The 230,686-nt window shown below is 51.2% G+C and carries 214 protein-coding genes, 1 tRNA gene and 11 pseudogenes (2 of these 226 only partly in view); 34 read left to right on the top strand and 192 right to left on the bottom strand.

The window, feature by feature from the left end; all coding sequences use genetic code 11:
• The 7 genes and pseudogenes from P0X86_RS20275 to P0X86_RS20305 all read right to left on the bottom strand — a co-directional run.
• On the bottom strand, positions 1 to 152 hold the 5' portion of the coding sequence (locus P0X86_RS20275) for a UDP-N-acetylmuramate dehydrogenase (RefSeq protein ID WP_277746319.1). Its footprint begins 871 nt before the window's first position; the window shows 152 of its 1,023 coding nt (coding positions 1–152); it begins with the start codon at positions 150 to 152; its stop codon lies off the left edge, out of view.
• Between the two features lie 201 nt (positions 153 to 353).
• Positions 354 to 1,298 (bottom strand): annotated as a pseudogene (gene rpoD, locus P0X86_RS20280) (RNA polymerase sigma factor RpoD); the annotation flags it as partial.
• A 204-nt stretch (positions 1,299 to 1,502) separates the two neighbouring features.
• Positions 1,503 to 2,849, bottom strand: coding sequence for a beta-N-acetylhexosaminidase (nagZ, locus tag P0X86_RS20285; protein ID WP_277746320.1), 1,347 nt, complete (start codon positions 2,847 to 2,849; stop codon positions 1,503 to 1,505).
• Between the two features lie 160 nt (positions 2,850 to 3,009).
• Positions 3,010 to 3,165, bottom strand: a complete 156-nt coding sequence (locus tag P0X86_RS20290) for a hypothetical protein (RefSeq protein ID WP_009593107.1) — start codon at positions 3,163 to 3,165, stop codon at positions 3,010 to 3,012.
• 127 nt (positions 3,166 to 3,292) lie between these two features.
• Positions 3,293 to 4,141 (bottom strand): DegV family protein, encoded by an 849-nt coding sequence (locus tag P0X86_RS20295; protein WP_036661431.1) that lies wholly within the window; start codon positions 4,139 to 4,141, stop codon positions 3,293 to 3,295.
• A 150-nt stretch (positions 4,142 to 4,291) separates the two neighbouring features.
• Entirely contained in the window at positions 4,292 to 4,645 is a 354-nt protein-coding gene (locus P0X86_RS20300) for a GIY-YIG nuclease family protein (RefSeq protein WP_015736172.1), read from the bottom strand.
• Positions 4,646 to 4,673: 28 nt separating this feature from the next.
• The gene (locus P0X86_RS20305; RefSeq protein ID WP_096774396.1) at positions 4,674 to 5,429 is read right to left on the bottom strand and encodes a DUF2087 domain-containing protein; all 756 of its coding nucleotides are present in this window, start codon (positions 5,427 to 5,429) and stop codon (positions 4,674 to 4,676) included.
• 157 nt (positions 5,430 to 5,586) lie between these two features.
• Here P0X86_RS20305 and P0X86_RS20310 point away from each other — a divergent pair, with 157 nt between their 5' ends.
• Complete coding sequence (locus P0X86_RS20310; RefSeq protein WP_192571364.1) at positions 5,587 to 6,879, top strand: MFS transporter; 1,293 nt, start codon at positions 5,587 to 5,589, stop codon at positions 6,877 to 6,879.
• On the opposite strand, the gene P0X86_RS20315 is transcribed toward P0X86_RS20310, so the two are convergent.
• From P0X86_RS20315 to P0X86_RS20330, 4 genes are all read right to left on the bottom strand, one after another.
• Positions 6,869 to 7,546, bottom strand: a complete 678-nt coding sequence (locus tag P0X86_RS20315) for a DUF4166 domain-containing protein (protein ID WP_277746321.1) — start codon at positions 7,544 to 7,546, stop codon at positions 6,869 to 6,871. The two genes, P0X86_RS20310 and P0X86_RS20315, sit on opposite strands and share 11 nt — an antisense overlap.
• Positions 7,530 to 8,489 carry a DoxX-like family protein gene (locus P0X86_RS20320; RefSeq protein WP_277746322.1) on the bottom strand — a complete coding sequence of 320 codons (960 nt, stop codon included), beginning with the start codon at positions 8,487 to 8,489 and terminating at the stop codon, positions 7,530 to 7,532. Before P0X86_RS20320 ends, P0X86_RS20315 begins: the two co-directional genes overlap by 17 nt.
• Positions 8,490 to 8,673: 184 nt before the next feature.
• On the bottom strand, positions 8,674 to 9,312 hold the full coding sequence (locus P0X86_RS20325) for a response regulator transcription factor (protein ID WP_192571362.1): 639 nt from the start codon (positions 9,310 to 9,312) through the stop codon (positions 8,674 to 8,676).
• Positions 9,309 to 10,670 carry a sensor histidine kinase gene (locus P0X86_RS20330; protein ID WP_277746323.1) on the bottom strand — a complete coding sequence of 454 codons (1,362 nt, stop codon included), beginning with the start codon at positions 10,668 to 10,670 and terminating at the stop codon, positions 9,309 to 9,311. The genes P0X86_RS20325 and P0X86_RS20330 overlap by 4 nt, the downstream gene beginning before the upstream one ends.
• A gap of 248 nt (positions 10,671 to 10,918) precedes the next feature.
• On the opposite strand from P0X86_RS20330, the gene P0X86_RS20335 reads away from it, so the two are divergent.
• The 3 genes from P0X86_RS20335 to P0X86_RS20345 are packed head-to-tail and all read left to right on the top strand — an operon-like array spanning position 10,919 to position 14,413.
• Positions 10,919 to 11,632: a polyphosphate polymerase domain-containing protein gene (locus P0X86_RS20335; RefSeq protein WP_015736179.1), complete on the top strand. Its 714-nt coding sequence runs from the start codon at positions 10,919 to 10,921 to the stop codon at positions 11,630 to 11,632.
• A gap of 3 nt (positions 11,633 to 11,635) precedes the next feature.
• Positions 11,636 to 12,346, top strand: a complete 711-nt coding sequence (locus P0X86_RS20340) for a DUF4956 domain-containing protein (protein ID WP_015736180.1) — start codon at positions 11,636 to 11,638, stop codon at positions 12,344 to 12,346.
• Between the two features lie 18 nt (positions 12,347 to 12,364).
• Positions 12,365 to 14,413 carry a CotH kinase family protein gene (locus P0X86_RS20345; protein ID WP_277746324.1) on the top strand — a complete coding sequence of 683 codons (2,049 nt, stop codon included), beginning with the start codon at positions 12,365 to 12,367 and terminating at the stop codon, positions 14,411 to 14,413.
• 103 nt (positions 14,414 to 14,516) lie between these two features.
• Here the strand turns inward: P0X86_RS20345 and P0X86_RS20350 are convergent, their stop codons facing one another.
• From P0X86_RS20350 to P0X86_RS20390, 9 genes are all read right to left on the bottom strand, one after another.
• Positions 14,517 to 14,834: a hypothetical protein gene (locus P0X86_RS20350; protein WP_015736182.1), complete on the bottom strand. Its 318-nt coding sequence runs from the start codon at positions 14,832 to 14,834 to the stop codon at positions 14,517 to 14,519.
• Positions 14,835 to 14,939: 105 nt separating this feature from the next.
• Positions 14,940 to 15,584 carry a TVP38/TMEM64 family protein gene (locus tag P0X86_RS20355; protein WP_015736183.1) on the bottom strand — a complete coding sequence of 215 codons (645 nt, stop codon included), beginning with the start codon at positions 15,582 to 15,584 and terminating at the stop codon, positions 14,940 to 14,942.
• A gap of 25 nt (positions 15,585 to 15,609) precedes the next feature.
• A complete protein-coding gene (locus tag P0X86_RS20360) occupies positions 15,610 to 16,080 on the bottom strand; it encodes a DinB family protein (protein ID WP_277746325.1) in 471 nt (156 codons plus the stop codon).
• Positions 16,073 to 16,672: a DUF4269 domain-containing protein gene (locus P0X86_RS20365; protein ID WP_277746326.1), complete on the bottom strand. Its 600-nt coding sequence runs from the start codon at positions 16,670 to 16,672 to the stop codon at positions 16,073 to 16,075. The genes P0X86_RS20360 and P0X86_RS20365 overlap by 8 nt, the downstream gene beginning before the upstream one ends.
• A 15-nt stretch (positions 16,673 to 16,687) precedes the next feature.
• Positions 16,688 to 17,515, bottom strand: coding sequence for a GNAT family N-acetyltransferase (locus P0X86_RS20370; protein WP_277746327.1), 828 nt, complete (start codon positions 17,513 to 17,515; stop codon positions 16,688 to 16,690).
• 101 nt (positions 17,516 to 17,616) lie between these two features.
• Entirely contained in the window at positions 17,617 to 18,336 is a 720-nt protein-coding gene (locus P0X86_RS20375) for a DsbA family oxidoreductase (RefSeq protein WP_277746328.1), read from the bottom strand.
• A gap of 131 nt (positions 18,337 to 18,467) precedes the next feature.
• Positions 18,468 to 19,049: an AAA family ATPase gene (locus P0X86_RS20380; protein ID WP_009590685.1), complete on the bottom strand. Its 582-nt coding sequence runs from the start codon at positions 19,047 to 19,049 to the stop codon at positions 18,468 to 18,470.
• A gap of 136 nt (positions 19,050 to 19,185) precedes the next feature.
• Positions 19,186 to 19,446: a YqkE family protein gene (locus P0X86_RS20385; protein ID WP_015736189.1), complete on the bottom strand. Its 261-nt coding sequence runs from the start codon at positions 19,444 to 19,446 to the stop codon at positions 19,186 to 19,188.
• Positions 19,447 to 19,574: 128 nt separating this feature from the next.
• Positions 19,575 to 19,647, bottom strand: a tRNA-His gene (locus P0X86_RS20390).
• Between the two features lie 193 nt (positions 19,648 to 19,840).
• Between P0X86_RS20390 and P0X86_RS20395 the strand changes: the two genes are divergently transcribed.
• Complete coding sequence (locus P0X86_RS20395; protein WP_277746329.1) at positions 19,841 to 20,692, top strand: alpha/beta hydrolase family protein; 852 nt, start codon at positions 19,841 to 19,843, stop codon at positions 20,690 to 20,692.
• Between the two features lie 43 nt (positions 20,693 to 20,735).
• On the opposite strand, the gene P0X86_RS20400 is transcribed toward P0X86_RS20395, so the two are convergent.
• The 8 genes from P0X86_RS20400 to P0X86_RS20435 form a co-directional block, all read right to left on the bottom strand.
• The gene (locus P0X86_RS20400) at positions 20,736 to 21,251 is read right to left on the bottom strand and encodes a GNAT family N-acetyltransferase (protein ID WP_192571352.1); all 516 of its coding nucleotides are present in this window, start codon (positions 21,249 to 21,251) and stop codon (positions 20,736 to 20,738) included.
• Positions 21,252 to 21,253: 2 nt separating this feature from the next.
• Complete coding sequence (locus tag P0X86_RS20405; protein ID WP_277746330.1) at positions 21,254 to 21,709, bottom strand: RidA family protein; 456 nt, start codon at positions 21,707 to 21,709, stop codon at positions 21,254 to 21,256.
• Positions 21,710 to 21,837: 128 nt separating this feature from the next.
• Complete coding sequence (locus P0X86_RS20410) at positions 21,838 to 23,442, bottom strand: S-layer homology domain-containing protein (RefSeq protein WP_277746331.1); 1,605 nt, start codon at positions 23,440 to 23,442, stop codon at positions 21,838 to 21,840.
• A gap of 100 nt (positions 23,443 to 23,542) precedes the next feature.
• On the bottom strand, positions 23,543 to 25,495 hold the full coding sequence (pulA, locus tag P0X86_RS20415; RefSeq protein ID WP_277746332.1) for a type I pullulanase: 1,953 nt from the start codon (positions 25,493 to 25,495) through the stop codon (positions 23,543 to 23,545).
• A 12-nt stretch (positions 25,496 to 25,507) separates the two neighbouring features.
• Complete coding sequence (locus tag P0X86_RS20420) at positions 25,508 to 26,812, bottom strand: DUF4129 domain-containing protein (RefSeq protein ID WP_277746333.1); 1,305 nt, start codon at positions 26,810 to 26,812, stop codon at positions 25,508 to 25,510.
• Positions 26,809 to 27,915 (bottom strand): DUF58 domain-containing protein, encoded by a 1,107-nt coding sequence (locus tag P0X86_RS20425; RefSeq protein ID WP_277746334.1) that lies wholly within the window; start codon positions 27,913 to 27,915, stop codon positions 26,809 to 26,811. The genes P0X86_RS20420 and P0X86_RS20425 overlap by 4 nt, the downstream gene beginning before the upstream one ends.
• 12 nt (positions 27,916 to 27,927) lie before the next feature.
• Positions 27,928 to 28,908 carry an AAA family ATPase gene (locus P0X86_RS20430; RefSeq protein WP_277746335.1) on the bottom strand — a complete coding sequence of 327 codons (981 nt, stop codon included), beginning with the start codon at positions 28,906 to 28,908 and terminating at the stop codon, positions 27,928 to 27,930.
• Positions 28,909 to 29,133: 225 nt separating this feature from the next.
• Positions 29,134 to 29,517: an antibiotic biosynthesis monooxygenase family protein gene (locus tag P0X86_RS20435; protein WP_277746336.1), complete on the bottom strand. Its 384-nt coding sequence runs from the start codon at positions 29,515 to 29,517 to the stop codon at positions 29,134 to 29,136.
• Positions 29,518 to 29,665: 148 nt separating this feature from the next.
• On the opposite strand from P0X86_RS20435, the gene P0X86_RS20440 reads away from it, so the two are divergent.
• The gene (locus tag P0X86_RS20440) at positions 29,666 to 29,968 is read left to right on the top strand and encodes a hypothetical protein (RefSeq protein WP_096774419.1); all 303 of its coding nucleotides are present in this window, start codon (positions 29,666 to 29,668) and stop codon (positions 29,966 to 29,968) included.
• A gap of 165 nt (positions 29,969 to 30,133) precedes the next feature.
• Here the strand turns inward: P0X86_RS20440 and P0X86_RS20445 are convergent, their stop codons facing one another.
• The 9 genes from P0X86_RS20445 to P0X86_RS20485 form a co-directional block, all read right to left on the bottom strand.
• Complete coding sequence (locus P0X86_RS20445) at positions 30,134 to 31,066, bottom strand: NAD(P)/FAD-dependent oxidoreductase (protein WP_277746337.1); 933 nt, start codon at positions 31,064 to 31,066, stop codon at positions 30,134 to 30,136.
• 171 nt (positions 31,067 to 31,237) lie between these two features.
• Positions 31,238 to 32,467, bottom strand: coding sequence for a chromate transporter (locus tag P0X86_RS20450; RefSeq protein ID WP_277746338.1), 1,230 nt, complete (start codon positions 32,465 to 32,467; stop codon positions 31,238 to 31,240).
• Positions 32,468 to 32,747: 280 nt separating this feature from the next.
• The gene (locus P0X86_RS20455; RefSeq protein WP_277746339.1) at positions 32,748 to 33,977 is read right to left on the bottom strand and encodes a CynX/NimT family MFS transporter; all 1,230 of its coding nucleotides are present in this window, start codon (positions 33,975 to 33,977) and stop codon (positions 32,748 to 32,750) included.
• 144 nt (positions 33,978 to 34,121) lie between these two features.
• Positions 34,122 to 35,498: a helix-turn-helix domain-containing protein gene (locus P0X86_RS20460; protein ID WP_277746340.1), complete on the bottom strand. Its 1,377-nt coding sequence runs from the start codon at positions 35,496 to 35,498 to the stop codon at positions 34,122 to 34,124.
• Between the two features lie 301 nt (positions 35,499 to 35,799).
• Complete coding sequence (locus tag P0X86_RS20465; RefSeq protein ID WP_277746341.1) at positions 35,800 to 37,188, bottom strand: helix-turn-helix domain-containing protein; 1,389 nt, start codon at positions 37,186 to 37,188, stop codon at positions 35,800 to 35,802.
• Positions 37,189 to 37,485: 297 nt separating this feature from the next.
• Positions 37,486 to 38,280 carry an ABC transporter ATP-binding protein gene (locus P0X86_RS20470; RefSeq protein ID WP_009590664.1) on the bottom strand — a complete coding sequence of 265 codons (795 nt, stop codon included), beginning with the start codon at positions 38,278 to 38,280 and terminating at the stop codon, positions 37,486 to 37,488.
• Positions 38,280 to 39,200: an ABC transporter permease gene (locus P0X86_RS20475; protein ID WP_036661509.1), complete on the bottom strand. Its 921-nt coding sequence runs from the start codon at positions 39,198 to 39,200 to the stop codon at positions 38,280 to 38,282. Before P0X86_RS20475 ends, P0X86_RS20470 begins: the two co-directional genes overlap by 1 nt.
• Positions 39,201 to 39,260: 60 nt before the next feature.
• The gene (locus P0X86_RS20480; RefSeq protein ID WP_192571341.1) at positions 39,261 to 40,301 is read right to left on the bottom strand and encodes an ABC transporter substrate-binding protein; all 1,041 of its coding nucleotides are present in this window, start codon (positions 40,299 to 40,301) and stop codon (positions 39,261 to 39,263) included.
• Positions 40,302 to 40,584: 283 nt separating this feature from the next.
• Positions 40,585 to 41,223 carry an SGNH/GDSL hydrolase family protein gene (locus tag P0X86_RS20485; protein ID WP_096774429.1) on the bottom strand — a complete coding sequence of 213 codons (639 nt, stop codon included), beginning with the start codon at positions 41,221 to 41,223 and terminating at the stop codon, positions 40,585 to 40,587.
• A 200-nt stretch (positions 41,224 to 41,423) separates the two neighbouring features.
• Between P0X86_RS20485 and trhO the strand changes: the two genes are divergently transcribed.
• The gene (gene trhO / locus P0X86_RS20490; RefSeq protein ID WP_009590706.1) at positions 41,424 to 42,329 is read left to right on the top strand and encodes an oxygen-dependent tRNA uridine(34) hydroxylase TrhO; all 906 of its coding nucleotides are present in this window, start codon (positions 41,424 to 41,426) and stop codon (positions 42,327 to 42,329) included.
• A gap of 99 nt (positions 42,330 to 42,428) precedes the next feature.
• Here the strand turns inward: trhO and P0X86_RS20495 are convergent, their stop codons facing one another.
• The 3 genes and pseudogenes from P0X86_RS20495 to P0X86_RS20505 all read right to left on the bottom strand — a co-directional run bounded on the left by P0X86_RS20495 (position 42,429) and on the right by P0X86_RS20505 (position 44,879).
• Positions 42,429 to 42,677: a YuzB family protein gene (locus P0X86_RS20495; protein ID WP_015736210.1), complete on the bottom strand. Its 249-nt coding sequence runs from the start codon at positions 42,675 to 42,677 to the stop codon at positions 42,429 to 42,431.
• Positions 42,678 to 42,767: 90 nt separating this feature from the next.
• A complete protein-coding gene (locus P0X86_RS20500) occupies positions 42,768 to 43,559 on the bottom strand; it encodes an SDR family oxidoreductase (protein WP_192571340.1) in 792 nt (263 codons plus the stop codon).
• Between the two features lie 238 nt (positions 43,560 to 43,797).
• Positions 43,798 to 44,879: pseudogene (locus P0X86_RS20505) on the bottom strand (lactonase family protein).
• Between the two features lie 174 nt (positions 44,880 to 45,053).
• Between P0X86_RS20505 and P0X86_RS20510 the strand changes: the two are divergent.
• On the top strand, positions 45,054 to 45,221 hold the full coding sequence (locus P0X86_RS20510; RefSeq protein WP_176502423.1) for a hypothetical protein: 168 nt from the start codon (positions 45,054 to 45,056) through the stop codon (positions 45,219 to 45,221).
• Between the two features lie 75 nt (positions 45,222 to 45,296).
• Here P0X86_RS20510 and odhB read toward each other — a convergent pair whose 3' ends face one another.
• The 4 genes from odhB to P0X86_RS20530 form a co-directional block, all read right to left on the bottom strand.
• Complete coding sequence (odhB, locus tag P0X86_RS20515; protein WP_096774432.1) at positions 45,297 to 46,571, bottom strand: 2-oxoglutarate dehydrogenase complex dihydrolipoyllysine-residue succinyltransferase; 1,275 nt, start codon at positions 46,569 to 46,571, stop codon at positions 45,297 to 45,299.
• Between the two features lie 5 nt (positions 46,572 to 46,576).
• Entirely contained in the window at positions 46,577 to 49,453 is a 2,877-nt protein-coding gene (locus P0X86_RS20520; protein ID WP_096774433.1) for a 2-oxoglutarate dehydrogenase E1 component, read from the bottom strand.
• A 247-nt stretch (positions 49,454 to 49,700) separates the two neighbouring features.
• On the bottom strand, positions 49,701 to 50,600 hold the full coding sequence (locus tag P0X86_RS20525) for a DUF72 domain-containing protein (RefSeq protein ID WP_277746342.1): 900 nt from the start codon (positions 50,598 to 50,600) through the stop codon (positions 49,701 to 49,703).
• Positions 50,601 to 50,716: 116 nt separating this feature from the next.
• Positions 50,717 to 51,226, bottom strand: a complete 510-nt coding sequence (locus tag P0X86_RS20530) for a metallophosphoesterase family protein (protein ID WP_277746343.1) — start codon at positions 51,224 to 51,226, stop codon at positions 50,717 to 50,719.
• Positions 51,227 to 51,470: 244 nt separating this feature from the next.
• On the opposite strand from P0X86_RS20530, the gene P0X86_RS20535 reads away from it, so the two are divergent.
• Positions 51,471 to 52,106, top strand: a complete 636-nt coding sequence (locus P0X86_RS20535; RefSeq protein WP_009590653.1) for a LysE family transporter — start codon at positions 51,471 to 51,473, stop codon at positions 52,104 to 52,106.
• Here P0X86_RS20535 and P0X86_RS20540 read toward each other — a convergent pair.
• Positions 52,103 to 53,492, bottom strand: a pseudogene (locus P0X86_RS20540) (amino acid permease). The gene P0X86_RS20535 and the pseudogene P0X86_RS20540 overlap by 4 nt on opposite strands.
• Positions 53,493 to 53,720: 228 nt before the next feature.
• Here P0X86_RS20540 and P0X86_RS20545 point away from each other — a divergent pair.
• From P0X86_RS20545 to P0X86_RS20555, 3 genes are read left to right on the top strand one after another with little or no spacing between them, the layout of a single operon-like run.
• The gene (locus P0X86_RS20545) at positions 53,721 to 54,833 is read left to right on the top strand and encodes a GerAB/ArcD/ProY family transporter (RefSeq protein WP_277746344.1); all 1,113 of its coding nucleotides are present in this window, start codon (positions 53,721 to 53,723) and stop codon (positions 54,831 to 54,833) included.
• Positions 54,830 to 56,236, top strand: coding sequence for a spore germination protein (locus P0X86_RS20550; RefSeq protein ID WP_277746345.1), 1,407 nt, complete (start codon positions 54,830 to 54,832; stop codon positions 56,234 to 56,236). The genes P0X86_RS20545 and P0X86_RS20550 overlap by 4 nt, the downstream gene beginning before the upstream one ends.
• On the top strand, positions 56,233 to 57,372 hold the full coding sequence (locus P0X86_RS20555; protein WP_277746346.1) for a Ger(x)C family spore germination protein: 1,140 nt from the start codon (positions 56,233 to 56,235) through the stop codon (positions 57,370 to 57,372). Before P0X86_RS20550 ends, P0X86_RS20555 begins: the two co-directional genes overlap by 4 nt.
• A 78-nt stretch (positions 57,373 to 57,450) precedes the next feature.
• On the opposite strand, the gene nagE is transcribed toward P0X86_RS20555, so the two are convergent.
• The 4 genes from nagE to P0X86_RS20575 form a co-directional block, all read right to left on the bottom strand.
• Positions 57,451 to 58,920, bottom strand: coding sequence for an N-acetylglucosamine-specific PTS transporter subunit IIBC (gene nagE / locus P0X86_RS20560; protein ID WP_119847568.1), 1,470 nt, complete (start codon positions 58,918 to 58,920; stop codon positions 57,451 to 57,453).
• A 354-nt stretch (positions 58,921 to 59,274) separates the two neighbouring features.
• Positions 59,275 to 59,772: a PTS sugar transporter subunit IIA gene (locus P0X86_RS20565; RefSeq protein ID WP_192571330.1), complete on the bottom strand. Its 498-nt coding sequence runs from the start codon at positions 59,770 to 59,772 to the stop codon at positions 59,275 to 59,277.
• Between the two features lies 1 nt (position 59,773).
• Positions 59,774 to 60,661, bottom strand: coding sequence for a PRD domain-containing protein (locus P0X86_RS20570; protein ID WP_096774442.1), 888 nt, complete (start codon positions 60,659 to 60,661; stop codon positions 59,774 to 59,776).
• Between the two features lie 280 nt (positions 60,662 to 60,941).
• On the bottom strand, positions 60,942 to 63,623 hold the full coding sequence (locus tag P0X86_RS20575) for a CHASE3 domain-containing protein (protein WP_277746347.1): 2,682 nt from the start codon (positions 63,621 to 63,623) through the stop codon (positions 60,942 to 60,944).
• Between the two features lie 249 nt (positions 63,624 to 63,872).
• Here P0X86_RS20575 and P0X86_RS20580 point away from each other — a divergent pair, with 249 nt between their 5' ends.
• On the top strand, positions 63,873 to 64,439 hold the full coding sequence (locus tag P0X86_RS20580) for a cupin domain-containing protein (RefSeq protein WP_277746348.1): 567 nt from the start codon (positions 63,873 to 63,875) through the stop codon (positions 64,437 to 64,439).
• Positions 64,440 to 64,506: 67 nt separating this feature from the next.
• On the opposite strand, the gene P0X86_RS20585 is transcribed toward P0X86_RS20580, so the two are convergent.
• Entirely contained in the window at positions 64,507 to 64,884 is a 378-nt protein-coding gene (locus P0X86_RS20585) for a DivIVA domain-containing protein (RefSeq protein WP_277746349.1), read from the bottom strand.
• 235 nt (positions 64,885 to 65,119) lie between these two features.
• Here P0X86_RS20585 and P0X86_RS20590 point away from each other — a divergent pair, with 235 nt between their 5' ends.
• Positions 65,120 to 65,683, top strand: a complete 564-nt coding sequence (locus P0X86_RS20590) for a TraR/DksA C4-type zinc finger protein (RefSeq protein WP_015736229.1) — start codon at positions 65,120 to 65,122, stop codon at positions 65,681 to 65,683.
• Positions 65,684 to 65,749: 66 nt separating this feature from the next.
• Here the strand turns inward: P0X86_RS20590 and P0X86_RS20595 are convergent, their stop codons facing one another.
• The 7 genes from P0X86_RS20595 to hrpB form a co-directional block, all read right to left on the bottom strand.
• Positions 65,750 to 66,310 carry a winged helix-turn-helix domain-containing protein gene (locus P0X86_RS20595; protein WP_277746350.1) on the bottom strand — a complete coding sequence of 187 codons (561 nt, stop codon included), beginning with the start codon at positions 66,308 to 66,310 and terminating at the stop codon, positions 65,750 to 65,752.
• Positions 66,311 to 66,392: 82 nt separating this feature from the next.
• Positions 66,393 to 67,670, bottom strand: a complete 1,278-nt coding sequence (locus P0X86_RS20600; RefSeq protein ID WP_277746351.1) for an MFS transporter — start codon at positions 67,668 to 67,670, stop codon at positions 66,393 to 66,395.
• A gap of 187 nt (positions 67,671 to 67,857) precedes the next feature.
• Positions 67,858 to 68,862 (bottom strand): Gfo/Idh/MocA family protein, encoded by a 1,005-nt coding sequence (locus tag P0X86_RS20605; protein ID WP_096774446.1) that lies wholly within the window; start codon positions 68,860 to 68,862, stop codon positions 67,858 to 67,860.
• A 38-nt stretch (positions 68,863 to 68,900) separates the two neighbouring features.
• A complete protein-coding gene (locus tag P0X86_RS20610) occupies positions 68,901 to 69,260 on the bottom strand; it encodes a replication termination protein (protein ID WP_009590710.1) in 360 nt (119 codons plus the stop codon).
• 321 nt (positions 69,261 to 69,581) lie between these two features.
• On the bottom strand, positions 69,582 to 70,778 hold the full coding sequence (locus P0X86_RS20615) for an acyltransferase (RefSeq protein WP_277746352.1): 1,197 nt from the start codon (positions 70,776 to 70,778) through the stop codon (positions 69,582 to 69,584).
• Positions 70,779 to 71,065: 287 nt separating this feature from the next.
• A complete protein-coding gene (locus P0X86_RS20620; protein ID WP_096774448.1) occupies positions 71,066 to 71,617 on the bottom strand; it encodes a general stress protein in 552 nt (183 codons plus the stop codon).
• 78 nt (positions 71,618 to 71,695) lie between these two features.
• A complete protein-coding gene (hrpB, locus tag P0X86_RS20625) occupies positions 71,696 to 74,206 on the bottom strand; it encodes an ATP-dependent helicase HrpB (protein ID WP_277746353.1) in 2,511 nt (836 codons plus the stop codon).
• Between the two features lie 170 nt (positions 74,207 to 74,376).
• Between hrpB and gluQRS the strand changes: the two genes are divergently transcribed.
• A complete protein-coding gene (gene gluQRS, locus P0X86_RS20630) occupies positions 74,377 to 75,354 on the top strand; it encodes a tRNA glutamyl-Q(34) synthetase GluQRS (RefSeq protein WP_277746354.1) in 978 nt (325 codons plus the stop codon).
• 69 nt (positions 75,355 to 75,423) lie between these two features.
• Here gluQRS and P0X86_RS20635 read toward each other — a convergent pair whose 3' ends face one another.
• The 13 genes from P0X86_RS20635 to P0X86_RS20695 form a co-directional block, all read right to left on the bottom strand.
• Positions 75,424 to 75,804, bottom strand: a complete 381-nt coding sequence (locus P0X86_RS20635; RefSeq protein WP_009590658.1) for a DnaJ family domain-containing protein — start codon at positions 75,802 to 75,804, stop codon at positions 75,424 to 75,426.
• 121 nt (positions 75,805 to 75,925) lie between these two features.
• Positions 75,926 to 76,723 carry an SDR family oxidoreductase gene (locus tag P0X86_RS20640; protein ID WP_213579157.1) on the bottom strand — a complete coding sequence of 266 codons (798 nt, stop codon included), beginning with the start codon at positions 76,721 to 76,723 and terminating at the stop codon, positions 75,926 to 75,928.
• Positions 76,724 to 76,836: 113 nt separating this feature from the next.
• Complete coding sequence (locus tag P0X86_RS20645; RefSeq protein WP_192571322.1) at positions 76,837 to 77,430, bottom strand: ABC-2 transporter permease; 594 nt, start codon at positions 77,428 to 77,430, stop codon at positions 76,837 to 76,839.
• The gene (locus tag P0X86_RS20650) at positions 77,402 to 78,322 is read right to left on the bottom strand and encodes an ABC transporter ATP-binding protein (protein WP_277746355.1); all 921 of its coding nucleotides are present in this window, start codon (positions 78,320 to 78,322) and stop codon (positions 77,402 to 77,404) included. The genes P0X86_RS20645 and P0X86_RS20650 overlap by 29 nt, the downstream gene beginning before the upstream one ends.
• Positions 78,319 to 78,702: a GntR family transcriptional regulator gene (locus P0X86_RS20655; RefSeq protein WP_213579159.1), complete on the bottom strand. Its 384-nt coding sequence runs from the start codon at positions 78,700 to 78,702 to the stop codon at positions 78,319 to 78,321. The genes P0X86_RS20650 and P0X86_RS20655 overlap by 4 nt, the downstream gene beginning before the upstream one ends.
• A gap of 196 nt (positions 78,703 to 78,898) precedes the next feature.
• A complete protein-coding gene (locus tag P0X86_RS20660) occupies positions 78,899 to 79,741 on the bottom strand; it encodes a hypothetical protein (RefSeq protein ID WP_277746356.1) in 843 nt (280 codons plus the stop codon).
• Between the two features lie 11 nt (positions 79,742 to 79,752).
• Entirely contained in the window at positions 79,753 to 80,505 is a 753-nt protein-coding gene (locus tag P0X86_RS20665) for a vWA domain-containing protein (protein WP_036661656.1), read from the bottom strand.
• Between the two features lie 42 nt (positions 80,506 to 80,547).
• Positions 80,548 to 82,623, bottom strand: a complete 2,076-nt coding sequence (locus tag P0X86_RS20670) for a hypothetical protein (protein WP_277746357.1) — start codon at positions 82,621 to 82,623, stop codon at positions 80,548 to 80,550.
• A 189-nt stretch (positions 82,624 to 82,812) separates the two neighbouring features.
• A complete protein-coding gene (locus P0X86_RS20675; RefSeq protein ID WP_006211202.1) occupies positions 82,813 to 83,088 on the bottom strand; it encodes a WXG100 family type VII secretion target in 276 nt (91 codons plus the stop codon).
• Between the two features lie 157 nt (positions 83,089 to 83,245).
• Complete coding sequence (locus P0X86_RS20680; protein WP_015736242.1) at positions 83,246 to 83,758, bottom strand: WXG100 family type VII secretion target; 513 nt, start codon at positions 83,756 to 83,758, stop codon at positions 83,246 to 83,248.
• Positions 83,759 to 83,785: 27 nt separating this feature from the next.
• Complete coding sequence (locus P0X86_RS20685; RefSeq protein ID WP_015736243.1) at positions 83,786 to 84,592, bottom strand: hypothetical protein; 807 nt, start codon at positions 84,590 to 84,592, stop codon at positions 83,786 to 83,788.
• A 16-nt stretch (positions 84,593 to 84,608) separates the two neighbouring features.
• Positions 84,609 to 88,592: a type VII secretion protein EssC gene (gene essC, locus P0X86_RS20690; RefSeq protein ID WP_277746358.1), complete on the bottom strand. Its 3,984-nt coding sequence runs from the start codon at positions 88,590 to 88,592 to the stop codon at positions 84,609 to 84,611.
• A gap of 89 nt (positions 88,593 to 88,681) precedes the next feature.
• Complete coding sequence (locus tag P0X86_RS20695) at positions 88,682 to 88,993, bottom strand: hypothetical protein (protein ID WP_277746359.1); 312 nt, start codon at positions 88,991 to 88,993, stop codon at positions 88,682 to 88,684.
• Positions 88,994 to 89,357: 364 nt separating this feature from the next.
• On the opposite strand from P0X86_RS20695, the pseudogene P0X86_RS20700 reads away from it, so the two are divergent.
• A pseudogene (locus tag P0X86_RS20700) lies at positions 89,358 to 89,598 on the top strand (hypothetical protein).
• A gap of 34 nt (positions 89,599 to 89,632) precedes the next feature.
• Here the strand turns inward: P0X86_RS20700 and P0X86_RS20705 are convergent.
• Positions 89,633 to 89,767, bottom strand: a complete 135-nt coding sequence (locus P0X86_RS20705) for a hypothetical protein (protein ID WP_260871389.1) — start codon at positions 89,765 to 89,767, stop codon at positions 89,633 to 89,635.
• Between the two features lie 267 nt (positions 89,768 to 90,034).
• Between P0X86_RS20705 and P0X86_RS20710 the strand changes: the two are divergent.
• The 4 genes and pseudogenes from P0X86_RS20710 to P0X86_RS20725 all read left to right on the top strand — a co-directional run bounded on the left by P0X86_RS20710 (position 90,035) and on the right by P0X86_RS20725 (position 92,466).
• Positions 90,035 to 90,363: pseudogene (locus P0X86_RS20710) on the top strand (PadR family transcriptional regulator).
• On the top strand, positions 90,356 to 90,916 hold the full coding sequence (locus tag P0X86_RS20715) for a DUF1700 domain-containing protein (RefSeq protein ID WP_096774456.1): 561 nt from the start codon (positions 90,356 to 90,358) through the stop codon (positions 90,914 to 90,916). Before P0X86_RS20710 ends, P0X86_RS20715 begins: the two are co-directional and overlap by 8 nt.
• Complete coding sequence (locus P0X86_RS20720) at positions 90,913 to 91,761, top strand: DUF4097 family beta strand repeat-containing protein (RefSeq protein ID WP_277746360.1); 849 nt, start codon at positions 90,913 to 90,915, stop codon at positions 91,759 to 91,761. The genes P0X86_RS20715 and P0X86_RS20720 overlap by 4 nt, the downstream gene beginning before the upstream one ends.
• Positions 91,762 to 91,839: 78 nt before the next feature.
• Positions 91,840 to 92,466, top strand: coding sequence for an FMN-dependent NADH-azoreductase (locus tag P0X86_RS20725; RefSeq protein WP_009590690.1), 627 nt, complete (start codon positions 91,840 to 91,842; stop codon positions 92,464 to 92,466).
• 83 nt (positions 92,467 to 92,549) lie between these two features.
• Here the strand turns inward: P0X86_RS20725 and P0X86_RS20730 are convergent, their stop codons facing one another.
• Positions 92,550 to 92,855, bottom strand: coding sequence for a DUF2087 domain-containing protein (locus P0X86_RS20730; RefSeq protein ID WP_096774458.1), 306 nt, complete (start codon positions 92,853 to 92,855; stop codon positions 92,550 to 92,552).
• A gap of 218 nt (positions 92,856 to 93,073) precedes the next feature.
• On the opposite strand from P0X86_RS20730, the gene P0X86_RS20735 reads away from it, so the two are divergent.
• From P0X86_RS20735 to P0X86_RS20765, 7 genes are all read left to right on the top strand, one after another.
• The gene (locus tag P0X86_RS20735; protein WP_096774459.1) at positions 93,074 to 94,051 is read left to right on the top strand and encodes a YpdA family putative bacillithiol disulfide reductase; all 978 of its coding nucleotides are present in this window, start codon (positions 93,074 to 93,076) and stop codon (positions 94,049 to 94,051) included.
• A 130-nt stretch (positions 94,052 to 94,181) separates the two neighbouring features.
• Complete coding sequence (locus P0X86_RS20740) at positions 94,182 to 94,625, top strand: DUF441 domain-containing protein (RefSeq protein WP_015736251.1); 444 nt, start codon at positions 94,182 to 94,184, stop codon at positions 94,623 to 94,625.
• A gap of 204 nt (positions 94,626 to 94,829) precedes the next feature.
• Positions 94,830 to 95,756: a decaprenyl-phosphate phosphoribosyltransferase gene (locus P0X86_RS20745; protein ID WP_277746361.1), complete on the top strand. Its 927-nt coding sequence runs from the start codon at positions 94,830 to 94,832 to the stop codon at positions 95,754 to 95,756.
• Between the two features lie 29 nt (positions 95,757 to 95,785).
• A complete protein-coding gene (locus P0X86_RS20750; RefSeq protein ID WP_277746362.1) occupies positions 95,786 to 96,418 on the top strand; it encodes an HAD family hydrolase in 633 nt (210 codons plus the stop codon).
• On the top strand, positions 96,406 to 96,747 hold the full coding sequence (locus P0X86_RS20755) for an EamA family transporter (RefSeq protein WP_213579165.1): 342 nt from the start codon (positions 96,406 to 96,408) through the stop codon (positions 96,745 to 96,747). Before P0X86_RS20750 ends, P0X86_RS20755 begins: the two co-directional genes overlap by 13 nt.
• A complete protein-coding gene (locus tag P0X86_RS20760; RefSeq protein ID WP_096774462.1) occupies positions 96,737 to 97,057 on the top strand; it encodes an EamA family transporter in 321 nt (106 codons plus the stop codon). Before P0X86_RS20755 ends, P0X86_RS20760 begins: the two co-directional genes overlap by 11 nt.
• A gap of 60 nt (positions 97,058 to 97,117) precedes the next feature.
• Positions 97,118 to 98,410: a DUF6080 domain-containing protein gene (locus tag P0X86_RS20765; RefSeq protein ID WP_277746363.1), complete on the top strand. Its 1,293-nt coding sequence runs from the start codon at positions 97,118 to 97,120 to the stop codon at positions 98,408 to 98,410.
• Positions 98,411 to 98,489: 79 nt separating this feature from the next.
• Here P0X86_RS20765 and P0X86_RS20770 read toward each other — a convergent pair whose 3' ends face one another.
• On the bottom strand, positions 98,490 to 100,235 hold the full coding sequence (locus tag P0X86_RS20770; protein WP_036661601.1) for an ABC transporter ATP-binding protein: 1,746 nt from the start codon (positions 100,233 to 100,235) through the stop codon (positions 98,490 to 98,492).
• Between the two features lie 250 nt (positions 100,236 to 100,485).
• Here P0X86_RS20770 and P0X86_RS20775 point away from each other — a divergent pair, with 250 nt between their 5' ends.
• A complete protein-coding gene (locus P0X86_RS20775) occupies positions 100,486 to 100,998 on the top strand; it encodes a hypothetical protein (RefSeq protein ID WP_009590651.1) in 513 nt (170 codons plus the stop codon).
• A gap of 139 nt (positions 100,999 to 101,137) precedes the next feature.
• On the opposite strand, the gene P0X86_RS20780 is transcribed toward P0X86_RS20775, so the two are convergent.
• Both P0X86_RS20780 and P0X86_RS20785 read right to left on the bottom strand, forming a co-directional pair.
• A complete protein-coding gene (locus P0X86_RS20780; RefSeq protein WP_009590665.1) occupies positions 101,138 to 101,587 on the bottom strand; it encodes an NUDIX domain-containing protein in 450 nt (149 codons plus the stop codon).
• A gap of 46 nt (positions 101,588 to 101,633) precedes the next feature.
• Positions 101,634 to 101,939, bottom strand: a complete 306-nt coding sequence (locus P0X86_RS20785) for a HesB/YadR/YfhF family protein (protein ID WP_009590696.1) — start codon at positions 101,937 to 101,939, stop codon at positions 101,634 to 101,636.
• A 585-nt stretch (positions 101,940 to 102,524) separates the two neighbouring features.
• On the opposite strand from P0X86_RS20785, the gene P0X86_RS20790 reads away from it, so the two are divergent.
• The gene (locus P0X86_RS20790; protein ID WP_192571311.1) at positions 102,525 to 104,282 is read left to right on the top strand and encodes an ABC transporter ATP-binding protein; all 1,758 of its coding nucleotides are present in this window, start codon (positions 102,525 to 102,527) and stop codon (positions 104,280 to 104,282) included.
• The gene (locus tag P0X86_RS20795) at positions 104,283 to 106,388 is read left to right on the top strand and encodes an ABC transporter ATP-binding protein (RefSeq protein ID WP_277746364.1); all 2,106 of its coding nucleotides are present in this window, start codon (positions 104,283 to 104,285) and stop codon (positions 106,386 to 106,388) included.
• Between the two features lie 193 nt (positions 106,389 to 106,581).
• Here the strand turns inward: P0X86_RS20795 and P0X86_RS20800 are convergent, their stop codons facing one another.
• The 7 genes from P0X86_RS20800 to P0X86_RS20830 form a co-directional block, all read right to left on the bottom strand.
• Positions 106,582 to 107,508 (bottom strand): S-layer homology domain-containing protein, encoded by a 927-nt coding sequence (locus tag P0X86_RS20800; RefSeq protein ID WP_277746365.1) that lies wholly within the window; start codon positions 107,506 to 107,508, stop codon positions 106,582 to 106,584.
• Between the two features lie 67 nt (positions 107,509 to 107,575).
• Positions 107,576 to 108,040, bottom strand: a complete 465-nt coding sequence (locus tag P0X86_RS20805) for a hypothetical protein (protein ID WP_015736261.1) — start codon at positions 108,038 to 108,040, stop codon at positions 107,576 to 107,578.
• 79 nt (positions 108,041 to 108,119) lie between these two features.
• Positions 108,120 to 108,851 (bottom strand): hypothetical protein, encoded by a 732-nt coding sequence (locus P0X86_RS20810; RefSeq protein WP_277746366.1) that lies wholly within the window; start codon positions 108,849 to 108,851, stop codon positions 108,120 to 108,122.
• Positions 108,848 to 109,738, bottom strand: coding sequence for an ATP-binding cassette domain-containing protein (locus P0X86_RS20815; protein ID WP_277746367.1), 891 nt, complete (start codon positions 109,736 to 109,738; stop codon positions 108,848 to 108,850). The genes P0X86_RS20810 and P0X86_RS20815 overlap by 4 nt, the downstream gene beginning before the upstream one ends.
• A gap of 5 nt (positions 109,739 to 109,743) precedes the next feature.
• Positions 109,744 to 110,985, bottom strand: a complete 1,242-nt coding sequence (locus tag P0X86_RS20820) for an ROK family protein (RefSeq protein WP_277746368.1) — start codon at positions 110,983 to 110,985, stop codon at positions 109,744 to 109,746.
• 167 nt (positions 110,986 to 111,152) lie between these two features.
• On the bottom strand, positions 111,153 to 111,491 hold the full coding sequence (locus tag P0X86_RS20825; RefSeq protein ID WP_009590455.1) for a four-helix bundle copper-binding protein: 339 nt from the start codon (positions 111,489 to 111,491) through the stop codon (positions 111,153 to 111,155).
• Positions 111,492 to 111,620: 129 nt separating this feature from the next.
• A complete protein-coding gene (locus P0X86_RS20830) occupies positions 111,621 to 112,655 on the bottom strand; it encodes a CobW family GTP-binding protein (RefSeq protein WP_277746369.1) in 1,035 nt (344 codons plus the stop codon).
• A gap of 108 nt (positions 112,656 to 112,763) precedes the next feature.
• Here P0X86_RS20830 and P0X86_RS20835 point away from each other — a divergent pair, with 108 nt between their 5' ends.
• Positions 112,764 to 113,282: a MogA/MoaB family molybdenum cofactor biosynthesis protein gene (locus tag P0X86_RS20835; protein ID WP_096774471.1), complete on the top strand. Its 519-nt coding sequence runs from the start codon at positions 112,764 to 112,766 to the stop codon at positions 113,280 to 113,282.
• A 64-nt stretch (positions 113,283 to 113,346) separates the two neighbouring features.
• Here the strand turns inward: P0X86_RS20835 and P0X86_RS20840 are convergent, their stop codons facing one another.
• Both P0X86_RS20840 and P0X86_RS20845 read right to left on the bottom strand, forming a co-directional pair.
• Positions 113,347 to 113,874, bottom strand: coding sequence for a hypothetical protein (locus tag P0X86_RS20840; RefSeq protein ID WP_096774472.1), 528 nt, complete (start codon positions 113,872 to 113,874; stop codon positions 113,347 to 113,349).
• A 92-nt stretch (positions 113,875 to 113,966) separates the two neighbouring features.
• Positions 113,967 to 114,965: an NADPH:quinone oxidoreductase family protein gene (locus P0X86_RS20845; RefSeq protein ID WP_096774473.1), complete on the bottom strand. Its 999-nt coding sequence runs from the start codon at positions 114,963 to 114,965 to the stop codon at positions 113,967 to 113,969.
• A 645-nt stretch (positions 114,966 to 115,610) separates the two neighbouring features.
• On the opposite strand from P0X86_RS20845, the gene P0X86_RS20850 reads away from it, so the two are divergent.
• Positions 115,611 to 115,976 (top strand): hypothetical protein, encoded by a 366-nt coding sequence (locus tag P0X86_RS20850; protein ID WP_277746370.1) that lies wholly within the window; start codon positions 115,611 to 115,613, stop codon positions 115,974 to 115,976.
• An 81-nt stretch (positions 115,977 to 116,057) separates the two neighbouring features.
• Here P0X86_RS20850 and P0X86_RS20855 read toward each other — a convergent pair whose 3' ends face one another.
• The 27 genes and pseudogenes from P0X86_RS20855 to uxaC all read right to left on the bottom strand — a co-directional run bounded on the left by P0X86_RS20855 (position 116,058) and on the right by uxaC (position 144,427).
• Positions 116,058 to 117,512: a nicotinate phosphoribosyltransferase gene (locus tag P0X86_RS20855; RefSeq protein WP_192572602.1), complete on the bottom strand. Its 1,455-nt coding sequence runs from the start codon at positions 117,510 to 117,512 to the stop codon at positions 116,058 to 116,060.
• Between the two features lie 57 nt (positions 117,513 to 117,569).
• Positions 117,570 to 118,127 carry a cysteine hydrolase family protein gene (locus P0X86_RS20860; RefSeq protein WP_277746371.1) on the bottom strand — a complete coding sequence of 186 codons (558 nt, stop codon included), beginning with the start codon at positions 118,125 to 118,127 and terminating at the stop codon, positions 117,570 to 117,572.
• A gap of 67 nt (positions 118,128 to 118,194) precedes the next feature.
• Complete coding sequence (locus P0X86_RS20865) at positions 118,195 to 118,980, bottom strand: NUDIX hydrolase (RefSeq protein WP_015736272.1); 786 nt, start codon at positions 118,978 to 118,980, stop codon at positions 118,195 to 118,197.
• 159 nt (positions 118,981 to 119,139) lie between these two features.
• Entirely contained in the window at positions 119,140 to 119,589 is a 450-nt protein-coding gene (locus P0X86_RS20870) for a YlbF/YmcA family competence regulator (protein ID WP_015736273.1), read from the bottom strand.
• Between the two features lie 101 nt (positions 119,590 to 119,690).
• Positions 119,691 to 121,250 (bottom strand): tRNA (N6-isopentenyl adenosine(37)-C2)-methylthiotransferase MiaB, encoded by a 1,560-nt coding sequence (miaB, locus tag P0X86_RS20875; RefSeq protein ID WP_015736274.1) that lies wholly within the window; start codon positions 121,248 to 121,250, stop codon positions 119,691 to 119,693.
• Positions 121,251 to 121,552: 302 nt separating this feature from the next.
• Complete coding sequence (gene pduL, locus P0X86_RS20880) at positions 121,553 to 122,125, bottom strand: phosphate propanoyltransferase (RefSeq protein ID WP_277746372.1); 573 nt, start codon at positions 122,123 to 122,125, stop codon at positions 121,553 to 121,555.
• 164 nt (positions 122,126 to 122,289) lie between these two features.
• The gene (locus tag P0X86_RS20885) at positions 122,290 to 123,261 is read right to left on the bottom strand and encodes a dipeptidase (RefSeq protein ID WP_213579175.1); all 972 of its coding nucleotides are present in this window, start codon (positions 123,259 to 123,261) and stop codon (positions 122,290 to 122,292) included.
• Between the two features lie 89 nt (positions 123,262 to 123,350).
• Positions 123,351 to 123,611, bottom strand: a complete 261-nt coding sequence (locus P0X86_RS20890; protein WP_006211249.1) for a stage V sporulation protein S — start codon at positions 123,609 to 123,611, stop codon at positions 123,351 to 123,353.
• 129 nt (positions 123,612 to 123,740) lie between these two features.
• On the bottom strand, positions 123,741 to 124,535 hold the full coding sequence (locus P0X86_RS20895; protein ID WP_176502442.1) for a TIGR00282 family metallophosphoesterase: 795 nt from the start codon (positions 124,533 to 124,535) through the stop codon (positions 123,741 to 123,743).
• A 147-nt stretch (positions 124,536 to 124,682) separates the two neighbouring features.
• Positions 124,683 to 126,224 (bottom strand): ribonuclease Y, encoded by a 1,542-nt coding sequence (rny, locus tag P0X86_RS20900; RefSeq protein ID WP_009589303.1) that lies wholly within the window; start codon positions 126,222 to 126,224, stop codon positions 124,683 to 124,685.
• A gap of 365 nt (positions 126,225 to 126,589) precedes the next feature.
• A complete protein-coding gene (locus P0X86_RS20905) occupies positions 126,590 to 127,327 on the bottom strand; it encodes a regulatory protein RecX (protein WP_277746373.1) in 738 nt (245 codons plus the stop codon).
• A gap of 168 nt (positions 127,328 to 127,495) precedes the next feature.
• Positions 127,496 to 128,557: a recombinase RecA gene (gene recA / locus P0X86_RS20910; RefSeq protein WP_277746374.1), complete on the bottom strand. Its 1,062-nt coding sequence runs from the start codon at positions 128,555 to 128,557 to the stop codon at positions 127,496 to 127,498.
• 287 nt (positions 128,558 to 128,844) lie between these two features.
• Complete coding sequence (locus P0X86_RS20915) at positions 128,845 to 130,107, bottom strand: competence/damage-inducible protein A (protein WP_277746375.1); 1,263 nt, start codon at positions 130,105 to 130,107, stop codon at positions 128,845 to 128,847.
• A 102-nt stretch (positions 130,108 to 130,209) separates the two neighbouring features.
• The gene (pgsA, locus tag P0X86_RS20920) at positions 130,210 to 130,797 is read right to left on the bottom strand and encodes a CDP-diacylglycerol--glycerol-3-phosphate 3-phosphatidyltransferase (protein ID WP_009589313.1); all 588 of its coding nucleotides are present in this window, start codon (positions 130,795 to 130,797) and stop codon (positions 130,210 to 130,212) included.
• Between the two features lie 264 nt (positions 130,798 to 131,061).
• A complete protein-coding gene (locus P0X86_RS20925; protein WP_009589306.1) occupies positions 131,062 to 131,553 on the bottom strand; it encodes a YajQ family cyclic di-GMP-binding protein in 492 nt (163 codons plus the stop codon).
• A gap of 151 nt (positions 131,554 to 131,704) precedes the next feature.
• On the bottom strand, positions 131,705 to 131,878 hold the full coding sequence (locus P0X86_RS20930; protein ID WP_277746376.1) for a hypothetical protein: 174 nt from the start codon (positions 131,876 to 131,878) through the stop codon (positions 131,705 to 131,707).
• Positions 131,879 to 131,954: 76 nt separating this feature from the next.
• Positions 131,955 to 132,968, bottom strand: coding sequence for a helix-turn-helix domain-containing protein (locus P0X86_RS20935; RefSeq protein WP_277746377.1), 1,014 nt, complete (start codon positions 132,966 to 132,968; stop codon positions 131,955 to 131,957).
• Positions 132,969 to 133,017: 49 nt separating this feature from the next.
• The gene (locus P0X86_RS20940; RefSeq protein WP_009589314.1) at positions 133,018 to 133,785 is read right to left on the bottom strand and encodes a DUF3388 domain-containing protein; all 768 of its coding nucleotides are present in this window, start codon (positions 133,783 to 133,785) and stop codon (positions 133,018 to 133,020) included.
• 204 nt (positions 133,786 to 133,989) lie between these two features.
• The gene (locus P0X86_RS20945; RefSeq protein WP_009589302.1) at positions 133,990 to 134,244 is read right to left on the bottom strand and encodes a DUF3243 domain-containing protein; all 255 of its coding nucleotides are present in this window, start codon (positions 134,242 to 134,244) and stop codon (positions 133,990 to 133,992) included.
• A 108-nt stretch (positions 134,245 to 134,352) separates the two neighbouring features.
• A complete protein-coding gene (gene ymfI, locus P0X86_RS20950) occupies positions 134,353 to 135,123 on the bottom strand; it encodes an elongation factor P 5-aminopentanone reductase (RefSeq protein ID WP_036659259.1) in 771 nt (256 codons plus the stop codon).
• On the bottom strand, positions 135,123 to 136,403 hold the full coding sequence (yfmH, locus tag P0X86_RS20955; RefSeq protein WP_277746378.1) for an EF-P 5-aminopentanol modification-associated protein YfmH: 1,281 nt from the start codon (positions 136,401 to 136,403) through the stop codon (positions 135,123 to 135,125). The genes ymfI and yfmH overlap by 1 nt, the downstream gene beginning before the upstream one ends.
• 3 nt (positions 136,404 to 136,406) lie before the next feature.
• On the bottom strand, positions 136,407 to 137,687 hold the full coding sequence (gene yfmF, locus P0X86_RS20960) for an EF-P 5-aminopentanol modification-associated protein YfmF (RefSeq protein WP_096774486.1): 1,281 nt from the start codon (positions 137,685 to 137,687) through the stop codon (positions 136,407 to 136,409).
• 123 nt (positions 137,688 to 137,810) lie between these two features.
• Positions 137,811 to 138,623 (bottom strand): spore cortex-lytic enzyme, encoded by an 813-nt coding sequence (gene sleB / locus P0X86_RS20965; protein ID WP_277746379.1) that lies wholly within the window; start codon positions 138,621 to 138,623, stop codon positions 137,811 to 137,813.
• A 193-nt stretch (positions 138,624 to 138,816) separates the two neighbouring features.
• Positions 138,817 to 139,927: pseudogene (locus tag P0X86_RS20970) on the bottom strand (glycoside hydrolase family 88/105 protein).
• 45 nt (positions 139,928 to 139,972) lie between these two features.
• Positions 139,973 to 141,486 (bottom strand): annotated as a pseudogene (locus tag P0X86_RS20975) (UxaA family hydrolase).
• Positions 141,479 to 142,999 carry a tagaturonate reductase gene (locus tag P0X86_RS20980; RefSeq protein ID WP_277746380.1) on the bottom strand — a complete coding sequence of 507 codons (1,521 nt, stop codon included), beginning with the start codon at positions 142,997 to 142,999 and terminating at the stop codon, positions 141,479 to 141,481. Before P0X86_RS20980 ends, P0X86_RS20975 begins: the two are co-directional and overlap by 8 nt.
• Positions 143,000 to 143,002: 3 nt before the next feature.
• Positions 143,003 to 144,427: a glucuronate isomerase gene (gene uxaC, locus P0X86_RS20985; protein WP_277746381.1), complete on the bottom strand. Its 1,425-nt coding sequence runs from the start codon at positions 144,425 to 144,427 to the stop codon at positions 143,003 to 143,005.
• 190 nt (positions 144,428 to 144,617) lie between these two features.
• Between uxaC and P0X86_RS20990 the strand changes: the two genes are divergently transcribed.
• Positions 144,618 to 145,481 carry a helix-turn-helix transcriptional regulator gene (locus tag P0X86_RS20990; protein WP_015736289.1) on the top strand — a complete coding sequence of 288 codons (864 nt, stop codon included), beginning with the start codon at positions 144,618 to 144,620 and terminating at the stop codon, positions 145,479 to 145,481.
• An 80-nt stretch (positions 145,482 to 145,561) separates the two neighbouring features.
• Here P0X86_RS20990 and P0X86_RS20995 read toward each other — a convergent pair whose 3' ends face one another.
• The 78 genes and pseudogenes from P0X86_RS20995 to sucC form a co-directional block, all read right to left on the bottom strand.
• Complete coding sequence (locus P0X86_RS20995; protein WP_277746382.1) at positions 145,562 to 148,207, bottom strand: FtsK/SpoIIIE family DNA translocase; 2,646 nt, start codon at positions 148,205 to 148,207, stop codon at positions 145,562 to 145,564.
• A gap of 61 nt (positions 148,208 to 148,268) precedes the next feature.
• Complete coding sequence (locus P0X86_RS21000) at positions 148,269 to 148,511, bottom strand: YlzJ-like family protein (RefSeq protein WP_277746383.1); 243 nt, start codon at positions 148,509 to 148,511, stop codon at positions 148,269 to 148,271.
• A complete protein-coding gene (locus P0X86_RS21005; RefSeq protein WP_090908232.1) occupies positions 148,508 to 149,284 on the bottom strand; it encodes a ClpP family protease in 777 nt (258 codons plus the stop codon). Before P0X86_RS21005 ends, P0X86_RS21000 begins: the two co-directional genes overlap by 4 nt.
• A 268-nt stretch (positions 149,285 to 149,552) precedes the next feature.
• Positions 149,553 to 151,232, bottom strand: a complete 1,680-nt coding sequence (locus tag P0X86_RS21010; protein WP_009594732.1) for a ribonuclease J — start codon at positions 151,230 to 151,232, stop codon at positions 149,553 to 149,555.
• 225 nt (positions 151,233 to 151,457) lie between these two features.
• Positions 151,458 to 152,339: a 4-hydroxy-tetrahydrodipicolinate synthase gene (dapA, locus tag P0X86_RS21015; protein ID WP_277746384.1), complete on the bottom strand. Its 882-nt coding sequence runs from the start codon at positions 152,337 to 152,339 to the stop codon at positions 151,458 to 151,460.
• 109 nt (positions 152,340 to 152,448) lie between these two features.
• Positions 152,449 to 153,663 (bottom strand): aspartate kinase, encoded by a 1,215-nt coding sequence (gene dapG / locus P0X86_RS21020; protein ID WP_015736294.1) that lies wholly within the window; start codon positions 153,661 to 153,663, stop codon positions 152,449 to 152,451.
• A 130-nt stretch (positions 153,664 to 153,793) separates the two neighbouring features.
• Positions 153,794 to 154,000 (bottom strand): annotated as a pseudogene (locus tag P0X86_RS21025) (Asd/ArgC dimerization domain-containing protein); the annotation flags it as partial.
• Positions 153,993 to 154,583, bottom strand: coding sequence for a dipicolinate synthase subunit B (locus tag P0X86_RS21030; RefSeq protein WP_009594715.1), 591 nt, complete (start codon positions 154,581 to 154,583; stop codon positions 153,993 to 153,995). The gene P0X86_RS21030 and the pseudogene P0X86_RS21025, both read right to left, overlap by 8 nt.
• Positions 154,584 to 155,481, bottom strand: a pseudogene (dpsA, locus tag P0X86_RS21035) (dipicolinate synthase subunit DpsA).
• A gap of 246 nt (positions 155,482 to 155,727) precedes the next feature.
• Positions 155,728 to 156,174 carry a dUTP diphosphatase gene (gene dut, locus P0X86_RS21040; RefSeq protein WP_015736296.1) on the bottom strand — a complete coding sequence of 149 codons (447 nt, stop codon included), beginning with the start codon at positions 156,172 to 156,174 and terminating at the stop codon, positions 155,728 to 155,730.
• Positions 156,149 to 157,417 (bottom strand): M16 family metallopeptidase, encoded by a 1,269-nt coding sequence (locus P0X86_RS21045; RefSeq protein ID WP_009594719.1) that lies wholly within the window; start codon positions 157,415 to 157,417, stop codon positions 156,149 to 156,151. Before P0X86_RS21045 ends, dut begins: the two co-directional genes overlap by 26 nt.
• Before the next feature lie 94 nt (positions 157,418 to 157,511).
• Entirely contained in the window at positions 157,512 to 158,504 is a 993-nt protein-coding gene (locus P0X86_RS21050) for a polysaccharide deacetylase family protein (protein ID WP_015736298.1), read from the bottom strand.
• Positions 158,505 to 158,721: 217 nt separating this feature from the next.
• A complete protein-coding gene (gene pnp / locus P0X86_RS21055) occupies positions 158,722 to 160,827 on the bottom strand; it encodes a polyribonucleotide nucleotidyltransferase (protein ID WP_192571289.1) in 2,106 nt (701 codons plus the stop codon).
• 405 nt (positions 160,828 to 161,232) lie between these two features.
• The gene (gene rpsO, locus P0X86_RS21060) at positions 161,233 to 161,502 is read right to left on the bottom strand and encodes a 30S ribosomal protein S15 (protein ID WP_006211281.1); all 270 of its coding nucleotides are present in this window, start codon (positions 161,500 to 161,502) and stop codon (positions 161,233 to 161,235) included.
• A gap of 166 nt (positions 161,503 to 161,668) precedes the next feature.
• Positions 161,669 to 162,622: a bifunctional riboflavin kinase/FAD synthetase gene (locus P0X86_RS21065; protein ID WP_277746385.1), complete on the bottom strand. Its 954-nt coding sequence runs from the start codon at positions 162,620 to 162,622 to the stop codon at positions 161,669 to 161,671.
• 35 nt (positions 162,623 to 162,657) lie between these two features.
• Positions 162,658 to 163,569, bottom strand: a complete 912-nt coding sequence (gene truB / locus P0X86_RS21070; protein ID WP_277746386.1) for a tRNA pseudouridine(55) synthase TruB — start codon at positions 163,567 to 163,569, stop codon at positions 162,658 to 162,660.
• Entirely contained in the window at positions 163,566 to 164,543 is a 978-nt protein-coding gene (locus tag P0X86_RS21075; RefSeq protein WP_009594706.1) for a DHH family phosphoesterase, read from the bottom strand. The genes truB and P0X86_RS21075 overlap by 4 nt, the downstream gene beginning before the upstream one ends.
• Positions 164,544 to 164,573: 30 nt before the next feature.
• Positions 164,574 to 164,927, bottom strand: coding sequence for a 30S ribosome-binding factor RbfA (rbfA, locus tag P0X86_RS21080; RefSeq protein ID WP_009594729.1), 354 nt, complete (start codon positions 164,925 to 164,927; stop codon positions 164,574 to 164,576).
• A gap of 19 nt (positions 164,928 to 164,946) precedes the next feature.
• The gene (gene infB / locus P0X86_RS21085; protein ID WP_192571287.1) at positions 164,947 to 167,631 is read right to left on the bottom strand and encodes a translation initiation factor IF-2; all 2,685 of its coding nucleotides are present in this window, start codon (positions 167,629 to 167,631) and stop codon (positions 164,947 to 164,949) included.
• Positions 167,624 to 167,947: a YlxQ family RNA-binding protein gene (locus P0X86_RS21090; RefSeq protein WP_175320809.1), complete on the bottom strand. Its 324-nt coding sequence runs from the start codon at positions 167,945 to 167,947 to the stop codon at positions 167,624 to 167,626. Before P0X86_RS21090 ends, infB begins: the two co-directional genes overlap by 8 nt.
• Positions 167,940 to 168,251 (bottom strand): RNase P modulator RnpM, encoded by a 312-nt coding sequence (gene rnpM, locus P0X86_RS21095; RefSeq protein WP_009594698.1) that lies wholly within the window; start codon positions 168,249 to 168,251, stop codon positions 167,940 to 167,942. The genes P0X86_RS21090 and rnpM overlap by 8 nt, the downstream gene beginning before the upstream one ends.
• A gap of 25 nt (positions 168,252 to 168,276) precedes the next feature.
• Positions 168,277 to 169,374, bottom strand: a complete 1,098-nt coding sequence (nusA, locus tag P0X86_RS21100; RefSeq protein WP_009594773.1) for a transcription termination factor NusA — start codon at positions 169,372 to 169,374, stop codon at positions 168,277 to 168,279.
• Between the two features lie 32 nt (positions 169,375 to 169,406).
• On the bottom strand, positions 169,407 to 169,868 hold the full coding sequence (gene rimP / locus P0X86_RS21105) for a ribosome maturation factor RimP (protein WP_009594781.1): 462 nt from the start codon (positions 169,866 to 169,868) through the stop codon (positions 169,407 to 169,409).
• Positions 169,869 to 170,047: 179 nt separating this feature from the next.
• A complete protein-coding gene (locus P0X86_RS21110) occupies positions 170,048 to 174,364 on the bottom strand; it encodes a PolC-type DNA polymerase III (RefSeq protein WP_277746387.1) in 4,317 nt (1,438 codons plus the stop codon).
• Between the two features lie 250 nt (positions 174,365 to 174,614).
• Positions 174,615 to 176,072, bottom strand: coding sequence for a proline--tRNA ligase (gene proS / locus P0X86_RS21115; RefSeq protein ID WP_009594764.1), 1,458 nt, complete (start codon positions 176,070 to 176,072; stop codon positions 174,615 to 174,617).
• 221 nt (positions 176,073 to 176,293) lie between these two features.
• The gene (gene rseP / locus P0X86_RS21120) at positions 176,294 to 177,562 is read right to left on the bottom strand and encodes an RIP metalloprotease RseP (protein WP_374705884.1); all 1,269 of its coding nucleotides are present in this window, start codon (positions 177,560 to 177,562) and stop codon (positions 176,294 to 176,296) included.
• Positions 177,563 to 177,699: 137 nt separating this feature from the next.
• Entirely contained in the window at positions 177,700 to 178,839 is a 1,140-nt protein-coding gene (locus tag P0X86_RS21125) for a 1-deoxy-D-xylulose-5-phosphate reductoisomerase (RefSeq protein WP_096774503.1), read from the bottom strand.
• Positions 178,840 to 178,856: 17 nt separating this feature from the next.
• On the bottom strand, positions 178,857 to 179,657 hold the full coding sequence (locus tag P0X86_RS21130) for a phosphatidate cytidylyltransferase (RefSeq protein WP_015736308.1): 801 nt from the start codon (positions 179,655 to 179,657) through the stop codon (positions 178,857 to 178,859).
• A gap of 20 nt (positions 179,658 to 179,677) precedes the next feature.
• The gene (locus P0X86_RS21135) at positions 179,678 to 180,445 is read right to left on the bottom strand and encodes an undecaprenyl pyrophosphate synthase (protein WP_009594721.1); all 768 of its coding nucleotides are present in this window, start codon (positions 180,443 to 180,445) and stop codon (positions 179,678 to 179,680) included.
• A gap of 73 nt (positions 180,446 to 180,518) precedes the next feature.
• Positions 180,519 to 181,073: a ribosome recycling factor gene (frr, locus tag P0X86_RS21140; RefSeq protein ID WP_009594750.1), complete on the bottom strand. Its 555-nt coding sequence runs from the start codon at positions 181,071 to 181,073 to the stop codon at positions 180,519 to 180,521.
• Positions 181,073 to 181,801, bottom strand: a complete 729-nt coding sequence (gene pyrH / locus P0X86_RS21145; RefSeq protein ID WP_006211297.1) for a UMP kinase — start codon at positions 181,799 to 181,801, stop codon at positions 181,073 to 181,075. The genes frr and pyrH overlap by 1 nt, the downstream gene beginning before the upstream one ends.
• A 297-nt stretch (positions 181,802 to 182,098) precedes the next feature.
• The gene (gene tsf / locus P0X86_RS21150) at positions 182,099 to 182,749 is read right to left on the bottom strand and encodes a translation elongation factor Ts (protein ID WP_009594741.1); all 651 of its coding nucleotides are present in this window, start codon (positions 182,747 to 182,749) and stop codon (positions 182,099 to 182,101) included.
• 234 nt (positions 182,750 to 182,983) lie between these two features.
• Positions 182,984 to 183,682: a 30S ribosomal protein S2 gene (rpsB, locus tag P0X86_RS21155; RefSeq protein ID WP_009594753.1), complete on the bottom strand. Its 699-nt coding sequence runs from the start codon at positions 183,680 to 183,682 to the stop codon at positions 182,984 to 182,986.
• A 237-nt stretch (positions 183,683 to 183,919) separates the two neighbouring features.
• A complete protein-coding gene (locus P0X86_RS21160) occupies positions 183,920 to 184,531 on the bottom strand; it encodes a hypothetical protein (RefSeq protein ID WP_277746388.1) in 612 nt (203 codons plus the stop codon).
• Positions 184,528 to 185,074: pseudogene (locus tag P0X86_RS21165) on the bottom strand (DUF6115 domain-containing protein). Before P0X86_RS21165 ends, P0X86_RS21160 begins: the two are co-directional and overlap by 4 nt.
• A gap of 25 nt (positions 185,075 to 185,099) precedes the next feature.
• A complete protein-coding gene (locus tag P0X86_RS21170) occupies positions 185,100 to 185,411 on the bottom strand; it encodes a hypothetical protein (RefSeq protein WP_015736311.1) in 312 nt (103 codons plus the stop codon).
• A gap of 58 nt (positions 185,412 to 185,469) precedes the next feature.
• Complete coding sequence (locus P0X86_RS21175; RefSeq protein WP_096774505.1) at positions 185,470 to 186,879, bottom strand: flagellar assembly protein A; 1,410 nt, start codon at positions 186,877 to 186,879, stop codon at positions 185,470 to 185,472.
• A 30-nt stretch (positions 186,880 to 186,909) separates the two neighbouring features.
• Positions 186,910 to 187,698, bottom strand: a complete 789-nt coding sequence (locus tag P0X86_RS21180; protein WP_009594718.1) for a FliA/WhiG family RNA polymerase sigma factor — start codon at positions 187,696 to 187,698, stop codon at positions 186,910 to 186,912.
• Positions 187,699 to 187,713: 15 nt separating this feature from the next.
• Entirely contained in the window at positions 187,714 to 188,118 is a 405-nt protein-coding gene (locus tag P0X86_RS21185) for a hypothetical protein (RefSeq protein WP_009594747.1), read from the bottom strand.
• 2 nt (positions 188,119 to 188,120) lie between these two features.
• Positions 188,121 to 188,618 carry a chemotaxis protein CheD gene (locus tag P0X86_RS21190; protein WP_096774506.1) on the bottom strand — a complete coding sequence of 166 codons (498 nt, stop codon included), beginning with the start codon at positions 188,616 to 188,618 and terminating at the stop codon, positions 188,121 to 188,123.
• Positions 188,611 to 189,204, bottom strand: a complete 594-nt coding sequence (locus P0X86_RS21195; protein WP_285857496.1) for a chemotaxis protein CheC — start codon at positions 189,202 to 189,204, stop codon at positions 188,611 to 188,613. The genes P0X86_RS21190 and P0X86_RS21195 overlap by 8 nt, the downstream gene beginning before the upstream one ends.
• A 36-nt stretch (positions 189,205 to 189,240) precedes the next feature.
• Positions 189,241 to 189,702 carry a chemotaxis protein CheW gene (locus P0X86_RS21200; protein WP_009594767.1) on the bottom strand — a complete coding sequence of 154 codons (462 nt, stop codon included), beginning with the start codon at positions 189,700 to 189,702 and terminating at the stop codon, positions 189,241 to 189,243.
• A gap of 51 nt (positions 189,703 to 189,753) precedes the next feature.
• Positions 189,754 to 191,823 (bottom strand): chemotaxis protein CheA, encoded by a 2,070-nt coding sequence (locus tag P0X86_RS21205; protein ID WP_213579191.1) that lies wholly within the window; start codon positions 191,821 to 191,823, stop codon positions 189,754 to 189,756.
• A gap of 23 nt (positions 191,824 to 191,846) precedes the next feature.
• Entirely contained in the window at positions 191,847 to 193,181 is a 1,335-nt protein-coding gene (locus P0X86_RS21210) for a protein-glutamate methylesterase/protein-glutamine glutaminase (protein WP_096774508.1), read from the bottom strand.
• Between the two features lie 38 nt (positions 193,182 to 193,219).
• The gene (locus P0X86_RS21215; RefSeq protein WP_213579192.1) at positions 193,220 to 194,110 is read right to left on the bottom strand and encodes a MinD/ParA family protein; all 891 of its coding nucleotides are present in this window, start codon (positions 194,108 to 194,110) and stop codon (positions 193,220 to 193,222) included.
• Positions 194,107 to 195,546, bottom strand: coding sequence for a flagellar biosynthesis GTPase FlhF (gene flhF, locus P0X86_RS21220; RefSeq protein ID WP_277746389.1), 1,440 nt, complete (start codon positions 195,544 to 195,546; stop codon positions 194,107 to 194,109). Before flhF ends, P0X86_RS21215 begins: the two co-directional genes overlap by 4 nt.
• A complete protein-coding gene (gene flhA / locus P0X86_RS21225) occupies positions 195,543 to 197,576 on the bottom strand; it encodes a flagellar biosynthesis protein FlhA (protein ID WP_009594696.1) in 2,034 nt (677 codons plus the stop codon). Before flhA ends, flhF begins: the two co-directional genes overlap by 4 nt.
• 24 nt (positions 197,577 to 197,600) lie before the next feature.
• Entirely contained in the window at positions 197,601 to 198,689 is a 1,089-nt protein-coding gene (flhB, locus tag P0X86_RS21230) for a flagellar biosynthesis protein FlhB (RefSeq protein WP_192571278.1), read from the bottom strand.
• 20 nt (positions 198,690 to 198,709) lie between these two features.
• Complete coding sequence (gene fliR, locus P0X86_RS21235) at positions 198,710 to 199,498, bottom strand: flagellar biosynthetic protein FliR (RefSeq protein ID WP_015736320.1); 789 nt, start codon at positions 199,496 to 199,498, stop codon at positions 198,710 to 198,712.
• Positions 199,499 to 199,509: 11 nt separating this feature from the next.
• Positions 199,510 to 199,779 (bottom strand): flagellar biosynthesis protein FliQ, encoded by a 270-nt coding sequence (gene fliQ, locus P0X86_RS21240; RefSeq protein WP_009594725.1) that lies wholly within the window; start codon positions 199,777 to 199,779, stop codon positions 199,510 to 199,512.
• A gap of 40 nt (positions 199,780 to 199,819) precedes the next feature.
• A complete protein-coding gene (gene fliP / locus P0X86_RS21245; RefSeq protein WP_009594726.1) occupies positions 199,820 to 200,572 on the bottom strand; it encodes a flagellar type III secretion system pore protein FliP in 753 nt (250 codons plus the stop codon).
• A complete protein-coding gene (locus tag P0X86_RS21250) occupies positions 200,569 to 201,093 on the bottom strand; it encodes a flagellar biosynthetic protein FliO (RefSeq protein WP_015736321.1) in 525 nt (174 codons plus the stop codon). Before P0X86_RS21250 ends, fliP begins: the two co-directional genes overlap by 4 nt.
• Positions 201,094 to 201,104: 11 nt before the next feature.
• Positions 201,105 to 201,470: a response regulator gene (locus tag P0X86_RS21255; RefSeq protein WP_006211317.1), complete on the bottom strand. Its 366-nt coding sequence runs from the start codon at positions 201,468 to 201,470 to the stop codon at positions 201,105 to 201,107.
• 29 nt (positions 201,471 to 201,499) lie between these two features.
• A complete protein-coding gene (gene fliY, locus P0X86_RS21260; RefSeq protein WP_277746390.1) occupies positions 201,500 to 202,762 on the bottom strand; it encodes a flagellar motor switch phosphatase FliY in 1,263 nt (420 codons plus the stop codon).
• Positions 202,752 to 203,750 carry a flagellar motor switch protein FliM gene (gene fliM / locus P0X86_RS21265; protein WP_009594751.1) on the bottom strand — a complete coding sequence of 333 codons (999 nt, stop codon included), beginning with the start codon at positions 203,748 to 203,750 and terminating at the stop codon, positions 202,752 to 202,754. Before fliM ends, fliY begins: the two co-directional genes overlap by 11 nt.
• A 35-nt stretch (positions 203,751 to 203,785) precedes the next feature.
• Positions 203,786 to 204,250, bottom strand: a complete 465-nt coding sequence (locus tag P0X86_RS21270) for a flagellar basal body-associated FliL family protein (protein ID WP_009594755.1) — start codon at positions 204,248 to 204,250, stop codon at positions 203,786 to 203,788.
• On the bottom strand, positions 204,247 to 204,471 hold the full coding sequence (locus P0X86_RS21275) for a flagellar FlbD family protein (protein ID WP_009594749.1): 225 nt from the start codon (positions 204,469 to 204,471) through the stop codon (positions 204,247 to 204,249). Before P0X86_RS21275 ends, P0X86_RS21270 begins: the two co-directional genes overlap by 4 nt.
• Before the next feature lie 51 nt (positions 204,472 to 204,522).
• Positions 204,523 to 205,347 carry a flagellar hook-basal body complex protein gene (locus tag P0X86_RS21280; RefSeq protein ID WP_119847462.1) on the bottom strand — a complete coding sequence of 275 codons (825 nt, stop codon included), beginning with the start codon at positions 205,345 to 205,347 and terminating at the stop codon, positions 204,523 to 204,525.
• Between the two features lie 74 nt (positions 205,348 to 205,421).
• A complete protein-coding gene (locus P0X86_RS21285; RefSeq protein WP_192571275.1) occupies positions 205,422 to 205,811 on the bottom strand; it encodes a TIGR02530 family flagellar biosynthesis protein in 390 nt (129 codons plus the stop codon).
• Positions 205,808 to 206,368, bottom strand: coding sequence for a flagellar hook capping FlgD N-terminal domain-containing protein (locus tag P0X86_RS21290; protein WP_277746391.1), 561 nt, complete (start codon positions 206,366 to 206,368; stop codon positions 205,808 to 205,810). Before P0X86_RS21290 ends, P0X86_RS21285 begins: the two co-directional genes overlap by 4 nt.
• A 20-nt stretch (positions 206,369 to 206,388) precedes the next feature.
• Complete coding sequence (locus P0X86_RS21295) at positions 206,389 to 207,735, bottom strand: flagellar hook-length control protein FliK (RefSeq protein WP_277746392.1); 1,347 nt, start codon at positions 207,733 to 207,735, stop codon at positions 206,389 to 206,391.
• A 46-nt stretch (positions 207,736 to 207,781) separates the two neighbouring features.
• The gene (locus P0X86_RS21300; RefSeq protein WP_213579195.1) at positions 207,782 to 208,714 is read right to left on the bottom strand and encodes a MotE family protein; all 933 of its coding nucleotides are present in this window, start codon (positions 208,712 to 208,714) and stop codon (positions 207,782 to 207,784) included.
• Positions 208,715 to 208,752: 38 nt separating this feature from the next.
• Positions 208,753 to 209,196 (bottom strand): flagellar export protein FliJ, encoded by a 444-nt coding sequence (gene fliJ, locus P0X86_RS21305; protein ID WP_009594763.1) that lies wholly within the window; start codon positions 209,194 to 209,196, stop codon positions 208,753 to 208,755.
• Between the two features lie 9 nt (positions 209,197 to 209,205).
• Positions 209,206 to 210,525 (bottom strand): flagellar protein export ATPase FliI, encoded by a 1,320-nt coding sequence (gene fliI / locus P0X86_RS21310; protein WP_009594717.1) that lies wholly within the window; start codon positions 210,523 to 210,525, stop codon positions 209,206 to 209,208.
• Positions 210,509 to 211,363 (bottom strand): FliH/SctL family protein, encoded by an 855-nt coding sequence (locus tag P0X86_RS21315; RefSeq protein ID WP_277746393.1) that lies wholly within the window; start codon positions 211,361 to 211,363, stop codon positions 210,509 to 210,511. Before P0X86_RS21315 ends, fliI begins: the two co-directional genes overlap by 17 nt.
• Positions 211,356 to 212,372: a flagellar motor switch protein FliG gene (gene fliG / locus P0X86_RS21320; RefSeq protein ID WP_015736330.1), complete on the bottom strand. Its 1,017-nt coding sequence runs from the start codon at positions 212,370 to 212,372 to the stop codon at positions 211,356 to 211,358. Before fliG ends, P0X86_RS21315 begins: the two co-directional genes overlap by 8 nt.
• An 11-nt stretch (positions 212,373 to 212,383) precedes the next feature.
• Positions 212,384 to 213,964 (bottom strand): flagellar basal-body MS-ring/collar protein FliF, encoded by a 1,581-nt coding sequence (gene fliF, locus P0X86_RS21325; RefSeq protein WP_009594716.1) that lies wholly within the window; start codon positions 213,962 to 213,964, stop codon positions 212,384 to 212,386.
• A gap of 34 nt (positions 213,965 to 213,998) precedes the next feature.
• Positions 213,999 to 214,307 carry a flagellar hook-basal body complex protein FliE gene (fliE, locus tag P0X86_RS21330; protein ID WP_009594713.1) on the bottom strand — a complete coding sequence of 103 codons (309 nt, stop codon included), beginning with the start codon at positions 214,305 to 214,307 and terminating at the stop codon, positions 213,999 to 214,001.
• Between the two features lie 44 nt (positions 214,308 to 214,351).
• Positions 214,352 to 214,801, bottom strand: coding sequence for a flagellar basal body rod protein FlgC (gene flgC, locus P0X86_RS21335; RefSeq protein WP_009594707.1), 450 nt, complete (start codon positions 214,799 to 214,801; stop codon positions 214,352 to 214,354).
• A 6-nt stretch (positions 214,802 to 214,807) separates the two neighbouring features.
• The gene (gene flgB, locus P0X86_RS21340; RefSeq protein WP_015736331.1) at positions 214,808 to 215,215 is read right to left on the bottom strand and encodes a flagellar basal body rod protein FlgB; all 408 of its coding nucleotides are present in this window, start codon (positions 215,213 to 215,215) and stop codon (positions 214,808 to 214,810) included.
• Positions 215,216 to 215,672: 457 nt separating this feature from the next.
• The gene (gene hslU, locus P0X86_RS21345) at positions 215,673 to 217,079 is read right to left on the bottom strand and encodes an ATP-dependent protease ATPase subunit HslU (RefSeq protein WP_096774516.1); all 1,407 of its coding nucleotides are present in this window, start codon (positions 217,077 to 217,079) and stop codon (positions 215,673 to 215,675) included.
• Between the two features lie 49 nt (positions 217,080 to 217,128).
• Positions 217,129 to 217,671 carry an ATP-dependent protease subunit HslV gene (gene hslV / locus P0X86_RS21350; RefSeq protein ID WP_006211334.1) on the bottom strand — a complete coding sequence of 181 codons (543 nt, stop codon included), beginning with the start codon at positions 217,669 to 217,671 and terminating at the stop codon, positions 217,129 to 217,131.
• A gap of 29 nt (positions 217,672 to 217,700) precedes the next feature.
• A complete protein-coding gene (trmFO, locus tag P0X86_RS21355) occupies positions 217,701 to 219,035 on the bottom strand; it encodes an FADH(2)-oxidizing methylenetetrahydrofolate--tRNA-(uracil(54)-C(5))-methyltransferase TrmFO (protein ID WP_375120308.1) in 1,335 nt (444 codons plus the stop codon).
• 15 nt (positions 219,036 to 219,050) lie between these two features.
• Positions 219,051 to 219,563, bottom strand: a complete 513-nt coding sequence (locus tag P0X86_RS33330; RefSeq protein WP_481858309.1) for a DNA topoisomerase family protein — start codon at positions 219,561 to 219,563, stop codon at positions 219,051 to 219,053.
• Between the two features lie 3 nt (positions 219,564 to 219,566).
• A pseudogene (gene topA / locus P0X86_RS21360) lies at positions 219,567 to 221,149 on the bottom strand (type I DNA topoisomerase); the annotation flags it as partial.
• A gap of 36 nt (positions 221,150 to 221,185) precedes the next feature.
• Complete coding sequence (gene dprA / locus P0X86_RS21365; RefSeq protein ID WP_036659206.1) at positions 221,186 to 222,361, bottom strand: DNA-processing protein DprA; 1,176 nt, start codon at positions 222,359 to 222,361, stop codon at positions 221,186 to 221,188.
• 128 nt (positions 222,362 to 222,489) lie between these two features.
• Positions 222,490 to 223,419: a succinate--CoA ligase subunit alpha gene (gene sucD / locus P0X86_RS21370; RefSeq protein WP_009594770.1), complete on the bottom strand. Its 930-nt coding sequence runs from the start codon at positions 223,417 to 223,419 to the stop codon at positions 222,490 to 222,492.
• Between the two features lie 96 nt (positions 223,420 to 223,515).
• Positions 223,516 to 224,676, bottom strand: a complete 1,161-nt coding sequence (gene sucC, locus P0X86_RS21375) for an ADP-forming succinate--CoA ligase subunit beta (protein ID WP_009594712.1) — start codon at positions 224,674 to 224,676, stop codon at positions 223,516 to 223,518.
• A gap of 499 nt (positions 224,677 to 225,175) precedes the next feature.
• On the opposite strand from sucC, the gene P0X86_RS21380 reads away from it, so the two are divergent.
• The gene (locus P0X86_RS21380; protein WP_277746394.1) at positions 225,176 to 227,416 is read left to right on the top strand and encodes a helix-turn-helix domain-containing protein; all 2,241 of its coding nucleotides are present in this window, start codon (positions 225,176 to 225,178) and stop codon (positions 227,414 to 227,416) included.
• A 21-nt stretch (positions 227,417 to 227,437) separates the two neighbouring features.
• On the opposite strand, the gene P0X86_RS21385 is transcribed toward P0X86_RS21380, so the two are convergent.
• From P0X86_RS21385 to P0X86_RS21395, 3 genes are all read right to left on the bottom strand, one after another.
• Positions 227,438 to 228,301: a carbohydrate ABC transporter permease gene (locus tag P0X86_RS21385; RefSeq protein ID WP_277746395.1), complete on the bottom strand. Its 864-nt coding sequence runs from the start codon at positions 228,299 to 228,301 to the stop codon at positions 227,438 to 227,440.
• 12 nt (positions 228,302 to 228,313) lie between these two features.
• Positions 228,314 to 229,231, bottom strand: a complete 918-nt coding sequence (locus P0X86_RS21390) for an ABC transporter permease (RefSeq protein ID WP_015736338.1) — start codon at positions 229,229 to 229,231, stop codon at positions 228,314 to 228,316.
• A 149-nt stretch (positions 229,232 to 229,380) separates the two neighbouring features.
• A protein-coding gene (locus tag P0X86_RS21395; RefSeq protein WP_228468882.1) for an ABC transporter substrate-binding protein crosses the window boundary here: on the bottom strand, positions 229,381 to 230,686 show its 3' portion. It continues 230 nt past the right edge of the window; the window shows 1,306 of its 1,536 coding nt (coding positions 231–1,536); its start codon lies off the right edge, out of view — the gene reads right to left on this strand; the stop codon is at positions 229,381 to 229,383.

Genomic DNA, 230,686 nt, shown 5'->3' on the forward strand with positions numbered 1-230,686 from the left:
TTTTTGCAATCCTGCAAAAGTTCCGCCAGGTCGGCTGCCGTTTCAGGCATGGCCAGATAATTGGCTGAACCGCCGATCCCGTACGTCGAAAAGGCAGACAGCTCCACATTGCGCTTGCACAATCGGTCAATAGCAGATGTATGTAAAGTCATCGTAGACATGTCACTCCCTATTCTTCACATTAGGCACAACAACCCTTACTAAATGTGGGGATGTTACATCATTATGATGCAACTACTCGGATGGTGTCAATCTGGGGCGAAATCCTGGCCATATAGCAAAAAATCCCTGGATTACGGCTCGTAGACCGTAACCAGGGATTCGTTCATCATCAGATGATCCGTTACCAAGATTTATTCGAGGAAATCCTTGAGACGCTTGCTGCGGCTCGGATGACGCAATTTACGGAGCGCCTTCGCCTCGATCTGGCGGATGCGTTCGCGCGTTACGCCGAACACCTGCCCCACCTCTTCCAGCGTACGGGTCCGTCCGTCCTCGAGTCCAAAACGAAGCCGAAGCACGTTCTCTTCACGCTCGGTAAGCGTATCGAGCACTTCCTCCAGCTGTTCCTTCAGCAGCTCGAAAGCCGCCGCATCTGCGGGTGCCAACGCATCCTGATCCTCGATGAAATCGCCCAGGTTGGAGTCGCTTTCCTCTCCGACAGGCGTTTCCAGGGACACGGGTTCCTGGGATACCTTCTGGATCTCGCGCACTTTCTCCGGTGAGATGTCCATCTCCTTGCCGATTTCTTCCGGCGTCGGTTCGCGGCCCAGCTCCTGAAGGAGCTGTCTGGAGACACGCACAAGTTTATTGATCGTTTCCACCATATGCACCGGAATCCGGATGGTTCTGGCCTGGTCGGCGATCGAGCGGGTAATCGCCTGACGAATCCACCAAGTGGCATAGGTGCTGAACTTAAAGCCCTTGGAGTAGTCGAATTTCTCCACCGCTTTGATCAAGCCCATGTTGCCTTCCTGGATCAGATCAAGGAACTGCATTCCCCGACCGGCATAGCGTCTTGCTATACTAACAACGAGACGAAGATTCGCTTCGGCCAAACGGCGTTTCGCTTCCTCATCTCCCTCCTCTATACGTTTGGACAGTTCCACTTCTTCATCGGCTGAGAGGAGGGGAACACGACCGATTTCTTTCAGGTACATGCGAACTGGATCGCTAATCTTGATGCCTGGCGGAAGCGAGAGATCGTCGTGAACCGAAAAATCCTCTGTTGGAGAATTAGCCGATTTCTCTGTATCCGTAACCTCGCGTTCCAATGCAAAATCCGCACTCTGACGGTTCTCCATTCTATGCCCCCCTGTTGACAATCCCATATTTTCATGCTAATCTAGCATTAGATCATTATGACATTAAACCAATAGTTATTTATCCTTCATTCTAGCATATTTTATAGACTATATCAACTTCTAATATATTCTAGTCCGTTGTACCCGATCTCAACTCTGAGATCGGGTTTTTATATATTCCTATTACATATGTTACGTTTACTTCATTTGATCTAGTACTGCTTTCGTATGCTGATTTAACGGCTTTATATCGGGAGCCTTCACGGGATCATCGCTTAGCTCATATTTGTGCTTTAGCTCAAGCGTCGCCCTTACACGGTCGTTCAGCATCTCCTCCGGGATCACGCCGCTCCGGACAGCCTTGGTCAATGCCTGGATGACGGCTTCCTCCAGCGCATATTCATGTCCGATCAGTACCATGTTGCTTCCTGCGACGACGGATTTCACGGAAGCCTCACCTACGTCCGTGCTGCCGGATATAGCACCCATTGTCATGTCGTCCGTAATGACAACTCCCTTAAATCCCATCTCTTCCCGTAACAAATCGTTGATCACGGGCTTTGAATACGAGGATGGCGTATCCGGATCGATGCTCTTCATGAGCAGATGCGCAACCATGACCACATCGGCCCCTTCATTAATCGCTTGTTGAAACGGAACCAGCTCCATTTCATGCAGACGCTTCAAGTCATGCTCCACCACGGGCAAACCGAGGTGGGAATCGACCGAAGTGTCGCCATGTCCTGGAAAATGCTTCACGACGGGAACGACTCCCTTCTCCTGTATTCCCTTCATGGAGGCAATCCCATGCTCGGTAACGGTCTCCGCCGTATTGCCAAAGGATCGATCGCCGATGACCGGATTGTTCGGGTTGCTATGAATGTCCAGCACTGGGGCGAATACCATATTGAGCCCGAGTCCCGCAACCTTCTGCGCGATAAGGCCGCCAACGCGCTTCGTGAGCGCTAGATCCCCCTTGCTTCCGACTTTGCCGCTTGACGGCAGCTTTACATATTCCTCGGGAAAACGCGTAACCCGTCCGCCCTCCTCGTCTATACTCAGCCACAGGGGCACCGGATTGGCAGCATTGGCTTCCTTCAGATCATTGAGCAGCTTTACCGTCTGCTCTACGCTCTCTATATTGTCTTTGAAGAGGATAAACCCGCCAACATGGTGATCCTTCACCAATTTACGCGAAGTTTCATCGATGGCCGTTCCTTCGAGTCCGACCAGTACCAGCTGGCCGATCTTCTCCTCGACGGTCATGTCGTTCATAAGCTCAGCGATCTCATCTTCGGTTTCGTTCGGAGGCAGGCTGCCGTCCTCGCTTTCATTGTCGGTACTGCCTGACGGAGGAGGCTCGGTTTCGTTGTCATTCTCTTGAGAAGGCGGGTTCTGGTCCTGTACTACCTCCGATGGCGAAGTTCCTTGGCCATCATTGCCCGCATTCCCCGTCTCCGAACGGCCCTGGCAACCTGCCAGAACCAGCAGCAAGATGACAACCAGCATCGTTAAGCTCATCCATGGTGTCCTTCGCTTCAACATTGTCACCTTCCTTCATGTTCACACTACTGTATTCGCCCTCTGTCCCGCAGAGTCCTTCCATCATAACATGATTTCGTTAAGGGCCAAAACGATCCACAACGAAAGCCCCCCGTTGGAAAACAAGAAGAAAAGAGCCGCAGCGATGGCGGCCCTTCCTTCTCTATTTAAGCAATCCGAGCTGACGGGCTTGCTCCTCCGTCAATATAAACTGCTCCGTCTCCCATACTTCATCCTCGTCCGTTCTTCCGAACATCAGCATGATATCGTCCCATATATTCTTTTGCATCGCCTCGGCTTGCGTGATAATAACCTTCATGTCTGCCTCAATCCTTTCCTTGGGTTCATCCCTACTATTACATAATAAAACCACGGAGGGCAGAATAGAATCGATAAGCAAAGCAAAAGCCTGCAAATAGTATCTGCAGGCTGGGGCGGAAGTATAACTAAGAATAGGCAGGATGGTGTTTAATCCATGACATGGCAATGGTGCCTTCGCCTGCATGGATGCCTGCAACAGGGATAAAGGTCATGATTTCGGTCTTAAGCGACGGATGGGCCCCGCTGATTTCCTTCTGGATCTCCTCGGCCTCTTCCACGTTGTTCGCGTGCATGATGCACACCTTCTTAATTTTCTGTATGTCTGTTTTCATGATATCGATCATTTTCTGCTTGGCTTTCTTAAACGTCCGGATCTTCTCCTCCACAATGACTTTGCCTTCGTCAAAACGGAGCAGCAGATGTATGCGGAGCAAATTGCTCAGCAGCAGCTGCGTACCGGACACCCGGCCGCTGATATGAAGTCGATGCAGGCTTGCCGGTATAAGATAGAACGACATGTTGTGCACCATGGTCTGAATTTTATCCTTTATCACCTGTACGGTATCCCCCTGGCTGTGCCAGTGAATGCCGGACATAATCATTTCGCGCACCGGAAACGCTCCCGCTTGAGAGTCGATGCCAACCACGGGTACCTCGGCAATCTCGGCCGCCTGCAGGGAAGAATTCAAAGTTCCGCTGAGCTCCGAAGAACAGTGAATCGCAATAATATCGTCATACTTCACTTTCAGGGTTTCGTAAAGCTCAATGAATTCTCCGATGGGAGGCTGGGAACTGCTGACTTTCGGCTCGTCTTTCATCCGTTCATAAAAGGCTTCTGCCGATATGTCGATTCCTTCCCTGTAGGCCTCTTGGCCCAGAATCAACCTCAAAGGCACAATGTAAATATGATGCTTCTTGGCGAATTCAGGGTCGATTGTGCTCGTGCTGTCGGTTACCCATGCAATGGATCTCATGATCGTGTTCACGTCTCGCTTTCGTGTAGTAAGAAATAGGAATGGAAGCGATTTAAGCCGCTCATTTCATCATATCTTACCCTTGCGGCGCATTGCAAATGGAAGGGGGATGATTTCACGTCCTACGCCTGGGTTCGCCACACAAAAGCCTTATTTTCCGTCTCCGTTATACCCTTTTTCCCCAAAAGGTTCCAGCCGTTCGATCCAATAGGCTTCCCGCTTGCTGACCGCACCCTTCAAATCGAAGAACGGATCTTCCTTCGGCTCAATCTTCTCCAGGATCTCAAAAACAAACGCATCCTCTCCAAACTCTTTCCAATCCTGCTGAAGCGGCTTGTTGTAGCTTGTCCCCATCTGCAGCTCGAAGCGCTTGCCGTTCATGGTTTTCAGATTGTTCGTTCCGGCGACGAATATTTTACCGTTCTTCGTGTTCCGAATTTGATACACGCCGGCTTCAATCTTGATCTCCTTGTACATCTGATTTAGTTCCTGTCTGCGATTCATGGCCTTAACGCCTCCTTCTTGCTTTCATCTATGTCGTTAGCCAGTACTGGCTTCCATCATCCTTGCGATCCAAAAAACCATATTCGATCAAATATCGGCGAATGGTCACATAATCGGGATTGTCTCTTCCGATCGTATCGTTGATTTCCTGCTCGGAATACAAGACATCGGGTTTAAAACGGGCGGCGATTTCGCGCAGCACGACGTACTTCTGCTTCTCTTTAAGCTTAAAAGTCTTCAACGGGCCATCGGTCCCCTCGGGGAACGCCTTGGCTAGGATCGATTGCCTCTCTTCTTCCGTAACATTGTAGCGTTCATCGATCATTTTGGCCTGCTTAGGGATCTCCACGAACGCCGGAGCATGGCTGTCCTTTTCCTTCAACAGCTCCATCAAGGTCAGCAGCACCTTGGACTGCCTCTCCTTCTCTTTCAAGGCAAACCGGTGATTGCGTATCGTCGACGCGCTGCCGATGCCGAGCTCCTGCTGGACCTCCTTGTCGTTCATGCCTTGATAGAAGAGCTGCAGCAGCCGGTTCTGATGCTCGGTCAATCCGGTCAGCTTCTTATCGAGGCCGGACAGATACTGAAAGACGGAGCCATGCTCCCGTCGGATATGAACGGTCATGTATCGTTCCGATTCGTACAGCACATCCTCATCCGGGTAGATGATCCCCTTCTCCAGCGTCTTGCCGCACAAGAGACATACCCAGACGGGGCCTTCGTCGATATAGCCTTGTTTAAGTTCATCTATGGAAGCATTCCAGAAGCGTTCATTTAGGTCCATCGCACACACCACTTCCCCCAAAGTTATTTACATAGACATTTTATATTTTTGTCTATAGCATGTCAATCAAGCCCCACGACGACATAATATTTCTTCCTCCCTCCCGTGGAACCTGCTAGAATAGAGGTTGCTGCTGTAAAATTTAGGGGGTATCATCATGGGATTCATACAACAGTCGGCAAAAGAAATGCGTTCTTGGCCGCGCAACATCAAGCTGTTTTTTCTAGCTAACGTGCTGTATCAGTTCGGTACCGGCATGTTCAGCGTGCTCTACAATTTGTACATACAAGGCCTGGGTTATAATGACTCCATGAATGGAACAGTGGTCAGTATTCAATCCCTCGCCACGGCATTGATGTTTATCCCGATCGGCTTGATCGGCGACCGCGGAAGCCGCAAGCGAATCCTGGTCCTTGGCGCGTTGTTAAGCGGCACCGGACTGATTGCGCGAGCTTTTCTGGCGAGTGAGTTCAGCTTGCTTGGTCTCGCGGTATACACCGGACTGTTCGCATCCTTTTTTCAGGTGCTGGCGATTCCGTTTCTGGCGGAAAATACGGCGAAATCGGCTCGTATGCGCATCTTTAGCATCCATGCCTCGCTTGTGCTTGCTTCTCAAGTGTTAGGCAGCATGGGAGGCGGCTTCCTGGCGGATGCCCTGCAGGCATTCGGCCTGAACAAGGTCGATAGCTTGAAAACGGCCCTGTTCATCGGCGGTCTGGCAACCTTTGCGGCATTTATCCCGCTCTTGTTCACGACCGACAAGAACGACGCGCATGCACGGCCTCTGGATGCACCCATCCCGGATCAACCCCTGCGCCCTGGAGGAGCGGTTACCGCCTCCGGGATCGGAGATTTCAAAGTCATCGGGCAGTTCGCGCTTGCCCAGCTGTTGATCGGCCTCGGGTCCGGACTGGTCGTTCCTTATTTGAATTTGTATTTTACCAACCGTTTCTCGGTATCGTTATCCGCGGTTGGGATTCTGATATCGCTCGGACAAGTCATGACGATTGTATCCATGCTGATCGGCCCTTCGCTGGTGAATCGGGTAGGAGCCGTCAAAGCCGTGGTTCTCTTTCAAGTCCTATCCTTGCCCTTCCTGTTGTTAACCGGCTTCACGAATGTCCTCCTCATCGCATCGGTCGGCTTCCTGTTCCGTCAAGCCTTGATGAATGCGGCCAATCCGATACAGTCGTCGATTCTGATTGACCGCGTACCGGATCACCGGAGAGGCATCGCCAATTCCGTCACGCAAACCGCCTTTATGCTCGGCTGGGCGACGATGGGGCCCGTACAGTCGAAATTGGTCACCACATACGGCAGCTACTGGGGATACGCAATCACCTTCTGCATTACCGGAACGCTGTACGTCATTTCCTCGTTCCTATATTACCGAATGTTCCGCGAACGCAAGGGCAGCGGTCTTTCCCCGGATGCTTCCGCTACTCTCTAGCCTCGACCCGCAGCGGTTTGACATGGGGCGGGACATCCCGTTCGCCTGCAGGAACGGTCCGGGCCTGAAAGCTTCCCTTATACCGGAAGACAGGCCCCAATATCGGGTTGACCACCTCAACGGATATCCGATATAACTGATATTCGTCATCATACCATTCGCATACATCGGCCGTTCCGGTGAGCCACCGGGGAAATCGAAACTGCAGCCGTCCTTCATAAAACCTCTGCTCCCCCGATCGAATGCGAATTCCGCCATTCTCCGCGGCAGCGATCCGAAGATCGACTGCCAAGTGCTGTTTGTTTCCCAAATAATCCACGACGCGGCTGCGCTGTGCGCTATAAATCATCGTGGCGTCAAATCGTCTTCGAATGCCAGGAAAATCAAAACTTCGGCACCACGTCACCGTTTCTCTTCCCCAGTCATCCCGATAAGCGTAGTTCTCAATCCGAAACGGGATCCCTTTCCCCCGGTTAGGAAACATGATATGCCGCATCGTACCTATATGCAGCGGCAGCGCCGCCCATCGAGCGTACCAGATTTCTTCCATGATGCCTTCGCCGATCGAAGCGACGTTATCCTTGCTGTCGAACCCGAACCGCTCCAGGATTTTAGGATGAAGCTTGTGAAACTGGCTTCCAAGCGCCTGCTCATAGATCGAGGTCATGTTCATTCACTCCTTTATCGGATGTATGCCCACGGACAGTTCTATGTCTTCGAACCGGACGGTAAGCGCTTGGCAAGTCCGATGCGGACAGCGAAGCCATGAAGCAGAATCCAATCATCGATCCGCTAAGCGTTAACGGATTGAACGGGGCTTTCATTAATTCGGCATCCGTCATCCATGCTCCAAGCATCAAGATCGCAAGCAAGATCATGATCAGCCTGTACCACAACCGGTTCTTGTGAAAGAGCAATGTCAATAAACCGACGCCGATCTCGGTGATGCCGAGCAAGGTCAGCACCATCCCTTCCCGACCGGCTGCCAAACCCGACTGCCTCAGCAGATCAAGCTCTCCCGCTTCCGGGAACAGAAGCTTCGGAACCAGTCCTTCATAGCACCATAGAACAACCAGCATAAATACGCTTAAAGCGTGGATGATTGCCTTCCGGATCGTGACCGTAGGCGGAATATCCTTCTCGGCCCATAATCGGAGCACATCGAAGCTCCAAGCCGTCGCTGCGCCGAATAAAGGCCGAAACAGCAGGCGGTCAAACCAGGCCCCCGGCATGCCGAACCGCGTCCTGTAATCGTATTGGGTCGAGAAACGGATGACGCCGTTGCCGCTGTCGGCGTATTTCCAATAGCCGCTCCCCTCCTTAACCAGGGAAATGCGCTGATCCGAGCCGAATCGCAGCACCGAGATCCGGTTCCCAGTCCTCGGGTGCACGGCCGTTTTCGTAGCGCCCGTTCCCGTAACTTCCAGTCCGAATCCGATGCGGGTTTTGTATAAAAACCGCTGGACGTCCGAATCAGCCTGCGGCAAATCATGAATCTCGGAAAAACGCAAATCCCATTGTTGATGCATCTCGGGTCTCTGTGTCAATGACCACAATGTTTCCATATCCGTCTTGATGTCGAGTTCAACATAGATCGGATTTCTCTTCATGCGCACTCAGCTCCTAATGGATAACCCTTCTCGGTGACAGCCGGGCCCCTCTATTTACAAGCCATTTTACCGCTGAGGGGGATTCCCCGTTAGACCTCACTTTTATAGAACAAACGAAGAAGAGGTACTACGTTTCGTAGTACCTCTTCCATTTCTTCCATATGATCCGTCTTCCGTCCCGAAGCTAGTTGTCGTTCTCTCTCACGATCCCTTTTCGGCGGACCTTCTCCACGGCCTCCCTGCTGCTCCTCACCCCGAGCTTTTTCAGAATTTTATTGATCTGATTCTTGAGCGTGCTCTCGGTTTTGAACAGCTTCTTCTCCATTTGGGAATGGGTGAAACCCTCATCCAACAGATCAAACACTTCACGTTCCGCCGGCGTCAAGCTCCGCAGCTGTTCTTCGCGCTTGAGTCGGGCAAATTCCTTGAGCAGCACCTCCATCGATCCCGGTTGATGTACGGCGCTTCGGATTGCGGCCGGCAATTCCTCGAAATTCGATTTCTCAATGTAATTGACGGCTCCGGCCGTATAGGATTGCATGATCACCAACTCGTCATCCAGCGAGGTCAGCATGATCACCTTGGCCTCGGGCTTTCGTTCATGGATTTCTGCAGCCGCGTAGATGCCGTCGAGTCGGCCCGCCGTCAGCTGAATATCCATAAGCACGATATCGAAGGACAGGACTTCCGCCATCGCAATCGCTTGTTCGGGGGACTCGGCCGCGCCGACCACGATCATATCCTCCCGCGCATTCAGAAAAACGGTCATTGATTTAATCCAATCCGGATCGTCCTCGACCAGAAAGACGTGTATTCGATTCAAGGCTCTTCCCTCCCGAATAAACGAATGATTTTGCTGCGGGGAAAATACAACGTGATCTCGGTACCGACCGATTCGCGGCTCTCCAATCCCACGGAGCCGCCGCTTTTCTTCATCACGTTGTACGCATAGGTAAGGCCAAGTCCGAAGTTTGACTTCCTGTGGCCCTTGGTGCTGTAGAACGGTTCAAACACAAGCGGCTGCTGCTCTTCCGGAATGCCCATGCCGTTATCCTTGACGGAAATCGCGGCTCCCTTGCGGTCGGCCGTTACCGTCAACGCGATCACTCCTCCGTCAGGCATCGCCTCGACGCTATTGCTTATGAGATTGCTGATCGCTTCCTTCAAGTGGACGGCATCCGCAAGCAGCCAGGGACGCTGTGTGCACAGCACCTTTAACTCGATGCCATGGCTGCGCAGCCGTTCCTGTTCGCGAAGCTGCAGTTCAGCAAGCAGCTGATCCGCGCGGACAGGCTGTTCCACCAGCTTAAACGCCTTCATCTGCTGCTGCATGCGCCCTGTCATCGCTAACAAATGCTTGGAAGCGTTAGCGATGACATCAAGCTGCTCCAGGGCCGTTTCGTTATCCGGCGACAGCAGCCGCTTCACGTTATCGGTGCTCATGGCGATTTTCCCGACCTCGTTCTTGATGGTATGATTCAGCATCGTTGTACCCGAGCTGACCGCTTGCATCGTGCGATCCAGCGGATCGCGCTCGAATTTCAGGCGGACGCCCAGGACGCCGTACACAAAGGTGCAGATGACGGCAACGCCCATCGAATACAGAATAAACAGGGATACGTACCGGAATGAATCGTAACCGGGCCAGATGACATTCCCTACATTTATCAACAGCATCACACCGAGCAAGGTTGGCACCATAATCCAGGTGGTAATCCACATGCTTTTGCGTTTCTGCGGGTTCTTCTCAGAGGATAAGGCTCCAATGAGCAGAGCGCATGCAGCAACATAATACGGGCCGGTCCATACGAACAGCCATCCGTAATGAATCCGGTAATCTTTCGTAAGGAGCACCTGGACCAGCATCGCGAACACAGGCAGCAGCAGGCCTATTTTGAGATCACGTTTTCTCCTATGGTGCCGGGGCCTGCCGGTATACACCATGCAAAATATCAACACGCCGTAAGGTGTCAGGGTATGGTTGAGGAATTGTATCCACGGCCCGTAGGCGGTCGCAATAAAACCGGAAGGCGCTAGCCAGTCCGTCAACCCCCCGATCCCTGCACTCCACAGGAAAAAAGCCGCCCAGCGGTTCACCTCGCTTCGAGGCTGATTGAACAGCAGCACGGCCGCTGCAGTCCAAAGCGCGAACACATAATACATCAAGACGCATCGTTCCATTCTCTTCCCGAATATAGTTTCATCCTACCATAATTGCGCCAGCAGGGGGACCTCCCTTCTTACCCATGCCGAGGAAATAAAGATCACTGATATATGACATTGTTTATTTCTTCAATACCTTCATTTTACATTGCGAAAACATTCAGTTTACATTCAGCCGCGCTTAAGAAAGATATCAGGAACGATTGATAGGATAGATCTCGTAAGCAAACAAGCATACGAAAGACAGAGAGAAACGAGGTGGAAACATGACAACCCCATTAAAATACCGGAACGAGCTGAAGTTCTTCGTGAATCTTCACCAATATCGGATCATCAGCCAACGATTGAAGAATTTGGTGACCTACGATCAGCATGCCGGACCCGCCGGGGAATATCACATTCGAAGCTTGTACTTTGATGATATCAATAATAAAGCCCTATACGAGAAGCTGGCGGGCGTCCGGGATCGGGTGAAATACCGCATCCGTATTTATAACGTAGCCGACGACACGATCCATTTTGAGAAGAAAATCAAATTCCGGGATTACATCGCCAAGCTGAAGGAGCCGCTCACAAGGGAGATGACCGATCAGATCATGGCCGGACAATACGACTGTCTCTACCAGCCGGATAAGCCTTTGATGATGGAGCTGTACCACGAGATGAAGCATAAGCTGCTGCGGCCCAAGGTCATTGTCGATTATGTCCGCGAGCCTTACGTCTGCGCTAACGGAAATGTGCGGATTACGTTTGACAAGGAGCTGAGAACCGGCCTGCACTCCACGGAACTGTTCAATCGAAACCTGCTGCCGATCCGGGCGATCGATGAGAATCTGATCATACTCGAGGTCAAATACGACGAGTACATTCCGGATTACATCAAAATCGCGCTGCAGTTGGAAGGCCTCAACCGGCAATCGGCATCCAAATATGTAATGTGCCGTAAATTTCTGAAATATAACACATGGGAGGATCAATAGTTCATGAACACCACATCGACTTCAAGCAATACGAACACCACCAATTTTTCGGATATCGTCAAAAAATCCGTCATGGAAAATTTCGTATCCGACATCAGCATCGCCAAAATTTTGATCACGCTCGCCGTTGCCTTTGTTATCGGGCTGTTTATTTATCTGCTCTATAAAAGGGTCTTCAGCGGCGTCCTGTATTCCAAGAGCTTTAACGTGTCGCTGATCGGGATGACGATGATCACGGCCGTTGTCATCATCGCCATCAATTCGAATCTCGTGCTCTCGCTCGGTATGGTCGGCGCGCTCTCCATCGTCCGTTTCCGTACGCCCATCAAGGACCCAACCGATCTGATCTTCCTGTTCTGGGCCGCGGTTGCCGGGATCGTAACCGGAGCCGGATTCTACACGCTGGCTGCCATCGGCTCCGTCGTTGTCGGTCTTATCCTGTTCTTCTTCATTAAGAAAGCGACGGTCGATACCCCTTACCTGCTGGTCGTCCATTGCGATAACGAGCAGGCCGAGCAAGCCGTTCAAGGACAAGTCGGTCAGGCTGTGAAGCGTTACAACCTGAAGCAAAAAACCGTGACGCCAGGCAGCATCGAGCTGACGCTGGAAGTACGGCTGCGCGATGCCGAAGGCCAATTCGTGAACAAGCTGTCCCAGCTGCAGGGCGTTCAACATGCGGTTCTGATCAGTTACAGCGGCGATTATGTATCCTAAGTCAGGCGGTGGTCAGAAATGATGAAGAAAAGAACGACAGTCCTGCTGTCCCTTGCGCTGGCCATAATCCTTCTGCTCACAGGCTGCCAAAGGACGACACAGTTTGCCGGGACGGCTGGAAGCTCTGAGAACGATGGCCTTCAGGAGCAAATCGATTCCGCGGTTTTTCCGAAGGACAAGGTCATTGACGTTAAAATCACGATCGACGAAGCAGACTTCCAGGATATGCTGGACAACGCCAGCGCTGAAGAATACAAAGAAGCGTCCGTCAATTACAACGGCATGCAATTTGATCATGTCGGCATTCGCACCAAAGGCAATTTAAGTCTGCGCAGCGTGGTCAATTCCGATTCCGACCGCTACAGCTTCAAGATTTCCTTTGACGAATATCTCAATCAAACCTTGAACGGGATCAGCAAAATCAATCTGAACAACAACTACAGCGACGCCTCGTATATGCGGGAATTCCTGACCTACGAGCTGGCGGAATCCGTCGGTCTGCCCACACCCGGCTTCTCTTACGTCAATGTATACGTTAACGATGAATTATGGGGGTTCTACCTCGCAATCGAACAGATTGGCGATTCTTATCTGCAGCGTCATTTCGATCATTCGTACGGCGCATTATACAAAGCCCAGATGACAGGCACGGGCAGCGATCTGGCTTGGCTCGGCAGCGACCCCGATTCGTACACCGGGCTTGTCATGAAATCCAAGTCCTCCAATGACGATGTATTGATCGACATGCTCGACGAGCTGAACAACGGCACCGATTACGAGAAGGTGCTGGATGTCGATAACGTGCTCAAGTACGTTGCCTTGAACGTCGTTGCCTCCAATATGGACAGTTACTTGGGGATGAACAAACAGAACTACTACCTGTATGAGAACAACGGCATTTTCTCCGTCCTGCCCTGGGATTATAACATGGCGTTCGGAGGGTTTGGGGGCTCCGGCATCCTGATTGACGAGCCCACTCAGGGTGCTTTGGCGGAACGTCCCCTGATTGCCAAGCTGCTCGAGGTTGACGAATATAAGGAACGTTACCACGCCATCCTCTCGGAGATGCTGGAGGGATACATGCAGCAGGACCATTTCGAGGAACGCGTAGCGCAATTGCAGGAATTGATATCCGAGCACGTCAAGCAAGACCCCAGACCGTTCTACTCCTATGAGGAGTACGAGCAATCGCTCCCGACATTGACCTCATTCGCGGAAGAGTCCATGGATAATATCCAGCAGCAGCTGGATGGGACGATCCCTTCGTCCGGCGACGGAAGCGGCAGCGGCGGCGGGATGGGGCCTGGTGGCGGAGGAGGTATGAGGCCTGACGGCGCCGGCGTGCGACCTGGGGGTGACGGGATGGTACCTGGCGGCAATACGAATTCCAATGATGCCGCCCAGGAGAGCTCTACCGGCACCGGGACAAGCACGGCATCGGATGGAACAGCCGGCAGCGGGACTGACGGGACTGGGATCGTTGTCCCTAACGACGCCCCGGGCGGAGGCATCTCTGGCGAAAACACGCCCGCCAACAACGACGGTGCCGCTTTTGCTCCTTCCAGCAACGCGGATGTTACTTCCAGCGGCATTGGGGAAGGCTCTGGCGACGCTCCTGACGTGGATGAATCTGTCTCGTCGATTGTATCGGCGGTTGGACCAGGCACAAGCAGTTCCGACGAAAGAACAGCGATGGATGCTGCTTCTGCCGTTAATCCAACAAGTCATGCAGAGGAAAGTAACGCAGAGGAAAATTCTACAGATTCAACACAAGCTCCGAACCAGCCCTCTACAGGCGGCAATCAACCGACCATGCCGCAAGCGCCGGCTCAGAATGGTCAAGGGCAGATGCCGGATTTCCCTCAAGGCCAGATGGGGAACGGGTTCGGCGGCGAGTTCGGCGGACAAATGCAGGGAGGACGCGGAATGGGCCGGCCTGGCGATTGGTCGTACGAAGCAGCCAAGGAGCAAGGTAGCACCCAGGAAGCCTTGTACGCAGGAGTTTCCCTCGTACTGCTGCTGCTCTCATGTCTTTTTGTGACTCTATATAAACGAAAAAGATTGTAATCAGCAAGCAAGGGACAGTTCCGAAGGCATCGACCTTTGGAACTGTCCCTTTTATATGCGCTAATCGTTATTAGCCGATATCCGTTACATAATCATGCAACTATTAAGCGGTGATCCACGTTAAAATAACCGGTGCCGCGATGAGGAGCGCGCCGAGCGCTACGATGGTTCTCGTCGCATTTCCGGACAGTTTGCGCTGCGTCTCCGCCGAACGATACCAGCCGCTGAATTGCAGGCGATTGCGATAGAGGACCAGGAACCAACATACATTTCCCGCAAACAGAAACAGGAAATATAACCCTTCCCATGGAATCCAGGACTTCAGGATCTGATGCTCTATGCTGCCCAGAACCGCTGTCACGACCATCAGAATGATCATCATTCGAATGATTTCCAGAATGGATGAGGCCAATTTGGTCATAAATGCTTCCTCCTTTCATTCATGCCGATACTGGATATTTTACCATTATACAGCAAATACAAGGACTCCGCATCCATTCCCGTAGAACGATCAGGAACGGGGAGCTCAATTGGAGTTGAGCTCAGCTTCTTGATCGTGAAACGATTGTTTTCTTACAAAGTATGAATCCAGCTTCCGACTGCCCCATAGGGACAGCAAGATAAAGGCTAGGACACCGAGCAATTTGAAGGGCTCCGCCATAAAATCCGAGAGATTAGCCCCGATGTAAGAAACGCAAAACACCATAATGCCCTTGCCCAAGGTTACGGCCATGAGATAGGACATGACGTTCATTCTCGCCAGTCCGGCGGCCACGTTGACAGCGACAAACGGCCCGACGGGAAGTATGCCCAGCAGAAAAACATAACTGAAGCCGTTGCGTTGAATCCAGCGCATGCCGCGCTGAACCTTCGGTTTTTTCGCCCAGCGTTCGATCAGGGGAGTACCGGATATTTTCCGCACGAGGAGAAACGTCGTCAAGCATCCCGCCACCATTCCGATCCAGGAGTAAAGAAATCCCGCCCACAGCCCGTACACCGCTGCATTAACGCCAACGATCACGATCGTGGGCATCGGAGGAATAAAGGATTTCAAGAAAGTCAGCAGTATGCCCGGCAGAGGGCCTAAGGCTCGAAACTGGTCAAGAAACCATTCCAGATTGCTCTGTGTAAAATAAGACATGATGTCCAAGTAGCCATTCAATGACTTCACCCATTTCCGCTAAGTATTGCTTGTCCTAACCGACTTGCAGCGCCTGATTCAGCTGAGCCAGATGGTGATTATCGTGCCAGATGAAATCCCGCATAAATTGCGCCACTTCAAAGGGATGTCCGTCTCCGTCCGCGTACCGCTCCTCATACTTCGTTTCCGGCAACGCTTCAATGGTCCGAATCAGCTGTTCCCTTGCGGTTATCGTCCGGTCCACCAGCGCTTCCGTCGATAACGTTTTGGCATATTGCTTGGCCTCCTCATTGAAGGCGTCATAATCCAGATGCCGGACGGTCAATGCATCTCCCGTTGAGATTTTGGCGATAGCCTCATTAAAAAAATACTCATCCCATCGCATGATATGGCACACCACGTCGCGTACGGTCCATTTCCCATTCGCAATCGGGGAATTCCAATAGCCCTCTTCCAGGACACCGAACTCCTTCACCTTGCCGATCCATTCCGAATACTCGTTTAACAGCTGCTGTTTGTCATTCATATACATTCTCCTTGTCCATATATGATTTGATATAAGCGTCCAGTCGAGCCTCCGGCCAGCGATACATCTCCAGCAGCTCCTCATAAGGATCGCCCGGTAAATGCAGCAGCTTCGCAAAGGCAGGTTCCGTCTTATACCCCGCCTTCTTCAGCTCAATGATGGTTTCTCTTGCAGCTTCGCCGAGCCGCTTCAACAGCTTGTATTCCACTACCATATGGCGGTAACCGTTCTGCTTCACGGAAGGCACCGGCTGGGCAAAAATCTCGAATTCCCAGCCTTTGTACCGAAATCGCGCTACTGCTCGCTCTACGTTCCCCACACATCGGAAAGAGTATGTGAAATCCGAAACAAGTCGGTCGTATGACGCTCTGAGTTCTCGCTCGAACCGGTCAAACTCCGTCACATGACATATGATATCGAGATCGCTTGAAGCGATGTCAATCCCAATAGGGATCGTGCCCACCAGTATAGGACTGCAGGATTTCAAATGCTCCCACAGTTCCAGTTCATCTATGACCGAAGCTGCCTGCCTCTGCTTGGCCGTGCCTTGACGTAAATACTCCAGGTTTAAAAAATCCGACTCTGCTTGCATCGCTCCCCACCTGCCCTATTCCGCTGAACTTTCAGGTTGACGCTCGGTCCAGGTCGTCCGGACATAGCCCAGCTTCATGCCGACGGTTTCCATGTCGCGATGGCTCTGGGATAAGAAGGCGCATTGACCGACAACCAGATTGCACCCCTCCCGCTTCGCGTCCCGTATTCTTCTGCGAAGCAGCTCCTGATGCAGCCCCCGTCGACGGTATTCCGGCAGCGTAGCGGCAAATGTAAGCGAAGCCGTGGAATGGTTCATATGCATGACACCGGCCGCAGCCGGCTGCTCATCCACATAAGCCATATAGAACCTCCAGCCCGGCCTTGCATGCAATACGCGATTGTTCAATGCTACGGATGGGATCCCTTGCACCGGCAGTCCTGTTCCCAGGCAATGAACTTTAGCATAATCTTCAAACTCGTCTTTGTCTATTGTTTTGATCACTATTCCGTGATCCGGCATGTCCACCAGTTCTTGCGGGTTCATATACATGGAATTATGAAAGGCGGATTGGAAGAATCCGCGATCGGCAAGCGCCGAGAGCAAGGCCTGATCCACCATGGCGGGCACGATCTCGAACTGGAATTTACGGTCCCGCGAATGATAGAAGTCGATGATTGCGTCCAGATCCTTCAGATTCTCCGAACGGAGTCCTTTGACCGTGTTAAAAGAAAGCCAAGGCATCGTTTTGCTGTACAAACACAGCGCTTGGCCGAAACGAACCATCTCGATCCCTTCGGGATTTCCGGTCCGGCCTTCGATGGCTTGCATTCGATCATACATATACTCCGTTTCCGAACGCTGAATGCGATGGATTAGCTCCTCGGATGGAAGATGCGGCATGGTTACCTCCTATGCATTATGTATCAATTTTAAAGATCCGTGAAAATAGAGCCCGAAGATCGTGTACGGATGCTTCGGGCTCTAGGCTTGCTGTGTATGGTTTATTTCGCGCTGCCCGGCAGATCGCAAGATCCGTCGGCACACATGCCGTCGTTGCTGTCGGACTCGTTCACCATGACCAGGGGATTCGCTTCACGATAGGCTTTGTCCAGTGCATCCGTGAAAACTTCCAGCGGTTGTGCGCCGGAAACGGCATATTTGCCTCCCAGCACGAAGAACGGCACTCCCCGAATTCCAAGATTCGTCGCTGCGGCTTCATCTGCGCGTACCTCGGATTGGAAAGCATCGCTTTCAAGCACCGCCATAGCCTGCTCCCGCTCCAGTCCGACCTCCGCCGCCAGATCGGCGAGCAGGTTCTTATCTTCCAGATTCTCGGCATCCGTGAAATAGGCGCGGAACAGCCGCTCCGTCATGTCTTTCATTTTACCATGCTGCGCAGCAAAATGAACCAGTCGGTGAGCATCAAATGAATTGGCAGGGATCACGCGGTCCATGTGGTAGGTAAGTCCAACACTGGCCGCTTGTTGAGTCACGTTGGCATTAGCTGCCTTGGCCTGCTCTATGCTCATGCCGTATTTCGCCGCCAACAACTCGTCCATGGACACCCCGGGCTTATACGACGCATTCGGATCAAGCTCAAAGCTGCGATATACCACTTCAACCTGATCCTTATGAGGGAACTGCTCCAATGCCGATTCGAACCGGCGCTTTCCAATATAACAGAACGGACACATAAAATCCGACCAAATTTCAACTTTCATTTAATTCGCCTCCTAGCGAGCAGGAATACTAACTTACTAATTGTAACCCGCTTTCGCCCTGATATCAACACTCATATGAAAACGGCAATGCTGCACGGTAATCCATGATATGAGCACCCGGTAAACAGCCTTCAGCGATGCTTCCTGCTATCTTGTATCCTGGCCTGAATCCAGTCCATCACGACCGCACAGCCAAGCTTCCCCTCCAGGGAGCCGTTCATCACCAAATCCGCATGCCAACGGGTAGGCTCGACATATTGATCATGCCTGTATCGCACAAGCTGCAAATATTCCTGTATCACGCTTTCCTCGCGATGACCCTTCTCCATGAACCGCCGGTTTCTGCGAAGCATTCTTTCATCCGCGGGACAGTCGACGAACAGCTTCAGATCCAGGGAGTTTCGAAGATCCTCGAATTGATACAGAAGAAACCCTTCAATGACGATGACATCATGGTCACCGCAACGGGCGGCTTGTTCTATCTCATCGGTCAGACGCTGGATGTTGACGGCGTCCGGATGGTTAAAATCCTCAAAGATTGTATTCGTAAAGGGCGCTTTAGACATAGGTCTGACGGACTTATAATATTTGTCCATATGAAAGAGCGCCACCCGATACTCGACAAGCTTCTCCTTGAGTTGGAGGCTTAGCGTCGTTTTGCCGCTGCCCGTCCCCCCGCCAATCCCGATCCTTATAGCACGGCCATGATTCATGTTCTCGTTCTTCCTCCGCATTTGGTTCACTGTGTAGACTTCAGTCGTTTATATTGCATTACCAGATAGGCCAGGTTTTTTAAACCTATCCTTATCTGATGTCTATATTAAAAAACAGACAGCGTGCCGCCGCCTGTCATTTGTACTTTTTCCAATCCATCTCGCTGTGTTCCAGCAGATATTCAAAATCGTTATCGCGACGCTTCTGTTCCGCCTTGCGTGCAGCTTCCCGTTCCTGCCGCTCCTTCTCCAGCCGCTCGGCTTCAGAGGCCTTTAAGGACTCGGTTGTCGCCTTCAGCTTTGCCAAAACTTGAGGGTCCAGCATATCTTTTAGCGTTGCGGGTTTATCGGCAGTTTCCGTCCGCGGCGCCGGGGACGTTCGTTTCTTTTTTGCCATAAATACTCACCTCGATTTCAATCCATTATACCATCTTAAATGTCGTCTGACATCCGTATCTATTGAAGAGGATTTACAAAAAAGGAGAGCCTCTCGGCTCTCCTTCTCGTTATGTATACTTACTTAAGGGCGATCGATGGGACTTGAACCCACGAATGCCGGAGCCACAATCCGGTGCGTTAACCCCTTCGCCACGACCGCCATGACAATGGACATATCATCATGCCCGAGATCATAATATATCAGATATTCAGCCGTTTGGCAAATTGTAATTTCTTACATCGTCCCTTGATTTCAACGACGAGTAAATACTATACTTACTTGAACTCCGTCGTCTGACCAAGAGTCCACATACGCTACAACATGATGATTCAGCATAGGGGGTAAGACATTCATGATCTATCATATCGATTACGTCTCAGAGGGATTGCATGTGAAAGGATATCTGGGTCTGCCGCCGCTATTGTCCCTTAATCGCAGCCAGGAGATGTCCGAAACGGTCGACGCCATACCCGGCGTTACGGTAACCGGCACGCTTGCATGCTCCTTGTATAAGGACCCTGTTCCGGAAGGAGCCTCCGGGTCGATCGAACCGAAGCTGCCGCTGGTCCTGTATTGCCGCGGAGGCATAGGCCGGATCGGCGCGGTCAGGTTGAAATGGGTCGAAGAATTCGCGGCGCAAGGCTATGCCGTGTTTGCTCCGGCCTATCGCGGAAACGAAGGCAGCGAGGGCAGGGATGAGTTTGGGGGCGCCGATACGATGGATGTGATCACCGCCTTGGAATGGTTATCCCGCATTCCATGGATAGACAACAGCCGCATGCATCTGCTGGGCTTCTCCCGCGGGGCGATCAATGCCGCCGTGGCAGCCGCCCGGTCATCTCATGTATCCAAAATGATTCTATGGAGCGGCGTCTCCGACCTGGCGCAGACCTACGAGGAACGGATCGATCTGCGCAGAATGATGAAACGCGTCATTGGCGGTACGCCGACCAAGTTTCCGGAACGATACCTTCTTCGGTCCCCGATTCACTATGCGGATCGAATCCGATGTCCGGTCCTGATTGTGCATGGTACGCGGGACGAGCAGGTCCTGGTTGAACACAGCTTCCGGATGCTGGACAAGCTTCAAGAACTGGGACACCAGCCAGAAGCCCACCTGTACGAAGGGCTGGGACATCATTTCCCGCCGCTGCAGCACGCCGCGGCGATCAACCGGATGTTCGACTGGTTGAAGCGAAGTTAAGGCGTAATTAATCTAAAGCTCATGAGGATCGGTATCTACACCCCTATTCCAGCCTAGCGGCCGTATCGATCCAGTATTTGCAATTCCCGTCCGCAATGGAACTGAGTACCCCATGGTTCCATTCTATGATGCGACGGGAAGCCCGATTGGTTTCATCGCAGGTTAGAAGGACCCGGCTTATGTTCTTCTCACAGGCTTTCTTAACGAGCCCCGCCAGCATCTGTTTGCCATATCCTTTCCCCCGCTCCGACGGCCTGATGACATACCCGATATGCCCCCCTGACTCCAACAGCTTCTCATTCAAGCGGTGTCTGAGCTTGCCGTAACCTACAGGCTTGCCGGTATGATACAGCCAATAAATCGTCTGGGGAACATACTCATCCGGCAGATTGATGCTTCGTGCCATTTCGTAATTGCGACGGACCTTGGAGGAGAATTCCTCCATGCTGCTGCTATTTAAGCCGTTAACAAAGCCGTTCTCGCCGGAGCCAATCTCCTGGACCATAAACAGCAGACTCTCATCCTCCTTCTCCAGCAGCTCCCTTAATGCTAACGTCAAGTCTATCCCTCCACTTGAAAAATCGAATCTACAATGACAGGCAGCTGATCCCGCAAGGATACAGCGCCGAATACGGATCTGGCGTGGATCCCTTGATCCCCGAACACCTCAAGCATCAAGTCCGAGAACCCATTCAACACCATATGATGCTCTTCGTAATCGGTTGTTGCGTTAATGAAGCCCTGAACCTTAACCACCCGCTTCACTTTATCAAGCGATCCAAGGCCTTCCCTCAATACGGCCAAGACTTCGATTCCGGTCAGCCGAGCATATTCGTATCCCTGCTCCGTTGTGTAATGCTCGCCCAATTTGCCCCTTGGCTGCCCGGATGGACCCTTGCCGGAAACATACATCAACCCGTTCACGATGACGTAGTTGGCATACTTGGCTGCCGGCGATCCGGCTTGAGGCAAGCTGATGCCCAGCTGCTGCAAACGTTCCTCCGCACAAACGTTCATTTGATCACTCCTACAGGAAAATCATTCAAATTAAATTTCAATTATTGTATCACGGAATAACCGTTTTACAAGCAAAAAAAGACCAACCCCATTCATCGGGATTGGTCTTGGATGTAACCTGTCTGCTCTTAGATCCGGAACGAATACGAAGCGTAACGCTCCGCATTGTCAATCGCCTGCCACACGTCCGTCGTTTCTGCTCCCGGATACCAATAGGCATACCCGGCAATTCGGTATTTGGCGGCCATGAGATGTTTCCATGACAGGGAGCGGGAATCCTCGGTCCATATGCGATGCTGGATGCCTCTGCTGCTATAAGCTGCTTCATATTGCGCCACGCTGGCATTCCAAGTTAAGGAAGCCTGGGTCAGACGGATGCGATGTCCCTGTTCAATCAAACTGATATCCGACGAGGACACCGATGAAGCAATCTGCCAATCCCTCGTATAGAGCGGATACGCAATGATGCTCTTCTTAGCCGGCACTTGGGTCAGCAGCTTGCTCAGCGCGGATTCGCTCCATGGCAGCGAGGATACGGAGCCCGCTTTCGGCGAACCGCCCCAGTGCTGGTCATAACTCATGAGCACCATATAGTCCACTAGACTGCCAAGCGCCGCATAATCGAAGGCAGCCGTCCAATCCGTATTCAGATCAGGTGAAACATCAATGGATAACTTGGCTCCAAGCCGTTTCATTTCCATGGATAACTGCGTGATGAAGGCCGTCAGATTCTGCCTGTCCTCAGGCATGACGTTCTCAAAATCGATATTGATCCCATCCAATCGGTAGCGGGATACGCTCGCAGCGATGCTGTCTACGACAGACTTCCGGGACTGCGGACTGCTTAGAACCTGGTGGGTTCCTTCCGCATTCGCGCGGTTGCCCACCATAGCCCACACCTGCCGGGCATTGTTATGTGCCCAATTCAGCAGCTCGATGTCGGTGCTGTCCGACAGCTTCCCGTTAGACTCCATGTAATACCACCGCGGCACCAGCACATTCAACCCGGCCCGTTTGGCATAGGAGATATATTGCTTGGTCGAGCCATTGTACAACCAGCCCATATGAATATTCGCAGCCGGCTGGCTGTCGATCATGGATTTCACGTTTCCCGATTGAAGGACCCTGTCCAGCAGCATCGCCGTTTCTTCCCGGGTAATCGGGTCCAGCGGTCTGAATTGGCCTTGGCTTCCTTGCAGCCAGCCTGTATTCGTCGCTTGGCCGACCGCACGCCAGGCCCATGCCGCGATCGATTCCGAATCCGTATAGTAGCCGGCGGTATATCCGTTATCGTATCCAATATCCTTCATGGCACGAATAACGATGACCGCAGCTTCCTGTCTTGTTATCGAAGCATTCGGAAAGAACTTGTAGCCGTTCCCCTCCACGATGGATAAATTAAGGCCTGCATGAACCCAGCCGTAGTACCAAGCTGAACGGGATACGTCCTGAAAGGCGGGCAGATCGTTCGGAACAGGCTCCATGTTCAGCATTCTGGCAACCATAGCGATAAATTCGGCCCGCGTAACCGGATTTCGCGGCAAAAAAGCTCCTGTGCCATCCCCGCTTACGATGCCTCGCTTGGCCAGACGGTAAATCGCGTCTTTTGCAAAGCTGGACGAAATATCGTGAAAAGCGGTCGGGCTAGGAGCTTGAGCTGCTGATGCCTGGAGGGGGCTTATAAACGCTGTAAATGACAAAAGGAAACAAAGTGACAGGATATATTTCTTCAAAGGGGCGCCTCGATTCTATCATCTGATATTCTCAGCATATCAGATGATGATAGAATCAGGCATTATGCATTTCTTGGGAATGTGGGCAACGGTCAAGGATTTAACAAGTCAAAACGACCGCGCCTATACCTTCGACTACAAGGGAATCCCGGCTCAATCCCTTCACATGCTCTTCTCCAAACAGAACGTTCCAATCGCCCAGCTCGGGTATCGTCAGAGAGGACGGTTTGCGTCCGGCATAATAGAGCACATAGATATGCTCTGCCGGGTCGCCGCCCGCATGATCGCGAAGCGTGAAAGCAACGGCATGCTCCGGGCACGGCTCGAAATGAAGATGCTTGCGGATCGACGCGGCATCCCTCATTCTGAACGCTGGATGATTCCTGCGCAGCTGAACGAGCCGCTGGATGTACTTCACCCCGTCCTGGTGTTCCGATGCCATTCCCCAATCAAGCCGGTTCACCTCATCGCTGGCATTGTAGCTGTTCTCCACACCGTTCTTGGAGCGATAATACTCTTGGCCGGCGTGCAGGAAAGGAATGCCTTGGCTGGTAAGAATCATGGCCGATGACAGCCGGTGCATATCGCGGCGAACGGCATCCGACTCCCCATCCGTAGACAGCATGATTTTATCCCAGAGGGTATGGTTATCGTGACACTCCACATAATTCACGCACTGATCCGGCTCGGAAGCAAATCCCTTGATATCTTGGGAATACGGAATGCCGCCCACGATGCCTTGCTTCACCTTGTTTTGATATCCGACGCCGCCGCTCACAAAGCCTTTATAATCAAAATGAAAGATATCCCCTTTAACTGCGTCACGGAAACCATCGTTAAAGTGCGCGATTTGCGGCATCAAGGCCGCTTGCTGCTGATTCGCCCGTTTCTTCTCGTCCAGCTCGGTATTCATGACCCAGCCTTCGCCGATCGTCATGATGGAAGGATCGATTTCGTCCAGGCGCGCACGGATTTCATTCATCGTCTGCACATCCAGCAATCCCATCAGGTCAAAGCGGAAACCGTCCACCCGATACTCCTTCACCCAATGCAGGACGGATTCCACAATGAACTTCCGCATCATCGGACGCTCGGATGCCGTGTCATTGCCGCACCCGGATCCGTTGGAGAATTTGCCGTCTTTTGTGTAGCGGAGATAATATCCCGGCACCAGCTTCGTAAAGTTGACCAAATACCCGTCATAAACGTGGTTATACACCACGTCCATGATGACCCGCAGGCCTTGTTCATGGAAGGTCTGAATCAGCTCCTTCAATTCACGGATCCGAACCTCCGGCACATACGGATCGGTAGCATACGAGCCTTCAGGTGCATTATAGTTCTTCGGGTCGTACCCCCAGTTGTACTGAGGCTCATGCAGCCTGGTCTCATCCACGCTTTCCGTGGCAAAATCATAAATCGGCAGTAGTTCCACGTGCGTGGCCCCGAGCTCCACGATATGATCAAGTCCTGTACGAATCCCTCCCGGCCCCCGGGTACCCGTCTCCGTCAGGCCTTTAAACTTGCCCTTAAACTCCACTCCGCTGTCCGGATGAATGGTGTAATCACGAACATGCAGTTCATAGATAACGGCATCCAGCGGGCTTTGGAACGGCGGCTTCTCGTCTGTCCAACGCTCGGGGGCGGTCCGGGGCATATCCACGATGTAAGCCCGATCGCCATTGACGCCTACGGCAGCGGCGTAGGGATCGACTGCTTCATTCCATTGATCCCCGATTAGCACCTGGTAGGTGTAGAACATCCCATGAAGATTCTCTTCTATTTTCAGCAGCCAGGTTCCCTTCACGTCGCGCGTCATCGGGAAACGCCGGGCTTCTGACGTCTTCCAATCCGGGTACAGCAGCACGTAGGCCTCGGTGGCCGTGGGTGCCCACAGGCGAAACTTGGATTCTTGGGCTTGGTAGGTTAATCCCAAGTCGGTTCCGTCATAATAAAACAGCTTGTCAAATTCCTTATCAAAAACGGAGACGCCCCCGGTTACCGCGGGATCCCCGTAGTGAATAACAGCGTTGCTTTCTTTTTGTACCGACAAGATGTTCACTCCTCATTTAGGCTTCCGGTCAAGTTGCAGTCCTTCCACTTCTTCTTTCGTAATGGCGCGGTTTCCATAGCGGGCTTCCTCGTACAGCTCGATCAAGGACTGCGGAACGCGATCCTTCCGTCCGTCCCATTCCTTAAGATCGTTTTCGGTCTCCCGCGGTGTAAATGACGCTTTCCAATTATAGCCTTCCCTGATGCTTCGGGAAAGTATCAAACGATACATTTGTCGGATTTTCTCATTCAGATGTTCCGGGCCTTCTCCTTCCCGATGCCTTCCGCCGATACGCACGCCGGACAACAGCCGTCGCAGCCGCTTGGATGCCGGGTCATGCTCTATATTCTCCACTTCGTCCTCATAGCCCAGCTGGGGCTGGACGTTCTGCCTGTTCATCATCCTGTTCATCCACGCGGAGAATTTTCTGTAGAGGCTGGGCAGCACTTTACCAAACCGGAACAGAACGTATAGCATGCCGATCCCGATCACGGTGAACACGCCATATATCAGCACTTGCTCCAGAACTTTCATCCACTGGCTGGGCGGCTTGGTTTCTTCATCGAGAAACGGCATCTCGGGAGGAGGCTCCGACATTGAAGGCGGCTCCGGCGCTTGCTCTGCACCCGAGCTGAACCATCCGGAGATCCAGGCGGCGATCCCCCTCGCCATATCGGAGACCCACTGCTGCAGCTGCGGAAGAAAAGCGACCAGCGCAATAAGGATCAGCAAAACGAGGATAAACCAGCGATTGTAGCGCAGCACGCGCCGTTCCAGCACGGGCTGGTCATTGCCTGGCAGCGTTTCGTCCAGCACGTATTGCCGGTTGACGATCAGCAGGGTCAATCCTAACGCAGCCGCTCCCATCCAGGTCAGAGACGATATTCCGCCGCGGAAGGAGTCCATGAAACTGAGAAAAAAGCTGCTGACCCCGTACAGAATCAACCCGATAAGGAAGTATGTTCCCGGGAACATCAAATTCCAGTTCACCTGCTCCATTCGGCTTCCGCGAATACTGGCAATAAACAACAGCGGGATAACGTAAGCAAGGGCGATATCAACCCTTACAAAGGCAACGGATACAGCAACGGAAACCAGGCAAGCCCATACGAACGCTTTGAACTGACGATCCATGTTGAACCAATGTGCACCTGCGTAGCCCAGGACGTACCCGCCTAAGACCAGGGCGGGCCATATCCATCGATACGATTCAGGCAGCAGATAGAATGCCGGGATGAAGAGCACCGGGAAATACAATATACACTCCACTAATCCCTGCAAAAAAGCCCTTATAAATCCGGAGCCTCGGCTGGTCATGCGGACACCTCCTTCGCGGGGGACGGCACGTCGCGGAGAAGGAATACCTGGATCGTGTGCCCGTTATCCCGGAATCGCTGAAACATCTCTTCCAGCCTGGGACTGACGTAAGTGCTCAGAATGAGGATATCTTTAGCTTCTTCATGCCGCGACAGCTCGTGGGCCAAATAATCATGAAAAGAAAGCCGGCGGGTCAGCTCCAGCCTGGCCAGCATTTCGAATATCAGATCCTGCTGCATCATGCCGCCTGCGACCGGAACGAATGCTTCATCGCTTGAATCCTCGCCAAGGGTTCCATTGGTCCCCATCCCGATCTCCATGCCCTGTGACAATAAATGCGCCGTAATGCCGGCAGCCAGGCGGATGCCATATTCAATGGCCTCCGGACGCGTTGCCTTGCTCCACATCTGCTCATGATCTTCAATATTCAAATAGATGAAGAGCCGGCTGTCCGCGGTCGTATCCCGCCTGTGAACCTGCAGGGTTCCCGTCCGTGCAGTCGCTTTCCATTGGATATCCTTCAGCGGATCACCGTCCCGATATTCGCGAACGCCCGATATCAGGAACGGATCCTCCATGATCCATCTGCGGACCAGCATCTCCCCCATCCAGGTCTGAACCGGCAGCTCCATGTCCGACGCATCCATCGGCATCGGATACACGATAATTCCGCCGGACAGGGTCTTGCTCTGGACAACCGACTCCATGCCGACCAGATCCCCTGTCGTCATCGATACCGTTCCCAGCTTGTACAAACCTCTTCGTTTCGCGGTAATTCGATGTCTTCGAAGAATCTTGGTCCACGGCAGCAGACTGAAGAAGCTTTTATGGTTCTGATTGAATTGCCCCTCGCTGATGTCCAGGTTCAATTGGTTATCGAACGCCAGACCCGAGCGGAACTGGGATTCTACCCGAAGCCATGGCACCGGCAGCGCTTTACGGTTCTCGATGATTTCGATCAATTCCACGGAATCTCCCTCATAGCAGGTCGATACCTTGAAGGAACGGCTGTAGTTCAGCTTTTGGAGTGCCGTCCGTTTGAAAATCTTGCCCTGCACGACTACAACTACAGCAGCGATTAACAATATCCAGTAGGCTCCCATCGCCATCGCCCCCTACGACGAGATGCCTTCTTCTGTCGGTACGGCAACCTGCTGCAGCAATCGTTGGATCACTTCTTCTGACGCAGTCGCGCCGCCGCGGTTGTGGAGCGTCCCCCGCAGCTTCAAGCGGTGCGCCCACGTGGGCACGGCGAGCTCCTTCACGTCATCAGGCGTAACGAACTCTCTCCCGTTCAGGACGGCCTGTACCTGCACCGCCTTCAATAATGCCTGGCAGCCCCTCGGGCTTACGCCGGAGGTGACGGCTTCATCCCGTCTCGAATGCTCGGAAAGTTCGACTATATAAGCCAACATCTCATCGCTGACATGTACTTTGCTGACGATATGCCTGGCTTGTACGATGCTGTCGGACGCTGCGATGGCCGTCAGGGATTCCAGCGGCTGTTCGTCTTTGAAGCGCTTCAAAATATTCACGCTTTCCTCCGAGGTAGGATACCCCATGTTCAGTTTGAATAAAAAGCGGTCCAGCTGTGCCTCCGGCAGCGGAAACGTTCCTTGCTGCTCCAGCGGGTTCTGCGTGGCGATGACCAGAAACGGTTCTTTCAGTTGATGGGTTACTCCGTCGATGCTGATCTGGCGCTCCTCCATGCACTCGAGCAGGCTGGACTGCGTACGAGGCGTGGCCCTGTTGATTTCATCAGCGAGCAGGATATTGGTGAACAGCGGACCGGGACGGAATTCAAACGTCGCGGATTGTTGATTATAGAAATAAATGCCGCTCAGATCGGACGGCAGCAAATCCGGCGTAAACTGTACTCGCTTAAACGTGCAATCAATCGACCTGGAGATGGATTTGGCCAACAGCGTCTTCCCGGTTCCCGGAACATCTTCCAGCAGAACATGACCTGATGTGACCATGGCAATAAACAATCTGTCAATCAGCTGCTCCTTGCCTACCATAACTTTGGAAACGTTTGCCCGAATGTCGTCGGCAAGACGGCGGACGCCATGATAATCTGTAATGATTGTAACCACCCCTTATGTAGTTTAACTTAACAACAAAGTTCGTCACGACCTCCCATAATTCCTGTTATTCGGGACAAAATAAGAGCGATTGGCCAATTTTGGCCAAGCCTTCATTGACCAGGGCGCGTCTCTTCCAATAACGCCAAGAAGCCGTCCAAGGACGGCTCCCGGGAAATCACCCTCAGTAGGGGATACTCATGCCGTGTTGTATTAGCCGATAAAATGAAGCCCATTTTATTCTGACGGCCTGTTTTCCTCGGCGGAATCCGAGCCGCTTTCCGGAATCAACAGTTTAGCCAGCTCCGATTCCGCCTGCTCGCGGCTGTCGATCCGGATGTCGATATAATGCTTGACCTCAGGCGCCTTTGCATAAAACGGTTCCAGAGAGGCAACCCATTTCTTATAGTCCGGGTGCCCGCGGAAGCCGATCAGGTGATCCTTAATGCCGCTCCAGCGGACAAGGAATATATATTCATCCCGGTTCTCCACGCACTTGTGAAGTTCATGGCCTACATACCCCTTTTTGGATAACAATACGCCGGAAGCCTCCCGAAAGGCACTTTCGAATTCGCTTGCCAGCCCAGGTTTAATATTAAGAATAGCTGATTCCAATATCATAACGTTCCCCCTCTTTCGACATCGATCCGATCAACGGTAAGGCAGCGCTTCAGACTTCGCAGCACCAGGCTATGAAAACAAGTAGGTGCAGTCAATTATATGCTGGTATAATGAGAAGAATGAATATACGAATGAGGATGAGACTAACATGGCATTCGGCATCTCGAAGCAGGAATTACAGCAATGGAAACAGAAAGTCGCTAAAGGCGATATCGCGTTTTTAACCCATTATTGGTACGATAAGCGGTTTCCGGAGTTCCATACCGTAACCAAAGTAGGCTGCTCGGATATTCAGCGCCTGAAGGACTGGTGCATATCCAATGGATTAAATCCGCAGTATATCCATCACCGTCAGCCATACCCGCATTTTGACCTGATCGGTCCCAAGCAAACGGAATTGCTGCAAAAATATAAACTCGAAGATCATATCACGAGATTCGGTCTGTCATAACGTCTAGTCGCTCGACTTGAATTCAAGGTGACAGTCCGCTGATAGCACAGAAAACCCGCCTTGATCCACGGTATCGCTCCATACATTCCGTGCCCGATCAGGCGGGTTCTTTAGTCATCATGTCAAGGCCTGGACCATGCCAATATTCCAGCCTGGCTCATAACATTATGTTACCGCTTGGCTTGTCATCTTTTTAAGCGTTTTATGGATCCAGATCGCAGCCGTTGCGCCTTCCCCCATCGCCACGGTGGTTAATTCGGAATGGACGCCCAGGTCGCCTGCAGCCCACAGCAGTTCGACGCTCGTCATTTTGGATCGGGGATCGGTCTTCACATGCCGGTTGTGCTCCAGTTCCGCCCCCAACTGCTCGGCCAATTCGGAATAGATCATGTTCCCTCCAAAGGAAATGAAACCGCGCTCCGCGCGGATGATGCTGCCGTCTTCCAGCACGACAGCCGATAGGATGCCCCCTTCCTCCTGAATTTCGGTTACTCTTTTCTCTATATACGGAATCCCAAGATTCGCTAACTGCGTCATGTTCTCGGACGAAGCCGGCTGTCCCTCATGGTTGACATAGATGATTTCCTTCGCCCGCTCGGATAACAAAATGGCCATACTGGCACCGGGATCCCCCGATCCCAGCACAACGGTTTTTCGATCCTGAATTTCATATCCATCGCAATCGGGACATACAAAAACGGATGTGCCCAGCGTAGACATCAGGCCCGGCAGCTTGGGAAAGCGGTCCATCAAGCCTGTTGCAAGCAGCATGCTTTTTGCCCTGTACCTGGTTCCGTCTTTACCGGTTAACACAAAACACTTCGCTTCATCCCGTTCGGCCTTCCGTATATCATCGGCTGTAAACGTTACGCCCACGGCCTCCGCCTGCTTCCGCCCTCGCTGTCTGAGCTCTTCACCGGACACCCCTTCCGGCCATCCTAGTATGTTGCGGTAGCTCTTGCAGATGGTGGAACGCCCCGTTCCCCGGTCGATGACCAGTACATCGTAGGCCGAATACCGTCCCAGTTGTATAGCTGCCTGCAGACCTGCAATTCCGCCGCCAACAATAATGCAATCTTTCACGTCTCTGTCCATCATGTAGGTTTATCCACTCTTTTCTGTATCGAATTAAGAGCTAAAAACTCTTGTGATCAACGCATGCTTCCCGAATAGAGATACACCCTAATATTTAACCAATCCGATGCGATTTACTCCTGATCAATCAAATAACCCCCGGCACACCGTGCCGAGGGCTATTCAATAAGGCCTTCACAGGAGAAACTGTCCTGCTAATGCGCCAATGATGACAACAAGCCACGGGGGACTCTTCCAGAACATCAGCATCCCGAACAGTCCCGCGCCGATCACAAATTCAAGCGGGCCGTGGATGGAGGAAGTCCATATGGGATGGTACAAAGCGGCCAGCAGAATTCCGACCACAGCCGCGTTCATGCCTGTCAGCATGCCCTGCAGTTTCGGGTTTCTTCTGATACCGTTCCAGAATGGCATGGCTCCTACAATGAGCAGAAATCCGGGCAGAAAGATGGCAAGCGTGGCAACGATGCCTCCGGGTATTCCCTGAATCAGGACCCCAAGATAAGCGGCAAATGTAAACAACGGGCCAGGAACCGCTTGTGTCGCCCCGTAACCGGTTAGAAAATCCTCTTTAGACATCCATCCGTTCAGTACCGTCTCGCTTTCCAGCAGCGGAAGAACGACATGCCCTCCGCCGAATACAAGCGATCCGGCACGGTAGAAGCTGTCCACAATGGCTACCCATCCATTATCGGTTATTCCTTTAAGGAGCGGGAGACCTACCAACAGAACGACAAACGCTCCCAGGCAAAAGAGTCCGGCTCTCCGTCCGATCGGCATTTTCATATCGGGTGTTGCCTCTTCGTTTGCTTGACGCTTGAACAGCCACAATCCCGATAGGCCGGCAAGAGCGATCACCGTCACTTGAGACACGGGACTCTGCCACAGCAGCACGACGGCCATGGCGATTAACGCTACAGCCGCCCGGACAGGGCCTGAGGCCAGCTTCCCTGCCATTCCGAGCACCGCTTGCGCTACGATGGCTACCGCGACGATTTTAAGTCCCTGAATCCAGCCTGCCGAGCTGGGATCGAAGGTTTGCATGAGATAGGCAAAAATCATAAGCATGAGCACGGACGGCAGCGTGAAGCCGAGCCAGGCGACAAGTCCGCCCCAGAGTCCGGCTCTCATAACCCCAACGCCAATGCCTACCTGGCTGCTGGCAGGTCCGGGAAGGAACTGGGCCAAGGCCACCAGATCCGCGTAGCTTTTCTCATCCAGCCATTGTTCGCGCCGTACATAGGTCTGGTGGAAGTATCCGAGATGGGCAATCGGCCCGCCAAATGAAGTAAGTCCCAGCTGCAGAGCAGTCCACCAGGTTTCGCCGAGCGCACGCCACCTTCCAGACGGTTGTCTGTTGCCAACTTGAGACTGTGTTTGCTCTTTATCTGTCTGTAGATTCAAGATACCATCGCTCCCCGTTTGCTTGGTGTAATGTAATAGAACTCTTAACCCGTTCAGTCTTACGTATACAGATCATTATCAAATTTCAGAGTATACCATATTCTCATGATCAATCTACCCATTTATGTAATCGCAATGTAAAATTTTCAGACTTGAATGCTTCGCGTGAAAGTCCACACATGCATTAAAAAAAGAGCGATCCAACTGGAGTATCTCCATGGATCGCTCTTCATATCGTTCTAATAGCATGATGCATCACCAGATGCTGACTTCTGCAGCTTTAAGCCTCCGTCTTCGTTTCGTCCGGAACGGACAGATAACCTGGCTTCGCTGCCCCAAAACCAAAGATGAACAACACCACGACGACGGCGGACAGCACCGTCAGAGGCACCTTCCACCCTCCCGTTGCGTCATGCAGGAACCCGATCAGCATCGGACCGACGGCAGCCAGCAAATAACCCAGCGACTGGGCCATGCCCGATAACGCGGCGGCTTCGTGGGCCGTTTTGGTACGAAGAGTGAAGAACATCAGGGACAAACTGAAATTCGCCCCGCCCGAAATACCTACCAGCATCACCCATAGGAGATTCAATGAAGACATGCCGGATAACAAACCGGCATAACCGATCAGCATGGACAATGCAGAGATCGTTACCAGTACGCGCTGGTTCGGATTCCGGCCGGCCAGGACTGGAATGATGAAGGAAAACGGCAGGCTGACAAATTGGAGAATCGAGAGCATCCATCCGGCGGCGCCGTAATCCATGCCTTGGCTTCTCAGAATTTCTGGCAGCCAAGAGATGTTCACGTAGAACGTAAACGATTGAAGCCCCATAAATAAAGTAATATACCAAGCAAGCGGCGACTTCAGCACGCTCTGCTGCTTCGAAGCAGCCGAACTGACCTCAGCAGTCTTTCCGGAACTGCGACGCTGGATCAGCCATACAATCATCGCCAATATGGACAAGGATCCCCAAATTAACAGGGAGCCCTGCCAACCAAGCCCGGCTTGGGTAGCCAGCGGAATGCTCACCCCCGATGCAATCGCGGCGAGCAGGTTCATCGAGGCGGAGTAGGTGCCTGTCATCAAACCGATATGGCGCGGGAAGTCCCGCTTGACCAGACTCGGGAGCAGCACGTTCCCTACGGCTATGGCCATCCCTAGGAATGCGGTACCTATCAACAGCGTATAGGGAGAAGATATCGAGCGTATGCCGATGCCGAAAGTCAGCACGACCATACTCAGCAGAAGGGTTGTCTCCAGTCCCCATTTTTTGGCCATGGCCGGCGCCATCGGCGACAGTAAAGCAAAGGCTAATAGCGGCAGCGTTGTCAGCATGCCTGCCAATGTGTTCGAAATTCCCGTATCCTCTCGAATAATTCCGATCAGCGGACCTACCGAAGTAATCGCCGCCCTGAGGTTAATGGCAATAAGGATGATGCCTGCAAAGATCAACCATGTGCGCCCTGTGGAATTGGTGTTTGGATCTATCGATGTTCTTGATGTCATGACATGGACTCCTTACTTTTCATGCGATATGTAAAAATAAACTTATCCGAGTTTATCACAAACCCGGACTTTAGGCCATAGCCCCGGGAGGTCAACATCCTGGCGGCAATGTCATGTAATAACGCATGGACGCACCGAAGAGCCCTACACAACCGGGCTCCAGGCATACACGGATAATTTTTGGACATCGCGAATCAATTCATTATACCGGTTCAGGATATCCTCGGTTGCAGCATGGCGGAACTGCAAGATCCCCATGCACCGCAGCATCCCGTTATCGCTTTTGATTCTGATCGAATACTCGAGACTGTCCAGGATATAGGATAAACCGCGATTTTGCTGTTTGGCATTCAAATAGTATATCCCTAATTCGGCGAGAAGGCGGGTGTAACGGTTTATTGTGACCTGATCGCTTATCTTTCCAAGCTCATTTTGCTGCGATCTATAATGCAAATGCTCTTTAAAACGGTCCAAAATCGGATCAACATGAAGTTGATAACGATTGGCTGCGACCATGATATTGCATAGAGCAAGAAAGATCTCATTTTCTCTCGATTCAACGTAATCTACATACTGATGTAGGGCACCTGGTTGTCCGCTCATTAAACTAAACATATAGCGATTTGCTTCAGCCCATTCGCTAAACTGACCTAAGATATGAGATTCCTCAGAACTGGGATTTATAACCCAATCGGGTTTATCGTACAATGATACATAGTGGAAAGCATTATCGTAATCTCCTCGTTCTTGACACAAATATGCCTGAACCAGGTACGAATAAAGTATAAAAAAGAGAAGAGGTCTATTAGGAAATTCAAGCGATTCAAAAGTATTTTTATTTTGCTGATAATGAATTCTGGCTTGATGTTCCATTCTTTTGGCAAGAGCTTCGATTTTATCCATACGCTGCAAAGATATATTCAGATTTATCAGCTTAACATATGCATCCATTTGATATATTTCATCTAACCTATCTATATAGGGCTCGAAATATACGGCAGCTTGTAAATTTCCCTCTTGGTTCTCACCTAATCTGATTAAGAATAGTCGATATTGGCAAAGAGCTAACCGTTCGGAATACTGCAATTTTTCGCATTCGGCTACGCATTCGTATAACAACGCAGCCGCTTTATACTTTTCCTCGATGAACAATTCTTCCGCCATTTCGAAAAGCATTGGTGCGTAATTGATGTTTTCCAACGTCATTCGTGCAGCTCTATGCAAACAATCCAATTTATCCAGTTCAGCACATCGCTCAAGAAAAGGCCTCAGCCTCCGCCAATCCGGAGTGGTATGGAAAATACTTTCCGTTATGTAAAGATTGTAGAAGTGCCCCTCTTCCAGACCCATCCCTTCGGTAATCCGGTCTAACTGGTGCATGGACATGGGACGATTACCATTTAAAATATTACTAAGTGTTCCGCTGTTAATGCCGGATATCCTCGCAAATTGGCTAATCGTCATACGATGATTCTGCAAATATCTTACTATTTCTCCGCGAATCGTGGCTGTCGTCTCCAAGTAACAACACCCCCAGATGGAAAACCAAATATTAGTATAGTAAATAATTAATTACATGCTATTATTTTACATCCGTTAGGTCAATAGTAGATGACTGAACAAGTTTAAATATTTATTATAAGATATAATAAAAGACGCTTCCGAGGACTCGGAAGCATCTTGCTATGACCCACCTGTTCGAGTTTAAGATAATTATGTACCGCCAGATCCGAATCCATGAGTTAAAGTTGAAAATACCGCTATTTGTTCGTTATTGTCAGCATGAATCGTTAAAGTTGGACCTGCAAATGTCCATACGATACTAAACATAACTAATAGAGAAACCAATTTTTTTCTCATTTAATTTTTGCACCTCGCTAACTAAATTAGTATACCGTTTTTGTGATTCTAATGATGAAAAATGACGATACTGTTCGAATAACCCCATACATCTTAGCATGCCATTGTTACTATTAATTGTAATGGAACTTCCCAAACTTTCCAATATAAATTCTATTCCTTTATCATATTGTTCCGAATTTATATAGTAGATCCCTAATTCGGCCAATAAACGCGTATGTCTCTCTAATGTTACTTGCTTACTAACTTTACCTATGTGATTTCGTTGTTGCTTATAGATTAAATAATCCTTGTAACCTTCCAAAATATGATCTACCTGAAATTTATGTCGATTGGCTGCTATCATTATGTTACACAAAGCCACAAAAATCTCGTCTTTACGTGTCGAGACGAATTCCATATACTCAGAAAGGACTTCAACTTGTCCGACCATTAACTGGTATACATATCTGTTAGCAACTGCCCACTCTTTAAACTGGTTAATAATTTGTAGTTCTTCATTATTAGCATTACTAACCCATGAAGGATCAGCATATTGTGATACATAGTATAGTGCCTTTTCGTACTCTCCACGCTCACTGTAGCTATATTCTAATGATAAATGTGCGTATAGTATATAAAAAACAAGTGGATTCTTCCTCTTTATTTCAATCTGATTTTTTGTCTCAATATATTTAAACTCAATTATTGCTTTATGCAGCATTAGCTCTGCAAATTCCTCAACTTTATCCCAACGATGAATAGATCCATTTACATTAATCAAATCAACTAGCGCATCCAATTGATAAACTTCATCTAATCGATCAATATAAGGTTCGAAATATACTGCTGCCCGCGAATTCATTTCCTGATCATCCGTAAGCCCAAGCGTAAACAACCGATACTGGCAAAGGGCCAGCCGCTCCGAATGCTGGAATCTTTCGCTCTCAGCCACACTCCTGTATAGCAGCACGGCCGCCTCATGCTTCCCCTCTTTGAAAAAAACCTCGGCTGTTTCAAAGAGCAGCGGGGAGTATGAAATATTATCCATCGTCATTCGGACAGCCTTGTCCAAACAGTCCAGCTTCCCCAGTTCCGCGCACCTGTGAAGAAACGGTCCCAGTCGACGCCAATCCGGCGTAGCATGAAAAATACATTCATCTATGTACAACTCGTAGAAATAACCCTCTTCCAGACCCATGCCTGACGTAATTCGGTCCAGTTGCTGCATGGAAATCGGGCGGTTCCCATTCAGAATATTGCTGAGTGTGCCGCTGTTGACCTCCGATATTTCAGCAAACCGATTAATCGTCATTTCGTTCTTATGTAGAAACTCTTCCATTTGTTCGCGAATCGTGGCTGTCATTTCCAAGCTAACACCACCCTCCAGGATCAGAACCCAAATATTAGTATATTTCTCTATACAGTAATCATATTGATTAATATTCCAGCGGTCAATACTTATTTACGTCATTTTTTTACATAAAATACCCAATAAGATTTAAAAATGCCAATTTCCTTACAAATCTTATTCTATTTATATATCGTCAAATGAAATGACACGATGAGAAAAGCGCTCCGAAATTTTCGGAAGCGCTTTTATTTGCTGAATTCTATAAACATTTTAATTCATCTTCAGTCCAAAGATTCCTTGTCTTGAAGTAGAAATTTACCCCAGAACCAAACGATCATCGGACAGCTTATGGCCGCTAATCTGCTCAAATTCCCCAAGCAGCTGCTCCACTGTCAGGGATTTCTTGCGCTCTTCATCCACATCCAGAATGATGCGCCCCTTATCCATCATAATGAGACGATTGCCAAGACGGATGGCTTGCTCCATGTTATGTGTGACCATGAGCGTGGTCAGCTTCATGTCCCGTACGATGTCATCGGTTATTCGGGTAATCAGCTCCGCACGAGCCGGATCGAGCGCTGCCGTATGTTCATCGAGCAGCAGGATTTGCGGCTGCGTGAAGGTTGCCATCAGCAAGCTTAGCGCTTGACGTTCCCCTCCCGACAGCATCCCTACTTTGGCTCGGAGCCGATCCTCGAGTCCAATGCCAAGCCGCTCTAGATGTTTGCGGAAGCCGGCCCGCTTGGATGCTGTAACGCCTATGCTGAGCCCGCGGGACTGGCCGCGACGATATGCCATCGCCAGATTCTCTTCAATGGTCATATGCGGCGCCGTGCCCGCCATCGGATCCTGAAATACCCGGCCGATCCAACGGCTGCGACGGAATTCCGGCAGATGCCCGATCGAAGTGCCGTCAATGCGCACTTCACCCGCGTCCGGCTTCATTACCCCGGAAATGATATTCATCAGCGTGGATTTGCCCGCACCATTACTTCCGATAACCGTCACGAAATCCCCCGGCTTCAAGTGAAGGTTGACATCCATCAAAGCGATCTTCTCATCCACCGTCCCCGGGTTAAACAGCTTGGACACATGGTTCATTTCCAGCATCAGAGCGCACCTCCTTTGGTCTTCCCTTGCGTAGCTAACAGTTCGGTTGAGCGCCTCCGTGCCTGTGAACGCTGCTTCATCGCCCGATTGATGGTCGGAACCACGAGAGCGATAATGACGATGATCGCCGTGATCAATTTTAAATCCGAAGCTTCGAGCCATGGAATCTCATAAGCAGCAGCAACGACAATCCGATAGATAATCGAACCGCAGACGACAGCCAGCGTTGTCCGGAATACCGAGCCGGTTCCCAGAACAGCCTCACCAATGATAACGGACGCCAAGCCAATGACAATCATTCCAATACCGGAGCCGATGTCCGCAAAACTTGATTGCTGGGCAACCACAGCGCCGGATAAGGCCACCAGCCCGTTCGAGATGCTTAGCCCCAGAATGGTTGTCGTGTCCGTGTTGGCACCAAAGCTGCGGATCATCCGCTTGTTATCGCCGGTCGCGCGGAGCGCAAGGCCAAGATCCGTGCGGAAGAATGCATCCAGCAGCAGCTTGCCGATGATCACAATCACTAACATAATATAGATCGGATCAATGGATCCGAAGATATTCGCTTCCTGGCTCAACGAAATATTAGGCTTGCCCATGATCCTCATATTAATCGAGTACAGCGCAATCATCATAATAATGCCCGAGAGCAAACCGTTGATTTTACCCTTGGTGTGCAGCAGGCCTGTACAGATACCGGCTAACATACCTCCGGCAAATGCGGCCAGCGTGGCAAGCCATGGATTCACACCGTTGGTAATCAGAATCGCCGCAATCGCCGCGCCTGTCGTAAAACTTCCATCCACCGTCAGATCCGGAAAATCCAGAATCCGGAACGTAATATACACGCCAAGTGCCATCAGCGCATACAGCAGCCCCAATTCAATCGGACCATCCAGCCTCATCACGAAATCCAGCATGTCATGACCTCCTTAAGGATTAAGAAGTAAGGCGCGGGCTGTTATCTCCGCGCCTTACCGTTACTCGATGATGTTGTTGTCCGGGTCCTTGACTTCCTGTTTCATGGCGTCGGTCACTTCAATTCCATATTCAGCCGCAACCTTCGTGTTCAGGATCAGATCCAGCTTATCCGGCTTCGTGATTTCCATGTCCCCCGGGTTCTTGCCGTTTTTCAGTATCTCTACGGCCATCTGGCCGACTTGATATCCATGATCGTAGTACTTGAATCCAACTGTTGCAAAAGCTCCCTTCTCCACCGTATCGCGGTCACTGGAAAAGAACGGTATTTTGTTTTTTTGTGCTGTCTGAATAATTGTCTCGACTCCACTTACCACGGTATTATCCAGCGTGATATAAAAGGCATCGACTTTACCGACTAGCGATTCCGCTGCTTGCTTCACTTCCGAAGTATTGGTAACGGCAGCTTTCACAAGCTCGATTCCATGCTCCGAAAGCACCTCTTCTGCCGTGTTGGCCATAACAACCGCATTTGCTTCTCCTTCATCTAAGACCAAACCAATCCTCTTAACATTTGGAAAATGAGTATTTACAAAATTCATCAATTGTTTGGTTGCTTCCGGGTTCGTGTCAGATGCCCCGGTGATGTTGCCCCCTGGTTTCTTCAAATCGCTGACCAGCTTCGCATCGAGCGGATCTGTTACAGCTGCGAACAAGACCGGTTTCTCCTTCACGTTCTGCGCCACAGCCTGTGCCGAATCTGTTGCAATTGCGATCACCAGATCCGCTTTCGTATCCTTCAACTTCTGTCCGATCGAGAGGTTGTTCGCCGGGTCACCTTGTGCATTGTTGTAATCAATCTTCAGCGTTTTGTCATCCTCCGAGATTCCAGCGTCCTTCAATGCTGCCAGAATGCCTTCCCGCGTTGCATCCAAGGATGGATGCTCTACGATCTGCGAAATCGCGATGCTGTAGGATTTCTTCTCGGCATCTCCGCCGCTGCCCGTTTGAGTCGTTCCGCCGCCTTCCGGCTTGTCCCCGCAGCCTACTGCCGTAACCAGCAGCGCGGAGAGTGTAAGTGATAACCACATTTTTCTCTTCATTATGAATCCCCTCTCTTTTATTAACCGCTTCAATAATTTTCTACATAAAGCGACAACGCTTCCCCGCTTTCATAGACGAAAGCATTAAAGTCAAAAAATAAGTCGTTCCTATTGAACAACGGTCTATTATGAACATTTTATATGTACCCAATTGTATTCGTCAATCAAGATTTTCTAAGGGAGGATGCTTTCCATAAAGAACATCCCCGGATGTCATACGTCTCCGGGGATGCCAGTATAACGAAACCATATTTATATAGTAGAAAAAATCTTATAATAACCTCTACAGAATGGAACGGCCCTGCATGGTCGCAAGCCAAGCATCTGCCATAAGAGCATGCCCTGCAGGCGATGGATGCACGCCATCGGGCGCCCAATAACTCATCTCAATCTTGGAGCTGGCCGCAGCGAATATGCCGTCGAGCGGAACGTACAAGGTTTCAAATTCGCGCGACAATTCGCGAACGGCCTGAATTTTGGGATCCAGATCTTCTCGCCATTCCTTCTTCGCTTCCGTAACGGGCAGCAGGAAGGGCTCCATGAGAATGAAACTGGCGCCGGTCAGCTCGCGGGTTTGGATTAGCAGCTCCCTGTAGCCTTCATAATAAGCTTCCACGGACGTGGTTTCGCCGCGATTAAACCTCCTGCCGGTTTCATTGATGCCGACCAGGATGGATACCCATGTCGGATCCAGATCGATGCAATCTTCCTCCCAGCGCCCCCGCAGATCGACGACCCGGTTGCCGCTGATTCCCCGGTTTACAAAACGCAGCCTTTTCAAAGGCAGCTCCATACCAAGCCGGGCAGCAGCCATCAGCGCGTATCCATGCCCCAAACTGTCCGACTCCTCGTAATTTCGCCCGCAATCGGTGATGCTGTCGCCTTGAAACAATACGAGTGCATTTTGCTCGATATGTACCATGCTGTTCAACGCCTCCAATAATGAAAGTGTTCACCTGCTCACCCCTTCATCATAACCGCTTTCAAGCATTCCTGAAACCCCTTAAATTCACATAACATGGCAAACTTTCTATACATTTAAGTTGACTATGTGGAATGAATTCACTACAATTCTATAGGTATACGTATGGCTGAATCTTAAAAAGAACAGGTGATTAAATCATGTCAGAGCAACAGAACTATCAGATCCTTCTCTATTATAAATTTGTTCAAATCCCGGACCCTGAAGCGTTCAAAGACGAGCATCTGCAATACTGCAAAGATCTCGGGCTTAAAGGACGCATCCTGGTTGCCTCCGAAGGCATCAATGGTACGGTATCCGGTACGGTTGAACAGACTGAGCAATATATGCAGGATATGCACGCCAATCCGCTATTTGCGGATATGGTGTTTAAGATTGACCCATCCGAAGGGCATGCCTTCAAAAAGATGTTTGTCCGTCACCGCGAAGAACTCGTTACGTTCCGTGTCGAGGATGAACTCGACCCTAACGTGGTCAGCGGAAAACGCCTATCGCCCCAGGAATTCTTTGAACACTTGCAGCGCGATGATGTCATCGTCATCGACGGACGGAATGATTATGAGTATGATATCGGCCATTTCCGCAATGCGATAAGACCCGAGGTCCAATCCTTCCGGGAGTTTCCGGAATGGATTCGCGAGAACCTGAGCGAGCACAAGGATAAAACCATCCTGACTTACTGCACAGGGGGCATCCGCTGCGAGAAGCTGACCGGCTTTATGCTCAAGGAAGGCTTCAAAGACGTTGCCCAGCTTGAGGGCGGCATTGTCACCTACGGGAAAGATCCTGAAGTACAGGGCCGTCTCTTCGACGGAAAATGTTATGTATTTGATGAGCGCATTTCCGTTCCGATCAATCAAACGGACGAGGATGTTATCGTGGGCAAATGCCATCATTGCGGAAAGCCCGAAGATCGGTACATCAACTGCGACAATGACGCCTGCCACCTGCAGCATGTGTGCTGCGAAGAGTGTGAGGAGCTTCATCATGGCTGCTGCTCCGCGGAGTGCGAAGAAATTGTTGCTGCAAGCCACAATGCTTCCTAATCCAATCAAGGCATGTATCAATAACCAAACGAAAGGGCAAGGCGCGAATCATTCGCGCCTTGCCCTTTTACTATACGTTCTCGTCTGCATGCAGACGTATTAAATATCGTGGAAAACAGCCAATTCAGCTTCGATAGCAGCTTTGATCTTCTCGACGCATTCTTCCGTCGTTGCCGCGAATACACGTTTACCATTCACCAGTGCATATGGCCGCAGCTTGCATAGACCGCAAAGATTCATGCAATCCGCCCGCAGGACAGCGATTTCGGGATACAATTCCTCAAGATGCTCAAGTTCCAAAGCACTCATCAAGTTGCTGTCGCATATTTCCACAACAACAATCCCCATCCCCATCTTTATCACCACTATTCATTTGACAATTCGTTCATTCATTATGAGGAAAACGCCCGGATTTGTCAAATCGATCGTAGGGTTTGATCAATGGATGAGGGATTCCGCACCATCGATATAAATTTCCGTACCGGTAATATGGGAAGCATCATCCGATGCCAGAAAGGCTACGAGCTGAGCAACCTGTGATGGCTGTCCCGGTCCGTCCGCCAAAGGCTGGTCTCCCTCAGGGTATTCAATCGGAATCGTCACCTCGTCCAGCTCCGGCTTCGCAATGGTGCTCTCATCAATATTCGTTGCAATCGCACCTGGGCAAATAGCGTTCACCCGGATTTTGTAACGGGCGAGCTCCAGCGCCGCCATCTTCATGAAGGCCACCTGTCCCGCCTTCGTGGTGCTGTATGCGGAGAAACCAAACCCGGTAAATACCCGGTTTCCGTTAATGGAGCTCGTAATGATGATGCTGCCGCCATGATCCTTTAAGTAAGGAATCGCGTATTTTACCGTAGCAAACGTTCCTCTCAAATTCGTGTTAATGGTAGCATCCCATTCATCCAGCTCCATGATCTCGATCGGAGCTTTGGTCCCATTAATACCGGCATTCGCAAATACGATATCAATCTTTCCCCACTGCTCGGTGGCTTGACTGAAGCAATCCTTCAGCGATTCCGCTTTGGAAATATCGCAGTTGCCCGTGAGCACTTCGCCCCCGCCATCTTCTATGGTCTTCTTCACTTTCTCTACGCGTTCACGATCGATGTCGATCAACAGGAGTTTAGCTCCTTGCTCTGCCATAAGAAGGGCTGCGGCCCGGCCGATTCCGGAACCAGCACCGGTAACGATGGCTACTTTACCATCCAAACGTTGATTTGTTGTCATTGCCACAACCTCCTCGTTTAAGTTTTCATGATTATAGATAACCCAACGAGTCCGTATCTGAATCTTGGCAATCCGAGCCTGCCGTGCAGCAAGCAGCAAGCAAGCATATCCCAGCGGTAATGCCTAACCCGATGAAAAAAAGAAATCGTCCCCCGCCTCATGGTAACACCTTACCACACGAGCCGTAAGAACGATCTCTTTGCATTCATTTCCTATGAGAGGATCAAGTCTTCCAGGCCTATCGTTGGAATACCGCAGGTTTAACGCATACCGGCTTGGATTGCGAAACCGTATACCCGGTAAAGTCAAGCTTGCCGTCTTCCGGATTCACGTTAAACAATACCAGGTTATTCCCGTCCCGATTGGCAACGATGAGGAATTTCCCCCCGGCATGAGCGTAAAATGACGCGGATGGCCGCCCTCCGTCGAAATATATTGCACCGGGCTTAAACGACCGGTATCTTCATGCACGTTAAATACTACAATGCTGTCGTGTCCGCGGTTCGATCCGTATACCGTTTTGCCATCCGGGGACACGGCGATTTCGGCACAATAGCTCTCCCCGTCAAAATCCGCAGGCAGTGTCGATACCGTTTCCAGCACCTCTAAACGTCCCGCTTCTTGATTGTAGCGAAGAACCGTGACACTGGAATTCAGCTCGTTGATGACATAAGCATAGGCACCGCTGGGATGGAAAGCCAAATGACGGGGCCCTACGCCCGCGTCCAGCTGGGTTTCGCCGTGAAAGCTCAGCTCTTGCCTATTCTCATTTATCGTATATGCAAGAATCTTGTCCAATCCCAAATCCTGTACGAACACATATTGACCATCCGGACTGTAAAATGCCGAGTGCGCTCTGGATTGCTGACCATCACGCACTGTCACGAGATCCGTATGTTTCTTCTCATCCAGCAGTTTGCCGGCTTGTCCATTCTCATCGATCGAATGAAGACCTACCAGGCCTCCATGATAACTCGAAACAATCAGATACTTGCTGGATTCATCACGCTGAATGTGGCAAGTGGAGCTGCTGACACTGCGGGTACGATTCAATTCGGTCAGTTTGCCGGCCTCCGGGTCAATTTCAAAGCTGATGACCTCGGCTGCTTTGCCGCCTTGATCTGCAATTTCGCCGATGGCATACAAACGTCCGTTATCCGGATCGACGTTCAAGAAAGTGGGATTTTTAATGCCGGATACTTCATCAAGCAGCTTCAGCTCGCCGCTGTCCTCGTTAAATTCATAAACACATACCCCGCTTTGATTATCTTCCGCATACGCACCTGTAAACAGCAGTGTGCGCTGTGATGGATTCGCCATAAAATCCGATCTCTCCTCTCGTATATCTATCATTTCATGTCCTATGTAGTGATGCTTTCAGTTACCATGTTAACTTCAACCCTGATGAAAATCAAATGACTTGCCGTTTGCAGCCTGTTTGTCTTTTGCCATACCGGGTATGTATGTATTACATTGACTGAAGGAGGTATTCCCATGAAACAACCGAACAGCGAAGAAGTACGCAATCATCAGGACACGGAGAACGACTCCCAGGAACAACGCGACAAGGTGAAGAAGCATCAGGATGTGGAGCCTCAGGCTGAGAATTGGAATCCCCGGGATCTTCCCGATCCAGACGATAAAAATCAATCTAAATCCTAATCGCGCAATAAGAAAGGCCGCATGGACACTGCCATGCGGCCTTCTTATATAGGTGAGTCTCTTTGGCTTGGATGATTATCCTTCCAGAAGCAGCGACTCCGGATCTTCGAGGAGCTCTTTCACGGTTACCAGGAAGCGAACCGCCTCGGAACCGTCAACGATCCGATGATCGTAAGACAATGCGATGTACATCATCGGACGATTTTCCATGCGTTCAGCATCAATCGCTACCGGGCGAAGCTGGATTTTGTGCATGCCGAGGATACCCACCTGAGGCGTATTCAGGATCGGCGTAGACAACAGCGAGCCGAAGACGCCGCCATTCGTAATCGTAAACGTACCGCCTTGCAGCTCAGACAAGGACAGCGCGTTATTGCGGGCTTTGGCAGCCAGATTGCCGATTTCCTTCTCAATCTCGGCAAAACCAAGACGATCGGCATCGCGAACGACCGGAACGACAAGCCCTTCTTTGGCGGATACCGCAATACCGATATCATAGAATTTCTTCACGACGATATCGTCGCCGTCGATCTCGGCGTTCAAATGCGGGAATCTCTTCAACGCACCCACAACCGCTTTGGTGAAGAAGGACATGAAACCGAGCCCTACGTCATGCTTCTCTTGGAATGCTTGCTTACGACGCTTGCGCACGTCCAGGATCGCGGTCATATCCACTTCATTGAAGGTCGTCAGCATGGCAGCCGTATGCTGCGCTTCGACCAAACGATTCGCAATCGTTTGACGACGGCGGGACATGCGGGTACGTTCAACCGGTTTGCCATACTCGGCAGCAGGTGCTTGTGCTGCCGGTGCAGGCGTTGAAGCTGCCGGCTTGCTAGGTGCCGCAGACGGCTTAGCTTCGTTATGATTCTTCACATCATCATGGTAAATCCGACCGATCGGGTCGCGGCCCTGTACCTGGTCCAGATCAATCCCGCGTTCACGAGCCAGTTTGCGTGCGGATGGCGATGCAGTCAGACCTGCTCCTTCCTCGTTCTGAGCCGGTACCGGAGCTTGCGGTTTCGGTGCTTCTGCGGCGGGTGCCGAAGCAGCTTCCGTTTGCACGGAGGCTGGAGCTTCAGCCGCCTTCGGCGCCGATGCACTTGGAACGCCTTCCTGCGGAGAAATTTGACCGATCACTTCGCCGATCGTTACGTTCTCCCCTTCTTGACGAAGGATTTTTTCCACAACGCCTTCAGACTCTGCGCTAATTTCAAGATTAACCTTATCCGTTTCTAACTCGAGCAGCACATCACCGATGTTGACGCTATCCCCTTCTTTTACGTGCCATTTGAATATCGTTCCTTCGGTGATGGATTCGCCCATAGCTGGTACAGTAATTTCGCTCACAGCCGCTACCTCCCCAATGAGATCTCTTGATTTATAGTTTTACGATTAAGGGCAAAAGAAATGATGGTCTGTTGCTCATAAGCATGAACATCCTGATATCCGCTAGCAGGGCTCGAACGCTCAGGACGTCCGCTGTAACGGACCTCTGTGCCTTTAGGTGCAATTTCACGAATTCTCGGCTCCATGAAGCTCCAGCCGCCCATGTTCTGAGGCTCTTCCTGAACCCACAGAATCTCTTTCAGGTTCGGATACTTCTGCATCACACGGGAAATTTCTTCTTTAGGGAATGGATACAGCTGTTCCACACGAAGAATGTGGATCCAGGATTGGTCCTCACCCTTCTGCTTATCCAGCGCGTCTTCCAAGTCGATCGCAATTTTCCCCGAGCACAATACAAGGCGTTCCACCTTCTTAGGTGTTTGACCTAGACCCGGCTGTTCCATTACCTTCTGGAAACCGCCTTCGCTAAACGCGTTCACAGGCGACGCGACACGCGGGTTACGGATCAAGCTCTTCGGAGCCATGACCACCAGCGGCTTGGCATCGTCCGTGTTGGTCAGGGAAGCCTGTTTGCGCAGCAGGTGGAAATATTGGGCGGCCGAAGTCAGATTCGCAACCGTCCAGTTATCCTCGCCGCTCAGCTGGAGGAACCGTTCCAATCTGGCGCTGGAGTGCTCTGGACCGTTTCCTTCATAGCCGTGAGGAAGCAGCATCACCAAGCTGGACTTCTGTCTCCACTTCGAACGTCCGGCCGTAATGAACTGGTCGATGATCACCTGTGCACAGTTGACGAAATCGCCGTACTGCGCTTCCCAGATCACCAAAGTCTCGGGAGAGTACACATTGTAGCCATATTCAAATCCAACGACCGCAGCTTCGGTCAGCGGGCTGTTATGGATCGCGAACGATGCCTTGGCTTGCGGCAGCCGGTGCAGCGGGCAGAAGGTTTCTCCATTAACCGCATCGTGAAGCACCAGGTTTCGATGGGCAAACGTTGCACGTTCGGCATCCTGTCCCGTGATCCGGATCGGCTTGCCGTCAGCGAGAATCGTAGCGAAGGCCAGCGTTTCGGCATGACCCCAGTCCACCTTCTCGCCCTCGTCAAGCGAATTGCTGCGCCGCTCGAGGATGCGTTGAAGCTTTGGATATACCGTAAAGCCTTCAGGCCACTGCAGGAGCTCGCGGTTAATGCCGCGCAGCACCTCTGCAGATACATTCGTCGCGGCTTCCGTCTTGGATTTGCCGTCCGTAGGGTTCAGTCCGAGCAGAATCTGATCAACCGGATCCTTCGTTTTCACGTTCTCGTAAGAGTTCTTCAAGACCTCCACGACGCCGTTCTTCAAACCGTCCACTTGTTCTTGGGTCAGAATGTTTCCATCCACCAGTTTCTTCATATAAATCGTGCTGACGGTTGGATGGTTCTTCACCTTCTGGTAGATCAGCGGCTGGGTCGTTTCCGGATCGTCCGTCTCGTTGTGGCCATATTTCCGGTAGCCGACAAGATCGATCAGAATGCTCTTCTTGAACTTGTTGCGGTAATCGCTGGCAAGACGGGCCACTGCGATACACGCTTCCGGATCATCCGCGTTCACGTGGATAATCGGAATCTCATAACCTTTTGCCAAATCGCTCGCATAATGGGTCGATCTGGAATCCTTGCCTTCCGTCGTGAATCCGATGCGGTTGTTCACGATGATGTGAATCGATCCGCCCGTACGGAACGCCGGCAATTTATTGAAGTTCAAGGTTTCCGGCACGATGCCTTCGCCAGGGAACGCGGAATCGCCATGAATCTGAATGCTCAGCGCTTTGTTCACATCCTGCTTCGGATAACCCGCTTCGCTGCGATCCTCCTGGGCGGCACGAGCAAAGCCCTCTACTACCGGATTGACGTATTCCAGGTGACTCGGGTTGTTCGCAAGCGTGATCCGAACCTGCCGGGCTTCATCCTTCTTCAGGTAACGGTCCGCGCCCAAATGGTACTTTACGTCGCCCGTCCAGCCGTAGTTGATGCCCATGGAGCCTTCGGACGGCACCAAATGTTTATTCGGAGAGTGCATGAACTCCGAGAAAATCTTGCCGTAATCCTTGCCCAGCACATGAGCCAGAACGTTCAAACGTCCGCGGTGCGCCATACCCACGAGAATGGAGTTGACATCCGCTTCGGCCATTTGGCGAACGATCTCGTCGAGCAGCGGCACGAGTGCCTCATTGCCCTCAACCGAGAAGCGCTTCGCGCCTACGAACGTGCGATGCAGGAATTCCTCGAACTGCTCGGCTTCGAGCAGCTTCTTCAACAATCCCCTGCGCTCTTCAACGCTCATGTCGGACAAGTAGCGGCCTGATTCGGCCTGCTGGTTGAGCCACTTGCGTTCTTCTTCATCGTGGACGTGGCTAAATTCATAGGCAATGGAGCCTGTATATAGTTGCAACAGCCGCTGGATTGCCTCTAAGCCGTTCTTGATATCGCCAGGAGCCTCCTCCCAGACGATCTCTGCAGGCAGGGCGGCCAAATCCGCTTGGCTGAGTTGGTAGCTTTCCGGTTGAAGCAGCCGCGTGTCGGCTTCGTTTCCGATTCCAATCGGATCAATGTCTGCGGCCAGATGACCGTAGGTTCTAATGTTCCACACCAGTTTGCCGGCAGCTACCCCTTTTTTCATCAATTGCGGGTCGTAGCTTACACCTTGTCCCTGCGAATCCGCTTTCTTTTCATTGTTTTCCAAAGATGGAGGCGGTCCCCAGCTTGCGAACAGCTCGCGGTATCCTGGCTCCACAGATTGCGGGTCTTGCAAAAACTTCTCATACTGATCTTGAATGTACCCCAAGTTCGGACCGTGATATTTCTGCCATGGTCCCTCTGTCATTCTGTCAAGGGTCTTCATCGCTGACTCCCTCCGTCAGATTATTTTGATTGCTCAAGGACGGAATTTCTAATTTTACATTTTGCATACTACATTTTACATTAAATAAACGTTTTCTTACGATTACATTATAATACACTTGGCCTCAATACCGAAAATACCCTTTATATATAATAATGATCTCAGAAACAGATGAATTTGCGTCAATTTTTTGACGATTTGTCCGATCGTTCACCAGTTCCCTGTATGGGGTTCCATTTAAACCCATTTATTCGGAAAAAATATCCTCTTCCAGCCAGTCCATCTGCCGCAGCGGCTCGGGGCCGGTGTTCATCCCCAGCAGTTGAAGAAGCTGTTTGGCATTGTCGGAAGCATCGCCTCCCGAATTGTTGTTGAAGATAATCCAGCACTGCTTCGCTTTCTTTAGCAATTGCTCTATCCATCCTCTCAGCTGTTCCAATTCTTCCGGACTGTAACGGTACAAATACCGGACCTCTCGCCAGTTGGGCTGACCGCTGGAATGCCACCCATCGGCGTTTCGTCCGTGCATCCGGATCATCACGGCCTCCGTGCCCGATGTCTCAAGCACGACCGGCACCGATCCGCTACCGGCTTGCGGCTCGTCGGCTATGCTGTGGATCCAGCCCTCGCTCCGCATAAATTCGAGGGTCTTCTCGCGAAACTCCGGCGCATACCAGCTCTGATGGCGAAACTCCAAGGCTACCGGAACGTCCTTCATCCATTCCCGCGTACGCTTCAGAGTGTCCACATGCTTGCGTTCGCAACCAAACCATGGCGGGTATTGGAAAAGCACGGTCCTTAATTTGTCCGCCGCTCGCAATTCTTCGACCGATGCAAGCAAATGATCGAACATCGCTTTTACGCTGGGATATCTGTCCTTGCCCTGTCCGCGGGCATGTCCTGTCATGCCCTGATAGGCCTTTACAATAAAACCGAAATGGTCCGGGACGGCTGCCGCCCATTTTGTCATTTGTTCCGGCGAGGGTATGGCATAGAACGAATTGTCCATCTCCACGATGGGAAAATGCCTGCTGTACATTTCCAGTTTATCTGCAGGCCTTGCCCCTTCGTCGTACAGCTTGTCATGATCCCCCCACCCGGACAAACCTACCTGAATCACATCTTTTTGTTTATCTTCCTTTGACATAACTATCCTCACATCCACATGATTTACCATATCGGGGACTTCTATTAATTAACCTGATACGGGTGATTTCAAAAGCAGGCAGCACCATACTGATTTTACCAATGCCTTGATTTCGTTCACTTCCTATCATAAAAAACATGATGGGCTTCCAGGTTACCGTCCAGGATCTCGATCCTTCCATGCGAATAACGGGGCTGCCGCCTTTTATCCGTAGCGGAACCGGGATTGAACAGCAGGACCCCCTGTACATCTTCTTTAAAGGGAATATGGGAGTGGCCGAACAAGATGCAGTCCACCTCCGTATCTGCAAAAGCTTTTCTGGCTCGGGATGGCGTCGTTCCGCCTTGACCGTGTCCGTGCACAATCCCGATGCGCTTGCCTTCGATTTCAACCAGTCTTTTATACCCAAAGCGTTCCACGATCCGCGCGTCATCCACATTCCCGGCCACGCCCTCTAAGGGGGCATATTGACTTAACTGCTCATAGAGCTCCCAATTGGACCAGTCTCCGGCATGAACAATAAGCTCCGATTGCCGTAAATCTTCAAGCAGCGGGTCTGGCAGTTCCTTCGCCTTTTTGGGCATATGGGTGTCTGACAATACCGTAATCCGATATGGGCGACTCATTGGGATGCACCTCTTCTTATGGTTATGTAATGCTGCAATACCAGCCATCTGACATTCATCTATATCCTACCAAATAAACGAAATCAAATAAAACCGCGCAGGGAGCTGCGCGGTTTTTCACGTCTTCTTTTAAGGCAGAAAAAAATTTCCAATCCAGTTTTAGTTTGTCCGCCTGCCGAATAGAATGTACGAGCAAGCAGGTACAAGCTGTGTTATCCATGTTCCAGACGAGAGGTGGAAATTGATAAGTATTCTAATTAGCTACATGATCCTTGGCCTTTCCCTATCGGCACCCGTTGGTCCGATTAATGCGGCGCAGCTTGATAAGGGAATCAAGAAAGGGTTCTGGCATGCTTGGCTGTTCGGCATTGGTGCGGTTCTTGCGGATATCCTGTATATGGTCCTCGTCTATCTCGGCGTGGTTCATTTTCTGAATACGCCGTTCATGCAGACATTCCTCTGGCTGTTCGGCGCTTTTGTCCTTATCTATTCCGGGCTGGAAAGCATCCTGAACGCCAATAAAGTGACGATCAGTCAAGAAAAAAGCGATGATTCGTTATGGAAAAGCACGCTCTCCGGGTTTCTCATGTCCGTCTCGAATCCGATGACGATTCTGTTCTGGCTCGGCATCTACGGCTCCATCCTGGTCAAAACGGCTGCGGACGAAGGGTCCGGGAACCTGTTTCTCTACAGCGTTGCCGTCATCGCCGGGGTCGTGCTGTGGGACTTGTTCATGGCCGCGCTCGGCAGCGTATTCCGCCGATATTTAAACGAGCGGGCGCTTTCCCTCATCTCGGTGCTTTCCGGGATCTCGCTAATCGTGTTTGGCGTTTATTTCGGAATTCGAGCTCTGGCATTACTTTATCCCCTCGTATTCTAACGGGCCGGTTTGGGGCTAAGCTTGCGCTTTTCCCTCTCCATCGCGCGGCCCTGACCGGATTTCTTCCACACGGAGCGCATGCATAATACGACCAGTCCGATTAACAATATGAACCCGAGACTGATCCAGAGTCCCGGCCGACTCGTCGGGTGCAGGGCGGTTCCGCTGACGGCAGCCGCTATGAGTATCATACCGATGTATCTTTTGACCTTGCCCCATCCCGTAAGCTCCATCAGCCGGCCGGCCGATATCAGGATAAAAAACCAGTTATACAGCAGCATAAGGCCTGCCGCAGTTGTCAGATACTCGTAAATCTTGCCGGGCATGAGCAGAGACAGCACGATGGATACAATCAACCCGGCGGCGGTTAGGGAAAGGGAGAAGATGGGCGTATCGCGCTTAAACATTTTTCTGGAAAACAGCTTGGGCGCATCCTTATCCTCGGATAACGTGACCAGCATCGTGGTTACGGCATACAGCGAGGCAACCATCGTCGAGAATCCTGCAATGATTAAGACCGCATTGAATATATGGGGGATAAAAGGCAGCTGATACGAGCTAAGCGCCACAACGAAGGGGCTTTTCGTCGTGGAGAATCGATTCCAGGCTACCATCATCACGGCCATGCCAATAGACAGTACATATACGACGGACAGCAGGAGAATCATCACCTTGCCCGATTTCGGCGCTTCCTTCGGATTCTTCAAGCGGACGGCCATCACTCCCATGACTTCAATTCCGCCGAAAGCATAAAACGCAAAGATCAAGGACGACCATACGCCTTTACCGCCCGTCGGGAATAAGGCGTTCATGCTGCCCGGAACATGGGGCTTATTCCCGCCTTTCAACCATCCCATCCAAGCGGCGGCGGCAATGACAAGAAACATGACGATGGCAGCGACCTTAATAACAGCCAGCACATTCTCCAGGCGGTCGAAGCCCTTGGTGCCGATCCATATGACAAAAAGCCCCAATACGGCATAACCTGATGCGAATATCCACATCGGAACGCCAGGAAACCAAAAGCGGGAGAATATCGCCAGCGCCGTCATCTGGCTTCCCATGATCAACACTTCGGAGCACCAGTACATCCACCCTGTTGAGAAGCCTGCCCACCGGCCGTAGGCTTTTTTGGCGTAGGTTCGGAACGAGCCTTTTTTGCGGATCCTCCGCCGTCATTCGCGCCAGCACATCAAACACGAAGTAGGTGGCCGTCGCCGCCAATATAATAGAAAGAAGAAAAGCCGGTCCCCCAAGCCGGATACCCAGCGCGGATCCGAGAAAATACCCCGTGCCGATCGTTGATGCGACTCCCAGCAGCGATAGCTGCCACCACTTCAGATTCCCTTTTGCTTCCCCTGCCTCCGTTTTCGCTCCTCTGTTCACGGTTATGTCCTCCGGATATCGTGATGTGTTCGATCAAAACTTTCCTTATTATGAAGGGATTCTCCGTGATTTATGTACCATGCCGCCGAGCCTAAAAAAGCCTTTTAAGTTCATAATGAAAAAACGAGCAAACGGTTCATGCAGCCCGAGGCTGGATGCTCTCGCATATTTTGGCTGTTCCCCGAGAAGTATAAACGGAAGAAAGCAGAATTGGGGGATCACACACACATGTCATTAGCTCGCGGTATTCCAACGAATCAGGCGTTTATGATTATGATGCTCACGGCAGGTTTGACCAATCATGTCATGATCATCCCTGTGCTTCTGGAGAAGTCCGGACGGGATGCTTGGATCACCATTCTCGTGTCGGCCGTGTTATTCATGCCCTGGATTCTGCTTATTTATGGAATCATCAAAAAAGTCGGCTCCCGTTCGATCAAGCAAGCGTTGGACGAAAGCAGCGGCAGGGCGGTTCGCATCGTTGCGATGGGCATGTCCGGCTTGTATTTCTTCGCTTTTGCCTTCTATACCTTGAAGGAAGTCATCGATTGGACGAAATCGACCTACATGATCCAAACCCCTGTCGTTGCCACCGCATTCGTGCTCATGATGCTATGCCTTATCAGCATTAACCACGGGATCAAAACCATCGGCGTTGCCGCCGGCATCTTGCTGCCTTGCGTCGTCTTGCTGGGCATATTCGTATCCGTGTCCAATCTGAAAGTGAAAAATTACAGTTACTTGCTGCCTGTCCTTGAGGACGGCTTCATGCCGGTTCTCAGCGGAGTTCCTATCATGCTCGGAGGGCTGTCCCAATTTATCCTGATCTTGTTTCTGCGACCTCACCTGCAGAAAAAACCCGGTTTTCTTACGATCCTGCTCATCCATCTGGTTCTCATCTTCCTCACGTTTGGACCCACGATCGGCGGCATTGCCGAATTTGGTCCGGAAGAAATGAAGCTTCAGCGGTACCCCGCCTATGAGCAATGGCGTCTCGTGAAGCTGGGCAAATTCGTGGAACACGTCGATTTTTTATCCATCTTCCAGTGGCTTAGCGGAGCTTATATCTCCATTTCCATTTCGATTTTTTTGCTCTGCGAAACCCTTCTTCCCAAGTCCAGACAGAGCGTTGGCGTATTAGCCGTCACCACGCTGCTCATCATACTGTGCGCCTCACCGATCAGCAATTTGAAAATGTATTATGCCATGGCCGACTATTTCTTGCCCGCATCCGCCGTTTATATCACCATCCTAAGCCTCCTGTTATTCTTCCTGATCCGCAAACCGAATCAGCAGGAGCCGCAGGATGGCAGTTCCACGAAAGGAGAAACGCCGCAATGAACATGACCGAACAGCAATTGCGCGATCGTTATGCCGATTCCGATGACGTCTATATAACGTCCTACCCGGGAATGGATGAAGAGCCTTGGGCGATTATGGTTTACAGCCCGATGATGTGCGATTCGAAAGTGTTGTCCGAGGTCTTTTTGCCTGTCATCAGCAAGGAATGGAATACTTCCGTTTCGCAAAAGCATCCGTTTGACCCGACCAGCCTTGAATATTATCTTACGCTGGATGTCGCCGATGCCGATTTGGAGTCCGTCGATGACATTGTTTATTCCGGCTACGTTGCCCTGTATTTTCCCAAGGACGATAAGCTGTATTCGTACAGCGCCGGCAAAACCATCGGCCGAACGCCGGAAGAAAGCGCCACGGAAACCTCGGTCAAAGGACCCCGCGACGGGTTTGTCGAGGAATTGGATATCAATGTAGCACTTATCCGCAAAAGGCTGAAATCACCGGGACTTGTCTATTCCTCCTTTAAGCTTGGAGACAAAAGCAAAACCACCGTCGGCATCATGTATTTAAAGGACAAGGTCATACCGGAGACCGTCACGGCCATCGTGGACAAGCTAAACCATTACGCCGGGGATCCTCCCGTAGGGATCGGCGAGCTTGCGGAGCATCTGACTCCGTACAGGTACAGCGTGCTTCCCATGTTTGACTACACGGGGCGGACGGACCTGGCATACGACTCTCTGACTCGCGGCCGTTTGGTCATTATTATGCAGGGAAGTCCTGTCCTATTGATCGCGCCTGCAAGCTTCATGCAGCTGCTGTTCGCTGCCGAAGACCCCCAAATGCCGTTCTATTTCGTGATGCCCTGGAGAATTCTGAGAATGTTCGGGTTCCTGATTTCCATTTTCCTTCCCGGCTTCTATATAACGCTATTAGCCTTTCACCAGGATCAAATCCCTTTTCCGCTGCTGGCAACGGTTGCGAATACCAGGCTCGGCCTTCCGATCCCGACCGGGTTTGAGATGCTGATCATCCTGTTTCTCCTCACTCTGCTGCGGGAGGCCGGCATGCAGATGCCTTCTCCGATCGCGTCGACCATTACGGTGGTTTCCGGTATCATTATCGGCGACGCAGCTATTCGGGGCGGTTTTTTCTCGCCGACGATGACCGTCATCGGCGCCCTATCCTTTGTGGCGGGGTCTACCCACTCCAATCAGGATTTTGTTGTCAGCCAAACGATCTTGCGTTTCTTTGTCCTTACCCTGTCCTCGATGTTCGGGTTATTCGGTTTCTTCATATCGGTCTTCATGATCGTTCAATATGCCGCCAACCATAATCCGTTCGGGCAGCCGTACCTTGCCCCTTTCTCGCCCTTCTCCATATCTAAAATCCTGGGCAATCTCTTGCGATTTCCGGGGAAACGGAAAAAGGGCGGCGCGTTGTGAAGCGGGTGTGGATACTCGTATGCCTGACATCTCTGCTGCTCTCAGGCTGCTGGGACAACAATGAAGTCCAGGATATCAACTATATCACGGCTTTGGGCGTGGATTACAAGGACGAGAAATATATCATATACGTGCAGATGCTTGACTTTGCCACGATTGCCAAACAAGAATCCAACAAACAGACGGAGAAAGCGCCTATCTGGGTTGGCCGTGGAACCGGCACCACGTTGACTGAAGCCCTCGTTGATCTGTACACGTCGAGTCAGCAGCGGGTCTCCTGGGGTCATGTGACGACTTTGGTGCTTACGGAAGCCGTGTTAAAACCTAAGCAGTTGTCGCAAGTGTTCGACCTGACCAACCGCTCGCAGGAAATCCGGTATACGAAATGGATATACGGGACCAAGGATAAGATGGAGGATCTCTTTACGGTGTCGCCGTTCTTTCAGCTCTCCCCCCTGCACTCGCTGCTTCATGAACCCAGGGAAAGCTATGTCCAATTCTCGTTTATACGTCCGATCCAATTCGTGAACTTTATTCGTCTCTATCGGGAAAAAGCTGCAACCGTTCTGCTTCCCTCCCTTCATATTTCGACGCAGAACTGGTCGGAAAATCTGAAGCAGCATCCGATATTGGAAGTGAACGGCGGATTTCTGATCAAGAACAAAGAATTGATGGGCTGGCTCCCACGATCCGATCTGCTGGGGACCCGCTGGTTAGCATCGAATAATACTCACGCTGCCGTCGTCGTTCAGGCGGACGGTGAAGCAGTCGGGAGCATTCGGCTGGAGAAGCCCCAATCTACCATCGAAGTCATCCGGAAGCCAAACGATGCTTCGTATCGAATCAAGCTGAACGTCATTGGCACGGTACAGAATATATACAAGCAGGTGGGGATTAAGGAAATGAAGCGATTAACGGAAGATACCCTGCGTAAGGAATTGCAGAACACCTTTCATAAAGCAGCATTGATCCACGCGGATCCTTATGAACTATGTCTCCAATTGTACCGAACAGACCCCAAGCTTTGGAAGAAATTAGTGGAACAGAAAAAGGAAATCTACGACGAAACGCCGCTTGAGCTTGATGTCAATGTCAACATCCGGTATTGGGGACAACGTAAAAGCCTGAACCGATAATGAACCTGTGCAAAAAAGAGAAACCCTGTGCTTGGAATAGCACAGGGTTTCTCTCGTTAGCAGCAGCTGCCGCCACATTTACATCATTTTTTTGATTTCGTCTTTAATGGATTCCGCCTGCGGTCCGAATACGACCTGAACCGCGCCTTGACCCAGACGCATGACACCGGATGCGCCTAATTTTTTCAACTCCGAATCCTTAACGGCCTTCTCGTCTTTAACGACGAGGCGCAGACGCGTGATACAAGCATCGATGCTGGTAATATTATCCGCACCGCCGATGTTTTGCAAAACCTTGGCCGCTTTGGACTCATTGGATGCCGCGCCGGATGGAGCCGGGGCAGCTGTATCGCCATCGTCAGAAACCGTATCCATGTCGTCGTCTTCCTCGCGTCCAGGCGTTTTCAAGTTCAGCTTGACAATGAGGATTCTGAACAGCAGATAGTAAACGACTCCGAAAGCCAAGCCGACCGGCAGAAGCAGCCAAGCATTGGTAGACAGCTTCAGATTCACCAGGTAGTCGATCAGGCCCGCCGAGAACGAGAAGCCCAAATGCACATCCAGGACATACATGATCAATCCGGAAAGACCTGTCAAAATCGCATGCACTACATACAGTACCGGAGCAATGAACATGAACGCGAATTCAAGCGGTTCGGTGATCCCCGTCAGGAACGACGCCACTGCCGAACCGATAAAGATGGAGCCGACGAGCTTGCGTTTGGACGGCTTGGCGGTATGCATAAAGGCCAGCGCCGCAGCCGGCATCGCAAACATCATGATCGGGAAGAAACCGGACATGAACATGCCTGCCGTCGGGTCTCCCGCAAAGAAACGCCACAGGTCGCCGTGAACGACTTCGCCCGCGGCATTCGTGTAATCGCCGATCTGGAACCAGGCGATGGAGTTTAATACGTGATGCAGACCCAGAGGGATCAGCAAGCGGTTAGCCGTACCGAAAATGAACGAACCGATGCCTCCCAGACCGACAACCCAGTTGCCGAAGGCGGAAATGCCATCCTGGATCGGACTCCAAATCATGCCGATCAGCACTGCCAGCACCATCGTGGAGGCCGCCGTGATGATCGGTACGAAGCGTTTACCCGCAAAGAAGCCCAACCAATCCGGCATCTTAATGTTGTGGAATTTATTATACAGGTAGGCGGACCATAGACCGACAAAGAAACCGCCAAGAACGCCCATATTCAGCTTTACGTCATCCGGTATAAACGGCATTTGCAGCGGCACCTGCGCCAGCACTCTTGTAAGCACCATGTACCCGATAAGAGCGGAGAGACCCGCAACGGCATCCCCGGCGAATCCGATCGCAACGCCGATCGCAAAAATAATCGGCAGATTATCCAGAATGGCAAGGGCGCCTGAAGTCATGAACGGAGTTACATATTGATTCAAAAAAGCTCCGAGAGCTCCCAATGGTATGTCTTTTTGATAGTCGATCAATCCAAGCCCCTGCAAGATACCTGCCGCAGGCAATGTGGCCACCGGCAGCATAAGGGACTTACCCAGCTTTTGCAATTTAGCCAGCATGTCAATCATCCTTTCAACTTCAATAATTTAGCTTCTTCTGAAACCGTTTACATAATGCGTCGATATAATAACCACTTCTTCCCATTCACTCCGGAACAGAAATACCTCAGAAAATCCTCCTCCTTGCGGGCTCTTGTATTCATCATTTTAAGGCGGCATGGAAACCATCATCATTCGAAGTCAACAAAAAAAGCCAAGAAGAACGGCGACTATGCATTAAATAGTCCGTTTCTTCTTGGCTCATGCCCATGTTTATGGTAACACGCCTTAAACGTATTCATTTGATGTTGTTATCTTAATTCACGTCTTCACGTTTTGTCAATAACCAATATTTATTTCCTTATCGAATGAAAACTATTTCAATTCGATGGTCAAAACAGGATTTTGGCCGGACACGACGTCACCGGTCTGACCGTCCACCTTGGAAGCCACTTCATCCGCATTGGTTACGATAATCGGCGTAATCGTCGGATAACCGGCGGCCCGGATCGCAGCCATGTCGAATTCGATGAGCGTCTGGCCCGACTTCACCTGGTCACCGGCTTGAACATGGCTTGTAAAGCCTTCACCCTTCAAACCGACCGTGTTAATCCCGATATGGAACAAATACTGCAGGCCGGTTGCGGGATCCTCGAGCATGACGGCATGCTTGGACTTGATGACATGCGCAACGGTCCCGTCAAACGGCGCGATTAATTTGCCCTCGGAAGGCTCGATGGCGATGCCTTGGCCCATGTGTCCGGCAGCAAACGCCTCATCGGGCACTTGCGATAAAGGCACGGCTTTACCCGACAATGGGGCTGTGAGTTGAATGACAGTAGCTGTTTTTTTCTTTTTCCAACGATCAAACATGTTAAGATTCCTCCCTGGGTTGATTCTTTTGCTGTAGTCGGCCTGTGAAGAGCCGGTATAAATGCATAGCCAGAAAGCAGACCTCCGCTTCGGGCACTTTCTTGCCAAGTTCTTTCTCCATCATGCCTGCGAGACGTGTTGCCAATCCGTATTCCTGCGTGAACTTGGAGCGGATCTGTTCCGCGAACGGATTATCGACATGGATTTCCTGATTCAGAATGCGGTCTACCGAGAACCTTAAATGCATGAGCAGACGAACATAATCCATGCTTCCCCGGTCAAAGGCGACCTGCCGCTCCTCTTCAATATACTTCACCAGGCTTCCCACCACGTTCGATGCCTTGACCAGATGGCCAACGGGTACATGACTGACGGCCGAATACACATGATAGGTCAAGAAGCCAATCTCATCCTCGGGAACCTCTATATCGAAGGTCTTGCCGATCAATTCCGCTGCCTTGGCTGCGATATCATATTCTTTTGGGAAGCTGATCCGGGTTTCTTCAAGGAAAGGATTGATAATATCCATGCCTTTGCGGATTCTGTAGATCGTAAACTGGATATGGCTTGGAAGCGCCAGGTATACCTTATCATTCAATGTGCCCGGAAATTCCTGTCCGATGAGATTCAGTATTTGATCCGTAATCTCCATCACCTGCGGATCAAATTCTTCCAGCAGATGGTGAGCTTGGCTCCACTGCTCCCGATCCTCCAGCCTGAACAGCTTTTCAATCCGCTTATCGTCCGAAGCGATCGTACCGCCTATTTTTGCGCCGAAGCCAATGCCCTTGCCTAAGATGACATATTCCGATTCTTTTTTGCCGCCAGTAACCATCACGACATTGTTACCAATAACACGAACGACTGTAAACAACTCGATCCCGCTCATTAACTTCCCCCTTTCCTATAAGTTTAAACAGTGTTCCGCCATAGGATTCATTTGCGGAGAAATACAACCACCGCATGAACATTGAAAAAGCCAAGAAAAGACCCCCTTAAATAAAGATGTCTCTTCTTGGCTCATGCCCTGCTTCAGGTAACACGCCGTTTTATGTTTCTACTATGATTCCATCATAAAACAACCCGCTTGCATTCGTCAACTTACGACATGCCCTTGCAAGGAACAGCACATTAGCGCCGTCATATCCCGGACTTGACTTGATCGCTTATTACCCTATCCATTTCTGAAGGGTAAGGATGACCTCGCGGAGTTGGAGCGGCTTGTGAAGATAGCCGTTCGCACCTTCTCCAAGGTATTGATCCGAATCCCTCATCGCATTCGAGCTCATGACGATCAGTGGCAGATCGCTCCACTCCGGGTTCTCCCGAATCCGCTTCATCGTTTCGACGCCGTCCATTTCAGGCATGACCGTATCCAGCAATACCGCATCGATGGATGAATGTTTGCTTAACAGCTCCAAGCACTCGAAACCGTTCTGGGCTGTGTGGACGGTCAACTGGAGTTTCTCCAGCGCATTGGTCAAAGCGTACACATTCCGTATATCATCATCGACGATCAATACGGTTTTGTTCTCCAACCGGCTAAGCTCCTCCTGTTCGTACTCTTCCATCCGGATATCGCTCAAGCTGTTGTCGCTTGACGTGGCAGCCACTTCGGGCAGCATAAACAGGCTGTCGACTGCACCGCTCTCCGTGACGAGCGGCAAATATAATATAAAGGTGCTGCCGATTCCTACTTCGCTCTCCACGGTTATATACCCGCCAAGCAGTTTGGCTAAATGCAGCGATATGGATAAGCCGAGACCCGTGCCTCCGAATTTTCTGGCGGTGGTTTCTTCGCCTTGCTGGAATGCTTCGAAGATCGGCTGTAGATGCTCTGCCGCAATCCCGATGCCGGTATCCTCAACGGAAAAAGCAATGACGTCGCCGCTGATAATGAAATCCGAAGTGACAATCGAATTCATTTTCTTTACCTTCAACTTCACGCTGCCGCTCTCCGTAAACTTAATCGCATTGGAGAGCAGGTTGCGCAGGATTTGATGAAGGCGCATCCCATCGCTGTACATCATGTCGGGCAGGTCATCCGCCATCTCGATATCAAATTCCAGATTTTTGGATTCCGCGCTTTTGGAGAAGTATCCTTCCATCAGCTCCGGCAGCTCCGTCAAGTTCACCAAGTCCATTTCGATCTGCATCTTACCTGCCTCGACCTTGGACAGATCCAGGATATCATTGATCAAATTCAACAATTCACTGCCTGAATTATGAATGACGGTAGCGTAATGCTGTTCTTCCTCCGTCAGATTCCCCTGCTTATTCTCCGCCAAAATCTGGGAGAGGATGAGCATGCTGTTCAGCGGCGTCCGCAGCTCATGGGACATATTGGCCAGGAACTGCGATTTATATTTAGAGCTCTTCTCCAGCTCCTTCGCGTATTTTTCCAATTCGCTGGCTGCGATTAAAGCCGCTTCCTTTTGGGCTCCCAACCGTTCATTCAGCAGATGCATTTCCACGGAGTGCGTTTGAAGCTCCTCGGTCTGCGCTTGCAGCTCTTCGGTCTGGCTCTGCAGTTCCTCGTTCAGCGTTTGTGATTCATGATACAGCTGTTGGATTTCCATTTTGCTTTGAATCGAATTCAAGGTCACTCCAAGCTGAAAATTCAACTGTTCGATCAGTTGAATCTCCAGCTCATCGAAGGGTTTGAACTTGGCCAATTCGATCACGCCGAGAACTTGTCCCTCGAACATCACGGGCGCCAGCAGCAGCGTCGAAGGCTCGGCATCGCCGAGTCCAGATTCGATTCGCACATAGTTGGGCGGTATATCGTCCAGTATGATCATGCGCTGCTCCAGCATGCACTGCCCCACCAAACCTTCGCCCGGCAGGAAGCGATCCCTGACCTTGTTCCAAGGCTCTCCGTCCGGGTCGGCAAAAGCAGCAGCCTTTACCAGTTCCGATCCTGACCGGGTAATAAACACCGCCCCGTACGGAAGCTTCATGATCAAAGCCAGCTTATGGATGAAAAATTGCACGGCCGTCTCCACGCGATCGGACGATTGAAGAATCGTCGACATGACCGAAACATGGTCCTTGGCCCAGTTCTGCCTGCCAACCTGTGCGAGCAGTTCGTTGGTTGTATCGGCCAACTGGCCGACCTCGTCATTGGAATGCACATGGATTCGCTGGGAGAGGTTTCCTCCCTTGACAATGTCGGAGATGACGTTGGTTACTTGATTGATCGGCTTTACGATGCTTTTCGAAATGACCCAAGCCGCACATATGGTGATCAGTGCCGCTCCGGCCCATAACAGGTACATCGTGTACAATAAACGGGCATTGCTCTCCTTCATTTCTTCGATTCTGCTGGTTGTCAGTTCACGTTCCTTGCTTCGAAAGGAGAGGAACAGCTCATGAATGGAATTCATCGCTTGCTTTCCGGGATCGTTAATAAAGAAATGAAGGGCCTCTTCATCCTGTCCCAGCTGCATGAGTTGAACCGCAGGCTGTCCGGCGTTGGTAATCCACTCTTTGATATTCTCCTTAATATTTTCCAGATGATTGGCTTGCTCCGAGTTATCGCTCACAAGCTTGTACAGCTTGTTATAATTGATCTGCCAGGACGACAGCGCTTGGTTGAACGGCTCCAGGTAGGTTTCATCGCCCGTAATGACGTACCCTCTCTGGCCGGTTTCCATCTCCAGCATATTCTTCTCGATTTCATGCGTGAGATTATGTACTTCGATATCATGTTTCTCTATAAAATCCGCTTCTTGCTGCAGGGAAGAGATACGGTCGGAGACAATCCAGAGAAAAGCTCCAAGACACATTAATATCAATAAATAGCCGATGACAATCTTGCTGCGGATGTTGAATTTCAGGTTGTTAGACATACGGCTAACCTCCCTTGTTATCGATCAGTATAAGTCTGCTCATATTCTCATAGTAATTGTTATGAAAATGGTTTACAAGCAAAACCAGTTTTCATGACATTCAATGATTCTTTAGTCGTAGGCAGTCAGATTTATAAACGTTTGGGCATATATTGTTAGGGGACGTGCTTGTACACTTTTAATATATTCCAGCTAAAAAAGGAGGACCGCTCATATGAGGAACGTCACAGCGTTTGCGGAGACACTGCGGTGACAAGGCATGTATATCATTCCAGGAAACAGGCTGAACGTACTGCCGGTCGAGGAGCAGCGAACGTGTCGTCCCTGGAGCTGCCCCTTCTGCAGGGCATGTTCATGTCGGAAATCCATCTCGGCCGCGGTGAGGGGCTTCCGCCTCACGGCCATCCGGATACCGATGAATTGTGTTACATCATTCAAGGAGACATCAGTTATTCCCTGGTGGATCCGGAAAGTCACCGGAATCTCGTGTTTCAAGCCGTACCCGGTCAGGTGGTACATGCCCCGATCGGTTGGTGTCACTGGATTACATCGCTATCCCCCGGGACAATCCTGCTCTTGATCTATCGGACCGGGCATCCGCACCAAATCGATTTTGCACCGTTATGGCCATATTCGCTTTACGAAGAACATGCCTATGAAGGTAACGACCCGAACAAGCAGCTTTACTCGAAGACACTCCTTACGCCCGTCCCGCTGCAAAACAGGATCGAGAGCGAGACTCCGGAGAAGCCCCTGCCGGGGCCGCCATGGCTCAAAACCGGGCACCTAAACAACAAAACCACACGCAGCCGGTGATCGGCCGCGTGTGGTTCTTGTTGCTGGGACACTTCTTATGTAATGATTTCGCTCGCATCGTACGGCATTAATCAATATAGAATCTTTGTTCTGGGCGGATCTGCTTCTTCAGAAGCCGCAAGTCGGCTTCCAGCTTCGCCACCGTCTCTTCGATCTCTTCGGGATTCAGTGCCGGACGCTCAGCTTCTGGCTTAACGCCAGCCCTCAGATCGCGAATGGTGAACTGCTGCTCCTGCCATTTATCCATCAGATCGGAGATGGTGGCATAGAACCGCTCATAATCTTGAATCACTTCGTCCAGAAAGGAATCCACTTCCTCCTGATCGTAACCCCTCAGTTTATTCGAAAAATTCTTTTCATGGATAGACAAAGCGTCCAGTTGAATGCCTAGCTGACGAAAAAGCTTTTTCTGTTTATCCAATCGGCGTTTCATGTGTTCATCCATAATGATTTACCTCCAAATATTGGTGCAGCCCTTCTTCCTAGCCTTCTCTCTATCATTGTTTATATCATATTAAGCACCGTGATTAAAACACTCCGGGGCTTTTTTGGAGAATGTTCCAAAAACGGCAGGCCGTCATTCCCATGCTTCATGTGATTGTTACCAATCCATTTCGGGTATTGAATTTACATAAGAAGTTTCTATTGTGCACATAACCCAGAAAGGAGCGACTATTCCTATGACCAGCATGACAAAACAACAATACAGTGAACTAAGACAACGGTTGCTCAGTGATAAAGAACGGTTGGAAAATCAATTGGAGTCCCGGGAAGACACCAACAAGGATCTTTCCCTGCGAGACTCCACGGGAGAGCTGAGCGCTGCCGACAACCATCCCGCTGACGTAGGCACCGAAGTTTTCGAACGCGGTCGGGATTTGGCCATTCAGGAGACGCTCGAGCGTGAATTGGAGCAGATTGATGCTGCCCTGCAGCGTATGGACCAAGGCGAATACGGAACCTGCGCCGAATGCGGACGGGAAATTCCGTATGAGCGGCTGGAAGCTTTGCCTTATACGGCCTATTGCCTCGAGCATACTCCGCGAAAAGACATCAACGACAACCGTCCGGTTGAAGAGGATGTCATGACCCCGCCCCCATCAGGCGCCGGCGTCAACCGCCAAGCAGCCGACGGTAAATTTGATGACGCCGGCGCCTGGGATGCCGTGGAAGATTACGGAACCTCCACATCGCCCGGCATGTCCATTAAACCAGGACAAGACGATTATAAGAAGAATGTATGAATTGATTTGGCAAATTAGAAGGGAAAGCTGGTACCTTACGTTCGGGTACCAGCTTTTTTTGCGTAATCAAGATTCTTTATGGTTCCGAACATTGGAAGCAAAAAACTCGTATTCGTCAAATTCTTCCCCGCGCTTCTTTTTATAAGGGGTCAGCATTTTATCCAGCTCAACAAATAACTCGCGCGCTTCATCTTCGCTCATATACAAGGTGGTATTGGTCAACATGGACGTCGCTTCGCCATCCTGGCTCATATTTTTAAAGAAACGGTCTCGATTCTGGTCGAACAGCTCGGATAATAATTTGTTCGTTTCGGATCGAATCAATTCCTTGATGGCCGGCTCGTCGGAATCCGCCCCACGCTTGATCTTTACCGTACCGACAAAAGGCTCGTAATATTTAGCGATAATTCCGTTGATCTCTTTCGTCGATACGATCTTGACCAGGCCGATCCGCTCCAGCTTCTTCATATGATAATGAACCTTCGCAGGCACATCCCCGATCTTGTCCGCGACCTCCTTTACGGTTGCCGGACGATCCATCTTGTTTAATACATTCAAAATCTGGAGCCGATAGGGATCTGAATATATTTTGATCTCTTCCAGTGTAGTCAATTCCTTCGTTTCCACACCGTACACCTCAGCTTCACGTTAATTTTTCACCTTTTCATTATAGGCCGAGAATGTCGAAATTACAAAAACGGCGATGGGTTCAGATGGCACGAAAACTCTTCTTTCGAATCAGGAACAGCACGGGCACCAGCATGACGAATCCCATCAACGAGAAGAGCGCGGGAGGGGATTGATGCTCTGCCACAACTCCCGTTATCAGGCTTCCGACAGGAATTGCAGCCGTGCACAATACCGTCATCAGGGCGCCAATTCTGCCCAGCATATGCCGCGGCGTTACTTCCATCAGATACGTCGAGATCGGGGCATTCAGCATGGAGACGGCAAAGCCGGCAACGAACATGCAGACCGCCGCGGACTCCACGCGCCACGCCGGGAGATGTCCTGGAATCCCTAATGCAAAATATCCGATCCCGAGCATGATCGATCCTGACATGATCAAGGTGCTCTTTTTGAAACTTTTGCCGTAGCGACCAATCCATAGCCCGCTGCAAATCATACCGATCAGAAGCGCCGTTCCCATTACGCTCAGACCTCCCGCTCCGGCACCCAATGTCTCCTTGACGTAGACCGGCTGCAGCACGTTCAACGGTGCCAAGCAGAAATTATTGATCATCGCCAGAACCGTCGTGATGAGAAGCAGCGAATGCTGCTTCACAAACAGAAGCGCCTCTTTGATGTCGCCGAGCACCGTTCTGTTCTTCTCAGGCACCGGTCCAGGGAATTCGGACTTGTCTTCGGCCTGTTCGGCCGCTTCCGGATTCGGCATGAATGCAATAATAACCGCGGCAATTAGAAACGTCACGGCATCGATCAGGATCGTTCCCGAGATTCCGATTAAGGCGATCAGGGCTCCGGCAATGGACAGACCGATTAATTCAGCGCTGCGGCTAACGGATGTGGAGAAAGCATTGCCCGCGAGCAGCTGTTCCTTGGGGAGCAGCCGGGGAACGATGGAGGTTTCGGCGGGTCTGGAGAAACATTCGAGCGTTGAATTCAGGAACGTGAAGACAAACAGATGCCAGACTTGAAGAGAACCGATCGCATACAGAAAGGCCGTCAGAGACACCACGATGCCGCGGCTGAGGTAGGTTAAGGCGAGGACTCTTTTCTTAGGCCAGCGGTCTACAAAGGTTCCCGTAAACAAACTGAAAAGCAATCCCGGCATAAAGTTAAAAGCGAACAAGGTCCCCATTAACAGCTCTGAGCCTGTGAGCATATAAACCATCCAGCTGTAAGCGATGGAGTCCAAGGAATCCCCTAATCGGGTAATGGCTTGAGCAGATAAATAAATCAGGTACGGGCGGATTTTCAACAGTTGGCCAAAGCCTTGTTTTTCCAAAACGGCGGCATTTTGCATGTTTCTTTCTCCTCTTCGTTATGAAATGGTTTCATTAAACTTTTTTGTTCGTTAAAATTATGATTACGTTAAATATTTTTTAACGTTAAGTTTATTTTAATGATTTTGAAGAGGAATGCAATAGGCAAAAAAAATAAATCGCCATGTTGGCGATTTAAGTCTAGCGTTATTATTTGATAGCGCAGCTTTATTTAATTTCCACCCGCGATGAAGATCTCGCAGCTTGAAGGCATGCTTCGATGGCTCTGATATTGCTGATGGCATCTTCCGGACCGTATGGCAATGGCGCGCCATCCATCACGGCAGCAGCCATGGCGTCCGCTTGCAGGGCAAAATGGTTGTAAATCCCCACTTTCTCCTCGCGGGTTCCCTTAGCCGTATGAACGAATATCTGGGCCATATCCTCCATTCTCTCCCAGCCGAAGGCGGAGGGCAGCTCGATCCTGCCGTCGGTTCCCGCAATCTCTAACGAGCATCTGGAGTAGGTCCACATGCCGCAGTCAAATGTCAGGCCCAGTCCATTGTCAAATTCCATCATGCCATGGACCATCATGTCCACGCCGTCATGCTCCTCGGAGAAAAAAGCGTGGGCCGTCACGGCTTTAGGCTCCTGTCCGTATATCATTCTCGCCGCCGAGATGGGATAACATCCCACGTCGTAGATCGAACCTCCGCCCATGTCCTTGCTGTAGCGGACATTGCTTTTATCCTCCGCATTGTTGAAGGTGAACGACCCGTGTATTCCGCGAAGCTGGCCGATTTCGCCGCTTTCGATGATTTCGCGGACGCGCGCGTGCTTCGGATGGTAGCGGTACATGAAGGCTTCGGCGAACAGCACGTTGCGTGCTTTGGCCGCCTCTGCCATCTCACGGACATCCGTTTCCGTCAGGGCCGCCGGTTTCTCGCACAGGATATGCTTTCCGGCCTCAGCGGCTTTGATGGTCCAAGGTTTATGCAGGTGATTCGGCAACGGAATATACACCGCATCAATGTCGGGATCCGCCAGAAGCTCATCGTAAGAACCATAGTATGTTTTAATATGGTATCGTTCCGCGAGCTCCCTGGCTTTATCGGCATTGCGGCTTGCGACGGCCCCAACCTCACAGCGTTCCGATTTCAATATGCCGGGTATCATTGAATTTCTTGCAATTCGAGCGGTACTCATAATCCCAAAGCGCAGTTTCTTGCTCACGAGGTCATTCCTCCTTTGGCTGCATTCCGGATCGATTTTTAATAATTGTCGTTTACGGCTTTATGAAGGATCCCCAAGCATCGATCCAAATCGGTCTTAACCTGTTTTTTATAGAGTTTGGCCTTCTCGGCACCTTCGTCAGTAAAATGATAAAGTACGATTTCCTGGAAATCGACCCGCGGATCGTTTCCTTTCAACTGTTTGGTACGGTATAGAACACCCTCCTGCACCAATTCATGCAGCGCACGATAGATTTCGCTTTGCGGCGGCGAATATCCATGGCTCTTGAATTCCTGCCGAAGCTCTTCGAGCATCTGATATCCATATCCGCGCTGCTGCTCCACCATGGTAATAAGATATACCTTGATAAAAGCGCGCTGCGCGATCATAAATGCCATTCGGACGCCTCCTCCTTCACGAGCTACTTGTCCCATAATATACCTTATTATAACCCACAGTTTCCCAGTTTGCACAATAGGAAGCATCCTTCTCTTTTTAAACCAAGAAGGCGTGGATTGAAACGTTGGCAGGTGATGGTCGCATGGGAATGAGGCAGGGAGCGCATGTTTTTACTATTGTGAATTTTTCATATGTTGCAATTGTATAGTGTTTAGTTTTTCAACTGTTGTTGGTTCGGTCGTTTGGTTCGTTTGGCTCTTAGGAACGATGGCGCGAGCCCACGAAAAAGCCCACCCTAAAGGGTGGGCTTCATTTTATTTTCACATGCCGGTGGTTGTCCCGGCGGATGGATGCGATTTGCCGTATGGCCGAATAGAGCGAGGGTTCCGTGCACCCGCGATGCCGACGAGCCATTTTCCGAACGGCAGCTTTGCAAGCAGGCGCGTTGCGGCGTACGCTATCGCCACGCTGATGATCCATGAAGAAAGGATCCTCACCAGAGATGGCATGCCGATCAGCAGATACTCATCGACTGCATAGCTTATCCGGAGCGTTAATAAATGCATCAGGTAAGCTCCGTACGAATAGACTCCAATGGAGGTCAGGAGCGCATTCGTCCGCGCTCCGGCATGCCGGGTAATCCAGCCGGCCGTATCGTACATGACCATGATGGAGCTAATCAGGAAAAGCGCCATCATCGGCCGCAGCAGCGACAAGGAATAGAACGTGATCGCTCCATCCTCCGCTGAACGGATTTCATTCACGGCCTGCATGAGCATCCAGCCGAACGTAAATGCAAAGACCAGCCATATGGCCGGCCGGGCCTTCCTAAGCCATTTTATCCAAGTGGCATGATATAAGCCGGCTGCTGCCCCAAGCGCAAAATAAAAGAAATAATAAAGTGCATTCCGATCGGCATAGGTTGTGAACAGCTCGCTCCACACCGGTATGCTCAAACTTCCCATCCAATGTCCGATATCGTTGATAACTCCCGTTAAGCCCACGTACAGCAGCCCGGAAAGAACCAGTATCGTAAGCTGCGTCCGTATGCCGCATCGTTCCTTGATTCCCAGTATGGCGGATCTGAAGAGTGGATACAGCAAATAAAATTGGAACAGCATAATAATATACCAAAAATGCGAGCTGGCTTTTCCGGTTAACCATACTTCCCCAAGATATTTCCAGTCCCCGATCAATGCGGGATTAAACTTATGATTGATTAATAACGTGATCAGGGTCCATACCGCAAAAGGAACATAAATGTCGCCGAATCGTCTCTTGATGAACCTGCCGTAATGTAAACGGCCTTTATCATTATAAAACAGCACCATGCCGGTAATAAAAATAAAGACGGGCACAGCGAATTTCGTCGCCATCAGGAGGAAGCCCATCATCAAGCCATCGTTTGCCGTCATCCCCGGCGCTACCGAATAATGCGCGATGGAGTGCTGCAAAACCACAGCCAGGAAGGCCATTCCTCGGAGGCGCTCGATTTCCGGAATTCTTTGTTTGGACATACTGCTCCCCCTTCATGCTGGCTTCGTATAATCAACCTCATTGTAAGGGACTTCTCCCTTGACGGGCTAATCCAATTATTTACTGGGCATGACGGCTGGCTCCATACCTAGCATTCATCCGTATGATTATGTATATATTGAAAACTTCTATCGGCGTGCGTTCACGGAAGACTTACCGCGGGTAGCGACCTCATGGCTAAACGAATATCTCCAGGGCACAAATGAGGAAGTGTTGCTTTCTGACCACAAAAAAAACCGGTTCCGAATCGGAACCGGTTCACGCGCCTTTACAGCAGCGTCGTTCCTCGAGGCGGCAATGTGTCGACCCGGTCTGGATCAACCGCACCGTATCGCCCCTCGTTTCTGTAATCGTAATCGCGGAAAATATCGTAAATGCCGGTATTCTCTTGATCGGCATCAACCAGGACGAGAATCCGTCCCTGCTCGACATAGGACTCATATTCCTTCGCCTCATCTTCCGGGATGCCAAGGCCGATAAAACCTCCGACCAACCCGCCGGCTCCCGCACCGACTGCTGCGCCTGTAAGCGTCGCTGCTATCGGTCCGGCCGCAAGAATCGGGCCGATGCCGGGAATGGCGAGGGCTCCCAGTCCAGCCAGCAATCCTGCCGTGCCTCCAAGTATGCCGCCTGTTGCTGCACCCGCAGCTACTCCTTCGGGAGCCATCGTTCCCGTCTGCTCGGCTATCATGTCCGCCTCGCGTTTATCCTTCGCTATAATGGAAATGGCATCGTTCGGAATTCCGTGCCGCTGCAGCTGCTCTATAGCTTGAGCGGCCTCCTGTTCCGAACGAAATACCCCAACAACTTTCTTCTCCATGATAAACCCTCCTCATCGGTGGTCGTTCATATTTAACATTACCCGACGGGAGGGGAAATTAAACGTGGCGCTGCCTTGTTATGCCTTGGGTCTGGTCCGATTTGTTGCGATCGCCTCCAGCGGATCATCAGGCCAATAATGCTTAGGATATCTGCCCTTTAGATCCTTTTTCACCTCGTAATACCCGTTTGCCCAAAAGCTCGACAGATCGGAGGTAACCTGGACCGGTCTCTGCGCAGGCGATAACAAATGTAAGGTCAGCGCAACGCGCCCGCCGGCAATTCGCGGCGTGTCCCGCATCCCGAACATCTCCTGCAGACGAACGGCCAGAAACGGCTGTTCAGGATTGCTGTAGTTGATCGGGATCTGCGATCCGCTCGGCACCTTGATATGCGTCGGCGCTTCTTTCTGAAGCTGCTGCTTCTGCTCCCAGCTGAGCATATGCTCCAAGAGCGTTCCGGGTGCCAGTCGCCTGATATCATTGCGATTCCGCAGCCCGTCCAAATAAGGAAGCAGCCACGCTTCCGCGCGATCCAGCAATCCTTCGTCCGATACATCCGGCCAATCCCCTTCGGCTTCGTGCCGGAACATAAAGGCCATCCGTTCTCTCAGCTGCACGGCCGCCTTGCTCCACTGAAATAAGCCAAGGCCCTCCTGCCTGATCCCTTGCAGCAAGGCGCGCGCTATTTCCTCCCCAGTCGGATTGGGATAGGCTTGTTCCTTGACAACGATGGCTCCCAGCATCAGCTTCTGCCTGGCCCTGATGCTGCCGGAAGCTGTATCCCATGCGACTTCTTTCTGCTGTTCCATCTCGTCAAGGTAATACTGCTCAAGCCAGGCTTCATCCATTTCGGAAGCCAGCTGGATATTCCCGTCTGCACCTTGATCATCTACGGCTGCGGCCACAATGTACCGGGCACGGCTCATAGGCTGAACCGCAGCCAGCTTCACGCCCCTGCCGCTGCGCATGAGAAACCCGCTGCTTCCCCTGTTCTTCGCGATCCGATCCGGATAGGCAAACGACAGCAGCAGGCCGCAGAGATTCAAGTCACCGTCAGCTGCATATTCGATATTCAGCTGGGCATGGAGCTTCCGAATCTCTTGTTTCATCCGCTGCAGCACGGCTTCGTTCGCCGTGTCCTGCTGGGCGGATCGCTGTCCATGCTGTTCAAACAAGAGAAGCCGTTCCACGCGCGAACGCAAATCCTGGTCCCGAAGCGCTTCGCTTCGGCTCAGTATATCGCGCTCCTGAAGCAGAACGGCGATTCGGATGGCTAGCGGGGCCTCGCCGATTTCCTGTGCCTTCAGCAGCATGTGAGCCAGCCTCGGATGAACTCCCAGCAGCGCCATCTCACGGCCGTGCCGGGTGATGCTGCCCGCATCATCCAGAGCCGATAGCTGCTTCAATAACGCTTGACCTTGCGTATAGGCCAGCCGAGGCGGCGCGTCAAGCCAAGCGAGCTGCTCCGGATCACGCGCACCCCATACGGCCAATTCCAAGGCCAGCGGCGCAAGATCGGATTCGCGGATCGCCGGAATGGTACTCTCCGGCAGATGGCGGTGCTCTTCCTCACTCCACAAGCGATAACACACGCCGGCCGAGACGCGGCCTGCCCTGCCCCTTCTCTGATCGGCGGACGCTCTGGACAGCCGCCTCGTGATCAATTGCGGCAGTCCCGTTCTCGGGGAGAATACCTCTGTTCGCATATAACCGCAGTCCACGACGGTTTTGATCCCCTGAATGGTAATGCTGCTCTCCGCGATGCTTGTGGACAGAACAATTTTACGCCTTCCGTTCACATCGCGTTTTATGGCTTCATCCTGCTTCTCCGCTGAAAGCGCGCTGTATAATTCACGAACGACGACTTCTGCGCTTAAGCCCGATCTTAATAATTCATTCGCGGTCCGCCTGATTTCACGAGCACCTGGCAAAAATACGAGTATGTCGCCTTCCTGTTCGGAGAGCGCGCGCGTAATGGCGTTAGCCGCACCTTTATGTATCTCATCCAGTGGGAACGAGCGCAGATAGCGAGTCGTTACCGGAAAAGCACGCCCTTCGCTGACGATGACCGGTGCGTCTCCAAGGAGCTTTGCAACCGGCTCGGCCTCAAGGGTAGCGGACATGACCAGCAGCCTTAAATCCTCCCGCAGCACCGCTTGGGATTCCATCGCAAAAGCCAGTCCGGCATCGGCCTGCAAATTCCGCTCATGAAATTCGTCGAATATAATCATGCCGATGCCGGTCAATTCCGGATCATCCTGCAGCATCCGCGTCAAAACGCCTTCCGTGACGACCTCGATCCGAGTGTCTCGTCCGATCTTGCTGTCCATCCGGACCCGGTACCCGATCGTTTCTCCTATCGCTTCTCCCAATGAGGACGCCATATATCCAGCCGCTGAGCGGGCCGCGATCCTTCTGGGCTCCAGCATGATGATCCGTTTGCCGGCAAGCCAAGGTTCATTCAGAAAAGCAAGCGGCACTTGCGTCGTCTTCCCTGCACCCGGTTCGGCGATCAACACGGCATGAGTTCCTGTTGATAAAGCCTTTTTCAATTGCGGTAATACTCGGTGAATCGGTAGTTCAGTCATGGATATCTCTCCGTCATCCTATCGAATATCAATATAATCCCTTAATTATATTAAACAGCCGATTTACGTCAAGTAGGCCATTGGCTGGCGAGAATCGATGCATATGCGCTACAATATGAATATCATTCCCATGGAAACATCAAGATTCAATTAGTCGGAAGGTGAAATGTATGGAGCAGCAAGCCACATTTCGCGGCCGCTTTGCCCCTACGCCATCAGGTAAGATGCATATCGGCAATGCCTTGACCGCTTTGCTTGGATGGCTGCAAATGAGGAGTATGAACGGTCAATATATACTCCGAATCGAAGATATCGATGTGCAGCGTTCCCGCCAAGAGCTCGCAGACGAGATCATGAGAGATCTGGAATGGCTCGGATTGGATTGGGATGAAGGCCCCGGCGTTGGCGGAGCCTGCGGGCCGTATCATCAGGCTGCTCGCCACGCGTTGTACGAACGGGAAATCGCCAAATTGAAGGAATCCAGTATGTTGTACCCCTGCTATTGCAGCCGGGCGGATATAACGGCAGCAGCCAGCGCACCGCATGGCATTGCATCGGAGGGCTTTCGCTATCCGGGAACCTGCCGAGAGCTGACCCGGGAGGAAGCTGCCCTGAAAGAGCTTCATAAGAAACCTTCGCTGCGCATGAAGGTGCCGCACAGAATCGTTTCCTTTGTTGACGGCATTGCCGGAGTGCAGCGCTACCGGCTATCCGACGGCGGAGATTTTGTCGTGAGGAGGGCCGACGATATCATTTCGTATCAGCTCGCGGTGGTGGTGGATGACGCGCTAATGGGCATAACCCATGTGCTCCGTGGAGCTGATCTTCTGGACTCCACCCCTCGTCAGCTGCTATTGTATGAAGCGCTGTCCTATCAGCCGCCGCAGTTTGCGCACACACCGCTGTTGGTGGATGCGGAGGGCAAACGGCTGGCCAAGAGAACCCGCGGGCTCAGCCTCTCCTTTCTGCGCGGCCAGGGCATCGGGCCGGAACGCTTAACTGGCTGGCTGGCATGGACAGCCGGGCTCCTGGACCACCCGGAAGCAGTAACTCCTGCGGAATTGATCCCTGTTTTTGATTTATCGAAAGTTTCTTCATACCCCATAAAAATTACGGATCCTGTCAAAAACCGGCTGTTCGAGCTTTAACTTTAGCGAAAAACAATCAGCGCCAGCCCTTTCATTCTCGAGGCGAGAAGAAAGACTGGCGCTGTTATGTTATTCCTTACCGGTCAATCGTTCCCTGACCTTGGACTCATACTGCGTAAACGCGCTGTTACCGCTTAGCCCCCGCTGTTCCAGCAGCAACTGCAGCCTAAGATGCTTTTCGTTCAGCTTGCGTTTGAGCTGCTCCTGCTCGCCCTCGTTTCGGGTAGCGCCGAGCAAATCATAGAGCTGGACGCATTCCTTCCGAAGCGTGACTTCTTCAGGAACGTAACCCGCGTTTTTCATGATGCGGTAGGACATCCTCAAATCTTCCGGGATGTGCGAAAGATCGTCGATCGGGAGTTTTTTGCCGGCAAGAGGCAGGTTATCGAATTCTCCGTTGCGGATCGCTTCCTCGATCTTCTGCTCAGCCAATCTGGAAAAGATGCTCATGTAAGTCCAGCCTCCTCCTGTTCCTTCGTCCTCTCATCATAAATCAGCTCGCGGGATATTCCAAGTTCTAAATGTAGGGGATCACACGCAGGTACATCCGATCCCTTACAACATTTCGACATTACAACAGCGATTCCGCTCCATCTATGAAGATCTGCGCCCCTGTAATATGCCTCGACTGGTCGGAAGCGAGGAACGCCACCAGATCGGCGACCTCTTCCGGCGTCCCCGGCCCGTCTGCCAGCGGCTGACTTCCTTCCGGATATTCAACCGGTATCACGATTTCCTCCAGATCCCCTTGCTTCTTCGTGCTTTGGTCGATGTTGGTGGATATCGCGCCAGGACAAATCACATTGACTCTGATCTTGAATTGAGCCAGCTCCAGTGCAGCCATCTTCGCAAAAGCGACCTGTCCCGCTTTGGTTGTGCTGTAGGCGCTCATGCCAAAGTTGGAGAAGGTTCGAGTGCCATTGACGGAGCTCGTTATGATGATGCTGCCCTGCCCCCTCTTCTTGAGATGCGGAATTGCATATTTGACCGTCAGGAACGTCCCGTTCAAATTTACGTTCAGCGTCTTGGACCATTCCTCCAGCTTCATTTCATCGATCGGCGTCATGACGCCGTTGATCCCTGCATTGGCAAATACAATATCGACGCCGCCAAATATCTCCACCGTTTCAAGGACTGCCTTTTCCACCCGGTCGGGATCGGTTGTATCCACGTCGAATGCTCTGGCCGCCCCTTCGCGGATGGAGTTGATCTCCGATTCCGCTTGATGGGTCCGGTCATCCAACAGATCGAATAAGGCCACATTCGCGCCTTCCTTTGCCAGCTGAATGGCAGCCGCCTTTCCGATGCCTGATCCGGCACCGGTAATGATCGCCGTTCTCCCATGAAAACGTCCGTGTCCTTCATTCATGTCCAACACGCTCCTTTTGTCGTTATCCGTTATGCGTTCATCTGTCACAAGATTACCCAAAAGGAGTTGTTTTATAATCATGATTTCTAATTTTTTGCAAGATCCGGTTGGACTTACACGTCCGTGCGCGAAAAGATATAGGCTGAGAGCTGATATGAAGCGAAAACCACCAGGCAGGATATGCCGAGTCCATACCAAAGATAATCGGTTTGCAGGCCATCCGACCACAGCGTATTGATAGCCATCGTAATCGCGAACAACACCGCTACCAGCACCAGCTTCAGCGTTTGTCCGCCCTTGGGTCCCAGCCAATAATAGAGAGGATAGTACACGGCTATAAACAGGATCAAGGAAATGCCGGACACAATATTTTGATAAAGAACAGCGCCTTCTCCATCCCCGCCTAACCAGATATAAGCGATTTGGACCAGGAAACCCGCCAATAACCCGATCAACATAAACAAGAGGGAAGAGACATACTTGCTCAACACAATCTCCCGGCGCGGTATCGGCAAGCTCATGGAATATTTATGGAACGGATGCAAATCGGTATTCGATATGACGATGATCATCATCCCGGCCACCATATAACCTAGGATGCCGACGGCATTGCCAAACGAAAACAACGCCAGCCAGATCGCAAAGAGCCAAGCATATTTACGGATGACCATCCAATCCTTATGAATGAGGGGAACGATATGACTCATGAACAGCGTCTCCTTTCGAAGTGTAATACATAATATCCTCCAGGGCAGGCCGCTCGTATAACACGCTGTCTCCGAACAGCTTGTGCGCGGATTCCCGGTTTGCCGAGAGAGCCTCGAACCCGTACGGCGTTTCCTTGAGGCCGGTAAACTGCTTGCGGACATCCGCGTCCAGCAGGTCGCTGCTGCCTTTGACAATGACATATTTGTCGATAATTTCATCCTTGCCGTTACTGAACACGATGCGTCCCCGGTGAATAAAGGTGATGTAATCCGCGATTCGATCCAGATCATCCGTATTATGCGTCGAGAATAGGATCGTCCGGGTCTCATCCTGTATAAAATCGCTCAGCAATTGCAGCAGCTCTCTGCGAAATACCGGGTCAAGACCCGCTGTCGGCTCATCCAAAATCAATATTCGCGGATCATGGGCCATGGCCATCGCAATGGAAAACTTCATTTTCATGCCTTTCGAGCAATCCTTTAGTTTCTTTCTGCCGGGAAGCTCGAACATCCGCATGAGCTGATCCATTCTGGTGCTGTTCCAGCGTTTATAAAAAGGGGACGTCATGCGGATAATTTGATTCAGCGTTAAATACTCATAAAAAATATTCTCGTCCGAAACAAAACCGATCTCTTCCTTATAACTTGCATCGTCCGAGCGAAGCCGCCGGCCATTCACGACGATCTGGCCTGAATCCGGGACAATCATCCCCATGATGGAGCGGATAAGCGTGCTCTTGCCGGCTCCGTTGGGGCCGATCAATCCGGTAATGTATCCCTTAGGGATAAGAAGGGAAATGTCGTTCAGCGCAAACGATGGATATTTCTTGCTCAGATGGTTGATTTGCATTGCAGGTTGATCCTGATCCTGTATTCCGTCTACATGCTTCATTCGGATTCCTCCTTGTTTACTGTATGGATCATCTCGATCAATTCCTCGGCCTCTATAGGAATGCTTCGGCATTCCTCGAGAATGTCCCTGATTTTATCCTCGATCAGGCGCAGGCGCTGCTCCCGAATCATATCCTGATTGCCTCCCGATACGAAGGAGCCTCTGCCTACCATCGACTCGATCAAGCCCACGGCTTCCAGCTCGCTGTATGCCCTCTTCGTCGTAATAACGCTGATTCCCAAGTCCTTGGCTAGCTGCCGGATGGAAGGAAGCGGCTCGCCCGGCTTCATCTCTCCGCGCATGATGCTCTGCCGGATCTGTCTTTCAATTTGCAAGTAAATCGGCTCGCCGCTGGAATGGGATAGAATAATCTGAATCATCGCAATAATTTTTCACCGCCTTTTTAGTGCCTGATATTAGGATTTTGTATGTTGATGATGTGTATATAAAGTATTCATTGTATATATACAATATACACATTTAATAATGCCTCGTCAATTCCGTTTATCTTCGAATCCAAATAAAAAAAGCCGGACCTCATGGGTCCGGCTCGCGAGATAATCGGTCATTTCTGTACTACCATACGATCTCCAGAAAGGAAGCATCATCTTCCAGGCCGCCTGTATGGCGGGCATTCATTAATACTTGCACTTGCTCATCGGGAATCGGCTCCTTCATCGGGTCCAGATCCGTAAGCCCGTCGCTGTATAATTGAAGACGATAACCGGTCTCGGGTTCCAGCTTGCACGTAAACACGTGAGGACTGCCTCCGATCGGTCCGGTGCGGGAAGACCAGCGTTCGGCCGTTCGGAAGCGGTCTCCGAATATCGAACTAATCTCGTCCTGCTGACGCCATAATCGTACCCTGGAGTCTCCCTGCCAGGCAAGCCACAGCCTGCCTTTTCGACGAAAACCCGATGACCGCTCGATGCGTCCGCATATGTACATGGCTTCGCTTCCCTTGCGCTGCTTCTCCTCCAGCACTTCACGCAGCAGCTTGGGGGTTTCGGAGCTCAGCGAATGCGTCCGCATTTCCCGATCTGCTTCAAGCGTTAGTTCCTTCAGCTTGCGCTCCAGCGATGAGGACGTGGGCTCTTCAACCGTATCCAGCCAGTTCATCAAGCCCTGACCGAGCAGGCGCGAAGCCACATCGCCTCGGTAACTCAAGCCGACGCCGTCACACAATACAAAATGGCAGACCTCTTCATCCATTTTCAATGCAATGAAATCCTGGCCCGTCTCGGAGAGCATGACGGATTCCGCCGCTCTGCCATACGCATAACGACATGTGAACAAATCCCTAATCTTCGTAAGCGGCTCTTCCCCGGTCTGCTTGCTTTCGTAATAAAACGACGCTGCTTGAGCCTTCCGCTTGCGAATCCCCAACGTTTCCATGCTTCTAGCGTATGATCGCTTCATGTTGTGACCTCTTACCTTACCGGCGTGGCGGCTGACATCTGGAACCCGATGGACACCAGCTCGGAGCATGTGCCCGGAAGCATCATCAAGGCCCCCGGACTCAGCTGATAATCCGCCTCAACCAGCATTTCTCGATAGCTTTCGGGAAGAACGGAAGACATCATCTTGAGTTTGCGCGCATGTTCATCCTCAAGCTGCGTATCAGCCAATATCCCCTTCCAGCGGCGTGGTTCGGAGATCGGCTGGTTCATCAGATGGTCGGAGATGAAAATATTCTCCACCAGTACGTTTCCGTCCGGAACGCTCATATTCATGATACGGCGGGCAATCGGTTCCGGGTCCTCTCCCGTGGCCACGCCATCCGTCATATGGCATACGAGCGGCGCAGGGCAATCCTGCATGTTGGGAATCTCCGATTGCAGAATTTTCTCGGCCTGAAGAAACGCTTTGGCCGAATCGGAGAAACGCTTCGGCGTCAAATCCGGAAGCGAGCCGATCGCCGCAATTTCGTCAATGCCCTTGATCCCGTTTAACAAATCATATACGTCATCGCTGTATGCAAGGATGGCGATCCGGTACCTCGGCGTCAGCCGGTTCCCCTTGGTGGAACGAAACACCATTTGCCGAATGGCTAAGGATAATGCTTCGTAAACAACATCAATCCTTCTTCGATCCTCCATCAGCATATTCATGGACGCGCTGATATCAATCAGATATATAATGAGCGCTGGCGTGCGCTGTGATGCTTGAATGGTATAGTTCATCGTGAATAACATTCACCCCTGCAATTTGTCATGTTTACTTCTTTACAGTTTAGGTATCCAGTGGCTGTCGTCACTGATGAATTGCTGCAGATTGTTAAGGCGGCTGCTCATTTTGCCAACCGTTTTGTAATAGGATTTGTCCTTGTTATATAGCGCTATGAATTCACGGGCGGCATTCTTCGCGCGGTCCTTGTTGCCGGCCACCTGCGCATTATACGCCTTGTTATACAAGGCAACCAGTTCGACAACGTTTTGGGACCGCTGCTTCTGAAGCTGGGCGGCTTGCGCTTGCTGAGCGGCCCGCGCTCGAGCCTGTCGTTCCGCCTCCGCCTTGGCCGCTGCCTCTTCCTGAGCCTGCCTTTTCTTCTTCTCTTCCAGCTGGGCTAAATACGCCTCGTATTTTGCCTGATTATCATATTTCTCCTGCAGCGCCTGCTTTTTCTTTTTCTCCTCAAGCGATGCCAGATAAGCTTCATACTTCGCCTGCTTCTCATACTTTGCCTGAAGCTCGGATTTCTCCTGCTCCTTGCGCGCCAACTCGGCTTCCTCGGCCTTCTTCGCCTCTTCCGCCTTCAGGCGTTCCTCTTCGGCTTTTTTGGCCTCCGCTTCCTTCTTTGCAGCCTCCTCCTGCTGCTTCCGCGATTCTTCCTCCTGCTTGCGCGCAGCCTCTTCTTTCTCCTGGGCCTGCTGCTCCGCTAAACGCTGGGCATCCATCTGGCGGCTCTCGGCCTTCTCAGCCAATATCTGATTCACCGTAATCGCGGAGCCCGCTAAGATCACGATGGCCGCAGCGGTAGAAAGCATGAATTTGCGGGATGACAACAAAGCTTTAATGCCTTTGTTGGATGATTCTTCAGCGGGACGCAGTTGTTCCTCCAGCCCCTGTATGGCGGCCGCAAGCTCCACTTCAAGCGGACTGTCCTTCTTTACGAAGTGATACGCCGAACGGAATATCTCCAATGCTCCGGAAAGATTGCCTGCCTTTTCCAAATCGCGCGCCTGATGAAACAAGCGTCCTACTACATTGTCGTTAACCTCTCGCGTGCCCGGCTCGATTCCAAGCGATGCCATGATGTCAGCAGGCACCTCCCGGGAACGTTCAGATCCGGATTCATCCGAATCGTCCTCCTGGGCAGCCGCAGCGGCAGTGGCGGCGGCAGCCGGAGCTTCTTCCACCACTTCTTCCTCACTTACCGAGGATAAAGCGATGAGCCACTCGCCAAAGGTAGGGCAGCTGCTCAAATCCTGACTGTCCCAAGCTCTGCCGAACAGATCCGAGATCCGTGTGCCCCAACGCTGACCCAGCGATTTTTTAAGCAAAAAATAACGTTCGCACGGGGTCTGCATTTCATGCTGATCAAAATAGCTTTCGCCCCATGCCCGATTCACGATAGCCGGATCGCTCCACCCCAGCATCTCGGCAATGATGACGGCCCCTGCAAAACGATCGGCATACGCACTCCATAAACCGCTGTGCACCGTTCGATGCGCCGCATATCCCGGCGAGCCGGCGAGCAAAACGTCGGGACGGTCCATTTTTGGACTGTACATCTGCTCCACATCGACAAGCTCCACGGCAGCAGCGCCTTCAGGCAGCTTCACTTCCGAAAAAAACGGAAGCATGACATTGGGCGCAGACAGATCGCAATGCGCCAATCCACGCTGCTCCATGCTTGAGCCGATGGCTGCCAAAGCCTTGGCCAGCATCAGGCTTTCGGAACGTCCCAGATTACGCTGATCGCTTATAACGTCAAACCAAGTACATCCATGAATCCATGGCATGATGACCGCGTAGAGCAAATCCGGATATTCCGCTATCAAATCTCCGTTTCTTTCGGGAGTGAGCACCTCTCGACTGCTTACCTGCAAACCCGGTATCTCGCGATAATTCCCCATATGCTCGGATTGATAAACCATAGCCGGAATTCTGAACTTAGGAAAAAACACTTTAAGTGCTTTGGCTTCATGCAGCTCCCCATTCACGGGGATCAGCTGGTAGACGATCCCTTGCCTCCCAGCCTGGGCATAAGCTACGCCCGGTGCCGCCGGATGCTGTCCTACCGTATAAGCCGTTCCATTAACAACGATCCCATCGCCCGGGTTTGGCTGAAATGTCATGAACTTCACCCTCTCTTAACCCCATTACCTTGCTATATAACTCTATTAACCGATTAAACCGCGATTGATTCACGATTAACTACATTCTAAATATCCAAAATTGCAAGAAAACCGGGTTGCCTACCACCCGGTTTATTTTGCCTATTAAACTATTATAATGCATCAGAAAGCAAAAGTCTCCGAATGATATTAACGGGATTCGTCAGCCATACGGAATTTCTGAGCGATCGCCTTCAGCTCATTGCTGATGCTGTCAAGCGTTTGTACGAAGGAGTTCATCAAGCGGCTTGCTTCCTGGAATTCCTGGAAGAAGCGCTGCTTCGTCATACCATCCCATTGACCTTCCATTCCGTTGATCGATTGCGTCAGGCTGTTAACGATTTGCTGACTTTGATCACCGCTCTGTTTAAATTGGTTCGCTACTTGCTCCACTTGTTCTGGCGTAATTAAAATACGTCCTGCCATTTATGTAACCTCCTTGAAATTCGTTTTCTGGTGACACTTGACATCTTAGCCCAGAAGACTCGGTTTATCAAAATGTCCTCAGACCTAATTTCGAGTTACCCTATACGTCCCAATTTGAAACATTTTCCATCCCGAATTTCCCAAATGGAATAGGGATTTAGTTGGCAATCCCAAACGAAGACGGATCGGTAAAGGTCCAGCTCTGCCCGGCTAATGCGGCCTGTTTAGCCGCTCCCCCGTTGTCTCCGCTGGTCATGCCCACGGCTGCGGCTGCCGAACTCGGGTTCGAAATAACCGTGCCGGAGTTACCATATTCCGGAAGTATGGACGAGCGCCCATCCATCCCGGAAGCGGCGAACAGAGCCGTCGGTGATACGGTGCTTACGATAGCATGCTCCAAAATCGTATGGTATTGATGATCCGTTTCTTGAAATTGATCGGCTTTGCTTTGAAGATGCTTGCCCAGCTGAGCAAGAAGAGCTCCCAGATGCTCTCCAAGACTCCGGGCAGACTGCCATTCATCAATAACCGCCGCTTTGAGAGACGTCTCCCAAACAAGGGATTCCATGGCTTGGTTGAGCGTTCTCGTTATCGCTAAATATTCATCGCCACTATGCTGCAGCTGACGGCTTAACGTCCGGAGAGACTCCGGCTCGACAGAAATACGCATTGGTCCTCACCTTTCATACAGGCTCTGTTACTGTTTCAGCCACATGAGTAACATATGACGAAACTGCTCTTTGGTCGCTGGCGCTGCGGTTAGCCAGTCCTGGTCTCCCTCCAGGCTCATACGCAGCAGCCAATTCATGGACTCGTTCACTATAAATGCTGCATTTTGACTTTCCCAGCTGATTCCGTTCCAAATCGACAGCTGGAGTTCCCCCGAAGATACCTTGTTCTTCATGCATTTCGCCAAAGCGATTGAACCTTCCGCATCGTCCGTCAATCTGGCCAACCGATCGCCGATATCGTCGCAATTATGCTCGGTAACCGAGGTATAGATATCGCCGAATTCCTTCCGGCTAAGCAACAATGCCGGAATATCTCCCCAGTTTTGGTCGCTGAGGGCCAGATCCTGCACCAGTTGATCGCAGGTTTGTTCGATGGTACCGAGTTCGCTAAGCATGTAACACCGGTTGTCTTCATCGCTTCTGCATACTTGTATTACCCGTTCGTCAGTAACATGCAAATATCCTTCAAACGCCGAATCCTGATTTTCATATTTCAACCAGCACGCACGTTCCGCAAGACCGGCAATAGCCACTCGTGAGAAGACTTCGGGTGGGATCGACAATTCCCCGCCTTCCTCTTGAATCAAATATTGCTTGCTTAGGAGCGATTGTTTGGTTTTCTCCCACTCAACCGCGATTTCTTCCGTTAAATATCCTACAAAAGGATCTTCAACACCAAGTAATCGGTCCGATCCGATAATTCCAGCCAAGAAGAAAAATTCCTTGTCATTCAGCGTGATCGTTTCTTGTTTGGAAGCATGAATTGTCAACATTATGAGCCACCTCCCCTCAAACTACAACATGCCATCGGTCGCGAATTTCTGTGACCCATCTTTGGGCGTTCCATTCCTCATCGAACGGAACTGCGCCTTTTATTCTGGAAAATTTACGTTTTACGTAGTACCCCTGTCCCGGCGGAAGTATTTTTAGTCCTCCAGGACTATTAGAAGATTCAGAAAAAGGAATCCGGAAGAACGATAAATCGTTGGAATCCAAGGTTCCGAATAAAAATCCGTTTTGAGCAGCTTTGATATCGGTAAACCAGTCGACGCCATACGTCGGGAAATCCGCCGGCACGCCGGCAATGACGACATGAACCCTGCGGTCCCTTCCCTGTCTGACGATGGCCGACAGCTGGTCCTTCAAGGTGAAATCCGAAAGCTGCTTGCTGAGAACGTCGGCGTCATCAATCATGAGCAGGATGGCCGGGTCCTCGCTCTCCTTCGACCGGGTCTGTACCCGCTCATAAAGGCTCGTAATAAGCGGCCCCAGATCCTCCTCATTCTCCGCGTGGCCGCGGACATGCGGGAGATGGTTCATCCGGCTCAGGCCGCTGCTTCCATAGCGCGTATCCACCGTATAGATCTCCAGCTCATCCGGAGAAGTATGATATGCGAGCGATAGCATCCAGCTAAGAAGGAATGACGTCTTGCCGCCTTCCATTGGACTGGCCACGATAAAATGCGGCCCATCCTCCAGATTGATCGCAAAAGGAGTCAGATCATCCGTAGCCACCCCGACGGGCACCTGATACTTCACCGTTGCGGCCGCTTCATAAGGCTTTTGCACCTTAAGCAGCTGATGGAGCGGAATCTTGTCCGGCAGCGATTCGATCCGCGGGGCTTCCTCGCCATGCCATGATTCATGGTGTACCCGAATCCTGTCGCGAAGGGCTGCCGAACGGTCCCCCTCCTCCTGGCCGGAAGCCGGAAGTGCCGTCTGGAATTCAAGCGGAGGCACCTGGCCTTTGACCAGCCCTCTTCCTGGCGGAAGCTGGCTCGGGGCTCTCGTGGGACGACCCACCGCGTAATAATAGTCGGCCGGATCGGCAAGCTCGTACGATACCGCTTGCGAGATATTGCTCCGCACCTTCTCGAACATATCCGAAATCCGGTTCGCCGTGATGATAAACGTGATGCCCAGACTGCCGCCTTCCCGCAGCAGGTATTCCAGCATATCATTCTCGTCCGGATAGGAATTCCTAAAGTTCAGATAACCGTCGATAACCACGACCAGCTGTGGAACCGTCTCCGTGCTGCCACGGCGGTAGGACGCAACGGTCTTCACGCCTGCCTCGGCGATCATGTCTTTGCGTACAGCGGCCGTTTTCGCAAGAAAACGGAACAGGCGCTTGATCCGGTCATCTTCCTCTGCCGTCATGACTCCCCCGATATGCGGCAGTCCTGCAAAGTCCCGCATCATTCGGCCCATATCCACGATATATCCATGCCAAAAGTCCGGGGTATATCGACTTGCCAACGACATGAGCATCGTTTGAATAAAGGTCGTCTTTCCGAGTCCTGGCATCCCGTATACGGCCCAGTGGCCTTGCTCCAGATTGAGCACCAGCGGCTTCTGGCATTGGTTTGGCAAATCGTCAACCATTCCGACATAGGACACGAGTGCCGAATCGCCGAACGCAGCCGGCTGTTCAATGCTGGATTGTACCGTCTCCAAATCCAGGCTCTCCGGAAGCGGTGGAAGCCAAGGCCCCTGCAGCCGCTCAATCCCTTGCGCCTTGGCCACTTCCGCTACATGGTCGATAAACACCTGCAGCTGTTTGGGCACTTCCAGATGCGCTCCCAGGGACGGAGTCGACGCAAGCAGCGGTTCCGTCTTCCCGTTGATCCGGACCTCGCGGATGGAGACAGCGCCAGGCGTATCCTTCTCTTCAACGTAAGGAGCGCCGCTCCAAGCAAATTGCATTTCTTCAAACACTTCATCGCTGCCCACCTGGAAGTAGCCTCGTCCGGGCTTGTTGATCCAGGCTGCATTCGGAATCTTCAGCATGTCGCGGCTGTCGCCCTCGCTTTGTACCCGAAGACAGATGCGGAAGCGCGAGTTACTCCAAATTTTATCGTCCACGACGCCGGCCGGCTTCTGCGTCGCCAAGATCAAATGGACACCCAGCGTTCGCCCGATTGCGGCGATGCTGATCAATTCATCCATAAATTCCGGCTGGTCTTTCTTCAGCTGTGCAAATTCATCAATGATAATGACGAGATGCGGGAGCGGCTCGCCATGGCGATTGCGCAGCAGCTTGTAATACTCGTCAATGTGCTGCAGGTTTCCCGCATCGTTCAATATTTTCTGGCGGCGGACCAATTCGGCTTTGAGCGACACCTTCGCCCGCTCGATCAGATTGTTGTCCAAATTCGTTATGGTGCCCACGACGTGCGGAAGGTTCACAAACGTATTGGACATGCCGCCGCCCTTATAGTCGATCAGCATGAATGCCAGATCATGAGGGTGAAACTCCGATGCCAGGGAAGCAACGATGGATTGGATAACCTCGCTTTTCCCGGAACCGGTCGTTCCCGCGATCAGGCCATGCGGACCATGACCTTGACGCTCTATTTTATCATGAAGATTCAAATTAATCTTCTTTCCGCCCGCCCGCACACCCATGGGAACGGGCAATGAATCCGGATATCGGTTCTGCTGCCAGCGTTTGGACACGTCCAAATCGTTGATTTTCTGAATATCCATCATCTCGAATAGTGCCAAAACGCTAGGAATATCGGATGCAGAAGACCGTTTCAGCCGAATCGGCGCCATATACCGGGCCAATGCTTCGACCTGTTCCCTGCTGATATGATGGGATTGGAAGGATTGCCTGGAGACGGTGCCGTCCGGTTTCTTAATCGTGTACGCCGCCTGCTCCCGATCGACTTCGACGATAAGCTGGCAGTGCATCGGCAAGCTTTCTTTCCGGTCGGACAAGATGATGGTGACGGAGTCAGCCGCATCGGCATCTTCCATCAACAGAGGCAGCAGAGGTTCTTCCTCAATCAATTGGGCTGCGGATAGGATCACGACGTAAGCCGGCGTCTCAATCGATTTTTTTCCATGTTCGGAGCGATTGTTTTTACGCCGGTATAAATGGGTAAATATTTCATCAGCAAGCTGATGCGCATTGCTCCGTCGATCTGCAAGATAGCGGCTGGAACGGTCATCATCCCACGTATGGGGCAGCCAGCGCAGCCACTGCCATTCGCTTGCTTCCCTCTCCTCGTAGAAGGCGGCGATTTTCACTTCGTCAGGCGAGTGCCTGACGGCGGTTTGGGCCATCATGACGCGAAGCATGTTTAATACGCGTTCTCTTCCGCCGACGATCCCGATGACCTTGGATTCGAATAACGGCAGTGCAATCGAGGCATCGTCGACCGTCTGGAACTCGGATGACAGCAATTCGGCCGCTTCGATTAACGGGTCCTTATCATACCCGTCCGCACGGGGAGGCTTCACGTTAATGTGAAACGGCACTTCCCCCTTGCCCACGCAAATCTCCAGAAAATCCTTATCTTCCGGGGAACGTTCCCATAAACTGCTGCTCCGGTTCTTCACAACGTTGTAACAGACGTCCGGATCCCCATGGATGTCAAACAGAATATGGACCTGATCCTCCTGCCGCTCCTTCAGTTCTTCCCGATGCACGTCAAGCTGAGCCCGGTACTTCTGATTCCGTTCGGCCAGGTTCTTTTGATAGGTCTTCTTGTTGCTTAAATACATGAAGAACGGCAGCGTGTAGGATGTCAGCATCATAAAGATGGAGAGCATCTGGAACATCATGTAATTGGGATTCCCCATCTTACCGCTTACGTTCATATAGACATAGAAACCGATCGTCGCCGCCGTCATAATAATCGGGATAATGATGGCAATCATGGAAAACGACGGCTTGCTTGGCTCGGACGGTGGTCTCAGAATTTCCAAGTCTTCATTCGGTAAAGCCGGTCTAATGCGCGGCGAACGTTGGTACAACACGTTCATATGTCACTTCCTCCTAATCCAAAGCATCTGAAATGTACAATTATGTATTTGGCTGTTTCAGTTAAAACCAATGGGTTACTTACCCATTTTCAACTCTCTTGAAACAACGATCTTCTGCCATAGACAGGAGCTTCATCGGTGGTTGTCGAGAATGCGCGCTGCAACCGAACGTAGGAGCCTTCCCTCAATCCCGCTTCAACCAGGTTAGAGTGGCCGCCTACCGTAAACCACAAGCCTTCCGGGAATTTCGCTTCTAATATATATTGAATCCCTTCACTCGAGGGTTCGCGAAAAAGACGTAATCCCAGCAGCTCGTTCAACCGTTCAATGGAGCATTCATCGGGTACGTCGATATCAAACCAATCTTCTTCGTTTCGACCGCTGATCACGGTGAGTATCATCTGGTCAACCTGCCTTCCTCAAAATGGTAATCCTATGTTTATTCCATATTGAAAGCCCAATCACCTATTTCAATAGTTGCAAAAAATAGTTACATTATTGTAACTATATCATTCCAGGGTCTGTTCTGTCAATTTGTGTCATATTTCCTATTTCCTATTTTCGATGCGGATTTGTTGGTTCCGAGGAACTATTTGTGTATTCATTATAGGGGAAATCCGGGTTTTTCGACGGTAAAATCCCGTCGTTCACAAAAATGTCACGCTCATAAAAATGATGCTGATTAATTCTATGAATTTAAGGTTATTTTAAGATTGGCAATTTATAATGCAAATATCATGAAAAAACTTTCGTGAGGTGATTGATATGAAAACACTGATCATGTTCCAAAACAAGCCGGTTCCCGTTTATTTTACTACGGATAGCAAGCAGCCGGTTCAAAAGGTATTGAAACTGCTAACCAGCGCGCTTGACCATAAAATCCAAACCGGCAAAAAAGGCGCTGCAAAAATGCCTCAACTCCCTCATCAGCATTGAAATCGAGGGATCCGAGGCAATTCTACACAGCAAAAGCGAAAACGACTCTCTTGCGCTATCTCTCTTTTAATAAAAGGGGGTAGCCCTTTTTTTGTTTGTCTCCATTATAACCCGTAATAACGATCCTCGGCTATCTGCGCCCGCTGAATTCGGATCTGGAACAATTTCACGAGATTTCTCCGCGTTGTGATCTCCTGGCAATTACTCAGCTTTTTTAATATAAACCGATCGATGGACATACTGTTCATCCCTCCATTCTTGTCTTGGAAAAACGACCCTATGTTCTGATAACTTCTATTAACCGTGCCTTTTCAAGATTAAACGAGACTTCCGCCCTTATACAAAGCTTCTCACGGTTCGACGTTTTTTGATGCTAACCCATTTTATGATCAGTACCTTGCATTATTCAGTACTAAGTGATATCTTATTGTAGATCACTACTGAATATTAATTACTACCTCATGATAACAGCATGAACATGAATTTACGAAAGGAGGTATCGCCGTATGAATGTCAGTATTCAATTCAAAAAAGGCGTTCTTGAACTCTGCGTGCTTGTGCTGATCCATCGCAAGGACCAATATGGCTACGAGCTGGCTCAAGCCGTCTCCCGGCATATCGAGGTAGCCGAAGGCGCCCTGTACCCTCTCCTTCGCAGGCTTGTTAATGAAGGCTACTGCACCACCTACCTCCAGGAATCGAGCGAGGGCCCCCCCGTAAATATTATAAGCTGACGGACAGCGGAGTGATTTATATGCGATCTATGGTGAAGGAATGGCAAGCATTTGTAAGCAACGTGACCAATTTGATAGAGGAAGGGAATTTGTATGACTAAAAAACAGTTTATTTCGATTTTGGAATCTCGCCTTGCCGCGCTTCCTCCGGGGGAACGCCGGGAATTCATTCAGGATGTAGAGTCCCATTTTGTCATCGGCATGCAGAATGGGCGTTCCGAAGAGGAGATTGCCCGGGAGTTGGGAGACCCTTTTGAGATGGCGAAGGAAGCTTTAGGCGACCGGTACGTGGATATGGAAATGCCTGCTCCCTCGGCGGTCAGAAGACCGTTTGCCATAGGCAAATATGCGGTGGGAACCGGTTTGTTCTTCTGTGCATTAGTGACCGTCCCGTTCCTTGCGGCATTATGGTCCGGTGGCGTCGCCATCGCTCTGGGAGCCCTGGCAACCTTGCTGAGCCCGGTGCTCGTTCTGCTCGATTACATCCTGAATGGAACGTTTTATCCGGCTAAATTATTCTTATCGATCTCCTTGATCGGAATCGGCATCTTCCTCGGATATGCCACACGCTCGGCCATGGTTGGATTGTTATCGTTAACCTTGAGGTACTCCAGATGGAATACACGTTTGTTGAAAGGTCGTGACGCACAGTGAACAGAAAATGGTTGTTCAGCTTAGCAATCGCACTTATATTGGTAGGAATCATCGGCATGGCTGCGAACAAGTTTAAATTCGGGGAAGAACTGGTCAGCTACCAGAACCGATGGGATCTGCAGGATGCCGTGAATTTGGAGAAATTAACAATCACCAGCAAAATGAATGTCAATTTCGTTTTTGAGGACAGCGGCGATGATAACGGGTATATCGCTTTTGACGGCAAATTAAAGCCGGAGCATGTCGATATCCTTGAAGCTTTTAAGCCTGCAGGTCAAGAAATCGATTTGGATCTGACTACGGCTGATTCGTTTCAGTTTATGAGCGTGGACTTTCATTCGCCGAAAGGGAAAATAACCATTGTCCTTCCTACAAGCACGAAACTCGAGGAGCTCGATTTATCAACGTTATCCGATAACATCCAGGTAAGCGGAGCTTCGTCCAAGTCGATTGCCATTTCCGTAAAGTCAGGCAATATCAACATGAACGGAATCGTAGCTGACCAGTTGAACGTAGAGAACATTTCGGGCAGTATTCGCGGCTCCGACATTCAGGCCTCCGCTCACCTCGTCAATCATTCAGGAGACGTCGAATTGAAAGATATGGAAGGCCCCGTGGACATCGAGGTCACTTCCGGCAATGTAAACGTAGGATTGCTCGGCGTTTCGTCGGTGAATATCCTGTGCAGATCGGGCAAAGTGAAAGTGCAGCCTGACCCTTCATTCCGCGGTTTCTATGACCTTAAGTCGCTCACCGGATCGATATCGGCGCCGGAGTCATTGAAGGAAACAACCGATACCATCCAAGTGGAAACCTACTCCGGTAATATCGATATCGTACACTGAGGCATTGTTGACAAACGATAGAAATGAAATATACTATAATTTATAAAGTAAACTATACAACAAGGAGAGTCTTCATACATGTCGAATGTACTATTCATCAAAGCTAACAACAGAGCGATCGAGCAATCGGTCAGCGTAAAAATGTACCATGAGTTTCTGGAATCCTTCAAAGCAAGCCATCCGGAAGATCAAATCACGGAGCTTGATCTGTTCGCAGAGAATCTTCCATATTACGACGGAACAGCCATCAACGGTATGTTCAAAGCTGCCAAGGGTTTGGAAGCTACTCCTGAAGAGCAAGCGGCTGCTGCCAATGTCAGCAAATATCTTGACCAATTCCTTGCCGCAGACAAAATCGTGCTGGCTTTCCCATTGTGGAACATGACCGTCCCTGCCGTTCTTCATACCTATATCGATTACCTGAACCAAGCAGGCAAAACGTTTAAATATACACCGCAAGGCGTGGTAGGTCTCGTGACCGGCAAAAAAGTCGTCATCCTGAATGCACGCGGCGGCAACTATTCCGAAGGTCCTATGGCTGCAGCAGAGATGGCTGTCAACTTCGTTATGGGCAATCTTCGTCAATGGGGCGTGCAGGATATCGAAACCCTCATCATCGAAGGTCACAACCAGTTCCCTGACGAAGCGGAAATGATCGTTCAGAACGGTCTTGAGCTTGTTAAAAAGGCCGCTGCCGGATTTTAATTGAACTTATACGTATTCATATAGCACTTCGCAAAAGCTGCCTTCACTGACCCAATCAGTGAAGGCAGCTTTTTTGCTTTCGTTTAGAGCGCATCCCACTGCGTCCATTCCTCGCGCGGGTTAAGAATATAGATTTCCTGATCCCGGCTCATAAATCGATGATTGATAAATTCTCGCCGAATCGTCGCATAATCCTCGTGAAAGCGCTTGATAAACGCATTGATGTCCTTTTCCGGATATTCCCTCCCCGCCTCCAACTGCTCCACCAAAAATTCCATGATGACAAGCTTCTTTTTATACTGTGCCGGGATGGACCGCAAGGATCCGTCCTTAGCAATAAAACTGCGAAGAACGGATGCTTTGTAGGCTTCTCGGGCAGTCTGTTCCATGCTGGACTCCTCCTTTTCGACAAACAATTTAACCAATTTCTAATTTAATGTTTATCTAATTAGATATTAATTAAATTGCAATTGTTTGTCAATCTCTTTCTGCATCAGGCCCGCTCGGACGGGAGTGCGATCGCCTGCATTCTGGATTTATCGCGATAATTGCTGTAGGATTATAATGCTGATAGATAGCGTAAGGTTAATACATAAGGAGGTTCATCATGCTCGACGTCTTAATTATCGGCGCAGGCCCATGCGGTCTAGCAGCTGCCATTGAGTGCGGCCGCCAGGGCCTCAGCTGCGAGATCATTGATAAACACAACGTAGTCCATTCCATTTATCTCTATCCGACCCATATGCAGTTTTTCAGCACGGCTGAAATGCTTGAAATCGGAGAAGTTCCGTTCGCCATATCGAATGACAAACCGTACCGGCACGAGGCGCTGGCCTATTATCGCCGGGTCGCCAAACATTTTAACCTGAATATTTCCCCATACGAAGAAGCCCTCACCATTGCCAAGCAGCCTGACGGCGGCTTTCAAGTAAAGACGCGGCGACGCGGCGGTGAAGAGGCCCTTCGACAAGCCAAACACGTAGTCATTGCTACGGGTTATTTTGATCATCCGAATTATATTGGCATTCCTGGTGAAGACTTGGAGAAAGTAACCCATTATTTCCGGGAAGCCCATCCTTATGCCGGCATGAAAACGGCGATCATCGGCGGCAGCAATTCCGCGGTGGATGCGGCCATGGAGCTAATCCGTGTCGGGGCCGAGGTTACGATGGTCTATCGGGGCGAGGAAGTCTCGCAGAACATCAAACCTTGGGTTCGGCCCCTGTTCGACAGCATGGTTCAAAAAGGGCATATCCAGCTTCATCTGAACTCCCGCGTCGTTCAAATCGCGGAGTCCTCCATTACGGTGCTTTCGAATCAGGGACAGGAATCGATCATCGAAAACGACTTTGTATTGGCATTGACCGGGTTCCGTCCTGATCGCAAACTGCTCGCCTCTTCCGGCGTTCAGCTCGACGAAGATATGGAGAAACCTCTCTATAATCCGGATACGATGGAGACCAATGTTCCGGGACTGTACGTCGCCGGCGTAATTGCGTCCGGCCGCAATGCCAATGAGGTGTTCATTGAAACCGGCAGGCTGCACGGCCGATTGATCGCGGAGCATCTGGGCACAAAGGTGTAACCAACGTCTTCCAAAGCGTACATTCTGGGAAGACAACCCGCGTGCAATTGATGTTTATTGCGATATCAGGAAGGCTTGCTCATCGGTAATTCATACTTTCTGATATCTAAATCATAAGGAGTGATCTCCATTGGACGTAACCTCGCTCATTCTGCTGGCTATGGCGGGCCTGGGCATTATCAGCAGCAATTCCGCCGTGACCATAGCCATGCTGGCATTGCTGCTCATCCGCGTCACCGGCTTCCAGCAAGCCTTCCCATGGCTTGAGAAATACGGGCTGACCCTCGGCATCATAATTCTCACCATCGGCGTGATGTCTCCGCTGGCGAGCGGCAAAATGAGTCTCCAAACGATCGGCGAATCCTTCCTGAATTGGAAGTCGCTTCTGGCCATCGCCGTCGGCATGCTTGTCGCATATCTGGGCGGACGCGGAGCCACGCTGATGGGCAGCAACCCTACGGTAGTCGCCGGCCTGCTCGTCGGCACCGTGCTCGGGGTAGCCCTGTTCCGCGGCGTGCCCGTCGGCCCGCTTATTGCCGCCGGCCTGCTGTCCTTACTTATCGGCAAATCGTGAAGTCTCACGGAACAACTGTTATTTATATAGGTAAATAGGATAAAGGCCAAAAACCTCCCTGCCGGTTTCATGAACCTTAAGGGAGGTTTATTTGTTCTATATTTAAGTACCATGCCGGACGGGCCGTTACCATATATAGTCTATTTTATGGTATGATAGCTATCGTATTTTAACGGCTTTTCCCGTAATCCCCTAAGAATTAGGATGTATCAGGAGGTAACACAATTGTCTTCAACGAATACCGAATCGGCCGCTGCCCTGTTAAAGCAGCTTCCCATGCTGCTCTTCAGGCAGCTAAGGCCGAAGCAATGGACCAAAAATTTGTTAATATTTGCAGCCCCCCTCTTCTCGTTTGAAACGGTAAATCCGGGGTCGCTTGTTGAAACCCTGATCGGTTTCTTCCTGCTGTCCTTCGTTTCGGGCTGCGTCTACATTGTGAACGATTATGCCGATCGCGAAGCGGATCGCAACCATCCGGTGAAGAAATACCGGCCCATGGCCTCGGGAGCACTCCCGCCTAAGCTGGCTGTCGTGTTCGGCATACTGCTGCTGATCGCTTCGCTGGCCGTCTCTTATCTGCTCAATCCGCTGTTTACCGCATTACTGCTGCTCTATTTTGCCATGAACGTAGCTTATTCCTTCCGGCTGAAACATGTTGTCATCATCGACATCATGATTATCGCGGCCGGGTTTGTGCTGCGCGCGATCGCAGGCGGGCTCGTCATTCACGTCCCGTTCACGCCCTGGTTCCTTTTATGTACCATGCTGCTATCGCTCTTCCTGGCGATCGGCAAGAGACGGCATGAGCTTCATCTGCTGCAGCATGACAAGGGCTCTCACCGCAAGGTGCTTGATCAATACTCGTTTGATCTGCTCGACCAGATGAGCAGCATCGTTACAACGGCAACCATCATCAGTTATTCGCTCTTTACCTTTACGTCCGGCAGGACCGTTCATCTTATGTGGACCATTCCGCTCGTCATCTACGGGATGTTTCGGTATCTTTATCTGATTCATATCGAGAAAAAGGGCGGTGCCCCGGACCGGGTGCTCCTGGAGGACTCGCACATCCTGGTCACCGTGGTCCTCTATGTCATCAGCGTTATCGGAATATTGATCTATTTTGAGTAATTAAAAAAACGGCAATTGAGGGAAATTTCATGAATCAGAAATTCGCTATTTTTGACATCGACAAAACGGTCATCCATACGGACTCCATGTTTCGATTTTTGAAGTACGGCATACGAAAACACCCGGCCACGACACCAGTCATCCTGAAAGTCGTGCTGCATTCCGTGCTCTACAAGCTCCGTCTCCTGGAAGCCGAAAAGGCAAAAAGCGCTTATTTTCATGCAATGCGCCATATGGATGACGCCGACCTGAAGCATTTTTACGAAACGGAATTGAAGCCTGCCATCTTCCCGAATGCGCTGAAGGAAATGCAGCTAAAAAAAAGCGAGGGCTATCATGTCCTGCTCGTAACCGCGTCCCCCGACGCTTACATGAGATATTTTGCGGAGCTGCCCTGCGTCGACGCGGTCATTGCCACGAAATTATCCGTTCGGGATGGGCGTTTCACGTCGATGATTGAAGGAAACAACTGCAAGGGGGAGGAGAAAGTGAACCGGATTCAGGAATACTTAAGCGAGCAGCGGATGGCCATTGATTACGACTCTTCCTGCGCGTACTCCGATTCCTTATCCGACCTGCCGATGTTTCGGCTTGTTAAGCACAAATATTTGATCAATCAAAAGTCCGCCCATGGATGCGAGGGATTAACATGGAACAAGTAAAAGCGCAGAGTGCCCCGCGCCACCTAGGCAAGCTGTTTATGGTCTTATCGGCTTTTTTGACGGCGACCGGCCAGCTGTTCTGGAAATGGGGACACGCCAATTTGGTGTTTATGGGAATCGGATTTGTCTGTTACGGCCTGGGAGCCATCCTCATGATCAAATCGTTTACCCTGGAGAAGCTGTCCGTTGCTTATCCCCTGATGTGCATCAGCTATATCGTGGCTTTGTTTTACGGGGATTTCTTTCTGGATGAGCCGTTAACCTTGAAAAAGCTGGCCGCCGTGGCCCTGCTTGGAATCGGGGTGACATTAACCTCCTATGAAAAGTGACGTGCCGCTGTACTTGCTTCTGCTCCTAATGACCTTGCTGGGCTCGCTGGGCAGCGTATTCTTCAAAGGATATACCGCGGGTAAACGAATCAAGCTGCTGCTGATCGGTTTTCTTAGCTACGGATTGGGAGCCTTGTTAAACATTTACCTGCTGGGGAAACTTCCGTATACGCTGGTGATGCCGGCCAATGCCCTTACGTTCCTGTGGGCGCTGCTGTTTGCCAAACTGGTGTTCAAGGAAACCATCGGCATTCGAAAAATCGCCGGCGTTGCCTTTATCATATCCGGATTGCTGCTGCTGATCTGGTAAACGAATGCCGCTAGGCCGAATCTCAATACATATCACGGATAGATTGGTGGAACGAAAAACATGACTTTTTTCAGTTATTTATTTGGAAATAGAAAAGATAATTACACGGCGGTCGGGCTAAGCGTCTGCCTTGCCTTATGGTATGTATTCATGAACCTTCCCTTCGTGACATACATCAAGGATCACGCAGCCGAATTGATGCCTCACAGCCCCTTCTACGGTGCGCCCTTTACGCTGAACCTGTTTAACTTCGACCCTTCGATGGAATATGGACCGGAAAATATTTCGATCATCCATCCGTTCATTAATTTCCTGACGAGTCCGCTAACAACGATGATCGGGAGCTCCAACCTCCCTTATCTTCTGATTCAATCCGTCTTGAACGCCTTTAGTGCAGCTTTGGTTTATTACATCGTTCGGCGAAGCGGAGCCGGCTGGCTGCTGTCCTTCGTAACGGCGGCTTTCTTCGGTATCAGCTCATATTCGCTGTTCACGGCATTCATTCCGGATTCATACGCGTATGCCCAATTCATGATCATTTTCTCGGCCGCTTATTTGCACTACAGCCGGTTGGAGGACCGGTATGCCGTCATGCCGAATGCCTCCCTGGCCCTGATTAATTTCGGGATCACGTCCACGAATGTGGCAACGTTCGCTGGAGCGCTGCTGATCAGCCTGTTCGATCGACGCCGAATGGATACGTTCAAAAGGTTTATCATCATTATGCTGATTTTTCTGGGAATGGTGGTGATCGTCACCCTGCTTCAGCACTTGCTGTTCTCCGGTAAGTCATGGATCGCGAACGTGTTTTCAAGCGTGCAGAATGGTGCGCTCAGCTATGTTTCGCCCTTTTCATGGGAGCATCATTCCCGGGTCTTCTACATGCTGTTTGTAAGCCCGATCCTGTCGCCTGAGCTTGCCATGATCGATCCGGGAATCGCGGCGTTCGTGACAGATCTGGCCAAACCGTATCCGATCCATGTCCATATCGTCGGGATCGGGGTACTGCTCCTAGCCGTTCTGTCCTTCATCAGGGGCATCCGTTCCCGGGATACCTGGGCATTTTCCATCTATATTCTGTTCGCCATTCTGCTGCACATCATCGTGGGGTTCGGTTTGGCCACATATGCTTACGATCTCTACCTCTACGCAGGACATTATCTGTTTGCGCTGTTCGTGCTTGCTGCGCTGTTCATTGCCAAGACGAAGAGCCTCCGGCTTCAACAAGTCCTCACCGGCATCATGGCTCTGTTCCTGCTCATCACGCTCGTCAACAATATCGTGCTGCATGGTCAGTCGCTGGACTATATTCAGACGACCTATGACACGGTGTTCAAACATATCGAGAAATAAGACTGTAAAAAAATCAAAAGACCCGTCCCCTGAAGCATGGCCGAATACCATGCCTAAGAAGGACGGGTCTTTTGTGTAATTAAGTCTCCAAATGCTGCACGTTGTACAGTCTGGCATAGCTTCCATCCAGAGTCATCAGCTCGCCGTGCGTGCCCTGCTCCGTAATTCTTCCATTCTCCAGCACAACGATTTGATCGGCGTGCGTTATGGTCGAAAGACGATGGGCGACGATCAATGTGGTGCGGTTATTGGATAGGGATTGAAGCGCCTGCTGGATCAGATGCTCGGACTCCAAATCCAGCGCCGAAGTCGCCTCATCCAGCACCAGAATGTCCGGATCCTTGAGAAAGACGCGGGCGATCGCCAGCCTTTGCTTCTGACCTCCCGACAGCTTGACGCCGCGTTCGCCTACTTCCGTGTCATAGCCTTGCGGCAGCTGGGTAATGAAGTCATGGGCATTGGCGGCTTGGGCAGCGGCGACGATCGCGGCTTCATCCGCCTCCGGATTGCCGAACAGAATATTTTCTCGGACGGTGCCGCTAAACAGGAAGTTGTCCTGCAGGACCATGCCCACCGATCCGCGCAGGCTGTCCAGCGTCAAATCCCTGACATCGTGGCCGTTTATCTTCACCGCGCCCTGCTGCACATCGTAGAATCTCGGAATCAGTCCGATCAGGGACGATTTGCCGCCGCCGCTCATGCCGACGAACGCAATCGTCTGTCCCTGCCGAATGGTCAGGTTAATATCTTGAAGCACCCATCCCGCAGCGTCATTGTATTTGAAGGAGACACGGTCGAATTCGATCTGTCCCGCGGTCTTAAGCGTTTTGGCATTCGGACGGTCCACGATGTCATACGGCTCGTCCATTAGCTCCTTGACCCGCTCCAGCGACGCTGAGGCCTGCGTCAGCACCGTTGAAGAGTTAATCAGGCGGCGAAGGGGCGCATACAATCTGTCGAGATAACCGAAGAAGGCAACAAACGTACCTAATGTCAGATCTCCCTGGATCACCCGGTAGCCCCCGTACCCGATAACCAGAATAGGCGCAATATCGGTCAGCGTGTTAATCACCGAGAAAGTCAGTGCATTCCAGCGCGTCTGGGCCATCGCTTTATTCAGGAAATTTCCGTTGATGCCTTCGAATTTCTTCTGATCATAACGCTCCAGGGTAAAGCTTCGGATGACCGAGATCCCTTGAATCCGCTCATGCAGGTATGCCTGAATGCCCGCGAGAGCCTGCGACCGGTCTTTGGTCAAGCGTTTAAGCCGTTTATAGAGTAAGTTCACCGCAAGTCCGTAGAGAGGCAGAATCGAGATGGCAACCAGCGTCAAAACGGGATTCATGAAGAGCATGACCACTAATACGAACAGCAATGTGAACATATCCAGCCAGATGTTCATCATGCCGACTTCCACCAGGTTTTTCGATTGCTCCACATCATTGATAAAACGCGATATCGCCTCGCCTACCTTGGTATTCTGGTAGTAACGAAGGGACAACCGCTGCAGATGCGCATACAGCCGGTTACGCATATCAAACAAAATACGGCTCGTAATGAACTGCGCAAAATATTGCCGCAGGTATTCCACCGGACCGCGAACGATGACAAACAGCACCAGCGTCCCCCCGAGAATCCACATCAGATCCTGGATTTTCTGCTCGATGCTCATCTGCTGATTGATCAGCAGATCATCCACGACATATTTCATGATCATGGGCAGCAATAACGGGATCGCGAATTTGATCATGCCGATGATGAGGGTGAGAATGATCCACTTCATATACGGCTTAACGAACGGATAATAGATTTTCCATGACTTCAAAGGTGAATCACAGCCCCTTTCTTCAGGTTATAGAATGCACAAAGTTTTCTGCGAAGGTGAACCCCTTCGATAATCGCAAGAAAAACGCCCTTCTAAACGCTGTCTGCCTTCTGTAAAGGTACATCGATGGAGGTTTTTCTCAAGGGACATCCATCTTGTGACAGACGAAGAGCAGTTGACATTTGAGAGCTTCAATGCTTTATTAGTTCTAAACTCATGAAATGTATCATGTCTGCAGGAGGATTTAGTCATGACCAGAATTTTCGTGACGGAGGCGGTCATGCTGGCCATTTACGGTCAGCTGTTAGTACCGCCCAAACCCGTCGAATACATCATTCCATACACCACGATTTTGGAATTATATGAGCTTCATACCACGGAGGAACATCTCATGAATAGCAGTGCTGATGACCAGCACGTCAAAATAAAGATCGGCGAATTGATATCATATTTCGAAGAGCCGCTGAACAAAAAGAAAATCGAGCGGGCCCTCCAGGTTCCCTGGTCCAAAAGCCCGACCATTCCCGTTAGCGAAACCACTCGGGTCTCGGTCATGAACACCATGGACACCGCACCTTACGGAGAGTCCTTCGATCCCATTGAGACCGAGCTGCTGCTGGCTTCCCAAAAAGCGGAGGCTCCCATATTGACGGATCAATACGAGTTGATTCAGCGCATCGTTGAAAGCGCTCTTCCCGTGCAGGTCTATGATATCGACGATTTTGACTTTGCGCTGGAGGTCCCGTTATCCGGGCAGCCGTAAGGCTCCTGTGTACATGCATACACAAGGCAAAAGGAGTCCCTTCCCCGGTTTGAATGGGGCAGGGACTCCTCATGTTGACCGAAAAAAATTCCCCGTACGGGGAATTTAAAGCATGCACATCTGCCTCCACGAACGAGCCTCAGCTCTTCTTTTTTATCTTATCGAGCAAGCGGATCGTGATCGCATCCATAGCGGGCAATGCCTGGAAATCAAAATATTTAAGAGATACTTCCGTATTCGGGGACAAATGAATGGCGCTGTGCAGACCGGTTGCCGCATAAACGCCGATTACATAATATACCTCATCTCCACCAAGCTGCTTCTTCATATACTCCGGACCTGATACAAGGTCCAAGAGTCGCATATCGTCCGCGGTCAGGCCGCTCTCTTCCCACAGCTCTCTGGAGGCTGTGTCTTCAAGAGCTTCGCCGGGCTTCAGGTTTCCGATCGGGAGTCCCCACTCGTCCCTGTTCTGACGTTTCAGGAGAAGTATCTCTCCGTTATCGTTCAGCACAAGCACCGCCGCTTTCACACGGACCACCGAACGTTTGCCGATATACTGGCGAATATCACGGTGATATACGCTCATCTTGGGAACCTCCTTTCCCTAGATGGCGCTGCAGTCTCTCATCAGGTTAATTTACTGCGCCCTCTTCTTCATAAATATACGAAATGTCATCCAAGGATTCCTCATATTTCACGCGTAGCGTATACCCTTTCAAATACCACAGATCCTGCTCTTCCATATAGAAAGTTACCTCTTCCGAACGCTCCGTCAGTCCTGCTTCCCTTGGCTCTTCTACCGAAATACCGAGCGAAAAGCCGGGATGGAGCCCGCCGCCCGAGCTATAGCGTGGAAAGAAGCGAACGAACGTGCCGGCTTGAAGGTCGAGCTCCTTCTTGTACCAACGTGCTGCCTGATCGCTGACTTGAATTTGCATGTGTCGTGCACCCTCCTTAGACGTTATTTTATGTTGATCCCTATCTTTTTGGCAGACCGGAGATCATAGGGACGGTATCCATATTTAGCTGCAATATTATCATAACGCATACGCACGTTAGGATACAAATCATTTTGATAATTAAATAGTGACATAAGGTTCCGGCCTTCCTTCACTATAAGAATGACTCGCGGGGATCCGAAAAAATAAGTTTGACACATTCCAGTTCATGGTGATAAAATTCAGTCCATACGAGATCGATTTGAATAAAATGTAAAATGACGAAGAAAGGGTGAGTGACATGCTGAAATTGTTTGCGATGGATAAAGATCATCTGGATCATCATTCCCTACAATTCAATATGGATCGACTCCCCGCTGGTGCTGTCTCATCATCATCAAGCCTCGTTCGTTCGTTATCGGAATGAATTAGAACGAAGCTGCTGACCTTTGCGCGGAAGTCATGATCACCGTGCGTATGATAAGTTCAAAATTAATGAAGCATATCGTCCGTCGTCGGATGATGTGCTTTTTTTGGTTTTTGCGGATGATATGATGCCAGAACGATACGAAAGGAAGGGATAATGTGTTTGCCGTACTTAAAAATTTAGGCTGGTTTTTCAAGCGTGAGAAAAAACGTTATTTGATCGGCCTGGCGCTGCTCATCTTTTGCGGATTGGTTGAGCTTCTGCCGCCGCTCCTGCTCGGAAACGCCATTGACGATATCGTCAGCAGTTCCATAACCTGGGCGTCCCTCGTCCAATACCTGCTCATGATTCTCGGCATCGTTGCTGTCGTATATTGTGCCACGTACATATGGATGCACCGTTTATTCGGAGGCGCAAACCTCGTGGAACGCCTGCTCCGTACCCGGTACATGAACCATTTGCTGCGGATGCTTCCTCCGTTTTTCGAGCGCAACCGTACCGGGGACCTGATGGCCAAGGCGACGAATGACCTTCGCTCCGTGGCTGCAACCGCCGGCTTCGGCATGCTCGTCATGACGGACTCCACCATCTACTTGATCGTCGTCCTGTTCGCCATGGGCTTCATCGTCAGCTGGAAGCTGACGCTGGCGGCGATTCTGCCGATGCCGATCATTGCCATCGGCATGGTGATCTACGGAAGAGCCATTCATAAGCGCTACACGCTGGCTCAAGATGCCTTTGGAGACATGAACGACCAGGTGCTGGAGTCCGTAGCCGGCGTGCGCGTCATCCGCGCTTATGTGCAGGAACGCGCCGATCAACAGCGCTTCCAGGATATTACGGATGACGTATATCGCAAAAATCTGGCGGTTGCCAAAGTGGATGCCTTATTCGAGCCGACCATCAATTTTTCCATCGGTCTCAGCTACGTCATCGGTTTGGCCTACGGGGTGTACCTCGTGTTCCAAAATCAAATCACGCTCGGAGATCTCGTATCGTTCAATATGTACCTCGGGATGATGATTTGGCCGATGTTTGCGATCGGGGAATTGATCAATATCATGCAGCGGGGTAACGCCTCGCTGGATCGGGTCAACGAAACCTTGAAGACGCCGCCGGATGTTGCCGACGTCGCGGATCCCGTAGACGTGAAGGTTCCGGACACGATTCAATTTAAGGATGTCACCTTCCGCTACCCGACCTCGACGATCGAAAATTTGCAAAATATCAGCTTTACGCTGCAAAAAGGGCAGACGCTAGGCGTTGTAGGACGCACGGGCAGCGGTAAATCGACGCTGCTGAAGCAGCTTCTGCATGAGTATCCGACCGGAACCGGGGATATCCTCATATCCGGCGTGCCGATGGAGAGGCTCGCGACCGATCAGCTCCACGGCTGGATCGGGTATGTGCCGCAGGAGCAGATCCTGTTCTCCAAGACGGTGCGCCAGAACATCCAATTCGGCAAGAAGGATGCCAGCGACGAATTGATCATGGAGGCGATTACGACCGCTGCGTTTGACCGCGATCTGGTCACCCTGTCCGATGGTCTTGATACCGTTGTCGGCGAAAAAGGCGTGGCGCTGTCCGGCGGGCAAAAACAGCGGGTTTCCCTGGCCCGGGCTTTCATCGGCGACCCTGAAATCCTGATTCTGGACGATTCCTTGTCCGCGGTGGATGCGCGCACGGAAGCCAGGATCATCGATAATATCCGGAGCAAGCGCGCCGGTAAAACGACCCTGATCTCCACGCATCGCCTCTCGGCGGTCCAGCATGCCGATCTGATCGTCGTGCTGGAGGACGGCCGAATCACGGAGCAGGGAACCCATGATGAACTGCTGGAACTCGGCGGCTGGTACCGCGAGCAATTCGAACGCCAGCAGGTGGAAAACAATCTGACCTCGGAGGAGGTGTCTTAATTGACTCCAAGCGATACAACCATCTCGAATGAATCCGGAATTGCCAAACGGCTCTTCCGCTATGCCTTAACGGCTAAGGGCACCTTCATCACCGCCCTGATTCTGCTGGCCATCGGCGTTGCCGCGGAGCTGGCAGGGCCCTTCATCGCGAAAACGATGATCGACGAGCATATCCTGGGCATCGAGCGTCCCTATTATGAGACGACGCAGGCTCAGGGTGCCGCATCCTATAACGGAACTTATTATAAACGCGAGGATCGCTTTCAGGAAGGCGAGACGCGAGGCCGGGAAGTGCGCCTCGTTCAGGCAGGCCGCAGCTTCTATTTCATTGATGAGCCGGTAACCCGAACCGAGGGAAACCGTTCCTTCCAGGATGGCGTATTGACGATTTCCTACGCCTCGGAAGAGCTGCAATACCCGGCCGTCAAATTAACCAAGGAACAGCTGTTTGAATTTTACAAGCCCGAGCTGCCCAGCATTTATAAACTCGTCGGCCTGTTCCTGATCTGTCTTCTGATCTCCATGATAACGGTATTCGGCAGAACGTACTGGCTCCAATCGGCAGCCAATCGGGTCATCCAGAAGCTGCGTACCGATGTATATGCCCATATACAGCGCTTGCCCGTCAACTTCTTCGATAATCTGCCGGCTGGCAAAGTCGTATCCCGGGTAACCAATGACACCGAAGCGGTAAAGGACCTGTTCGTTGCCGTATTATCCAACTTCAGCTCCGGCGCCGTCTATATCACGGGTGTTTATGTCGCCCTGTTCCTTCTGGACGTCAGACTCGGCTTGATCAGTTTGTTTGTCATCCCGATGCTGATTGTATGGACCATCCTGTACCGTAAATTCGCAACCAAATACAATACGGTCATCCGCTCCCGTCTGAGCGAGATTAACGCCATTATCAATGAATCCATTCAGGGTATGGCCATCATCCGTGTATTCCGCCGCCAAAAAGCGACCCAGGACGAGTTCGAGGCGCTAAACGCGGATTACATGGCCCATCAGAACAAAATGCTGAATCTGAACTCCTTCACCACGCACAACCTGGTCAATGTGCTGCGTAACGTTTCCTTTGTGGTCGTGCTCTGGTATTTCGGTTCGGCATCGCTGAACGGTGCCGGGATCGTTTCTATCGGCGTGTTGTACGCCTTCGTCGATCTGCTCGGCCGCATGTTCCAGCCGATTACCGGCATGGTCAACCAGCTGGCCGCGCTCGATACCTCCATCGTCTCCGCCAAGCGGGTATTCGAGCTGATGGATGAAACGGGCGAAAAAGTAACGGACGGCTCCATGCCGCGATATTTGGGGAATGTGGAGTTTCAGGACGTATCGTTCGCTTACAAGAAGGACTACGTGCTGAAGAACATTTCGTTTGAAGCGAAGCAAGGACAGACGGTTGCGCTTGTCGGGCATACGGGCTCGGGCAAAAGCTCCATCATCAATCTGCTGTTCCGTTTCTACGACCCGCAAAAAGGCACCATCACGATTGACGGCCAGCCTGTCACCGATATTCCGAAGCAGTGGCTCCGCAAGCATATGGGAATCGTGCTGCAGGATCCGTACCTGTTCACCGGCACCATTGCATCCAATGTCAGCCTGGGCGATCCGGACATTACCCGGGAACAGGTAGAGCAGGCCCTTCGCGACGTAGGTGCCGATCGGCTCCTGGCCCATCTGCCGCAAGGCTTTGATGAGCCGGTGCTGGAGAAAGGCAGCACGCTTTCCGCCGGTCAGCGCCAGTTGATCTCGTTTGCCCGTGCTTTGGCGTTCAACCCGGCCATACTGATCCTTGATGAGGCCACCGCTAACATCGATACCGAGACGGAAGCCTTGATTCAAGACGCGCTGGAGGTTCTGAAGCGCGGACGTACAACGTTTATCATCGCTCACCGCTTATCCACGATCCGCAGCGCCGATCAGATTCTGGTCCTTCACCGCGGAGAAATCGTGGAGCAGGGTTCCCATGACGAATTGATGGCCTTGGGCGGAAGGTACTTTAAAATGTACCAGCTCCAGCAAGGAAGCTCGCCTTCGGTTCCGGAGAATAAGGAAACGGTGCTGGCCGCTTCCAACAGCAACTTGGCCGGAGGGCATTTATAGATCAAGTTAGGCAAAGCTAACGCAGTCATTGAAGACAGACCGAGGTTAATCGTAGTTTTTCTTGCGATATCCGGAAGTTCCAAGCTTCGAAGTTTATACTTTCCGACACTATAAAAAGGCTGTCCCTGTCGAATGTATCATTCGCTTGGGGACAGCCTTCTTTTTTACATATCCTGGAGGCACATGACAAGAATTACTTTGCCGAATCAAAAGTACCGGCTGCTTTGACCGTGATTTTGGTGTATTTGGACGGCACGAGCACGTCATCGGACGATTTTGAGATGACCTGCGGGTACATTTTGTCCAGATCGGGTTGCACCACCTTGAAGTAGATTACGGCTTCGGTGTCGCTAACATAGTCGACCGAAGTAATTTTAATGCCATACCCCGGATTCGGCAGATCTTCCTTGGTTACCGTGACTTTGTTCTGCGATTCGTCCACCTTGACAACGCTTGTGCTTACATCCGGTTCAGATTGCGCCGGCTCTTCGGGTGTCATGTTCTTCTGATGCTCCTCAATGAAGCGAATGGAATTGTATACGAGCTCTGCGGCTTCGATTCGCGATAAACTCTTCGTTGGATGGAACTTGTCGTTCGCGTCCAGCTTCGCGATTTTGGTTAACAGCAGGAATTGCACGGCCCCCCGGCTCTCCTCTTTCATCAGATCCTCGTCGGCCACATGCAAATACATCATGATCACGGGATAATTCCCGGTCTTCTGAATCGCTTCCGAGAGCAAGGTCGCGAACCCTTCGCGCGTGATCGGCTCATTCCATTTCATGTCCGCGGATACCGACAATCCGTTCTGAGCCGCAATGTTCACGGCTTCGGCAAACCAAGCATCCTTCGGAACACTGTCGAACGAGCGGCCCGTAAAGTTCGGCTGCACCTCCAGGCCGGCCGCATTCACGATCATTTGCACCGCCTGAGCGGTCGTTATCGTCTTGGACGGAGCGAATTTGTCGGCGCTGATGCCCTGGATAATCCCTTTCGATTGCAGTTCCTTCACCATTTGCAACGGCTTCTCCTCTTGTATATCCGTAAAAGCAGAGGCGGCGCCGGCACCGAGCAATGACGAAGTGACAAGCATAGCGGTTAATAATTTGGTTGTTTTTTTCATAGTTACACCTCCTATTATTCCTGACGCAGAGGTGCTGGAATATGTTTCATCTGAAGCGCATTTTCTTCTACACGCTTTTTTCGCTATCCAGGCCCAGCTTTATATACATCTCGCGGGAGTAACCTTGAAGCTTCTGCTCCAGCGCTTGGGCTTGGTCCTTAAATGCCGTCAGCTCCCGAATCATTCGGGAACGGCCGGCCGGGCTAAAAGTCTCATGGATCCGTTCTTTGAAATAATCATGAACGATATAGTTTCGCTGCTTCCATACTTCTTTTAATTGAAGCGTCTCTTCCTCGGAGAACGGAAAGTAATGCTGGATCTCATGGACCAGCTGGCCCAGGGAGCTGCTTAGTTTCCGCTGATATAATTGGGTGAAATCTTCCTCTGAAGGCACATTCCCTTGAGAAAGCTTGATCAGCATCAACAAATTCGCGAGCTGCTGCTCAAGGGCCTGTGAATAATACACCGCTAATCCGAAATAGGCAAACAGCTCTTTGGAGTGGTCACTGTCCAGCAGTCGAGTTTGTTTCATGGTATCCTCCTCTAGTATTGGCTGTCTTTACCGTTTCTATTTGTGTATAATCCTATGGTAAAGGAAGACTCCTCCTACTTCAACCTACTTTTCGGATCATGGACGCCGCATCCTTGCGGGAAGCCGTCCATAAATAAACAGCCAGTAATATAAATCCGTAGATGAAGGAATAGGCGATCGTCAGGAGTTTGACGGCCGGTGACCGCTCGTCGGCATGCATGAACAGGTCCATCATGACGGAGACAGGCGGCAGCAAGTAAGGGATGATTCCCCAATAAGCATGATCGAACTGGACAATGGATTGACCGGCCAAGGAAACAATGATCACGATGAATAGTAACCCTGCCGCTCTTCCCTGGTTCTCCATGAAGCCGAACTGAAAGAAAACCGACAGCGAAATGCCCAGCAAGGACATTGCGACATGTCCCGCATAACCAAGTGCAAGCTCGGAGAATGTAATCGGCTTATCGAACATCCCGAAGATGACAGGATAAAGGACAGCGAATGCACTGAATAGGATGGACAGAAGACTTACCGTGATATATTGGGCGGCATAAAACCGTAGGGCCTTGCCGCTATGAACAATCAGGAGCATCGTTTGACGCCCTTGATCGTGATTGTGGAAATTCAACCCCAGCCAAGCTGAGCCGACAAACAGAAAGGCTGCCGTCACGGCATAACTGTCCATGATCGGGTTAGGCCGGTAGGAGTAGAGGAACACCACCGAGATCAGCATGAATGCGATCGGAGCGAAGTATCGATAAGATCTTGTGTAACTGGCAAGCAAGTAACGAATCAGGGATCCCATCATGCTCCCTCCCCCTCCATAGGCTGGCCCGAACCCGCGCGCTCGGGCTCTTTCATTTCCCCGCGCCAAGGCTCAAGCCGTATCAGCGAACCGCCAGACTGCAAAATATCCAGCAGCATGTCGTCCGTTGCCTGCCGCGTAACCATCATCGATGCCGGGTTGCCTCTGGATATCCAAAAGAGAAACCCGGGGCGGCGTTCAAGCTCCAGCATGTTGTCTGGCGAAACGTGCGTGAATTCCAGCTTCATCCGCTCTAAATGCGGACTCCTTTCGAGCAATCCGTCCCGCTCGATCCGCCCCTGCCGCAGCCGCGTCTCCCGGTCAGCCAGCGATGCAATAAGCAGCGGCTCGTGAACGGACATCACGATAGCCGTTCCTTGTCTTTTGATCTCGGTCAGAATGCCGATCATCTCCATCTGGGAGGACTCGTCCAATCCCGAAAGCGGCTCATCCAGAAGCAGCAGATCGGGCTGGCTAAGCAAGGCCTGCATGATATTGACCTTTTGCAGCATCCCCTTGGAGCATAGCGTCATCTTCATGTCCTGCAATTGAAACACATTCAGCATGGCATCGATCCGCTTCGCGGCTTCTTGTTTGTCCATGCCCTGAATGCCGGCCATATGGCGCAAATATTCGGAAGGGCGAAACCGCAGCACAGGAAAACGTTCCGGTACATAGCCGACGCGCAGCGATGTCCCATATTCGATCCTGGACCCTTCAGACGGGTTAGCAAGCCCCGCTATCACATGCAGCATGGTGCTCTTGCCTGCGCCATTGCTTCCCGTTATCGCAACGCACTCAGCGCGGGAGATGCTCCAGGTGATGTTATGCAGGACGGCATACTTGCCGAAACGCTTATGTACTCCGTTCAATTCCAGCAGCTCCTGCAAACACTTCAACTCCTGTTCACGTATTCTGGTGTTTGTATTTCGTTCAGGTATTTTTCGAACACGATCGTGCCGGCGCCTATGACGCCCGCATACTCTCCCAACTCGGATGGCTGAAGCACGATTTTATCTTGAAAGCTGGACAAGCTTCTGTTATATGATGTTTCTCTTACATATGTGAAGTAATCCGGGTACCGGTTCGCAAGGACTCCACCGATGATCATCGTTTCCGGGGTTAGCAGGTTAATGACATTAGCCAGGGATATACCGACATAACGAGCCGATTCGTTCAGCATATTGGCAGCCAATGGATCTCCGTCCAGACCGGCCGTGATCACATCGGTGATGTCCAATCCGTGATCATTGCCATCAAACGAGGATTGAAGAGAACTGGCAGCTCCGCGCCGCAGCTCTTCTCCGACCCTGCGGACGATGGCCATACCGGATGCGATCGCTTCCAGGCAGCCGGTATTGCCGCAATTGCAGCGCGGACCGTCAATATCGATCGTGCAGTGCCCGATCTCACCGGCTCCATAAGGGTAACCCTGATATATTTTCTGGTTGAAGATCAATCCGCTTCCGATCCCGATATCCGCATCCACGTATACCAAATGGTTGAAATGCCTGCCGTTTCCATACCATAACTCACCGAGTGCCATCACGTTAGCGTCCTTCTCGATTTGCGTCGGAAGCTCCGTATTCTCCTCGATCAGTCCCTTTAATCGTACCTGATGCAGTCCGGGAAGGTTCGGCGGAGACAGAATCTTGCCTTGGACCGGATCAAGCGGTCCCGGTGCTCCCACCCCTATACCGATGATTTGGGACTTCAGGCCCGACTCGTCCAATACGTCTTGGATCGTAGAGATTATGACATTCACCACGCTGCCGCGATTGGCGTTATTTTCAAAGGAGGAACGTTTCTCCATCATCGCTTTCCCCTGCAAATTAATGACTGCCGCTCTTACGGAGGAGGCGCTGATATGAACGCCAACCGTATAAATATCACCGGGATTCAAGGAGATGAGTTTGGGCTTCCTACCCCGGCTGGACTCGTCGTAAAACCCGGCTTCAGCAATCAATCGATCCTTCATCAGCTCATCCACCAAATTGTTCACGGCGGTAAACGTCAAATTCATCTTGGCCGCGATTTCCGCTTTCGTTAAACTGCCGTAGTCGCGGAGCAGCGCGATAATGCCGATACGATTCAGGTTTTTGACATGCTGATTGTTCTTGCCAACGGAACTGTTCATCTTACAACCTCATTCTTTTTACCCATAATTGTTCTTGCCCTCTCACACATCTATCATAGGGGAAAATTCGGAGTTAGTAAAATCCATTACTCGAACCGCAAATGAAAAGCCTGACCTCCTAATCGGAAATCAGGCCTAGTTATATCACACATAAGAAACTAGTTAGATTAAACGTGGCTCAGCATTTCGCGGCATGCTTCGGCACATTTCCGGCATGCTTCCGCACATTGTTTGCAATGCTCATGATCATGCTTCTCGCACTCTTCCGCGCAAGCCAGGCATGCCTTGATGCACAGCTCGCAAATCTCCTTAACGTAAGGGCTTTTGCGGGACATGGCTTGAGCCGCAAACGCGCAAATATCCGCACACTCTCTATCGAGTGTAATACAATCGCGAAGCATGGCCAGCTCGTATTCTTTCAGGCAGGATACATAGCATACATTGCAAGCGTTCATACATTGGAGACATGCTTCGATGCATTCTTTATATTTGAGTTCATTTAACATTGGATAGATCCTCCTTGTAGTTATTACGCTATGCCTTTGTATTAAACGTTCAACTGCCCTCTGAATCAAACCCGGCCAGAAAGTCCCAAGGTACAATTGCCCAGAATGGTCAGGCAAAAAATGGCTGACTTATGCCCGGCTTGTCTTCCCCTCCAGCTGTTCAAGCTGCTCCCTTAGCAGCGATTTCTGAAAATGCTCCCCGATAAACACCACCACATCCGGCACTTGGCCCTGGGGCGTTATTTTCATGAAATCGGATTCGCGAAACGCGTACTGGAACAAAAAACGGCTGTTCGTATCGCTGAAAGTGAGAATGCCCTTCGCCCGGTATACATCTCTTGGCAGCCCGGCTATCAATCGTTCGAACTCCACGCTGTTTACCGGATGGCTGAAGTAGTATGTGTACGACATGACATGATCATGGGAGCCATGTTCATGTGTATGGTCGTGGTTGTGGTCATGCTTATGGCTGTTGGCTTGCTTGTTCTTGTCTGTGTGCTCATGGGCATCCCCGGCCTCGCGATGATGTACAATCGAATGCTCGTTCCGTTCCCCGGGATCGCTCTGCAGCAAATCTTCAACATTCAAGTCGCAGCGCACCGAAGAAACAATCGGGGCATGCGGATTCCACCGCTTCACCAGCTCTCGAATCGTCTCTCTGTCCCGTTCCTCGACCAGGTCCATTTTATTAAGGACAAGCGCGGAGGCTGCGCGAATCTGCTCCTGCATCAACCGGTAGGTCTTTCCCTTCTGCTCTATGTTCAAATGCAGCAGATGCGCGGCATCCACGACGGTGATCAGTTTTTTCACGTCAATTCTCATATATAATGAAGCTTCCGCGGTTGCGTCCAGAATCTCCATCGGATTGGCGATCCCCGTCGCTTCGATAACGATGACATCCGGCCGCTCCCGCTGGATCAGCATCGCAATTTCGGATGATAAATCGGAACGAATGGTGCAACAGATGCAGCCGCTCAGCATCTCTGCCGTCGGCACCGCTTCATCGGCTGCCAGCCCTTCAATGTTAACCTCGCCGATCTCGTTCATGACAATGGCCGGCCGCAATCCCTGCTGCTTGAAAGAGGCAATGAGGCGGCTAAGCAATGTCGTTTTTCCACTGCCGAGAAAACCTGATAAAATATAAATGGGTGTTACGTGCTCCACGTTCCATACTCCTTTGCGCACATTGTTTATTATGCTAGCGAGTGTACTACATTTCATCCGTCTACCGCAAGCGTCCCGCCATTAACTGAACAGGAGTTGTCATAACGCATGAATTCGACGCAAGAACATAAACAGCAATCCCCCGCTTCCGTGAACTGTATGGTGATTACGGTTTCGGACACGCGGACGAAGGACACGGACAAGAGCGGCAAACTGATGATCGGCTTGCTTGAAGAAGCCGGACATGCCGTTGTGGCATACAGCATTGTTCCAGACGACTACGAAACGATCCGTGAAACGATTTATTCCGCGGTCAGCGCTCCGGAGATCGATATCGTGTTATTAACCGGCGGAACAGGCATCTCGAGCCGGGATACCACCTATGAAGCGGTCTCTTCGCTGCTGGATAAAGAACTCCCGGGATTCGGAGAGATCTTCCGCTTCCTTAGCTTCACCGAAGATATCGGGTCTGCGGCTATATTAAGCCGCGCGATCGGCGGCACGATAAGCCACACGGCCGTCTTCTCGATGCCGGGTTCCAGCGGTGCCGTAAAACTTGCGATGAACCGTATCCTCCTGCCTGAGCTGCGGCACGTCAAATATGAGCTGGATAAACACCGATCATAACCAACTCACGCCTGGCACCATGCAAAAGGCCGGATGCATATGGGCATCCGGCCTTAGCTGTATCCTAACTGCTGGCGCGTCGTTGATGTTTGGCAAGCAGGGAGGGCGCTATTTTTTTGACCTGATCATAATAGTTATCCGTTTTGTCGCCCGTCGATGTATATACGATGGACGTTTCCTTGTCACTTATGATCAGATTATGCCCGCCGGCCGCATTGGCATCCCCTTCCGTTACGCCATAGATTTCCTTGAGCCCTTTTTCCCTGGCCGCTTGATCCTGATAGACATACACGGTAATAAACTGGCTTGCATCATAATTGATCCGGTATTGATACGTGATATTGCCGACGTTGTCCTCTACATAGGTTTCGTTGGTCAACGGCATATTGGCCTGGTTGAACGAGGCTTGGAGATCCTCAAGGAATTTTCCGTTCATGCCCCGGCCTGATATCCGGGCCTCCCTGGAGCCTTCCTCGTAAGCCCTCATGTTATATAGGCGCATCTCGTCCTTGGCCACCTGCTTGGAACAACCGACCGATATGGCAAGAATGGAACAAAGCAATAAAGCGGTGACGATTCTGCGATAATTCATGTTCACTCACCCTTCCTTAGGTGTCAGAGGTTGCCTTCCCTTAGATTGCCTGAGGATGAGGAACATTATGCGTATGCGAAATCAGGGTAATATTACAAAGCGATGACGCTTCTTCCAACCGCCCCGCCTTTAAGAATGGTGTTCAGCACTACAGGCAGATCGGTTAGTCCGTATTCGGTAATTCCTTCTTGAAGCACGGATGCCGGCTTCCATTCATCGGCCAGCTTCGACCATACTGATCGGCGGTAGGCCATTGGGCAGTACACCGAGTCGATGCCCAGGAGATTGATTCCCCTCAGTATGAACGGAAACACCGTCGTTTCAAACGCACCGCCGCCCGTCATGCCGGAAACGGCGACGCTTCCGCCGTATTGCACGCTTTTCAGGATGGCGCCCAAGTGATTACCACCGACGGGATCTACCACGGCTGCCCATCGCTCGGCAGAGATGGCCCCCTTGGAGGCTGCCGCAGCTTCTTCCCTGGAGATCACTTCATGGGCTCCCAGCTGTAAAAGCCAGTTCCTCTGACTGGATTTTCCTGTGGATGCCGTCACGTGATAGCCTAACTGGCTTAGGATGGACACTGCGAAGCTGCCTACTCCCCCCGTTGCTCCCGTAACTAGGACGGAACCCTGTTCCTGCCGCAGTCCATTCCGTATCAAGGCTTCTATCGATAATGCAGCCGTAAAACCTGCGGTACCGATGGCCATCGCATCACGCGGTGACAAGCCCTGCGGCAGCGGGACAAGCCATTCTCCCTTAACCCTCGCATATTGGCTGAACCCGCCTTCATGAGATACCCCTAATTCATAACCGGTACAAAGAACGGCATCGCCCTCCTTGTAATCCGCATGAGCGGAATGCACGACCGTCCCTGCCAGGTCAATGCCCGGAATGAACGGATACCGGCGGACAATTTTCCCTTCCGGTATGCTGGCCAGCCCGTCTTTATAGTTAACCCCGCTGTATAACACCCGCACGATAACGTCGCCTTCGGGCAGCCGATCCAAACTCATGTTCTCCACGCTGCCGCGAACCCCTTGCTCATCTCGACGAAGCACATAGGCTTGAAATTCGGTTTCGTTGTCCACACATATCACTCCTTGGGTTAGTTTAGGTGCTGTAAAGCAATCTGGATTGGCACCATGTGTCGAAGCTTTATACATGCTCTCGGAATATGGCGACTTATGCACTTTCCCGAGAAATGATCCAGTATCGTCTTTTATAATCAGAATTGTGTTATTATGGAAAAAAGAATACTTTTATAAAAAAATTATCAGCTGGAGTTGAAATCCACGTTATGACTCATTTTGATTATGGATCTAGACGTAGATCCTTCCGCTTCTCATTCTGGCTCACTCTGGTGACACTATTTCTGTTACCGGTCGTCCATAAACCGATCAACCAGATTTTTGGATTCCTTGGTATACATACACAATCAGGGGGCATTGCCGGCTCGTTTCTCGTTTTCTTTCTAAGCTTGGGTCTCGTTCTAACGCTGTTTAGACTCGTCTTCTGGGTTTTTCCCTTTAATTACCTGGCCTGGTCTCAAAGTGTTCGCACTAATCGGCCTCCTCTTCATATTAATGACAGGGATCTACGAATACACAAGCACACACCGCTCGATCGAAGCGGCGGTATTCGAGGAGAAACATGCTTTTTTTGAAGCACCTTACAGCATTAATCATGCTGAAATCATACAATCCGAATTAACCTCTGAGAAGGCTTATTCTTTCGTGGTGACATCTAGAGCGGGACTACAATTATCCGTCTATACCAAAGGATGGTTCGGATGGAAGATGTCCGCCGTATCTATATTATACCCTTCTCCCAAGAATCCCTCTTCTCCGTCCGTATTCTCGGAGACAAGCATGGATTCATCACTCGTCTTTGGCCTGTATAGAAGCACAGAGCCCATTCGGATTCAAGTAAATGGTCAGCCGGCACATACCATACCCTACCAACAACTGAGGCCGGATGTCAGTGAAGATTTGTACATATGGTATTACGAACGCCAGCCCGACATGCTAGAGAACAAGGACAAGGTTCATCTCACCGCGCGTGACGTCAACGGAAGCATAGTGGATCGACTTGACCTATAGGCCAAATACCAAAAGACGCTCCCTTCTCCTGCCAAGCGGCAAGATTGGGGAAGCGTCTTTTTCATTGGTGTATTTTATATTCTAATCTTCATGCTGTTCCATGAACTCGGCCATCATCCGCTGTTTCACTTCCCAGACCTCTTCGCTCAGGTTCACGCGGTATATCTCCGGATTCAGCTTACGCAAATACTCGGGCCAGAACTGTCCCAGCTGTGCGTCATGATAGCTGCGGATTTCCTCCAGCTCCGGCAGTACATACACCAATTCGCCATTCTGGAATATCGGTTCCAGCATGGACACCGCTTCAAAGTTCTTCACGTTTTTGCGCATGTAAGGATGCAGCGGATTAAATAGCTTCAGCTTGCCGCTTTCCGGCGGCATTTCCTCTTCCGGGAAGCAGATGTAATCGGCGATCGCTTTGCCGCTGCCCTTGGATATGATGCGGTACACGTCCTTTTTGCCGGGGGTGGACACTTTTTCAGGGTTGCCCGAGATTTTGATGGTCGGTACCATTTTCCCGTCAACCTCCCGCTCCACCAGCTTATAAACGCCTCCGAGCGCAGGCTGGTCGGCCGCCGTGATCAGCTGGGTACCGACGCCCCAAGTATCCACTTTAGCCCCCTGTGCCTTGAGATCCAGAATCGTTCCTTCATCCAGATCGTTGGAAGCCACGATGCCGACGTAATGAAGACCGGCCTCATCCAGCATCTTCCTTGCCTGAATCGACAGGTAAGCCAAATCCCCGCTGTCCAGACGAATGGCATTCATCCGCTTTCCTTGGGCCTCCAGCTTCTTCGCTGTCGCGATGGCATGGGGAATCCCGCTCTTTAACGTATCGAAGGTATCCACCAGCAGCGTCACTTGATCCGGCATGACCTCGGCAAAAATATCAAATGCCTCCTGCTCGCTCCGGAAGGTCTGCACCCAGGAATGCGCATGCGTGCCTTTGGTCGGAATGCCGAATTTCTCGCCGGCCAGCATATTCGAGGTAGCATGGAAGCCGGCCAGATACGCTGCACGGGCTCCCCACACGGCCGCATCCGCTTCCTGCGCGCGTCTTGTGCCAAACTCCAGCAAGGTATCGCCGCCGGCCACCTGACGGATGCGGGAGGCCTTGGTCGCGATCAAGGTCTGAAAATTCATGAAGTTCAGGAGCGCGGTTTCGACCAGCTGCGTCTCGAAAATGGTGCCTTCCACCCGAATGAGCGGTTCGTTCGGGAATACCAGCGCCCCCTCCTTCATGGAATGAATATTCCCTTGAAACCGGAAGCGGCGAAGCTCCTCCAGAAATTCAGGCTTATACTTCTCTTCCTGTTTGGCCAGATACGCGATATCCTCATCCGAGAAACGCAAGGACTCGATATAATGCACGATCCTTTCCAGTCCGGCAAAAACGGCGTACCCGTTACCGAACGGCAGCTTGCGGAAATATCCCTCAAACACCGCACGCGTACGATGAGAGCCGTTAATCCAATGCGCATACATCATGTTGATCTGGTATTTGTCCGTATGTAGTGCTAATCCTGCTGTCAGCATCACGATCATCCTCCAGTATGACCCGGTTCATCCATGCTTCCGGGTAGTTCGAGCTGTCTATCGATTAAGAAATTCTTCGCTTCGCACAACGGCTGCCCCGAGACTGCCCTGAAAGTGGCTTAACGCCCACTTATGCCCCTCCGGATTGAAGCTGGCAATGCCATCTTCATACACCGTTATTTTGTACCCGTAATTATACGCATCCACGGCAGTATGCAGCACGCAGATGTCGGTGCATACCCCGACAAGATCGACTTCGGTAATCCCGCGTTCCCGCAGCTTCTGGTTCAGATCCGTACCGCAGAATGCGCTGTATCTTGTTTTATCCATCCAATAGATCGTATCCTTGCGATCCTCATAGACCTGTTGTAACTCGCCGTATAATTCCCGCCCCCGGGTTCCCCGGATGTTATGCGGAGGAAACAGCTTGGTTTCGGGGTGAAAAGCGTCGTCCTGCTCATGCAGGTCCACGGCCATGACGACAAAATCCCCGCGATCGCTGTATAATCGGGTCAACTCTGCAATGGTCTTCTGAATGTCGATGGCGGGTTTCCCTACCGGCAGGTTACCATCCACGAAATCATTCGTGAAATCTATCACGATTAAGGCTTTCATCTGACACACTCCTCTACGATATGATTAATGTGATCGATAAAATAACAGCGGTTGAATCATAGACCTGCTACGTATAAATCGATAGCAGCGGCGCATGATCCGTAAATCGGTACAATTGGGCCGGACGTTGGGAATATTGGTTGGAGCTTAGCGGCTTGCCGTTCTCATCCCGCGCTTCTTCCAGTATCCCCTGTCTGCTGCGGGTCGATGTGATTTTACGGATAAAGTTGGGTTCGTTGAACTCGGGCACAACCGTCTGGATGACCTGGTATAACTCGCTCAGCGTAAAATGCTCCGGCAAAAACTGCCTGGCAATCGTCGTTTGCAGCATTTGCAGCTGAATCTTGCGGTAAGCATCCATAATAATATCCCTGTGGTCAAAAGCAAGCTCCAGCTCCTCCAAAGCTTCCGCGACCGTAAACAGGCCAACCTCTTCCGCGTCATCGGCAGCCTGGCGGTGCTCCAGCATCCACTCCTCTACGAGCGCATAGAAGGCATGGCTGATAATCCAGCCTCTTGGATCACGTCCCGGCGCGCTATACACGCCCAAGTACTCCAAGTGTCCGCCGTCCACCCCGGTCTCTTCCTTCAGCTCCCGTTTGGCGGCATCGTAAATCGACTCGCTTTCACGGCAAAAACCGCCGGGAAGCGCCCACATGCCGGCACAAGGCCATGACCTGCGCCGGATCAGCATCACCTTAAGCTCCCGAATGGGCAGTGTCTTGGTAAAGGTCTTCCGTTCCCGCTTCGTCAAGGTAAACATCACGATATCGGCGGGCACACCGTCCGGTGTTCTGTATTTCTTGGCACTGCTCTTTGGCGCCTGTTCGCGATCCGTCATTTCCATCACCATAACTATTAATTTGATAATTTCATTATGACATATTTAAAAACGATGTCAAGGATTTCCTAGCCCAATCTCTATATAAGTTTACTATGCCCTATCCATCCTCATTCTGTGCATGTTAACAAGAACAGAAAAGGTGCGGAACCATTCCGCACCTCGTTTCCTCTATCCGCAGCTGCTTGGCGGCGTATCTTTGCCTGTTTCCACGTTCACTTTTTCCGAAACGGTATCGTGAATCACGGACACGACCAGCTGAAGGAGATAATTAATGTCGCTCTGACTTTGCTGGAACTCCATCACGAGCGGAATGCTGTCGATCTCCTCCTGCAGCTCTTCGATCTCGCGTTCGATTTTTGCTACCATGTCCTTGTTCTGGAACGTTTCAAAAGCTACGATTTCTTTTTGCTTTTTCTTAATGGTTTTGATCAGGTTTTGGACCCGTTCGTGATTCTGGATCTTCTCTTCCGCTTGCTTAAACATCTGAACTTCTTCGCTTGTGGATATTAAATTCGCCAGCTCGCCGGCTTTCGCCAGAATATCGTCGCGTATAATCAATTCACGCGTATTGTAAGTGGACATACCGTAGGTGTTGGTACGAACATGATCATGTGCCAAGGTTCATCGCTCCAATTCTTCATCATCTATATGGGTATATGCAGGCATGGATCCATTGCGGTAACGGTCTATGCTGCATTGGCATGCTTCTTGCCCCTCCATTATACCGCATCTGAGGCAGGAATCGCGTCCGGGATCATATCCCCTTTGATATACCAGGTCTTCGTATCCGTGATCCGTACATTCACGAAGCTGCCTACGAGTTCCGTTGAGCCTTCAAAATGCACCAGCTTGTTCGTGCGCGTGCGTCCGGACAGCATGGAATCATTGTTCTTGCTGACTCCTTCTACCAGGACCTCCACGGTAGATCCAAGCAGCCTGTCGTTGCTCTTGCGGCTGTATTCATTAATGGCGGCGTTCAAGCGCTGCAGACGCTCGCTCTTAACCTCCATCGGCACGTTATCCTCCATCACAGCTGCTGGCGTTCCTTCGCGCGGAGAATAAATAAAGGTATACGCAGAGTCATAACCTACTTCCCGTACCAGGGACAGCGTCTCCTCAAACTGCTCATCGGTTTCGCCGGGAAAACCGACAATGATGTCGGTGGTGAACGCAACATTGGGAATCGCCTTCTTAATCTTATGGGCCAGTTCCAAATACGTCTCGCGGGTATATTTCCGGCTCATTTTCTTGAGCACTTGCGAGCTTCCCGACTGCACCGGCAGATGAATATGCTCCACCAGGTTGCCGCCCTTCGCCAGCACCTCGATCAGATGATCGTCGAAGTCTCTTGGATGGGATGTCGTGAAGCGAACGCGCGGGATATCGATTTTGTGAATATCATCCATCAGATCGCCGAAGCGATACTGGATATCTTCAAAATCTTTGCCGTACGCATTCACGTTTTGACCGAGCAGCGTAATTTCCTTATACCCTTGACGGGCCAATTCGCGAACCTCGGCAATGACGTCCTCCGGACGCCGGCTGCGTTCCTTGCCGCGGGTGTAAGGGACGATGCAGTATGTACAGAATTTATCACAGCCGTACATAATGTTGACCCAGCCGCGGAGACCTTCTCTTTTCTTCGGAAGATTCTCGACAATGTCGCCTTCCTTGGACCACACTTCAACCACCATTTCCTTGCTGAAGAGCGCTTCCTGAATCAAGTGAGGCAGACGATGTACGTTATGCGTGCCGAAGATCAGATCCACGAAGCCGTGCTTTTGGAGAATTCGATTCACCACCGATTCTTCCTGCGACATGCAGCCGCAAACCCCAAGCAGCATATCCGGCTTTTCCGTCTTCAGATGCTTCAGGTGGCCGAGTTCGCCAAACACCTTGTCCTCCGCATTCTCACGAATGGCACATGTGTTGAGCAAAATGATGTCCGCCTGCTTGCGATCCTCGGTTGCCCGGTAGCCCATCTGCTCCAGCAATCCCTTAATCGTCTCGGAATCATGCTCATTCATCTGGCATCCGTACGTATACACGATGTAATGCTTGCCAGCCCCGATGCTTCGGAACTCCTCAGGCAGCTCGGTATCGTACAGGACTTCGACACTCTGTTTGCCGCGTTGTTTTTCCTGTCTATGATTAGGCTCCGAAAGAATGTTGATTTCCCGGCCGTTGATGCGAATTCTCTTCCCGTGTTCGTCTTCCGAGAGAACTTTGGCTCCTGAAAAATCAAAATACTTGGAGTAGTCCTTACTTTCTTTGGACATGCTAGGTCACTCCTTAGATCCGCAAAATCTCTGGTTTACATGACAATATTGCTTAATAGGCACTGTTTTAAATTATATCATGATCTTTATGCCTAAGCTACCACCCTGGTGCTATTAGAGCGTTCCTTGGCCGTTGATTTTCTTCTCCGCATGTTCGGCAGCACGCCGCCCGTAAACTTGGAATTTCCAAAAAAGAGCCTGGCATCGATGAATCGATCCAGGCTCTTCTTGACTGCGAACTTGTAAAAGCTGCGCATGCGTGACACATACAGTATGTTCTTATGGCTTTCTAAAGCCGCGGATTAATCAATAATTTCAGCAGTGTCTCCGGTTTTGGCGCCGGCTGCGTTGGCCTCATCGGTGTCGATGTGCATGTCGAGCGCAAAATTGTCGGATACGCGGGCAATGACGTTCTCCAGCACGAGGCCGCGTTCGCCGCCTAGGCGCACTTTGAGCAGGTCCTTGTCCTTGATGCCCCACTGCTCCGCATCGGATGTATGGAAGTGAATATGACGAGCGGCCACGATGACACCTTCGTCCACCGTTACTTCACCTGCCGGGCCTTTAATCGTGATTCCCGGGGTTCCGGCAATGTTTCCGGATTCGCGCACGGGTGCTTTCACGCCGATGGTAAAAGAATCCGTACGTGAAATTTCCAGTTGGGTTGCAGGACGCGCAGGTCCCAATATTCTTACTTTATCGAATTGTCCCTTCGTTCCAATGACCGCTACCGTTTCGTTGGCCGCGAATTGTCCTGGCTGGGACAAAGGTTTGAACTCTGTAAGTTGATATCCAGGGCCGAACAATGCCTCAATATGCTCTTGGGTTAAATGAATATGGCGGGCGGATACACCCACGGGTACAGTTTTACTCATCTGTCTCACTCCTTGTTTTTCTCTATATGCTGTACATGCCATCACCTATTATACTCTCTATTACCCAAAAATAAAAAAGGCAACCCGCGTGTTTCAGGCCGCCTTCTTTGGTTTCTTGCGCGATCTGCAACAGGATTGTCATAGTTATCCTCGAATCCAGGATGTTATGCGTCATGTTCATCTTCTTGAACCGGGGATGCAGGCAAATGCTGTTCAAGAAAACGCAGCGGATTATCCGACATCCAGCCCTTGACCGTCGATTCGGGATAAAACTTGAGCAGCAGCTCCTGAAAATCCGGATACCGGCCCGGATGCTCCAGCCCTTCGATCCACTGATCGATTCCGTCGAAATCCGACCCGAACATGATGTGCTTCTCTCCGCCCAGCTCACAAATCTTCTCGATGTGCGGCAGGACGTCCTCCGGCGTCACGCGCTGGACACCGCTGCGGATAAACCAGGGCACAAACGTGATGCCGATCATGCCGTTTAACGCTATCAGTGCCCGTATCTGTTCATCGCTCAAATTCCGGGGATGCGGGCAAATGGAGTAGGCATTGGAATGCGAAGCAATGACGGGCCGCTGAGTCAGCTCCGCCAGTTCCCAGAAACCGGCCTGGGACAGATGGGACACATCCAGAATGATGCCTGTTCTATGACATTGCTCGATCAGCTGACGTCCCCGTTCCGTAAACCCGCCGTTTCGCTGCTCCAGCACGCCATCCGCTGCCCAGTTGGCATAATTCCAGGTAACTCCCATCAATCGTACGCCCATATCAAATAAAAGCTGAACGTAATACAGATTGCCCTCCAGCCCGTCAACGCCTTCCAGCGACAGGACGCCGTACCGCTCCGTTTTGCGTTGTCTCATCTCCCGGACTTGTTCCCGCCAGAGCAGGGGCTTCAGATGACCCGCGTTCACGATGCGGCTTCGGAATACATCCAATTGGGCCAGCACGCGCTCAAAGGAGGGCCTCCCGAATTTCTCCGACAAGAACACAGCGAATACCTGAAGCGCCAGATCCCCGTGCTCCAAACGCTGCATCGTTACATCCAAATGCGGGCCGTCCACAAAAGAGGCTTTGGGATCTTCCCACATTTTGCTCAAAACATCGCAGTGAAAATCAACCGTCCGCATCGTGCCGCTCATCCCCCTTCTGACCTGTCACAGCAAAAAGCCTGTTTACGCTAAGCAGAGTAAACAGGCTCATCCTCAACATTCGAAATTTATCTAGGTTCCACGATCAATTTAATTGCCGTCCGGTCTTCGCCATCAATCACAATATCCGTAAAAGCAGGGATGCATATCAAATCCACCCCGCTCGGTGCTACAAATCCCCGGGCAATCGCTACCGCTTTAATGGCCTGGTTCAGTGCTCCCGCCCCAATCGCTTGCAGTTCCGCTCCGCCCCGCTCCCGAAGAACTCCAGCGAGCGCCCCTGCAACCGAATTAGGATTGGATTTTGCTGAAACTTTTAATACTTCCATGGTAAGTACCTCCCCTGGGAATGTTGAGTGATGGTTTGCTTCCGCTTACTAGATGTTATTCGTGAGAGGAGAAAAAATTCCTGCTTTTTACCATCCGTACCTAATTTAATTAAACGGATTTTGACGTTTTTAATCCATCCGCCATTCATCTTCGTACATGCGGATTTTTTGGATCTTCCGGGCTTTTCCCGTCTCCTCATCCATGTCCACGCATACGGCGTGGAACTGCCATTTGCCTTCGTCGACCTGGAAACGGGCAGGAAGCTGGGTCTTGAATTTATACATGACCGCATCGCGCTGCATGCCGAGGATGCCTTCCTTGGAGCCCACCATGCCGGTATCCGTAATGTATGCCGTTCCTCCCGGGAGTATGGTATCGTCATTGCTCTGCACGTGGGTGTGCGTGCCGACCACCATCGAGGCACGGCCTTCCAGATGCCATCCCATGGCAATTTTCTCCGAGGTCGCTTCAGCATGAAAATCCACAAGGATGCATTTGTGCTTCTGGCGCAGTGTATCCACGATGTCATCGGCGGCCCGGAACGGGCAATCGATGGCTGGCAGGAATGTCCGTCCCTGCAGATTCACGATCGCCAGCTGTTTGCCGTTTGCTTTAATGACGGTGTATCCGCGGCCGGGCGTGCCGGGCGGAAAGTTCGCCGGGCGAACCATGCGGGGTTCGTCGTCGATGAATTCAAATATATCCTTGTTATCCCACGTGTGGTTTCCCAAGGTGATGCCATGAATGCCCCAATTGAAAAATTCATTGGCGATGGCCGAGGTGATGCCGCGTCCTGAAGCCGCGTTCTCCCCATTGGCAATAATGATGTGCGGATTATATTTGGACTTCAGCTCCGGAAGGGAAGCTTTCAGCGCCTTGCGTCCTGTGCTGCCGACAATGTCTCCGATGAATAATACTTTGATGTCAATCACTCCTTCAGGGGAGCCTGTCCTGTCCTGACTTGATCCCAGGCAGGTCGGTTCCCGATTCATGGATAGTCCGATATGTATTTTCGGATATCTTAAAGATAAAAAGTGGCCGGAATGCGGCCACTTTTTAAGGTCCAAACTCTATTTCGCGTAATCGACCGCACGGGTTTCCCGGATAACGGTGACTTTAATATGACCCGGATAATCCAGTTCATTTTCAATCGTTTTGGTAATGTCGCGTGCCAAGCGGAATGCTTCGGCATCGTCGATTTTTTCCGGCTGTACCATGACGCGAACTTCACGTCCTGCTTGAATGGCGTAGGATTTCTCAACGCCTTCAAAGGATTCGGAAATTTCCTCGAGCTTCTCAAGACGACGGATGTACGTCTCAAGCGTCTCTCTGCGTGCCCCCGGTCTGGCAGCGGACAATGCGTCGGCTGCGCCCACCAGCATGGCGATAACCGAAGTTGCTTCGCAATCACCGTGATGGGAGGCAATGCTGTTGATAACCACCGGATGTTCCTTATACTTCTTCGCCAGCTCCACGCCGATTTCAACGTGCGATCCTTCCACTTCATGATCCAGCGCTTTACCGATGTCATGCAACAGTCCTGCCCGTTTCGCAAGCACGATGTCTTCGCCCAGTTCGCCGGCCATCAGGCCAGTCAAATAGGCCACTTCCATGGAGTGTTTCAACACATTTTGTCCATAGCTCGTACGGAATTTCAGTCGACCCAAAATTTTGATCAAATCCGGATGCAAACCGTGTACGCCAACCTCGAAAGTGGCTTGTTCCCCATACTCGCGAATGCGTTCGTCCACTTCCTTGCGGGATTTCTCCACCATTTCTTCGATACGAGCCGGATGAATCCGTCCGTCCGCCACGAGCTTTTCCAAAGCCGTACGGGCAATTTCACGGCGAATCGGATCAAATCCGGACAGAATGACAGCTTCCGGAGTATCATCGATAATAAGGTCAATCCCTGTAAGGGTCTCAAGCGCACGAATGTTTCGGCCTTCACGTCCGATAATCCGGCCTTTCATTTCTTCGTTCGGCAAGGTGACAACAGAAACCGTGGTCTCAGCTACGTGATCAGCCGCACAGCGTTGAATAGCCAGCGTGATGATCTCGCGTGATTTCTTATCTGCTTCTTCCTTCGCCTGCTGCTCGATTTCTTTGATCATCTGAGCGGTTTCATGACGAACTTCTTGCTCGACATTGCTGAGAATGATGCTGCGGGCATCCTCCATCGTCAGGTTGGAGATGCGCTCCAGTTCTGTCGTTTGCTTCTTGTAAATTGCATCGATTTGCTGCTGGGTTTCCTCTATTCGTTTCTCTTTGTTCGCCACTTGTTCTTCTTTACGTTCCAAAGATTCTATTTTTTTATCCAGCGACTCTTCCTTTTGCAACAATCTGCGCTCCTGCCGTTGAATTTCATTCCGGCGCTCGCGAGTGTCTTTTTCAGCTTCGGCTCTGATTTTATGAACTTCGTCTTTAGCTTCGAGAACCGTTTCTTTCTTCAATGCTTCTGCTTCCTTCTTCGCACTTTCGACGATCTGCAAAGCGGCATGCTCGGCACTGGAAATTTTAGCTTCTGCAAGGGATTTGCGAATAAAATAACCGAACCCAAAGAATATAGCGGCTACAGCGAGAACGATTATGATCCAGATCCAAGTTTCCATCTGTTCACCTCCTCGTTGTTTCCTCCAAGGCATTCCTTGGGAAAATGTGCAATTGTCAGGTTACTCATTCATACATAAAATTTTCCGGCAGTGGAAGCTGCCGTCCATACTGCGCACGCCGTAATGATCGTACGCAAATCCCGCCTTAGCCAGCGGAATACATTTCACTATGAATTGGCGATTTAAGAATCTTTCACAAAGTAGTCACTTTTTTGGAAGGAAAAAGGATTCTAATTTATGATAAAAAGATTCATATTTATTTTAGTATTTATAAAAAGATATTGTCAAGGGAAAGCAATGGGTAAACGTCAGTTTCATCCAGCGAAACCATTTCTTTAGCGAAAAAATGCACAACTGCTTGTGCTTTATTCAAAATCATACGGCTCTTCGTCCCATTCGCCTTTCTCCTGCTCCTCTTCGATCAGAAGTTTGAGTGCCTGGCGCACAGGCTCTCCCCCAAACCCCCTACGCATTAAATATGCTCCGGTTTTACGTTTGCGATCCAGCAGCTCCCCCTGGGTTTGCTGCCATTTTTTTCGTCCCACGGCCAGGCAGCTCTCCAACTCCGATTCTGCGCTGATCTCGCCCAAAGCCTCCGAAATCAGCTCGGTGCCGATTCCCTTCTGCCTCAGCTCCTGCTTAACCCACAGCCGTCCCTTCTTATGGCTGGTCATGCGCTGCTCTGCCCACATCTTAGCGTACAGCGCGTCATCCACCAGCTTGTCCTTCTCGAGGCGTTCCAGCGTCGTCTCCACGCTGCCGGGCTCGAACCCCTTTTGCTGCAAACGCTGCGTGATCTCCTGAGTCGTCCTAGGTTTCCGAGCCAAATGATTCAGCGCTTCCACGTAAGCTCGCTGCCGCTCATCTGCCACGACAATCTCCTGCAGCTCTTCCTTGCGAAAAACATTTCCCTTTAACATGCGATATTTAAGCATCACGTCTTCATGAACGGTCATGAGGTACGGACCGAACGCGATTTGATACCGGTGTTTGGGCTTTTTCAGCATTTCGACAGAGGTTATGATCAGATCCTCGTCTTCCGGAAAATGTCCAATTCCCGAGGATTCCGCCTGCCCAGACATTTCTTTATTCTCTATATCCATACGACCTATATCCATACGACCTATATCCATACGACGCTCCCTTCACTGCTGCACGCTTCCCGACACATCGTCAAGACCGATGATTCGGCAGAAATAAATGCAAAGAAGACCGTCTGGCGTTACCCACACCGGACGGTCCCAACACTGTCATCGTTAACCAGCGATTTATTACTCTACCTTAAACAACTCTTGCTCTTCCAATTCCTCTTGTTCCTTCTCCTTATCGGAAGCCTCAGGAACAACGGTCGTCAGGTTACTCGCTTCACGGATCTTGTTCTCGATCACGCTGGCGATCTCCGGATTCTCCTTCAAGAACTGCTTTGCATTCTCGCGGCCTTGACCAAGACGGTCACCGGCATAAGAATACCATGCTCCGCTCTTATCCACGATATCCAGTTCCGTACCGATATCGATCAGGCTTCCCTCTCTAGAGATGCCTTCGCCGTACATAATATCAAGCTCGGCCTGTTTGAAAGGTGGAGCTACCTTGTTCTTAACAACCTTAATCCGTGTGCGGTTACCCACCACATCGTTGCCCATTTTGATGCTCTCAATTCGACGCACGTCCAAACGAACCGTGGAATAGAACTTCAGAGCACGTCCGCCTGGGGTTGTTTCAGGGTTACCGAACATAACGCCAACCTTCTCGCGAAGCTGGTTGATAAAGATGGCAATCGTTTTCGACTTATTGATGGCACCCGACAATTTACGAAGAGCCTGGGACATCAGACGGGCTTGCAGACCCACGTGGGAATCACCCATGTCGCCTTCGATCTCGGCTTTCGGTACAAGCGCGGCGACCGAGTCAATAACGATGACATCGACGGCGCCGCTCCGTACCAGAGCTTCCGCAATTTCCAGCGCTTGCTCGCCCGTATCCGGTTGGGAGAGCAGCAATTCATCAATGTTAACGCCCAATTTGTTTGCATAGGATGGATCCAGAGCATGCTCGGCATCAATAAATGCAGCTTGTCCGCCAGCCTTCTGAACCTCTGCGATAGCATGCAGGGCTACTGTTGTTTTACCGGAGGATTCCGGTCCGTACACTTCAATAATCCGGCCTCTAGGCAAGCCGCCGGTTCCTAAAGCTATATCCAATGCCAACGATCCGCTTGGCACAATCTCTACCTGCATATGGGTGGATTCACCCAGTTTCATGATGGAACCTTTTCCGAACTGTTTCTCTATCTGGCGAAGCGCCATTTCCAGCGCAGCACGACGATCTGACAATTGTTCCACAACCCTTCACTGTTGATAGTCTTATCATACCTTGTTTTGACACGTTTGCCAAGCTTTTTTTCGAACATACATTCGTTTTTTTTATTCAGCTCCCCTTCCCGTTCATGCTCCGAACCCTATGTATAAAGAACAAGAACCGTGGCAACATCAATCGATATGCCACGGTTCTTCCGTATTTCCCATTATACTTGGAACGGTTCCTGAATTCAAGAACAGCTATTTAGCAAGGTGTAAATTTTTTACTTTTCCAAATACCCGGTCGCCTTTGGCCACGAAGCCTAAGCCTGCTCAGAGGCTACGAGACGCTGCCAAAGCCGGTATAGCAGCGCCTTGGTTGCGCGGAGCCGGATCGTTTCGCGGTTGCCTTGGAGGTTCAGCTCATGCACTTCCGTTTCTTTGCCCCTTTGGGACAATCCGATGTAGACCAGCCCTATAGGCTTGCGTTCCGCGTAACCCGGACCTGCCACGCCTGTCACCGACAAACCGAAGTCGCTGTCGGTTACCATCCGGACATGATCCGCAAGCGCTTCTGCAACCTCCGCACTGACGGCCCCCGGCGCATCGTCCCCCTCCAGCAGCGCATGCGGGATATGCACAAGCTTCTCCTTGATCTGGTTGGTGTAACAGATGATCCCCCCAAGAAACATCGATGCGCTTCCGGGAATGGAGGTCAGGGTCTCCGCTACAAGTCCTCCCGTGCAGCTCTCCGCCGCGCTCAGGGTCCAGCTTCGATCTGCCATCATGTCCACGATGACCTTTTCGATGGGCACATCCTCGTTGGCATACATAAATTCAGGCCCTCTCTCCCGGATCCTGGCTTCGAGTTCATTCAGCCGGACCATCGCCTCAGACTCGCTGGAGGCCTTCGTGGAGATGCGGACGGTGACCTCCCCATCCTTGGCATACAAAGCAATCGTCGGATCGGTCTGGGCCGTAATCAGGTCCTCCAGGCGCTGATCCAGCGCGGACTCCCCGATGCCCGCGAATTTGAGCATCTTCGAATAGATGGTAAGCTCATCCGTGAGCACATGCTGCAGAAGCCAAGGCTTGGCCTCCTGCTCAAACATCGGCATCAATTCTTTGGGCGGCCCCGGCAAAACGATATAATGAGTGCCTTCATAGGATACCGCGTTCCCGACGGCCAGGCCTGTCTCGTTCGGAAGCGGGGTGCCTCCCTCGATGGCGAGAGCCTGGCGCCGATTGTTCTCGGTCATGACGGATCCCCGCTCATGAAAGAAGCGTTCAATCCGGTCCATGGCCATCCGGTCGATATGCAAGGAACGATTTAGAAAGGAAGCCAGCGCATCCTTCGTCAGATCGTCCTGCGTGGGACCGAGACCGCCGGACAGGAGTACAATATCGGCTCTGCTGCTGGACAGTCGCAAGGCCTCCTTGAGCCTCTCCAGGTTGTCCCCGACAACGGTTTGATAGTACACGTCGATCCCCATTGAAGCAAGCTGTCTGGACAAATACTGTGCGTTGGTATTCACGATCTGTCCGAGGAGAAGTTCTGTTCCAACTGCAATGATTTCTGCTTTCATGATTCATCGATCCTCCCGTATCTTCTATCTCTTCGTTAGTAGCTGCCTTCGTTATTCCTTACCCGGCGGAAGAAAAAAGCAATAGGATGGCTCCTATTGCCGTTATGCCCCGGTACCTTTGAGAAGGTGCCTGTTCTGGACAAAATATTCGATTCCCGAATAGATCGTAATCAGCGCGGCAGCCCAGATCGCAATGACATCAAACGGAATCCCCAAAAATACAAACGGGAAATTGTTGATCAGAAGCGCGACAATCGCCACGATCTGAATCACCGTCTTGATTTTTCCGGATTGACCTGCTGCGACTACCGAACCTTCCAGAAGCGCAATTTGTCTCAAGCCAGTCACCGCAAATTCCCTGCTTATGATGACAACAGCAATCCAGGATTCGCATTTTCCCATCTCTACAAGCGATATGAGTATGGCCGCAACCAGCAGTTTGTCCGCCAGCGGATCCAGAAGTTTACCCAGATTCGTCACCATATTGTTTTTCCGGGCCAGATACCCGTCAATGCCGTCCGTGCTTGCAGCAAGTATGAATATCAGTGCCGCAATCAATTGGTTATAGGGCAGGACAAAATCATTCCACACAATGGGATCCGGATAAAAATCAAAATCCACCAGCAGGAAAATCATCATGACAGGGATCAAGCAAATGCGGGCCAACGTGATACGATTGGGTAAATTCATGGGGCAACCTCCCTTGCAACGGGTTGTCTTGTTAACTCGGCAGACCCTGCAGCGGTTATCCTTCTGCATGTCATCAGGGTCGCTCTTCCCAAGAGCCTAAAGGGTTTGAAGCGTGCATCGCTGTCTGTCATTTTCATCCCCCAGTAATCTATGTATACGTTAATCCTTATATATCGTTTTTTAGTATAATATTTCCGTTGACGCCCTGTCAAAAGAAACAAACCAGCCGAGCCCACCCCTTATTGCTTGGAGGGAGAGGAGCGTTTATTTAAAATTGGTGAATTGCAGATCCAAGGAAAGGTCCGCTTTGCGAAGCAGCTGCATGATCTGCTGAAGATCATCCTTGCTTTTTCCGGTTACCCGAATCTGGTCGCCTTGAATCTGGCTCTTGACCTTCAGCTTGGAATCACGGATCAAAATATTGATCTTTTTGGAATTCTCCTGGTCGATTCCCTGCTTCAAGGTCAGACGCTGACGGACGGTACCCATGGAAGCCGGCTCGATCTTACCGTACTCCACATTTTTAAGCGACAAGCCCCGCTTCACCATCTTGGTCTGCAAAATATCGATAACGGCGTTGAGTTTGTACTCGTCATCGGAGGCAATGACCAGCGCGTCCTTGTCCAGCTTCAAGCTGCTCTTGCTGCCCTTGAAGTCAAAACGGTTTTCGATCTCGCGCTCCGCTTGATTAACCGCATTGGTAAGTTCCTGCATATCCATTTTGGATACGATATCAAATGAGCTTTCTGAAGCCATGGTGAATCCTTCCTTTCATTTGGCGATAATGCTTCTATTATAGGTAAAACCGAGAGACAAGTCTAATCCTGTAAGGAATCCGCGATGGATCAGGAACGAAAAAGACTCCGCTTATCGCCAACATCATCCGGCGAAAACGAAGCCCGCTCCCTCAACTGCTAGCTTTCTCATCATGCACCGGACGGCGGAACATACTCAGTATGCCGAGTAAAATATGTGCCAGCCCAAAGCCTAATATGCCATACCCCCAGCTGCTCGGAATCAAATAATAGCCCAAGAGGCTGACGATAACGCCTAATCCGAATACAATCCAATTGACCGTCACAGAGCATCACCTCTTTCGGGAAGTGAAATAACAGCATGCAGCTGCATGCTGTTATGATGACCTGGAGGACAGGCAATTATTCGAAGTCGGTGGTATCCGATGTATCTGATGTATCCCCGGTACCCGCGTTATCCATGGTGCTTGCGGAACCATCGGCCGGCTCCAGCACGATGCGCGACGTGGACTTGCCATCCGTTACGGGCTGGCCGCCAACCGTAATGGTCGTTGCAGCGGAATTCCCCGATTTCACGAAGAGTCCCTGGCTGTCCATGTCAAAGCTCAGCGAAGCACCGTTCTCGAGCATTTGGAAAGCCAGCTTCTCCCCGGAAGTATTGTTGCCGCGGTATACCTCGACCCAGCTCTTGCCTTCGCTCGTGGCCACAATCTCAACCTTCACGGACGAGCCCGATACCTTAAATACGGTGTTCTTGCCTTCCGTCCGGTCCTGCGTCACCGTAGCCGTTCCAGGCGTTGAATCACCCGGTTCATCGATGTCCGTTCCGTCTGTGCCTTCTGTTCCGTCCGGGGTGTCAGTTCCTTCTCCGTCCGTGCCTTCGTTAACCGTGCCGTCCGGAACATTGTCGCCGCCCTGCGCTCCGTCGCCTGGCGTCCCGGAATCCGTGTTATCCGGAGTTTGCGGGTTCTGCGCCTGATCGGTCTGCGTCTGATCATTGTTGCTGACCGGCGGTTCGTCCTTAGGCTCATTCGAATTGATGGCCACCAAATATATGACAACAACGATCAGGATCGGGAACGTCCACATCAGCAGCGTAGGCAGCCATTTCATGTTCCGTTCGGCTGTCGGTCTGCTGGCGCGCTTTTGAATAACCGGCTCCATGGTCGCTTCCGGTTCGGATTTAGGCACATCCTGTTTGTGCCCTTCAAGCAGTTCGTCCGGGTCGATCCCCACCGCTTCCGCATAGGTTTTGATGAATGCCCGCACGTAAAAACTGCCGGGAAGTACTTTGTAATCCCCTGCCTCGATGGCTTCCAAGTATCGCTTGCGTATTTTAGTCATTTCCTGCACATCATCAAGGCTCATCCCTTTTTGCAGACGCGCCTCCCTTAATTGCTGTCCCAGTTCGGACATGCCATCACCTCCTACTTTAGAATTTCGTGGTCAAAGTCAAACAAAAATATTACAAATCGTCACTATAAGAGCCCGTGAACGTATCATAAACGATTTCCTCTTCCGGATTGTTTCGCAATTCGATGATAATGTCGAAATCATCGTAGGAATATTCGGATTCGCGAACAAAGATATCGGGATGCTCGATCACCTTCGTGCTCTCCATTCCCATGATATCCTGCAGGAGCTGATAGTGGCGTTCATTGGATCGGATCGTGCTCACAATGCCGTCAATGATAAAAATGTTGTTCGTATTCATCTCGTCCTCGGAGAGTTGACTGCGAATGGTTTGACGGAGCAGCGTAGAGGAAACGAAGGTCCAGCGCTTCATCGCGCAGACGCTGCCGGCGATAATGGACTCGGTTTTGCCCACGCGTGGCATCCCGCGGAGGCCGATGACCTGATTACCTTCCCTTTTGAACAATTCACCCAAAAAATCAACAAGTAAACCGAGCTCATCACGCGTAAAACGAAACGTTTTACGATCATCCGAGTCCCGGTCGATATATCGTCCATGACGGACAGCCAGAATATCCACCAGTTTCGGGGGCCTCAAGGCTGATACCGTAATATTTTTCATTTTGTTTAACATTTTACCCATCAGAACAATTTTTTCTTCGTCATCCGTCTCGAGCAGCATTCCGCGGGTTTGGCCTTCCACGCCGTTAATGGTCAGTATGTTCACTTCGAGCATGCCCAGCACGGATGCAATGTCACCGAGCAAACCGGGCCGGTTCTTATGTATCTTATATTCCATGTACCATTGATTCGATTCCACAAAGACACCTCTTTGCACTTCTTTTCCATCAATATTCGACAAATTCCAGCGAAAATTGCACGCAAAAACAGGTCAAATGAAAAATGGGTCACGTTAATGATATATAAAATAAAAATGAAAGGCAAGTATTAACGGTGACATGAAAATTACATTCTTTTTTCTTGACAAAAAGCCCCCATTGTCGGGGGGCTTTTTGTTAATGGATTATGCGTTGTTCTTGGCCAATTTCACCATCAGACGCGCGATAACGTGGCGTTCTTCCTCGTTACCTACATCCCACAATTCTTTCAATGCCCGGTTGGATGAGTTTTGCGGATCAACCTTCTCATCGAGGAAATCACCGATCTCATAAGCCAGCTGGGAAATGGTGTCTTCACTCATGCCCGCTTTCTCGGCTTGAACGACGCGCTCGCCCAGGAATTTCTTCCAGGAATCAAAGTTTTTGATTACGGATGACATGAATTAAATCCTCCTTTTGCGTGGTGGCAATTCAGATTTAAAGTAACAATAGTAATATGTCCCCGTAACCAATACCTTATGAGTGGTGAATTGCACCACGAACGAGATCTAGGTCACCCATCCTCCGTTCGGGCTGATCACTTGCCCGGTAATGTAGCCCGACTCGGGCAGCGCCAAAAAATACACCAGCGACGAAATCTCATCCGGCTGCGCCAATCGGCCGACCGGAATTTCATCCTCCAGCATGCGAATTTCATCCGACTCCAGATGCCCCAGCATGGACGTATCGACCGCACCGGGCGCCACGGCGTTCACCGTTACGCCTGACGGGGCAAGCTCCTTCGCGAGGGCCTTCGTAAAGGCGTTAACGCCGCCTTTGCTTGTCGAATACAATACCTCGCAGGAGGCTCCGGATAACCCCCAGATCGAGGATACATTGATGATCCTGCCAAAGCGCTGGGAAACCATGCGCCCCATAAAAGCCTGGGAACACAGAAACATCCCGCGCAGGTTAATGGACATCAAAGTATCCCACTGCTCTTCCGTCACGTCGGACAAAAGCCCGTAATGGGACACGCCCGCGTTGTTAACCAGAATATCCGGCTCCATACCATGACTCTGCAGTTTCTCTTTCATCCGTAATATCTGCTCTTTGTCGCGCAGGTCGGCGGATACGGTTAATACCTTGGCTCCATAAGCCATGCAGCGGCGGGCTACTTCGTTGGCCGCTTCGTGCGAATTCATGTAGTGGATGACCACATTCATGCGGACCGAGGCAAAGCGTTCGGCGACAGCCGCCCCTATGCCTCTGCTTGCACCCGTAATCAATACCGTCATTTCCCCGATCGGCTTCAATTCTCTTCCCATGCCTTGCTTCATTACGGACTCACGACGATCGATACAGCCAGCTGGTTCCAATCGACATGCTCCTGCAGGCGGCGGTTGACATCCTCCAGGGTGATGGATTCATAAACCGGCAAAACGTTGAAGAAATCGGCGCCGCGGAACTGATAGCGAGTAAATTCATGGGCAATGTTTTCCGGGGAATTGAGCATGCGCAAGTATCCGCCCATTTTCTTCTTGCGGGCCCGTTCAAAGTCCGAGGCTTGGAATCCGGATGCCTTTAGCTTATCCACCTCGGTACGGATGCGCTCCAGCAGTTGATCCGGATCCTTCGTGTCCCCGCCAACCGCGGAGAACGCATACTGGGGCGAGCTGTTATATTCATGACCGAAGCTGTCGGAGATCAAATCCTCATCGTACAGCTTCTGATACAACTCCGTACTGGAGCCAAACAGGAGATCCATCATCAGCTTGGTCGTCAGGTCGCGGCGCAGCTGCTCATCGGCCGATAAACCCACCTGCTTCTCCTTGAAGCCGAACAGGCATTTCGGCAGCGATACGGCCAAGCGGCTCTCCCTCCGCTTCTCTTCGACCCCCTGCGGTTCCGGATCGAATAAACGCTCAATGGAACCTTGTTTGTCGTACGATTTTCGGGCTTGGTTCGATCGGATCAGGTTCATCGTTTCCTCGGGATCGACGCCGCCCACCACGAACAGCAGCATGTTGCTCGGGTGATAGAACGCATTGTAGCACGTATACAGATCTTCTTTCGTAATCGTCCCGATGGATTCCACCGTGCCGGCGATGTCGATATGCACCGGATGCACCTTATACATCGCTTCGATCAGTCCGAAGTACACGCGCCAATCCGGGTTGTCTTGATACATGTTGATTTCCTGGCCGATGATCCCTTTTTCCTTCTCCACGTTCTGGTCGGTAAAATATGGATTCTGCACGAAATCGATCAGCGTCTCCAAATTTTCATGAATGTTCTCCGTGGCCGAGAAGAGGTACACGGTCTGATCAAAACTGGTAAAGGCGTTCGCAGAGGCGCCATTGGAAGCAAACTTGGCAAAAATGTCGCCTTCCGGCTCCTCAAACATTTTGTGCTCGAGAAAATGCGCAATTCCGTCCGGAACCCGGGTCTCGGACTCGCCTTGGACCTTGAAATGGTTATCGACCGAACCGTACTTGGTTGCGAAGGTCGCATAGGTTTTCTGGAAGCCGGGTTTAGGCAGCACATACACGTGCAAACCGTTATCCATCACTTCGTAATACAGCATTTCCTGCAGGTTGTCATAATGAATGCTCTCCACCGGCTATTCCTCCTTTTGACCTTTCAGGAAATAGATCGTATCCAGGGAAAATGCCGAAGCCGCCTGCTTCACATCGTCCACTGCAATGCCCTCGACCTGCTTCAGCAGCTCATCCGGCGTACGTTCCCGTCCCGACAGCGTGCGGTTAAAATCATACGCAATCATCTCGAAGGCCGAATCCTGCATTTCTTTGATCACGTTGCGGATCATGGCTTTCGTCTGGGTCATTTCGATGTCCGAGATGGCACCCTTGGCCATGTCATCGAGCTGTTGGCGAATGATGTCGACCGCCTTCTCGAAATTTTGTACCTCGATCCCGGACTGGATGGTAGCAATCCCTTTATGACCGTCATATCGGGAGGAAGCGTAATACGCCAGGCTTTCCTTCTCCCTCACGTTAACAAACAGCTTCGAATGCGGATACCCTCCCAAAATCCCGTTATACAGGAGCGCAGCGGCATATTCATCATCTCCGTACGTAATCGTGCTTCGAAGGCCCATGTTGAGTTTGCCTTGATTGATGTCCAGCTTCTCCACGACCGTCTGCGTCTCGTTAGCGGCCCTCCGCGTGATAGAAGGAACATAATCCCTGCTTTCCGTCCGATTCAGTTTAAAATGCTCCTCGACAAGCGTCTTCACCTCATCCAGACTCGTATCGCCAACCACGTACAAATCCAAAACGGACTCTTGGAGCCATTTCTGATAAGATTCATACAAGCCCTCCGGCGTGATGCCGTCAAGGTCCTTCCGCTCTCCGAGCGGATGCAATCGGTACGGCTCGTTCTTGCACATAACCTCAATGCAGCGCTCGGCGGCATAACGGATCTTATCGTTTACGATAGACTCCAGCTTCTTGCGGACCGTGTCGCGCTCGGTCTGCACGTAAGATTTGCGGAATGCGCCATTCTCCAGCACAGGCTGGGTGAATGCCTCGCCCAGAAAAGCAAATGAGGAGCGGAGCAGGCTCTCAGGGCTCTTAACAAAAGAGTCATTGATCGTGTCCATGCGGAAGTGCACGATCTGATAATCGCCGCGCTTATACACGTCAAAGCCAAACCCGGCGCCGTACAGCTGCTCCAGCTGCTCGCGGAATGCTCTGGTTTCCGGGTAAGAAACCGTCCCTCTGCGCAGTACAAAAGGCGTAAGCGCGGTCGAGGTTACGGTTTCCTCCGCTAACGGGCTTCCGGCGTAAAGCGATATCGCAAATGTCTTGAATCGGTTTGTCGGCAACACGTGAATCCGTATCCCTCCGGCAGTACCGTGTTCAAATTCCGTTTTCGTCAAGGTCCATATCCCCTTACATCATGGATTGTCGTTGCCATAATTTACTTCATAGATAACTTACATTCTAACCCATCGCAAAGTGAAGAAGCAACCGAAGACAGGCCCCGGTTGCCGTTGGTTGAGCTACATACAGAAGATATGTTGACCGATGGTTTTGACTTGAGGACGCGTCCAAATCCATGGCGAGGTGGCTGTTTTCGGATTGAAGTAGTACAAGCATCCTCCTGTAGGATCCCAGCCGTTCAGCGCCTGCTCCACCGCTTTTCGAGCCTGGGCGTTCGGCTCCAGCCATATTTGGCCGTCAGCGACCGCGGTAAATGCTCTCGGCTCGAATATAACCCCATGCGGCGTGTTCGGGAAGCTTGGCGATTTCACCCGGTTGAGAATAACGGCCGCTACGGCGACCTGTCCTTCAAACGGCTCTCCGCGCGCTTCGCCGTAAACGGCATTCGCCATGATTCTCAAATCATTGTCGGACAGGCCCATAGTATTCGATGAGGCTAAGTTGTTATTTCCTTGATTAGTACCGCCGCCGTTTCCGCCAGCACCGGCCGCTGCACCTCCGCCTTCATGAAGCTTCGGAGCGATCGGACGGAAATCCTTGGTGGCGTTATACAGTTTCAGTTTGACCTTCGGCCCCACGATGCCGTCCACCTTCATGCCGAACTCGGATTGGAACCACTTGACGGCGCCTTGGGTCTTGGAACCGAACACGCTGTCGATTTTGCCGTGATAAAAGCCTAGGTGCTTCAGTCGCCCTTGCAGCTCATACACGTCTTCGCCGGTGGAACCGAATTTGATGGTCTGCTGGCTAAAGGTCGGCAAAGCTTCCTGTAGACTCGAACTGTGATCCGCTTTCAGCCTTCCCTGGGCGAAGACGACGGCAGATAACAGTATCGCAATGCTGATCAGAATCCAGATTCTTGAGTTTTTCATGCTGCGCTCTACCTTTCTCTTGTGGTTTAACAAGCCTCGCTACCGTTATTATGACAAGCCTGCCAATATCCTATGCACCTATTCCCTGAGGACGGCATGAGCGCAGAAGATCCTATAAGCGCAAAGAGAGCTGCTCCTATGAGGGAACAGCTCCTTAAATGTTCTGTATCAGTTGCAGCGTTCAAACACGCTTTCATCCGTCGCTTCTGCCTAGCTCTACGCACGCCATGACCAACGCTCCGACGCCATGAAGGTCATTTTCGCATTGCTGCCTTTCCACATAATGCTTGTAATCGCCTACTCCCGTGCCGATGCAGATGTGGGGCATGACCAAATGTCCCTTGTCATTGCGATATACGGATTGGACCAGGCCTTGATATCCCTGTCTTGCATACGTCATAAAAGAAGGATCCAGATAACCCAGACGGACTCCTTTTGCCAAGGTATAGGTGAAAAGACTGGAGCAGGAGGTTTCGAGCCAATTGTCCTCCCGCCCCCTTTGTCCACAACCTGATGCCACAGACCGGTAGCCGGATCCTGATAACGCACCAGCGCTTCGCTTAATTCACGTAGCGCGGCAGCCAGCTCTTCCCTCGCCGAATGATGCCCAGGCAGTAAATCGAGGAACTCGACAAGCGACAGCGCATACCAGCCTATGGCGCGTCCCCAAAATTCCGGAGATTGCCCGCTGACCGGATCCGCCCAGGGCATCGTTCGGCTCTCGTCCCAAGCATGATAATACAAACCGGTAGCCTCATCCTTGGTATGGGAGCGCATCAGCTTCTCCTGGAACAATACCTCGTCAAATAAATGCGGCTCGTTATACTGTCTCGCATAGTTCATCGTAAATACGCCGCCCATATACAGTCCGTCCAGCCACATCTGGTATGGATACCGGTCCTTATGCCAATAGCCGCCTTCAGTGGTCCGGTTCAGCGTGGACAGCAAGCGGAGCAGTTTATCTGCTGCGGCCCTGTAGCGGTATTCGGGAAACACAGCATCCAATTCCATCAGGAGCAGGCCCGCTTGAACGGAATCCAGCTCCCCCGCTCCAGCAGCAGGTTGCCGTTAGCGTCCACCAGATGATCAACATAGCCTTTGATATAATTCAAAAACTTGGCGTCCCCGTTAAATTTCCACAATTGAGACAACCCAACCAAAAATACGCCCTGATGGTAATGCCACCTGCCTGCAGGCGGAAGCTGCTCGGGCAAATACGTTTCCATGATCGATTGGCACGCCATGGCGGCGAGTTCTATTGGTAACAAAGCGGACTGTGCCTGCTGCTGTACGGGATTGGACATACGTGCTCCTCCTCTTTCTAATCAATTACTAAAAAGCGATTGAATTTATAGAATAACGCCATCCTTGAAAATGGATATTTCCCGAAAGCCGTTCCGTTCATTTTGCGTCTTCTCAACGCCTGAGGCCAAATGAACGATGACCTCCAAGAGTTCCGCATGAAGCTCATCCATGCTTTTGCCCTCCAGCAGAGCTCCCGCATTATAATCGATCCAATGCTTTTTACGTTTGGCTAGCTCGGAATTGGTCGCGATTTTGACGGTTGGTACAGGCCCCCCAAACGGCGTCCCCCTTCCGGTCGTGAACAGCACGAGGTGGGCGCCGGCTGCAGCGAGTGCCGTAACCGATACGAGGTCATTGCCCGGCCCCTCGATCAGGTTCAGTCCCGGCTTCGAAGTTCTTACGCCGTAACGGAGCACATCGGATACGGTTGCAGTCCCCCTTTTTGGGTGCATCCCAGCGATTTCTCCTCTAAGGTCGTGATGCCGCCGTCTTTATTCCCGGGAGACGGATTTTCATAGATTTCCTGTCCATGCGAGACGAAATATTGTTTAAAGTTGTTGATGAGCAAGGTGATATCCTGGAACACCTGCTCGTCGGCAGCCCGATCCATCAGGATCGTTTCGGCTCCGAACATCTCTGGCACTTCCGTTAGAAGAGCGGTGCCTCCATAGGCGGTAATCGTATCCGCGATGCGGCCCGCCAGCGGATTGGCCGTAATGCCCGAGAGGCCGTCCGACCCGCCGCATTTCAGCCCGATCTTCAGTTTGGAGAGAGGAACCTCCGTTCTTTTGAATGTCTCCGCATATTCCACGAGCTCGGATATAAGGGACAACCCTTCCTCCAATTCGTCCTCCATGTCCTGGGCACGCATATATTTGATCCTATTCCCGTCCTGCTCCCCGATCATGGCCTGCATTTGATCGATCTGATTGTTCTCGCAGCCGAGCCCGATAATGAGCACCCCTGCGGCATTGCCATGCTGAGCCAGGGAGGATAATAGGCGCTGGGTATGGCTCAGATCATCTCCGAGCTGCGAGCAGCCGTAAGGATGCGGAAAATGATAAATCCCATCAATCCCTCTCCCTTGAAACTGCTGACCTGCCATTCGTGCCAGCAGCTCGCAGGTTTTATTAATGCAGCCGACGGTGTTGATGATCCAGATTTCGTTGCGGATTCCAACCTCGCCGTTCGGTCTGACATATCCTTGGAACGTTGACGAGCCGTGGCTGGCAGCTGAAGGCTCAAGCCCTTGTTTCGCGTTTGGCTTATACTGATACTCTACTTCACCGGAGAGACCTGTTTTCAAATTGTGGGTATGAATCCAGGTCCCCGGCAAAATGGCTTCCTTCGCCAGACCGATCGAATAACCGAATTTGAAAACATGGCTACCCGCCTCAATCCACCGCAGAGCCACCTTATGACCCTTCGGGACGTCCTCCGTTAATTCGATGGCATGCTCCTTCCCGTTCAAGATCCCGATGGCATGTTCTCCTGCCGACAAAGGACGAAGCGCAATGCCGACATCATCCTTGCTGTGAAGTATGACGATGTCACTCATGTGTGTTGTTCAGCTCCATTTCTTCGATATAACTGCTTATCGTTTCATGAAGAGCGGGAATTTGGTTCAGATCCTCGCCCCATATCCTCTGGTTACCAAGAATGGAGGCCACAAGCTGACGTATAGTCCACTCCCCGCCGTCTACCTTTTGCCAAGCTTGCTGCAGTGTCATCAGGTTATCCGGATCATCTCTTAACGGCAGCCGTTCACCATCAAGTCGCGTGCCGTACCGTTGCCCCTCTTTCGTGCCGATATGATACAGACGGATCAAGGAAGCCAATCCAAGAGTAATGGTGCTTGGCATCTCATTATGCATTTTGATATATTCCTTTAAGCTCGGCAGAACCCGAACCCTAAATTTGGACATGCTGTTCATGGCGATGTCCTGCAGCCTGTGCCGAATGAAGGGGTTGCCGAACCGCTCCCACACGGTTGCGGCATATGCTGCAACCTCTTCCGGCGGGAGGGGCACCCCCGGGACGATCTCCTCGAGCATCGCGTTTCGGATGCGGTCACCCCATTCAGGACTTTCCGTCATCTCCTTCACTTCGTTCAAGCCATGGAGCAGGCCTATCGAAGCCATAAGGGTATGCGTTCCATTCAAGATCCTTACTTTTCTAACCTGATACGGAGTCAGATCGGATACCCAGCTTACCTGAAGGCCCGCCGACCGTAGAGGCAGTCTGGACTCCAGTGACGGATCGCCCTCAATCGCCCAGAAATAATAGGGCTCGGCCGTGTTGAGCAATCGATCCTGATGACCCCATTTGTTAAAATAACGCTCCGCTTCTTCCGGATAACCGGTTACGATCCGGTCTACAAGCGAGTTCAGGAACAGATTATGCTCCGCCACCCAGCTCTGAAAGGCGGGCGAAAGCCCCCAATCCTGGGCATGCCGCAAAACAATGGATCGCAAGATATCCCCGTTTCGTTCCAGAAGCTCGCAGGGCAATATCATCAAGCCCCTGTCCGGAGAGCCTTCATAATGCTTATAACGCCGGTACAGCAGCATGGTCAGCTTGCCGGGATACGACAACACCGGTTCGTCCGGATTCCATTCACTGCGCTGATAATCGAGGCCCGCCTCGGTGGTATTGGAAACGATGATATCCAGGGAATCCAACTCGGCGATCCTTAAGAAGTTCTCCCATTCCGCATAGGGATCCACGATCTTCGAGAACACCGGAATCCACTGCTCCTCCTCAACTTTTCGTCCATCCTGCAGACCTCGGGTCAGCAGGCCGTATATCCCTTCCTGTTCCCGCAGTTGCTCCAGCTTGGGCCTTCCGCCGGGTCTTGGCTGACTGACCGCGACGCTCCCTTGAAACAGCCCCTGCCGGTTGCATTCATAGATCATCCAATCGAAAAAGCCCCTGAGAAAATTACCTTCGCCGATTTGCAGCACCTTCACGGGGAAGTTCAACATCTCCGAGTCCTGGCGTATATCCTGCTGCTGGAGAAACTTCCGTCCGACCAACTTCAACGATCCGCTTCGGTCCGTGCTCGTACCCATGGTTTATCTCCCTTCCGTCTGGCCAAACCGGAAATAACGCTCGGCGTTGTTGTAACAGATATCCTGCACGATGCCTCCGAGCCACGGAAGATCATCCGGCGCTTCGCCCCGCGTAACCCACTCGCCGAGAAGATTGCAAAGAATACGGCGGAAATACTCATGCCGGGTGTAAGACAAAAAACTTCTGGAATCCGTCAGCATCCCGACGAATCGGCTCAACAGGCCCATATTGCCGAGTTTGCTCATCTGCTCGACCATGCCGTCTTTGGTGTCGTTGAACCACCACGCCGAGCCGAACTGGATTTTGCCCGGAATGCCGTCTCCTTGAAAACTCCCGATCAGTGCTGCAAGGATATCGTTATCTCTGGGGTTGAGCGAATAGAGTATCGTTCTCGGAAGCGCCGACTCTTGATCGAGCCGATCCATCAGCTTAACGAGCGGTACGGCGATCGGACTATCGTGAATCGAATCATAACCGGTATCCGGACCCAATTGTCGGAACATCCTTGTGTTGTTGTTGCGTTGGGCATTGATATGGAACTGCATGACCCAGCCGAGCCTTGCGTAGACACGGCCGAGATGAAGCAGCGTATGCGTCTTGAACTGTTCTTCTTCTTCCCGGGAAACCCTCTCCCCTTGAAGCGCTTTCAAGAAAATGTCGCCCGCCTGCGCCTCGCTGACCTCTCGATAAGGCACGTAATCCAGCGCATGATCGGATACCCTGCCGCCAACCGAATGGAAAAATTCCGCCCGCTGCTCCAGCGCTGCCAGAAATGCCGGATAATCCGCTATCTCGATCCGGCTTCGCTCGGCGAGCAACTTCACCCAAGGAACGAACGTCTCCCGGTTAATCTCCAGCCCCTTGTCCGGACGGAACGACGGGAGCATCTGAAATCCGGCATCGCCTTCCTCTGCCAGCTTGATATGATATTCCAGGCTATCCGCCGGGTCATCCGTCGTACACACGACCTTCACGTTGCTTGACGTAATCAACCCCCTGGTCGTAAAATCATGTTCCTGTAGACGCTTGTTTGCCGCCTCCCAAATTCGCGGAGCAGTCTTTTCCTGAATGATATCCGATATGCCGAACAGCCTTTGCAGCTCCAAATGCGACCAATGGAATAAGGGGTTGCCAATCGTCATCGGCACGGTGCGGGTCCAAGCCAAGAAGCGGTCATAATCGTTCACGCCCGGCCCTCCCGTGATGTAGGCCTCTTCCACGCCTGCAGCACGCATCGCCCGCCATTTATAGTGGTCACCGTTGATCCAGGCTTCCGTTAAGTTCTCGAACCGGTGATTGTCAACGATCATTTGCGGACTCAAATGACAGTGGTAGTCGATGATTGGCATGGCTTTAGCATAATCGTGGTATAAGATGCGAGCAGTCTCGTTATGAAGCAAAAAATGTTCATCCATAAAAGGTCTCATGATTTCACCGTCCGTTTCTGTAGATTATCTACTATGTTACGGCATCATCAGTTGGATTTCTTCACGTTTATTGCGAATATAGAGGATTATTCAACATATCTTGCTTTGTTTTGCAAGAAGAAGTTGATACAATATAGCTGTATATATTGAAAAAGCTCCAAGATGTTATGATCTGAACGAAGCGGGGGCGATTGTCATATCCAGCGAAACCCATACCGTATCCTACGGAGAAGAAGAAGGCGAATTTTACTATCATCGCATTCACCGCACAAAGCCCTTTGAACGGAATAACCATTATCACGGAACTTACGAAATCTACTATTTGGTTTCGGGAGAACGCCATTATTTTATCAAAGAGAAGCTGTACTCCATACGGGCGGGGGACCTGATTCTCATCAATAAATTCGATGTCCATAAAACCTCGGGCCATGGAGACCCGGAGCATGAGCGTATCGTCATTAATTTCAGCGATTCCTTTCTCGGTAAAGGCCATCCCTTGCTGGCATCGGGATTGCTCGGCATGTTTAACCAGGATCGGCCGCTGCTGCGTTTAACCGTGCCGGAGCAGGCCATCATCATGCAAATTCTGAATAAAATGGCCGATGAGATCCGGGAACGCTCCGCTTCGTATGAGCATATGCTGCAGGTGCTGCTTACGGAGTTATTAATCAAAACCTATCGATTAACCCATTCCGCCTCGCTGCCTGCCAACGTCTCCATGAATCCGCTCCATCAGAAAATCACGGACGTGGTGAAGTTTATTCACGTCCACTACGCAGACAAAATCACGCTGCAGGGATTATCCGAAACCTTCTACATCAGTCCGTTCTACCTGTCCCGGATCTTCAAAGAGATTACGGGCTTTACCATCATTAATTACCTCAACCTCACCCGGATTCGCGAGGCGCAGCGCCTGCTGACGGATACGGATCTGAAAATCGTGGACATCGCCGAATCGATCGGCTTCGAAAGCCTCACCCATTTTGACCGGACCTTCAAAAAAATCATGAACATGACGGCAAGCCAATATCGCAAAATCAACAGCGTCCCCTGAACATGCAAAAAAGGAAGCGAGCCACCAGGAGTCCAGGTTTACTAGCTTCCTTTTTTAGTTGTGATCATACAATGAGTCGCTTAGCTGATTCGATTCTGCTGCTGCTGATATTGCTCGATGGACATCAGCACTTCCCGCGGCTTGCTGCCCTCATAAGGACCGATCACCCCGCGCGCTTCCATGGAATCGATGAGGCGGGCGGCACGGGTGTAGCCAACACGCATTCTCCGCTGCAGCAGCGATACGGATGCCTGCTTAGCTTCCAATACGATGGTCACCGCCTGTTCATACAACTCATCTAATTCTTCTTCGTCCGCGCCTGCAGATTCCTCTATTTCAGGCACCAACGACTCGTCATACTCCGCTTGTCCTTGATCCCGGACAAAATCCACGATGTTCTCGACCTCATGATCACTCATGAAGGCTCCCTGAACGCGGATTGGCTTGGAGGAACCCATCGGCATAAACAGCATGTCCCCGCGGCCAAGCAGCTTCTCGGCGCCCGCCATATCCAGAATGGTTCGGGAATCGACCTGCGAAGACACGCCAAAGGCAATACGCGACGGGATGTTCGCTTTAATGACCCCGGTGATAACGTCGACCGACGGACGCTGCGTCGCGATAATCAGATGGATTCCGGCTGCACGCGCCATCTGGGCCAATCGAGTAATCGCATCCTCCACGTCGTTGGCCGCAACCATCATCAAATCGGCCAACTCGTCCACGATGACAACGATATACGGCAATACCGCAGGCAGATTATCCTTCATCAGATTGTTGTAGCCCTCAATATTCCGCGTTCCCGACTTGGAGAACAGCTCATACCGCTTCTCCATCTCCACGACGATTTTCTTAAGCGCTAAGGAGGCCCGCTTCGGGTCGGTTACCACCGGCGCCATCAAATGCGGAATCCCGTTATAGACATTGAGTTCGACCATCTTCGGATCGACCATCAGGAACTTAACCTCATCCGGCTTCGCTTTATACAGGATGCTGGTAATAATGCCGTTGATGCATACGGATTTACCGGAACCCGTGGCGCCTGCAACTAGGAGATGGGGCATCCGTGCCAAATTACCGACAATCGTCTGACCCGAAATATCGCGGCCGAACGCGATCGACAGCTTCGATTCCGCGTCCTGGAACGTCGGCGTTTCCATAACCTCTCGCATGGTGACGAGCGAAACTTCATTGTTCGGCACTTCGATCCCGATGGCGGACTTGCCTGGAATCGGCGCCTCCATCCGAATATCCTTGGCCGCAAGCGCGAGTGCGATATCATCGGTCAGATTCACGATCCGGCTGACCTTGACGCCGATGTCCGGCTGAATTTCATAGCGGGTTACCGACGGACCCCGGACAACCTCCAGAACCTTGGCCCGAACGCCAAAGCTTTCCAGCGTGGCCTCCAGCTTTCGCGCTGTCTGCATGTAATCGTTCTGGTCTCCACCCTTGCCGCCGTTGTTCGGTTTGGACAGCAGCCGGAACGGAGGCAGCTTGTACGGCTTGGGCGGCGGAGCCGGAGGCGCTGCCGGTGCCGATCCTTCTTGCCCCTCAGTATCCGCCATAACAGCTGAATTCGCCTCGCCGTTCAGCGTCTCTGGGTCAACCATGGCATCCGAATTTGATGCCGCGTTCCCCGAAGGGTTCTCATGTGCCGGAGGCATCACCGCTTCGTGATCGTCTTGATCGTCATCCAATCGACCTTCTTGCTTCACCTGCTCGAAGAAATCACGAATAATCGGCGAAGAAGGTACAGGATCCGGTGCAGCAAATGCAGCATTCGTCCCCTCCTCCGATTGATCCGCTCGGCTGAACAGGACGACCTCGCCCTCATCATGCTCACCATGTCCGTTGCCAACCGTAAATACCGGAGCCGATTCATCCATAACATCCTCTGCCTCTTCTGCGGCTTCGTTCCGCTTGTTGCCCTTGGAACCAAACAGTTGGAAGAATTGCGGCGCTTTACGCTTCGGCAGCCGCATGCCTTCCATATCGTCGAGGTCATCGTCTTCATCCAGATCCTCCGGCAGCTGTATGCGTTGCTCCTTGGCGTTTGCCTTCGCCGCCGCCTTTGATTTCGTCTGCTGGCTGTTCATTTTCTTTTGGATTCGTTCCCCGGCTTTCACAATCCTGACGCGGAACATCCGCATTAAATCAACATAGGACAAATTCGTAATCAGCATGAAGCTGATAAACAGCATGACAATCACAATCAACTTTGCCCCGATGCTGCCAAACAGCATCAACAAGAGGGCAAACTGCAAGGCTCCAACATAACCCCCGCTGATATCCCGGCCCATGACAGGATGACGTCCGTCATCCGCCCCGGCATGAAGGAGCTCACCCTGCAAATCACTATGTATCTGGCTCATCGCACTCGATGCATTCAATTGTCCGATCGGAGCCAATTTGGACTCCAGACCTGCAATACTGCTCATTAAGGTGAGCGATAATACCAGGAGAAGGACACCGGTACGCCTGCTGTTCCACCGTTTGGGCCATTTCCGGTGAATCATCACCATTAACCCGTAATAAATGCCGATTAGGGGGATGATAAAATAATACTTACCCAGCAGATATCCCGACATCTTGGACAGGGAACGCCCCACCGGTGCTTCTCCGGATAACGCGATGACCGAGAGTGTCATCAATACAATTCCATAAATTTCATATTTCAATACGGCTGCAAAGGCTGCCTTCTTCTTTCTTTTCCGCTTTGCCAAATGTGTCACCCCCGAATCCATATTATAGCATAATATTCGGTGGCGTACCTATGTTCTGTTTTCAGCCTTTAGCCTCATTTTCGACGGTCGGAATATAGCGAATCATGGTCCCTGGCGCGTAGCGCGGGTTCAAGTAATCTTGAAGCCCGCAATCCAATAAACGAACGATTTTCGCCTGATCTTCCGTTACAGGCTTCACTTCCATCAAAATGCCATCGACTCGAACTTCCCTGGACATGACCTCCTGCTCCACTTGAAGGAGCCCGGTCGTCGGATCCAAGGGCATGACGCTGTACCAAGTCATTGCGTAATCCCCCCGGGCTGAATCGTTTTACGCTCGGCGATCATGCTGTTCAGTCGGCTTAATGCCTGTCCGATTCCACCCACTTCGTTCATAAGGCCATACTTTACTGCGTCTGCACCCGAAACCGCAGTACCGATATCCCTGTTCAATTCGCCGGTCTTGAACATCAGATCCTTGAACTGTTCCTCCGTGATCCCCGAGTGGCTAGTCACAAAGCGCACGACGCGTTCCTGCATTTTCTCCATGTATTCGAAGGTTTGCGGCACGCCAATGACTAACCCGCTCATGCGAATCGGGTGAATCGTCATCGTTGCGCTCTCCGCGATAATCGAATGGTCTGCGGCTACAGCGATAGGCACGCCGATGCTATGACCGCCTCCTATGACAACCGTTACCGTCGGTTTGCTGAGAGATGCAATCATTTCCGCAATGGCAAGCCCTGCTTCCACATCGCCGCCAACGGTATTCAAAATGATCAAGAGTCCTTCGATTCGCGGATTTTGCTCGGCTGCCACTAGCTGTGGAATCATATGCTCGTATTTGGTCGTTTTATTTTGCGGCGGCAGCACGAGATGACCCTCGATTTGCCCAATAATCGTCATGCAAAAGACGTTGGATTCTCCGCCGGTCGGAAGCCCCGTCTGTCCTAGCTGCTGAATGGTTTCCGTCACGGCCGCTTTCTTGCCTTCCTCGGTCGGAACGACCGGAGGCGCCTCCGTCTCGCCGGTCCACCCCGCTTTTCTGTTGCCCGTCATCCGTTGATCGTTGTCCATCGCGCATCCCTGCCTTTTTATTCTTAATGTCTAGCTGCTGCAACAAACACATAGCTAACCCTTAGTATGGCAAATGACGCGGCTTTTTTATGCTTATGCAGAGCATTCGGCATTAGGCCTTGCCCATAACAAACAAATAACTCCTGCCGAACCAATCGGGAGAAGTTTCATGATTTCCATATAAAAAGCCCCTCTTTCGCGGAAACCGTCCAATTATTACCTGCGAAAAAGGGGCGACTGTGTGCCTGATTTATTGTATTGTCTCGTATCAGACTTCCATGATGATCGGCAAGATCATCGGTCTGCGACGTGTTTGTTCATACAAGAAGCGTCCCAAAGCGTCTTTCACGCTGGTCTTCAGTGACGCCCATTCATTCACGTTTTCGCTCATCAGCTTCTGAAGCGTGCTGGAAACGATACGGTTGGCTTCATCTAAAAGCCCTTCGGATTCTCGTACGTATACGAATCCACGGGAAATAATATCGGGACCGGAAACGATGGAGCCGTTTTGTTTGCTCAACGTAACGACAACGACCAGAATTCCGTCCTGGGACAGAAGCTTGCGGTCGCGCAGTACGATGTTCCCTACGTCCCCGACGCCAAGTCCGTCAATCAGCACATTGCCGGCGGTCACTTTGCCGGCTTTGCGGGCCGAGCCGCCTTGAATCTCCACAATTTCTCCGATATCGGTAATAAAGATGTTGTCCGGATCCACGCCAACGGATTCCGCAAGCAGGGCATGACGGCGCTGCATCCGGTACTCGCCATGGACAGGGATGAAAAATTGCGGTTTCATCAGATTCAGCATCAGCTTAAGCTCTTCCTGGCTACCGTGACCCGACACGTGGACGCCCGAATTGGATCCGCTGTAAATGACGTCTGCTCCAAGACGGAACAACTCATCGATCGTACGACCCACGTACTTCTCATTTCCAGGTACTGGAGTCGCTGCGATGATGACCGTATCTCCCGGCAGAATGTCCACCTTGCGGTGGGTGGAACGTGCCATGCGCGTGAGCGCTGACATCGGTTCTCCCTGACTGCCTGTACACAATACGACAACGCGGTCCGCTGCCATTTTATTTACCTCTTCGGGTTCGATCAGCATGCCGTCCGGAATGTGCAGGTATCCAAGCTCTGCGGCAATGGATACAACGTTAACCATGCTTCTGCCGATTACCGTTATTTTGCGTCCGGTGGACTCGGCTGCGTTGACAACCTGTTGAATGCGGTGTACGTTCGATGCAAACGTTGCAACTACAACCCGCTGCTCGGCTTTGCGGAAGATGTCTTCCAGCACGATGCCTACGTTTTTCTCGGAAGGCGTAAAGCCGGGGCGCTCTGCGTTTGTACTGTCCGACAGAAGTGCCAATACTCCCTTGCTTCCGATCTCAGCCATACGCTGCAGATCCGCATACTGGTCATTGACCGGAGTATGGTCAAATTTAAAGTCCCCCGTGTGCACCACATTGCCTTCCGGCGTTTCGATACAGATCCCCACGGAATCCGGAATGCTGTGATTGGTTTTGAAGAAGGTCGCTTTCAATGTGTTTCCGAGTTGAACTTCCGAATCCGCATGGATCAGAATCCGTTTCGTCTCACCAAGCAAATTCGCTTCTCTGAGCTTGTTTTCCACCAATCCGAGCGTCAATTTCGTTCCGTATACAGGAACGTTCAAGTGTTTCAATACGTAAGGGAGGCCGCCGATATGGTCCTCGTGACCGTGAGTCAGCAAAATCCCTCTCACTTTGTCGCGATTTTCCGTTAAATAGCTAATATCAGGAATAACAATATCAATCCCAAGCATATCTTCTTCTGGGAACTTCAATCCCGCATCCACGACAACGATGTCGCCTGCATACTGGATGACATACATGTTCTTCCCGATTTCACCGACGCCGCCCAAGGCAAAAATCGATAGTTTATCGCTGCTTATTTTCTTAGACAAATGTATCTAACCCTCCTATAGTTTTGGACGTCGTACCATTGTTATATTAAATTTCAAAAAAATACCGCACCCAGTCACTTGAATTCATTATACATGATGAAAAAGTGAAAACACAAGTCAGCCACCTTCGTGAGCCATAGGATGCCCAGAATCAAAAGGGTTTAAAACGAAGAAAGCCACCGCCTTCGATGAAGGCAGTGGCCCTGAAAATAGGTAAGCGGCAGCTTACAAGGAAGACAGCATATTACGGATAAAAGCAGCCTCGTTCTCGCTTGGAGCAACGAGCGGCAGGCGAACCCCGCCGACTTGATAGCCGCGTTCGTTCAAAGCGAATTTTACCGCCGCAGGATTCGGAAGCGGGTCAGGACATTCAAAGAGGCCTTTGAACAGCGGGAATAAGGATTGATGAAGCTTGGCAGCTTCCTTCACGTTCCCCTCCACGTAGGCTTCGATCATGTCCTTCATGCGGGCACCTGCAATATGGCTGGCCACGCTTACGATTCCATAAGCACCTACCGACAATGCAGGCAATGCCGCGGAATCGTCGCCGGAATATACAATGAATCCTTCGGGAGCACCTGCGGCAATGCCGGTAACCTGGTCAATCGAAGCGCATTCCTTGGTCGCAACGATGTTCGGAATTTGTGCCAGCCTTAACGTGGTGGACGTGCTTAGGCTGATGCCCGTTCTTCCAGGCACATTATACAGCATGACGGGCAAGGAGGTTGCCTCGGCAATCGCCTTAAAATGCTGGTAGAGTCCTTCCTGGTTCGGCTTGTTGTAGTAGGGTGCAACAAGCAAAATGCCGTCGACGCCGCAGCTTTCGGCATTTTTCGTCAATTCCGCGGAATGTGACGTATTGTTGCTGCCGGTGCCCGCGATGATCTTGCTCCGTCCGCCCGCCTGTTTCACAGCGAACTTAAACAATTCAAGCTTTTCGTCTTCGCTAAGCGTTGGCGATTCGCCGGTCGTTCCAGCAATGACCAGGGAATCCGACTTCTGTTCCACAATCAGGTGCTCAATCAATCTCGCAGTCTCGTCCCAATTGATCTGGCCGTTCTGATCAAAAGGGGTTACCATAGCCGTAATCAGTCTTCCGAAATCCACAATGATTCCTCCTTAAAGCATTCCCGCGCGGGAATGCTTCCTTCGTAAGTAATCTTATCTATATTATTTCCTATCAAACGCTTTAAGGGAATATCCGTCTTTAGTAACTTTATCGGTGAAGCTCAAATTTATGATGAAGTGCGCGCAGCGCTTGAGCCATATCCTCTTTTTTAACCAGTACCCATATCGTCGTATTCGAATCCGCGGATTGCAGAATCGGAATGTCGTGCTCGCTCAAGGATTCCACGATTTTGGCCATGATGCCCGGAACGCCGTTGATGCCGCCGCCAATGACGGACACTTTGGCACAGCCGGATAAGCTTTTCGGTTTCAGGTCCAGGCTCTGCAGCACTTCGATCGCCTTCTCCGAATCGCTGTCAAACACCGTATAAAGCACTCCGGTAGGGGTAACATTAATAAAGTCCACGCTGATGGAATGCTCGGCCATCGATTTAAATACCTTCAGTTGAAGACCTTCCGTGCGATCGCATTCCACCGAGATTTGCGTTATGTTGCTTACATAGGCAACTCCCGTCACAAAGCGGTCCACGATTCCGGATTGAATATCTCTGAAGCCTTCAGGCTGGGTTACCAGCGTGCCCTCATTATCCGAGAAGGTCGACCGCACTCTGACCGGAATTTGGGATTGCATGGCAATCTCAACCGCTCTAGGATGAATGACCTTTGCCCCTTGATGAGCCATGTTGCAAATCTCCGTGTAACTTACGTAACTAAGCGGCTTCGCATCCTCGACGATGCGGGGATCCGCCGTTAGAATGCCGTTGACATCCGTGTAGATATCTACCATTTCAGCGCGAAGCGCGGCACCGAGCGCTGTAGCCGAAGTATCGCTTCCGCCTCTGCCCAGCGTGGTAAAGTCGCCGGAATCGGTCTGCCCCTGGAAGCCTGTTACGATGACAACCTGATGACTCTCCAACTCTTTCAAAACCCGTTCAGGTTTTACGTCCTTGATACGTGCATTTCCGAAGTGATCGTCTGTGAGAAATCCGGCTTGTGCACCCGTCAGCACCGTTGCGGTTATCCCCTCATGCTGAAGGAGACTGCACAGCGTTGAAGCCGAGATAATTTCACCGCAGCAGAGCAGCAGATCCCGTTCTCTGTCTGGAAGCGCGTTTCCGTTATGCCCGATCCAGTCCAGGAGCGTGTCTGTCGCATAAGGCTCCCCTCTGCGTCCCATAGCCGATACGACCACGACCAATTGGTAGTGATTGGCCAGTTCACGCTGGATGTGCCCAATAACATGGGTTCTTGCTTGCGGTGTAGACAATGAGGTGCCGCCGAATTTTTGAACTAAGATGCGCATAAAATATTCCTCCGTTTATATATGCCCAGGAGACGTAAATTGCGGGCCGACCGACTGAAACGGCCGGCTATTAAGCCTGGCCGTTCCGTTGTTGATGATGATTTCTGCGATTTGCACAGCATTTCCATGCTGCACCCTTCAGAAGAGATCTAGCGATGAACTCCAGATCATAGTCCTTCTTGAATTCAACGTACATGGATTTCGAATGCCCGTTAACGACCGGGATGCGTACACTAGCAGCCGTCACTTCAATGGATTCGTCGCCCATCATTTTTTTGGTCTCGCGGACCATCTTCATTTCTTCCAGGGTATAACCGTTCTCTGTAATTTTATCGAGAATATTCAACGATCATCGGCTGGAGCTGTTTCCCTTCCAATGCCGCATAACAAGCTTCCGGAATCAGATTCATTTTGGCGACAAGCGAGTTCGGTTTCTGCTGCGGATTATCCTGTCCGTAAGGGACGAAATATATGTTTTTGGTAACCAGCAGCTTCGCGATATTGGCCGCATTCAGCCCAAGGCCGTCATTCGTTGAGATCGCCAGCACCAGCGGTCTGCAATTTCTCATCTGCGCCTTGGCTGCCATTAAGACAGGACTGTCAGTCATCGCATTGGCCAGCTTGCTGGTCGTGTTTCCCGTGCAAGGGGCGATAACCAGGACGTCAAGCAGCTTGGATGGGCCCAGCGGTTCCGCCTCCACAATTGTAGAAATAATATCATTCCCGGTTATATCTTTCAACTGTTTCTGCCAATTTTCCGATGTGCCGAATCGGGTATCGGTCGTCATGATGGTGCTCGATACAATCGGCACCACATTCGCTCCCCCGTCTTTGAATCGCTGGATCTGCGGCATCACTTCTTCGAGTGTGCAGTGCGATCCTGTCAGGGCATAACCCACTGTAATTCCATTCCAATTCATTTACGCATCCCCCCGAATCTTGATTTCTTCAGAAATCAGCTCCACCAGCGTGTTGGCCATGATGATGCCGGCTGTTTTTGGAGCCACGATTCCGGGTAGTCCGGGTGCGAGCATGGCTTTGATACCCCGTTTCTCGGCATAGCGAAAATCGCATCCGCCGGGTGCGGAGGCAAGGTCAATAATGACAGCCTCCCGAGGCATTTTCGAGATGATTTGTGCTGTGACTATCATAGTTGGAATCGTGTTAAAAAGCAAGTCAATATCCGACACATAAGAACCCAGATCCCTTACCAGGAAGGGCTTCCAGCCCATTTCCTCAGCTCTTGCGTAGTGCTCCGATTTACGTACCCCCATCCGAATTTTGGCACCCAGTCCCTTGCAGGCTGCGAGCCATTGTAAATCCGGTCCGTCCCATGCCGAGCACCATGCTTGTAGATCCGTGGATCGTAAAATCCGTGTTTTGGATCGCCATCATGAGTGCGCCTTCGGCGGTCGGAATGGAATTATAAATAGCCACATCGTCCCTCTCCAATATCTCTACCAGCTTGATCTTATATTTGTCACATAGCGAGCGCAAATAGGGTTTCGCCATGCCTGTATAGATCACTCCATGTCCGGGCATCGCCGCGATATGTTCTTCCTGCAGTCGCAGCGGCCCTTCCGAGAATAGCGCGCTGACACGTCCCTCATCATCACATCCCACTACAGGCAGGATCAGAGCATCGGCGTCCGATAACAGCTCTGGCGTAAGCGGCTCGCGAGTCACTCCCTGAAAAGAATCCTGCAGTTTCTCAAACCCGGCGATCATGACGGAGGCATCCATCTCAGCGCATTTGCGAATCACTTCAATTTGCCTTGCGTCTCCTCCAACAAAGACGGTTCGGACTCCAGTCAGCATGGAAGGCCTCGCTCCTTTCTTCAAACCAACGTATAAAGCATCTTATGCTGCCGCCTATGGGGAGGTGAGCGCATTTCCCTTAAACTACCGCCTTAACGCAGTAAATAACGTTAGGAGAGATAAGTCCGGCTCCATGTCCATCCTGCTTCAAGACCAACGAAAAAAAACACCGCTCCGTTTCAACCGGAGCGGTGTTCATGCTGATATCATGATCCTGATGATACCCTTAAGCTTCCATGGTATGGTTTATTTGCCGGTATGACCGAATCCGCCCGCCCCGCGTACCGTATCGGACAGTTCGTCAACTTCCGTAAATTCTACGGCAGGCACGGATTTGAACACCATTTGGGCAATCCGCTCATTACGCTCAATCGCAAAAGGCTCCTGTCCCAAATTGACAAGCAGCACCTTGACTTCCCCGCGATAATCGGCGTCAATCGTACCCGGAGCATTCAGGCAAGTAATGCCATGTTTATAGGCAAGACCACTGCGCGGACGGATTTGCGCCTCAAGCTCGGCCGGCATGGCAATCGCAAAACCGGTCGGGATTAATTTGCGTTCACCCGGGTTTAGCACCACCGGCTCTTGAACGGCAGCGTGCAGGTCGAAACCCGCAGCCAGCTCGGACATTTTCACCGGAAGTTTCACATCTTCATTTCCTGGCAATCTATTGATTTGAACGTAGTGCAACAAATTCATTCCTCCTAAGTACATTCAGTGCTTTATCTGAAGTTCCTACCATCGCTAGTGCATATGGAGTCCCAAACATACGGTCAAGAACCGCATTGACATCCTTCATGTCGACCTGCTCGATCCGTTTAATGATCTCGTCCAGACTGAAATGGCGGCCCAGCATCAATTCGTTCTTGCCCAAGCGATTCATGCGGCTGCTCGTGCTCTCCAGACTCAGGATGAGACTGCCCTTCAATTGTTCTTTTCCTTTGCGCAGCTCTTCCTCCGTCATCCCGTTCTGTGCCAAATCATGAAGCATTTCCGTGGTCAGCTGAAGCACTTCTTTTGTCTGTTTGGGCGCTGTGCCTGCATAGATGGTAAACATGCCGTTATCCGCGTGGGAACTGTGGTATGAATATACCGAGTACGCCAGCCCGCGCTTCTCCCGAATTTCCTGAAACAAGCGTGAGCTCATGCCGCCGCCAATGGCGTTATTCAGCAGAACCATCGCATACTGAAGCTCGTCGCCGATCGAGCAGCCGGGAAACGACATGCAGATATGATTCTGCTCCGTTTTCTTCTTGCGGAACTGCACGCCGTCCAAAAAGGCCGGTACCGCCAGCGGCTCCGACGTTCCATGGTTGGCAAAGCCGCCAAAATGGCGCTCCAATAACGCAATCACTTCATCATTGATGTTGCCGGCGAGGGCAATCACCGTATTCTCAATGGTATAGTGCCGGTCCATGTAGGATCTCAGCGCTTGCGAATCCATCGATTCCAGCCGCTCCTTCGTGCCGAGAATCGGATAAGCAAGCGGGTGGTCACCGTACACCGACAACGACATCAGATCATGAACCAGATCATCCGGCGTATCTTCATACATCGCAATCTCTTCAAGAATGACATTCTTCTCCTTGGCTAACTCGCCCGCATCCAGCTTCGAATTGAAGAACATATCGGACAGCACGTCAACGGCAATCGGAAAATGCTCATCCAGCACCTTGGCATAATAACACGTATATTCCTTGGACGTAAAAGCGTTGACGTTTCCGCCGATGGCATCAAATTCTTCAGCTATGGCACGGGCGTCAAAGCGCTCCGTCCCTTTGAACATCATATGCTCTATAAAATGCGTAATCCCGTTGATGTCTTCCGATTCATTGCGGGATCCGGTTTTCACCCAAATGCCGAATGAGACCGAACGACTTGTCGGGATTTGCTCCATAACCACTCTCAGGCCGTTAGACAATTGTATTTTTTTCACGAATAGGCCCCCCTAACTGTTCCATCAAAGGCTCACTTCGGCTGACAATCAGCCTCATGCCATCCATTCATTCTATCAAACTTTACCATGCGGCTCAACTTCCCTTTGGCATGATTCGCTCCGGTGAAAGCGTCTGGCTGACGGTCCCGATCTCCAGTCCCTTGGCCCGTATTCCGTCAATCATTCCTTTTAATGCTTGGGAAGAGGAGTCCGTTGGATGCATCAATATCAAAAATCCCGGCTCCACCTTCGACGTAATCTTCTGAACGACGGCATCCGGCGCCGGATGCTTCCAGTCGACCGTGTCAAGCGTCCACAGCACCGTCTTCAATCCTCTTGCATGCGCGATGGATACGGTCTGCTGATTGAAATCGCCGGAAGGCGGTGCAAACCACTTATTTACTACCCCCAAGCTTTCTTTAAGCAGATCCTGCGTCTTTGCGATTTCCATCTCCGCCCGTTCCCTGCTGAGACGGCTCATGTTCGGATGCGTAAAGGCATGATTCTCCACCTCATGGCCTCGTTTCACGATCTCGGCGGCCAGCTCCGGGTTTTTCTTCAGCCAGCTGCCATCCAGGAAAAACGTAGTTTTCACCTTCTCCGCATCGAGCGTATTCAGCATCGGCACCAGAAATTCATTCCCCCACGCCACGTTAATCATCATCGATACCATCGGCTTGTTGGGGTTCCCTCGATAGATCGGTTGTTCCCCCAGATCATCGAGCGTGACTTTAGCCGGTATCTGCCGGTAAACGTAGGGAATGGCATCGCCGGCTTTACGTTTCTTCGACGATGCTGCTTGATATGTAGCTTCGATATCGACTTCGAGTCCATTGTATCCGGGAATCGCTTTCCACACCGAGTCCACCCTGGCATCCACCGGCTCGATACGCGATTTAGCCGCAGCGGCTTCAATTTGACCCAATAAATCCAGATCCACTGCCGTCTCTGAACCACTGACGAGATGCGCCTCCGGTTTGTTCTCCAGCCCCGATACGTATTTCCAAGCCCCGCTGAACACAGCAACAGCCGACACCATTGCGGCACCGGTCAGCAGCACGGCCATCTTTTTTCCATTCATGGGCATATCCATCCTCCCTAGAGAAGCTTTGTCCCATTTTATGTGCGATCTGACGGAAATATGTACCGAAACATAAGGCCTTAAGCCGTGTAAGCCTGACCCGATGCTTATTCCGAAGCAAAGAACATAGGGAGTCCGGCGTCTGATGAGCAAAAAAGAGCCAGAATGATAGGTTCTGCCTCTTTTCCTTCTATCGATATGCGGTTAAACCTGCAAGCGCGAATTAAGATCCGCTCTTGCTGGCTTCGGTTGTCAACACGGCTTTGCGAGACAGGTTAATCCGTCCCTGCTGGTCGATTTCTGTAACCTTCACGGTAATGACGTCACCGATTGCAACCACGTCCTCTACCTTCGCTACGCGCTCAGTCGAGAGTTGGGAGATATGCACAAGCCCGTCTTTGTTAGGCAGGATTTCAACAAATGCACCGAATTTCTCAATCCGTTTTACAGTACCTGTATAGATTTCGCCAACAGCCACCTCACGCACGATGCCTTCGATAATCGAAAGAGCCTTCTTGTTCATCTCATCGTTGGACGATGCGATGAATACGCGGCCGTCTTGTTCGATATCGATCTTCACGCCGGTCTCTTCGATGATTTTGTTGATGATTTTGCCGCCGGCCCCGATAACATCGCGGATTTTATCCGGGTTGATCTGCATCGTAATGATCTTAGGCGCATATTGGGACAGCGTTTCTCTTGGCTTTTGAATGGCTTCCGCCATTTTTCCAAGGATGTGCATGCGTCCTTCTTTTGCCTGCTGCAGCGCTTCCTGCAAAATCGCGCGGTCGATGCCGTCGATCTTGATATCCATCTGAATGGCGGTAACCCCGTCAGGCGTACCTGCCACTTTGAAGTCCATGTCGCCGAGATGGTCTTCCATCCCTTGAATGTCCGTCAAGATGGAAACGTGGTCTCCGTCTTTAATCAAGCCCATCGCCACGCCGGCTACAGGCGCTTTGATCGGCACCCCTGCGTCCATCATGGCAAGCGTGCTTGCGCAAATGCTCGCTTGGGATGTCGAACCGTTCGATTCAATCACCTCGGACACGAGGCGAATCGTGTACGGGAAATCCACTTCATTCGGAATGACCTTCGACAATGCACGTTCACCCAGTGCACCGTGACCGATTTCACGACGGCCCGGAGCGCGAAGCGGACGCGCTTCCCCAACGCTGAACGGCGGGAAGTTATAATGGTGCATGAAGCGCTTGGTCTCTTCCAGATCGATTCCATCGAGAATTTGTACATCGCCTAGAGCACCTAGTGTACATACGCTAAGAGCCTGGGTTTGTCCACGCGTAAACAGACCGGAGCCATGCGTTCTAGGCAGCAGGCTGGTATCGCAATCGATAGGACGGATCTCGGACAGACCGCGGCCGTCCGGACGAACTTTATCGTGCGTGATCAAACGGCGAACTTCTTCTTTCACGATATCGTGAAGGACCTCTTTAACATCCTTCAACAACTCGGGTGTCTCGAGGTATTTCTCTTCGAACACGGTGTATGCTTCGTCGTTGATAGCGTCAATCGCATCTTGGCGAGCGTGTTTCTCCTCAATGCGAACGGCTTCAACAAGACGGGCTTCCGCAAATTCGCGCACTTCGCGATTCACGGTTTCATTGACCGCATGAAGCTTAACCGCCATTTTCTCTTTGCCGCAAGCTGCCACCAGCTCTTCGATCTTGGCTACGATTTTCTTGATTTCCTCATGCCCGAACATGATCGCTTCCAGCATGACTTCCTCAGGAACTTCGTTCGCTTCGGCCTCGACCATCATGATCGCATCTTTGGTGCCGGCGACGACCAGATAAATATCGCTTGCTTCCTGCTCCGCAATGTTCGGGTTCACGACAAAGTTGCCGTCAACGCGACCCACCGCAACGCCGCCGATCGGACCGTTAAAAGGCACGTCCGAGATGCTCAAGGCAGCGGAGGTACCAATCATGGCCGCAATTTCCGGCTCGCAATCCTGATCAACGCTCATCACCAAATTCAGAACTTGAACGTCATTCCGGAATCCTTCCGGAAACAGCGGACGAATCGGACGGTCTGTCAGACGGCTGGCAAGAATCGCCTTCTCGCTTGGTCTGCCTTCGCGTTTGATGAATCCACCCGGAATTTTACCGACTGCGTACAAGCGCTCCTCATAGTTGACCGTCAATGGAAAGAAATCCAGATCCTTCGGTTCACTGGAAGCCGTCACCGTACACAGGACTGCCGTTTCGCCGTAACGAACCATAACAGCCGCATTAGCCTGCTTCGCAAGGCGCCCTGTTTCGAACACGAGGGGTCTTCCGCCAAGCTGCATTTCAACACGTGTTTCCATGTAATCCCTCCTCATGGGGATAAATTTTTTTGAAATCCTAATCATCAGCATGTTTTTGCCAAACGCTGTCCACATTTCCTAACCAGAGTCATCGAAGCGGTCGAATATCACGAACCTATGTACAGGAACAACCCGAACCGTATAGAAAACATTCTCCGTATAGATTGCCCCGGTTATACCATGAAGTGAAAATTAGCGAACAGACCACGCCTACCATCTATCAAGAATCTATATTAAGATAACCCCACAAAGTGGAGTTTAGGCTATGAAGCGTACGCAGTACTTTGTGGGGAAGCTTTCGTAACGGTAAATTGTACAATACTTAGAAAAGAGCCCGGCTGTGCCGCTGTCGTTCCAAGAAGGACAGTGGACAACCAGGCTGTTTTCGGCACATCTTATGGATGATTAGCGACGCAATCCAAGCTTCTCGATCAAAGCACTGTAACGTTTAACATCCTTGTTTTTCAAGTATGCAAGCAACTTACGGCGTTGGCCGACCATTTTCAACAATCCGCGACGGGAATGATGATCCTTCTTGTGCGTACGCAAGTGGTCAGTCAAGTTCGTAATGTTTTCCGTTAGGATAGCGATTTGCACCTCTGGGGATCCTGTATCGGACTCATGAGTTTTGTGCTCGTCAATCAGTTGTTGTTTACGTTCTTGAGTCAATGCCATCCTGTTCACCTCCCTCATTATAATCGCCGTTGGCCCAGGTACCGACGGTGAGATCGAACATCCAAGCCAAGGTTAGAATTGCCCGATCCTCGGGCAACCTCTAAGAGTATAGCATACTTTACCTGAAAAAGAAAATCCGTTTGCGAACAATTTGTCCCAAAACGTTTTATTCGCTGACATTCAATATTTTGCGGGCCTCGACGGCATCCCGCTGAATCCATTCCACAAGCTCCTGAACCGATTCGAATTTATGCTCCTTGCGGATATATTGAACGATATCCACCGTCATGATCTGTTCGTACAGATCCCCTTCGAAATCAAACAGATGGACCTCGAAGATCGGTTCAGTAATCCCTTCGTGGAACGTCGGCTTCACGCCGACGTTCATGACGCCCGGTACCCAGTCGCAATGCTTATCCGTGCGGGCACGGACGGCATAGACGCCCAATGCAGGCGCCACGAATGGATCCGTCAACTCCAGGTTCGCGGTAGGGAAACCGATCTTTCTTCCCCGCTTCTCCCCGTGAACGACCGTACCCCGGATGTGGTAATTCCGTCCGAGCCAGCGGTTTGCGTCCGACAGCTGTCCAGTTTTCAAGGCAATCCGTATGGATGAACTTCCTACCTTCTCGCCGTCGACCAGGAATGGCGGTACCGTAACGACCGACATTTTGCCTTCCCCGAGTTCCTGAAGTTTAACTGCGTCTCCTGCGCCTTTATGGCCGAACCGGAAATCAAATCCGACTACCGCCGTTTGAAGATTCAAGGGAAAGAGCATTTCTTCAACAAACGCTTCCGGACTTACTTGGGAAAATTCTTTATTGAACTCGACGACGTACAGAATATCGATGCCCATCTGCTCAAGCAGCTGCTGCTTGTCAGGCTGGGGAGTCAGATAGCCTTCGTAGCTCCCCTTACCGATCACGTCCTTCGGATGCGGATAAAAGGTAATGAGCGCGGCCGGCACTCCATTCTCCCGAGCAATGCTGACAGCGGTCGAAAGCACGCTGGCATGTCCCAGGTGAAGACCGTCGAACTGGCCGATTGCCGCTACCTTGGGCTCGGCAGCTGCTCGTACGATGTCGGAAGATACAGGATAAGATAATGAAACAATCCTCATGATTTCTCACCTCCACTCACTAAATCCAGTCATGCTTAGGAAAATACTTTCACGGGAACGATAGCGCCCGTCTCTTCCTGACGCCTATAGATGCCCAGAAAGTTTTCCTTTATATCGTACAAACGGATAGGCTCCGAACTGTCGACGGCCGGTTCTACCGCCCTGGCGGACAAGCGTTGCCCCTTCAGCGCGGCCTCCGCCTTCTCTTCGGAAACCGTATGCTTTGCTAGATGATGAATCGCTTGATCCACCGGAATAAGCCGGGTTTGCAGCGTTTCATCCTTCATGAACTGCTCAATTTGCTCTAGGGTCAAGCACTGCGCCTCGGTGATTCCCGCCGATACCGTACGTACCAGCTTAACCATGACGGACGGCAGGCCGAGCTTCCTCCCGATATCCACACAAAGCGTGCGGATGTATGTACCTTTGGAGCACAGTACACGGAAAGAAATTTCCGTATACTCCCCATCCGCATCAAAGTCCGTCATCTCGATTTCATGAATCGTTACGGTACGGCTTTTGCGCTCCACCGTCTTGCCTTCTCTGGCAAGCTCGTACAATCGTTTGCCGTTGATTTTGACGGCGGAGTACATAGGAGGAACCTGAGAGATCTGGCCTGTAAAAGATTGCAGCGCTTCAAGCGCCTCGTCTCTGGTCACGCGGACTTCATCCGCAGTCTCCACCACATTCCCGGTAATATCCTCGGTATCGGTCGAGTATCCAAGGCGGAGGACCGCATGATACTCTTTAGGCAGCTCCTGCAGATATTCGACGACCCGCGTGGCTCTCCCCAAGCATAACGGAAGCACGCCCGTCACTTCAGGGTCCAGCGTCCCGGTATGTCCGATCCGCTTCAAACGAACCATTCCCCGAACTTTGGCTACCACATCGTGGGAGGTCCATCCGGCCGGTTTGTGAACGGCCAAGATGCCTTCTAATTGCGTCATAGCTTTAATCTCACCTGCTCTACTACTTTAGGGATGATGTCTTGAAGGGAGCCTTCCATGCTGCACCCTGCCGCCCGGACATGGCCGCCACCGCCAAAAATTTGGGCCAACGCGGCAACATCCACTTTGCCGGCTGAACGCAAACTCGCCTTGACCATTCCGGATTTCAGCGATTTGAACAGAATCCCGACTTCGACTCCCTGGATGTTTCGGGGATAATTGACGATCCCTTCAAGATCCTCGCTAACGGCACCGCATAATTCCATATGCTCGGGCGTTACGTACACCCAGGCTATTTTACCGTCATCCGACAGACTCAGCGTGTTTAACGCCTGAACCAACACCTTCATCTGCGGGAGCGTCATTTCCTCAAGCAGCGTTTCCGCAATTTCGGGGCCGTTCACGCCATAGGATAACAGATCGGAAGCCATGCTCATGACCTTGGGCGACGTATTGGAATAACGAAAACCCCCGGTATCCGTTAACAATCCGGTATAAATCGCAGTGGCGATTTCGGCATCCCAATCGATTTCAAACAAATTCAGCAAATCATAAAGGATTTCTGCGGTTGCAGCCGCCTCGGGCACAACCAGGTTAACGGCTCCGTAACGATCATTCGTTGGATGATGGTCAATATTAACGATGCTTGCATGATCGGCAAACACCTGCTGCGTATAACCTACTCTCGCAAAATCCGCGCAATCCACGCAAATGACGTTTGAAAACGTCCTTCCCGGCTGCTGTTCCGACAGATTGAGAATGTCTTCTGCATGCCACAGCTTTTTCATGCGCTTCGGGATGGGCCCCTCGTTGATCATCGTGAATTTCTTGCCCAGACATGAGAGAAGCCAGCCCACCGCAAGGGTGGAACTGACTGCATCTCCATCGGGCTGAACATGCGACACAACCAAATAATCATCGTGCTCCAGCAGAAACGACTTCACCTGCTGCAGCTCTTGTTCATAGGTCTGCATTCGCCCTCTCCTTTATAAACAAAAACTACTCTATTTCTCTTCGCGATCCACGATTTCAGTCAGCAGCTTCTCAATATGGCTGCCATAAGCAATGGAATCGTCGAATTTGAAGATCAGCTCCGGAACATGCCGGAGGCGAATCCGCTTGCCCAGTTCGGAGCGGAGGAAGCCGCTTGCCTTCTCCAGCCCTTTCAAGGAAGCCGCCTTCTGCTCGTCGTCCCCGAGCACGCTCAGGTATACCTTCGCTTGGGACAGATCGTTAGTTACATCCACGCCGGTCACGGTAATAAAACCGATTCTCGGGTCTTTCAATTCCGTTTGGATCAGTTGGCTGAGCTCTTTTTTTATCTGCTCGCCTACGCGCCCAGTTCTGATTTTTGCCATGGTCTGATCACCTCATTCGTTAGCGCTCTACCGTCTCCATGATGAAGGCTTCGATTACGTCCCCTTCTTTGACGTCGCTATAGCCTACCAAGGTAATACCGCACTCGTAACCCTGTGCCACTTCTTTAGCGTCATCTTTAAAGCGCTTGAGGGAATCGATCTTGCCTTCATGAACGACAATGCCGTCACGGATCAAGCGAGCTTCTGCGTTACGCGTAATTTTACCGGATGTCACCATACATCCTGCAATCGTACCCACTTTGCTCACTTTAAAGGTGTTGCGGACTTCCGCATGACCGATCACGGATTCTTTATACTCCGGATCGAGCATCCCCTTCATAGCTTGCTCAATTTCCTCGATTACATTATATATTACACGGTGCAGACGGATATCAACCTTCTCCTGCTCGGCGGTTTGCTTCGCTTGAACGTCAGGACGAACGTTAAACCCGATTACGATCGCGTTAGAGGCAGCTGCCAAAATAATATCGGATTCGGTGATGGCACCGGCACCGCTATGGATAATCTTGACGCGCACGCCTTCCACTTCGATTTTGTTCAAGGAACCTTTCAGGGCCTCGACGGAACCTTGCACGTCACCTTTGATAATCACGTTAAGATCCTTGATTTCGCCGTCTTTAATGTGCTGGAAGAGATCATCCAGCGTCACCCGCGTATTCGTGTTCAATTCGGACTGACGATGGGTAATCGCACGCTTATCCGCGATATTACGCGCTTTACGCTCATCCTCGAACACCATGAACGGATCGCCGGCGCCCGGAACTTCAGTCAAACCGGTAATTTCGACCGGCGTAGATGGTCCGGCTTCTTTTAAACGACGGCCTTTATCGTTCACCATGGCGCGAATACGTCCAAAGCAGTTGCCGGCTACGAAGGCGTCGCCCACTTTCAACGTACCATGCTGAACGAGGATGCGGGCTACCGGTCCTCTGCCTTTATCAAGCTCAGCTTCAATCACGGTACCGCGCGCTCGTTTATCAGGGTTTGCTTTATATTCGTTCACTTCTGCTACCAGAAGGATCATTTCAAGCAAGTCTTCCAGACCCATCCGCTGTTTCGCCGAAACGTTAACGAAGATGGTATCTCCGCCCCACTCTTCAGGCACTAACTCATATTCCGTCAATTCTTGTTTGACTTTATCCGGGTTAGCGTCCGGCTTATCGATTTTGTTCACGGCAACGATGATCGGCAAACCTGCCGCTTTAGCATGGTTAATCGCTTCGACCGTCTGTGGCATCACGCCGTCGTCGGCCGCGACCACGATGATCGTCATATCCGTTACTTGCGCACCGCGGGCACGCATGGCCGTAAACGCTTCGTGACCCGGTGTATCCAGGAACGTGATCTTCTTGTTATTGATCTCGACTTGGTAAGCACCGATATGCTGCGTAATTCCGCCAGCTTCGCCACTAGATACGTTCGTGGAACGGATCGCATCCAGCAGCGTCGTTTTACCGTGGTCAACGTGACCCATAATCGTAACGACCGGTGGACGCTCTTTCAGTTCTTCCGGAGCATCGTTTTCTTCTACGGTCTCAAAACGATCTTCCTCTACCGGAATTTTCACTTCGACTTCTACACCGAATTCGCCAGCGAGCAATAGAATCGTATCGATATCCAGCTCCTGGTTGATGGTGGCCATCACGCCGAGGAAAATCAGCTTCTTGATGACTTCGGAAGCGTCCTTATGAAGCAGCTTCGCCGTTTCACCGACGGTCATGTTGCCACGGACGATAATTTTCTTCGGCGTGTTGTCGATTTTCTCACGAGGCGGCTGCTGATTATGTTGATTCCGGCCGCGGTTGTTCTTGCCACCGCGATTGTTTCCACGGAATCCTCCCTGACGGTTGTCATCAAAACGCTTGGAGTCTGAACGATTGTTATTGTTGTTTCTGGAACCGCGGTTCTGGCCGTTGCTGTTATTGGATCCTGAGAATCCGCCTCCGGTTCCACCCGGCTTGCTCTGAGGACGCGCTCCGCCTTGGTTGTTGCCGCCCTGCGGACGCGATCCTCCTTGATTATTGCCTTGCGGACGCGATCCGCCCTGATTATTGCCTTGCGGACGCCCGCCGCCTTGACCTCCGCCTTGTGGACGGGATCCGGTCTGCGTGCTGCTGCCGCTCGGTCTGGAGCCTTGGCTGCGATTATTCTGCTGGCTTCCTTGTGCGGAGCCAGATTGGTTTCTTCGGGTATCCTGCCCTCCTTGGGGACGCTGGGAACCTGAAGCATGTTGTGTGTTTGAATTCGTTCTACTATTCATACCTACCTGCTTTTCCTGTTGTTTTTTGGGCTGGCTTTGACCTTGTTGTCCTGATACTCGTTGTCCTGAATGACGCATACCGTCCTGCCCATTACGGTTGCCGTCTGCACTCACGTTAGTGGAAGTGCCTTCTGTTTTAGCATTGGATACGGATGCGGCTGCATTCGCTCCGGAACCCGAAGGTTTGCGGTTCTCGGTTCGGGGAGCGTCGCCACTGTCCCGCTTGGCTGCCGCATTCGATTTGATATCTTTGAAGAACTGCTCTACCTTCGACACCGTATCGTTTTCCATTACGCTCATGTGGTTATTGACCGGAACGTTCAAACGCTTAAGGATCGTGATAATTTCTTTACTGCTCATGTTCAACGATTTAGCATATTCGTACACTCGAAGTTTATTGTCTTTGTTTTCCTGTTTACTCAATATACTCCACCTCCGACATTGTCTCCATTTTCTTGGAGATCATTTCTGCGAATCCTTGATCCGTAACTGCCAGCACAACCCGCTCGGGTTTACCTACACTTGTGCCCAGACTTTCCCGGTCAAATCCGATTACCAGAGGGATATTGTAAGAACCGCATTTGTCGCGGAACTTCTTTGTTGTATTATCTGAGGCGTCACCCGCCAGAATAACCAATTTTGCTTCAGAAGACCGGATGGCTTTGAGCACGATCTCATCTCCGGTAACCACCTTGCCTGCCCTCATGGCCAGGCCGAGCTGAGAAAGCGCCCTATTCATCATCGGCAGCACTCTCTTTTGCAGCCAGGAATTCATCCTCAACCTTGATGAAATCCTGTGCCAACTGTTCGTAGATCTCAGGCTTCACATGTTGTTTCAACGCTCGATCCAGTGCTTTATTTTTGTGTGCCAGCTTGAAGCAGGAAACCTTGCCGCATAGATACGCTCCCCGTCCCGACTTTTTGCCGGTGAGATCGATCAGGACAGCGTCATCGGGAGTCCTGACAATCCGGATGAGCTCTTTCTTCGGCATCATTTCCTGACACGCCACACATTTACGCAGCGGTATCTTTCTCTGTTTCAAGACGACAACCCCCCGTCATTTGGAATTAATCGACAGAGACGGAATCCTGGTGCATTTCACCTGATTGGGACTTCGGTCTGCCAAATTCCTGCTCCGCCTGACTTTCGCTCTTAATATCAATCTTCCAGCCGGTCAGCTTCGCCGCGAGACGAGCATTCTGGCCTTTGATCCCTATCGCCAGCGAGAGTTGGTAATCCGGAACGATTACGCGCGCCATCTTCTCATCTTCAAATACTTGGACTTCAAGCACTTTGGATGGGCTCAGCGCATTGGCCACGTATTCTTCGACCTGGTCGGAATAACGCACGATGTCGATTTTTTCGCCGCGAAGCTCATTGACAATCGTTTGTACGCGCAATCCCTTAGGCCCTACGCAAGAGCCGACCGGATCGACTTCATCGTTGCGGGAATACACCGCAATTTTGGAGCGGAATCCCGCTTCGCGCGCAACCGAGCGAATTTCCACGACGCCGTCGAAAATTTCCGGCACTTCCAGCTCGAACAGGCGCTTCAAAAGGCCCGGATGCGTACGGGACAGCATAATCTGAGGCCCTTTGGTTGTGTTCTCAACCTTCGTAATGTACGCTTTGATCCGGTCGCCATGCTTGAACTTCTCGTTAGGCATAAGCTCGGTAAGCGGCAGCGCCGCTTCGATCTTGCCAAGGTCGATATAGATGTTGCGCAAATCCTGACGCTGCAGCGTACCCGTAACGATATCGTCTTCCTTGTCAATAAAAGCGCTGTAGATCAGGCCGCGTTCGGCTTCTCTAATGCGCTGGGTAACAACCTGCTTTGCCGTTTGAGCGGCGATCCGTCCGAAATCACGCGGCGTAACCTCGATTTCCGCTATATCTTCGATCTGAAAATGCGGATTGATCTCACGTGCGGCATGCAGCGAAATTTCAGTGCGCGGATCCAGAACCTCGTCCACGATCAGTTTCCGTGCGAACACCTTGATAACACCCGTGTTGCGATTCATGTCTACCCGTACATTTTGCGCGGTGTTGAAATTGCGCTTGTAACTTGAGATCAGTGCCGCTTCAATGGCTTCAAACAGCACATCCTTGCTGATGCCCTTCTCTCTTTCCAACTCATTCATCGCTTCAATAAAATCCATACTCATTGAAAATCGGTTCCCCCTTTCAAAACTTCCGTTTAAAAAATGATGGCCAATCTGGCACTGGCTACTTTTGCATATGGAATCACGTGCTGCTTCTTCGCGGTCTGAATGACCAGCTCCTCGTTATCAAAGGATTCCAGCTTGCCTTCAAACTCCTTCAACCCGTTAATCGGCTCGTATACCGTAACAAACACGTTCTTGCCGACCGACTTCGCAACATCCTCTTTTTTCTTCAGGGGACGTTCCGCGCCAGGAGAAGAGACTTCAAGAAAATAAGCCGTCGGAATCGGATCGTTCTCGTCCAGCTTCTGGCTCAGGTGTTCACTGATTAAACCGCAATCGTCAATGTCAATGCCGCCGTCCTTATCAACAAACACGCGCAAGAACCAGTTGCTTCCTTCCTTAACGTATTCCACATCTACCAGTTCAAAGCCGTGTTCGTCCAAATACGGCTGCACCATTTCTTCCACAGTCGTTTTAATCTTTGATGTGCTCAAAGAACATAACCTCCAAGTTGATTTCCTATATACCAAAGAGTAAAGAGTGGGTTGCCCCACTCTTTACACAACGGTTTTATCTCCATGATTACCAAAAAAATTATAACATAGTCTGGTAATAGTGACAAGTATGACTCCTTGACTGTCAAGGCGTCACGGCCATGAAAGAATGACAAGAATCAGAACAATGACAACTGGTTGCTCTCCGGCAGACCGCGGAAGCATCCCATTTGGGTCAACAGCTCCACGGCGGTTTTGCTTGCCTTCGATTTTTGCTGGAAATCCTCGATGGAGAGGAATTCTCCGAATTCACGCGCGGCGGCAATATTGCGGGCAGCGTTATCGCCGATTCCCGCAAGCGCCGAGAACGGCGGAATGAGCGAGTCTCCATCCACCTTGAATTTCAAGGCGTCGGATTGATACAAATCGATGTTCTTGAATGAGAAGCCCCTTGCCGTCATTTCCAGCGCCATCTCCAGAATCGGCAGCATGCCTTTTTCCTTCGGGCTTGCCCCGAAGCCGAGCTGCTCGATCTCTTCAATCCGGCGATAGATCGCCTCATAGCCCTGACAGCATAATTCGATATCAAAATCCTCGGCGCGGACCGAGAAGTAGGTTGCGTAATATTCAATCGGATAATACAGCTTGAAGTAAGCCGTTCGCACCGCTGAAATAACATATGCGGCGGCGTGGGCTTTCGGGAACATGTACTGGATTTTGAGACAGGAATCAATGTACCACTGCGGCACTTTGCATTTCTTCATCTCGTCGATCCATTCCTGGGACAACCCCCGGCCTTTACGCACGCTTTCCGTAATCTTAAACGCGAGGCTCGCGTCCATGCCGGCCTTGTAAATCAGGAACAGCATGATGTCATCGCGGCAACCGATAACGGTTTTGATGTTGCAGGTTCCATTCTTGATGAGCTCTTGTGCGTTGCCGAGCCATACGCCGGTTCCATGTGAAAGTCCCGAGATTTGCAAAAGGTCAGCAAAACTCGACGGCTGCGACTCCACCAGCATCTGGCGCACGAACTTGGTCCCCATCTCCGGCACGCCGAAGGTGGCCACCGGCGAGCGTATTTGCTCCGGCTTCACGCCCAGCGCCTCCGTTGAATTGAACATGCTCATCACTTTCGGATCGTTCATCGGGATGGTCGTTGGGTCCACTCCGGTTAAATCCTGGAGCATTCTCATCATCGTCGGATCATCGTGTCCGAGAATATCCAGCTTGAGCAAATTCGCTTCAAAGGCATGGTAATCGAAATGCGTCGTTTTCCACTCCGCGTTGACATCATCGGCAGGGTACTGCACAGGCGTTATCTCTTCAACCTCGATGTAGTCCGGCACAACGACAATACCGCCGGGATGCTGGCCCGTGCTTCGCTTGACGCCGGTACAGCCTGACGCCAGCCGGTTTAATTCCGCGCCGCGCCAGCGCTTGTTGTTGTGCTCCTCGTATTTCTTGGCAAAGCCGAACGCCGTCTTCTCCGCCACGGTGCCGATGGTACCGGCACGGAATACGTTCTTCTCGCCGAACATCTCCTTGGTGAAATTATGGGCATGCGGTTGATATTCGCCGGAGAAGTTCAAATCGATATCGGGAACCTTATCCCCTTTGAAGCCCAGGAAGGTTTCGAACGGGATATCCTGTCCTTCGCCCTTCATCATGTTTCCGCATTCCGGACAAGCCTTGTCCGGCAAGTCGAATCCGCTCGGCACGCTGCCGTCCAGGAACCATTCGCTGTGCTTGCAGTCGCTGTTCAAGCAAATATAATGCGCTGGCAGCGGGTTAACCTCGGATATGCCGAGGAACGTCGCAACGACGGAGGAGCCAACGGAACCCCGGGAACCAACCAAATAGCCGTCCCGATTCGATTTTTTCACCAGCTTCTCGGAAATCAGATAGTTCGCGGAGAAGCCGTATCTAATAATCGGCTCCAGCTCTTTCTCCAACCGGGCCACAACGACCTCGGGCAGGTTCTCCCCATAGATCGACTTTGCCGTGTCGTAGCAGGTGTTGCGGATTTCTTCGTCGGCCCCCTCCAGAATCGGCGTAAACAGCTTATCCGGGAACAGCTCCAAATCTTCAAAACGGTTGGCCAAGTCGCTTGTGTTCGTCACCACGACTTCATAGCATTTGTCCTGACCCAAAAACTCGAACTCTTGCAGCATCTCTTCCGTCGTCCGAAAATGCGCGTCTGGCTTGCGCATATCCTTGAGCGGGCTGAAGCCGGTAATGCCATGGATGGTAATGTCCCGGAACAGCTTGTCCCGCGGTTCCAGATAGTGCACATTCCCTGTAGCGATGACCGGCTTGTTCAGCTTTTCGCCGATGCGCACGACTTTGGAAATCGCGGTTTTGATCTCTTCGGGACTGCCTACCAGGCCTTTGTCCACCAAATGCATATACATCGTCAACGGCTGGATTTCCAAAACGTCGTAAAAGCCTGCAATCTCTTCGGCTTCCTCCTCCGTCTTGTTCAGCACCGTTTCGAAGAATTCCCCTTTTTCGCAGCCGGACAGCACCAGCAGCCCATCCCGCATCTCTTGGAGCTTGGATTTCGGGATGCAGGGCACCCGCTTGAAATATTCGGTATGCGACATGGAGACCAGTTTGTACAGATTCTTCTTGCCCGTCATGTTCAAAGCGTAAATCCCGCAATGGAACGGACGGGTATTGGACAGGTCCATGCCCACGTAATCATTAAGACGGTCCAGCATCTTCACGCCTTTGGTTTTGTCTACGTCGCTGAGGAGCCCGTTCAGGATTCCCGCCAGCGCAATTGTATCGTCGATCGCGCGGTGATGGCTTTCCAGCAGCACCTTGTACTTATCCGCCAATGTGTTAAGGCGGTGATTCTTAAGTCCCGGATGCACCAGTCGGGCCAGCTCCAGCGTATCCAAATACGGATTCTCCAGCGTGTCCATGCCTGCATTCTTGAGTGCTGCCTGAATGAACCCCATGTCAAACCGCGCGTTGTGAGCCACGAGCACGCCATCGCCGACGAATTCAACAAATTCCTTCAGTACCGGCTCCAGTTCAGGAGCATCCTTGACCATATCGTCATTGATGTTCGTCAATTGCTGGATATGATACGGAATTCGCTCGTGCGGATTAACAAACGTGGCGTACCTGCCAATCTCCTTGCCTTCGTGCATCTTCACGGCTGCAAGCTCGATGATCTTGTTCGCGGTGATGGACAAACCCGTGGTTTCAATATCGAATACCACGTAAGTCGCGCTGCTCAGCTCAATCGGCTGTGCCTGTTCCACGATGTTGACGGCATCATTCACGACATTGGCCTCGATGCCGTACATCATTTTGATTCCGTGTTTCTTGGCGTTCTTGGCTGCGTCAGGATAACACTGCACGCCGCCGTGATCACTTACGGCAATCGCTTTATGTCCCCAGGCGGCCGCGGTTTTGATGTACCGGTCGATCGGCGTGACCGCATCCATCGTGCTCATAGTGGTATGGAGATGGAATTCCACCCGCTTCTCGGCAGCGTTATCCTTGCGGGAAGGGGGCGCCTTGACTTCATTGAGGTCGGACGGGATCATGACCAGCTCCGGCACCTGCATAAACCGGTCATATTCCACGCGTCCGCGTGCCTTCACCCATTTGCCGTTCTCAAGAAGGCTCAGGACCTTCAAGTCATCCTTCGTTTTGCCAAACATCTTCATCTGCAAGGAATCGCTGAAATCGGTTAAGTTGAAGGTAAACAGCGTGCTGCCGTTTCGGAGCTCCTTGCGGTCCAACCCGAAAATGGTACCCTGGATCGTAATTTTCTTCTCTTCGTCCTGGATCTCCTGGATCGAAACCGGCTGATCCTTGATATCATATCCGACCTGCAGCCGAATCTCGCCTTCTTCCTCGTCCTCGGCATCCAGCTCCGCTTCCATGCTGCTCATGATCTGTTCGATAACCTCGCGCTCTTCCTCGCGCTTCCTCTGCTCGAACTCCTCGTAAGCGGCCTGGCCGTTATCGCCGACCTGCATCTTCACGCGAAGTGTCAGATCGAAGTACTGCCCGAAGAATCGGGTTATGGCGGTATCGATCTGTTTCTTGCGGGCAAGTTCAAGCGACATGCCATCCGACATGGAGAGAAGGACCTGCCCGTCTTCCACCTCGTGTTTCGCCCTAGTCATCCAGCCATTGACCGATGGAATCTCCCGGTGTGCCCACTCCAGAAACAAGCCCCAATACTCCTGCACGATATCGGCCTCCGGAACGCCGCTTCCATACCGGAACACAAATTTGATCTTAGCGATATGTCCCATCTTCTCCTGAATCCTCAGGCAAAATGTGCGATAAACTTCGGCCGGGACCAAGGTCTCCTTCTGAACGGTTATCCTCCAGTCCTTGCTGTTCCTGCTGGTCTCTACTTGTTCAATCACACCGTCTAAAAAATAGGGTTCCACCAGATTGGCCGGAACTTCTCCCTGCTTGATCAGCAGTTCAAATCGCTTCCTTTTATCTTCAGTCGTGCCCATGGTTCCCTCCCCCTGCATAACATAAAGCTGTAAGAAAAACTTCTATCGACCTACATCCACAGAAGACAGACCGCGTTTAGCGGATAAAAAACAGAATAAAGCTTCCGCCGGCAGCACTCCATCGTCCTGCCCCGAGAAAGAGAGCGTCCGTCATACTGCCATCCGGAAGCTTACTCCAGATGATGAATCCCCGACGCGGACGAAAAATTGCCCTTCGTCATGCAAGTCGGAAACTCATAATATCGAATTCCTAGTACGCTCTCGCGAACAGCACCGTATGCTTCGCATCCTCGCCGCATACGAGACACTTCGTTTTGTTCTCGGCCGGTTCAAACGGAATGTTTCTGCTCGTCGCGCCGGTTTCTTGCTTCACGGTGTCTTCGCAAGCTTCCGAACCGCACCATCCTGCCAAAGTAAACCCGCGCTTGTCCTCCATGCTGTCCTTCATTTCATCCAGCGTCTCCACGGAATAGAAATGATCCTCGCGGAACTGCTTTGCACGATCGAACATTTCCTGATGCACCTGCTCCAGCATGCTCTGCACTTCCTGGATCAGGTTGGCCTGCTCCACAACCTTCTTCTCGCCCGTAATGCGGGAAACGAGCACGCAGACGCCATTCTCCATATCACGAGGCCCGATCTCCAGACGAACCGGAACGCCGCGCATTTCGTACTCATTGAATTTCCAGCCTGGACGCACATCCGGATTGTCGTCCACCCGTACGCGGATCCCGGCGGATTTCAGTTCACGGAACAGCTCGTCCGTACGGCCCACGACGGCGTCTCTCGTCTTCGGAGGCCCGATTGGAATCATGATTACTTGAGTCGGCGCAACTTTTGGAGGAAGCACCAAGCCCCGGTCGTCCCCATGGACCATGATCAAGGAGCCGATAAGACGCGTGCTGACTCCCCAGGAAGTCGTATGTGCGTATTCCAGCGTATTTTCACGGTTCAAATATTGAATATCAAAAGCTTGCGAGAAATTGGTACCCATGTAGTGTGATGTGCCTGCTTGTACAGCCCGACCGTCTTTCATCATCGCTTCGATGGAGAACGTGTCCACGGCACCCGCGAATTTCTCCGAAGGCGTCTTCTGCCCCTTGATCACCGGAATCGCGAGATAGTCCTCTACGAATTGCTGATAGATATCTAGCATTTGCATGGTTTCCCCTCTTGCTTCCGCTTCCGTTTCATGAGCGGTATGCCCCTCTTGCCATAAAAACTCGCTGGTGCGGAGGAACGGCAGCGTGCGTTTCTCCCAGCGCACCACGTTGGCCCACTGATTGATCAGCACAGGAAGATCACGATAGGATTGAATCCATTTGGAATACATGTGCCCGAACATCGTTTCGGAAGTCGGACGAATAGCCAGACGCTCTTCAAGCTTCTCGCCCGCCGCTTCGGTCACCCAAGGCAGCTCTGGATTGAAACCTTCCACATGCTCCTTCTCTTTCTGGAAAAAGCTCTCCGGAATGAACAACGGGAAATAAGCGTTCCGATGTCCCGTTGCCTTAAAGCGCCGATCCAGCTCCGCCTGGATATGCTCCCAAATTTCATAACCGTCCGGTTTAAAGACGATGCAGCCCCGGACTGGGGAATAATCCATCAAGTCCGCTTTTTTGATGACATCGATGTACCAGCGCGAGAAATCTTCTCCTTGCGGCGTGATCTCCGTCACGAATTGTTTATCCTTCGATTCCTTAGACATATAAATCGTGTTCCTCCCATTAATAAAACGCGTGGTCTAAGCCGTTCATTCAGGCGGCTTGACTGGACGTTATTGGCGATATGTGTGAACGGGCCGCGGCTATAAAACCCGCCCTGTGTTATAGAACTCCATGCTGGATATCGTTATGCGTGAAACTCTGCTAACAATAGAAAAAGGTACGGCTTTCGTCGCGGCTGGCGCACCGAGCCGTACCTTAAGGTCTATCCGTTGATCAAACGCAAAATATCGTTATAGGTGACGGCAATCATTAACAGGAACAGCATCGCAAACCCGATGAAGTGAACCATGCCTTCCCTGTTCGGGTCAACCGGCTTGCCCCGTAATGCCTCGATCCCCAAGAATACGAGCCGGCTTCCATCCAGCGCCGGAATCGGCAGCAGGTTGAATATGCCCAGGTACAAGCTTAGAATGGCCGCCCAATAGGTCAGCTGTTCGATACCCTGTTTGGCGATTTGACCCGTGACCTCAAAGGTGCGCACAGGACCGCCTAAATCATCCATGGAAAACTTCTGAATCAACTGTCTGAAGCCCTGGAAAATAATATTGGTGGTGTCAACCATCGCCGTCCCGGAGCCGGTAATCGTCTCTCCAAGCCCTGCGGATCGGGTAGGAAGCTCAGGAACGATCCCGACCTTGCCGCCTTCCTGGCCCTCCATGGTCCGAGGCGTCAACGTCAAATCGAAAGATTCCTCTCCTCGACGTACGGTCCATTCCATCGGCTTGTCCTTGGAGGCCGCAATCAATTCGATCATCTTCTGATAATCGGCCCCAATCGCCGTTCCGTTGATGCTCTCGATGATGTCGCCCTCTTTCAGATTGGCTTCGTCTGCTGGCATGCCTTTCGTAATCTCGCCTATCTGTACGTAGGTTGGATTCTCGACCGGTATACCGGCCATCTGAATGTGAAGGGCAAACAGCACGAAGGCCAAAATAAAGTTCATGACAGGGCCGGCAAATATCGCAAGCGCTCTTTGGCCGACGGTCTTGCTGCCGAACTGGCGGTCTCTCGGTGCGATCTGCGTCTCGACACCTTTAGCTACCGTTAATGCTTGCGGATGGATCTCGTACTGCTGAAATTCACCATCCACATCAAGCCTCACCGACAAACGGTCCACCATGTCGATAAACTGGACTTCGCCGCGAATGACATTTTTACGGTTGTCGAGTTGATCCAGATAAATCTTTTTCACTTGATTCTCTGCATTCACTCGAACCGCAATCGTCTGACCGGGCTGAATCTCGACAAGTTCCGGATCTTCTCCGGCCATGCGGGCATATCCGCCGAACGGGAGAAGACGAAGCGTGAACTGCGTTTCATGGCGTTTATATGAGAACAGCTTAGGACCAAATCCAATCGCGAACTCGCGTACCAAGATTCCGGCACGCCGGGCAAAATAATAGTGACCCCATTCGTGCACGGTTACGATCACAAAAAACATGAGCACCGTTAAAAAAACGACCCGAACCATTTCCAATTCTTTACATCCCCCTTTTCCTCTGAGAACGCAGTATGTCCCTATAGATTATCATTATTCTCCTGTCGTCCACAAGAGAATCACAAGCTGTCCGCTTTTTTTCAAGGGAGATTTCAAAAACACTTCAAAACTTATAGTCGGGAAGCTATTTCACGTGCAATCCGATCATTCTCTTCAATCGTCTCCAGCGCCGGTTCCGGCACGTTATGGTGACTATGCAGCACTTCCTCGATAATCTCTTCGATTCGCAGAAAAGAGATTTCGCCGCGGAGAAAGCGGGCGACCGCGATTTCATTGGCCGCATTGAATACCGTTGGCGCTGTACCACCCATTTTACCACATTCATAAGCGAGCCTTAAACAAGGAAAACGCTCAAGGTCCATTTCCCGGAAGTGCAGCTTTCCTGCTTCTGCCAAGGAGAGCCTTGGTGCAGGCGAAGACCACCGCTCGGGATAAGTCAGCGCATATTGAATCGGGACCCGCATGTCCGGGTTGCCGAGCTGCGCGATAATGCTGGAATCGCGGAACTCTACAAAAGAATGGATGATGCTTTCCGGGTGGAGAAGCACGGAAATATTGTCGTACGGTATGCCGTACAACCAATGCGCTTCAATGACCTCAAGCCCTTTATTGACCATGGTCGCGGAATCGATCGTGATTTTGGCGCCCATGGACCAGTTTGGATGCTTAAGCGCATCCTCCACCGTAACGTTGACCAGCTGATCGCGGGTGTAATCCCGGAACGACCCGCCGGAAGCGGTCAGCGTAATCCGTTCGATATCTTCATGCCGTTCTCCGTTCAAGCATTGGAATATGGCGGAATGTTCACTGTCGATCGGCAAGAGCTTTACCCCTTTTGCAGCGGCTTGAGCGGTAACCAGGTGACCTGCGGTAACCAATGTTTCCTTGTTGGCAAGCCCGATCGTCTTCCCCTCGTTAATGGCCGCAAGCGTAGAAGAAAGGCCCAAACTTCCAACGACCGCAGTAACGACCAGCTCCGCGTCTGTCGCTGCCGCAATCTCGATCAGGCCTTCATGGCCATGAAACACTTCGGTTCCAGCAGGAAGATCATGCCTTAAACTGTCAGCAAGCTCTTTCGTCGCAACGGACACTTTTCGCGGAGAAAACTCCTGAACCTGCTGAAGCAGCAATTCCTTATTGCTCCCCGCAGCCAAGCCTTCAATCTGAAATTGTTCCCGGTGCTTCCTCACCACATCCAAGGTTTGGGTGCCAATGGAGCCCGTGGAGCCGAGTACGCTGATCTTCTTCATGCTCATCTTTCCTTTCATCAGTAAGGCAGGAGACTCAATATATGTACAAACGGAAATACGACGATCCAACTGTCGCATCGATCCAGTATTCCTCCATGTCCCGGCAGCAGCTTGCCCGAATCCTTGATGTCATACACCCGTTTATAGGCGGATTGCACCAAGTCGCCGAGCTGGCCGATAACGGCGCAGGAAAGCCCAATCAGAACCGCATGTCCAGCCGTCAGGATTCCATCTGAGTAGAATGAAAAGAGCAGCGACGTGAACACGGCGATGATCACACCGCCGAGCGCACCCTCCACCGTTTTGTTCGGGCTTATGGAAGGCCATAATTTATGGCGCCCCATGGCGCGGCCGACAAAATACGCGCCCGCATCACTTGCCCAGATCGAGGCCAGCAGCAAAAAAGTCCAAAATACGCCATGCCCGTCCGGAGCATGCCGAGATTCGGCTATGAAGGAAAATCCGATGCCGATATAGACCGATGCCAAAAACAATAAAGAGATCCGCTTGATATCTATCGTATTTTTCGTGGTCACCGTCGCCAGCAAAAATAAGAGCAGCAGGAGCCAAAGCACATGTTCCCATGGGATCGGAAGTTTCAGATCAAGCGGACCCCATGGAAATACAAGCAGCAGCACTCCCGCATACCCGATCCATGCCGTTCCCCCGAACGGTGCCGTATGGGTCATGCGCACAAACTCATAGTAACCGACTAGCGCCATCGCCAGAATTAGAAGATGGTACCACAGACCGCCTATGAAACATAATCCTAAAAAGACCGCTCCCGCTATAATTCCGGTAATCAATCGCTGTTTCAAAACGTTCCATCCTCCATCGGCTACGACAGTCCACCGTAGCGCCTAGTTCTTTGTTGATAATCGGCTACGGCCTCCACCAAATGGTCTTTGGTGAACTCCGGCCAATAGGCATCCGTAAACCATAACTCGCTGTACGCGAGCTGCCACAACATAAAATTGCTCAGCCGCAGCTCGCCGCTTGTGCGGATCAGTAAATCCGGATCCGGCAATTCGCCTGTGAGGAGCCGCTGGCCAATCAGTTCCTCTGTAATGTCCTCAGGACGGAGAATTCCGTCTCGCACTTCCCGTCCGAGCGCCTTGACACTTTCGGTGATCTCTTTCCGGCTGCCGTAATTGAGCGCAAAGTTAAGCACAAGCCCGTCATTGCCGGCAGTTTTCGCGACAGCTTCTTCCATCGCAGACACGGTATGGGACGGAAGGTCTTCCGGATGCCCCATCATGCGGACCTGGACATTTTTCTCGATCAGCTCTTCCAGCTCAATAGCCAGAAACTCCTGCGGAAGCTTCATAAGAAAATCGACCTCATCCTTCGGACGCGTCCAGTTTTCCGTAGAGAAAGCATACATCGTCAATATTTTGATTCCCAACTCATCGGCGGCTATGGCGGCTCTTTTGACAGCCTTCATGCCATTCTGATGGCCAACGATCCGCGGCATGCCGCGCCGTTTCGCCCAACGCCCATTGCCATCCATGATGATGGCAACATGATGCGGGATGTTGTCCGGAGAGAGCTGATGCGTCTGCTGACTGTCCTCCTGATTCAACCACGATCGAACCCGTTTGATCATTCCATTTCCTCCAGGCATCTTTCTGCAAAAAAAGAGACAAACCCCACCATTGACAGGAGGGGCCACAAGTCTCTTATACTTCCATAATCTCTTTTTCTTTAGCAACGAGGACTTTGTCGACTTCTGCGATAAATTTATCCGTCGCTTTTTGGATATCTTCCTGATGTCTCCGGGACTCGTCCTCGGAAATATCCGTTTTCTCCAATTTTTTGATGTCGTCGTTGGCATCACGGCGAATGTTGCGGATGGCCACTTTCGCTTCCTCGCCGAATTTCTTCGTCATTTTCACCAGTTCGGTTCTGCGTTCTTCCGTCAATGCAGGTACGACGAGACGAATTTGATTACCATCGTTCGCCGGTGTCAATCCGATATCCGATTTCATGATCGCTTTCTCGATATCCGCCAAGGACGACTTGTCCCAAGGCTGAATCATGAGCGTTCTGGAATCCGGCGTGCTGATGTTAGCCAGCTGATTCAGCGGAGTTTGCGCTCCGTAGTATTCCACCGTGATCCGGTCGAGGAGCGCCGGCGCTGCCCGCCCTGCGCGCAGAGTTGCCAAGTCACGTTTCAAAGACAGGATCGCTTTTTCCATGCGTTCTTCTGCATTCTTTTTCACCGATTGCGGCATTAGTCTACACTCCCTTTAACGATCGTTCCGATTTTCTCGCCCAGAACGACGCGCTTGATATTACCTTGCTCCGTAATAGCGAAGACGATGAGCGGGATGTTGTTGTCCATACATAACGATGAAGCTGTAGAGTCCATTACCCCAAGGTTTTTGTTCAATACGTCTAGATACGTCAGCTGCTCGTACTTCTCGGCAGTTTCATCCTTAAATGGATCAGCGGAGTACACTCCGTCCACCTTGTTCTTCGCCATAAGAATCACTTCTGCTTCGATTTCCGCGGCGCGAAGCGCTGCAGTCGTATCGGTGGAGAAGTATGGGTTCCCTGTTCCTGCCGCAAAAATAACGACACGTCCCTTTTCCAGATGCCGAATGGCTCTGCGGCGAATATACGGCTCGGCGATTTGCTGCATGGAGATCGAGGTTTGCACCCGGGTCGGCACATCGATCTGCTCCAAAGCATCCTGAAGGGCCAAAGAGTTCATCACCGTTGCGAGCATTCCCATATAGTCCGCTGTCGCACGGTCAATTCCGTTCGCGCTGCCGGCAATGCCGCGCCATATGTTGCCGCCGCCGCATACGATCGCGACCTCCACACCAAGCTCGACAACCTCGCGAACCTGCTCAGCGATCGATGAGATCGTCTCAGCATCAATACCATATCCATTCTGCCCTGAAAGGGATTCCCCACTGACTTTCAATATCACTCGTTTATATACAGGCTGTTCCAAATGATAACCCTCCACTTTAAGACGGCGCCTTAAGTATACGACGCCCGTTTGAAAAACGACAGACAGACACACCGGCACTGCTTGACGGTTTATAAAAATCGGGTAAAAACATCCGTCTCAAGTAGAAACTTCTGGTCGTCTAATCAAGACCTAAGTCCATTCTTTCTTGTGAGATAAGGGTAGCCTTTACTCCGAATTTATAACAATCTTATCTCTCTTATGCCTTTATATCTCTTAAAAAAGAAGGAACACAGGTGTGTTCCACTCTTTTCTATAACTTATATTAGCCTATCCGGCTTATTTATTCACCTGGGCCATAACTTCTTCTACGAAGTTGTCTTGTTTTTTCTCCAAGCCTTCGCCCAATTCGAAACGGGCAAAACGACGAATGGAGATGTTCTCGCCGATTGTGCTGATTTTTTCGTTAAGCAGCGTGCTGATCGTTTTGTCCGGATCCTTGATGAAAGGCTGCTCAAGCAGGCAATACTCTTCATAGTATTTGTTGATGCGGCCTTCAACCATTTTCTCAACGATTTTTTCAGGCTTGCCTTCGTTCAGGGCTTGGTTTTTCAAAATTTCTTTTTCTTTCTCAAGCTCGTCACTAGGTACTTCTTCACGACGAACGTATTTAGGGTTTGCAGCAGCAATATGCATTGCGATATCGCGAGCAAACTCTTTAAATTGATCCGTTTTGCCTACGAAGTCTGTTTCACAGTTGATTTCCACGAGAACGCCGATGCGTCCGCCACCGTGAATGTAAGACTCGACAACGCCTTCCGTTGCAACGCGTCCAGCTTTGTTAGCCGCTGCGGACAAGCCTTTCTCGCGAAGCACCGCGATCGCTTTTTCGATATCACCGTTTGTTTCGTCGAGCGCTTTTTTGCAATCGAGCATGCCCGCGCCTGTTCTTTCGCGAAGTTCTTTTACCGCACTAGCTGTTACTGCCATTAGAATTCCCTCCATATTGGTATGATCAAGTTTGGCGTTCGGATCTGAAGCAGCCGTCCTTCGACGTGCCCTCCAAGAAATCCGTACGCTTAAGTATTTGTTTCCCTTGCCCTGCCAGAAGCCTGATGTTTCTACCGCAATCCGGCCTGACATCTTAAAAAAAGGGCAGTGAGAGGTTATACACCTACCAACCACCCTTTTCATTTAATTCATGGTTTATACGTTTAATCCCGATTAAGCTGTTGTTTCTTCGCCTTGGTGAGCTTCAACAACGGCATCGGCCATTTTACCAGTCAACAATTTGACAGCGCGGATCGCGTCATCGTTACCTGGAATTACATAGTCGATTTCATCCGGATCGCAGTTCGTATCAACGATACCAACGATTGGGATACCCAATTTGCGAGCTTCCGCAACCGCGATGCGCTCTTTGCGAGGATCGATAACGAACAATGCGCTTGGAAGGCCCTTCATGTTCTTGATACCGCCCAGGAATTTCTCAAGACGATCTTTCTCTTTGCGGAGAAGGATGACTTCTTTCTTAGGCAATACTTGGAACGTGCCGTCTTCTTCCCAAGTTTCAAGCTGCTTCAAGCGGTTGATACGCTTTTGGATCGTTTCGAAGTTAGTCAAAGTTCCGCCGAGCCAACGTTGGTTGATGTAGAACATGCCGCAACGCTCCGCTTCTTCCTTCACGGAATCTTGAGCTTGTTTTTTCGTGCCGACGAACAGGATCGTACCGTTCTCACCAGCTACGCTTTTTACGAAGTTGAATGCTTCTTCAACTTTCTTGACCGTTTTTTGCAGGTCGATAATGTAGATACCGTTTCTTTCAGTGAAGATAAATTTATCCATTTTCGGGTTCCAGCGACGAGTCTGGTGACCGAAGTGAACGCCAGCTTCCAAAAGCTGTTTCATGGAAATTACTGCCATCTTCACGCACCTCCTAAGTTTGGTTTTTGTGTGTCCCTCCGCCAAGATCATTTTCCATTAAGACTCCCATTCCAGGAAGCACCCTCAACGGAATCACTCTGGCGTGTGTTTTAACACCGTCAATTACTATAACATAACCATGGGCAGGTTGCAATGTCTTTTGTGTGCATGACCAGCTCAAGCCAATCAGGGCTTGAAGAGTTACGCTAAAGAAAAAAACCACTCTCAACCGGAGTGCTAGTTGGAGGGTTTTGTCGTGATCTTCGTGATAATCGAATTGTAGCTCTCTCCGATCGTAAACGAGTAAGTACCGCTCAGGATTCTGGTGTTGATTTTATTCTCGGTAGCTTTTTTGATGAATGCCTGTTTGTTGTCAATGACCCCGGCATTCAGAAGGCTGTTTGCTACATCGCTGAGATTGTTTCCGGATGGAATCTTTACTTGAATAGAAGCTTCGGCTTTAGCCGGTGTTTTCGGTTTGGCCGGATTCGTTACCTGGGAGGAAGCTTCCTGTTTCTTCTGCGCGTCTTCTGGTTTCTCCGGGCTCTCCGGTTTCTCCGGCGCCTCAGGCTTCGTCGCTTCAGGCTTTTCGACCGGTTGGGCACCTTCGGACTCGCCTTCTCCCTCGCCCAGCTTCTTCTCTTCCCACTGCTCCGCCGTCATCAGCTCGTCCGTACCTTCGACGACCTGCATATCCAAAGCCTCCGCTGCAGCCACCAGCTGCTCCTTCGTTAACTCCTTTGTCTCCGAAGCGGTTGCGCCTTGGCCGATCCACATCAGCTGCAGCAGCACAGCGGCGATCACCAGACCGCTCCCGAGGCCCATCATAAACATTCGGTTCTTGATCACACGGATTCCTCCTGTTTGGCCAACTGGATAATGAGTTGAACTTCGCCTCGCTGAAGTCCCGTGGACTTGGCTATCATATCGATCGATTTGCCTTGTTCATATAAATCAAACAGTTCCGCGTATCTGGATTTGATGGAATGGACCGGAGGGGCATGATCCGCCTCCGATGACGCTGCAGCCGCTCCTTGCAGACAAAGAAGCCGCCGCAGCTGCCTGCGCCAGCTTCTCTTCAGCCGTTCGAAGACGCGTTTGCGATTCGGTCATTTTCTGCTCCATGGCCAGCATGCGCTGCCGCAAATCGCTGACCTGCTCCTGATGCGCTTGCTGTTTGGCATCAAGTTCTTTCTTCATTTGACTAACCAGCTCGACCAGCTGCTCGTTCTCGTTCTGGATTTCCGCCATGTATCCTTCAAGCGTGTTCTCGACTTCCTTTACAACCCGCTCGCTGGACACGGTCTCTTCCCGGCGTTTCGGCAGCATGAAAGCATACAGCACGGCCGCAATGCCTAGCAGCACGATATATATCCACGGTTTCAAATCCATTAACTCCTTTGTGCCTATAAATTATCTAGAGCGAAACATCGAAATTTTTGCCTTTATAGGGGTGCTCCGCCGGCTGTTCCAAAGTCTCGCCCGCTTCTGCAGACCCCCGCCCTTGCTGCTGGCCTGAGGACTGGCGGCTCCCGTCATCCCGCACGGCTGTTTCGGCCGTCTCGCTCACTTCCGTGCTTCGCTGGGCTTCGGCCCGGCTGTTCTTGGTTTGTTCACCTGCTAACAGCATCTGTTCGTTCTGCGGCCGCTGCTGGAATTCGTTATGAACCTTGCCCGCTTCATTGGTTCTCGGGACCGCAATTTGCATCTCAACCGATTTTAAACTCAATGGAATCACCTCATGGTATAGGGATCATGTCCACAAGCATTGTGAATGTCTTTCATTCCTACAACAACGGAACCATGGTGATATCTCCTTCATGATAGTAAAAAGAGACCCGCTGCGTGGGATCCTTAACAAATCGGGTGTACCGCCCGATGACGATTTTGGCGCCGCCGTAGATCGTCTTTACCACATTCACTTTGGCTTTGCCGGTATCCTCCAGCATCTTCTCGATTTCCAGCATGCGTTCCTTGATGTCGGCTTGCTCTGCCATGTTGGATTTTTTGGTCGCATTCAGCTTGATTCGCAGCGCCAGCTTGTCCGGCGACAATTGTCCGGAGGAAGCCAACTGGTTCAAGAGATAAAGCGCTTTATCGGTTTTGTCCATGCTCTCTAACGAAAGCTTCAATTGGGCTCTTAGATCCGCCAGTTCATTCCGCAGCTCGGGAAGAACGCCCACTTCAATGACGGTAGCCGTCGACATGCTGTTTCCGATCGTGCGCGCAACGACCTTTTCCCCGGCTTGCAGAATGCCGCCCACTACGAGCCCTTTCATCCCGTTGCATTCGATATTCTGGACAGCTCGTATATTGGAATGCATGATGCTCTGCGACACGAATACGCTGGCGCCCGCAACGACGTTGCCATCCTGAATGAACGAGCTTTTGACGTCCTGGCCCGCCTTTACGTAACCCTTGTTATAACCGATGATCCCGCCTGATATATCAATGGATCCTTCAGCCTCCAGCTCGGCACCTTCCACAAAGCCCGTGACTCGAATGTCCCCTGCCGCCTTGATTTTGAACCCGGTCAGCACATTCCCGCGAATGACCACCGTACCGACAAAATCGATATTGCCAATGCTGTAATCCACGTCCCCGTTAATCTCATATACCGGGAACACATTGATTTTGCCTTTTTCGGTTTTGGTGAGCAGTCCGTCAAGCGCGGCGTACATGGCGCTTTTCTCGGCGTTGACCACCACGTTCTTCCCCACCTTGAAATGTGCTTCCTTTCCCGGCTTGCTCGGTATCTCTTCGCCGGTGACCGCAGTTCCAGGCACACCCTTCGTAGGCGGGATTCGGGTAGCCAACAGCTGGCCCTTCTTTACATTATTTAAACGAATCACTTCTTTGAAGTCCACTTTGCCGTCCTCGTCCTCCAGCGGCTTCAGATTCGTCTCATTCCCGAAATCGACGGTAAATTGAATTTTACCGTTCTGTCCGTGCGTCGGTTCCGTTCCCATGGCAATCGGCGTTCTGCTATATTGATATTCCTCCCCATGGTCCGCGATTCGCCGCAAGGTATCATATTGAATGCCATACCGAATCTGATGGCTTCTGAGAAACTGTTCAAGAGCCTCGACGGAGCAAGAAAAATCCTTCTCCCACTTGGTGAACTGTATATAGGCGACGACCTTGTCATCCGATAGCGAAACGCTAAAGTATTGATCCAATGCATAATCTACAGACAATCCAGGAACCCCCTTCATAAATGGCAAGCGTCAATCGTTTTGCATCAGCAAATCCCGATCTTTATCGAGCGCGCCCCGAAGTCTCAAAATCGCTTTGGAATGAAGCTGAGATATTCGTGAAGGTGATAGCGACATCACTTCAGCTATTTCGCTGAGTGATAAATCCTCATAATATAATAAGGAAACTACGGTCCGCTCTTTCGGGGTTAATTTACCGATACCCTTCATCAGGGCTTCTCGCAGATAAAATTCATGGACCTTGTGATCCGGATTCTTCGCTTTCTCATCAACCAGGAGCGACATTCGGGTCTCAGACTCCTCCTCGCGGATCGGATCTTCCAAAGATGTCAATGTCATGACCGCCACTTCCTGCAGCATGTGCCGGAACTCCTTCTCGGTCACGTCAAGGTAATCGCTCATCTCGGAATCACTGACGCTGCGTAAATACTTCTGTTCCAACTGCTGATATGCAGTTTCAATCTTCTTCGCCTTCTCACGGACAGAACGCGGTACCCAATCCCCTTGGCGCAGCGAATCCAGAATAGCACCCCGCACCCGCCAAGAGGCATAGGTTTCGAATTGCAGCCCTCGTTTGTAATCGAACTTCTCGATGGCGTCAATCAGACCCATTACCCCATTGCTGGCCAAATCTCCCTTAGAAACGTTCTTCGGAAGACCGATGGCCAATCGGCTTGAAACATAGTCAACGATGTGCAAATGATATTCGATAAGTTTCTTCTTCGCTTCATGGTCTCCATCTTCCTTCCATGCGCTCCATAAATCCGCATGGTTAAGGACGGAAGTTTTACGTTCGTCCAATTGCCTTCACCCTCCTTATTTTTCCGTAAGGTGACGAACGGCCTTGGCCAGTTCTTCAGGATCTTTCGTTGAAACCAGCTTAGGAGGATTCAGCGGTACAAAGTCTCCATTCTCTTTGCTGCTGGATTCGGCATGGATCAAATCCATCAATTCCCGATCCTCATCAGGCGTGGATAAGTCAAGAACGGTTCCTCGGTCCTGCTCCCGCTGCGAGCCTGCGTCCCCTTTTTCGGCTGCTCGCGGCCCCGTAATGGCAGCAAACATCCAATTCAGCAGGAACGCCAGAAGAAACCAGATCGCGCATGCAATCAGCGCCCGATACATGCTAGTCATCCACAAATTGTTACGTATGGAGAAAATAAATGTGAACACAAACCCGGCAATTCCGGTAATCAGATAAAAACGGAGTTTTCCCATCATCGCTACAATTCCTTTATGCCCTTTTGTACGCTTCGTATTATAAACTTACCCGTTGCGCAGTCCAACTCAACGGTTCTCCCGTAATTTCCTCCGGTGTCCTCGGCTATCAGCGTGATTCCCATCTGCTCGAGTCCCGCTTTGCATGACTCCACATTCCGGGGACCGATGCGCATCGTATCGCCCGAACCCGCAAAAGCAAACATCTGAGCCCCTCCGGCCATTTTGGCTACCATCCGCGCCGGAGACGCCCCCAAATTCCTCATCTTGTTCAGCAGGATCGGAAGAGCCGTATCGGCGTATTTGGCCAGATTCAGCTGCCCCTCCCTGGCAATCGCCGAGGATGGCAGCATGACATGCGCCATGCCGCCAATCTTCGTGACCGGATCATATAACGTCAGTCCTACGCATGAGCCGAGTCCCGTTGTACGCAATATACCGTTTGGACCTGCGACGTTCAGATCCGCCATGGCTACTTTCACTATTGCTTGTTCTTCAATCATGCTCTAAAGGCACTCCCAAAGCTTCGAATATTTGAGCAAATGATTGTGGATCAGGTATGAGGAAGAATTGGCCTTCCACCTCGTTTTGCCCTTCCAGGAACGTCGTGTTGATTAAGAGGGCATCGTCTCCCATTTCTCCGAATTGCAGCAATCCATAACTTAGGATGGCACCTGCCATATCCATTGCCAATGCCGGCACCGTGGGTGTCATGGACAGATTGGTGAAGTCAGCGAGCGACGATAAGTACGAGCCTGACAAAATATTTCCGATCTCGCATAAGGCGGACTGCTCCATCTCGGAGAATGGCTCCTCCTCCGATACTTCAATGCCCGCCAGATTCAGCAGAAGGTTCTTCCCCGCTTCCGGACTCATAATAAAAAAGAGATTCCCCGGAGCGCTTCCTTCAACCCGTAAAAATACGGCAAGTACGAGCTGTTCGCTCCCCCCGACGCTTTCGGCAATCTGTTCGAACGGCAGGAGTTGAACCTTAGGAACCGCCATATCAATAGGCTTGTTAAGCAAACGGGAGAGGGCGGTTGCCGCATTGCCCGCTCCGATGTTTCCCACTTCCTTCAAAACATCCATTTTGATTTCTTTGCCATGCTTAAACAGCTCCACTGTCTACTCCTCAAGGCCTTCCAGCTGAATGATCTCACTCTTGTTCAACACTTCGGACAAATTCAGCATGACGAGAAGGCGCTCCTCTCCTACCTTCGCGACACCGCGCAGGTATTTCGCTTTAATTCCGCCGACAACCTCAGGTGGAGAGTCAATGCTGTCCGTATTCAGATCGATGACATCACTTGCTGAATCCACGATAAAGCCAACCTGCATATCATTGACCGCTACGATAATAACCCGTGTCTGATCGGTTGCTTCAACCTCTTCCAGACCGAATCGGCCGCGCAGATTGATCACTGGGATGACGACGCCACGTAGGTTGATAACCCCTTTTACGAAAGCAAAGGTTTTGGGAACGCGCGTAATGGGCATCATTCTTTCGATGGTTTGAACCTTGTCCACCTCGATGCCGTATTCTTCCTCGCCAAGTCTAAAGACGATAACCTTGATTTCTTCTCCCATGAATAAGTCCTCCTTCAGAATGTGTGGCCTGCCGTGCTTGATAGCAACCCATTATTTGATAAATGCATTTGCGTCGATAATAAGAGCCACTTGTCCATCTCCAAGAATGGTCGCGCCGGATACCCCTTGTATGGCAGGCAAATATTTGCCCAGGTTTTTAATGACGATTTCACTCTGTCCGATGAAATCATCGATGGTGAGCGCAGCCAAACGATCCCCTTTGCGGATTACAACAATCTCCGTTTCCTCTTCCCGCTCCTCATCAAAATCCGGAACTTCAAACAATCGGCTAAGCGAGATCACCGGTATCATCGACTCCCGGAACTGAATCATGCGGCTTCCGTGCACATGCTTGATTTGCCCGCGCTTGATGATGCCCGTTTCAACGATGGAAGACAACGGAATCGCATATTTCTCCGATCCCATCCGGATCAGCATGGCTGCAATGATGGACAGCGTTAATGGAAGCTGAACCGAAAAATTGGTGCCTTTTCCCGGGGTGGAGTAGATCGTGACGTTACCGCCCAAGGCAACAATCTTCGATTTAACGACGTCGAGCCCTACGCCGCGGCCGGATACATCCGAAATTTTCTCGGCCGTGCTGAATCCGGGAGCGAACAGCAGCTGATTCACCTCGTCATCGGTCATGGACGCTGCCTCGGACTCCGTGACGACGCCTTTGGCCAGCGCATTCTTCAAAATTTTATCGCGGTAGATGCCGCGCCCGTCGTCTTCAATCTCGATGAACACATTGTTGCCGCTATGGAACGCGCGCAGGTGCACGGTACCGGTCTCCGGTTTACCGGCTGCAATGCGGTCGGCAACAGGTTCGACGCCATGGTCAGCCGAGTTCCGCAGCAAGTGGACCAGAGGGTCGCCGATCTCGTCGATCACCGTGCGGTCCAGCTCCGTGTCGGCCCCGGTAATAATCAAGTCGATCTTCTTGTCCAATGTTTTGGCAAGGTCCCGCACCATCCTAGGAAAACGGTTGAATACCGTATCCACTGGCACCATGCGCAGCTTCAGGACGATATTCTGCAAATCGCTGCTTACGCGGCTCATATGCTCAACCGTGTCCGTCAGCTCCTGGTTCCTGGACTCGCTGGCCAGCTGCTCCAGGCGCACCCGGTCAATCAGAAGCTCGCTGAACAGATTCATCAATACATCCAGCCGTTCAATATCTACCCGGATCGTTCTGGAAGGATTGCCTCCACCCGCATTACGCGCAGGTGCCTTGGATTCTTTGGCAGGCGCCGGAGCGCTTTTTGCTTCCGTTGAAACCCCGGCCGCCGGAGCTACAGAAGGAGCTTCGGGCTTTACCGCTTCGGCTGTAGCCGCGCTCTCCTGAACCATTTGCTGCAAGGATTCATGATCGAGCGCCACCACTGTCGCAGCTTCAATCTCTGAAACGCCCAGAATCTGGCTTTCAATATCTTGCGTTTCTCTTTGCGTTATGTAATACAACGAAAATACGCGATCGAATTCACCTTGTTCAATCTCTTGAACGTCCGGATAGGTCTTGACGATTTCACCGGATCTCTCCAGCGCTTCGAATACCATGTAGGCCCGAACCGCCTTGAGTTGGCAATCCTCTCGCAATGTCACTTGGATATATAGAACCTTATGACCTTCTGAAATCGATTGATCCAGCACGGAAAATTGAAACTCATCCAATTCGATTCCCTGAACGGCCACAGCGGCATTATTCCCTTCGACAGATCCCCCGTTAGCCGAGGCGCCTTCTCCGCGCACAATGGACTGCAAGGAAGCTACAATAGCGGACACGTCCGCCTTCCCGTCGCCGCCTTCGGTAATATCCTGCACCATCGATTCAAGAGCGTCCAAGCTTTTGAAGAGCGTATCAAAGATAAAATCCTGCATCTTAAGCTTTTCGTTCCGGACAAGATCCAGCACGTTTTCCATCTGGTGGGTAAGAGAAGCCAGATCCTCAAATCCCATCGTTGCCGCCATGCCTTTCAACGTATGAGCCGATCGGAAAATAATCTGTACGATCCCGATATCGTCCGGGTTGCTTTCTAATTGAAGCATGTTTTCATTTAATGATTGCAGATGATCATTTGACTCATCAATAAACATTGTCAAATATTGATTCATGTCCATTGAGAGACACCTCCTCTTCAAGTTCACTTTCCGTTATTTACAGCTTGAACCATCCTCGGTGCAATTTCATGAAGCGGCAAAACGTGGCTTACGCATCCCAGCTCGACGGCAGATCTCGGCATCCCGTATACGACGCAGGTTTGCTCGCTCTCGGCAAAGGTGGATGTCACGCCGGCATCGTAAAGCTCCTTCATCATTCTTGCTCCATCGCTCCCCATGCCGGTCATCAGAATGGCGTGCCGCGTGACCGAGGTCAACGGCAGCAGGGATTCGAACAGCACATCCACCGAAGGGCGATGGCCGTTGCGAGTCTCATCCTGGCTTATCCTGATTTGGTATGCACCGCCTTCCGAGCGATGAACCCTCATATGGCTGCCGCCCGGAGCAATGTATGCCTTGCCCGGCTCTAATACCATGCCGTGTTCTGCTTCCATGACCTCCAGCTGACTGAATGAATTCAGGCGCTGGGCAAGCGATTTGGTGAAATTCGGCGGCATATGCTGGACGATGACGATCGGGGCATGGAAGTCGCCGGGAATTTTCTCGAGAAAAGCTTTTAACGCTCTTGGGCCACCCGTTGAACAGCCGACCGCCACCAAATCTTTCAGGTCAGTTGACGACTGGGCATTTGCCTCTCTCGGCGGGCGGCTCTCGTTCTTGGGAAGCACGGCTGGGGCCGACTCCGCTTCAGGTTTGCGTTCAACCCGTTTTCGCTTGAAACCGGAAAGCTCCGGTACATCCGGGAGAGCCGCCTTCTCCCCGGCCGAGCGGGATACCGGCATGCGAAGCGGTTCAGCCGGCTTGCCGCGCTGATCCGTTCCTTTGGCCGCCGGTCTCGTTTCTTTCACCTGCGGCTTCTTTTTCGGCGTCGTCTCAGAAGGCTTTGGCGAAAGAGGAAGCGTGATGTCCGCACTCCGCCGTTTTTGCTCTTCTTCTTCCCACAAGGCCCTCCGCTGTTTAGCCTGCATCGCCGCATTCAGCTGCTTCATCAATTCGGAACGCACCTGCTCAATATCAAGCGCATTCGATATGGAAGGCTTTCGTATAAAATCAAACGCTCCTGCCTCGAGGGCAAGAATGGTCTCCCTCATGCCTTGTTCATTAAGGCCGGATAACATGATAACCGGACGGGGTCCCGCATCCATAATGAGTTTCAAAGCATCCAGCCCGTTCATTTCCGGCATTTCTACATCAAGCGTAATGACGTCAGGATTCAGTTCCTTTACTTTCTCAACAGCGTCAAGCCCGTTCTCGGCTGTCCCGACAACCTGGAAAGACTTGTCGCGCTCGATGAAATCGGAAAATATTTTCCTCATAAATGCGGAATCGTCCACGACGAGCACACGAAAAGGCTTCATAGATGTCCACTCCTATTTCCATTAATCCAACCGAAGAATCATTTCGTACGTTTAAGCCATCGATGCATAAATCCTTTGATTCCCTTCGGGGTTTCCGGCTCCGCGGCAGCAGGAACGGCCAAGTAACGAAGCGCGATCCGTCTGATATCGCTGGAAGCGTTGCACCGTGGATAAGCTGCCGTAAACGGAACCTGCCGCTTGACGGACTGGACTACATGCGTATCATCGGCAATCGAGCCGAGCAGCTTGATGTCGATGTCCAGAAAACGCTGGGCCGTCAAAATAATTTTGCCCGCCGCCTCACGAGCCTCTTCCTCGTCCCCTGCACGGTTGACGATCAGGCTGAACGGAACCTTGCTTTCCGTGCCGTGGACCACCTTGATTAACGCATAAGCATCCGTGATGGACGTCGGCTCCGGCGTCGTAACGACAAGGCATTGATCAGCGGACGTAATAAACTTCATGTTTTCCTTGGATAAGCCGGCCCCTGTATCGAAGATAATGTAGTCCATCCCGGAAGCAATGCGCTCAATCTGGGATATGAAATAATCCATCTCTTCCTCGGACAGGGACATCATGTCCGCCAAACCCGAACCTCCGGCAATGTAAGGCAGCTTGTCCGGCCCATACTGAATCACTTCTTCTATGCTCTTCTCCCGGCGAATGAGATGATACAGGCTGTACCGAGAGCTTACACCCATCAGAACGTCAATGTTTGCCATGCCGATATCGGCATCAAAGACCAGAACCCTTTTTCCCATCGATTGCAAAGTCAATGCAAAATTCAACGTGAAATTGGATTTCCCAACCCCGCCCTTGCCGCTGCTGACCGTTATGATCTTGGCGGTTCTTGCGGAGGTCGCCTTGGCGCTCTCCCCGGGCTGCTGGGCCGAAACCAACTGGCGAAGCGAGTGAGCTTGATCCGTCATGTACGACTCTCTCCCAGCAGCAGACGGCATAACCGTTCAGGGTCGGCCATCAACAGATCATCGGGCACATTTTGACCATTGGTCATATAAGACAGGCGAAGGTTGTGGGCATCGATCAGATTAAACAAGGCGCCGTAGCTTCCGGTTTCATCCATCTTCGTGAAAATAACCTTATCCAGCTCGTATTTGCTGAAATGATCCGCGATTTCGATCATATCGCTGCTCTTGGATGTGAGGCTAAGGACAAGATAAGTTTCGCTTTGATCGGAATGGGAGAACAGGCTTTGAAGCTCGGAAACGAGCAGCTCATTCCGATAGTTCCGGCCGGCCGTATCCATTAATACCAAATCGCAGTCCTGGAGCTTCTGAAGGGCTCGCTGCATGTCGCCGGGCGACTGCACGACCTCCATCGGCACATTGAGAATGGAAGCATAAGTGCGAAGCTGTTCAACGGCGGATATCCGATACGTATCGGACGTAATGAAGCCTACCTTGCGTTGATTGCGGAACAGCTGCTCTGCAGCGATCTTCGCAATCGTGGTTGTTTTGCCGACCCCCGTTGGGCCAGCGACATATACGATCCGCGTCCCGGGCTGAACACCTTCGCCGATACGCCCCTCAAGGAACGCCTCGGCCTGCTTGTAAATCACGTTCAGAAGCTCGGTCCCGCTCATCTGCATTTGGCTGGCTTTCCAGGCATCTTCCGCGGCCGCGAGCCACTCTTCCGCCAGCTTGGCCGATAAATCCTGCTTCAGGAGCTGATCCCGGATAACATGCAGCGGCTCGGGAAGATGCTGCGCCTCCAGATTCTGCCTGGATAATCGCGCGATCCATTCCTTCATTTCCTTAAGCTCTTCAAGGACTCTCTGTTCGGATTCGCTGATTCCCAGTCGTGAACTTAACGACTCCTCCTGTCCCCCGCGGGATGGTTTCTTTGCTTCAACAGAAGCAGCGGCTTCCGTTGAATCGCTGCGTTCCGCTGCCGGATCAGCCTCTGCAGGCTGCTGCGTCTGGCTAACCCTGTCCTTTTGCCTGTCCACAACCTCCTCGGAAGCTGCCACCTGGCTAAGCAACTCGGCAAAGCGGCTATAGTCGGCCTCTTGCCGCGCATCCGCTGCGGCATCCGCGTTATTCACTGGAAGCGGGGAGGTTTTAGGGCCTTGCTTCGAAATTTCAGCCGTTCGCTGGTAGGCTTTGGGTACCGCCCCTGATGGAACAGAAGGCGTAACTTTGGGCTTGACCGGCGCAGAGCCCTTGGGCTTTTCCGCCTGCTCTACCGCCGCGATCACCTCTATTTTCTTGCGGGTGAACATCCCGAGGAACCCGCCTACCTTGGTTTCCTTCGTGCTCAGTATGACGGCATCCGCACCCAAATCCGTACGAATATGCTGCATCGCCTCAGGCATCGTGTCGACGATATACCTTTTCACTCTCATAAGTTCACCACTCCGACACTTTGAATTTCGACGTTAGGCTCCAGCTCGCTATAGGACAACACCGGGATATCCTGCATGCTTCGTTCTATGACCTGCCGCAAATACATTCTTATGGCCGGCGAGGTCAGAAGCACGGGCTGCTGTCCCATCTGAATAATCCGATTGACCTGCTCACTGAGCTTTTGAAACACGCTCTGCGTGGATGCCGGATCCATCGCGAGATAGCTTCCTTGGTCGCTCTGCTGAACGCTCTCAGCGATCTTCTTCTCCAGCTGCGGTCCGACCGTGATGACCCGCATCGCCTCTCCTTCTTGAGCGTATTGCTGTGTAATCTGCCGTGAGAGGGCTTGCCTTACATATTCGGTAAGGACATCAGGGTCCTTCGAATAATGCCCGTAGTCGGCAAGGGTCTCGAGAATCGTAACCATATCGCGGATGGAGATCTTCTCGCGAAGGAGCTTGGCCAATACCTTTTGCACTTCCCCGATGGTCAGCACGGAAGGAATGAGCTCGTCCACAAGGACCGGATAGCTTTCTCGAATATTGTCGACCAATGCCTTGGTTTCCTGGCGTCCGATCAGCTCATGGGCATGTCTCTTAATGAGTTCCGTCAGATGGGTAGCAACGACGGACGGTGGATCCACAACGGTATAACCGGCCAGATCCGCCCGTTCCTTCATGGCTTCGTCAATCCACAGTGCAGGAAGCCCGAACGCCGGTTCCGTCGTTTCGATCCCTGTTACGGAATCGTCCTCGTATCCCGGGCTCATGGCGAGATAGTGATTTAATAATAATTCACCGCCGCCGACAGCATTCCCTTTTATTTTTATGACATATTCGTTCGGTTTTAGTTGAATATTGTCGCGAATTCGGATGACCGGCACGACGAGTCCCAGTTCAAGCGCGCATTGTCTCCGGATCATAATGATACGGTCCAATAAGTCCCCGCCCTGCTGAGCGTCTGCCAGCGGAATCAACCCATATCCGAATTCGAATTCGATAGGATCGACCTGCAAGAGGTTGATCACGCTTTCCGGGCTTCGCACCTCTTCGATCTGCTGTTCCTCTTCCAGCTGCTCCACTTCCACCTGCTTGCGATCCAAATTGTTCTGCATCGTCCGTGCCGCGATAAATAGTATGAGTGCAATCGGCGCGGTCGTGATCAGATGAATCGGTGTGAAGATTCCCAGCAGCAGGACGGTTCCTGCAACGATGTACAACAGATGAGGATATGAGAAGAGCTGCCCCGTCAGATCCTCAGCCAGATTTCCTTCGGATGAAGCACGCGTAACAATCAGGCCCGCGGCCGTGGAAATCAGGAGAGCCGGAATCTGGCTGACCAATCCGTCCCCGATCGTCAGGATCGAGTAGGTGCTCATCGCGTCTCCGAACGACATGCCGTGAATCGAGATCCCGATAATAAATCCGCCGATCAGGTTGATGAGCATGATGACGATCGTGGCGATGGCATCACCCTTGACGAATTTACTCGCACCATCCATGGCGCCGTAAAAGTCGGCTTCGCGCTCGATCTTGCTGCGGCGCTCCCTGGCTTGCTGCTCATTGATCAGACCCGCGTTCAGATCCGCATCGATGCTCATCTGCTTACCCGGCATCGCGTCGAGGGTAAATCTTGCCGCAACCTCGGCTACCCGTTCCGACCCTTTGGTAATGACGATGAACTGTACGACGACGAGGATCAAGAAGACGATGAAGCCAACCGCAATTTCGCCGTTGGCAATCCATTTGCCGAACGTGGCAACAACTTCGCCTGCGTTAGCTTCCGACAGGATCAGCTTCGTTGTCGATATGTTAAGCGCTACTCGAAAGAGTGTCGTGATGAGCAATAAGGAAGGAAAAATGGAGAAATCGAGCGCTTCCTTCGTATTCATGGCCACCAGCAAAATGATGAGCGCCAGCGAGATGTTGATAATCAGAAGTACATCGAGCAGCCATATCGGGATCGGAAGAATCATCATGAGTACGATGCCAATGACACCCGCAAGGACAGATAGATCTTTTATTTTCACTGCACAGACGCCTCCGGTCCCTAGTTATTTCGCTTTACCTTTTAGTTTATATACATAGGCCAGCACTTCCGCTACGGCCTGGAACAGGTCTCCCGGAATCGAATCCCCGATTTCCGACCGTTGGTACAAAGCGCGTGCCAGCGGCTTGTTTTCCATCGTTATAATTCCGTGTTCCTTCGCGATTTCCTTAATCCGCAAGGCCATGAAATCTTGACCTTTTGCAATGATTTGCGGAGCTTCCATCGTGGACCCGTCATATTTGATCGCCACTGCAAAGTGGGTCGGGTTCGTGATGATGACGTCGGCATTCGGAACTTCCTGCATCATTCGCTGAAGTGCCATCCGACGCTGGCGCTCCCTGATCTTTCCTTTGATCAGCGGATCGCCTTCCATTTTTTTGTACTCGTCTTTGATGTCCTGCTTGGACATCCGAATGTTTTTCTCGTAATCGTATTTCTGATACATGTAATCCAGAACGGCCAGAATGATCAGCCCGATGGCAATCTTAAAACCGAGCGACATGGTGATATCGGCCACGAAATGAAAGATGGTATCGGGTCCCATCGTCGATAAGGAGGATAAATCCTCCCTGGCGGCCCACAAGGTGCTGTACACGAGGTAACCGATAATGGTCAACTTGATGACCGATTTCAAAAACTCGACCAATGAACGCATCGAGAATATATTTTTGAACCCCTTGATGGGGTCGATTTTGCTGAACTTCATTTTCAGCGTCTCGCCGGTTAACATAAACCCGACCTGCAAATAATTAGCGACCAGCGCTATAACGAAAATCGAAATGAACAAAGGAGCGAGCAGAAGCAAGATTTGAACGCCATATTCCCCGAACAGCTGCATCACATTATCTTTCGTTACATTCATGGAGAGCCGATTAATGTATATATCGGTGAATAGTCGAACGGTGCGGTCCCTCATATAACCGCCAAAGATTAACAGGCAAAAGAAAGCCGCCAGCAAAACCGATGCACCCGATACCTCCATGCTCTTGGCAACTTGGCCCTTCTTACGCGTATCCTGGCGCTTCTTCGGTGTGGCTTTCTCCGTCTTTTCGCCAGCGAACAGCTGTAAGTCGACCGGATACCGGTATGACATCCGCTTCACCTCCATCCTCCTTAAGTCGGCTCGTCGCCAAGAACGCCGAGCAGCTCACGGAGCGCTTCAAACATTTTGGCAAACAGATGATCAAACAGGGACACCAGCATCGGCATGAGCAGCATCAGCAGCACGAGCCCAACGATGATTTTGATAATAATCCCGATGACAAACACGTTGAACTGCGGAGCCGTCCTTGCCAGAAAGCCAAGCCCGACATCGGTCAGGAACAGGGCTGCCACCAGCGGAGCCGCCATTTGAATTGCCAATACAAACGAGTGCGAGAAGGTCCGAACGAGAAAATCCGTTACGTTACCCTCATGTATCTTCCCAAACACGTCACCCGTGATCGGGATCCAATCATAACTGTACATAATCGCATCAAACAAATAATGGTGACCATTCATGCTCAGGAACACCAGCAGAGCGAGATAATACTTGAAGTTCCCGATTAATGGGGTGGACGTCCCCGTAAACGGGTCGATGACATTCGCCATGCTGAAACCGATCTGAATATCAATTAATGCCCCGGCGGTTTGGACGACAGCCATGATGAGATAAGCAGTGAAACCTAGAAGCAGTCCCACCAGCACTTCCTGGACGATTAAGATGGCGTAAGACAGATCTTGCGGAACCACTTCCCCGAGCCCGAACGATAGATAGACGATCAGGGCGATAATGGCCGACAGGGCTATTTTGTAAGAAGAAGGTATGCCGCGCGAAGCAAACACTGGCGATATTACAAAAAAAGATGTTATTCGACAAAAAATAAGCATGAAAACTGGTAAACTTTGCTGCAACCATTCCATGGACACTCAGCCTATCCGATATATTTGTAGAGATTGTCCAAAATACCGTGCGTAAAATCCACTAACGTCGTTAATATCCAAGGACCAAACAGCAGTAACGCTACAAGAACGATGATGATTTTTGGTACGAAAGCCAGCGTCTGTTCCTGGATTTGTGTTGTCGCTTGAAAAATACTGATGATTAGTCCCACAACCAGTGCGAGAACCAGCATCGGCGCGCTCACCTGGAGCACAATATAGACCGCTTGTCCTGCCAGACCGATAATAAATTCAGCGCTCACGGCTTAGTCCCCCTGTATTCGAATTGCTTGCCGCTTATTGCTACGGGTTAAAGCTCATCAGCATGGATTTCACTACCAGATACCAGCCGTCCACCAAAACAAAGAGCAGAATCTTGAATGGCAGCGAGATCATGACCGGCGGCAGCATCATCATCCCCATTGCCATCAGCACGCTGGCAACCACGATATCGATGACCAGAAACGGGATGAAGATCATAAAGCCCATTTGGAAACCCGTCTTCAGCTCGCTAATGGCAAATGCCGGAACTAAAACCGTTAATGGAATGTCCTCGTAGGATTCGGGTTTCTCCGCGCCGGTGTAATTCATGAACAGCAGCAGGTCCTTTTCCCTTGTGTGCGCGAACATGAACTTCTTCATCGGGTCTTGAGCCTTATCCAGTGCTTCCGCTTGAGTGATCTCCCCTTTGAGGTAGGGCTGCAGCGCGACCTCGTTCATCGAGGATAACGTGGGAGCCATAACGAACAAGGTAAGGAACAGCGCCAGGCCGATCAACACTTGGTTTGGCGGTGTTTGCTGTGTTCCGAGCGAAGTACGGACAAAGCCGAGCACGATAACAATCCTTGTAAAACTTGTCATCAGCACCAGAATCGCCGGTGCAATACTAAGAATGGTGATCAGGAGTATCAAGGACAAGGAGCTTGTCCCCGGTGCATCTCCCTCATTACCGATTTGAATATCAATGTTCGGAATCGGATCCGCGAATGCCGTATGGGAAAACAATAATCCAAACATGATGAAAATCGTGATAGCGTACGAGATCTTTTTATTCATGAATCCTTATGATCCTCCCGCAGCAATTCTTCGACCTTTTCTTTCCGGTTCGGTACGCTGCGCAGCTTGGATTCGAACACTTCATGGAAAGAAGATGTATCGTCCAACTCCATTTCTTCCGGTGGTTTGTCTTTACGGAGTTTTGCCGCCAATTTCGTTATAAAAGGCGGCAGTGCCCCATTATGTATTCCAGAATCCTGTTCAAATGCAGCTTGGATAAGCGCAACTTCAGCCGGATCAGAAATTTTGTCCACCAACCGGACGTCTTCGCCAACTCCGATCACATAGATGCTGCCCCCAATTTCGACGAGCTGAAGGGATTTGTTAGGGCCCATACCAACCGCACCCAAAGTACGAATGGAGCGGCCCTGCATCCAGCTCTGATTCTTTCTGCCTAGAAAGCGAATCAGGAACACGATCAACGCAATGATGATGGCAAGTACGATAAAGACATAAAACAACTGTAAATAATACCCGGTAGTACTACTTGAGCCCAATCTGTCAGAAGCTGCCATCATCATAAGAAGAATCCTTATACGCCAAGCGTCTTGTTGATGGCTTCAATAACTCTGTCCGATTGGAACGGTTTAACGATGAAGTCTTTCGCTCCGGCTTGGATTGCGTCAATAACCATCGCTTGCTGACCCATGGCAGAGCACATAATTACTTTGGCATTGGCATCTACTTTTTTAATCTCTTTAAGCGCTGCGATACCATCCATTTCCGGCATCGTAATATCCATCGTAATCAGATCTGGACGAAGTTCCTTAAATTTCTCGATTGCTTGTGCACCGTCCTGTGCTTCCCCCACAACCTCGAATCCGTTCTTGACCAATATGTCACGGATCATCATTCTCATAAATGCAGCATCGTCCACGATCAGAATTCGGTTAGCCATTGATAAAAATCCTCCCTAAAATGTTTGTGCTATTGTAATTTTTGAATCCGGTCCCATTGGCTTACGATATCCGTCACACGCACACCAAAGTTCTCATCGATGACAACGACCTCGCCTTTGGCAATCAGTTTATGATTGACGAGGATGTCAACAGGCTCACCGGCCAGCTTGTCCAGCTCGATAATCGAACCTTGCGACATTTCCAGGATATCCTTAATTTGCTTTTGGGTCCTCCCTAATTCTACGGTGACTTTAAGGGGAATGTCCATCAGTAAGTTCAGATTGTTTTCATCCACCTGGGTGTACGGTGCAGATTGCAGATTAGCGAACTGCACGGGCTGTACATTCACATTGCGATTCGGCATGCCGCCATACTGTTGCGGCTGTGCTTGGTAAGGCATCTGCGGCTGACCGTATGGCATGGATTGCTGCGGGATGGGCCCGCCATGTCCTGGCATAGGCTGACCGTAGCCTTGTCCATAATCGTAGCCTTGACCCATGTCTTGGGTTTGTGCCGGATTAACCGGTGCTTGTGCCGACTCCTGGGCACTGGCCGGCGCTTCCACCGCTGGAGCAGCTTCCTGCTTCGAAGGCTGCGGTTCTTCTGTCCCGTTGATGAGCATGTGAACCATATCCTTGGAGAAATGAACGGGCAGCAGCTGCATAATGGTTGAATCAATAAGTTCACCGATAATTAATCGGAAAGAAATCTTAATCAGCGTTTCATCCGGCGGCAGGTTGTTGACCCCTTCCCCGTTCGCCATGTTGAGAATGTCAATGCCCGGCGGCGATATATTGACAAACCGGTTGAAAATCGTCGACATGCTTGTTGCGGAAGACCCCATCATCTGGTTCATCGCTTCCTGAACGGCACTGATATGAATCTCATTGAGTTCCTCTTCCACCGGGTTGCCTTCCCCGCCTAACATGAGATCGGCAATGACCTGCGCATCGCGTGTCTTAATGACCAGCGAATTAATTCCTTCAAATCCGTCCACGTACTTAACGTGTACCGCTACATGCGGCTTCGGAAATTCTTCCTCGAACTCGCTTCGCTTAATGATCGAAACTCTGGGGGTCGTGATATCCACTTTTTTGCCCAGCAAGGTGGACAGGGCGGTTGCAGCGCTGCCGAAGGTTATGTTACCGATCTCACCCAGCGCGTCCTGCTCCAGAGGTGTTAATACGTCATCGACAGTCGCCGCCGAAGGAATTGATGCTGGTGATGCCATTTCCGACTGTTTTAACAAAGCGTCGATTTCTTCCTGGGATAAATAATCTTTACTCGTCAAATTCTTCAGCTCCTTCGATGACAATTTCATCGATTTGTACAGCAACCCGGTCTTTTATCGTTCCGGGACTGCCAATAAACTTTAATTTGTCGCCGACCTTGATGGATAGTCCGTCATGCATCGGCTTGTTTAACGAAATAACGTCGCCGACGCTCAGTCCTAAGAACTCGGACACGGTAAGCTGCGAAACGCCCAGCTCGGCAACGATCGGAAGCTTGGCTTTGCTTACGCGCTGTTTAAGAGCATCCACTTCCTCCGGAACGCTCGCTTTTTTCTCCGAGATGAACCATTGATGCGCGGACAGCTTGGACATGATCGGCTCCAGCACCACATGCGGTATGCACAGGTTAATCATGCCCGTGGTATCGCCGATTTTTGTGCTAAGGGATATTAGCGCAATGGTTTCGTTCGGAGACACGATCTGCATGAATTGCGGATTCGTTTCCAATGCTTCGAGGCGCGGGGATATATCCAGCACCGTTTTCCATGCCTCCTGGAGGCTATCGAACGCCCGGCTGAATATGCGCTCCATGATAATCGTTTCGATTTCGGTCATCGAGCTGATGGAAGACGGAGCAATGCCCGTGCCTCCAAGCAATCGGTCCAGCATCGCGTAGGCAATGTTGGGATGGACCTCAAGCACCATCCGACCTACGAGCGGTTCGGCTTCAAATATATTAAGAACTGTCATTTTTGGTATGGAGCGGATAAATTCATCATACGGAAGCTGTTCAACCTGCACCACGTTGATTTGCACAAAAGTACGTAACTGCGCCGAGAAGTAGGTCGTCAAATAGCGTGCAAAGTTCTCGTGGATCCGAGTCAAGCTTCGAATATGATCCTTCGAAAAACGGAGGGCCCTCTTAAAATCGTAAGAACGGATTTTCTTTTGCGTTTCCTCTTTTTTCAGTTCTTCAGCATCCATTTCCCCTGAAGAGAGAGCGGCCAATAAGGCATCGATCTCATTCTGCGATAAAACATCAACCATCTACTCACCCCCTTACAGGTCGTCCGACGAACAGTCTAGATACCTACGATCATTACTTCTGTCATTTCGATTTGAATCAAGTGACCGGACGTTAACGACTTATTGATCAGGTTTTGCAGCTTGGCAATAAACTGTTCGCGCCCTTTGGAATCATTCAGTAATTCGGGTTTCGTGTCGGCCAGCGTTTTGATAATAATTGGTTTGATCTTGATTTCCTTGATTTTATCGAATTCTTCCTTTGCTTTTTTATCGTTAAGCTGAAAAGCAAAGGCCATCTGGGCAACAAATTCAGGATCTGCCAGATTCGTCTTGATACCGGTTATTTCCGATGTCATCTTTACGATCTCGTCGGCCGATAACTTGGATAAAGCCGCGGCATTGGCCGAAGCCTGACTTTTTCCGTTATCGCCAAGCAGCTTGTCCGACAACAGGAAGATGGCCAGGACAATCAGCGTAATCGATAACAGGATCGTAATTAACCAGGGGAGCATCTTTTTCATGAAGGTTCCTCCAATTGCTGCACTTTAATGGTGGCTTGATGAATGCCTACCTCGTGGTGATACGCCTTAACGGAAGCGATGATTTCATTTGCACTTTCAAGCACAATCATTCGCTTTCCATTAATCAAAGTAATGTAGGTGTCAGGAGTCTCCTCAACCATTTCTATCAACAGCGCGTTAAGCCACAACTGCGAACCATTTAACCTCGTTACCGATATCATGGATAGCCTCCTTGTTTAATTAGGGAGGGGAAGGCCCCTCCCTATCCATCCTTATCGTTTCAGATTGACAACTTCTTGAAGCACTTCATCCGAAGTCGTGATGATCCGGGAGTTAGCTTGGAAGCCGCGCTGAGCGACGATCATTTCAGAAAATTCGCCTGTCAAGTCAACGTTGGACATTTCAAGCTGACCGGCAATAATCGCACCGGTTCCTTCTTCCGCGTTGTTCCCTTCAAACATGACGGCAGCCAGATCGCCATCCGGAACTGCATTCAGGGTCACGCGATACATATTGCCTCCGATTTTTTCCAGGCCTTCCGGATTCGGAATTTTCGCAACGCCGATAATGGCTCCTTCTTCCGTCGTTCCGTCACTCATCTTCTGAATGATGGCGCCATTCTGAGCAATTGTGAATGCCGTAACCTCTTCGTCCAGCTGTATTGGGTCACCCGCCGAATCGAGAACGAGCATACCGTCCGAAGTGACCAGGTTACGCGCTACGTCGACATGAAAGTCGCCAGCACGAGTTAAGAAAGGCACTTCTTGATCCTCGCTGAGCTTCACCATGAAGAATCCGTCTCCGTCAATTCTCAGGTCTGTCGGATTATTGGTTGTCATTGCACTGCCTGGCGTATGCAAAGTATCAATCGAGCCGATGGATACGCCGAGACCGATCTGCTTCGCGTTTACGCCGCCGGATGGATCGTCGGTTCCCGGCGTAACGCCGGACATCGTTTGGCTGAGGATATCTTTAAACATGACACGTCCCGCTTTAAACCCAACCGTATTTACGTTGGCAATGTTATTACCAATGACGTCAAGTTTGGTTTGGAAACCTCTCATTCCGGAAATGCCGGAATACATGGATCTTAACATCGATTTTCCTCCTTCTGTTATGGACCGCTTCTGTCGATCAGCGGCCGCCTGGCTTCCTCACGGGCCAGCCAGATTTATGAAATAATAACTGCACTATCGATTTGCGTGAACACGTTGTCTTTCATCGCCTTGCCATCCATCGCCGTGACTACGGTCCGGTTCGGAATATTCACGATAAGGGCCATGTCCTTCATCAGAATGAGCGATTCCTTGCTCCCCTTCGCTGCGGCTTTGTCCACCGCACTCTGGATCTGTTCCAACTGATCACCCTTCAATTCAATGCCGCGCTGCTGTAGTCTCTTCGCCGCATGATTGCTAATTTTAAGGAGATTCTCATTTAAGAGCTCCTGGAACGTCCCGGGTGGAGGACTATGTTGAGCTTGCGCTGTTTTTCGTTCATTGTGAAGCGCTGCGGGATGTATTTTCCCGGGAAATAAATGCCCGATCATCATACGGTCACTCATGGTGAGGTTCCCCCAGACTCTTCCTCTTGTCCCGGGTCTCCGGCTTCAGGTTCTCCCGGATCCGGATTGCCTGCTTCAGGTTCGGAAGGAACAGGATCCGTTGCTCCTGGATCATTCTCGGCCATAGCGTTCTCGATTTTCACGATCTGGTCAAGCGATACTTCACTTTCACCGACTTTTGCGTAATGGACGCCTTCGCGGACGATGATGGAATCCACAAGACCGCTCTTCATGACGGAGTCCGAGCCATCCTCCGGTTTGAACATCCAGCTGATCTGTTTACCGATCAAACTTGAAGCAGCACCCAAAGACTGGCTCATTGCCGTCAATTGAGTATTGATATTCATCAGCTGCTCCAGGGAAGTAAACTGGGCCATTTGGGCAATAAATTCCCGGTCCTGCATCGGCTGAAGCGGATCCTGATGCCGCAATTGCGTAATCAGAATGCTTAAGAACTGGTCCTTCCCAAGCTCTTGGCCGTTTCCGTTTTTAGTGCTGACGTTCCCTTTGGCATAATTGGGCCACATATTTTTCGTAGATACCGGATTTGTTGCCATCCAAGCTCACCTCCTCACTGTTAGGCTTTCGCGGTAAATGTTCCTGCTTGCAAGTTCTCATCGTCGGCTTGATGCTCAGCAATCCAATCGTTCAATTCTTCCGTCAAATTCGCGGCAAGAACGGCATCGTCGGAAGGCCTATCTTTTTCCTTCGAGCGGTGCTGCGGCTGCTGCTGTCCTGATCCAGGCTGACGTCCATCCTGATAAAGATTGGCATTGGATGGCTGGCTGCTCTGCGTAACCTCAATTTTCTCGACTTGAAGTCCTTGGGCCAGCAATGCGCTTCGAAGCTGTGCCATTTGCTGGTCAATCAGCTCTTTAGCATCCGTCGACCGCGTCATGAACTGTGCGATCAACTGGCCGTTCTGCATCGTTAGCTTGATGTCTACTTGGCCCAGATGCTCGGGATTCAAGGAGATTCTCGCTTCGGTAAAACCGGTTTGCTTCACGATTTCGAGCTTATTAATAATGAAGGAAGTCATTTCGTTAGAGAAATTCTCAACAGGCACCGGCGGAGCTGCAGGTTTAACCGTAACTTGGGTTCCGGAACGCAGGGCCAGCTGACCGGCAGTAACCGTTCCTTGCTCCAGTAGGGAATCTCCCTCGTTTAACGCGAATTCAGCTGCTGTGCCGTCAACCGGGGTACTTGTGGCCAGAGTAGACCATTTAGCGTTCGCTTGCCCCGTTGTCTCAGATGAAGCCGACTGTCCTGCAGTATTCGCTGCAATGTTAGGCTGTACCGCATCCGGCTGCTTTTGGCTTAGGATGTTGGCAAAACTGCTGCTTGCTTTACTTTCTCCAGTCCCCGTTCCTTGACCAAGCAAACTTTGGAAGGACTGGACAAGCTGTTTGACGGCTGCCTCCGTCTGGAGGTCTACCTGACCCGATTTGGATAGCATCGAAGCCAGCTGGCTGATCGTGTCCTGTACCGCAAACCGAATCGTTTCCGGATGGGAAGCCAATGGCGACATCTCATTGCCGTCCGCGTTACCTTGGGCTTGAGGAGCTGTTCCGCTCAACAGAAGGTTCGCTTGCGTCAGCCAGTTCTGCAGCTCTTGCAATAACGATGGATCCTCTTCTAACGCCTGGTCCATGGTATCTAGCTCCTGCAGCAATCCTTGAAGCAGCTCCATTAAGCCTTCGACCGATTCGTCGGTTTCCGCTGTATACTGCGCAAGCAGGGATTCCAGCTTGGCCGCGACTTCTGTTGAAGTTGTTGCAGCGCCGCTGCCGCTGCCGTTCATCTGGTAAGTCAGCGTCGCATCAAAGGAAACACCCGCTGTCGCTTGACCGGCTGCGCTGGTCTTTCCGCTTCCCGCGGTACTGCTGACGGAAGAAGACATACTGCTTTGTACCGTTATTGTCATCGTCTATTTCACCTCCTTTCCTGAGGATGGAGATTCATTTCAGAGCTTATTTAGAGCCCATCAGGCGATTCAATATTTTAGCTGCCAGCTCCGCGTCTTTCGAGGACATCGCATTTAAAATTCGCGAACGCGTAGCATCGTCCACCGTATTTAGAATGGTCATCGTTTTCGCGGGGCTGATCTTGTACGTTTGCATCAGCAGGTCCGCGGCGTTGGCAGGCGTCATTCCGGCAAAAGTCTGATTCAGCTGGCTTTTATCCAGGTTCTCGGAGGTTTTCTTCTGCGCAGTCTCCGCGTCGTTCTTCTTCAGCCTGGATTGCAAAGCGGCAATGGCCAGATCTTCGGAGGTCTCCGCGTCTTTCAGCATCATGGTTGCATCCGCCGCCGTTTTCGGATCCATCTTCTGAAGGATGGCAACCCGGTTGCTGCTCTTCATTTGGCTCAGCATTAGCACCATTTCTTCCAGCGTCAGGTTCTGCATGATCGGTGCGGCTTTGCTGGGACTCATGTCCGCATAAAGCTTGGACAGCTCACGAATCTGCTTGGTGTACGCGTCTTCCTCTTCCGCCTCGCCGTCCGTGGATGTGCTTTGCATCGATTCTATTTGGGTTTCCAGCTCTTTCACCTTGTTTTCCTGCGTTGCTTTTTGCTCCGTTACTTCGTTTAACGTTTCTTCTTTCTCGGCAAGCTGCTTCTTAAGTTCCACGATCGTCGCTTCTGCGCTTTCTTCCTGCTGCTTCGCCTCTTTGAGCTTCTGCTCTTCCGGGGTCAACACCGGGTCAGGGACCCAGTTCTTAACGACCGGAATTTTATTGGCTACTTCGAGCAGCCCATCCCGGACATCGGCTCTGAAAAATACGGCGAGCGCTCCGAGCAGAACGATCGTGAATATAGCAGGTACCAAAATCAACAATATCCGTTCAAATCCACCGCCTGATTCTTCCTTATCAAGCGGCATGTCTTTTCGTGCCACACTCATTCCTCCCTCGCGGTCATACCCACCGGTGTTTGCAAACCTTAACGGGCTCTGATCGCAAAACGTACCGTCGCCATTTCGTCCAGCTCGTTTTGTTCCCGAAGGAGACTTTCATGCCGGAACTTTTCTTGGGATTTGTCTCTTGCCTTCAGCCACACTTTTTCGTCAAGCATTTTGTCGGACAATACCTTTTGTTTCTTCGTTACATTGACATGGGCGATCCGTATGTCATCCCGTTTCCGTTCAATGCATTCTTCCAGGTGCTCTGCATAGACCTGAATGTTTCGGATTTCTGCGACAGGCACGCACCGCGACGCCGCTTCCTGCTGAGCGCGGTACATTTGATCCCGCATCTCATACAGCTCATTCAAGCTTTTCTCTTCCGCCTGCAGCTTCCCGATGGCGCTTGACAGCATCCATTCCGCTTGCGTTTTCTCGTTGCTTTTCAGGTCTACGATTTTCTGGAATGCATAATGAAATTTCATTCTTCAAAGTCATCTCCTTGAAAACTCGGAAATCAAACGTTCCTGAACCTCATCCAATGTGGTCTTCTCATTCACTTTTTGTTTCGTAAAATCCCAGATTCGGCCGATGTATTCGATCGATTCATCGATGTCGGCATTCGAGCCCTGTTGGTAAGCTCCGATATTGATCAAATCCTCCGAGTCCTTGTAGATCGCCATCAAACGCTTTACGTTCTCGGAGGCATCGATTTGTTCCTCAGGCGAGATGTCTTTCATGACCCGGCTAATGCTGGCCAGCACGTCGATCGCCGGAAAATGGCCTTTGTTCGCGATATTCCGGTTCAGGACGATGTGACCATCCAGGATCCCCCTGACCGCGTCCGCGATCGGTTCGTTCATGTCGTCGCCGTCAACCAGCACCGTGTAAAAAGCGGTGATCGAACCCGTCGGACCCGTGCCTGCGCGTTCCAGAAGCTTCGGCAGACTGGCAAATACCGACGGAGTGTAACCGCGCATCGCCGGCGGTTCCCCTACGGCAAGCCCGACTTCGCGCTGCGCCATCGCATAACGGGTAACCGAATCCATCATCAGCATCACGTTCAGGCCGCGATCCCTGAAATATTCGGCGATCGTGGTGGCGATCAAGGCTCCCTTAATGCGGATGAGCGCCGGTTGATCCGAGGTGGCCACGATCACAACGGACCGTTTCAACCCTTCGGGACCCAGGTCCCGCTCGATGAAATCAAGCACCTCTCGTCCCCGTTCACCGATCAAGGCAATGACATTGACATCGGCAGAGGTGTTGCGTGCGATCATTCCCATCAAGGTACTCTTCCCGACGCCGGAGCCGGCGAATATGCCGACACGCTGGCCTTTGCCGATGGAGAGCAATCCGTCAATCGCCCGGACGCCGATGCTGATCGGCTCCTGAACCCTGGGCCGATTAAGCGGGTTCTGCGGTACGTTATGGGTGGAATAATGCGGCATGCGTGCCGGAATAATGGATCCGTCGAGCGGTTGTCCCAATCCGTCCAGCACTTTGCCAAGCAGTTCCGAACCTACCTGCACGCTCAGCGGTTTGCCTGTGCCCACTACATCGCAGCCCGGGCCAATGGAGTGAAGTTCGCCGAGAGGCATCAGCAGCACTTTATTATCTCTGAAACCCACGACCTCCGCCTTGAGCGGCTTGGATTGCTTCGTGGGATAGATGTAGCAAACGTCGCCGATGCTGGCATCCGGCCCTTCGGACTCCACCATCAATCCGATGACCTGCGTAACCTTGCCGTTGATGCGGACGGGATCCAGATGTTTCAGATGGTCCATGTACCGGGCGCTATTCAGCTTCTTCATCTTGATTTCTCCGTTCCTCGACATCAAGGGCGATCCGTACGAGTTCTTTTTTGATCTCGGCCAGCTGTGTATCGATGCGTGCATCCACGCTTCCGAAGGAAGAACGGATGACGCAGCCGCGATCCTTAACCGTGGAGTCCGGCAAAATTTGAAGCTCCGCCTGGGAATCGATCGATAATCCGAGCTCTTCCCGCGCGGCGTTTACGAATTCGAACTGATCGGGAGCTACGCAGAGGGAAATGATTCCTTTTTCCCGCTTGCGCGCCAGGTTCTTTCGAATCAGCTCCAGCGTGAATTCCGGTTCGATCGTAAGCTGACGATCCAGCACCTTCTCCGCAATGCTGCAGCTGAGCTCCACCAAAAACGGCTCCGCTTCCTGGATCAGATCTTCCTTGGCTTGGTGCGCGAGCTGAAGCAGCTCGCTCGCTTGCAGCGTCGCCTGCTCCATCAGTTCCTTCATCTCAAGCTCCGCCTTGGCAGAGCCCTCCGCATATCCTTGATTAAAACCTTCCATTTTCAGCGTTTCGGACAAATCCTCATCTTGAAGCCTTCTTTCGGTCCACCAAGCCTCAATCTGCTCCTGCGCTTCGGTCAACAGACGCTGCGCCTCTTCCGAGGCCTCCCGGATTTGCCTCTCGGCAAACTCTTGAGCGTCCTTCAGCATTTCATGTTTCAAACGTTCGGCTTCAGCCAGCGTTTGTACAGCGGCCGGCTCGGCCGTCGGCGGTGCAGGCTCCTCTACCGTTTCCTCGGTTGGCGAAGCGTAACGACGAGCAAGATCCAACTCTTTCAACACATCCATCGGTTTATAGTGGGACGATTTGATCAAGTTAGACAATGATGTCATCTCCTCCGCCGCGGGCAATAATAACCTCGCCCGCTTCTTCGAGTCTCCGGATCGTGCTTACGATCCGAGTCTGGGCTTCCTCCACGTCACGCAGCCGCACCGGTCCCATATATTCCATTTCTTCGCGGAAGGTTTCGGCCATCCGCTTGGACATATTGCGGAAAATAACGTCCCGCACCTCTTCGCTTGCCACCTTGAGCGCAAGCTGCAGGTCCGCGTTCTCGACGTCGCGGATGATGCGCTGTATCGAACGGTTGTCCACGTTGACGATGTCTTCGAACACAAACATCCGCTTCTTGATTTCTTCCGCAAGCTCGGGATCCTGGATTTCCAGGGAGTCGAGGATCGTCCGTTCCGTTCCGCGGTCTACGCCGTTCAGAATTTGAACGATGGACTCGATGCCGCCCGCACTGGTGTAATCCTGCGTCACCGTAGCCGACAGCTTCTGTTCCAGCACGCGCTCCACCTGAGCGATGACTTCCGGCGAAGTACTGTCCATGACTGCAACCCTGCGCGCAACTTCCGCCTGCTTCTCTTGCGGGAGCGAAGACAGGATCGCGGATGCCTGCTCGTATTGAAGATAAGACAATACGAGAGCGATGGTCTGGGCATTCTCATTTTGGATAAAGTTCAGGATTTGGCTCGGATCCGCTTTACGGGCGAAGTCAAACGGTCTTACCTGAAGCGTTGCCGTCAGCCTGTTGATCACTTCCATCGCTTTTTGCTGTCCAAGCGCCTTCTCCAAAATCTCCTTCGCGTAATTGATGCCGCCCTGCGAGATGTATTCCTGGGCCAGGCAAATTTGATGGAACTCCTGAATAATGCTATCTTTCTCGACGCTGTCGACTTTGCGAACATTCGCAATCTCGAGCGTTAATTGTTCGATTTCTTCATCTCGAAGATGCTTAAATATTTGAGCAGACACTTCCGGGCCAAGTGTAATGAGCAGTATAGCCGCTTTTTGACGTCCGCTTAACATTTGGTTATTTCCCTTAGCCAATGCTTCCACCTCTATTCCTCAGCTAGCCATGTGCGAAGTAAATTCACGAATTCATCTGGCTTCTTCTTCGCCAAGGTTTCGAGCTGCTTACGAACCTGGCTTTCATTGGTTATGCTTTCGAGATTAATCGACGGGAATTCCGTAACGGGCGGAAGCTGAATGTCCTCTTCAAGCTCCTCCTGCTGCTGTCTGCGTCTGCGGATGAAGAAATAGGTTCCTCCCGCAATCAATGCCAACGCAGCGATACCGATTCCCCATAATACAGGCTGTGAAAATACGGATTTCGGATTTTCATCCGCATTTACATTAAATACCTGCGAAATAACCGAAACTTTTTTGGACAAATCAGCGTCTGTATAAGTAGAGTCTGAATCCGAAAGCGATGCTCTTACAATATTGACCAGGATGTTCTGAATAGCCGTTCTTGTGGCATCATCCAAAGTTTGTTGCCCGGCAGGTGGTTCAACCGAGACATTAATGGTTAAATCTTTAACAGTATATGGACTTGCAATGATATCCTTCGTAATCCGGTTAACCTCATAGTTAACGGTTTTGGAGAGCTCTTCCGAATTCGTTTCTCCGCTTCCAGAATCGCTTGGATATCCCGGAACGGCCTCTTCGCCTACGCCGGCCACGCCGCCTGTAGGACTGCCGGTTCCCGAATAGTTCTTCTGGATCTCCTGAACGCTGAGCTCAATCCCCTTCATTTCTTCTTCATCCACAGGGGTTACGATGTTTTCCTTGCTTTGCACCTGATCAAAGTTCAGTTTGGAAGCTACAAGAACATTGACTTTATTCGAACCCATGTATTGCGAGAGGAATTGCTGGACATTTTGCCTTACGTCGTTTTCGAATTTTTTCTGAAGCGCGAAATTTTCTTCCACCTTGCCGATCAATCCGCCTTGACCGCCTTTAGCTGTTGCGAGCAGCTCGACTTCGTCATTGGTGATCGTAATGTTCTCGATCGGCAAATTGGGAATGGCCGTTTTCACGAGGTTGTAGTAACCGTCTATGACTTCCTGATTAGGACGATAGCCCGGTTTAAACTGTACAACCACGGAAGCGCTGGCCTGATCTTCGTTTCCGTTTTTCGCGAACACACTTTCTTTAGGCAGGTTCAATAATACCGTTGCGTCCTGAACGCCCTGCATCTTCTCCAGCAGCCGTTCGACTTCGCCGTTCAGTGCATTTACATATTTCACTTCGAATTCGTTATCCGTCATCCCGATGGCTGACGCATTCTTTTCGAAGGTTTCGAATCCGATCGTGCCGTTCTGCACCAGTCCTTGTGATCCTACATCGATCTGGACTTTAGCTGCGCTTGTGCTCGGAACCAGAATGCTTCTGCCGTCCTCGCTCAGCTTGTAGGAAATCCCCTGGGTCTCCAGGTGGCTGATGATGCCTGCGGCGTCGCTGGAATTCAGATCCCGGAACGCTACTTCATACTTCGTCTTAGAGAACTGCATCGTTAGTACGACTAGAGCAATTAGAACAAATGCTACGGTAGCGATTAACATTATTTTTTGTTTGTTGCTGAATTGGTTCCAATACTGGGTCATTCTCTCCCGATATTGGGTAATTCTCTCGTTCACATTGTCACCCCATCCGAAACTTTGCTAGAAACATTTAGATTTGCGTGCGCATGATCTCTTGATAGGCTTCTACCACTTTGTTTCGGACCTGTGTCGTGAGCTGGATGCTCAACAGAGCCTGTTGGGCGGATATCATCGCCTGATCTACGTTTACTTGTCCAATCATTAATTTATCGCTCATCACGTGCGCGTTCTGTTCCTGCGCGGCCACGGAGTTCAGTGCTTCATTCAGGTAAGAGCCAAAATCTCGAATCGATTCGGAAGGAGTCGCACCATTTTTCACTTGCTCCTGCATTTGCAGCGGCTGTACACCCTGAACACTGAACATTGCATTCTGAATCATCTCTCTCTCCTCCTACTATGCTGGTCTATGTATATATCCTCGTCTTATCTTCCAATCTCCAAAGCCTTCATGATCATCGCTTTCGAAGCGTTTATCGCCGTAACGTTAGCCTCGTAAGAACGGGTAGCTGCAAGCATATCCACCATTTCCTTCGTAATATCGACGTTAGGCATAAAGACATAGCCTTCCGCATTCGCATCCGGATGTGTGGGGTTATATACCTGCTTCAACGGGGATTGATCTTCCCGCACCTGCGCAACCTTGACCCCTTGCCCTGCATTCTGACCGTTCATCTGGGCTCTGAGAAGCCCTTCGAAGGATTCCTGCTGCGGCTGAAACACAACCGTCTTTCGGCGATACGGAACGGCTTGTCCATTCTCGATTCGCGCGCGCGTGGTTTCCGCATTGGCTATGTTGGAGGAGATAACATCCATTCGAAGCCGTTGTGCCGTTAGAGCTGATGCATTAATTCCGAAGCTATTGCTAATATTCATGAATCCCTATCTCCCTTCAATAGCTGTACGCATCATTCGAATCTGCTCATTTACAGCTTGTATGTACGAATTATAACGAAGCTGATTCTCTGCAAGCAGCGACATTTCTCTGTCTGCATCGACATTATTCTGGTTGTTATTCATGGAACTGCTGCCGTCCTTTATGACCGAAGCATCCGGGATTGACCCGGTTGGACCGATGACAAAATGCCTGGGATCCGTTCTTCTGCCCTGAAGCGACAACTGGGCTCCATCCATTTCTTTCTTCAGAAGACTCTCAAAGGATACTTCGGATCTCTTAAAATGAGGTGTATCCACGTTCGCGATGTTGTTTGCAATCACGTTGTTCCTGAGATTCGCTGCATCCAAACCGCTTTGAAGCCGTTGAAAAGAACTATTATTCAACAGATTCACTAGCTCATTCCTCCTGACTGGATTTGCCGAAAGGTATTCCACTCTTCCTAGCTAAACCCTCTTTTTTCGACAAATAATATAATCCGTACGAACTAACCTAGGTCTTAAGTAGAAAAAGACAACATGATGTCACATAAACTAAGTTTCTTAAAGATTGGGACTTTTTACAATAAGAAAAAAGCCCTATCTTTTACCAAAAAGAAGGGCTTTGTGTTCATTTTTATCCGATTTTTTTCTATATTATTGCAAATCGTACCACTAAATCTGTAAATTTTAAGTGAATTTACCCGCTAGGTAGGTCCTGTTCCCATCCTGAATATTCACAAAAAATTGCGAAATCCGTCCCGTTCCCTTCCAACATGCGAAAGCGCTTCGACATCCAGCAAGAAAGGCCGGGATGAATATCGACAATTATCTCCTTTTTGCATACCCGGCAGATAGACCTATACGAATGCAACTACAGAATATACTGGCTCAGGTCCCGATCCTGGGCGATGCCGGCAAGTTTCTCCCGGACATACTGCGGGGTGATCACCATCCGGTCCAGCGTCAATTCAGGCGCTTCAAACGACAGATCCTCCAGCAGCTTCTCCAATATCGTATGGAGCCTCCGTGCGCCGATATTCTCCGTGTTCTGGTTCACCGAAGCCGCGATTTGGGCAATCTCCCGTATCGCTTCCGGCGAAAACTCGATTTCCAGGTCTTCGGTACGAAGCAGATTGACGTATTGTTTGGTCAATGCGTTTTTCGGCTCGGTCAAAATGGAAACAAAATCGTCGAGCGACAAACTGTTCAGCTCTACCCGAATCGGAAAACGCCCCTGAAGCTCGGGAATCAAATCCGACGGCTTCGCGATATGGAATGCGCCAGCAGCAATAAACAGGACAAAATCCGTTTTTACCGGCCCGTATTTCGTCATGATCGTGGAGCCTTCCACGATAGGCAGAATGTCGCGCTGCACGCCTTCCCTGGACACATCAGGACCCGATTGACGTCCCTGGCTGGCAACCTTGTCGATTTCGTCGATGAAAATAATCCCGGATTGCTCGGCCCGTCGTATGGACTCCTGGATGACATCATCCATATCAATGAGCTTGCCTGCTTCTTCCTGCGTAAGCACTTTTCTGGCTTCCTTGACGGATAGCTTGCGGCGCTTCGTACGCTTCGGCATCAGGTTGCCGAACATTTCCTGCATATTCATGCCCATCTGATCGTTGCCCTGTCCGGCAAACATGTCGAACATATTCGGTGCGGCATCCTCCACATCGATCTCAATCGTTTCGTCTTCAAGCTTGCCGGACAGCAGGTTAAAGCGCACCTGTCTCCGCTTCTCTTTAAGACTAACGTCCTTATCGTCCGCCTCTTCCTCATCGGCCTGGGTTTCGTTGTTTCCACCGCCAAATAGCATCTCAAAGGGATTACGCTGGCTCTTCTGGCCTTTGGTTGAAGGCGCCAACAGCTGAACGATCCGCTCGTTCGCCATTTCCTCGGCTTTGTCCTTAACCTTCTCCGTACGTTCCAGCTTCACCATCCGGATCGCGGTTTCCACCAGATCCCGCACCATGGACTCCACATCACGGCCGACATAACCAACCTCGGTAAACTTCGTTGCCTCGACCTTGACGAACGGTGCATGGACCAGCTTGGCAAGCCTTCTCGCAATTTCCGTTTTGCCGACGCCGGTAGGACCGATCATCAGAATGTTCTTCGGTACGATTTCATCCCGCTCGTCATCGGTCAGCAGACTCCGGCGATAACGGTTCCGAAGTGCGACAGCGACCGATTTTTTAGCGTCCTTCTGGCCTACGATGTATTTATCCAGCTCGGATACAATCTGTCTAGGCGTCATCGATTCTTTACTCATCGCGAATACCTCCACCCCTGATATGGCTATATGTTGCTGCATGGCCCTCTTACAGCTCTTCAACAATAATGTTGCTGTTGGTGTAGACACACACCTCAGAAGCGATCTGAAGGGCTTCTCTGGCGATGTCTTTCGCTTCCATATGCCCTGCATGGCGTTTAAGCGCACGTCCGGCAGACAAGGCAAAATTGCCGCCTGACCCGATGGCCAGCACATCATCATCAGGCTCGATGATTTCGCCGCCGCCGGAAATCAGCAGCATCCCCGTTTTGTCCATAACAATCATCAAGGCTTCAAGTTTGCGAAGCACCCTGTCTTGACGCCAGTCCTTCGCAAGCTCGACAGCGGCCCGCTGCAGGTTTCCATGGTGCTCCTCCAGCTTGCCTTCGAATTTCTCAAACAACGTGATCGCATCCGCCACAGAACCGGCAAAACCGGCGACAACTTGTCCCCGGTAAAGACGGCGCACTTTCTTGGCGGTCTGCTTCATGACTACACTTTCACCGAATGTGACTTGGCCATCGCCGGCTATAGCTGCCGTGCCATTGTGCCGCACTGCGCAAATCGTCGTGGCGTGAAAAGTCATTTCCATGATGGCAAGACCTCCCTAAGAAAATAAGATTAGATTGTATTTAGTTCATGCTCGCTGATAAATACGCGTACCCCGTCAAGAGCACGGTTCGCAAGCGCTTCGTTCTTTTCCTTTTTGTTGCGAATCCGCTTCTCTAGGCCCGGAAGAAGACCGAAGTTGGCGTTCATCGGCTGGAAATTATCGGGATCCGCATGGGTTATGTAATAAGCCATGCTCCCGATGGTCGATTCCTGAGGGAATACGATCCCCTCACGCCCCTGAGCCGCCCTTGCCGCATTAATGCCAGCAATCAATCCGGACGCCGCCGATTCGACATACCCTTCGACGCCGGTCATTTGTCCAGCCAGGTACAAATTCGGCCGTGTTTTCACCTGATAGGTTTGTTCCAGCAATTTCGGCGAATTGACAAACGTATTGCGGTGCATGACGCCGTATCGCACGATTTCGGCGTTCTCGAGGCCCGGTATCATGGAAATGATGCGCTTCTGTTCGCCCCACTTCAAATGGGTCTGGAAGCCGACAAGGTTGTAGAGGGTACCCGCCGCATTATCCTGACGGAGCTGCACCACAGCATGCGGCAGCTTGCCCGTATGCGGGTTCACCAATCCAACAGGCTTCATCGGGCCGAACAAGGCGGTTTGTTTGCCACGCTTCATCATGACCTCGATCGGCATGCAGCCCTCAAAATAAATCTCCTTCTCAAACTCTTTCAACTGTGCGACTTCCGCATTGATTAGAGCGTCATAGAAAGCGTCAAACTCTTCTTCCGTCATGGGACAATTCAGATAAGCCGCTTCGCCTTTATCATAACGGGATGCCAGATAGACCTTGCTCATATCAATAGAGTCTTTTTCCACGATCGGAGCAGCCGCATCGTAAAAATAGAAATAGTCTTCGCCCATCAGCTCGCGGATTTGCGACGACAATGCCGGCGAAGTCAGCGGTCCCGTAGCAATCACAACGATGCCTTCTTCAGGTATATGCTGAATTTCTTCATTTACGACCTCGATTAACGGATGCTGATGCAAGGTTTCCGTAATTTCTCCGGAGAAGCCGTCGCGGTCGACGGCCAATGCGCCGCCAGCCGGGACGGAATTGCGGTCAGCCGATCCGATGACGAGGGAATTCAGCATCCGCATCTCTTCCTTCAATACGCCGACCGCATTGGTTAATCCGTTCGCCCGAAGCGAATTACTGCATACAAGCTCGGCGAACTTGTCCGTATGATGAGCCGGCGTCTTTACGACCGGCCGCATCTCGTATAGTGTAACGGGTACGCCTCGGCTGGCGATCTGCCAGGCAGCTTCACTGCCAGCAAGTCCTGCCCCGATAACCGTAACCCTCTGTGAATCTGTCAACGTCATTACCCCCTGTATGCCTTACAAATCTGCTGCTTCGTCCTGTTCCTCGACCATTTCGGAATAATCGCAAGAGGTACACTGAAGCTTGATGCCTTGCTTGCTTTTCTTCTCTACCATTAAACTGCTGCAATTCGGACACGGCTTCGTTGACGGTTTATCCCATGATACAAAGTCGCATTCGGGATACCGGTCACAGCCAAAGAAGACGCGCCCCTTCTTGCTCCGGCGTTCCACGACATGGCCTTCCTTGCATTTCGGGCAAGATACGCCGATGTCCTTCACGATCGGCTTGGTATTCCGGCATTCCGGGAACCCCGAGCAGGCAAGAAACTTGCCGAAACGGCCCAGCTTATAAACCATGGGCTTGCCGCATTTTTCGCAGATCTCATCGGAAACCTCATCTTCGATTTCGATTTCCTTCATTTCTTCCTCTGCTACTTCAAGCCGCTTCTCAAAGGACTCATAGAACTCTGCCAATACCTTGACCCAGTCCTCGGAGCCTTCCTCCACATGGTCGAGATCCTCTTCCATGTTCGCCGTAAACTCCACATTGAGGATTTCGGGGAAGAACTGCTCCATCTGCTCGATGACAAGCTCGCCGAGCTCGGTCGGCATGAATTTTTCTCTTCGATGGCAACGTAGCCTCTCTTCTGGATCGTCTCCAGCGTCGGCGCATACGTACTTGGACGCCCTATGCCGAGCTCCTCCAGCGTTCGGACAAGACGAGCTTCCGTATAACGCGGAGGCGGCTGCGTGAAGTGCTGCTTCGGCTCAATGTCCTGCTTCTCCAGAATGTCTCCTGAATGAAGCTCCGGCAGGTATTTGTCTTCCTCTGTCGTTCCGTCGTCATTGCCTTCAACGTAGACCTTCATGAATCCAGGGAAACGGACCTTCGAACCGGTCGCCCGGAAGACCGTATTCCCGGCAGTGATGTCCACCGAAAGCGTATCCAGTACTGCAGAAGACATCTGGCTTGCCACAAAGCGTTCCCAGACCAGTTTGTACAACCGAAGCTGGTCGCGGCTCATATACGGCTTCATGGATTCCGGATCGCGCAGCACGGACGTTGGACGAATCGCTTCGTGCGCATCCTGGGCGTTTGCTGCTTTTTTCGAATATTGTCTCGGGCTCTCCGGCACGAACGGATCACCGTACTTCTCGGTGATGTATTCTTTCGCTTCTTCTTGAGCCGTGCCTGAGATCCGCGTGGAATCCGTACGCATGTAAGTAATTAAACCGACGGTGCCTTCCTTGCCTAACTCAACACCCTCGTACAGCTGCTGGGCTACCGACATGGTCTTGGCGGCACGGAAACCGAGTTTACGCGCAGCCTCCTGCTGCAAGGAGCTCGTCGTAAACGGCGGCGACGGGTGGCGCTGACGCTCACGCTCTTTCACTTCGCCGACCTTAAAGGAAGCATCCCGAATCGACTCGAGGATTTCATTCACTTCCTGCTCATTGGTCAGTTCCTTCTTCGCGCCGTTTAGCTGCGTGAATTTGGCTTCGAATGCGGAGCCTTTAATCGCCAGCTTAGCCGTTATAGTCCAATATTCTTCCGGAACGAAAGCGCTTATCTCATTCTCGCGGTCGAGAATGATTTTGACGGCTACCGATTGAACCCGGCCGGCCGAAAGACCCTTCTTCACTTTCTTCCATAGAATAGGACTGATCTTGTAACCAACCAATCGGTCCAAAATACGTCTGGCCTGCTGCGCATTAACCAGATCCATGTTAATTTTGCGCGGCGTTTTGAAGGCATCCTTCACGGCCGTTTTCGTTATTTCATTAAATACAACCCGCAGGCTTTGAGTATCATCCAGCTCCAACGCATGCGCAAGATGCCATGCAATGGCTTCCCCTTCGCGATCGGGGTCAGCTGCGAGGTACACTTTTTTCACCTTTTTGCTAGCATCCTTAAGTTCCTTTAAGACAGAACCTTTTCCGCGGATCGTAATGTATTTCGGATTGAAGTCGTTTTCCACCTCAACCCCGATCTGGCTCTTCGGCAAATCGCGAACATGACCCATCGAAGCCTTCACGATATACTTGCTGCCGAGATATTTGCCAATCGTTTTCGCCTTGGCAGGCGACTCTACGATGACGAGTGAATCCGCCACAGGTTCATCCTCCTCTCCAACATTCAAACTTTCCCATTATATGATTTTATATATAGCACCGGGTAATTGGGTAATCTGCTTTTTTATGATTAAAGATAACAGAACTGAATGCAAATGTCCAAAATCCCACCGGGTACGCTCGATCATCTCATCCAGCGACCCGGGACCCTGTTCGAGCATATGGTATATTTGTCGTTCGTCATTTGTCAACCCGGCTAGTTCATCCGGACGCTCCTGACGAGGGGCCCGCCGCTCCTTATTGTATGTATCCGAGACCCCTTTTGGCAACCAGGAATCATATTCTTCTATTATATCCCCGGCTTCCGTGACCATCTTGGCCCCTTGCTTGATCAAATCCAAGGTCCCTCTGCTCTTGGGTGAAGTGAGCGGTCCCGGAACGGAAAACACGTCCCTTCCCGCCTCCAGGGCCAAATCCGCCGTAATCAGCGATCCGCTGCGGGCATCCGCCTCCACCACCACGGTTCCCAGCGTCAGCCCGGCGATGATCCGGTTTCGCTGCGGGAAGAATCCCGGCAGCGCCTTGGTACCCGGCGGGTATTCGGAAATAATAAGCCCTTTAGCTGCGATCTCTTCATAAAGTGAGCGGTTCTCCGGCGGATAAATGACATCGATTCCGGCTCCGAGAACGGCCACCGTCGGCCCGCCGCTTCGCAAAGCGGTTTCGTGCACGACGCTGTCAATGCCTCTGGCCATGCCGCTGACAACCATAAGCCCCGCTCGTGTCAGCGCCTCCGACAGCATCGATGCAACCTTGCGCCCGTAGCCGGTAGGCATTCTTGTGCCGACCATCGCGATCCCCGGCGTGGACAGCAAATGAGGATCCCCGATGCAATACAGAACCCAGGGCGCTTGCGGCGACGATTTCAACATGTCCGGATAGACAGCATCAAGGGCTGTTATAATACGTATTTTTGTGCGGTTTGTCAAATTCCATACCTTGTCTTCCACTTGTCGAAGCTCGACCTCCTCGTCATTCGACAGTTCGACACGCTTTCTTTCGACGGCGATAGGGAATTCTTTAGCCAGCTTGTTTGCTTTTTCGACAGGCAGACCGCACGCTCTCCAATCCTGCGCATCATAGGACAGCAAGCCTTCATGCAGCTCGCCGTTCAATACCATTCGGTTTATGGTCTTCCATCCGATGCCTTCGCTTTCATGCAATGCAATCAGAATTAATCTGTCCAGCCTCATCACGCGACCTCCTTAAAATATAAAATCATAAACAAAAAAGCAACCCTTCATTTCCTAATCAGGAAATAAAAGGTTGCTTACCTTAAGTTATAACGTAAATCTGGCCTATCAATGGATAGGTTTAAGCCTTAGTGCGTTGTGCAGGACTCCAAAAGCCCCTTCTCTTCCAGCACGCTAACCAAGGTCGAGCCCATTTCGGCAGGCGTAGGAGCCACTTTGATGCCGCATGCTTCAAGCACAGCGATTTTTTCCTTGGCTGTTCCTTTACCGCCGGAAATGATCGCGCCCGCGTGGCCCATGCGTTTCCCTGGAGGCGCTGTTGCGCCGCCAATGAAGCCTACCACCGGCTTGGTCATGTTCGCTTTGATCCACTCAGCCGCTTCTTCCTCAGCGGTTCCGCCGATCTCGCCGATCATGATCACCGCTTTGGTATTCGGATCTTCGTTGAACAGTCTCAGGACATCGATAAACTCCGTCCCTTTGACCGGGTCGCCGCCGATTCCTACGGCGGAGGATTGTCCGATGCCGCGGGCCGTCAGCTGATGAACGGCTTCATAGGTCAAGGTACCGCTCCGCGATACAACCCCGACATGTCCCGGCGTGTGGATGTAACCCGGCATGATGCCGATTTTACATTCACCCGGCGTGATGACACCCGGACAGTTAGGTCCGATCAAGCGAGTCTTCTTGCCTTCCATATAACGGGATACCTTTACCATGTCGAGCACCGGAATGCCTTCCGTAATGCAGATCACCAGATCCATCTCGGCATCAACGGCTTCCAGAATGGAGTCGGCCGCAAAAGCAGGCGGTACATAAATGACGCTTGCGGTTGCGCCTGTTTTGGCTTTGGCTTCCTCAACGGTGTTGTAAACCGGCAGTTTGACGGTTTCGCCGTTCTCCAGCGTGATTTCAACTTCGGTTCCGCCTTTGCCGGGCGAAGTTCCGCCGACCATCTGCGTACCGTAATCCAAGGCGCCTTTTGCATGGAACAGGGCTGTTTTACCTGTAATCCCTTGCGTGATAACTTTTGTATTTTTATCGATCAAAATACTCACGATTGATTCACATCCCCTATTGTTATTTGAAAATGAAAGCAACCGCACGGCAGGGCTAAGAAGCCCATCGTGCCATGCCCCTTCAGGAATGAAATATTACTGAACGAGGGAGACGATCTTCTGTGCTCCGTCGGCCATGGAATCAGCAGGCACGATATTCAGACCGGACTCAGCCAAAATCTGCTTGCCGAGGTCTACGTTCGTTCCTTCCAAGCGTACAACAAGCGGACGAGTCAGTCCCAGCTGTTTCGCTGCTTCGACAACACCGGTAGCAATAACGTCGCAACGCATAATGCCGCCGAAAATGTTGACAAAGATTCCTTTTACTTGAGGATCGGACAAAATAATCTTGAAGGCTTCCGTTACCTTCTCCGTTGTTGCGCCGCCCCCAACATCAAGGAAGTTGGCAGGGTCGCCGCCATAATACTTGATGATGTCCATCGTAGCCATGGCAAGACCTGCGCCGTTAACCATGCAGCCGATGTTGCCGTCGAGAGCTATGTAACTCAAGTCGTATTTGGACGCTTCGATTTCCTTCTCGTCTTCCTCATCCAGATCGCGCAGTTCCAAGATGTCCTTATGACGGAACAACGCATTGGAATCGAAATTGAGTTTGGCATCGAGAGCCATGACGTTTCCGTCACCGGTTACGACAAGCGGATTGATTTCAGCGATAGAGCAATCCTTCTCTACGAATGCCTTATACAAGGCCAGCATGAACTGAACGGCTTTACCTACCAGTTCATTCGGAATATTAATGGAATACGCTAATTTCCGCGCTTGGAATGTTTGAAGTCCGATCGCCGGATCCACGACTTCTTTGAAAATTTTCTCAGGAGTTGCTGCTGCAACCTCTTCGATTTCGGTACCGCCTTCCTCGGACGCCATCATGACGACACGGCCGGTAGCGCGGTCAACGACCACCCCGATATAGTACTCTTTGCGAATATCGCAGCCCTCTTCAATAAGGAGACGCTTGACTTCCTTGCCTTCCGGACCCGTTTGGTGAGTCACCAACACCTTGCCCAGAATTTCTTCGGCATAAGCACGAACCTCGTCCAGGTTCTTCGCCACTTTAACGCCGCCGGCTTTACCGCGGCCGCCTGCGTGGATCTGCGCTTTGACAACGGTTACGGGACTGCCCAAAGATTGCGCAGCTTCAACTGCTTCTTCCACCGTAAACGCTACCTTGCCGTTCGGAACAGCTACTCCATATTGCTTCAGTACTTGTTTTCCTTGATATTCATGGATATTCATTCTCGAATCCTCCTATCAACATGACTGGAACAAGGCTGGCTGACACGGAACCAATCTATGAAAGTTGGCACTGTCAACCTTTATATATTAAACCCAAGCTATTGTAACATGTTTTTAAAACGCTTACCTTAAAAAGTTCACCGTTTATCCACTCGATTTGGCATGGGTATGATTCCTTCCAGATATAAATTGGAAATATATGTATTCTTAATTGTTTTTTCGCGCATAATGTATCAAACCTATAATGCCTAACACCACAATGGCAATGCCAAGCAATCCTGCTGCAAGCATAATTAAGATATTTTCCCATAATATCGTCATTTCGATTCCCCCTCCATTCCTCATAGAATTAGTGCATTCGTTACTATTATACCATTAAATCCCTTTTTAGTAAGATCAAACTGTGACGCATTATAAAACTCTTTATCCTTTCTGTGCGATCCGGTAGAATGATTTGGAAAGAGAAAGACAAGTAGGCGTGTTCATAAGGAGATTCAGCATGAAATGGTTGAAATCGTTTTTTCCGCTTCATTCATTATTCGTCAAAATGTTGGTCTATTTTCTCGTCGTGATTATCCTGCTCTCCTCCTACAACCTATGGTCGATGACCTTCTATTCCCGCAATGTGAACAATGAGATCGTCAAATATAATCTGACCCTGATTCGAAACACCGTCGACAATTTCGAGAAGCAATATTCCACCTGGAAAAGCCTTCTCCTCAACCTTCAGCATAACGAATTCGTCGGCAATATCAGCAGGCAGGCCGATGCCGGCGGAAAGAAAGGAATCGATTATCTGCAGGTTGAAATGGTGACGGATCAGATTCGGACCCTGGTCAGCCAGCCATACTATCACTTGAATAATGTCATGATCTACTACCGGAATCATGCCTTCCTGCTTGAACGGGACGGCATCGTTAACGATGACCGCATGTTCAAGCATTATTACATCAGCAATTCCTATCCGTACGAGTTCTGGAAAAAGACAGTGCCCGCCAATGGGTTTATGCAAATGCTTCCCAGCAGCGCCTTCTCCATCGGGACCGAGAAGAGCGAGGTGCAGCTGCTGCCGTTAGTCGCTGATGTGCAAGGAAGCCCCTGGCAAATCATAGCTTTCGTGAATATGAAAAGCTGGTATGAATCCTATAAAGGAATGGCCGGTTCCCGTTTCGTACTGTTGGACCCGAAGGGAACGAAACTGTATGAATCCTTGCCGGACACGGCTTCCCAGCCGCTGCCGGAATGGGACGGCCAGTCGGATTGGATCATGGAGAAGGGATCGTACTATTTTTTCGAAAAAGGGGCACGCTCCGGTCTTACCTATATCTCCATCATTCCGCACAACGAACTTAATCAAAGCATCAGCCGCATGAACTGGATTGCCGTGCTGTTATTTGCCGCTACCCTGCTAATAGGCACGTTGGCATCGTGGGTCTTCTCTCGCAATATCAACCAACCGCTGAAGAGAATGGTGACGGGACTGGGCCAAACGGAGATGGAGCTGTATCAAGGAAGCATCGCCGAATTCAGCGCCATTTCCAACCATCTGAAGGGATTGCAGCACGAGCGCAAGATGATCAAGGAATGGATGGACCAAACCAAACCGCTCTTAACCAGCTATCATTATTTGGCACAGTTCAAGAACATTGCCATCGATACCGCCGCTTCCAAAGAACTTTGGGTCGGCGAAGGAGCATTCATGGTCATCGTCTATCAATTGAGGTACCGTCATAACCCAACTCCAAAGCTCGATGCCTTGATGACACGGGCAACCGGCAAAATCAAGGACATCATCACGCTGCAGATCCAAGAGGCCTTTCCCTTGTCGCACACCCTTCAGATGGAGGGCAAACAAATCTTATCCATCGTGTACACGCAGGAAAAATCAGACACGCTGCAGCAGAGCCTCAGCCAGCTCAAACGGATATTTGATCACGATCAAAGCGCCTATCTCGTGAATATCGCGGTTTCATCCGTCTTCCAGCAGACCTCGGAGTTCGATCAAGCCTATGCGGAAGCCATGTCGCTCCTGCTTCAAGCCCGGCCGCTTGAGGAAACCCAGATTATCTGGGAGAAGGAACTCCGCGGCGATGCAACGGGCTTCACCGCCGAGCAGGAACACGAGTTTTACGTGAATTTGCAGGCGGGCAACGAGAGCAGCTGCCAAATGCTGATCGATCGGGCATTGGAACGGTTGCAGCGGCAGGAGGCTACGGCGGATCAGCTGAGCCATTTTGCCAAATCGGTCTCGGTCCGCATGAGAAGAACCGTCGAACTGCTGAAGATCAATACCGACGTGCTTCCGGATTATGCCGATATGCTTGCGTACAGCGTAACTCCCGCCCAATACCGGGAAGTCCTTCTGGGCGAGCTCGCCCATGCAACCCAAGCGATCCGCCGGAAACGGGAGGAGCATTACGATATCATCCAATATGTCATTCAGTACCTGGAGTCCCATTACAACGAAGAAATATCGCTCGAGCAGCTCGCTTATAAACTCAACATGTCACCCACCTATCTGTCCGGGTATATTAAAGAGAAGACGGGGAGCAACTTCAGCGATCAATTGAATGCCATCCGGATAACAAAAGCAAAAGAGCTTCTGGAGACGACGAACATGCCGATTCAGGAAGTAGGCAACCGGATCGGCTACCGCAACGTCACTTCCTTTATCCGCATGTTCAAAAAAATAACCGGCCAAACACCAGGCGATTACCGGAAAACCAACTGGATCCGGTAAGTCAGGTGAGCGGCCGGCCGCTTAACCTTTGACGGAGCCGATCAAAGCTCCTTTTACGAAATATTTCTGGATAAACGGGTAAACCAGCAGGATCGGCAGGGTGGACACCATGATGGTAGCGAACTTCAGACCATCCTCCACCACCACGATATCGCCTACAACAGGCCCATCCGTTCCCGTCAATTGGCCCGACAGCACGATGTTTCTTAATATCACCTGCAGCGGCTGCATATCGGCATCCCGCAAATACAGCAGCGGACCCATGAAGTTATTCCACATCCCCACCGCATAATACAATCCGATGGTGGCAAGCACCGGCTTGGAAAGCGGAAGCACAATTCGAAAGAAAATTCCGATCTCGGACAGACCGTCGATTTTGCCGGATTCTTCAAGCTCTTGGGGCATCCCCATGAAGAAAGTCCGCATGATCAGCAGATTCCAGGTGGCTACGGCTCCTGGGAGCACCATGCCCCATATGGTGTTGACAAAGCCCAGCTCCTTCACGACCAGAAACGTCGGAATCATGCCTCCGTTGAAAAACATCGTAAACACGATCAGCATCAATATCGGTTTACCCATGACCAGCTTGGCCTTGGACAGCGAATAGGCCCCCAGCGCCGTCACCAACAAGGAAATCGCTGTTCCGAGAACGACATATATCAGCGTATTCTTGTATCCTTTCAGCACCCGTCCGTCCTCGAACACATACTGATACATATCCAGGTTGAAGCCCTTCGGCCACAGCCAGACCTTCCCCGAGGCAATGGAGGTGGAATCGCTGAGGGACACGGCCAGCATGTAGACAAACGGGTATAAACACGCCCCTACGACCCCAGTCAATATCAAGGCATTCAGGGCATCAAACCAATTCCATTTCGGTTTCATCACGTTCCTCCTCTACCAGATGCTGCTTCCGCTGACTCGCCGGCTGAACGCATTTGCCGCGATAATGAAAATAAAGCTGATGATGCCGGTAAACAGATCGATCGCCGTTGCATAGCTGTAGTTGCCTTGCGTTAAGCCTACTCTGTATACGTAAGTAGATATGATATCGGCCGTCTCGTAAGTAGCGGGAGTCGCAAGCAGGTATACCTTCTCAAAGCCGATCTCCAATATTTTTCCGATGTCGAGTATCAGGATGATCACAATCGCCGGGGCGATGCCGGGCAGCGTAATGTTCAGCGTCTGTCTCCACCGGTTCGCTCCGTCCATGCGCGCCGCTTCATAGAGCTGCGGATCGATGGCCGTCAATGCGGCCAAATAGATAATGGTCCCCCATCCAATATGCTGCCATACGTCCGTCGTCACATAAATCGACCTGAACCAGGAGGCTTCCACCAGAAAGTTGATCCGTTCAAGCCCAATGGCATTCAGCAGCTGGTTGACCACCCCGCCTGTAGGCGACAGAAACATGACCGCGATCCCCGCGACAACCACGTTGGATATGAAATGCGGAAGATAACTGACCGTCTGGACAAACCGCTTCAAGAAAGATTTGCTCACTTCATTAATGAGTAACGCAAGTATGATGGGCGCGGGAAAGCCGAAAATCAGCTTATACAACCCCAGCAGAAATGTATTCCGGAGAACAGGCCAGAAGTCGGGCGTATTAAAAAACATGCTGAAATATTTGAACCCCACCCAATCGCTCTCCGCGATTCCCTTAAACAAGTTGTAGTCCATGAAGGCGATCGAAACGCCGAATATGGGAACATATTTAAAAATGATGTAATACAGAGCACAGGGAAGAAGCAGCAGCAGCAGGTATTTATCCCGCTTCACTTTGGTCAAGAAACTCGAATGCCGTGCTTGCAAAAAACGTATCCTCCTTTAGCAGCGAAATCCATGCGGTATCCATAAGCGGCACCCCCTGCGGGCCGGAACCAGGCATAACGAGCATCCGAAGAGCCGATCCGAAAAAGAGAGCCGCCCGGTTCCTCTGGCTGCATGGCGTTCAGGTTAAATTACTTGGCTTCGTTCAGGAATTTCTGCGTCCGTTCATAAGCGCTTTGATGAACATCCAGCACCTGCTGCACGCCAAGTTTGTTCACTTCTTGCACGTAAGTGTCCCATTCATCCATCGGTTTCTGTCCCAAAATGAATTTCGCAATCTGCTCCTCATGGAATTTCTTCACGGTTTCACCGACCATGCTCAGCACTTCATTCTCTTCATTCGTATACGCAAGCCTTGGCTGCGGCATCGTTTCATGGTCTGGTGCGATTTTCATCGCTTCCCGCATTTTTGGTGAATACATGGACTCGTATGCGGTCATGTCCAATACTATGTGAGCGCCGATCGTCGCAATTCCCGTTTTGGTTCTTAAGTCGCCAAACTCTTTGTAATCATCGTTGAACGTGCGAACCCCGTTCTCCGTCGTGAACGTCTCGCCTTCCCTGCCCCAGGTTGCCAGCTCAATCCCTTCGGGGGAGAACAGGAAATCAAGGTACTGCAGCAGTCGATCCCGCTCTTTGGAATTTGACGCTACGGCAAAGCCGTCACTCTGCAATCCGGCAAACACGTTATGGGACTTGCCATCCGGCGTGCCGATAGGCGGAACCATGTAATCAAGACTGAACTCAGACGATGCATCCCCCAGCATCAACGGCAGCTCATCCATGATGCCGATGTAGTCGCTGGCGATAAACGATTTGTTCTGAAGCAGCAGATCGTTAAATTGCTTGCGTTTATGTGCCATGAAGTCAGGCGCAACCAAGCCCTCCGCGTAAAATTTATTCATATATTCGACCATTTTCTTGTAGTTGTCTTCTGTCGGTCCGTAGCGCCATTCGTTCTTCTCGAAATCGTAATAATAGCTGCTGTTGGTATTAAACGCAGGTGCCATATTAACCAGCGGGCTCAATCCGTTGAACACGGCAATCGGGAAGCTGTCCGGGTACAGTTCCTTCAACTTTTTCGCAACGGTATACAGTTCGTCGTAAGTCGTGGGCGGCGTCAGATTGTGTTTCTTGAATATATCGTCCCGGTAAAGCCAGGAACGCCTGGATTGCTGCTCAAGTCCGTACAACGGCATAAAATAATTTTTTCCCTCGGGAGACAGTATAGCGGCCTTTACCTCCGGATGATCATCAAGAAACTTCTTGTAATTCGGCATCTGATCCAGATGCTCGAAATAGTCGACGAACGCGCCGCTGGCCCCGTGCGTGTTGGCGGCATTCAGGCTGTTGACCATCATGAGATCCGGGATCTCGCCCGAGGATATCGCCAGGTTCATCGTGGTGGTGTAATCGCTCATGACGGGTTGCACCTTG

Source organism: Paenibacillus sp. BR1-192 (genome assembly GCF_029542445.1).
Taxonomy (GTDB): Bacteria; Bacillota; Bacilli; order Paenibacillales; family Paenibacillaceae; genus Paenibacillus_AQ; species Paenibacillus_AQ lautus_A.

Bases quoted from the DNA above. Each gene is read 5' to 3' on its own strand.
- P0X86_RS20820 (WP_277746368.1), bottom strand. From the start codon at position 110,985: ATGAACAGTTCCGTTGGCAAGAACAATCAGCATGTCAAAAACCTGAAT.
- P0X86_RS21065 (WP_277746385.1), bottom strand. From the start codon at position 162,622: ATGAGGATTGTTTCATTATCTTATCCTGTATCTTCCGACATCGTACGA.
- truB (WP_277746386.1), bottom strand. From the start codon at position 163,569: ATGACGCAATTAGAAGGCATCTTGGCCGTTCACAAACCGGCCGGATGG.
- P0X86_RS20315 (WP_277746321.1), bottom strand. From the start codon at position 7,546: ATGACCTCGATCTATGAGCAGGCGCTTGGAAGCCAGTTTCACAAGCTT.
- P0X86_RS21385 (WP_277746395.1), bottom strand. From the start codon at position 228,301: ATGAAACCGAAATGGAATTGGTTTGATGCCCTGAATGCCTTGATATTG.
- P0X86_RS21090 (WP_175320809.1), bottom strand. From the start codon at position 167,947: ATGAATAGGGCGCTTTCTCAGCTCGGCCTGGCCATGAGGGCAGGCAAG.
- pgsA (WP_009589313.1), bottom strand. From the start codon at position 130,797: ATGAATTTACCCAATCGTATCACGTTGGCCCGCATTTGCTTGATCCCT.
- P0X86_RS20340 (WP_015736180.1), top strand. From the start codon at position 11,636: ATGAACACCACATCGACTTCAAGCAATACGAACACCACCAATTTTTCG.
- P0X86_RS21075 (WP_009594706.1), bottom strand. From the start codon at position 164,543: ATGCAGACCTATGAACAAGAGCTGCAGCAGGTGAAGTCGTTTCTGCTG.
- flhB (WP_192571278.1), bottom strand. From the start codon at position 198,689: ATGTCATACCGGTATCCGGTCGACTTACAGCTGTTCGCTGGCGAAAAG.
- flhF (WP_277746389.1), bottom strand. From the start codon at position 195,546: ATGAGAGTGAAAAGGTATATCGTCGACACGATGCCTGAGGCGATGCAG.
- P0X86_RS20620 (WP_096774448.1), bottom strand. From the start codon at position 71,617: ATGGAGAAGAAAGTTGTTGGGGTATTTCGTTCGGAACAGGAGGCCGCT.
- sucC (WP_009594712.1), bottom strand. From the start codon at position 224,676: ATGAATATCCATGAATATCAAGGAAAACAAGTACTGAAGCAATATGGA.
- P0X86_RS21275 (WP_009594749.1), bottom strand. From the start codon at position 204,471: ATGATATCGGTAACGAGGTTAAATGGTTCGCAGTTGTGGCTTAACGCG.
- miaB (WP_015736274.1), bottom strand. From the start codon at position 121,250: ATGTCCAAAGAAAGTAAGGACTACTCCAAGTATTTTGATTTTTCAGGA.
- P0X86_RS21285 (WP_192571275.1), bottom strand. From the start codon at position 205,811: ATGAGTGACCGTATGATGATCGGGCATTTATTTCCCGGGAAAATACAT.
- P0X86_RS20545 (WP_277746344.1), top strand. From the start codon at position 53,721: ATGTCATTAGCTCGCGGTATTCCAACGAATCAGGCGTTTATGATTATG.
- P0X86_RS21185 (WP_009594747.1), bottom strand. From the start codon at position 188,118: ATGATGGGAAAACTCCGTTTTTATCTGATTACCGGAATTGCCGGGTTT.
- P0X86_RS21125 (WP_096774503.1), bottom strand. From the start codon at position 178,839: ATGAAGAAGATCAGCGTACTCGGCTCCACGGGCTCCATTGGCACCCAA.
- P0X86_RS21280 (WP_119847462.1), bottom strand. From the start codon at position 205,347: ATGTTAAGATCCATGTATTCCGGCATTTCCGGAATGAGAGGTTTCCAA.
- hslU (WP_096774516.1), bottom strand. From the start codon at position 217,079: ATGAGTAAAGAATCGATGACGCCTAGACAGATTGTATCCGAGCTGGAT.
- P0X86_RS20585 (WP_277746349.1), bottom strand. From the start codon at position 64,884: ATGGATGAACACATGAAACGCCGATTGGATAAACAGAAAAAGCTTTTT.
- P0X86_RS21295 (WP_277746392.1), bottom strand. From the start codon at position 207,735: ATGACAATAACGGTACAAAGCAGTATGTCTTCTTCCGTCAGCAGTACC.
- fliM (WP_009594751.1), bottom strand. From the start codon at position 203,750: ATGGTTGATGTTTTATCGCAGAATGAGATCGATGCCTTATTGGCCGCT.
- P0X86_RS20420 (WP_277746333.1), bottom strand. From the start codon at position 26,812: ATGACCAGCCGAGGCTCCGGATTTATAAGGGCTTTTTTGCAGGGATTA.
- P0X86_RS20610 (WP_009590710.1), bottom strand. From the start codon at position 69,260: ATGGCATTTATGATCGCGCAGCGCGCTTTTATCAAGGTATATCTTATT.
- P0X86_RS20470 (WP_009590664.1), bottom strand. From the start codon at position 38,280: ATGCTGGAAATGAACCATGTGTCCAAGCTGTTTAACCCGGGGACGGTG.
- trhO (WP_009590706.1), top strand. From the start codon at position 41,424: ATGTCAGAGCAACAGAACTATCAGATCCTTCTCTATTATAAATTTGTT.
- P0X86_RS21250 (WP_015736321.1), bottom strand. From the start codon at position 201,093: ATGATGATGGCAGCTTCTGACAGATTGGGCTCAAGTAGTACTACCGGG.
- P0X86_RS20485 (WP_096774429.1), bottom strand. From the start codon at position 41,223: ATGGTACATATCGAGCAAAATGCACTCGTATTGTTTCAAGGCGACAGC.
- P0X86_RS20660 (WP_277746356.1), bottom strand. From the start codon at position 79,741: ATGAAGCGATCATACGCTAGAAGCATGGAAACGTTGGGGATTCGCAAG.
- pduL (WP_277746372.1), bottom strand. From the start codon at position 122,125: ATGAGTAAAACTGTACCCGTGGGTGTATCCGCCCGCCATATTCATTTA.
- P0X86_RS21135 (WP_009594721.1), bottom strand. From the start codon at position 180,445: ATGATCAAACGGGTTCGATCGTGGTTGAATCAGGAGGACAGTCAGCAG.
- P0X86_RS20335 (WP_015736179.1), top strand. From the start codon at position 10,919: ATGACAACCCCATTAAAATACCGGAACGAGCTGAAGTTCTTCGTGAAT.
- proS (WP_009594764.1), bottom strand. From the start codon at position 176,072: ATGTCTAAGGAATCGAAGGATAAACAATTCGTGACGGAGATCACGCCG.
- P0X86_RS20675 (WP_006211202.1), bottom strand. From the start codon at position 83,088: ATGGCAGGACGTATTTTAATTACGCCAGAACAAGTGGAGCAAGTAGCG.
- P0X86_RS20780 (WP_009590665.1), bottom strand. From the start codon at position 101,587: ATGAGCGTATATCACCGTGATATTCGCCAGTATATCGGCAAACGTTCG.
- P0X86_RS20855 (WP_192572602.1), bottom strand. From the start codon at position 117,512: ATGCTGACAGCAGGATTAGCACTACATACGGACAAATACCAGATCAAC.
- P0X86_RS21050 (WP_015736298.1), bottom strand. From the start codon at position 158,504: ATGCCCATGAATGGAAAAAAGATGGCCGTGCTGCTGACCGGTGCCGCA.
- P0X86_RS20885 (WP_213579175.1), bottom strand. From the start codon at position 123,261: ATGCGGACGGTTGATTTTCACTGCGATGTTTTGAGCAAAATGTGGGAA.
- P0X86_RS21200 (WP_009594767.1), bottom strand. From the start codon at position 189,702: ATGGGAGAAGAAATCAAGGTTATCGTCTTTAGACTTGGCGAGGAAGAA.
- P0X86_RS20590 (WP_015736229.1), top strand. From the start codon at position 65,120: ATGACCAGCATGACAAAACAACAATACAGTGAACTAAGACAACGGTTG.
- fliP (WP_009594726.1), bottom strand. From the start codon at position 200,572: ATGAATAAAAAGATCTCGTACGCTATCACGATTTTCATCATGTTTGGA.
- P0X86_RS20365 (WP_277746326.1), bottom strand. From the start codon at position 16,672: ATGCAAGCAGAGTCGGATTTTTTAAACCTGGAGTATTTACGTCAAGGC.
- P0X86_RS33330 (WP_481858309.1), bottom strand. From the start codon at position 219,563: ATGGAAGAGGATCTCGACCATGTGGAGGAAGGCTCCGAGGACTGGGTC.
- P0X86_RS20445 (WP_277746337.1), bottom strand. From the start codon at position 31,066: ATGATGGACAGAGACGTGAAAGATTGCATTATTGTTGGCGGCGGAATT.
- rpsB (WP_009594753.1), bottom strand. From the start codon at position 183,682: ATGGCAGTAATTTCCATGAAACAGCTTTTGGAAGCTGGCGTTCACTTC.
- P0X86_RS21215 (WP_213579192.1), bottom strand. From the start codon at position 194,110: ATGACGGATCAAGCTCACTCGCTTCGCCAGTTGGTTTCGGCCCAGCAG.
- P0X86_RS20810 (WP_277746366.1), bottom strand. From the start codon at position 108,851: ATGATGGGATCCCTGATTCGTTACTTGCTTGCCAGTTACACAAGATCT.
- P0X86_RS20755 (WP_213579165.1), top strand. From the start codon at position 96,406: ATGGAACAAGTAAAAGCGCAGAGTGCCCCGCGCCACCTAGGCAAGCTG.
- P0X86_RS20925 (WP_009589306.1), bottom strand. From the start codon at position 131,553: ATGGCTTCAGAAAGCTCATTTGATATCGTATCCAAAATGGATATGCAG.
- P0X86_RS20455 (WP_277746339.1), bottom strand. From the start codon at position 33,977: ATGACATCAAGAACATCGATAGATCCAAACACCAATTCCACAGGGCGC.
- P0X86_RS21030 (WP_009594715.1), bottom strand. From the start codon at position 154,583: ATGAATTGGAATGGAATTACAGTGGGTTATGCCCTGACAGGATCGCAC.
- P0X86_RS20865 (WP_015736272.1), bottom strand. From the start codon at position 118,980: ATGGTGATGGAAATGACGGATCGCGAACAGGCGCCAAAGAGCAGTGCC.
- P0X86_RS20320 (WP_277746322.1), bottom strand. From the start codon at position 8,489: ATGAAGAGAAATCCGATCTATGTTGAACTCGACATCAAGACGGATATG.
- P0X86_RS20600 (WP_277746351.1), bottom strand. From the start codon at position 67,670: ATGCAAAATGCCGCCGTTTTGGAAAAACAAGGCTTTGGCCAACTGTTG.
- fliJ (WP_009594763.1), bottom strand. From the start codon at position 209,196: ATGAAATTTCATTATGCATTCCAGAAAATCGTAGACCTGAAAAGCAAC.
- P0X86_RS20360 (WP_277746325.1), bottom strand. From the start codon at position 16,080: ATGAATGACAAACAGCAGCTGTTAAACGAGTATTCGGAATGGATCGGC.
- P0X86_RS21270 (WP_009594755.1), bottom strand. From the start codon at position 204,250: ATGAAAAAGATGCTCCCCTGGTTAATTACGATCCTGTTATCGATTACG.
- hrpB (WP_277746353.1), bottom strand. From the start codon at position 74,206: ATGACTGAACTACCGATTCACCGAGTATTACCGCAATTGAAAAAGGCT.
- P0X86_RS20290 (WP_009593107.1), bottom strand. From the start codon at position 3,165: ATGAAGGTTATTATCACGCAAGCCGAGGCGATGCAAAAGAATATATGG.
- P0X86_RS20330 (WP_277746323.1), bottom strand. From the start codon at position 10,670: ATGGAACGATGCGTCTTGATGTATTATGTGTTCGCGCTTTGGACTGCA.
- P0X86_RS21255 (WP_006211317.1), bottom strand. From the start codon at position 201,470: ATGGCTAACCGAATTCTGATCGTGGACGATGCTGCATTTATGAGAATG.
- P0X86_RS20550 (WP_277746345.1), top strand. From the start codon at position 54,830: ATGAACATGACCGAACAGCAATTGCGCGATCGTTATGCCGATTCCGAT.
- frr (WP_009594750.1), bottom strand. From the start codon at position 181,073: ATGCCGCAATCGGTGAAAAAGAATGCAGAAGAACGCATGGAAAAAGCG.
- nusA (WP_009594773.1), bottom strand. From the start codon at position 169,374: ATGAGTATGGATTTTATTGAAGCGATGAATGAGTTGGAAAGAGAGAAG.
- ymfI (WP_036659259.1), bottom strand. From the start codon at position 135,123: ATGAAGCAAGGCATGGGAAGAGAATTGAAGCCGATCGGGGAAATGACG.
- P0X86_RS21380 (WP_277746394.1), top strand. From the start codon at position 225,176: ATGAAATGGTTGAAATCGTTTTTTCCGCTTCATTCATTATTCGTCAAA.
- sleB (WP_277746379.1), bottom strand. From the start codon at position 138,623: ATGAAAAACTCAAGAATCTGGATTCTGATCAGCATTGCGATACTGTTA.
- P0X86_RS20840 (WP_096774472.1), bottom strand. From the start codon at position 113,874: ATGAATTATCGCAGAATCGTCACCGCTTTATTGCTTTGTTCCATTCTT.
- P0X86_RS20695 (WP_277746359.1), bottom strand. From the start codon at position 88,993: ATGATACTCACCGTGATCAGCGGTCGAAACGAAGAAGATTGGTTTGAT.
- P0X86_RS21300 (WP_213579195.1), bottom strand. From the start codon at position 208,714: ATGAGTGTGGCACGAAAAGACATGCCGCTTGATAAGGAAGAATCAGGC.
- P0X86_RS21190 (WP_096774506.1), bottom strand. From the start codon at position 188,618: ATGATTGAAGAACAAGCAATAGTGAAAGTAGCCATGGCGGATCTGAAC.
- P0X86_RS20520 (WP_096774433.1), bottom strand. From the start codon at position 49,453: ATGAAGACCCTTGACAGAATGACAGAGGGACCATGGCAGAAATATCAC.
- P0X86_RS20705 (WP_260871389.1), bottom strand. From the start codon at position 89,767: ATGTCCATCGATCGGTTTATATTAAAAAAGCTGAGTAATTGCCAGGAG.
- nagE (WP_119847568.1), bottom strand. From the start codon at position 58,920: ATGCTGGCTAAATTGCAAAAGCTGGGTAAGTCCCTTATGCTGCCGGTG.
- P0X86_RS20860 (WP_277746371.1), bottom strand. From the start codon at position 118,127: ATGAAAGCCTTAATCGTGATAGATTTCACGAATGATTTCGTGGATGGT.
- P0X86_RS21195 (WP_285857496.1), bottom strand. From the start codon at position 189,204: ATGGATGTTTTGAAGGAAGTGGGAAACATCGGAGCGGGCAATGCGGCA.
- hslV (WP_006211334.1), bottom strand. From the start codon at position 217,671: ATGGAAATGACTTTTCACGCCACGACGATTTGCGCAGTGCGGCACAAT.
- trmFO (WP_375120308.1), bottom strand. From the start codon at position 219,035: ATGACGTTGACAGATTCACAGAGGGTTACGGTTATCGGGGCAGGACTT.
- dprA (WP_036659206.1), bottom strand. From the start codon at position 222,361: ATGAGGCTGGACAGATTAATTCTGATTGCATTGCATGAAAGCGAAGGC.
- P0X86_RS20380 (WP_009590685.1), bottom strand. From the start codon at position 19,049: ATGAATCATGGCCGTGCTATAAGGATCGGGATTGGCGGGGGGACGGGC.
- P0X86_RS20640 (WP_213579157.1), bottom strand. From the start codon at position 76,723: ATGAATGAAGGACACGGACGTTTTCATGGGAGAACGGCGATCATTACC.
- P0X86_RS20935 (WP_277746377.1), bottom strand. From the start codon at position 132,968: ATGTCCGAACTGGGACAGCAATTAAGGGAGGCGCGTCTGCAAAAAGGG.
- P0X86_RS20375 (WP_277746328.1), bottom strand. From the start codon at position 18,336: ATGAAAGTTGAAATTTGGTCGGATTTTATGTGTCCGTTCTGTTATATT.
- P0X86_RS20405 (WP_277746330.1), bottom strand. From the start codon at position 21,709: ATGAACGTTTGTGCGGAGGAACGTTTGCAGCAGCTGGGCATCAGCTTG.
- P0X86_RS20300 (WP_015736172.1), bottom strand. From the start codon at position 4,645: ATGAATCGCAGACAGGAACTAAATCAGATGTACAAGGAGATCAAGATT.
- P0X86_RS20425 (WP_277746334.1), bottom strand. From the start codon at position 27,915: ATGGGAGCCTACTGGATATTGTTAATCGCTGCTGTAGTTGTAGTCGTG.
- fliE (WP_009594713.1), bottom strand. From the start codon at position 214,307: ATGATTCAGAATGCAATGTTCAGTGTTCAGGGTGTACAGCCGCTGCAA.
- P0X86_RS20295 (WP_036661431.1), bottom strand. From the start codon at position 4,141: ATGAGATCCATTGCATGGGTAACCGACAGCACGAGCACAATCGACCCT.
- P0X86_RS20345 (WP_277746324.1), top strand. From the start codon at position 12,365: ATGATGAAGAAAAGAACGACAGTCCTGCTGTCCCTTGCGCTGGCCATA.
- P0X86_RS20805 (WP_015736261.1), bottom strand. From the start codon at position 108,040: ATGAAACAAACTCGACTGCTGGACAGTGACCACTCCAAAGAGCTGTTT.
- P0X86_RS20435 (WP_277746336.1), bottom strand. From the start codon at position 29,517: ATGATATTGGAATCAGCTATTCTTAATATTAAACCTGGGCTGGCAAGC.
- rpsO (WP_006211281.1), bottom strand. From the start codon at position 161,502: ATGGCATTGACTCAAGAACGTAAACAACAACTGATTGACGAGCACAAA.
- P0X86_RS20775 (WP_009590651.1), top strand. From the start codon at position 100,486: ATGACCAGAATTTTCGTGACGGAGGCGGTCATGCTGGCCATTTACGGT.
- P0X86_RS20905 (WP_277746373.1), bottom strand. From the start codon at position 127,327: ATGGATATAGAGAATAAAGAAATGTCTGGGCAGGCGGAATCCTCGGGA.
- P0X86_RS20475 (WP_036661509.1), bottom strand. From the start codon at position 39,200: ATGCTGGATTTCGTGATGAGGCTGGATGGTCCGATTGAATTGGGGCTG.
- P0X86_RS20530 (WP_277746343.1), bottom strand. From the start codon at position 51,226: ATGAGTCGCCCATATCGGATTACGGTATTGTCAGACACCCATATGCCC.
- essC (WP_277746358.1), bottom strand. From the start codon at position 88,592: ATGAACGTGTTGTACCAACGTTCGCCGCGCATTAGACCGGCTTTACCG.
- P0X86_RS20685 (WP_015736243.1), bottom strand. From the start codon at position 84,592: ATGTTGACAATTCATGCTTCCAAACAAGAAACGATCACGCTGAATGAC.
- P0X86_RS20715 (WP_096774456.1), top strand. From the start codon at position 90,356: ATGACTAAAAAACAGTTTATTTCGATTTTGGAATCTCGCCTTGCCGCG.
- P0X86_RS20565 (WP_192571330.1), bottom strand. From the start codon at position 59,772: ATGTTTGATCGTTGGAAAAAGAAAAAAACAGCTACTGTCATTCAACTC.
- P0X86_RS20735 (WP_096774459.1), top strand. From the start codon at position 93,074: ATGCTCGACGTCTTAATTATCGGCGCAGGCCCATGCGGTCTAGCAGCT.
- uxaC (WP_277746381.1), bottom strand. From the start codon at position 144,427: ATGAGACCTTTTATGGATGAACATTTTTTGCTTCATAACGAGACTGCT.
- P0X86_RS21110 (WP_277746387.1), bottom strand. From the start codon at position 174,364: ATGGGCACGACTGAAGATAAAAGGAAGCGATTTGAACTGCTGATCAAG.
- P0X86_RS20835 (WP_096774471.1), top strand. From the start codon at position 112,764: ATGAATTCGACGCAAGAACATAAACAGCAATCCCCCGCTTCCGTGAAC.
- P0X86_RS20680 (WP_015736242.1), bottom strand. From the start codon at position 83,758: ATGCGTATTTCTGTCGAGCCGGAGTCTCTCCGGACGTTAAGCCGTCAG.
- P0X86_RS20305 (WP_096774396.1), bottom strand. From the start codon at position 5,429: ATGGACCTAAATGAACGCTTCTGGAATGCTTCCATAGATGAACTTAAA.
- P0X86_RS20730 (WP_096774458.1), bottom strand. From the start codon at position 92,855: ATGGAACAGACTGCCCGAGAAGCCTACAAAGCATCCGTTCTTCGCAGT.
- P0X86_RS20645 (WP_192571322.1), bottom strand. From the start codon at position 77,430: ATGAGTCATATCGTTCCCCTCATTCATAAGGATTGGATGGTCATCCGT.
- P0X86_RS20395 (WP_277746329.1), top strand. From the start codon at position 19,841: ATGATCTATCATATCGATTACGTCTCAGAGGGATTGCATGTGAAAGGA.
- P0X86_RS20350 (WP_015736182.1), bottom strand. From the start codon at position 14,834: ATGACCAAATTGGCCTCATCCATTCTGGAAATCATTCGAATGATGATC.
- rseP (WP_374705884.1), bottom strand. From the start codon at position 177,562: ATGGTTCGGGTCGTTTTTTTAACGGTGCTCATGTTTTTTGTGATCGTA.
- P0X86_RS20635 (WP_009590658.1), bottom strand. From the start codon at position 75,804: ATGAGCATCTTTTCCAGATTGGCTGAGCAGAAGATCGAGGAAGCGATC.
- P0X86_RS20825 (WP_009590455.1), bottom strand. From the start codon at position 111,491: ATGTTAAATGAACTCAAATATAAAGAATGCATCGAAGCATGTCTCCAA.
- P0X86_RS20670 (WP_277746357.1), bottom strand. From the start codon at position 82,623: ATGACATTTCAGCCAAACCCGGGCGATGGGATCGTTGTTAATGGAACG.
- P0X86_RS20495 (WP_015736210.1), bottom strand. From the start codon at position 42,677: ATGGGGATTGTTGTTGTGGAAATATGCGACAGCAACTTGATGAGTGCT.
- P0X86_RS20800 (WP_277746365.1), bottom strand. From the start codon at position 107,508: ATGAAAAAAACAACCAAATTATTAACCGCTATGCTTGTCACTTCGTCA.
- fliR (WP_015736320.1), bottom strand. From the start codon at position 199,498: ATGGAATGGTTGCAGCAAAGTTTACCAGTTTTCATGCTTATTTTTTGT.
- P0X86_RS21205 (WP_213579191.1), bottom strand. From the start codon at position 191,823: ATGGACATGAATCAATATTTGACAATGTTTATTGATGAGTCAAATGAT.
- flgC (WP_009594707.1), bottom strand. From the start codon at position 214,801: ATGAATATTAGCAATAGCTTCGGAATTAATGCATCAGCTCTAACGGCA.
- P0X86_RS20915 (WP_277746375.1), bottom strand. From the start codon at position 130,107: ATGAAAGCAGAAATCATTGCAGTTGGAACAGAACTTCTCCTCGGACAG.
- P0X86_RS20760 (WP_096774462.1), top strand. From the start codon at position 96,737: ATGAAAAGTGACGTGCCGCTGTACTTGCTTCTGCTCCTAATGACCTTG.
- P0X86_RS20745 (WP_277746361.1), top strand. From the start codon at position 94,830: ATGTATCAGGAGGTAACACAATTGTCTTCAACGAATACCGAATCGGCC.
- P0X86_RS21005 (WP_090908232.1), bottom strand. From the start codon at position 149,284: ATGGACAACGATCAACGGATGACGGGCAACAGAAAAGCGGGGTGGACC.
- P0X86_RS20615 (WP_277746352.1), bottom strand. From the start codon at position 70,778: ATGTCCAAACAAAGAATTCCGGAAATCGAGCGCCTCCGAGGAATGGCC.
- P0X86_RS21000 (WP_277746383.1), bottom strand. From the start codon at position 148,511: ATGACTTGGTACAGCGTCATGCCCTTGGATCCGACGACCGGGCTCCTT.
- P0X86_RS20370 (WP_277746327.1), bottom strand. From the start codon at position 17,515: ATGCCGCATCTTCCATCCGAGGAGCTAATCCATCGCATTCAGCGTTCG.
- P0X86_RS20310 (WP_192571364.1), top strand. From the start codon at position 5,587: ATGGGATTCATACAACAGTCGGCAAAAGAAATGCGTTCTTGGCCGCGC.
- tsf (WP_009594741.1), bottom strand. From the start codon at position 182,749: ATGGCAGTAACAGCTAGTGCGGTAAAAGAACTTCGCGAAAGAACAGGC.
- P0X86_RS20385 (WP_015736189.1), bottom strand. From the start codon at position 19,446: ATGGCAAAAAAGAAACGAACGTCCCCGGCGCCGCGGACGGAAACTGCC.
- P0X86_RS20725 (WP_009590690.1), top strand. From the start codon at position 91,840: ATGTCGAATGTACTATTCATCAAAGCTAACAACAGAGCGATCGAGCAA.
- P0X86_RS20785 (WP_009590696.1), bottom strand. From the start codon at position 101,939: ATGCAAATTCAAGTCAGCGATCAGGCAGCACGTTGGTACAAGAAGGAG.
- rbfA (WP_009594729.1), bottom strand. From the start codon at position 164,927: ATGGCAAAAATCAGAACTGGGCGCGTAGGCGAGCAGATAAAAAAAGAG.
- P0X86_RS20650 (WP_277746355.1), bottom strand. From the start codon at position 78,322: ATGAAGCATGTAGACGGAATACAGGATCAGGATCAACCTGCAATGCAA.
- gluQRS (WP_277746354.1), top strand. From the start codon at position 74,377: ATGGAGCAGCAAGCCACATTTCGCGGCCGCTTTGCCCCTACGCCATCA.
- P0X86_RS20575 (WP_277746347.1), bottom strand. From the start codon at position 63,623: ATGTCTAACAACCTGAAATTCAACATCCGCAGCAAGATTGTCATCGGC.
- P0X86_RS20570 (WP_096774442.1), bottom strand. From the start codon at position 60,661: ATGAGCGGGATCGAGTTGTTTACAGTCGTTCGTGTTATTGGTAACAAT.
- P0X86_RS21210 (WP_096774508.1), bottom strand. From the start codon at position 193,181: ATGAAGCCTTTTCGTGTGCTCGTCGTGGACGATTCCGCATTTATGAGG.
- P0X86_RS20655 (WP_213579159.1), bottom strand. From the start codon at position 78,702: ATGATTCAGATTATTCTATCCCATTCCAGCGGCGAGCCGATTTACTTG.
- P0X86_RS20440 (WP_096774419.1), top strand. From the start codon at position 29,666: ATGGCATTCGGCATCTCGAAGCAGGAATTACAGCAATGGAAACAGAAA.
- P0X86_RS20665 (WP_036661656.1), bottom strand. From the start codon at position 80,505: ATGAACTATACCATTCAAGCATCACAGCGCACGCCAGCGCTCATTATA.
- rny (WP_009589303.1), bottom strand. From the start codon at position 126,224: ATGGAAACTTGGATCTGGATCATAATCGTTCTCGCTGTAGCCGCTATA.
- P0X86_RS20945 (WP_009589302.1), bottom strand. From the start codon at position 134,244: ATGTCATCCGTAATCAAAAACTTTGATTCCTGGAAGAAATTCCTGGGC.
- P0X86_RS20525 (WP_277746342.1), bottom strand. From the start codon at position 50,600: ATGTCAAAGGAAGATAAACAAAAAGATGTGATTCAGGTAGGTTTGTCC.
- P0X86_RS20765 (WP_277746363.1), top strand. From the start codon at position 97,118: ATGACTTTTTTCAGTTATTTATTTGGAAATAGAAAAGATAATTACACG.
- P0X86_RS20480 (WP_192571341.1), bottom strand. From the start codon at position 40,301: ATGAAGAGAAAAATGTGGTTATCACTTACACTCTCCGCGCTGCTGGTT.
- P0X86_RS20890 (WP_006211249.1), bottom strand. From the start codon at position 123,611: ATGGAAGTATTAAAAGTTTCAGCAAAATCCAATCCTAATTCGGTTGCA.
- P0X86_RS20510 (WP_176502423.1), top strand. From the start codon at position 45,054: ATGAAACAACCGAACAGCGAAGAAGTACGCAATCATCAGGACACGGAG.
- P0X86_RS20980 (WP_277746380.1), bottom strand. From the start codon at position 142,999: ATGGGTACGAGCACGGACCGAAGCGGATCGTTGAAGTTGGTCGGACGG.
- pnp (WP_192571289.1), bottom strand. From the start codon at position 160,827: ATGGAAACACGTGTTGAAATGCAGCTTGGCGGAAGACCCCTCGTGTTC.
- fliI (WP_009594717.1), bottom strand. From the start codon at position 210,525: ATGAAGAAGCTGAATAGCGCCCGGTACATGGACCATCTGAAACATCTG.
- P0X86_RS21290 (WP_277746391.1), bottom strand. From the start codon at position 206,368: ATGGCAACAAATCCGGTATCTACGAAAAATATGTGGCCCAATTATGCC.
- nagZ (WP_277746320.1), bottom strand. From the start codon at position 2,849: ATGTTGAAGCGAAGGACACCATGGATGAGCTTAACGATGCTGGTTGTC.
- P0X86_RS20750 (WP_277746362.1), top strand. From the start codon at position 95,786: ATGAATCAGAAATTCGCTATTTTTGACATCGACAAAACGGTCATCCAT.
- P0X86_RS20500 (WP_192571340.1), bottom strand. From the start codon at position 43,559: ATGACAACAAATCAACGTTTGGATGGTAAAGTAGCCATCGTTACCGGT.
- dapG (WP_015736294.1), bottom strand. From the start codon at position 153,663: ATGCGCATCTTAGTTCAAAAATTCGGCGGCACCTCATTGTCTACACCG.